The sequence below is a fragment of the Pedobacter superstes genome (assembly GCF_037622515.1).
GTDB lineage: Bacteria > Bacteroidota > Bacteroidia > Sphingobacteriales > Sphingobacteriaceae > Paradesertivirga > Paradesertivirga superstes.
Window position 1 is genome coordinate 1 of the sequence record NZ_JBBJCN010000002.1, and the last position, 230,686, is coordinate 230,686.

General features: G+C 39.3%; 192 protein-coding genes, 1 tRNA gene, 1 pseudogene and 2 riboswitches (1 of these 196 cut by a window edge). Of the genes and pseudogenes, 113 read left to right on the plus strand and 81 right to left on the minus strand.

Annotated features, from left to right (window positions below):
- Positions 1-1,630: MBG domain-containing protein (locus tag WG906_RS05425; protein WP_339991522.1), on the minus strand; the 1,630-nt coding region annotated here is incomplete at its 3' end.
- Between the two features lie 340 nt (positions 1,631-1,970).
- Here WG906_RS05425 and WG906_RS05430 point away from each other — a divergent pair.
- Positions 1,971-2,846 (plus strand): AraC family transcriptional regulator, encoded by an 876-nt coding sequence (locus WG906_RS05430; protein ID WP_339991523.1) that lies wholly within the window; start codon positions 1,971-1,973, stop codon positions 2,844-2,846.
- Position 2,847: 1 nt separating this feature from the next.
- A complete protein-coding gene (locus WG906_RS05435; protein ID WP_339991524.1) occupies positions 2,848-3,306 on the plus strand; it encodes a DUF983 domain-containing protein in 459 nt (152 codons plus the stop codon).
- A 58-nt stretch (positions 3,307-3,364) separates the two neighbouring features.
- Here the strand turns inward: WG906_RS05435 and WG906_RS05440 are convergent, their stop codons facing one another.
- Positions 3,365-5,530, minus strand: a complete 2,166-nt coding sequence (locus tag WG906_RS05440) for an amylo-alpha-1,6-glucosidase (protein ID WP_339991525.1) — start codon at positions 5,528-5,530, stop codon at positions 3,365-3,367.
- Between the two features lie 57 nt (positions 5,531-5,587).
- Positions 5,588-6,694 carry a glycosyltransferase family 4 protein gene (locus tag WG906_RS05445; protein WP_339991526.1) on the minus strand — a complete coding sequence of 369 codons (1,107 nt, stop codon included), beginning with the start codon at positions 6,692-6,694 and terminating at the stop codon, positions 5,588-5,590.
- A 283-nt stretch (positions 6,695-6,977) separates the two neighbouring features.
- On the opposite strand from WG906_RS05445, the gene WG906_RS05450 reads away from it, so the two are divergent.
- The 25 genes from WG906_RS05450 to WG906_RS05570 all read left to right on the plus strand — a co-directional run bounded on the left by WG906_RS05450 (position 6,978) and on the right by WG906_RS05570 (position 35,097).
- A complete protein-coding gene (locus WG906_RS05450) occupies positions 6,978-8,006 on the plus strand; it encodes a chemotaxis protein CheB (protein WP_339991527.1) in 1,029 nt (342 codons plus the stop codon).
- Positions 8,007-8,280: 274 nt separating this feature from the next.
- Positions 8,281-9,393 carry a pectate lyase gene (gene pelA / locus WG906_RS05455; protein WP_339991528.1) on the plus strand — a complete coding sequence of 371 codons (1,113 nt, stop codon included), beginning with the start codon at positions 8,281-8,283 and terminating at the stop codon, positions 9,391-9,393.
- 255 nt (positions 9,394-9,648) lie between these two features.
- A complete protein-coding gene (locus WG906_RS05460) occupies positions 9,649-10,413 on the plus strand; it encodes a DeoR/GlpR family DNA-binding transcription regulator (protein WP_339991529.1) in 765 nt (254 codons plus the stop codon).
- Between the two features lie 7 nt (positions 10,414-10,420).
- Positions 10,421-11,839 carry an L-fucose/L-arabinose isomerase family protein gene (locus WG906_RS05465; protein ID WP_339991530.1) on the plus strand — a complete coding sequence of 473 codons (1,419 nt, stop codon included), beginning with the start codon at positions 10,421-10,423 and terminating at the stop codon, positions 11,837-11,839.
- A gap of 10 nt (positions 11,840-11,849) precedes the next feature.
- A complete protein-coding gene (locus tag WG906_RS05470) occupies positions 11,850-12,674 on the plus strand; it encodes a transketolase (protein WP_339991531.1) in 825 nt (274 codons plus the stop codon).
- 18 nt (positions 12,675-12,692) lie between these two features.
- Positions 12,693-13,673 carry a transketolase family protein gene (locus WG906_RS05475; protein WP_339991532.1) on the plus strand — a complete coding sequence of 327 codons (981 nt, stop codon included), beginning with the start codon at positions 12,693-12,695 and terminating at the stop codon, positions 13,671-13,673.
- Positions 13,674-13,724: 51 nt separating this feature from the next.
- The gene (locus WG906_RS05480) at positions 13,725-14,663 is read left to right on the plus strand and encodes a D-ribose ABC transporter substrate-binding protein (protein ID WP_339991533.1); all 939 of its coding nucleotides are present in this window, start codon (positions 13,725-13,727) and stop codon (positions 14,661-14,663) included.
- A gap of 2 nt (positions 14,664-14,665) precedes the next feature.
- Positions 14,666-15,289 (plus strand): DUF2291 domain-containing protein, encoded by a 624-nt coding sequence (locus tag WG906_RS05485; RefSeq protein WP_339991534.1) that lies wholly within the window; start codon positions 14,666-14,668, stop codon positions 15,287-15,289.
- A gap of 6 nt (positions 15,290-15,295) precedes the next feature.
- Positions 15,296-16,801, plus strand: a complete 1,506-nt coding sequence (locus WG906_RS05490; RefSeq protein ID WP_339991535.1) for a sugar ABC transporter ATP-binding protein — start codon at positions 15,296-15,298, stop codon at positions 16,799-16,801.
- 11 nt (positions 16,802-16,812) lie between these two features.
- Positions 16,813-17,784, plus strand: a complete 972-nt coding sequence (locus tag WG906_RS05495) for an ABC transporter permease (RefSeq protein WP_339991536.1) — start codon at positions 16,813-16,815, stop codon at positions 17,782-17,784.
- A 2-nt stretch (positions 17,785-17,786) separates the two neighbouring features.
- On the plus strand, positions 17,787-19,298 hold the full coding sequence (locus tag WG906_RS05500; protein WP_339991537.1) for an FGGY family carbohydrate kinase: 1,512 nt from the start codon (positions 17,787-17,789) through the stop codon (positions 19,296-19,298).
- 696 nt (positions 19,299-19,994) lie between these two features.
- Positions 19,995-20,429, plus strand: a complete 435-nt coding sequence (locus WG906_RS05505; protein WP_339991538.1) for a CBS domain-containing protein — start codon at positions 19,995-19,997, stop codon at positions 20,427-20,429.
- 79 nt (positions 20,430-20,508) lie between these two features.
- Positions 20,509-20,943: an NADH-quinone oxidoreductase subunit A gene (locus WG906_RS05510; RefSeq protein ID WP_339991539.1), complete on the plus strand. Its 435-nt coding sequence runs from the start codon at positions 20,509-20,511 to the stop codon at positions 20,941-20,943.
- On the plus strand, positions 20,940-21,578 hold the full coding sequence (gene nuoB, locus WG906_RS05515) for an NADH-quinone oxidoreductase subunit NuoB (RefSeq protein ID WP_339991540.1): 639 nt from the start codon (positions 20,940-20,942) through the stop codon (positions 21,576-21,578). Before WG906_RS05510 ends, nuoB begins: the two co-directional genes overlap by 4 nt.
- Positions 21,579-21,628: 50 nt before the next feature.
- Positions 21,629-23,377 (plus strand): NADH-quinone oxidoreductase subunit C/D, encoded by a 1,749-nt coding sequence (gene nuoC / locus WG906_RS05520; RefSeq protein ID WP_339991541.1) that lies wholly within the window; start codon positions 21,629-21,631, stop codon positions 23,375-23,377.
- An 11-nt stretch (positions 23,378-23,388) separates the two neighbouring features.
- Entirely contained in the window at positions 23,389-23,877 is a 489-nt protein-coding gene (gene nuoE / locus WG906_RS05525) for an NADH-quinone oxidoreductase subunit NuoE (RefSeq protein ID WP_339991542.1), read from the plus strand.
- A gap of 8 nt (positions 23,878-23,885) precedes the next feature.
- Complete coding sequence (gene nuoF, locus WG906_RS05530; protein ID WP_339991543.1) at positions 23,886-25,157, plus strand: NADH-quinone oxidoreductase subunit NuoF; 1,272 nt, start codon at positions 23,886-23,888, stop codon at positions 25,155-25,157.
- A 6-nt stretch (positions 25,158-25,163) separates the two neighbouring features.
- The gene (nuoG, locus tag WG906_RS05535) at positions 25,164-27,872 is read left to right on the plus strand and encodes an NADH-quinone oxidoreductase subunit NuoG (RefSeq protein WP_339991544.1); all 2,709 of its coding nucleotides are present in this window, start codon (positions 25,164-25,166) and stop codon (positions 27,870-27,872) included.
- Positions 27,869-28,831, plus strand: a complete 963-nt coding sequence (gene nuoH, locus WG906_RS05540; RefSeq protein WP_339991545.1) for an NADH-quinone oxidoreductase subunit NuoH — start codon at positions 27,869-27,871, stop codon at positions 28,829-28,831. Before nuoG ends, nuoH begins: the two co-directional genes overlap by 4 nt.
- A 10-nt stretch (positions 28,832-28,841) precedes the next feature.
- Positions 28,842-29,357 (plus strand): NADH-quinone oxidoreductase subunit NuoI, encoded by a 516-nt coding sequence (gene nuoI / locus WG906_RS05545; protein ID WP_339991546.1) that lies wholly within the window; start codon positions 28,842-28,844, stop codon positions 29,355-29,357.
- A 4-nt stretch (positions 29,358-29,361) separates the two neighbouring features.
- Positions 29,362-29,892, plus strand: coding sequence for an NADH-quinone oxidoreductase subunit J (gene nuoJ, locus WG906_RS05550; RefSeq protein WP_339991547.1), 531 nt, complete (start codon positions 29,362-29,364; stop codon positions 29,890-29,892).
- Positions 29,889-30,200, plus strand: a complete 312-nt coding sequence (nuoK, locus tag WG906_RS05555; protein ID WP_339991548.1) for an NADH-quinone oxidoreductase subunit NuoK — start codon at positions 29,889-29,891, stop codon at positions 30,198-30,200. The genes nuoJ and nuoK overlap by 4 nt, the downstream gene beginning before the upstream one ends.
- 1 nt (position 30,201) lies before the next feature.
- Entirely contained in the window at positions 30,202-32,091 is a 1,890-nt protein-coding gene (nuoL, locus tag WG906_RS05560; protein WP_339991549.1) for an NADH-quinone oxidoreductase subunit L, read from the plus strand.
- Positions 32,088-33,665, plus strand: coding sequence for an NADH-quinone oxidoreductase subunit M (gene nuoM, locus WG906_RS05565; protein WP_339991550.1), 1,578 nt, complete (start codon positions 32,088-32,090; stop codon positions 33,663-33,665). Before nuoL ends, nuoM begins: the two co-directional genes overlap by 4 nt.
- Positions 33,655-35,097, plus strand: coding sequence for an NADH-quinone oxidoreductase subunit N (locus tag WG906_RS05570; RefSeq protein ID WP_339991551.1), 1,443 nt, complete (start codon positions 33,655-33,657; stop codon positions 35,095-35,097). Before nuoM ends, WG906_RS05570 begins: the two co-directional genes overlap by 11 nt.
- Before the next feature lie 9 nt (positions 35,098-35,106).
- Here the strand turns inward: WG906_RS05570 and WG906_RS05575 are convergent, their stop codons facing one another.
- The 4 genes from WG906_RS05575 to WG906_RS05590 all read right to left on the minus strand — a co-directional run bounded on the left by WG906_RS05575 (position 35,107) and on the right by WG906_RS05590 (position 42,164).
- Positions 35,107-37,812: a carboxypeptidase-like regulatory domain-containing protein gene (locus WG906_RS05575; protein ID WP_339991552.1), complete on the minus strand. Its 2,706-nt coding sequence runs from the start codon at positions 37,810-37,812 to the stop codon at positions 35,107-35,109.
- A gap of 132 nt (positions 37,813-37,944) precedes the next feature.
- On the minus strand, positions 37,945-39,330 hold the full coding sequence (locus tag WG906_RS05580; protein ID WP_339991553.1) for an MBL fold metallo-hydrolase: 1,386 nt from the start codon (positions 39,328-39,330) through the stop codon (positions 37,945-37,947).
- 140 nt (positions 39,331-39,470) lie between these two features.
- The gene (locus WG906_RS05585; RefSeq protein WP_339991554.1) at positions 39,471-41,294 is read right to left on the minus strand and encodes an ABC transporter ATP-binding protein; all 1,824 of its coding nucleotides are present in this window, start codon (positions 41,292-41,294) and stop codon (positions 39,471-39,473) included.
- Between the two features lie 93 nt (positions 41,295-41,387).
- Positions 41,388-42,164 (minus strand): SAM hydrolase/SAM-dependent halogenase family protein, encoded by a 777-nt coding sequence (locus WG906_RS05590; protein ID WP_339991555.1) that lies wholly within the window; start codon positions 42,162-42,164, stop codon positions 41,388-41,390.
- Between the two features lie 100 nt (positions 42,165-42,264).
- On the opposite strand from WG906_RS05590, the gene WG906_RS05595 reads away from it, so the two are divergent.
- The 4 genes from WG906_RS05595 to WG906_RS05610 all read left to right on the plus strand — a co-directional run bounded on the left by WG906_RS05595 (position 42,265) and on the right by WG906_RS05610 (position 45,659).
- Positions 42,265-43,224 carry a PhoH family protein gene (locus WG906_RS05595; protein ID WP_339991556.1) on the plus strand — a complete coding sequence of 320 codons (960 nt, stop codon included), beginning with the start codon at positions 42,265-42,267 and terminating at the stop codon, positions 43,222-43,224.
- Between the two features lie 130 nt (positions 43,225-43,354).
- Positions 43,355-44,302 (plus strand): phosphoribosylaminoimidazolesuccinocarboxamide synthase, encoded by a 948-nt coding sequence (locus WG906_RS05600; RefSeq protein WP_339991557.1) that lies wholly within the window; start codon positions 43,355-43,357, stop codon positions 44,300-44,302.
- Positions 44,303-44,353: 51 nt separating this feature from the next.
- Positions 44,354-44,731 carry an STAS domain-containing protein gene (locus WG906_RS05605; protein ID WP_339991558.1) on the plus strand — a complete coding sequence of 126 codons (378 nt, stop codon included), beginning with the start codon at positions 44,354-44,356 and terminating at the stop codon, positions 44,729-44,731.
- A 16-nt stretch (positions 44,732-44,747) separates the two neighbouring features.
- A complete protein-coding gene (locus WG906_RS05610) occupies positions 44,748-45,659 on the plus strand; it encodes a ribonuclease Z (protein WP_339991559.1) in 912 nt (303 codons plus the stop codon).
- Between the two features lie 32 nt (positions 45,660-45,691).
- Here WG906_RS05610 and WG906_RS05615 read toward each other — a convergent pair whose 3' ends face one another.
- Genes WG906_RS05615 through WG906_RS05625 form a run of 3 tightly spaced genes read right to left on the minus strand, consistent with a single transcriptional unit; the run spans position 45,692 to position 48,386 of the window.
- Positions 45,692-46,636: an MlaD family protein gene (locus tag WG906_RS05615; protein WP_339991560.1), complete on the minus strand. Its 945-nt coding sequence runs from the start codon at positions 46,634-46,636 to the stop codon at positions 45,692-45,694.
- 31 nt (positions 46,637-46,667) lie between these two features.
- A complete protein-coding gene (locus tag WG906_RS05620; protein WP_339991561.1) occupies positions 46,668-47,495 on the minus strand; it encodes an N-acetylmuramoyl-L-alanine amidase family protein in 828 nt (275 codons plus the stop codon).
- A 39-nt stretch (positions 47,496-47,534) separates the two neighbouring features.
- Entirely contained in the window at positions 47,535-48,386 is an 852-nt protein-coding gene (locus WG906_RS05625) for an N-acetylmuramoyl-L-alanine amidase family protein (RefSeq protein WP_339991562.1), read from the minus strand.
- A 32-nt stretch (positions 48,387-48,418) separates the two neighbouring features.
- Here WG906_RS05625 and WG906_RS05630 point away from each other — a divergent pair, with 32 nt between their 5' ends.
- Genes WG906_RS05630 through WG906_RS05640 form a run of 3 tightly spaced genes read left to right on the plus strand, consistent with a single transcriptional unit; the run spans position 48,419 to position 53,660 of the window.
- A complete protein-coding gene (locus WG906_RS05630; protein WP_339991563.1) occupies positions 48,419-51,034 on the plus strand; it encodes a putative LPS assembly protein LptD in 2,616 nt (871 codons plus the stop codon).
- A gap of 2 nt (positions 51,035-51,036) precedes the next feature.
- Positions 51,037-52,284, plus strand: coding sequence for a competence/damage-inducible protein A (locus WG906_RS05635; protein ID WP_339992252.1), 1,248 nt, complete (start codon positions 51,037-51,039; stop codon positions 52,282-52,284).
- Between the two features lie 41 nt (positions 52,285-52,325).
- Positions 52,326-53,660, plus strand: a complete 1,335-nt coding sequence (locus WG906_RS05640; protein WP_339991564.1) for a dihydrolipoamide acetyltransferase family protein — start codon at positions 52,326-52,328, stop codon at positions 53,658-53,660.
- A 66-nt stretch (positions 53,661-53,726) separates the two neighbouring features.
- Here the strand turns inward: WG906_RS05640 and WG906_RS05645 are convergent, their stop codons facing one another.
- A complete protein-coding gene (locus WG906_RS05645) occupies positions 53,727-54,785 on the minus strand; it encodes a homoserine O-acetyltransferase family protein (RefSeq protein ID WP_339991565.1) in 1,059 nt (352 codons plus the stop codon).
- A gap of 177 nt (positions 54,786-54,962) precedes the next feature.
- A riboswitch (SAM riboswitch) is annotated at positions 54,963-55,078 on the minus strand.
- Positions 55,079-55,167: 89 nt separating this feature from the next.
- Entirely contained in the window at positions 55,168-56,283 is a 1,116-nt protein-coding gene (locus WG906_RS05650; RefSeq protein ID WP_339991566.1) for a trans-sulfuration enzyme family protein, read from the minus strand.
- 125 nt (positions 56,284-56,408) lie between these two features.
- Between WG906_RS05650 and mqnE the strand changes: the two genes are divergently transcribed.
- From mqnE to ku, 6 genes are all read left to right on the plus strand, one after another.
- Complete coding sequence (mqnE, locus tag WG906_RS05655; RefSeq protein WP_339991567.1) at positions 56,409-57,602, plus strand: aminofutalosine synthase MqnE; 1,194 nt, start codon at positions 56,409-56,411, stop codon at positions 57,600-57,602.
- A gap of 4 nt (positions 57,603-57,606) precedes the next feature.
- Positions 57,607-58,236, plus strand: a complete 630-nt coding sequence (locus WG906_RS05660) for a histidine phosphatase family protein (RefSeq protein ID WP_339991568.1) — start codon at positions 57,607-57,609, stop codon at positions 58,234-58,236.
- On the plus strand, positions 58,223-58,981 hold the full coding sequence (locus tag WG906_RS05665) for a menaquinone biosynthetic enzyme MqnA/MqnD family protein (RefSeq protein WP_339991569.1): 759 nt from the start codon (positions 58,223-58,225) through the stop codon (positions 58,979-58,981). Before WG906_RS05660 ends, WG906_RS05665 begins: the two co-directional genes overlap by 14 nt.
- Positions 58,982-58,990: 9 nt before the next feature.
- The gene (locus WG906_RS05670) at positions 58,991-59,371 is read left to right on the plus strand and encodes a hypothetical protein (protein ID WP_339991570.1); all 381 of its coding nucleotides are present in this window, start codon (positions 58,991-58,993) and stop codon (positions 59,369-59,371) included.
- A gap of 338 nt (positions 59,372-59,709) precedes the next feature.
- Positions 59,710-60,183 (plus strand): DUF2383 domain-containing protein, encoded by a 474-nt coding sequence (locus WG906_RS05675; protein WP_339991571.1) that lies wholly within the window; start codon positions 59,710-59,712, stop codon positions 60,181-60,183.
- 6 nt (positions 60,184-60,189) lie between these two features.
- Positions 60,190-60,960, plus strand: coding sequence for a non-homologous end joining protein Ku (gene ku, locus WG906_RS05680; protein ID WP_339991572.1), 771 nt, complete (start codon positions 60,190-60,192; stop codon positions 60,958-60,960).
- 109 nt (positions 60,961-61,069) lie between these two features.
- Here ku and WG906_RS05685 read toward each other — a convergent pair whose 3' ends face one another.
- The 5 genes from WG906_RS05685 to WG906_RS05705 form a co-directional block, all read right to left on the minus strand.
- Positions 61,070-62,257 carry a tetratricopeptide repeat protein gene (locus WG906_RS05685; RefSeq protein ID WP_339991573.1) on the minus strand — a complete coding sequence of 396 codons (1,188 nt, stop codon included), beginning with the start codon at positions 62,255-62,257 and terminating at the stop codon, positions 61,070-61,072.
- A 7-nt stretch (positions 62,258-62,264) separates the two neighbouring features.
- On the minus strand, positions 62,265-63,374 hold the full coding sequence (locus WG906_RS05690) for a tetratricopeptide repeat protein (RefSeq protein WP_339991574.1): 1,110 nt from the start codon (positions 63,372-63,374) through the stop codon (positions 62,265-62,267).
- Positions 63,375-63,383: 9 nt separating this feature from the next.
- On the minus strand, positions 63,384-66,041 hold the full coding sequence (gyrA, locus tag WG906_RS05695) for a DNA gyrase subunit A (protein ID WP_339991575.1): 2,658 nt from the start codon (positions 66,039-66,041) through the stop codon (positions 63,384-63,386).
- A gap of 333 nt (positions 66,042-66,374) precedes the next feature.
- A complete protein-coding gene (gene hemF / locus WG906_RS05700) occupies positions 66,375-67,292 on the minus strand; it encodes an oxygen-dependent coproporphyrinogen oxidase (RefSeq protein ID WP_339991576.1) in 918 nt (305 codons plus the stop codon).
- A 65-nt stretch (positions 67,293-67,357) separates the two neighbouring features.
- Complete coding sequence (locus WG906_RS05705) at positions 67,358-68,593, minus strand: MFS transporter (RefSeq protein ID WP_339991577.1); 1,236 nt, start codon at positions 68,591-68,593, stop codon at positions 67,358-67,360.
- Between the two features lie 221 nt (positions 68,594-68,814).
- On the opposite strand from WG906_RS05705, the gene WG906_RS05710 reads away from it, so the two are divergent.
- From WG906_RS05710 to ppnP, 4 genes are all read left to right on the plus strand, one after another.
- Positions 68,815-69,276, plus strand: a complete 462-nt coding sequence (locus tag WG906_RS05710; RefSeq protein ID WP_339991578.1) for a DUF4442 domain-containing protein — start codon at positions 68,815-68,817, stop codon at positions 69,274-69,276.
- Positions 69,277-69,291: 15 nt separating this feature from the next.
- Entirely contained in the window at positions 69,292-69,933 is a 642-nt protein-coding gene (locus tag WG906_RS05715) for an RNA-binding domain-containing protein (protein WP_339991579.1), read from the plus strand.
- A 64-nt stretch (positions 69,934-69,997) separates the two neighbouring features.
- Complete coding sequence (locus tag WG906_RS05720) at positions 69,998-71,347, plus strand: MATE family efflux transporter (RefSeq protein ID WP_339991580.1); 1,350 nt, start codon at positions 69,998-70,000, stop codon at positions 71,345-71,347.
- A 43-nt stretch (positions 71,348-71,390) separates the two neighbouring features.
- Positions 71,391-71,672: a pyrimidine/purine nucleoside phosphorylase gene (ppnP, locus tag WG906_RS05725; RefSeq protein WP_339991581.1), complete on the plus strand. Its 282-nt coding sequence runs from the start codon at positions 71,391-71,393 to the stop codon at positions 71,670-71,672.
- 71 nt (positions 71,673-71,743) lie between these two features.
- On the opposite strand, the gene WG906_RS05730 is transcribed toward ppnP, so the two are convergent.
- The 10 genes from WG906_RS05730 to rpsO all read right to left on the minus strand — a co-directional run bounded on the left by WG906_RS05730 (position 71,744) and on the right by rpsO (position 83,145).
- A complete protein-coding gene (locus tag WG906_RS05730) occupies positions 71,744-72,646 on the minus strand; it encodes a histone deacetylase family protein (protein WP_339991582.1) in 903 nt (300 codons plus the stop codon).
- Positions 72,640-73,881 carry a DUF1015 domain-containing protein gene (locus tag WG906_RS05735; protein WP_339991583.1) on the minus strand — a complete coding sequence of 414 codons (1,242 nt, stop codon included), beginning with the start codon at positions 73,879-73,881 and terminating at the stop codon, positions 72,640-72,642. The genes WG906_RS05730 and WG906_RS05735 overlap by 7 nt, the downstream gene beginning before the upstream one ends.
- Before the next feature lie 139 nt (positions 73,882-74,020).
- Positions 74,021-74,971: a D-2-hydroxyacid dehydrogenase gene (locus WG906_RS05740; RefSeq protein ID WP_339991584.1), complete on the minus strand. Its 951-nt coding sequence runs from the start codon at positions 74,969-74,971 to the stop codon at positions 74,021-74,023.
- A gap of 52 nt (positions 74,972-75,023) precedes the next feature.
- Positions 75,024-76,091: a 3-phosphoserine/phosphohydroxythreonine transaminase gene (gene serC, locus WG906_RS05745; RefSeq protein WP_339991585.1), complete on the minus strand. Its 1,068-nt coding sequence runs from the start codon at positions 76,089-76,091 to the stop codon at positions 75,024-75,026.
- Positions 76,092-76,145: 54 nt separating this feature from the next.
- Positions 76,146-78,575 carry a TonB-dependent receptor gene (locus WG906_RS05750; RefSeq protein ID WP_339991586.1) on the minus strand — a complete coding sequence of 810 codons (2,430 nt, stop codon included), beginning with the start codon at positions 78,573-78,575 and terminating at the stop codon, positions 76,146-76,148.
- Between the two features lie 4 nt (positions 78,576-78,579).
- Positions 78,580-79,251, minus strand: coding sequence for a ribulose-phosphate 3-epimerase (gene rpe / locus WG906_RS05755; protein WP_339991587.1), 672 nt, complete (start codon positions 79,249-79,251; stop codon positions 78,580-78,582).
- Positions 79,252-79,342: 91 nt separating this feature from the next.
- A complete protein-coding gene (locus WG906_RS05760) occupies positions 79,343-79,927 on the minus strand; it encodes a DUF4202 domain-containing protein (protein WP_339991588.1) in 585 nt (194 codons plus the stop codon).
- A 160-nt stretch (positions 79,928-80,087) separates the two neighbouring features.
- The gene (locus WG906_RS05765) at positions 80,088-80,378 is read right to left on the minus strand and encodes an isoamylase early set domain-containing protein (RefSeq protein WP_339991589.1); all 291 of its coding nucleotides are present in this window, start codon (positions 80,376-80,378) and stop codon (positions 80,088-80,090) included.
- Between the two features lie 196 nt (positions 80,379-80,574).
- Positions 80,575-82,737 carry a polyribonucleotide nucleotidyltransferase gene (pnp, locus tag WG906_RS05770; protein ID WP_339991590.1) on the minus strand — a complete coding sequence of 721 codons (2,163 nt, stop codon included), beginning with the start codon at positions 82,735-82,737 and terminating at the stop codon, positions 80,575-80,577.
- 129 nt (positions 82,738-82,866) lie between these two features.
- A complete protein-coding gene (gene rpsO / locus WG906_RS05775; RefSeq protein WP_339991591.1) occupies positions 82,867-83,145 on the minus strand; it encodes a 30S ribosomal protein S15 in 279 nt (92 codons plus the stop codon).
- Between the two features lie 177 nt (positions 83,146-83,322).
- Between rpsO and WG906_RS05780 the strand changes: the two genes are divergently transcribed.
- The 7 genes from WG906_RS05780 (at position 83,323) to WG906_RS05810 (ending at position 92,698) form a co-directional block, all read left to right on the plus strand.
- Entirely contained in the window at positions 83,323-84,399 is a 1,077-nt protein-coding gene (locus tag WG906_RS05780) for a PKD domain-containing protein (protein WP_339991592.1), read from the plus strand.
- A gap of 12 nt (positions 84,400-84,411) precedes the next feature.
- Positions 84,412-86,070, plus strand: a complete 1,659-nt coding sequence (locus WG906_RS05785) for a GH35 family beta-galactosidase (RefSeq protein ID WP_339991593.1) — start codon at positions 84,412-84,414, stop codon at positions 86,068-86,070.
- 138 nt (positions 86,071-86,208) lie between these two features.
- Entirely contained in the window at positions 86,209-86,454 is a 246-nt protein-coding gene (locus WG906_RS05790) for a hypothetical protein (RefSeq protein ID WP_339991594.1), read from the plus strand.
- Between the two features lie 88 nt (positions 86,455-86,542).
- A riboswitch (cobalamin riboswitch) is annotated at positions 86,543-86,731 on the plus strand.
- A gap of 27 nt (positions 86,732-86,758) precedes the next feature.
- The gene (locus tag WG906_RS05795; RefSeq protein ID WP_339991595.1) at positions 86,759-87,979 is read left to right on the plus strand and encodes an ABC transporter substrate-binding protein; all 1,221 of its coding nucleotides are present in this window, start codon (positions 86,759-86,761) and stop codon (positions 87,977-87,979) included.
- Positions 87,976-89,061 carry a FecCD family ABC transporter permease gene (locus tag WG906_RS05800; protein WP_339991596.1) on the plus strand — a complete coding sequence of 362 codons (1,086 nt, stop codon included), beginning with the start codon at positions 87,976-87,978 and terminating at the stop codon, positions 89,059-89,061. The genes WG906_RS05795 and WG906_RS05800 overlap by 4 nt, the downstream gene beginning before the upstream one ends.
- Positions 89,061-90,074, plus strand: coding sequence for an ABC transporter ATP-binding protein (locus tag WG906_RS05805; protein ID WP_339991597.1), 1,014 nt, complete (start codon positions 89,061-89,063; stop codon positions 90,072-90,074). The genes WG906_RS05800 and WG906_RS05805 overlap by 1 nt, the downstream gene beginning before the upstream one ends.
- Before the next feature lie 188 nt (positions 90,075-90,262).
- A complete protein-coding gene (locus tag WG906_RS05810) occupies positions 90,263-92,698 on the plus strand; it encodes an outer membrane beta-barrel protein (protein ID WP_339991598.1) in 2,436 nt (811 codons plus the stop codon).
- Positions 92,699-92,743: 45 nt separating this feature from the next.
- Here WG906_RS05810 and WG906_RS05815 read toward each other — a convergent pair whose 3' ends face one another.
- Complete coding sequence (locus tag WG906_RS05815) at positions 92,744-93,142, minus strand: response regulator (protein WP_339991599.1); 399 nt, start codon at positions 93,140-93,142, stop codon at positions 92,744-92,746.
- Between the two features lie 203 nt (positions 93,143-93,345).
- Positions 93,346-93,537, minus strand: a complete 192-nt coding sequence (locus WG906_RS05820) for a cold-shock protein (protein WP_339991600.1) — start codon at positions 93,535-93,537, stop codon at positions 93,346-93,348.
- Between the two features lie 168 nt (positions 93,538-93,705).
- Between WG906_RS05820 and WG906_RS05825 the strand changes: the two genes are divergently transcribed.
- Positions 93,706-94,848: an App1 family protein phosphatidate phosphatase gene (locus WG906_RS05825; RefSeq protein ID WP_339991601.1), complete on the plus strand. Its 1,143-nt coding sequence runs from the start codon at positions 93,706-93,708 to the stop codon at positions 94,846-94,848.
- An 18-nt stretch (positions 94,849-94,866) separates the two neighbouring features.
- Here WG906_RS05825 and WG906_RS05830 read toward each other — a convergent pair whose 3' ends face one another.
- From WG906_RS05830 to WG906_RS05840, 3 genes are all read right to left on the minus strand, one after another.
- On the minus strand, positions 94,867-95,442 hold the full coding sequence (locus tag WG906_RS05830) for a pentapeptide repeat-containing protein (protein WP_339991602.1): 576 nt from the start codon (positions 95,440-95,442) through the stop codon (positions 94,867-94,869).
- A 279-nt stretch (positions 95,443-95,721) separates the two neighbouring features.
- A complete protein-coding gene (locus WG906_RS05835; protein WP_339991603.1) occupies positions 95,722-95,940 on the minus strand; it encodes a hypothetical protein in 219 nt (72 codons plus the stop codon).
- A gap of 108 nt (positions 95,941-96,048) precedes the next feature.
- Positions 96,049-96,861: a DUF1206 domain-containing protein gene (locus tag WG906_RS05840; protein ID WP_339991604.1), complete on the minus strand. Its 813-nt coding sequence runs from the start codon at positions 96,859-96,861 to the stop codon at positions 96,049-96,051.
- Between the two features lie 78 nt (positions 96,862-96,939).
- Here WG906_RS05840 and WG906_RS05845 point away from each other — a divergent pair, with 78 nt between their 5' ends.
- Positions 96,940-97,449, plus strand: coding sequence for a DUF4268 domain-containing protein (locus WG906_RS05845; RefSeq protein WP_339991605.1), 510 nt, complete (start codon positions 96,940-96,942; stop codon positions 97,447-97,449).
- A gap of 51 nt (positions 97,450-97,500) precedes the next feature.
- Here WG906_RS05845 and WG906_RS05850 read toward each other — a convergent pair whose 3' ends face one another.
- Positions 97,501-98,205, minus strand: a complete 705-nt coding sequence (locus WG906_RS05850) for an LOG family protein (protein ID WP_339991606.1) — start codon at positions 98,203-98,205, stop codon at positions 97,501-97,503.
- A gap of 18 nt (positions 98,206-98,223) precedes the next feature.
- Complete coding sequence (locus WG906_RS05855) at positions 98,224-99,702, minus strand: sodium:solute symporter (RefSeq protein WP_339991607.1); 1,479 nt, start codon at positions 99,700-99,702, stop codon at positions 98,224-98,226.
- 142 nt (positions 99,703-99,844) lie between these two features.
- Between WG906_RS05855 and recR the strand changes: the two genes are divergently transcribed.
- Both recR and WG906_RS05865 read left to right on the plus strand, forming a co-directional pair.
- Positions 99,845-100,462 carry a recombination mediator RecR gene (gene recR / locus WG906_RS05860; RefSeq protein WP_339991608.1) on the plus strand — a complete coding sequence of 206 codons (618 nt, stop codon included), beginning with the start codon at positions 99,845-99,847 and terminating at the stop codon, positions 100,460-100,462.
- Between the two features lie 77 nt (positions 100,463-100,539).
- On the plus strand, positions 100,540-101,355 hold the full coding sequence (locus WG906_RS05865) for an SDR family oxidoreductase (protein WP_339991609.1): 816 nt from the start codon (positions 100,540-100,542) through the stop codon (positions 101,353-101,355).
- Here WG906_RS05865 and WG906_RS05870 read toward each other — a convergent pair.
- Both WG906_RS05870 and WG906_RS05875 read right to left on the minus strand, forming a co-directional pair.
- Positions 101,348-101,986 carry an MEDS domain-containing protein gene (locus WG906_RS05870; RefSeq protein ID WP_339991610.1) on the minus strand — a complete coding sequence of 213 codons (639 nt, stop codon included), beginning with the start codon at positions 101,984-101,986 and terminating at the stop codon, positions 101,348-101,350. The two genes, WG906_RS05865 and WG906_RS05870, sit on opposite strands and share 8 nt — an antisense overlap.
- Positions 101,987-102,104: 118 nt before the next feature.
- Positions 102,105-102,989 (minus strand): YitT family protein, encoded by an 885-nt coding sequence (locus WG906_RS05875; RefSeq protein WP_339991611.1) that lies wholly within the window; start codon positions 102,987-102,989, stop codon positions 102,105-102,107.
- Between the two features lie 323 nt (positions 102,990-103,312).
- Between WG906_RS05875 and trpD the strand changes: the two genes are divergently transcribed.
- From trpD to trpA, 4 genes are all read left to right on the plus strand, one after another.
- On the plus strand, positions 103,313-104,305 hold the full coding sequence (gene trpD, locus WG906_RS05880; protein WP_339991612.1) for an anthranilate phosphoribosyltransferase: 993 nt from the start codon (positions 103,313-103,315) through the stop codon (positions 104,303-104,305).
- Positions 104,302-104,943 (plus strand): phosphoribosylanthranilate isomerase, encoded by a 642-nt coding sequence (locus WG906_RS05885; RefSeq protein ID WP_339991613.1) that lies wholly within the window; start codon positions 104,302-104,304, stop codon positions 104,941-104,943. The genes trpD and WG906_RS05885 overlap by 4 nt, the downstream gene beginning before the upstream one ends.
- A gap of 15 nt (positions 104,944-104,958) precedes the next feature.
- Positions 104,959-106,140: a tryptophan synthase subunit beta gene (gene trpB, locus WG906_RS05890; RefSeq protein ID WP_339991614.1), complete on the plus strand. Its 1,182-nt coding sequence runs from the start codon at positions 104,959-104,961 to the stop codon at positions 106,138-106,140.
- Between the two features lie 112 nt (positions 106,141-106,252).
- Positions 106,253-107,038, plus strand: a complete 786-nt coding sequence (trpA, locus tag WG906_RS05895) for a tryptophan synthase subunit alpha (RefSeq protein ID WP_339991615.1) — start codon at positions 106,253-106,255, stop codon at positions 107,036-107,038.
- Between the two features lie 75 nt (positions 107,039-107,113).
- On the opposite strand, the gene WG906_RS05900 is transcribed toward trpA, so the two are convergent.
- From WG906_RS05900 to WG906_RS05910, 3 genes are all read right to left on the minus strand, one after another.
- Positions 107,114-107,239, minus strand: coding sequence for a hypothetical protein (locus WG906_RS05900; protein WP_339991617.1), 126 nt, complete (start codon positions 107,237-107,239; stop codon positions 107,114-107,116).
- A 103-nt stretch (positions 107,240-107,342) separates the two neighbouring features.
- Complete coding sequence (locus tag WG906_RS05905) at positions 107,343-107,684, minus strand: hypothetical protein (protein ID WP_339991618.1); 342 nt, start codon at positions 107,682-107,684, stop codon at positions 107,343-107,345.
- A gap of 205 nt (positions 107,685-107,889) precedes the next feature.
- A complete protein-coding gene (locus WG906_RS05910; protein WP_339991619.1) occupies positions 107,890-108,504 on the minus strand; it encodes a GIN domain-containing protein in 615 nt (204 codons plus the stop codon).
- A gap of 205 nt (positions 108,505-108,709) precedes the next feature.
- Here WG906_RS05910 and WG906_RS05915 point away from each other — a divergent pair, with 205 nt between their 5' ends.
- The gene (locus tag WG906_RS05915; RefSeq protein ID WP_339991620.1) at positions 108,710-109,963 is read left to right on the plus strand and encodes a cation:proton antiporter; all 1,254 of its coding nucleotides are present in this window, start codon (positions 108,710-108,712) and stop codon (positions 109,961-109,963) included.
- Between the two features lie 15 nt (positions 109,964-109,978).
- Here the strand turns inward: WG906_RS05915 and WG906_RS05920 are convergent, their stop codons facing one another.
- Positions 109,979-111,871: a RecQ family ATP-dependent DNA helicase gene (locus WG906_RS05920; RefSeq protein ID WP_339991621.1), complete on the minus strand. Its 1,893-nt coding sequence runs from the start codon at positions 111,869-111,871 to the stop codon at positions 109,979-109,981.
- A gap of 92 nt (positions 111,872-111,963) precedes the next feature.
- Between WG906_RS05920 and WG906_RS05925 the strand changes: the two genes are divergently transcribed.
- The 12 genes from WG906_RS05925 to WG906_RS05975 all read left to right on the plus strand — a co-directional run bounded on the left by WG906_RS05925 (position 111,964) and on the right by WG906_RS05975 (position 128,013).
- Entirely contained in the window at positions 111,964-115,206 is a 3,243-nt protein-coding gene (locus tag WG906_RS05925) for an amidohydrolase family protein (RefSeq protein WP_339991622.1), read from the plus strand.
- Positions 115,207-115,344: 138 nt separating this feature from the next.
- Entirely contained in the window at positions 115,345-115,857 is a 513-nt protein-coding gene (locus WG906_RS05930) for a hypothetical protein (protein ID WP_339991623.1), read from the plus strand.
- Positions 115,858-116,036: 179 nt separating this feature from the next.
- Positions 116,037-116,109, plus strand: a tRNA-Lys gene (locus tag WG906_RS05935).
- Positions 116,110-116,505: 396 nt separating this feature from the next.
- Positions 116,506-117,060: an RNA polymerase sigma-70 factor gene (locus WG906_RS05940; protein ID WP_339991624.1), complete on the plus strand. Its 555-nt coding sequence runs from the start codon at positions 116,506-116,508 to the stop codon at positions 117,058-117,060.
- 63 nt (positions 117,061-117,123) lie between these two features.
- Positions 117,124-118,200, plus strand: a complete 1,077-nt coding sequence (locus tag WG906_RS05945) for a FecR family protein (RefSeq protein WP_339991625.1) — start codon at positions 117,124-117,126, stop codon at positions 118,198-118,200.
- Between the two features lie 226 nt (positions 118,201-118,426).
- A complete protein-coding gene (locus WG906_RS05950; RefSeq protein ID WP_339991626.1) occupies positions 118,427-121,852 on the plus strand; it encodes a SusC/RagA family TonB-linked outer membrane protein in 3,426 nt (1,141 codons plus the stop codon).
- A gap of 20 nt (positions 121,853-121,872) precedes the next feature.
- Positions 121,873-123,912 (plus strand): RagB/SusD family nutrient uptake outer membrane protein, encoded by a 2,040-nt coding sequence (locus WG906_RS05955; RefSeq protein ID WP_339991627.1) that lies wholly within the window; start codon positions 121,873-121,875, stop codon positions 123,910-123,912.
- Positions 123,913-124,034: 122 nt separating this feature from the next.
- A complete protein-coding gene (locus WG906_RS05960; protein ID WP_339991628.1) occupies positions 124,035-125,660 on the plus strand; it encodes a polysaccharide lyase in 1,626 nt (541 codons plus the stop codon).
- Between the two features lie 217 nt (positions 125,661-125,877).
- A complete protein-coding gene (locus WG906_RS05965) occupies positions 125,878-126,570 on the plus strand; it encodes a DUF3826 domain-containing protein (protein ID WP_339991629.1) in 693 nt (230 codons plus the stop codon).
- Between the two features lie 724 nt (positions 126,571-127,294).
- Entirely contained in the window at positions 127,295-127,405 is a 111-nt protein-coding gene (locus WG906_RS19535; RefSeq protein ID WP_489737894.1) for a type II toxin-antitoxin system HigB family toxin, read from the plus strand.
- A gap of 15 nt (positions 127,406-127,420) precedes the next feature.
- On the plus strand, positions 127,421-127,627 hold the full coding sequence (locus WG906_RS05970; protein ID WP_339991630.1) for a type II toxin-antitoxin system HigB family toxin: 207 nt from the start codon (positions 127,421-127,423) through the stop codon (positions 127,625-127,627).
- Positions 127,628-127,629: 2 nt separating this feature from the next.
- Entirely contained in the window at positions 127,630-128,013 is a 384-nt protein-coding gene (locus WG906_RS05975; protein ID WP_339991631.1) for a helix-turn-helix domain-containing protein, read from the plus strand.
- A 119-nt stretch (positions 128,014-128,132) separates the two neighbouring features.
- Here WG906_RS05975 and WG906_RS05980 read toward each other — a convergent pair whose 3' ends face one another.
- Both WG906_RS05980 and ligD read right to left on the minus strand, forming a co-directional pair.
- The gene (locus WG906_RS05980) at positions 128,133-128,357 is read right to left on the minus strand and encodes a hypothetical protein (RefSeq protein WP_339991632.1); all 225 of its coding nucleotides are present in this window, start codon (positions 128,355-128,357) and stop codon (positions 128,133-128,135) included.
- Between the two features lie 183 nt (positions 128,358-128,540).
- Entirely contained in the window at positions 128,541-131,462 is a 2,922-nt protein-coding gene (ligD, locus tag WG906_RS05985; protein ID WP_339991633.1) for a DNA ligase D, read from the minus strand.
- 481 nt (positions 131,463-131,943) lie between these two features.
- Here ligD and WG906_RS05990 point away from each other — a divergent pair, with 481 nt between their 5' ends.
- Positions 131,944-132,672, plus strand: coding sequence for a DNA-formamidopyrimidine glycosylase family protein (locus WG906_RS05990; RefSeq protein ID WP_339991634.1), 729 nt, complete (start codon positions 131,944-131,946; stop codon positions 132,670-132,672).
- Here WG906_RS05990 and WG906_RS05995 read toward each other — a convergent pair.
- The 4 genes from WG906_RS05995 to dinB are packed head-to-tail and all read right to left on the minus strand — an operon-like array spanning position 132,661 to position 137,864.
- Positions 132,661-133,512 (minus strand): DUF72 domain-containing protein, encoded by an 852-nt coding sequence (locus WG906_RS05995; RefSeq protein ID WP_339991635.1) that lies wholly within the window; start codon positions 133,510-133,512, stop codon positions 132,661-132,663. The two genes, WG906_RS05990 and WG906_RS05995, sit on opposite strands and share 12 nt — an antisense overlap.
- Before the next feature lie 3 nt (positions 133,513-133,515).
- Positions 133,516-133,731, minus strand: coding sequence for a hypothetical protein (locus tag WG906_RS06000; protein WP_339991636.1), 216 nt, complete (start codon positions 133,729-133,731; stop codon positions 133,516-133,518).
- Between the two features lie 30 nt (positions 133,732-133,761).
- Entirely contained in the window at positions 133,762-136,704 is a 2,943-nt protein-coding gene (locus tag WG906_RS06005) for a DNA polymerase III subunit alpha (RefSeq protein ID WP_339991637.1), read from the minus strand.
- Between the two features lie 2 nt (positions 136,705-136,706).
- Entirely contained in the window at positions 136,707-137,864 is a 1,158-nt protein-coding gene (gene dinB / locus WG906_RS06010; RefSeq protein ID WP_339991638.1) for a DNA polymerase IV, read from the minus strand.
- A gap of 556 nt (positions 137,865-138,420) precedes the next feature.
- Between dinB and WG906_RS06015 the strand changes: the two genes are divergently transcribed.
- From WG906_RS06015 to WG906_RS06045, 7 genes are all read left to right on the plus strand, one after another.
- Positions 138,421-139,452: an alpha/beta hydrolase gene (locus tag WG906_RS06015; protein WP_339991639.1), complete on the plus strand. Its 1,032-nt coding sequence runs from the start codon at positions 138,421-138,423 to the stop codon at positions 139,450-139,452.
- 105 nt (positions 139,453-139,557) lie between these two features.
- Positions 139,558-139,833 carry an oxidoreductase gene (locus WG906_RS06020; RefSeq protein WP_339991640.1) on the plus strand — a complete coding sequence of 92 codons (276 nt, stop codon included), beginning with the start codon at positions 139,558-139,560 and terminating at the stop codon, positions 139,831-139,833.
- Entirely contained in the window at positions 139,800-140,624 is an 825-nt protein-coding gene (locus tag WG906_RS06025) for an oxidoreductase (protein ID WP_339991641.1), read from the plus strand. The genes WG906_RS06020 and WG906_RS06025 overlap by 34 nt, the downstream gene beginning before the upstream one ends.
- Before the next feature lie 178 nt (positions 140,625-140,802).
- Complete coding sequence (locus tag WG906_RS06030) at positions 140,803-141,978, plus strand: aldo/keto reductase (RefSeq protein ID WP_339991642.1); 1,176 nt, start codon at positions 140,803-140,805, stop codon at positions 141,976-141,978.
- 55 nt (positions 141,979-142,033) lie between these two features.
- Entirely contained in the window at positions 142,034-142,909 is an 876-nt protein-coding gene (locus WG906_RS06035; protein ID WP_339991643.1) for a helix-turn-helix domain-containing protein, read from the plus strand.
- Positions 142,910-143,199: 290 nt separating this feature from the next.
- Entirely contained in the window at positions 143,200-143,448 is a 249-nt protein-coding gene (locus WG906_RS06040; RefSeq protein WP_339991644.1) for a hypothetical protein, read from the plus strand.
- Positions 143,449-143,452: 4 nt separating this feature from the next.
- Entirely contained in the window at positions 143,453-144,310 is an 858-nt protein-coding gene (locus tag WG906_RS06045; RefSeq protein ID WP_339991645.1) for an SOS response-associated peptidase, read from the plus strand.
- 247 nt (positions 144,311-144,557) lie between these two features.
- On the opposite strand, the gene WG906_RS06050 is transcribed toward WG906_RS06045, so the two are convergent.
- From WG906_RS06050 to WG906_RS06060, 3 genes are all read right to left on the minus strand, one after another.
- Entirely contained in the window at positions 144,558-144,803 is a 246-nt protein-coding gene (locus WG906_RS06050; RefSeq protein ID WP_339991646.1) for a hypothetical protein, read from the minus strand.
- A gap of 230 nt (positions 144,804-145,033) precedes the next feature.
- Complete coding sequence (locus WG906_RS06055) at positions 145,034-145,597, minus strand: DUF6438 domain-containing protein (protein ID WP_339991647.1); 564 nt, start codon at positions 145,595-145,597, stop codon at positions 145,034-145,036.
- Positions 145,598-145,915: 318 nt separating this feature from the next.
- Positions 145,916-146,479 (minus strand): DUF6438 domain-containing protein, encoded by a 564-nt coding sequence (locus WG906_RS06060; RefSeq protein WP_339991648.1) that lies wholly within the window; start codon positions 146,477-146,479, stop codon positions 145,916-145,918.
- 339 nt (positions 146,480-146,818) lie between these two features.
- Between WG906_RS06060 and WG906_RS06065 the strand changes: the two genes are divergently transcribed.
- A complete protein-coding gene (locus WG906_RS06065; protein WP_339991649.1) occupies positions 146,819-147,340 on the plus strand; it encodes a hypothetical protein in 522 nt (173 codons plus the stop codon).
- A 125-nt stretch (positions 147,341-147,465) separates the two neighbouring features.
- Here the strand turns inward: WG906_RS06065 and WG906_RS06070 are convergent, their stop codons facing one another.
- The 4 genes from WG906_RS06070 to WG906_RS06085 form a co-directional block, all read right to left on the minus strand.
- Entirely contained in the window at positions 147,466-148,722 is a 1,257-nt protein-coding gene (locus WG906_RS06070; protein ID WP_339991650.1) for a hypothetical protein, read from the minus strand.
- A 130-nt stretch (positions 148,723-148,852) separates the two neighbouring features.
- Entirely contained in the window at positions 148,853-149,983 is a 1,131-nt protein-coding gene (locus WG906_RS06075) for a redoxin domain-containing protein (protein WP_339991651.1), read from the minus strand.
- Positions 149,984-151,171: 1,188 nt separating this feature from the next.
- A complete protein-coding gene (locus WG906_RS06080; RefSeq protein ID WP_339991652.1) occupies positions 151,172-152,137 on the minus strand; it encodes a hypothetical protein in 966 nt (321 codons plus the stop codon).
- Positions 152,138-152,305: 168 nt separating this feature from the next.
- On the minus strand, positions 152,306-152,803 hold the full coding sequence (locus WG906_RS06085; RefSeq protein WP_339991653.1) for a hypothetical protein: 498 nt from the start codon (positions 152,801-152,803) through the stop codon (positions 152,306-152,308).
- A gap of 576 nt (positions 152,804-153,379) precedes the next feature.
- Between WG906_RS06085 and WG906_RS06090 the strand changes: the two genes are divergently transcribed.
- Both WG906_RS06090 and WG906_RS06095 read left to right on the plus strand, forming a co-directional pair.
- Entirely contained in the window at positions 153,380-154,981 is a 1,602-nt protein-coding gene (locus WG906_RS06090; RefSeq protein WP_339991654.1) for a sensor histidine kinase, read from the plus strand.
- A gap of 4 nt (positions 154,982-154,985) precedes the next feature.
- Positions 154,986-155,732: a LytR/AlgR family response regulator transcription factor gene (locus WG906_RS06095; protein WP_339991655.1), complete on the plus strand. Its 747-nt coding sequence runs from the start codon at positions 154,986-154,988 to the stop codon at positions 155,730-155,732.
- Positions 155,733-156,154: 422 nt separating this feature from the next.
- Here the strand turns inward: WG906_RS06095 and WG906_RS06100 are convergent, their stop codons facing one another.
- The gene (locus WG906_RS06100; protein ID WP_339991656.1) at positions 156,155-156,706 is read right to left on the minus strand and encodes a hypothetical protein; all 552 of its coding nucleotides are present in this window, start codon (positions 156,704-156,706) and stop codon (positions 156,155-156,157) included.
- Between the two features lie 322 nt (positions 156,707-157,028).
- Here WG906_RS06100 and WG906_RS06105 point away from each other — a divergent pair, with 322 nt between their 5' ends.
- Positions 157,029-158,312: a TlpA family protein disulfide reductase gene (locus WG906_RS06105; protein ID WP_339991657.1), complete on the plus strand. Its 1,284-nt coding sequence runs from the start codon at positions 157,029-157,031 to the stop codon at positions 158,310-158,312.
- Here WG906_RS06105 and WG906_RS06110 read toward each other — a convergent pair.
- Entirely contained in the window at positions 158,309-158,542 is a 234-nt protein-coding gene (locus tag WG906_RS06110; RefSeq protein ID WP_339991658.1) for a hypothetical protein, read from the minus strand. The genes WG906_RS06105 and WG906_RS06110 overlap by 4 nt on opposite strands.
- Before the next feature lie 742 nt (positions 158,543-159,284).
- The gene (locus tag WG906_RS06115) at positions 159,285-159,713 is read right to left on the minus strand and encodes a DUF2846 domain-containing protein (RefSeq protein WP_339991659.1); all 429 of its coding nucleotides are present in this window, start codon (positions 159,711-159,713) and stop codon (positions 159,285-159,287) included.
- Between the two features lie 413 nt (positions 159,714-160,126).
- Between WG906_RS06115 and WG906_RS06120 the strand changes: the two genes are divergently transcribed.
- Complete coding sequence (locus WG906_RS06120) at positions 160,127-161,416, plus strand: thioredoxin family protein (RefSeq protein WP_339991660.1); 1,290 nt, start codon at positions 160,127-160,129, stop codon at positions 161,414-161,416.
- Positions 161,417-161,607: 191 nt separating this feature from the next.
- Here the strand turns inward: WG906_RS06120 and WG906_RS06125 are convergent, their stop codons facing one another.
- The 16 genes from WG906_RS06125 to WG906_RS06195 form a co-directional block, all read right to left on the minus strand.
- The gene (locus WG906_RS06125) at positions 161,608-162,111 is read right to left on the minus strand and encodes a hypothetical protein (protein WP_339991661.1); all 504 of its coding nucleotides are present in this window, start codon (positions 162,109-162,111) and stop codon (positions 161,608-161,610) included.
- 160 nt (positions 162,112-162,271) lie between these two features.
- Entirely contained in the window at positions 162,272-163,585 is a 1,314-nt protein-coding gene (locus WG906_RS06130) for a hypothetical protein (protein WP_339991662.1), read from the minus strand.
- Positions 163,586-163,744: 159 nt separating this feature from the next.
- On the minus strand, positions 163,745-164,146 hold the full coding sequence (locus WG906_RS06135) for an SMI1/KNR4 family protein (protein WP_339991663.1): 402 nt from the start codon (positions 164,144-164,146) through the stop codon (positions 163,745-163,747).
- Positions 164,147-164,154: 8 nt separating this feature from the next.
- Complete coding sequence (locus WG906_RS06140; RefSeq protein ID WP_339991664.1) at positions 164,155-164,394, minus strand: hypothetical protein; 240 nt, start codon at positions 164,392-164,394, stop codon at positions 164,155-164,157.
- A gap of 431 nt (positions 164,395-164,825) precedes the next feature.
- Positions 164,826-165,299, minus strand: coding sequence for a hypothetical protein (locus tag WG906_RS06145; RefSeq protein WP_339991665.1), 474 nt, complete (start codon positions 165,297-165,299; stop codon positions 164,826-164,828).
- Positions 165,300-165,859: 560 nt separating this feature from the next.
- Complete coding sequence (locus WG906_RS06150; RefSeq protein WP_339991666.1) at positions 165,860-167,545, minus strand: DUF4957 domain-containing protein; 1,686 nt, start codon at positions 167,543-167,545, stop codon at positions 165,860-165,862.
- A 29-nt stretch (positions 167,546-167,574) separates the two neighbouring features.
- A complete protein-coding gene (locus WG906_RS06155; RefSeq protein ID WP_339991667.1) occupies positions 167,575-169,455 on the minus strand; it encodes a RagB/SusD family nutrient uptake outer membrane protein in 1,881 nt (626 codons plus the stop codon).
- A gap of 12 nt (positions 169,456-169,467) precedes the next feature.
- Entirely contained in the window at positions 169,468-172,851 is a 3,384-nt protein-coding gene (locus WG906_RS06160) for a SusC/RagA family TonB-linked outer membrane protein (protein WP_339991668.1), read from the minus strand.
- Between the two features lie 585 nt (positions 172,852-173,436).
- Complete coding sequence (locus tag WG906_RS19430; protein WP_431844461.1) at positions 173,437-173,649, minus strand: prolyl oligopeptidase family serine peptidase; 213 nt, start codon at positions 173,647-173,649, stop codon at positions 173,437-173,439.
- A 154-nt stretch (positions 173,650-173,803) separates the two neighbouring features.
- Positions 173,804-174,046: a family 43 glycosylhydrolase gene (locus WG906_RS06165; RefSeq protein ID WP_431844462.1), complete on the minus strand. Its 243-nt coding sequence runs from the start codon at positions 174,044-174,046 to the stop codon at positions 173,804-173,806.
- 9 nt (positions 174,047-174,055) lie between these two features.
- A complete protein-coding gene (locus WG906_RS06170; RefSeq protein ID WP_339991669.1) occupies positions 174,056-175,069 on the minus strand; it encodes a pectinesterase family protein in 1,014 nt (337 codons plus the stop codon).
- Complete coding sequence (locus tag WG906_RS06175; protein ID WP_339991670.1) at positions 175,069-175,776, minus strand: rhamnogalacturonan acetylesterase; 708 nt, start codon at positions 175,774-175,776, stop codon at positions 175,069-175,071. Before WG906_RS06175 ends, WG906_RS06170 begins: the two co-directional genes overlap by 1 nt.
- A 62-nt stretch (positions 175,777-175,838) precedes the next feature.
- Positions 175,839-176,528: a rhamnogalacturonan acetylesterase gene (locus WG906_RS06180; protein ID WP_339991671.1), complete on the minus strand. Its 690-nt coding sequence runs from the start codon at positions 176,526-176,528 to the stop codon at positions 175,839-175,841.
- Between the two features lie 74 nt (positions 176,529-176,602).
- Complete coding sequence (locus tag WG906_RS06185) at positions 176,603-178,249, minus strand: glycoside hydrolase family 28 protein (RefSeq protein WP_339991672.1); 1,647 nt, start codon at positions 178,247-178,249, stop codon at positions 176,603-176,605.
- Positions 178,250-178,257: 8 nt separating this feature from the next.
- Positions 178,258-180,735, minus strand: a complete 2,478-nt coding sequence (locus WG906_RS06190; protein WP_339991673.1) for a glycoside hydrolase family 95 protein — start codon at positions 180,733-180,735, stop codon at positions 178,258-178,260.
- A gap of 343 nt (positions 180,736-181,078) precedes the next feature.
- Complete coding sequence (locus tag WG906_RS06195; RefSeq protein WP_339991674.1) at positions 181,079-185,500, minus strand: hybrid sensor histidine kinase/response regulator transcription factor; 4,422 nt, start codon at positions 185,498-185,500, stop codon at positions 181,079-181,081.
- Between the two features lie 424 nt (positions 185,501-185,924).
- Between WG906_RS06195 and katG the strand changes: the two genes are divergently transcribed.
- The 5 genes from katG to WG906_RS06220 all read left to right on the plus strand — a co-directional run bounded on the left by katG (position 185,925) and on the right by WG906_RS06220 (position 191,574).
- Positions 185,925-188,210 (plus strand): catalase/peroxidase HPI, encoded by a 2,286-nt coding sequence (gene katG, locus WG906_RS06200; protein ID WP_431844464.1) that lies wholly within the window; start codon positions 185,925-185,927, stop codon positions 188,208-188,210.
- A 458-nt stretch (positions 188,211-188,668) separates the two neighbouring features.
- Positions 188,669-188,869, plus strand: a complete 201-nt coding sequence (locus WG906_RS06205; RefSeq protein ID WP_339991676.1) for a hypothetical protein — start codon at positions 188,669-188,671, stop codon at positions 188,867-188,869.
- A gap of 606 nt (positions 188,870-189,475) precedes the next feature.
- Positions 189,476-190,036: a hypothetical protein gene (locus tag WG906_RS06210; RefSeq protein WP_339991677.1), complete on the plus strand. Its 561-nt coding sequence runs from the start codon at positions 189,476-189,478 to the stop codon at positions 190,034-190,036.
- Between the two features lie 460 nt (positions 190,037-190,496).
- Entirely contained in the window at positions 190,497-191,267 is a 771-nt protein-coding gene (locus tag WG906_RS06215) for a phosphatase PAP2 family protein (RefSeq protein ID WP_339991678.1), read from the plus strand.
- Between the two features lie 79 nt (positions 191,268-191,346).
- Positions 191,347-191,574, plus strand: a complete 228-nt coding sequence (locus WG906_RS06220; RefSeq protein WP_339991679.1) for a hypothetical protein — start codon at positions 191,347-191,349, stop codon at positions 191,572-191,574.
- A 387-nt stretch (positions 191,575-191,961) separates the two neighbouring features.
- Here the strand turns inward: WG906_RS06220 and WG906_RS06225 are convergent, their stop codons facing one another.
- The 3 genes from WG906_RS06225 to WG906_RS06235 form a co-directional block, all read right to left on the minus strand.
- The gene (locus WG906_RS06225) at positions 191,962-194,025 is read right to left on the minus strand and encodes a copper-translocating P-type ATPase (protein ID WP_339991680.1); all 2,064 of its coding nucleotides are present in this window, start codon (positions 194,023-194,025) and stop codon (positions 191,962-191,964) included.
- A 324-nt stretch (positions 194,026-194,349) separates the two neighbouring features.
- Positions 194,350-195,666 (minus strand): hypothetical protein, encoded by a 1,317-nt coding sequence (locus WG906_RS06230; protein ID WP_339991681.1) that lies wholly within the window; start codon positions 195,664-195,666, stop codon positions 194,350-194,352.
- Positions 195,667-195,697: 31 nt separating this feature from the next.
- Entirely contained in the window at positions 195,698-196,300 is a 603-nt protein-coding gene (locus tag WG906_RS06235; protein ID WP_339991682.1) for a YceI family protein, read from the minus strand.
- 435 nt (positions 196,301-196,735) lie between these two features.
- On the opposite strand from WG906_RS06235, the gene WG906_RS06240 reads away from it, so the two are divergent.
- From WG906_RS06240 to WG906_RS06330, 19 genes are all read left to right on the plus strand, one after another.
- Positions 196,736-197,212: a 5-fold beta-flower protein gene (locus tag WG906_RS06240; RefSeq protein ID WP_339991683.1), complete on the plus strand. Its 477-nt coding sequence runs from the start codon at positions 196,736-196,738 to the stop codon at positions 197,210-197,212.
- A 55-nt stretch (positions 197,213-197,267) separates the two neighbouring features.
- Positions 197,268-197,768: a pyridoxamine 5'-phosphate oxidase family protein gene (locus WG906_RS06245; RefSeq protein ID WP_339991684.1), complete on the plus strand. Its 501-nt coding sequence runs from the start codon at positions 197,268-197,270 to the stop codon at positions 197,766-197,768.
- Positions 197,769-197,925: 157 nt separating this feature from the next.
- Positions 197,926-198,579 carry a hypothetical protein gene (locus WG906_RS06250; protein ID WP_339991685.1) on the plus strand — a complete coding sequence of 218 codons (654 nt, stop codon included), beginning with the start codon at positions 197,926-197,928 and terminating at the stop codon, positions 198,577-198,579.
- On the plus strand, positions 198,576-201,086 hold the full coding sequence (locus WG906_RS06255; RefSeq protein WP_339991686.1) for a cation-translocating P-type ATPase: 2,511 nt from the start codon (positions 198,576-198,578) through the stop codon (positions 201,084-201,086). The genes WG906_RS06250 and WG906_RS06255 overlap by 4 nt, the downstream gene beginning before the upstream one ends.
- A 157-nt stretch (positions 201,087-201,243) precedes the next feature.
- Positions 201,244-201,606 carry a universal stress protein gene (locus tag WG906_RS06260; RefSeq protein WP_339991687.1) on the plus strand — a complete coding sequence of 121 codons (363 nt, stop codon included), beginning with the start codon at positions 201,244-201,246 and terminating at the stop codon, positions 201,604-201,606.
- 35 nt (positions 201,607-201,641) lie between these two features.
- Positions 201,642-202,721 carry an efflux RND transporter periplasmic adaptor subunit gene (locus tag WG906_RS06265; RefSeq protein ID WP_339991688.1) on the plus strand — a complete coding sequence of 360 codons (1,080 nt, stop codon included), beginning with the start codon at positions 201,642-201,644 and terminating at the stop codon, positions 202,719-202,721.
- 4 nt (positions 202,722-202,725) lie between these two features.
- Complete coding sequence (locus WG906_RS06270) at positions 202,726-203,985, plus strand: ABC transporter permease (protein ID WP_339991690.1); 1,260 nt, start codon at positions 202,726-202,728, stop codon at positions 203,983-203,985.
- A gap of 3 nt (positions 203,986-203,988) precedes the next feature.
- Positions 203,989-204,663 carry an ABC transporter ATP-binding protein gene (locus WG906_RS06275; protein WP_339991691.1) on the plus strand — a complete coding sequence of 225 codons (675 nt, stop codon included), beginning with the start codon at positions 203,989-203,991 and terminating at the stop codon, positions 204,661-204,663.
- A 239-nt stretch (positions 204,664-204,902) separates the two neighbouring features.
- A complete protein-coding gene (ppsA, locus tag WG906_RS06280) occupies positions 204,903-207,302 on the plus strand; it encodes a phosphoenolpyruvate synthase (protein ID WP_339991692.1) in 2,400 nt (799 codons plus the stop codon).
- Between the two features lie 33 nt (positions 207,303-207,335).
- Positions 207,336-208,349 carry a 2-hydroxyacid dehydrogenase gene (locus WG906_RS06285; protein ID WP_339991693.1) on the plus strand — a complete coding sequence of 338 codons (1,014 nt, stop codon included), beginning with the start codon at positions 207,336-207,338 and terminating at the stop codon, positions 208,347-208,349.
- Between the two features lie 18 nt (positions 208,350-208,367).
- Positions 208,368-211,010 carry a cation-translocating P-type ATPase gene (locus WG906_RS06290; protein WP_339991694.1) on the plus strand — a complete coding sequence of 881 codons (2,643 nt, stop codon included), beginning with the start codon at positions 208,368-208,370 and terminating at the stop codon, positions 211,008-211,010.
- Between the two features lie 187 nt (positions 211,011-211,197).
- Positions 211,198-211,842, plus strand: a complete 645-nt coding sequence (locus tag WG906_RS06295; RefSeq protein WP_339991695.1) for a Crp/Fnr family transcriptional regulator — start codon at positions 211,198-211,200, stop codon at positions 211,840-211,842.
- A 101-nt stretch (positions 211,843-211,943) separates the two neighbouring features.
- A complete protein-coding gene (locus tag WG906_RS06300) occupies positions 211,944-212,189 on the plus strand; it encodes a hypothetical protein (RefSeq protein ID WP_339991696.1) in 246 nt (81 codons plus the stop codon).
- 341 nt (positions 212,190-212,530) lie between these two features.
- Positions 212,531-213,325: a sulfite exporter TauE/SafE family protein gene (locus WG906_RS06305; RefSeq protein WP_339991698.1), complete on the plus strand. Its 795-nt coding sequence runs from the start codon at positions 212,531-212,533 to the stop codon at positions 213,323-213,325.
- Between the two features lie 80 nt (positions 213,326-213,405).
- Positions 213,406-214,824: an MBL fold metallo-hydrolase gene (locus tag WG906_RS06310; protein WP_339991699.1), complete on the plus strand. Its 1,419-nt coding sequence runs from the start codon at positions 213,406-213,408 to the stop codon at positions 214,822-214,824.
- 47 nt (positions 214,825-214,871) lie between these two features.
- Positions 214,872-215,195 (plus strand): rhodanese-like domain-containing protein, encoded by a 324-nt coding sequence (locus WG906_RS06315; protein ID WP_339991700.1) that lies wholly within the window; start codon positions 214,872-214,874, stop codon positions 215,193-215,195.
- Positions 215,196-215,206: 11 nt separating this feature from the next.
- Complete coding sequence (locus WG906_RS06320; RefSeq protein ID WP_339991701.1) at positions 215,207-216,040, plus strand: universal stress protein; 834 nt, start codon at positions 215,207-215,209, stop codon at positions 216,038-216,040.
- Positions 216,033-216,590 (plus strand): YeeE/YedE family protein, encoded by a 558-nt coding sequence (locus tag WG906_RS06325; RefSeq protein ID WP_339991702.1) that lies wholly within the window; start codon positions 216,033-216,035, stop codon positions 216,588-216,590. Before WG906_RS06320 ends, WG906_RS06325 begins: the two co-directional genes overlap by 8 nt.
- Before the next feature lie 9 nt (positions 216,591-216,599).
- Positions 216,600-217,013, plus strand: a complete 414-nt coding sequence (locus WG906_RS06330) for a DUF6691 family protein (protein WP_339991704.1) — start codon at positions 216,600-216,602, stop codon at positions 217,011-217,013.
- Positions 217,014-217,637: 624 nt separating this feature from the next.
- Here the strand turns inward: WG906_RS06330 and WG906_RS06335 are convergent.
- From WG906_RS06335 to WG906_RS06345, 3 genes are read right to left on the minus strand one after another with little or no spacing between them, the layout of a single operon-like run.
- Positions 217,638-217,757, minus strand: coding sequence for a hypothetical protein (locus WG906_RS06335; RefSeq protein WP_339991705.1), 120 nt, complete (start codon positions 217,755-217,757; stop codon positions 217,638-217,640).
- A 40-nt stretch (positions 217,758-217,797) separates the two neighbouring features.
- Entirely contained in the window at positions 217,798-218,106 is a 309-nt protein-coding gene (locus WG906_RS06340) for an NAD(P)/FAD-dependent oxidoreductase (RefSeq protein ID WP_339992254.1), read from the minus strand.
- Positions 218,107-218,247, minus strand: a complete 141-nt coding sequence (locus WG906_RS06345; RefSeq protein WP_339991706.1) for a hypothetical protein — start codon at positions 218,245-218,247, stop codon at positions 218,107-218,109.
- A gap of 395 nt (positions 218,248-218,642) precedes the next feature.
- Between WG906_RS06345 and WG906_RS06350 the strand changes: the two genes are divergently transcribed.
- The 3 genes from WG906_RS06350 (at position 218,643) to WG906_RS06360 (ending at position 224,397) form a co-directional block, all read left to right on the plus strand.
- Positions 218,643-220,427 (plus strand): chloride channel protein, encoded by a 1,785-nt coding sequence (locus WG906_RS06350; RefSeq protein ID WP_339991707.1) that lies wholly within the window; start codon positions 218,643-218,645, stop codon positions 220,425-220,427.
- 299 nt (positions 220,428-220,726) lie between these two features.
- Positions 220,727-222,925 (plus strand): B12-binding domain-containing radical SAM protein, encoded by a 2,199-nt coding sequence (locus WG906_RS06355; RefSeq protein WP_339991708.1) that lies wholly within the window; start codon positions 220,727-220,729, stop codon positions 222,923-222,925.
- Positions 222,926-222,927: 2 nt separating this feature from the next.
- Positions 222,928-224,397, plus strand: a complete 1,470-nt coding sequence (locus tag WG906_RS06360; RefSeq protein WP_339991710.1) for an FAD-binding protein — start codon at positions 222,928-222,930, stop codon at positions 224,395-224,397.
- Positions 224,398-224,980: 583 nt separating this feature from the next.
- Here WG906_RS06360 and WG906_RS06365 read toward each other — a convergent pair.
- Entirely contained in the window at positions 224,981-227,470 is a 2,490-nt protein-coding gene (locus tag WG906_RS06365; RefSeq protein WP_339991711.1) for a DUF4982 domain-containing protein, read from the minus strand.
- A gap of 278 nt (positions 227,471-227,748) precedes the next feature.
- On the opposite strand from WG906_RS06365, the pseudogene WG906_RS19435 reads away from it, so the two are divergent.
- Positions 227,749-227,931: pseudogene (locus WG906_RS19435) on the plus strand (hypothetical protein); the annotation flags it as partial.
- A gap of 373 nt (positions 227,932-228,304) precedes the next feature.
- On the opposite strand, the gene WG906_RS06370 reads toward WG906_RS19435, so the two are convergent.
- Both WG906_RS06370 and recQ read right to left on the minus strand, forming a co-directional pair.
- Positions 228,305-228,679 carry a hypothetical protein gene (locus WG906_RS06370; RefSeq protein WP_339991712.1) on the minus strand — a complete coding sequence of 125 codons (375 nt, stop codon included), beginning with the start codon at positions 228,677-228,679 and terminating at the stop codon, positions 228,305-228,307.
- Positions 228,680-228,844: 165 nt separating this feature from the next.
- Positions 228,845-230,686: the 3' portion of a DNA helicase RecQ gene (recQ, locus tag WG906_RS06375; RefSeq protein ID WP_339991713.1), read on the minus strand. Its footprint extends 288 nt past the window's final position; 1,842 of the gene's 2,130 nt are visible here — the last part of the coding sequence; its start codon lies beyond the right edge, outside the window; its stop codon occupies positions 228,845-228,847.

A 230,686-nucleotide genomic window follows, 5' to 3' on the forward strand; every position in this document is an offset into this window, starting at 1 on the left:
TGCTAGCCGAAGCCTTGCCAATCACAAGATTGCCTGTGGCATTATCGGCTGCGTAATTAGCATTAGTCAGAGAGGCTACAACAGCGTATGATCCAGCGATAGTTGGAGCCGTAGAAGAACCATCATAAGTAATGCTAATTCCGGTTAATCCAGCTGGCGTGGTAGTCGCAGTTACTGATCTAGCAGTACCGTCATAGGTTTGGCTTAATCCGGCTAATGAAATTGAAGCCGTAGCCTTGTTTACCTGTTGAAGTACAGCACTGGAAGTACTGGTAATAAAGTTGCCAGCCGGCGTATACACGGCTGTAATTGAATGGCCTGAAGTATTAACCTCCAGAGAAGATGTATTTAATGTTGCCACACCTGAAGCATTTAATGTGACCTCGGATCCTAAAGGTGTAGAACCACTATAAAATGTAACAGTCCCTGTCGGTATATTAGCACTTGACGGATTTGTAATAACTGTTGCAGTAAAAGTTACAGACTGTGCATAGGCAGATGGATTTTGTGAACTCGCGAGAGATGTTTGAGTGGACAAGGATTTGTCGATAGTGTAAATTTCTCCGGTGAAATTTCCATTTCCTGCACCTGTACCTCCCAATGGAATGTTATCCGCATCTTTGACGGATTCATTATCAATTATATTAAGCCCAATAGTACCATTCCCCGAACCTGTATTGACATTTACAGTATACGAGGAATTACTGCCCGTTACTCCGCTTATTGAAGCTCCTGTCACGCCAGTACTGGCCAAAGAGAAATCTGTTGCATCTACACCGGTTACATTTTCGCTAAAGGCAACATTAAATGACACACTTGTTGCATTGCTTGGACTCGCAGTAGCACGCGAAATTGAAGCTATTGCTGGAACATCAATTTTATACGTCACAAGAGCAGCTGCCCAGTTAACAGCGGGCACAGTTGCAGGCGCAGAGAACCCCCCTGTTGCTGAAACGACCCTATAACCTGGAAAAACTCCGATATTAGCGGTGCCACTTCCTGAATTAGTTTGATTTGATGTGAGTGGTGAGAACCCTGGACCAAAGGTGACCGAACTGGATTTGTCTTCTAAACCAAATACACCAAACAACAGTTCATCGGGTTGAGACGTTGTCGGAGCAATACCGGAATTCCCTATCGTACTATTACCAGTAGCGGTGCTTGACTTATCTGTGAGGCTTCCGGCAACTAATCCCGATACTGAAAAAGCACTAACTGCTTTCGTAACAACAGCAGTCGCAAAAGAAACTGTAATAGAATTAGCTGAAACTAAGGCAGTGCTCACTGGTGCAGAAAAGATAAGAGTCCTGACACCGCTTGCCACACTTCCATTTGTTACATCTGCATCCTTTGTGTATGTATTTCCCCGTGTATCAGTAATACTAACAGCAGTACTGGATGGATCCATTGCTACAGTAACGAGAATGGTTTTTCCCAAACTAACTCCTGCAGCCGGGACAGAAATTGATATACTTGTTCCCGAAGTAAGACTGGAGTTGATCCCTATGATCGCAGGTGGCTGAATTTGCGCAAAAACACCCCTTGAGAGGATCATGCTGCAGAACACGAAAAACAGGATGCCGTAGCGCCTGGAGTTATCGCCTGATAAGGAAGGTATGTGTGAAACCATAACTTTTAATTTATAATCAAATCTACCTGACCCAGCCTAGAAAAAATTTTCAATATTGACACAGTTTGTGTATAAAACGCTACACAAAACTGTGTATTTAACCCTGATTTGTGGTAAAAAGCAACTTCTGGTTTTAAATGTGTCGTGATTTAAACTTGATTTGAAAGAGAGACCTGGAATGGTTCGGAGGCGAAGACCTTGTGATTTGTCGCAACCCTTATTAAAGCAAAGCAACAAGGATTAAACTATTAATAAAAAATGAGCAAATCCCTGAAAAGTACCATAACTTAAGTAACTGATACCATTTAAGAAGAAGTATTCTGTTTAAATTTGTATCAGCATGAGAAATGATATTCCAGTATATGACATAAATAATATTTCAGCTATAAAGGACGATATATTAGTTAGTCGTTTTGGAACATATTCCATGAACCATAAGCATCTTCATTATGCTCACCGTCATAATTTTTATCATATCGTATTATTTACACAGGGTTCGGGAACTCATTCCATAGACTTTCAAAATTTTGCGGTTAAACCTTATCAAATATATTTCATGGTACCAGGGCAGGTACATAGCTGGAATTTTGATAGTGCAGTTGATGGCTATCTGGTAAACTTTTCTGCTTCCTTTTTTCAATCGTTTTTACTGGTGTCCGATTATCTCGACAGGTTTACTTTTTTCTGCGGAATAGCTCAGGATTCGGTTCTTGATATACCAGAAAATAACCGGGAAGGTATTGTTGATGTATTTGAGGAAATATTAAAAGAAGGGTCGGGGAACAGGAAATCCGGGGATGATTACGTAAGGGTCTTATTGCTTAAAGTTTTTCTTATGATTTCTGGTTTTGCTATCGAAAAGCCGGAGCATTCTGTATCATCTTATAATTATACTGTTTTGAAAAACTTCAGGCAATTAATTGAAAAACATTTTACAAAGCTGAAGCTGCCCAGAGAATACGCAGAACTGTTGTATATAACGCCAAATCATCTGAATGCTTTATGCAATGATTTACTGGGAATTCCGGCAGGGGAGGTAATACGCAACAGAATACTGTTGGAGGCAAAAAGACTCTTGGTAAATCTGGATCTGCCCATTTCAAAAATCGCGTATGAACTTAATTTTAATGATAACTCATATTTCACCAAGTTCTTTAAAAAACAAACGGGAATTACACCAGAAGAGTTTAGGAAGAATGCTTTAAAAAGAGAATAGAATGAAAACCTTAGAAATTAATAAACAAGCCCTTCAAATGGATGAATCCAGCTTGCAACTTAATGAGTTTGCGGCTGCAATCCATGCAAAGTGCCCAAGATGCCGGAGGGGAAATATGTTTGCAGGATCAATGTACGGACTAAAGCTTCAAAAAATGAATGTGATGTGTCCGCATTGCGAACTGAGATTCGAAAGAGAGCCGGGTTATTTTTATGTTTCAATGTTTCTGAGTTATGGTATGAATGTAGCTCAGATGATTACTCTGGCGGTATTGACATATCTTATAACAAACAACCTGGAAGAGCCACTTCTGTATATAGCCGTGATTTTTCCTGCAGTATTTTTGCTGTCACCTTTTAATTACAGGTTTTCAAGGGTAATTCTTTTATACTGGTTAACTCCCGGACTGCATTACGATGCAGAGAAAAGCAAAAACAAACCTGTTAAAATGGACTGTTAGCCATACTTCGGCCCGCCACACATTTCCATTATCTGCTCTTCTTAATCCGGTTTTAATACTATTTTTTAATCAGTATGTCCCAGTCATCTGGTTTTTTAAGAAGGTTGAAACTGACATCATTATGGAAACGATTGATTAATAAACTGCAGGCACCAGTTCCCAATGCAAGGTTAGAAATTGAAATTTGTTCAAGATATTCGGGAAGCACAGTCCGATTGAATGAAATCGATTTAGATGGCGCATCTATTTTAATCTGGAGGCAGGCCTGTAAAATCATAAATACTACGGCAACAGACCATGCCTGAGGGGAGCATGCAACAGGATACAGCGTTGGTCCCTGACTATTTCTTCTTTCGAAACCACAATATAATTCCGGCAGACGCTGCATGTCGATATATAGCGAGGCTTGGTAAATAGATTCTGTAAGTTTTATCACATGGTCTCTAAAGCCATATTGAGCAAAACCATAAGCGATAAGTGCATTGTCATGAGGCCATATAGAGCCATTGTGGTAAGACATTGGATTATATCTTTTTTCCGTAGAGGAAAGAGTTCGAATTCCCCATCCGCTGAACATACTACTGCTTAATAAAGTATCAGCAAGTTTCCTGGCTTTTTCTTCATCGGCAATTTCGGTAAAAAGGCAATGACCGGCATTTGATGAAACGACCCGGCAAGGATTTTTGTCTCCATTAAGAGCAAGTACATAACAATTCAGGTTTTTATCCCAGAATTTTTCATTGAAATTTTGTTTTAACAATTTGGCCTCTTCCGATAAACGCTTAGCAAATTCTTCTTCATTTAAAAGTAAAGCAAGTTTGGATGCTTGCTGTTTAGCTGCAAAAACATACCCCTGTACTTCGCATAGAGCAATAGGAGTACTCGCTAATTCGCCCCATTCATCCATTACAGAATCATAAGAGTCTTTCCATCCCTGGTTTGTAAGTCCGTTTTTTGCCTTGTGCTCATATTCTACAAAACCATCTCCGTCCAGATCTCCATAGATGTTTATCCATTCTATTGCAGCTTTTATATTGGGCCAGAGTTGTTTTATAAATTCAAGATCTGCGGTCCGGTCGTAATACATGCCGGCCAGCATAACGAATAAAGGAGTAGCATCGATAGTACCATAATATTCTTTAAAAGGAACTTCTCCAGTATTCGCCATTTCCCCGGTCCGGGCCTCATGAAGGATTTTACCCGGTTCGGCATCCTTTTCAGGAATAAGTTGTGTAGCTTGTTTTGAGGCCAGGAATAACAATACATCCCTGCTAATCTCTGGTATCAGCCAGAGCGTTTCTATACCGGTGATGATCCCATCGCGGCCAAAAGGAGTATTATACCATGGAACTCCGGCATAAGGATATTTACCTGTTTCTGTTTGTGCCAATAATGAAAGCAGGTCTGCTTTCGAACGGTTTATCCAATGATTAAACTTTTCGTTGGATGTGGTAATATTGGCAAATAATATGCTGGTTTTATTCCTTTCCTGTTCAATGAGATATTTAGCATCGTTATAGTTAATTACTTCAGATAGTTTATCACCTGTTACGAAACTTAGCGAATAAGTTATTCTTGAAGTTTTTTGTAATTCAAGATTTAAGGTGAAGAAAATTTTATTGTTCTTTATGAGATACTCTACATCGGTTGTGATATGAAAAATACTTGTTCTTTTTATTCCATCACTCCCGGTGTACTCCATCATGCACTGTTCTCCCGAATCGCAATATTTCACCTGATTTTTCACGACATATCTCTCAATGCCTCTTATCTCAAAAATATCTTTGAAATCTCCATCAAATACCAGCTCCATGGTTAATGAGCATTCTTTATTACCAAAATTGCTGCAATCTATTTCTTCATAAAAAGCTCCGTCCCGAACAAACTGCTTTCTTGAGATATGAACCGTATTATCAGGCAGGCTCAATGAAGTAATTGCCGGATTAGTAAGGTCCACAGAAAGTATATCGTTATCCTCTTTTATGGTACTGCTTAAGAGTAAAGGCTTTTTATTGTTAATAGTAAGAATTAGTTTGTTGATATACCGGGTTCCTTCATGATAAATACCCTGTACCATTTTTCCATGAGGATAAATATTACCCCACCTGTCGAATATTGCAAAAGTGTTAGAATGGTTAAGAATATTTATCCGGTCATCTGCGTTTACAGCATCTGCTGAAATATGAAATTTATCTTCTTCTAACAAAGATTCATCTGATTGCATAACTATACTTTTAAGGTGTGTTTACTCTTTTTGCCTGGTTTAGGAATTGATGCGGTTTTATATTATTTTTCTTGATAAAGTTCCTTCAACCTCCGTATCGAAGGATCTAAAGTTAAGATGTCTTGGTCTGGCTGAATTCTGATCGTTTATGATTGAAGTATAAATTTGTAGATAATCCTCAGCCATTCTTGAAGCTGTAAATCGTTTTTCAAAAATTTCTCTGACTTTATTGCGTTTAAGTTGGTCTATTTTTCTAACAGCCTGCACTGCTTCATTAACATTGTGTACGATAAATCCGCTTTCATTGTCATCAATTACTTCCGGCACGGAGCCGCAACTAAAAGCAATTACAGGCGTGCCACATGCCATAGATTCAATCATCACCATACCAAAAGGTTCTTCCCAGTTAATCGGAAAAAGCATTGCCCTGGCTTTACCCAGGAAATCCTTTTTCTCATCTTCATTTATTTCGCCATAAAACTCAATTAATGGGTGTTTTAATAGATGTTTGATATGCAGTTCATAATATTCCTTGTCAGCATTGTCAATTTTTGCCGCTATTTTTAAAGGGATGTCAGATTTAATCGCGATCTCAATGGCTTTATCCACTCCTTTTTCCGGAGAAATGCGTCCTACAAAAGCCAGGTATCCGCCGTTACCCTCACCCTGTGGAAGTAAATTCCTGGGTAAGCCATGATAGACGGTTCCCATCCAATTTGCCTGGGGAAGCGGTTTTTTTTGATTATTGGAAATAGATATGACCTTCTGACTTCTAAACTTGTTATATAGTGGCTGTAAATCAGGAATATCTAATCGTCCATGCAAAGTTGTTACGCGGGGAACGTGGAGTTTTTCAGAAAAAGGAAAATGAAGGTAATCAATATGAAAGTGAAGTATATCAAAATCATCCGCCCGGTCGAATACTTCCTGTATCTCAAGCATATGGTGAGCTAAAGAGTCTGTACAGTCTTGCTTCAAACGTAAACCAGTTTCCACCGTTGAAATTAATTTGGCGCTGGTAACAGAATCACCAGAAGCAAACAGGGTTACATCATGTCCTTGAATAACAAGTTCCTCAGTTAAATAATGCACCACTCTTTCTGTTCCGCCGTACATTTTTGGAGGAACAGATTCATACAAAGGTGCTATTTGGGCAATCCTCATAAAATAATCTCCTTATCTTCAGAGTTAAGCATGCAAAGCACTTTTTTTGTCAGGGATTGTTTACTGTGATTATTCTCCCTTTCCTAACTCTGATGGGTAAAAACAAGCAAATTCTATCAGTATATAATTATTCACTAATATAAAAGGCATTTAGCCTTCGTTGTTTTAAGAATTTTAAATTTCATGATGGGGCGTACTGAAATTTTCATATAAATTCTTTATGAAAAAAATGGAAAGGCAAAACCTATAATAATATGTATATTCAGGGATTCAGTCTACAAACATGAACACATTAAAAAAAGAAAAACAGGATCAGGAATCCCGGATTATAGTCATAGGTACTTCAGCAGGTGGACTTAGTGCTTTAAAAGAATTATTAAATCAATTTGAGTCTGATTTTCCAGCCCCCATATTAGTCGTTCAGCATATTTCTGCTGATGCTACCGGGAATGTTCTTTTAGATTCTATAAATGATCTTGGAAAATTAAAATGTAAACATGCAAAAAATGGGATAAAGATATTGCCGGGCTACGTATATATCGCTCCTTCTGATCATCATTTAATGGTTACTGAAGGCTCAAAACTTTTGGTAACAAAGGGGGCACAGGAAAACAGGTGGCGCCCCGCAATTGATCCTCTGTTCAGGTCTGCGGCAGTAGCCTATAGAAATAAGGCTATCGGAATTATTTTGTCCGGATACCTTGATGATGGAACTGCAGGCCTTAAGGCTATCGAAAGGTGTGGAGGAATTTGTATCGTTCAGGACCCTAAAGATGCGGAATACCCTGATATGCCCACAAATGCTTTGAACCAGGTGAACGTCAATTATTGTATTCCTATATCTGAAATGGGAACCTTGCTTTATCAGCTTACCGGCAAGAAGATAAGTAAACCTAACACTGCGATCCCAAAGGATATTATAATTGAGTCTGACATAGCAAAACGGGTTTTAAGTGATCTACCTGCTGTTAATGCTGTTGGTGATCAGGTGCCTTTTAATTGCCCGGGATGCGGCGGGGTTTTATGGGAAGTAGCGTTGGGTTCTTTTACACGGTATCGTTGCCATACCGGTCATGCCTATACTGCAACATCCCTTTTAGCAGAACAAACCAGGAAGATTGAAGAAACTATGTGGGTTGCCCTTAGAATGTTCGAAGAAAGAAAAAATTTGCTTACAACTCTTTCAAAGCAACAAACAGGTGCCACTTTAAAATCATCTCTGGAGAGGGCAGAGTTATCTCAGATTCACATAAATCGAATCAAAGCGATCTTGCACAGAGATGAGAACGACAAAAATAATATACCTGGCTGATTCGGGCGTTCACCGATGATTCGTGCTTCGAATATTTACTTTATATTTGAAATGAAATAAATCGAAAGTGAATCTGTTGCAGAAATTAATTTAAGTTTAAACTGCATGATCAAATTTCAATACACTGAATGCTTTTAGAAACGTGAATAATAAATACACTTCTGACTTTTTAAAATGAATTGTAGCATAAATGTTATTAAGGTTACTAATTGATTTTGTGAATTTAGCGGCGAATTATCCTCTAATCAATTCCGATAAAAAAAATATGAAAACAATGAATTTTTCCACTGCTTTAATTTTTGCAGGGAGTATCTTTTTAAGCTCACTTGTTTCGGCACAAGAGACTCAAAAATCAAATTATCTTGATTTGAGCTGGAAACAAGTCGCGGCGAAAATGCCCGATTCATGGTATGGATCTAACGAAGCGAAATTAGTTGCCGAAAACGTATTGATCTATCAGAAAGACATTGGTGGCTGGACCAAAAACCTGCCACTCCATCACCCGCTAACTTCAGCTCAAAAGGCACAGATTATAAAAGACAAATCGGAGATCGGTGCAACATTTGATAACGGCGCTACCCTTACTGAAATGATCTTTCTCAGTAAAGTGTATACAGTTAATCAAGACCCGCGTTACTATAAAGCTTTTGAAAAAGGATTCAATTATATTCTTGAGGCGCAATATGATAACGGGGGATGGCCTCAATTCTATCCTTTTCGAAAAGGGAATTCCGTCGCATATGCAACACATATTACTTACAATGACGATGCTATAGTAAATGTGCTCAGATTCCTTAAAGATATCACAGAAGAAAAATCTTCTTTTGCAGCCATGCCTGTGAGTAAGGAATTGAAGCAGAAAGCCAAAGCTTCTTTTGATAAAGGAATCGACTGTATTCTAAAAACACAGATAAAGATAGACGGCAAACCAACTGTATGGTGTGCCCAGCATGATGAATTCACTTTTGCCCCCGCTAATGCACGGGCTTACGAACTAGCGTCATTCAGCGGTTCGGAATCTGTTGGTATTACAATGCTATTGATGGATATTAATAGTCCCTCTAAAGAGATTGTGAACGCTGTAAAAGGTTCAGTTAAATGGTTTGAAACTAATAAAATAGAAGGTATAAAGCTGGATTCTGAAACCGATCAGAACGGAAAGAAAAACCGGATAGTTGTTGAAGATAAAAGTGCCCCCGCTATTTGGGCGCGATTTTACGATTTAGAAACAGGTAAACCGTATTTCAGTGATCGTGATGGGGTTAAGAAAAACACCCTTGCCGAAATAGGCCATGAGCGCCGAAATGGATATAGCTGGTATACTAATTCCCCTGAAAAATTAATAAAAACCTTCCCCCAATGGGCAAAAAAATGGGGAGTTAATTAATTTCCGAAACTTCCTGCTTACATACCTCCATAAAGAATCAGTGTCTCATAGATACTGATTCTTGTCTTTCCGTCTAATCAGGGCTGGGAGACCAAATTAATGCTTCTTTCTAAACCCCTTCCGCCTTTAAGGTAAACCAATATCGCACCTCCGAATTAATTGTTTCCATTTTTGTTTATTTTCTTTTATTTGTTTTATATTTGAAAAAGAAAGTAATCGAAGGCTTGTAAAAATAACCTGATTTCTCACAATTATATGCTTCCTAACCAGCGAAAAGATAAAATTATTGGATTATTAAAAGAGGATGGTTCTGCGAAGGTCATAGATCTTGCGAAATTATTTAAAGTAACAGAAGTTACTATCCGCCAGGATCTGGAAAAACTCGAGAAAGATGGTTTACTCATTCGCGAGCATGGCGGAGCGTATTTGAAAAATATTGAAGATCAGGTGAGAAGTTTGTCTTTGTCAAATCAGGAGAATCTTGATAAGAAGGAGCAAATTGCTAATAAATGCCTGGAGTATATTGAGACGGGAGATACTATAATCCTGGACTCCGGATCGACCACTACTGAAATAGCAAAGAAGCTTAAAGGATTTAAAAATCTCACGGTGATTACCAATGCATTGAATATTGCTATGATGTTAGGAACAGAACCGGGAATTGAAGTTGTTGTAACCGGTGGTGAATTTAAACCGCCTACCTTATCACTTACAGGTCAGAAGGCAGCTGATTTTTTCCATGGCATTTTCGCCCAAAAACTCTTTCTGGCTACGGCCGGACTGTCTTTAAAAGCTGGATTAACCTATCCCAGCATTAGTGATATTGTAGTTAAAAAAGCGATGATTAATGCAGCAGAAACAATTTTTCTTGTAGCTGATTCAACAAAAATAGGGAAGAGCTCCTTTGCGAGTCTGGGAGCTTTGTCACTTATAAACTATGTAATTACTGACAGTGCTATAAGCGAGCGGGATAAGCGGGTTTTTCAGGACAATGAAATTGAAATAATACTAGCAAAATAGAAATTAAATGAAAGAAAAAGGTTGTATAGGTATTGTTATAGGTAACAGAGATTTTTTTCCTGATAAATTGGTATCAGAGGCTCGTGCAGACATTATAGAGCAATTTGAAAAGCTTAATCTCGATTATAAAATACTCGACGAATTTGAAACTAAACTGGGCGGTGTTGAGAGCTATAGTGATGCTCAGAGATGCGCAGCTCTCTTCAGAAAGCATCAGGATGAAATTACGGGTATTCTTGTAATATTGCCAAATTTTGGAGATGAACGTGGCGTGGCCGAAACTCTGAAACTTGCAGGTTTAAATGTACCGGTTTTGATTCAGGCCTATCCCGATGAATTAACTAAACTGGATGTTGCCAGAAGGAGGGACTCCTGGTGCGGGAAAATTTCTGTATGTAATAACCTTTATCAGTATGGTATAAAATATACCCTAACTGAAAAGCATGTTATTAATCCTAAAGACCCTGATTTTGCACAAGAGATATTGGATTTCATAGCTGTTTGCCGTGTTGTACGAGGTCTGCGTAAGGTTAGAATCGGTGCAGTGGGAGCAAGGCCGGGGGGATTTAACACTGTTCGGTATAGCGAAAAGATTCTTCAGCGGAACGGAATTTCTGTTACCACGGTAGATCTTTCTGAGATTCTGGGTAATGCGAATAAGCTGACAAAGGATCATGCTGAAGTTAAAGCTCATCTGGATAAAATACTGGCTTATGCACCGGTTGGTAAAACCCCTGATGAAGCACTCATTCAGATTGCAAAACTGGACGTTGTACTTAACAAGTTTATGCAGGACAATTATTTAGATGCTACAGCAATTCAGTGCTGGACCTCGCTTCAGAAAAACTACGGCTGCAACGTGTGCACCAGCATGAGTATGATGAGTGAAAACATGCTTCCCAGCGCTTGTGAAGTAGACGTTACCGGTACCTTAACCATGTACGCTATGCAGCTTGCATCCGGATCCCCAAGTGCCTTGGTTGACTGGAATAATAACTATGCCGACGATGATAACAAATGCGTGTTATTTCATTGCGGAAACTGGGCAAAATCATTTTTGCCGGATATCCAAATCAGTAATGCACCTATTTTGGGTACAACAGTTGGTGTTGAAAATACCTATGGCGCTTTAGATGGCCGGACACCTGCGTCCCCTTTAACTTATGGCCGAATAAGTACTGATGATCCTAAAGGAATAATTAAAGCCTATTTAGGAGAAGGTATGCTTACCGATGATCCTCTAAATACTTTTGGAAATCGTGCGGTTGCCGAAATTCCAAATTTACAGGGCTTAATGCAATATGTCTGCCGTAATGGATTTGAGCATCATGTTGTTATGAATGCGTCTAAAACAGCAGGTATACTACAGGAAGCCCTTGGAAACTATATGGGCTGGGAAGTCTATAATCATTTCCCGGAAAATTAAAATGAGCGTGATGACTGAAACAGAATTAACAGTTAAATCAAATGTATATCGCCAGCGGATATTAAAATATATTGTTGGAGCAAATGCCGGTCATACAGGAGGAAGTTTATCCTGTGTTGATATTCTTAATGTTTTATACAATTATACGTTAAAGGTAAGTCCTGAGAATTTTACTTCTCCTGATCGTGACCGGTATATTCAAAGTAAGGGGCATTGTGTGGAAGCGTTGTATGTAGTTCTTGCAGACAAAGGTTTCTTTCCCGAAGAGGACTTAAATACTCTTTGCAAATACAAATCGCATTATATCGGTCATCCCACCAGGAAAGTAAAAGGTGTGGAGCAAAACACCGGTGCATTAGGGCATGGTTTGTCTCTTAGTGTGGGTAATGCAATTGCAGCAAAATTGGACGAAAAGGATTTCCGGGTTTTTACACTACTAGGCGACGGAGAATTACCTGAAGGGTCTAATTGGGAGGCTGCTTTAACAGCGGCTCATTACAAGCTGGATAACTTATGTGCCATAATCGATAAAAATGACCTTCAAATTTCCGGAAGAACTGCAGATGTGTGCAATACCGATCCGGTGGACAAAAAGTTCGAAAGTTTCGGTTGGGCAGTTAAGCATGTAGACGGACACGATTTAAAAGCATTGAAGGAAGCATTTGACAGCCTGCCATTTTCTGAAGGACAACCAAGCCTCATCATTGCTCATACAGTTAAAGGTAAGGGTGTGAGTTTTATGGAAAATCAGATTAGCTGGCATCATGGCGTTCCAAACCCGCAACAGTACAATGATGCAATTAAAGAATTAACTGAAGCAATAGAATTAGTTTAAGAAAGAGAAGAGATATATATGGGAAGTCAGCTTATTGATAATCAAACAAGCAACGCAAAACCTAACCTTGAAGTGTTCTCCCTGGCTTTGGAAAATTTAGCCGGCGATGACAGAGATATAATTGTAGTAACAAGCGATTCACGCGGGTCAGGAAAACTGGTGGCGTTTGGGAAAAAGTTCCCGAAACAGATAGTTGAAATTGGTATTGCCGAGCAAAATCTGGTTGGAGTTGCTGCCGGACTCGCATCTGCCGGAAAGAAAGTTTTTGCGGTGTCGCCGGCCTGCTTCCTTACCGCAAGAGCCTTGGAACAAATAAAAAATGATGTCGCGTATACTGATAATCCTGTAAAGTTAATTGGTATCAGCGCCGGTGTAAGCTACGGGGCTTTAGGGTCTACCCACCATAGTCTTCATGATTTTGCGGTATTAAGGGCAATTAACAATATCATTATTGCCGCACCTGCAGACAGTTACGAAACGGAACAAGCCATTATCCAGGCGAGTAAATTAAATACTCCGGTGTATCTTCGTTTTGGAAAAAAACCAATGCTTCCTTTAAGGGAAGACAATTCAGATTCATTCAGTTTTGGAAAAGGACGTGTGATTAAACAGGGAAAAGATCTAACGTTTATAGCAACCGGGGAAACAGTTTATCCGGCACTCCAGGCCGCAGAAAAACTGAAATCACAGTACGGGATTGAAGCAACTGTTGTAAGTATGCATACCATCAAGCCTTTAGACCATACTCTGATTAAATCTCTTGCCGAAAGCACCAATGCCATAATCACGGTTGAAGAACATAGTGTAAATGGTGGCCTGGGTGAAGCATGTGCATCCTTCCTTCTTGAAAACAGATATAATAAACCATTTAAAATTGTTGGTATTCCCGATGAATACACCGTAACCGGATCTCAGACCGAAATTTTTAACCATTACGGGATTTCTGAAGAGGGCCTTACCAACACAGCATTAAATGTTTTAGATAAAATTAACGCATAAAATGAATTACATTAAATAAAAATATACTAACCTTTTGTAAAACCCAATTTCATGAAACGATTAACTCTGGCTGTACTTCTCCTTGCAATACTGGCAAGTTGCAGCAATTCCGATAAATCAGCGCAGCCTAAAAAAATTGCCATAGTAGTTTCTACTTTGAACAACCCTTGGTTTGTTTTCCTTGCCGAAACCGCAGCTAAAAAAGCTAAAGAACTGGGCTATGAATCGAAAATTTTTGATTCCCAAAATAATACAGCTTTAGAAAGCGATCATTTTGAAAATGCAATAGCCTCAGGCTATAATGCAATTTTATTTAATCCAACAGATGCCGCGGGTTCGGTAACCAATGTTGTGAAGGCCAAAGATGCCGGAATTCCGGTTTTTTGCATGGACCGGGAGATCAACTCTAAAGATGCTGCTACCTCACAGATCCTTTCCGACAGCTATTCAGCATGTATCAAGTTGGGGAAATTATTTGTGGAGCAATTAAATAAAAAAGGCACCTATGTTGAACTGCTTGGAATTGTTTCCGACAATAATACATGGAATCGTTCAAAAGGATTCCATAGTGTAGTCGACAATTATCCCGGCATTAAAATGGTTGCACAGCAAAGTGCTGATTTCGACCGGAACAAGGCGATGGAAGTAATGGAATCAATACTTCAGGCGCATCCTGATATAGATGGTATTTTTTGCGGGAACGACGCCATGGCCATGGGTGCTTACCAGGCTCTCGTAGCTGCAGGTAAAGCAGAAAAAGTAAAAGTCTTTGGCTTTGATGGAGCAGAAGATGCGATTAATTCTATCAAGGAAGGGAAATTAACGGCTACCGCGATGCAGTTCCCAAAAACTATAGCAGAAACTGCTGCCACTTTTGCGCATGAATACTTCAATGGCAAAAAAGACTTTCCTAAAAAATTGCCGATTACTGTAGAAGTGGTTACAGCGGATAATATCGAAAAGTATATTGCTTACGGAAAAAAAGAATAGGCATGTTAAAGAAATCAATCGGTTATGCCCTGGGTTTAATCCTTGTTGGCTTAGTTGCTTATAACTCTGTTTATATAAAAAAAGAAAGTGATTTTAACGCGGGAGAGAAAAAAGCCTTTGATGCCAAAGCTTATGCCAGAGAATATCTTTTCCAAAAGGTTCCGAAATCTGTAAATAAGGCTGTAGACATCACAAAGTTCCTGTCAGATTTCAAATCTGATCCTAAACAGGTTTATAAGTATTCTCAGGGGAAAAGCGCTGATAATGTTAGTTACTTCCTGGTAAAGGGCAGGGGTGATGTTACTAAAACTGACGAGAGTAATGTGTTTATTAACGCAGGGACTGAGAATGCGGAAGTAAAATTAGCCACAGAATATATTTTCGGGAATGCAGCCCGCGATGGTTCGGGATTAATTTCTATCAATGACTTTGATAATACCATGGACCTTAATGATCTGTCTGAAGAAATTAATAAGCTGATAAAAACCGAAATCTTACCGCCATTTAAATCGAAAGTTAAAAAGGGGGACAAAATTGAATTTTTAGGAGTAATTGAGTTAGACGAAGCTATGCCTAAGCCCGAAAATTTTGAAATCATCCCGTTAAAACTGAGTATATCAAACTAATTTATTTTGTTAGTAGCAGAAAAAATAGGAAAAAAATTCCCGGGAGTAATTGCTCTTGATGAGGTATCGATGGAATTGCCTTCCGGAAAGGTAACCGCTATTATTGGTGAGAATGGTGCCGGTAAATCTACTTTAATGAAAATTCTTTCCGGAGTTTACCCCGAGTATGATGGAAGAATTATTTTCAAGGGAAAAGAAGTCCGTTTCGCTAATCCGAAAGAAGCTCAGGATCAGGGCATAGCTATTATCCATCAGGAATTAAACCTGATCCCAGATTTGAGTATCACCGAAAATGTGTTTTTGGGCAGGGAAATTTCTACAGGTTTAGGTATGCTCGACAAAAAGGCGATGCGACTGAAAACTCAGGAGCTTCTCGCCAGGCTGGAACTTCATGTTAGTCCTGAAACACTTATCAGAGATCTTAAAGTAGGGCAACAGCAAGTCGTGGAAATTGCAAAAGCATTATTATTAGACTCAGAGGTGATTTTCATGGATGAACCCACGTCTGCAATCAGCGACCATGAAGTAGAGATCCTGTTTACAATAATTGAGAATTTAAGGAGCGAGAATAAGGCCATTGTGTATATCTCTCACAAATTGGATGAATTATTCAGGATAGCCGACAAGTATATTGTTCTGCGTGACGGGAGAGTAACAGAAACAGGTGAAATGAATTCTGTGGATCATGATGCAATCATAAAGAAAATGGTGGGTCGTGATATTAAGTCATTAGATAAGGGGCAGCGGATCCCTGGTACCAAAGAAATTTTAAGAGTCGACAACTTAACACTTTGCAGGAAAGATGATTCAGAAAAACTTCTGCTAAAGGGCATTTCATTTCATTTAAAGGCCGGAGAAATACTTGGCGTTTTCGGATTAATGGGCGCCGGACGGACCGAGCTTCTGGAAACTATATTAGGATTGCATCCCTTACTTTGTACCGGTTCAATAGCTGTAGATAATCAAATTATTAAGTTGAAGTCTCCGCAGGAAGCGATAGAAGCTGGTATCGTTTTAGTTCCGGAAGACAGGAAAAAAGATGGATTAGTATTAGGACTGGATGTAAAGACCAATATCAGTTTAAGCATATTAAAAGAAATCAGCACAGCTGGCTTGCTGAGTAAAAATAAAGAGCTTGAGGTGGCCGAAAAATATAAATCGTCTCTTAATATAAAAACCCCTTCAGTGCATCAGCAGGTAAAAAACTTAAGCGGCGGTAACCAGCAAAAAGTGGTATTAGCACGTTGCCTGGCTACTAAACCCAAAATATTAATGCTGGACGAACCAACACGCGGAATAGATGCCAATGCCAAGAACGAAATTTACAAATTAATATTTGAGCTTTCCGAAGCAGGTCTGGGGCTTATTGTGGTTTCATCAGAATTACCTGAGATCCTGGCGGTGTCAGACCGGATACTGGTCTTATCAGAAGGAAGATTAACACATGAATTTACTTCGAAAGAAGCAAATGAAGATAATATTTTAAAGGCAGCAATCCCTAAAACTATTTAATTATATTAAAAATGAGTATTTCTCAATACCGTTCAAAACTTGCAAAATTTCAATCATCAATAGCGCTCTTTATACTTTGCCTGGCCTTAAGTCTGCTCTCAGATAAGTTTCTAACAGTTGATAACGGATGGAACGTGTTAAGGCAAATCTCTGTTAATATCTGCATCTCGGTAGGTATGACATTAGTTGTTCTTACTGCAGGCATCGATCTTTCTGTGGGTTCAGTTCTCGCCTTAAGCGGAGCTATTGCAGCAGGTTTATTAAAGTCCGGAATCGGACTGCCTAATGATTCTATCCTCGGCTTTACACTTCTCGGAACAATATTAGCCGGAATTGTAACAGGCTCAGCTCTCGGTTTTTTTAATGGTTGGGTAATCACCCGTTTTAAAGTGCCTCCATTTGTAGCTACATTGGCAATGCTTACCGTAGCCAGAGGCTTCACTATGCTCTGGACAAAGGGGTATCCCATTTCAAACCTGGGCAGCAATTTTGCTTTTATAGGAACAGGCTGGTTTTTAGGAATTCCTCTTTTGGTTTGGATAGCCACTGTAATAGTAGTTGCAGCAATTATTATTTCCAATAAAACAGCTTTCGGAAGATATATTTATGCTATTGGAGGTAACGAAAATGCTTCCAGGCTTTCGGGAATTAATATTAATAAAGTTAAAATACTGGTATATACTATTGCTGGCGCTTTGGCAGCAATTGGAGGAATAATGGTGACTTCCAGATTGGATTCAGCACAGCCTAATGCAGGTATGAGTTATGAACTGGATTCAATAGCCGCAGTAGTAATTGGTGGTACGTCTCTCTCAGGAGGCAGGGGGACTATAATGGGAACTGTGCTGGGAGCAATCATCATCGGAGTTTTAAACAACGGTTTGGTTCTGCTTGATGTATCTCCATTTTGGCAACAGGTTGTTAAAGGTTTTGTAATTCTTTTAGCAGTAATTATTGATAAGGCAAATTCTAAGGCTGAATAAAAATGGCAAATTCTTACATTCTGGCTATAGACCAGGGAACGAGCAGTACAAAAACAATTGTTTTTGACAAATCAGGAAATGTATTATCGAAAGCCACCGAGCCGCTTAAAACGCATTATATGGAAGGGGGCTGGGTAGAGCAGGAGCCGGATGAAATCTACAAAAATGTGTTGCAATCAGTTAAAGCTTGTCTTGAGAATTTTACTGCTAATGGTGGTGATATAAAAGACATTAAGTCATGCGGGATTTCCAATCAAAGAGAAACGTTTCTTGTTTGGGATAAAGCCGGAAAACCATTGTATAACGCTGTGGTATGGCAATGCAAACGGTCTATTGAAGTTTGTACAAAACTTATAGCCGAGGGACTAGAAGAAACTGTTAAAAATAAGACAGGCTTAATTATTGACCCGTATTTTTCGGGCAGTAAACTTATTTGGCTGAATGAGAATATTGGATCTGTAAAAAATAATCTTCAATCCGGGGATGCGTTCTTTGGAACCATTGATACCTGGCTTCTTTATAAATTGACAGGAGGAACAAACTATTTAACAGATTATACGAATGCTTCCCGTACTCTACTTTTCAATTTGAAGGACCTGAGCTGGGATAATTCACTAATTGATGCCTTCGGATTATCAGGAATTAATCTCCCTGAACCTAAACCATCTGCATATCATTTCGGTGAATCTTTATTTGAAGGCTTATTCGAAGAGCCCTTACCCATTACAGCTATGATTGGAGATTCTCATGCGGCTGCTTTTGGTGAAGGATGTACTATCCCCGGAACTGCAAAAGCTACTTTAGGAACGGGTTGCTCTGTGCTAATGAATATAGGTAACGAACCTAAAGTATCCGCCAGCGGTATGATCACTACCATTTGCTGGAGTACCGAGGAACGTGTGGATTATGCCCTGGAAGGTGTAATTGTCTCCTGCGGATCAACTATTGAATGGCTCAAAAATGAACTGGGTCTATTCTCAGAGAGCAAACAAACTGAAGCTATGGCAACTTCAGTTCCAAATAATAATGGGGTTTATATAGTTCCTGCATTTAGCGGATTAGGAGCTCCTTATTGGGATATGGACAGAAAGGCATCCATAGAGGGCCTGACTTTTGATTGCAATAAGAACCATATCGTTCGGGCATCCCTCGAAGTGATCGCTTATCAGATTAAAGATGTACTGGAGGCGATGCAGGCTGATGCTGGCTTAGATATCCATCAGCTTATGTTAAACGGTGGGCTAACTTCAAATCTCTTTGTATTAGAGTTTTTGGCCGATTTATTAGATACGAAAGTATTCAATGGAAAAATGCCGGATGTATCAGCCTTAGGAGCTGCTTATCTTTCGGGGTTAGGTGCAGGGATCTTTAGCAATTTAGATGAGATCAGGAACGTGGATGCTCAAAAGTCTGTGATAAGCTCTGGTAAGTATAAAGAAGATATGCATAAGTATTATTCAGGGTGGAAAAAGGCAGTAAAATCGGGTATTGAAGAACATTCCGGCAACTTGTAATTGAAAAATAATTTGATAGGATTTTCCTTCCTGTGATTGACTTTTTTTTTACAAGTATAAATATTAGAGGTAGCAGTGAAAACTGTTCATTTACAGAGGCGCGGACCTGGATTATTTTTACATTATTAAAAACGAGCAGATCAAATAAACATCTGGTTTACTGCACTTACTAAGTTGTTTGCGACCTTGGTGCCATATGTAATATGTTTTTCTTTTTTTATAGATTTCAATATTCAATGTTTCAATTAAGGTATCTGTTCTATTGTTATTAATAATGCAGGACATACAGCTTTAGGAAATTTTTATCCTGGAATAATTATTCTAAGGACAACAATGCCCATGGTTTGGCGAAAACATGCAGCCAAAAGCTTTTTAAGCCAGAATACCTTTGCTTGATAGTAACTTCCTTAAAACTAAATACTGTTTTCATAGAAAGTTCAACACGAAAATCTCTGCCGCAGGTAGCTGAAGAACGTTAAGCCTCAGGAACGCTGAATTATCAGTACTAAAATCAGAATCCCCCAGGCCACCTTATCCCATTATAATTATACAATCAGTTCATCTTCTGTAGAATAACGAACATTTTGTATCGTATTTTAAAAAAATGTGCTTTTATATTAGTTTAATAAAAGCTATCTTTATTATACCAGTTCTAGCGAATTTCAACCGAATCTATAAACAGAAAGGAGTTCTATTATGGGAAAAGTAAGAAACATCTTACAGGCAAAAGGCAATTCCGGAATTTTTGTTAACCCCGATACAAATGTTTTTACAGCCCTGGAATTAATGTTTGAAAGAAACATTGGAGCCCTTTTGGTCATGGAGAATGATAAGTTTATCGGTATTTTCACTGAAAGAGACTATGCCCGAAAAGTTATCCTGAAAGGAAAATCGTCAAAAGAAATTCAAATCAGGGAAATCATGACCGAAAATCCGCCAACGGTAACACCCGATAACACGATCGAAGAATGCATGTGGATAATGACCAATAAATTTATCAGGCATTTACCCGTATTGGATGATGGAAAACTGGTAGGTATTGTTTCAATCGGAGATGTGGTGAAATATATCATCGACGAACAAAAATTCATTATTGGAAACCTTGAAAATTACATAACAGGAAACGTATAATCTTAAGATAAGATTTTGCAACAGGAGAGTGTGAGAGATACAATGAAATATTTGATTTGTTATTATAATAATATAGATCATGAATATATCAAGTACAGCAGGTGCATCATTCTGGCCATTTCTTCTTTACGGCGCGCTGATTTTATTTTTAATGATCCTGATTATCTCCCTGTCTTACTTTTTAGGTCAACGACATAATGATCGTGCTACCGGCCACCCCTACGAATCCGGTATTTTAGAAACCGGATCAGCCCGACTTCACTTTTCCGCGCAGTTCTATCTTGTCGCCATGATGTTTGTCATTTTCGATATCGAGGTGGTATTTATTGTTTTGTGGGCCCTGGCATTCGACGAATTGGGCTGGCAGGGATATTTCAGCATTCTTGTTTTTATCGGATTGCTGTTTGCTGTACTAATCTATGAGTGGAGTCTCGGAGCACTTGATTTTGGACCTGACGGCAAAAAAATTCTTAAGGCTTATCGAAAACTAATTCTAAAGAAACCTGCGATATGAAATGGTGGCTAAGTAATCCTAACGACCCGGTTAATACGCTCCGGGGAACAGGTTCTTTCGAAGAGTCTGTAAAACAAAGCGTAATGCTGACCACCGTTCAGGACCTGCTGGCGTGGGGCAGGAAGAATTCTATGTGGCCTTTCCATTTCGGGCTGTCCTGCTGTTTTGTAGAGATGGCTACCAGTCTGACCAGTAAATATGATGTTGCCCGTTTTGGAGCAGAAGTAATACGTGGAACTCCGCGTGAAGCAGATGTAATGGTAATCGCAGGAACGGTATTCATAAAAATGGCACCTATCATTAAACGCCTTCATGAGCAGATGATGGAACCTAAATGGGTAATTTCCATGGGATCCTGCGCTAATTCGGGCGGAATGTACGATATATACAGCGTTGTCCAGGGGGTAGACAAGTTTCTGCCCGTGGATGTTTATGTCCCCGGATGTCCGCCACGTCCAGACGCTTTTATGCAGGGCTTAATGCTTCTGGCGGCATCAGTTGGAAAAGAACAAAGGCCATTAAGCTGGGCGATAGGTTCTCAGGGAGTGATTAAACCGGAACAATTATCAATGAAGGAAGAAAAAAGGGAAGAGCGGAAAAAGATGATTGATTTTCGCTCACCCGATGGGATTTAAATGAAGACTTGAAGCATGATTTGATAAATTAACCAGTAAAACAAATTACCATGGACATCCCTTCAGGTTTGTCGGATGAATTGATCTCCAAATTTGGATCATTTGTTTCACCTCATCAACCTACAATTGATGGTGTGGTCACTTTTTGGATTGCAAAAGAAAATATCACAGAAGTACTTCGGTATCTTAAATACAGCATTCATTATCCTTTTGAATTACTGTATGACCTGAGCGCCATTGATGAGCGCGGGCATTCAAAAAAGAATGGGTCATCTTCACCAGATTTCACACTTGTATATCATCTGCTCTCCTTTAAACGGAACCAATTTGTTCGCCTTAAAGTAGCCTTGCATGGCGATTTCCCTTCCATTTCGTCCATAAATTTTTTATGGAATAACGCCAATTGGTACGAACGCGAAGTGTATGATATGTTTGGGATCACCTTCGATGGTCACCCGAATTTGCGCCGGATATTGATGCCTTTAACCTGGGAAGGGCATCCTTTAAGAAAAGAGCATCCGGCGAGAGCTACAGAAATGGGCCCCTTTAAACTTTGGGACGATAAACAGGATAAGGAACAGGAAGCTTTGCAATTCAGGCCCGAAGACTGGGGATTGAAAAGGCAAAGTGAAGATGCGGATTTCATGTTCCTTAATCTCGGCCCGCAGCATCCAGGCACGCATGGTGTCCTGCGGATAATTCTTCAGCTTGATGGAGAAAATATTGTAGACGCCATCCCTGATATTGGCTTCCATCATCGCGGAGCCGAAAAAATGGGCGAACGCCAGTCATGGCATACTTATATACCTTACACAGACAGGGTTGATTATCTGGGTGGAGTGATGAATAACCTGGCTTATCTTCTGGCAGTTGAAAAACTGGCAGGTATTACCGTCCCCGAAAGGGTTAAGGTTATGCGCATTATGTTATGTGAGTTCTTCAGAATTGCCAGCCATTTGGTATGGTACGGCACTTTCGCGCAAGATCTTGGACAACTTTCGCCGGTGTTTTATATGTTCACCGACCGGGAAAAGATCTTTGATATTGTGGAAGCAGTATGCGGCGCCAGAATGCATCCCAATTGGTTCAGAATAGGAGGTGTTGCTCAGGATTTACCTACAGGCTGGGATAAGCTGGTAGGTGATTTTGTTGCTTATTTCCCTAAAAAACTCAAAGAATACCATCAAATGGTGATGCGTAACAGCATTTTCAAAGCCCGAACGGTAGGCATTGGAATTTATACTTTAGAAGAGGCTATGGAGTGGGGTGTTACCGGCCCTGGCTTACGGGCATGCGGGTTTGAATGGGATTTCAGAAAGAAACAACCTTATTCGGGTTATGAAAATTTTGACTTTGATATTCCAACTGCCCAAAATGGCGATTGCTACGACAGAGCTGTAGTGCGGGTGGAAGAAATGTGGCAAAGCCTGCGCATAATTGATCAGTGCCTTAAAAATATGCCGGAAGGAAACTATAAAGCCGATCATCCTTTAACCACGCCTCCGCTTAAAAAGAATACTATGCAGGATATAGAAACACTTATCACTCATTTTTTAAATGTAAGCTGGGGGCCGGTAATTCCGGCGGGAGAGGCGATGAGCTGCATTGAAGCCACAAAAGGTGCCAACAGTTATTACCTAACCAGTGACGGCAATACCTCACCTTACAGGGTTCGCATACGAACTCCTTCGTTCCCTCATATGCAAATGTTGCCTTACATAAGTAAGGGCTACACTGTAGCCGATTTGCTTTCGATTTTGGGAAGTATGGATTATGTACTGGCAGATATCGACAGGTGAAACAAAACAAATTGAATACTGATCAAGAAATAAATATGCTGTCAACGGAAGAAAGAAAGAAAATAGACCATGAAATTGCACTTGTTCCGGTGCGGAAGGCGGCTTGTATTGAGGCTTTAAAAATCGTCCAGCAGCAGCGTGGCTGGATTTCTGATGAAAGTCTCAAAGCGATTGCTTCCTATATGGAAATGTCCGTAGATGAACTGGACAGTATAGCAACATTTTACAACCTTGTTTTCCGTAAGCCGGTAGGCAGAAACATTATATTATTATGTGATAGTATCAGTTGCTATGTGATGGGATATGAAAAAATCTATGAACACCTGCAATCACGCCTGCACATTAAATTTGGTGAAACAACTCCTGACTTTCGGTACACTCTTTTACCCAATGCCTGCCTGGGATGCTGCGATCACGCCCCGGCATTAATGATTAATAATGATCTGTATAAAAATATAACTAACAATGAACTGGATGGAATTTTAAAAGAATACAAATAAAATCTACCATGGAAACGCCTCTGACACAACACATTCGTCTAAACCGCCCTCGCTTAAGTCTTAAGGACTATGAAAGTGTGGGTGGTTATCAGTCTGTGCACAAGGCAATAAAATTAAAAACCCCGAAGGAAATAATAGAGCTGGTTCAGGATTCGGGACTAAAGGGTCGGGGAGGAGCTGGATTTAATACGGGTATGAAATGGAGTTTTGTTCCGATGTATGATGCTGCACAAACAAAATATCTCATTGTCAATGCGGATGAGATGGAACCCGGAACTTTTAAGGATCGCTTACTTCTGGAAGGAAATCCCCATCAATTAATTGAAGGGATGATCGTTTCGGCCTATGCAATTCAAGCAAATATATCTTATATCTTTTTGCGATGGGCATATAAAAAGGCTGCTCATATTATCAAAGAGGCTATCGATGAAGCCTATTTAGCTGGCTATCTTGGAAAAAATATTTTAGGAAGTGGATATAACCTTGAAATGCACCTGCATACGGGAGTAGGCCGATACATCTGCGGTGAAGAAACTGCATTACTGAATGCCCTGGAAGGAAAGCGGGCAACTCCCCGTACCAAACCACCTTTTCCGCAGGTGAGTGGGTTATTTGGCCAACCCACTATTGTTAATAATGTGGAAACACTTTGCAATATCCCTCACATCGTTAATAACGGATCGGATTGGTTTAAGGGGCTAAGCCCTGGATCGGACGCCGGCACGAAATTGTACGGCATCAGCGGAAGGGTAAATAAACCGGGATTATGGGAGTTGCCGATGGGCACCACCATGCGGGAGCTTATTGAAGAGCATGCCGGAGGAATGAAAAATTGTTTCAAATTCAGAGGTGCCCTTCCGGGAGGGGCTTCAACAGATTTCCTTGTGGAGGAGCATCTGGATGTCAAAATGGACTATATTTCTGTAGCTGCCGCCGGCAGCCGTCTGGGAACAGGAACTATGATCATTCTTGACGATCAAACCTGTCCGGTAGGCTTTGTGCATAATCTTGAACACTTCTTTGCACAGGAATCATGCGGCTGGTGCACACCATGCCGGGAAGGATTACCGTGGATAGAAAAGATTTTACTCTCAATTGAAAAAGGAGAGGGCCGAATGGAAGATCTGGAGCTGTTAGAAATGCATACCCGGCATCTTGGACCTGGTAACACATTTTGCGCCTTGGCACCTGGTGCAATGGAACCCCTGCAAAGCGGGCTGAAGTATTTCAGAGAAGATTTTGAGAAGCATATAAACGAAAAAAAATGTCCCTGGAGGTGAAACGCTATGGCTGTTATTTATATAGATCATCAGGCTTATGACGTAAAACCAGGCAAGAATTTGCTGGAAACCTGCCTGACGCTGGGTATTAATCTCCCATATTTTTGCTGGCACCCGGCTATGGGTTCCGTGGGGGCCTGTCGCCAGTGCGCCGTTAAAGTTTTCAAAGATCAGGAGGATTCTAAAGGGCGTTTAGTAATGTCATGCATGGAACCGGTGAAAGACAATATGTATCTGTCTGTTGATGATCCCGCAGCTAAAGCTTTTCGTGCTCAAATTATTGAATGGCTGATGACCAACCATCCGCACGATTGCGCCGTTTGTGATGAAGGCGGATCTTGCCATTTACAGGATATGACAGTGATGACGGGTCATACTTACCGCAGATTTAATTATCCGAAGCGCACTTATATAAATCAGTACCTGGGCCCCTTCATCAACCATGAAATGAATCGCTGCATACAATGCTACCGTTGCGTTCGCTTTTATAAAGACTATGCGGGAGGAAAGGATCTGGATGTTTTTGCAGCTCATGATCATGTCTATTTTGGAAGATCAGAGGACGGAATATTAGAAAGCGAGTTTAGCGGTAACCTTGCAGAAGTCTGTCCGACAGGTGTATTTACCGATAAAACGCTCAAGGAACATTATACCCGCAAATGGGATTTGACCACGGCGCCTTCTGTTTGTCAGCACTGCAGCCTTGGTTGTAATATTATTGCTGGTGAGCGGTATGGAGAACTCAGGCAGATTACCAGCCGCTTTAATGGTGAAGTAAACGGGTATTTTATTTGTGACCGGGGAAGGTTTGGATATGAATTTGTAAACAGCATTAATCGGATTCAGCGACCCATAATACGTAGTAAAATTCCGGATGCAGTAGAAAAGCCTGTTTTATATAGCCACCTGAAAGAGGTTTTAGCATCTCCACAATTAATCGGTATTGGATCACCCCGGGCATCATTGGAATCAAACTTTGCCTTGATGCAGTTGGTTGGAAGAGAAAATTTTTACCAGGGAATTTCGGAAACTGAAGCTCAGTTAATGCGAAGGATTGTTCAGATTTTAAACTCGGGTCATATCCATACGCCATCGTTAAAAGAAACCGAAACGGCCGACGTAGTTTTAGTGCTGGGTGAAGATTTAACTAATTCTGCGCCGATGCTTGCGCTGGCAGTCAGACAGGCGGTACGCAACAAACCTTTAGAAGAGGCGCAGAAAATCAATCTGCCTTTATGGCATGATTCCGCTTTACGTGAACTAGCTCAACAAAATAAGGGAGAGCTGTTTATGATTTATCCAACGCGAACCAAACTGGATGATATAGCCGCTGCATGCCGGTATCTTTCACCCGATAATATCGCCCGGCTAGGATATTTAATTGCTAATATCCTCAATCCTATTTCTCCATTACCTGAGGATGCCGATGAGGATATGTCAAACCTCGCACATGAAATTGCCGGCACCCTCAAGTCTGCCAAAAAGCCCTTGATAGTCTGTGGAACCAGCCTGTACAATGAGGCGATTCTTAAAGCTGCCACTAACATCGCATTTGCCCTGGGTACTGAAGATAAAAAAGCTGACCTGTGCTTTGTCGTTCATGACTGCAACTCGATGGGATTGGCAATGATGGAGGCCCCTTCATTAAATGTGGCGGCAGAAGTTTTGAAGTCTAAAAAGGCCGATACCATGATGGTTTTGGAAAATGACCTCTATCGAAACACAGATAAAAAAGACATAGACGAAATGTTCGTCCATTGTAAGGAGATTATTGTTCTTGATCACCTTCATACTCAGACAAGCAACAAGGCAACAGTAGTAATACCGGTCGGCACTTTTGCCGAAGCAGATGGAACAATGGTAAATAATGAAGGAAGGGCACAATGCTTCTTCCAGGTTTTTATGCCAAAAAACGACAATTTCAGGGAAAGTTGGAGGTGGTTAAATGAGTTCAGGCAATTCAAGAATGGACTAAACCCGGAGGAGCTGATTGAACCACATGATTTGTTAAACGAGATGTCCGGTTTGATGCCTCAGTTTAAAGGAGTAGAAACGGTTGCGCCTCCGGCTGACTTTCGTATCGCCGGGCAGAAAATCCCCCGTGAGCCCCATCGGTTTAGTGGTCGTACAGCAATGCTGGCGAACATCAACGTCAGCGAACCTAAGCCCCCCGTAGATACCGATTCTGGATTGTCGTTTACAATGGAGGGTTATAAGGGAATGCCGCCCCCTCCCTTGATTGCATTTTTCTGGGCGCCAGGCTGGAATTCGGTACAATCTATCAATAAATATCAGGAAGAAGTAGGAGGTCATTTGAGAGGCGGTGATCCAGGTAAGAGGTTGTTTCATGAAAACCCTCTGAAGGACAAGGTTTTCATGAATGATATTCCTCCTGCTTTTAAACCTTCACATGGAGAATGGTTGATAATACCCTTGCAGCACATATTTGGTTCAGAAGAATTAAGTATTTATACCAAAGGCATTTCAGACCGTGCTCCTAAGCCTTATGTCGCCATAAGCAAACATGATGCAGAGAAATTAGATATCAATGAAGGTGAAATAATTCAGGTACGGATTCAGGAACACGATTATGCGTTACCCGTGAAAATAAAAGGAGAGCTATCCGACGGTATAGCGGGTCTACCTTACCAGATTCCCGGGCTAAACGGTATTGCCTGGCCGGCCAAAGGAATTTTAACAAAAACAGAGATATGAACTCCATACTTGAAACTATCCTGATGATTGTAATTCTGTTGTTCACATTAACAACAATTGCTGCATGGCTGATATGGGTAGAAAGACGTATGCTGGCTCTATGGCAGGACAGGCTTGGGCCAAATCGAGCAGGACCGTTTGGATTATTAATTGTAGCTGCCGACACGATTAAACTCTTTTTTAAAGAAGACTGGATTCCCCCGTTTGCGGATAAAGCCATCTTTGTTATTGCCCCTGCAATTGTTGCGGCCACGGTGCTCATGAGCTTTGTAATAATTCCATTTGCACCGGGCATTCTCATCGCCGACTTAAATGTGGGTCTTCTTTTTTTTCTGGCAATGTCGTCTCTGGGAGTATATAGTATCGTACTTGGAGGCTGGGCCTCCAATAATAAGTATTCACTGCTTGGAGCTTTACGTGGAGCTTCTCAAATGATTAGTTACGAGGTTTTTATGGGTTTATCATTAATGGGTGTAGTAATGCTTTCCGGATCATTCAGGCTTTCTGATATTGTAACTGCGCAAAAAGATTGCTGGTTCATAATTACTCAGCCTGTAGCCTTTGTTATCTTTTTGTTTGCCGGTATTGCCGAAACACATCGTCTGCCCTTTGATATCCCTGAGGCCGAAAGTGAACTTGTTGCTGGTTTCCATTCAGAATATTCAGGAATGAAGTTCGGGATGTTCTTTATCGGCGAGTATCTGGGGATTACGCTTATTTCTTCTATGGTGGTGACCCTATTTTTTGGTGGGTGGTTAGGGCCGTCATTTTTGCCGCCGCTGGTTTGGTTTATACTTAAAACTTTCGTTTTTATCTTGTTTTTTATCTTACTCAGGGCGTCACTTCCAAGGCCCAGATACGATCAGCTGATGGAATATGGATGGAAAATATTACTGCCTGTGGCTTTATTAAACCTTTTGATTACAGGTGGAATTGTGTTACTAATGAGACAAATGTAAACTAGGAACGATGATAAGTCTGCTAAGAACTATAGGGCTCACCTTTCTGCATATGTTCAGAAAAAGAGAGACCATCCAGTATCCTGAAGAAAAAGTAGTACTGCATCCGCGCTGGCGGGGTCGGATCGTATTGACCCGCGACCCGGATATGGGTGAACGCTGTGTGGGCTGTTATTTATGTGCAGCTGCCTGCCCGGTTGACTGTATTTCGCTGCAAGCTACCGAAGATGAGAATGGCAGAAGATATCCGGAGTTCTTTCGCATCAATTTCTCAAGATGCATTTTCTGCGGCTATTGCGAAGAGGCTTGCCCAACTTACGCTATACAGCTGATCCCTGATTTTGAGATGGGTGAATATAACCGTCAGAACCTGGTTTATGAAAAAGAGGAATTATTAATTAATAGTCAGGGAAAATATCCTGGTTACAATTATTATAAAGTGGCCGGCCTTTCCGCTGGTGTAAAAGGAAAAGGTGAAGGCGACAATGAAGATCCGCCTGTTGACATACATAGCTTATTACCCTAAAAAAATGGATATTTTATTCTATATAACGGCTTTTGTGACTCTGCTTTCTACTTTTCTGGTTATTACCAGGCATAATCCTGTCCATGCCTTGTTGTACCTTATAATATCCTTGTTATCTCTGTCTGTAATCTTTTTTTTACTGGGCGCTCCTTTTGCAGCATTGCTCGAAATTATAATATATGCTGGTGCAATAATGGTGCTTTTCATTTTTGTAATCATGCTTTTAAATCTTGGAAATATAACAAGCATGCAAGAAAAGGAATGGCTTAAACCTAAAGTTTGGATAGGACCGGCGATTTTATCCGCTATTCTTTTCGGAGAATTATTCTACCTGATTACTGTGGCTCAGGCTCCATCATATACCCTGCAAACCGTAGACTCTAAAGCGGTTGCAATTTCCTTATTCAGGCCATACCTGATTGGAGTGGAGCTGGCAGCGATGCTATTAATGGCCGGTGTTGTGGGTGCTGCACATATTGGACAACAAAAGCAAAGAGTATTGCACCGTTTTTTAAAAGAGGAGGAACCAGAATGAATTCTTCAGTATCTATAGAAATGGTTATGCTGCTGGCTGCTTTGCTTTTTGTGCTGGGCATTGCCGGAGTTATCATCAGAAAGAACATCATTTTTATGTTGCTCTCGGTAGAAATTATGCTGAATGCTTCAGGGTTAGCTTTTGTGGCTGCAGGTTCACGCTGGGCTCAGCCAGATGGCCAGGTAATGTTCATCTTTATTCTGGCTATGGCGGCTGCCGAAGTTTCGGTAGGTCTCGCACTGATTTTGCAAATTTATCATCAGCATAAATCACTTGATATTGACAAATTGAAAGAAATGAGAGGATAATATGGATAAATTGTTATGGCTCATACCCGCTTTCCCTTTTGCCGGTTTTTTAATACTTGCATTAGCTGGCAAACATATGTCTCGTATTTCAGTGGCCATAACTGGTGCAGGAAGTGTAAGCATTTCCGCAGTCTTCATGTTTATCATCGGATTCAGCTTCCTTTCTTTACCACCTGAAAGCGGGCATTATTCTCAAACCTTATGGACATGGTTTGAGGTGGCAGGTTTCAGTCCCAAAATCACGCTTTTACTGGATGCTCTATCCCTTGTATTTGTATTCGTGATCACTTTTATAGGAGCGCTTATTCATATTTATTCAGCGGGATTCATGGCAGGGGACAAAGATTATTCCCGATTTTTTGCATGCATGAACTTGTTTGTGTTTTCTATGCTTGTACTTGTTTTGGCAGATAATTTATTGCTTCTATATCTTGGATGGGAGGGAGTAGGACTTTGCAGTTATCTCCTTATTGGATTCTGGTATGAAAATCCAGATAATGGATATGCAGCCAGAAAAGCATTTATCATCACCAGGATTGGAGATACAGCGATGGCCATTGGGCTTTTTATAATCTTCTACCAGTTTGGAACGCTTACGATCCCGGATATTTTAGAGAAAGCTCCCATTTTGTGGAAGGAGGGGGCTGCTATGGCCACGATAACCGCTTTATTACTTCTGGCCGGAGGTGTTGGAAAATCCGCCCAATTGCCTTTGCAAACCTGGCTTCCAGATGCCATGGCAGGTCCTTCACCAGTTAGCGCGCTGATCCATGCCGCTACAATGGTTACCGCGGGTGTTTATCTCATTTCACGGATTCATGTGATTTTTCAGCTTTCGCCTTTCACCCAGATGATCGTTGCAGGAATTGGTGCAGCAACCTTACTGATCGCCGGTTTCAGCGCTCTTACACAATACGATATAAAGCGGGTGCTGGCATATTCCACCATCAGTCAGATCGGATATATGTTTCTTGCCTTAGGTGTAGGTGCCTGGACCGCGGCTATCTTTCACTTCATGATCCATGCATTTTTTAAAGCTCTTTTATTCCTGGCGGCAGGCGCTGTAATCGAATCCCTTCATCACGAACACAATATGTTCAAAATGGGTGGATTGAAAAATAAGTTACCCGTTATTTTCTGGACCTTCCTGATCGGTTCGGCATCACTTGCAGCCCTGCCCCTGATCAGCGCCGGGTTCTATAGTAAAGATCAAATCCTGTGGTATGCATGGGCAAGTCCTGATGGCAACTTTTTACTTTGGATGATTGCCTGGATTGGCGCCTTCATAACAGCAGCTTATACCACAAGAATGATGATACTTACCTTCTGGGGCGATGTTAAAACGGAGATTGGCCATCACCCTGGCAGGTTCATGACTGTCCCCTTGATCGTTCTGGCTTTCTTTTCAATCTTTGCAGGAGTTATAGAACTCCCACACAATTTTGGTCATTTTACCCTTTTCTCGAATCTGCTTCATCAGGTATTACCAGAAACTGTTTTAAAAACTGGCATAAATGGAGAATTGCTCTTCCAGCTCCTGGCCTTCCTGGCCACTTTTAGCGGAATTTACCTGGCATATATTTTATGGTATAAAAAGCCGCATCTTATTGTGAGATTGAAACAGTCAACCCCTGTCATGGGCCTTTATCGGTTCTGGTTCTCGGGCTGGGGTTTTGATCAATTTTATGATGCTGTACTTGTTCGTCCGATAGTCTATATCTCAAACATTAATAAAAACGATGTAGTGGATAAAATCTACCAGGGAATAACGTTTGTCACTGTTCGTCTTTATCGCTCCTTGTCGCTTACTCAATCCGGCTCTCTCAGATGGTACATAATGGGTATGGTTGTAGGAGCAATCATCATTTTAGGTATACAAATTATGTTATGATATTAGCCTGGATCATCGGTTTATTAATGGGAGGAGGTTTGCTAGCCTTCATGCTCGGACGATGGAATAAAACCTTACCGAGATGGATTTCTCTCTTTACCTTATTGGCTGGTTTCCTGGCTTGGGTTTCCTTTTGGATCGATAATTACCAGACTGTTAAAATTTCACTTTCCAACACATGGATAATGGAATACCGGCATGACTGGGTTCCATCTTTTGGCATAAGCTTTCATTTAGCAATTGACGGACTCAGTCTTTTGCTGCTGGTGCTCACCTTTTTTCTTGGAATACTGGCTGTGGTATCTTCATGGAACGAGGTCAAAGAGCGAGTTGGGTTTTATCATTTTAATCTTCTTTGGATACTTGCCGGAATTTCAGGGGTATTCATGGCAATGGACCTGTTCTTATTTTATTTTTTTTGGGAAGTAATGCTAATCCCCATGTATTTTCTCATTGGCATTTGGGGAAGTGAAAACCGGGAATTTGCCGCCTACAAATTTTTCATCTTCACTCAGGCCAGCGGATTGATGATGCTTCTTGCAATATTGGGTTTGTATTATATCCATGGGGTCAATACCGGCAATTATACCTTCAACTATTTAGAATTATTGGGAACATCAATTCCTCCTGGTATTGCCTTTTGGCTGATGCTTGGCTTTATGATTGCTTTTGTAGTAAAATTGCCCATTGTACCCTTTCATTCCTGGTTGCCGGATGCGCACAGCGAAGCGCCGACGGCCGGAAGTTTAATTTTAGCAGGATTATTATTAAAAACCGGTGCTTATGGAATACTCAGATTCGTGCTTCCTTTATTTCCGGAGGCATCAGAAAACATTGCCCCCTTAGCTATGCTGCTTGGGGTGATTGGCATCATTTACGGTGCGGTATTGGCTTATGCTCAAACAGATCTTAAGCGCCTGGTAGCTTATACAAGTGTGAGTCATATGGGATTTGTAATCCTGGGAATTTTTGCGTTTAGCGAACTGGCTCTGCAGGGGGTAGTGATGCAGCTGGTAACCCACGCCATCAGTACCGGGGCGCTGTTCATTATGGCGGGGATGCTGAAAGAACGTTTGCATACGCGTGATATTAATAAAATGGGGGGACTTTGGACGGATATGCCAGTCATGGGAACGATGGGAATGGTTTTGGCCATGGCGTCTTTAGGCTTGCCAGGACTGGGGAATTTTATAGCCGAGTTTCTGATCTTGCTTGGCGCTTTCAAAGCAAATTTATGGTTAACGGTTATCGCAGCAGTCGGTCTTGTTTTTTCTGCCGTTTATTCTTTAAGTATAGTACAAAAAGTATTTTTAGGACCGTCTCACAAAGTTGATAAGGTTCAGGATTTTTCCTGGAGAGAAATAAGCATCATGGCGGCTTTCGTGTTATCTATAGTATGGCTGGGCTTATATCCTCAGCCGGTAATCGATACCGCAAAACCAATGATTATCAAAATTGAGAAATTATTCTCAAAGGAAACCATGATAAACTTACCCATCAAAAACAGTGATGATAGTAAAAGCAGTGTAAATACAGTAAGATCACCCTCAAATCCGCAACCGTATGTCAGGTAACGATTTTCTAGCGCTTTCTCCATTAGTGCTGCTTGCAGGCTCATCGGTGCTGATAATGCTCCTTATTGCCCTGAAGCTAAGTCACCGGAACATTCAGGTATGCAGCCTGCTGTTGTTTATCGCCTCTTTTTCTTCGATTTTTTATACCTGGAAACTATTTCCTTATAACATCGAACCCTTGTTATTAATCGATGATTTCTCCGGATTTATTATCGGTTTGATCATATTTTCGAGCCTTGTTGTCAATATTCTTTCGTACATCTATTTTGAAGAAAAGGAAGAAAGCCCGAAGGAATATTATGTATTACTTTTCTTGTGTGCACTTGGTGCCTGCGTCTTGGCAGTCAGCAAGCATTTTATTTCTTTTTTTCTGGGCCTTGAAATCCTCACCGTTGGCCTGTACGCCCTTATCGCTTATTTACGGGCAAGGCATTACAACATTGAAGCCGGAGTTAAATACCTTATACTGGCTGCATTTTCCTCAGCTTTCCTTCTTTTCGGGATGGCTCTGATTTATCTTCAAACAGGTAGTATGGAGTTTTCTGCAATTGCCCGCAGTCTGAATTCTCTTCGATCTCTGCCACCTCTTTTCCTTACCGGCTTAGGAATGATGCTGATAGGAGCAGGGTTTAAATTAGCCGTAGTCCCTTTTCATATGTGGACTGCCGACGTTTACCAGGGAGCACCTATACCGGTAACCGCATTTATTGCCACTGTTTCAAAAGGTGGAGTGCTTGCTGTCTTACTTCGCTTTTTCATAACTATTGACGTATTCAGGTTCAAAACTGTCATTCTCGTTTTAATCGGAATAGCAATAGCCTCAATGATTATAGGCAATCTGCTAGCTCTACAGCAAAGAAATGTAAAGCGCATTCTGGCGTACTCATCAATTGCCCACCTGGGATATCTACTGGTTGCATTTATTCCGGGGACTGTAATGAGCATCAGAGCTATCAGTTTTTATCTGGTGGCCTATTTTCTTACCACTTTAACCGCTTTTGGAGTAATGACCATTTTATCAAGCAAAGAGAGAGACGCAGAGGAAATTGATGATTATAAGGGCTTATTCTGGCAGCAGCCGGTTCTGGCTTGTATTTTTACAGCTTCCTTGCTTTCCCTCGCCGGAATTCCCCTCACTGCCGGGTTTGTAGGCAAATTCTTCATACTTGCCGCAGGTCTCCAGGCTGGTTTTTGGGCCATTGCTTTTGTCCTGATACTGAGCAGTGTGGTGGGGCTGTACTATTATCTTCGGATCATAACAATGATGTTTACCGCGAAAAAAACAAGCACACTGCCAATCGAAAAAAGAGCTCATCCCGCCTTTTATGTGATGAGCGTTATCGTCTTATCAGTTCTTACTGTCTTAATTATATGGTTTGGTGTTTACCCCTCCGGTTTGATGTCCTTTGCAGGATATTTTAGAATAAAATAAAGAATACGATTACTCAACTTTATACCGGTAAACAGAGCGTCCAATATGTCCCTCTGCATCAAAACCTTCAACAATTACCCTGTAAGTTCCACGTCCGTCAGCATTATAAAATTCAACCTGGGATGTACCGGTAGTTTTATCAGTTTTTAATTTAGGATCCCAATAAATGGTAGTTCTAAGGTCGGTGCCCTGGATTGCAGATCCTGCGGTATATTTTGGAGAATAAAATTCCCTGGAAACTGTATAACCTTGTGGAATGAATTTTACTTCACCACTTTTAGGTAGCAGATTCCTGATATCTTCGAGTTTCATCTTTGGTTTTTTCTCTGCTTTTATACTGTTAATCACTAAAACTCCATTACTGTTATAGGTCCGGTTCACCAGTCCGAGCTGGTCTTTTAAGAAAATCTCAACAGATTCTATTTCCATCGAATTAATCCCATTCAGGTAATTAACATCTACAGGCATTCCATTAAAAAATATCTGCATTGGTGTTTTATTCCCTGCATTATAATCACGGTTTACATAAAAGTTTTCATTTTCAAAAATCACCCCTGTAAGCATTGAACGCATACAGGTAAAAAAATTAGGACAACTTTTAAATCTGTCTTTAGTGATCATATGATCTGGCCAGGCGCTTAGGCCGCTAAGTGCCGGATAATCCAGGTGGCTCGCAACATTTACTTTTGCTGTACTTTTAATTACTACTTCTTTAAGTATCAATGACCTTTTTAAGAGCTCTTTATTGTTCTGAAGATATTTATTCAGCGAGCTGTCAATGTTCAGGTTTTTAGGCCAGCGAAAGCTTCCAATTGCTGGTTGAATGGCAGTAGGATCAATGGTAAGCATTGGATTTTTGTTGCTGTAATCCGCCGAGGTGACGATAACATGCGACGAATCTGTTACCACTATATTTGGAAATTTGAATACACCGGAACCATTTGTTACTGCATAAGCCGTGTAATATTTATCTGGTATCCTAAGTTTAACATTTGCCTTATTCAATGGCATACCGGTCGAGTTTCTCAGAATACCGGTGATATCGATTCCCTGTTCGGGCAGAAAATAAATGGGCGGATTTTTATCGGCTATTATATTGGAATATAAAAATCGTCGGTAACCCTGGGTTAGCATAAGCACATCTAAATCGGCTGCTGTTTTTTCTGTCGGACGGTTGAAATAATAATTTGGTTTCTCGATATATCCTTTTAAATCTGATGTAAGTAAGAGATTGGTTAAAATGGTGGTTTCAGCATTTTCATCAAAAGGAACTTTACTTTCATCAATTACAGAAACAGACAAATTGGCTTCAACAGGCAACTTATTATTTGTAGCGCCAATGCTAAGTTTAACTTTTTGCCGTCGGCTATAAGTCGTCTTATCGGTTTTTAACGCAAGATTGAGATCGTCAGGCTGACGAATAAAAGTAATGCGTTCGCTCAATGGCTGGCCATTCGCAGAAAAAAGTGTTAATTGAACTATTCCCGAAGGGAACTTATCTTTTGGTATCGTAGTTGTAAAGGCCTGCTGAAGTAAATTTATTTTGGCTGCATAATAAATAGTTTCTCCAACTTTCGCTAAAAGGTAAAAGGTCTTATTTTTATTCAGTGAAATGAATTCTGTATTGCATAAAAATCTGAGATTTAAATTTTCCGCATTGCTTGAATTGCTGACAGTAAGTGTAATTCCATTCTGTTTTACCGTAGGCAAAGCATAGGTGCCGCTATAACTTAGAGGAGAGGTGATTTTGGCGGTATAAGTCTTTCCGAATTCAGGCACTAAAACAAATAATCCCATTCCTAAATGTTGAGAATTAAAATCAACTACCACATGCCCCTCATTATCGCTAATTGTACCTTTTATATTAATACCAAAACCATCCTGCTTAACAGCTTTAAATGCAACCTTTATAGGGAGTTCACTTATCAAATCACCGCCTTCTGGAAAAAACTGAAGATCTATTTTGCTTTTTGCAGACTCCAGCGAAAAATTATTTGTTACAGGTTTATCATTTATATCGATTGCCGTCGATAGTAACTGTTCGTTTAAGTTTGCTGATAGATTCTCTGGAATAGGCACAATAAAAACACCATTTTGATCTGTACTTCCTTTGCCCTTAATTTCTTTATCACCATCCTCAATTCTCCAGGTGATTTTTTTATTAGCATACACAATTCCCGATGGGTTTTTATAAAGAATTCTGGCCGTCGTGCCTGAACCTGTATTTTGAAAATTGATATGTGTATTTACAAGATTTTCACCATTCCCAACACTGATAATTTTGCTGAAATGGTAATCCGCGTCAAAATTTACCATCCAACGGGTATAGGCTCTTATCTGATAATCTCCTTGCCTGTAAATCCCGGGGGTCAGAGCTAAATTCCCCCATGATACGCTATTACTCACGGGTAACTTCAGTGTCTGAATTAAAGAATCCCGGCCGCTTAGAATATCAATATATACGATTTTACTTAATTGGGAAGGAGTGTGGATTCCAGCAGTCAGATAGCTTTTGAACCAAATAGTATCTCCCAGGGCGTAATAAGGTTTATCAAAATGGAGATACACTTTCTCCTGAGGGAACTTGTTAGCAGCCTTCTCAGTTTTAGTAATTATGGTGTTTAAACTAATCGTATCCTGCGTTTGTGAAAAAGCAGGAAGGTCAAATAAAGATATAAGTACAAATGAGAGAAAGAATAAATTTAAAGACTTCATTATTTTTAAATAGCCGCATAAATGTATCCATTCTATTTTATTCCCTCTAAAGTTCTTTAATATTTAACACTTCGCTAAACGGCGTAAAATTAAAATAAGAATTTTTTTAATGAATTCTAAGTTCCTTTAATTTTATAATTCATAACAGGTCCCTTTTTCAGGAATGGTTACTTTATACCCCTCCGAATCAAGTTCTGCAGCCATAATGTTCATGCTTTCGATTTCACCGTGAACCAGAAAAACATTCTTTAAATTTTCTTTATCCTGGTGTTTAACCAAATTTACCAGATCATCATGATCGCCGTGGCCGCTAAGTAAATCAGTTTTTTTAATAGTGGCATATACCGCAAGTTCCCGGTCGCGGATATGAACAAATGGATCCCCTCTCAACAAACGGTTCCCTAATGTGCCTTTTGCGCAATATCCTATAAAAAGAATAGTACAGTAATAGTTAGATATATTATAATACAGATGATCTTGTATTCGCCCGCCCTCAAGCATTCCCGCCGAGGAAACAATAATACAAGGTTCAAGGTAATTTGAAAGTTCCCGGCTCTCTTTCATATCCTGAACATAGAACAGGTTTTCAAACTCAAAATCATCTCCCATTTGTTTATAAAAGGCCTGAGCATCCTCACTTAAATGGGTTAAATATTTTCTGTAAATCTCAGTAGCGTAATTTGCAAGTGGACTGTCCACAAATATTTTCACCCGCGGTAGCAAGCCATTGGTAAAAATCTTATTCAATGTATAAACTAGTGCCTGTGTTCTGCCAATACTAAATGCCGGAATAATTAAACGACCAGGAGTTTTTATACAGGCATTTTCTATTTCCTCAACCAAAACATCTTCTATGGTTTTGCCTTTAGAATGACAGCGTCCGCCATAAGTTGATTCACATACTAAAAAGTCAAGAGGGGGTAAGTCTTGAGGATCAATAAGTACAGGATAATTTTTCCTTCCTAAATCTCCTGTAAAACCAATTTTACGTTGCAAACCATGTTCAGTAACGGTTAATACAATAGATGCTGCCCCTAATAAATGTCCCGAAGGAATAAGTTCCACTTCAATATCACCGCTTAACCTGAAAGGTTTATTAAAACCCAGGGTAACAAAGCGCTCGGCGGCTTCCATAACGTGCTTTTGAAAGAATAAAGGCCTCGGCCCGGAAGAATGTTTCTTTCCTCTTCTAACCTTTTTTTGTTTCTTTTCAAAAATGCTCACCGAATCAAGCAAGAGCAATTCTGCTAATTCTGCGGTAGGAGAGGTGCAGATCACCTGTCCATCAAAGCCAGCCCTTATCAAAGTAGGAAGATTGCCGGTGTGGTCTATATGAGCATGAGTAAGTAGAACAACGTCAATTTCGCAGGGATTAAAAGGAAAAAATTCATTTTCTTCCAATCTGGTTTCACGCTCGTAATCCAGCCCGCAATCAACAAGTATTTTATAGTTATTAATCTCCAGAAGGTGCATACTGCCAGTAACCTGCTTTGCAGCACCCCATATAGTTAGCTTCATTAAAATAGATGTGAGAATTTAGATATGAGTTTTGAGATCATAAACTACGCTAATTTCGGAGAACGTATAACAGATTCAAGGCTCATTTACTTTTAATTTTCGACTTTTTACTTTTTACTTTTTACTTTTTACTTTTTAACCTAAGCCTCAAACTGCAGCTGGCTCAGATATCTGTAAAGCCCTTCTTCGTTTTTTAAAAGCTCTTCATGAGTTCCACTTTCTATAACTATTCCCTTTTCAAGCACAATTATTTTATCAGCTTCGCGAATTGTTGAAAGACGATGTGCTATGATAATTGAAGTTCGGTCCTTCATTAATAGTTCTAATGCTTCCTGAACCAGGCGTTCAGATTCAGAGTCGAGAGATGAAGTAGCTTCATCCAGGATCAGGATTGCCGGATCCTTTAATAAAGCTCTGGCTATCGCTATACGTTGCCGCTGACCACCAGAAAGCTTAATTCCTCGTTCGCCCACCATTGTATTATACTGCTCTGGTAAGCCTGAAATGAAATTATGTGCATTAGCCTTTTCTGCCGCGGCGATAATCTCTTCATCGCTGGCTCCAATTTTCCCGTAGGCAATATTTTCTTTAATAGTACCTCCGAATAATATTACATCCTGCGGAACGATAGCTACCTGGTTTCTGATATCGGTCAAAGCATAATTATCTGCGGGAACTCCGTCAAAAAGTAATTCACCTTGCTGTGCATTGTAAAAACGAAGGATTAAGGATGCTATAGTAGATTTTCCCGCACCGCTTGGACCCACAATGGCAACTTTTTCCCCTGCTTTCGCTTCGAACGAAAGTCCTTTTAATACCGTAATTTCTTTTCTGGAAGGATAAGCAAAGACTACATCTTTAAAAGCTAAACTGCCGCTGATGGTCTTCTTTGTCTCGTTTTCTGCAGGAACAATCGAAATTGGTTCATTAACCTCATTTAAAATTTCCATTACTCTTTCGCTTGCGCCTATTGCTTTTTGAACATTGGCATACAACTCAGGAAAAGTTCCCATTGCCGCTCCAACAAACATGGCATACAATATATAGGTGACCATGCTTCCCGGTAACAGTTCATTTTGCGACACCAGGATAGAGCCATACCAAATAACACCTACAATGGTTCCAAACAAACAAAATATAATAAAGGATGCAAATCCACCGCGATAGGTAGCACCTCTCAGAGCGATTTTAACCACCTCTCTCAGGCTTAAATTATAACGGTTAGCCTCGTATGCTTCATTTACAAAAGCTTTAACATTTCCTATACCTTGCAAGGTTTCTTCAACCACTGTATTTGATTCGGCAAGTTTATCCTGCGCCTCCCTTGAAACTTTACGTATAAGCTTACCAAGAAAAATTGCTACAACCACTAATACCGGAAGGATACTTAAATTCAGAAAGGTTAATTTTATTGATATGATAAATAGTAATGCGACTCCTCCAATCAAAACCACAATTTGTCTTAACATCTCTGCCAGGGTCGTGGTCAGAGTATCTTGAATTTGAGACAGATCTGATGAAAGGCGGCTGTTTAATTCCCCGACTCTCCGGTTGGCAAAGAAATCCATTGGGAGGGTAATTAATTTAAAGTAAGTATCCCTGCGAATATCTGCCAGCGATTTCTCGGCAACTTCTACAAATAATTTAATTCTAAAATAGGATACAAAAGATTGAAAGAATAGAATTACAAAAGAAATAATACCGATCAGATTAATACTGGCTGGAATAAAAGCATATTTCTGATTCCCCTGAGCGGCATCAATCATTGCTCCCAGTAAAATAGGGAAGGCTAGTCCGGTTAAACTAGATAAAAAAAGAAAGACAAGACCAATTATGAATTTCCACTTATACGGTTTAAGGTAATTTAATAACCCAGATATTCTCCTTAGCGATTCCTTGTTTATTTTGGCCTTGGAAAGTTCCTGCTCCGGAGCGGTACCACTATTAAATCTGTTTCTTGCCATTCAAATCTTAAAATAAAAACACCTTTAAAAAGGTGCACAAAATTAGTCTTTTTTCTTGCTTAAATAACGTTCGGAAAATCAGTTGAGCGTCAATTAACTGAATTCAACGCGTACAATATCTCCTAAATGCAATCCCAGTAAGCCACTGGCATTTCCCTTATTAATCGCTATTTCTAGATAATTACTTATTCCAAAAAGGCAAAGTTTTTCACCCTCCGGAACTTCATTATAATGCCAGCTTAATTGAGAAATAGATTCGTTTTTCCTGAAGTATAAAATAAAGTCGCGGTTTTTCTGAATATTGGAAAAAAGGTCCTTAGAAATATTTGTAATAACGTTTTGGAACGAATCAATATAGATCACGCTTCCTTTTATTACATTCTTTTCAATAACCGGCTGTAGATTTACTTTTTCTTCCAGTTCCTCAACATGTACACCAATATCTTCCAGTTTAGCTCCGCTTGCCAGACGGCAGGCGGCTTTGGCGAAGATATCGGTTAATGGAAAATGAAGAAATTTCAGATCCTGCATAATACTCAGCTCTACAATTTCTGAAGGCTTCTCATCAAAAATCAAAGAAAAAACACCATTATCAGATCCAACAAAAAAATGTCCCTTATATTTCACTGCCAGGTATTTTGTCCTTTCATCAAACACAGAATTTATTCCTATTAAATGTACCGTTCCTTTCGGAAAGTAGGGAAATGCATTTTTTAAAACGAAAGCCGCCTGCGGAACGTTAAATGCAGAAATGGCGTGAGTAACATCAATTATATTCACATTGGGCAATAAACTCAGGATACTCCCTTTTAGGGCAGCCTGGTAAAAATCTTTGTAACCGAGATCGGTTGTTAAAGTGATTATAGCCATTAAAATATGAATATTTATTATTAACCTTGCGAGAGGCTTATAACCTGCAAATATTGAATTTTAATTGCACAAAAAATCAGGAAACTAAAAAAACCGTAACTTGAACGAACTAAAAATTGATCTTGAGAATATTAACCCCGTAACCCTCTGGGGCTCAAATAATGAGTATTTTGAAGTGATTAAAAGGCAATTTCCTAAAATTAAAATTGTTGCCCGCGGCAACGAGGTGAAAATTTTAGGAGATGAAGGTGAGATAGCAGTTTTCACTTCAAGATTTTCGAAAATAATTCAGCATATTGACAAATATCAGAGTCTGACGACCAACGAACTTGAACGTTTATTGGATGCAAAGATCACTCTTCAAACCGAAAGTGAGCCTCATCTGAATAATTCTGCCGGAAGTGAAGCGATAGTATTTGGGCATAATGGAATTGTGGTTAAGGCACGTACTGCCAACCAGCGAAAAATGGTTGATAGTATCACTAAAAATGACATCCTTTTTGCTATCGGTCCCGCCGGAACCGGTAAAACATACACTGCGGTAGCTTTAGCAGTCAGAGCGCTGAAAAATAAAGAAATAAAACGTATCATTTTAACAAGACCCGCAGTGGAAGCAGGTGAAAATCTCGGTTTTCTCCCCGGAGATTTAAAGGAAAAAATCGATCCGTATCTACGCCCCCTTTATGATGCTTTAGACGATATGATACCGCCGGAGAAACTTAAGGTTTACCTGGAAAACCGTACCATTGAAGTTGCACCCTTAGCATTTATGCGTGGAAGAACCCTTGATAATTGTTTTGTAATTTTGGATGAGGCCCAAAATACCACAGACATGCAGATCAAAATGTTTCTTACAAGGATGGGACCTTCCGCTAAATTTATTGTTACCGGAGATGTGACACAGATAGATTTACCCAAAAAGCAGCAATCAGGTTTACAAACAGCTTTAAGGATTCTTACAGATATAAAAGGTATCGATTTCATTTACCTGAATGGTGACGATGTTGTTCGTCATAAACTGGTTAAAGAAATATTAAAAGCATACGGAGATATACAGTAAAAACGAAGGATTGAAGGAAAAAATTAATTAATGATTGAATTTTCTGCATTGATTTAATAATTTAATTTTGCGATCAGGTTCATTCTCATTCATTCATTCATTCTCTCATTCCTTTCATTAATTCTTTTTCATGTCAGCTATAAAAGAAACACATTTTAAATTTCCTGGTCAAACCAATTTTTACAAAGGAAAAGTACGCGATGTTTATACAATTGGTGATAAGCTTTTGGTGATGGTGGTTTCAGACCGCATTTCAGCCTTTGATGTGGTATTGCCTGAACCTATTCCTTTCAAAGGTCAGGTATTGAACCAGATTGCGGCAAAATTTTTAAATGCCACCCAGGATATCGTTCCAAACTGGGTGCTGGATGTTCCTGATCCTACAGTTACAATTGGTAAAATCTGTGAGCCCTTCAAAGTTGAAATGGTAATCAGGGGATATCTTGCCGGGCATGCATGGCGGGAATATAGTGCAGGTAAGAGAGAAGTTTGCGGCGTAAATTTACCGGAAGGATTAAAAGAGAATGATAAGCTTCCTGAACCAATAATTACTCCGACTACTAAAGCATCGGTTGGACATGATGAAGATATTTCCAGAGAGGAAATTATTTCAAAAGGCATCGTTTCTGAAGAAGATTATTTACAATTAGAAAACTATACACGTCTTTTATATCAAAGAGGAACTGAACTTGCCGCCGAACGTGGATTAATACTTGTAGATACAAAATACGAGTTCGGCAAAGCCGAAGGAAGAATACATCTGATCGATGAAATCCACACACCTGATTCATCAAGGTATTTTTATAAGGATGGATATGAGGAACTGCAGGCAAAAGGCGAGCCCCAAAGACAATTATCAAAAGAATTTGTGCGTAAGTGGCTTATAGAAAATGGCTTTCAGGGCAAAGACGGCCAAACAATACCTAAAATGAATTTTGATCTTGTACAATCAATTTCGAATCGGTATATTGAGCTTTATGAACATATTACCGGGGAGTCATTTATAAGGACAGATTCGCCTGAAATTTATAAAAGAGTTGAAAAAAATATCAATGAAAGTTTAACTCGCTTAAATTGAAATTATTTTTTTATTATTGTATACAAAGCATTTATTTACAGGAAGAGTGATATGAAGTTCTCAATCGATAAACACGAGAAATACGTTTTAATAAAGCTAAATGAATCAAAGCTTAACAGTTTGATTTCTCCACAGCTTAAATCAGAATTTATCCTTACCAACACAGAAGGTTTGCGAAATATAATTCTGGATCTTTCTGCAGTTAAATATTCCGATTCTTCCGGTTTAAGCAGTTTGCTTGTGGGTCACAGACTTTGTAAAAATTCTGATGGAACTTTTATAATTACTGGCTTAAATGACAATATCAATCGCTTAATCACTATTTCTCAATTAGAGAATGTTCTTTCTATTGTGCCGTCTGTTGAAGAAGCTATCGACTTAATCTTCATGGAAGAAATTGAAAGGGAATTAAAAAAAGAGGCCAGATAATTGCTGACGCACATGCATGAGGTTTGATGTAACTATTTTAGGCAGCAGCTCTGCAACACCCATATATAACCGTAATCCCAGTTCCCAACTTTTAAATATCAATGAGCGACACTTTCTGATAGATTGTGGCGAGGGCACGCAAGTGCAGCTAATCAGAAATAATATAAAAGCTCAGCGAATTGACCATATTTTAATCAGCCATTTACATGGCGATCATTACCTTGGATTAATTGGATTATTATCATCTCTGCATTTAAATGGCAGAGTAAAACCTTTGTATTTATATGGTCCTCCAGAACTCATGGAGATTTTGGATATTCAATTTAAATACTCACAAACACAACTCAGGTATCCCCTTGTTTTTCATCCTACCCAGGTTAATCATCCGGAGAAAATTTTTGAAAACAGTGATGTAATCATCGAAACCTTCGTTCTGGATCACCGCATCCCCTGTACAGGCTTTAAATTTATTCAAAAGAAACGTTCAAGGAAGATTATAAAAGAAGTATTTGATAAACTGAAAATACCTATTGACTTAATACCGGAGTTGAAAAAAGGGGCGGGTTTCACAGATAAGAAGGGGAGAGTTTATTCTGCAGATGAACTGACAACTGCTCCTCCTGAACCAAAAAGCTATGCTTATTGCTCGGATACAATTTGCAGCTGGACATACTTAGAAAACATAAGAGGAGTTGACACTTTATATCATGAAGCTACTTTCATGAATGATATGCTCAGCAGAGCCATTGAAACATTTCATACAACTTCTTTGCAGGCAGGTGAAATTGCTGTTAAGGCTGGTGTTAAACAATTACTTTTAGGCCATTTCTCTGCACGTTACCGTGAGCTTGAACCCTTACTTGAAGAATGCAAAACTGTATTTGCTAATTCAAAATTAGCTATCGAAGGACAAACCTTCGATATCTAACCCTCAATATTTTCTTTAAAAATTATATTTAACTAATCTTTTCGGCCCCCAAATACTGAAAAGCTCACATAACGCTTAGGATTGGCTTTCAAGTCTATCATCAATTTATCAAGATTTGAAGAAGCGTTATTCAGGTTGTTATAAAGGCCTTCATCATTGATCAGTTGCCCCAGAGAGCCTTGTCCGCTATTGACTTTATTAATAGCTGCCTGCATATCTGCTACTGCCTTATCGGCATTTTTGATAGTGTTTTCGAAATTAGAACGCGCCAACTGGTCGCTAACCTTTTCAAGATTAGACATTACCATATTGATTCTTTTATTATTGTCTTTGAAATTTGCGGAAACTGATTCAAGATTACCCATAATAATTGCAATACGGGCGCCTTCCATACCCACAAGATTATCAACTCTCCTGGTAGTTCCTTCAAGTGTTTCGAGTGTTCTGGCGATACTTGCAAAGCTTTTATTAAAGTTCTGTTGAAATTCGGGACTAATCGTATTATTAACCGAAGTTAGAACAGAATCCAGCCTTCCAATAATTTGTTCCGCTTTTTTTTGTATGGGCTCTACCTGCTCCATAATATTTTTCTCAGAGTTCGCGCGGAGTGTATCTCCATCAACAGCATAGATTTTACTGTTTCCCAATTCAAAAACAATAGCTTTCCCACCAAGCAGATCAGTACTTTCTAATCTCGCGATAGTATTTTTAGGAATTTCGTAGTCCGGATTAATTTTAAACTGTGCTAAAATTGTCCCATTCGGCTGGAGTGTCAAATCAGAAACTCTTCCAATCTGATATCCGTTAACCAGAACAGGTTTTGAAATCGTTAAACCGTCAACACTTTTATAAGTAGCGTAAAACTCACTCTCACTGGAAAAAACGTTATTCCCTTTTAGAAAGCTGTAACCTAATACTAATATTGTTATAGCGACTGCGGCAAGGATACCGACTTTTGTTTCGTTTGATATTTTCAAAGCTAACCTGATTTTTAAGAGGGTAAAGATACTATTGTATTTCTACTTGTTTCTTATATGTTTGAATTGCTTTTAACAAACAACTTACAATTTCGTTTTGACCATAGTCAGAAGTTATATATTCCTCTTCCTGCGGGCTGCTGATAAAACCAATCTCTGTTAGCACAGCGGGCATACCTGCCTTCGCCAGAACCGCTAAACTTTGCTCTTTTACACCTCTGTCGATTCTACCGGTTGCAACATACTCTTTCTGCATCAAAGTCGCCAAACGAATACTCTGATCTCTGAATTGGTTTTTCATTAAAGAAAAGATGATAATACTTTCAGGGTCATTCGGATCGAACCCTCCGTAGTTATCTTTATAATCTTTTTCAAGCAGAAGTGAGGCATTTTCATGAAGAGCAGCATCCTGCTGTCCAAGTCTGTTAAAACCAGAAACTAAAGTCTCGGTACCGCGAACGGAACTTCTGTTCCTCATACTTGACGGCATAGAATTGCAGTGAATGGAAATAAACAGGTCTGCCTTCAATTTATTCGCCAATCCAATTCTTTCATAAAGGGGAATAAATACATCCTCTGTTCTGGTATAAATCACCTTAATGTCGGGGAGGGTTTCTTCAATACTTTTTCCAAGTCTAAGAGCAACCTGCAGCGCAACATCTTTCTCACGGGCGATTAAACCACGTGTACTTCCATCGTGACCTCCATGACCCGCATCAATTACAATAGTTTTTATCCTGAAAGGAGGCAAGTCTATCTTAGTTGAATACGAATAAAAGGGTATTAGTAACACTGCCAGAAAAGCAGACACACCTGTTTTCAAACTACTCTTTCCTTCACTTAATTTTCTAAAACTCATTTTTACTGATGAAAACATATTATTAAAAAACGATTTCTGTTAACGCAATTCCGCCTGTGATTTGAAATTTTTGATGGCTGCCACAATATTTCTTACAATTTCATTCTGACCAGATTCAGAATTAATATATTTTTCCTCTTCAGGACTGCTGATAAAGCCAATTTCAGTCAATACCGCCGGCATTCCAGCTCGCTGTAAAATAAGAATATTTTGCTCTTTTACCCCCCGGTCAACCCTTCCTGAGCCTATATATTCATTTTGTATGAGCTTGGCCAGCTTTATACTCTGATCCCTGAACTGATTTTTCATTAACGAAAAAATAATCATACTTTCAGGATCTCTGGGGTCATAACCGCCGTATTTACTTTTATAATCTTTTTCTAATAAGATATCAGCATTCTCTCTGAGAGCTACATCCTGCTCATCAATTCTCCCGAATCCGGCGACAAAGGTTTCCACCCCTTTAATACCAGCGCGGTTTGTTTTTGATGATGGCATGGAATTACAATGAACGGAAATAAACAGATCAGCCTTTGCCCGGTTTGCCAGGTTTGTTCTGTTTTCATTAGGTACAAAAATATCAGATGTACGTGTATATAAAACCCTTACATCAGGGAAGTTTTTTGTAATCTCTTTTCCTAAACGCATGGCAACCTGTAAGGTTACCTTTTTCTCTGTAGAATATTTCCCTAGAGCGCCTACTGCTTTCCCTCCGTGTCCTGCGTCAATTACAATTGTTTTTATACGATATTGGTTAACGGAAGGGTTATTACTGAATGATAATAGCAGCAGAGATGTTAAAAAAGTTAAAAATCCAATTTGCAATCTTCTCAATGGGTTTATTTTCATTAATTTTGAAATCTCATTTGTCATTGCAAAAATAATATTCATTATCAAATTTGAAATTTATCAAAAAGTTTTTTGTGAGAACCCTGTTTTTGATTTTAGTACTATTATCAAGCTTTGATATCTATGCTCAGCAAAGACCTCAAACTCCTGATAAATCCAAACTCATTACTCCTAAAGCGGATTCTTTAGGTATAACGGATACTTTGGGAAAAAATTCTAAAACAACAACAGGATTAAATTCAGAAATTCATTACAGTGCCGATGACTCCATCAAATTCAGCATTGATGGCAATATAGTTTACTTATATGGCAATGCACGAATATCTTATGAAGAGATGGAATTATCTTCCAGTTTTATCCGTCTGGATCAAACCAGGAAACTTCTATTTGCCAGCGGCCGAAAAAATAAATATTCGGTGTACAAGGGCCGTCCTATAATTAAACAAGGCTCAGAACCTCCTGTTACAGCAGATTCTTTGACCTTTAATTTTTCCAGTAAGCGTGCGTTATCTTATGGTTCGCTTACCGAAGTGGAAGGGGGGTACATTCAGGCAAGTAAGTTCAAAAAGAACGAATTCGACGAAGGCTTTTTCAAAAACGGGATCTACAGCACCTGTAGCTTGCCAGAGCCTTATACCCATTTTGGTATTCATATTACCAGGGGAATTGTAACAGAAAAACAAGTAATCAGCGGACCTGCTTACCTGGTCATCGAACATGTCCCCTTGCCTGTAGCGCTACCTTTTGGCTTTTTTCCTAAAACGAATAAAAGGGCATCAGGCTTGTTGTTTCCCACTTTTGGAGAAGATTCCAACCGTGGATTTTTCATGAGAGGACTGGGCTGGTACTTCGGGATAAATGACTATTGGGATGCTGAAGTGAGAGGGTCTCTGTACAGTAAATTATCCTACGAAACGAATCTGTTAGCCAGGTATCGTAAAAATTATAAATATAACGGCGGATTAAATCTAAGTTATGCTTCTTTAAGAAATGGCAATGGAATCGAGGGAACACCGGGAGCGAAGCCAACTACAAGTTTCAATATCCAATGGACTCATTCGCAAAGCGCAGAAGCAAACCCGGGAACAAGTTTTTCGGCAAATGTAAATGTGGGAACCAGCTCCTATTTCAGAGATACCCGTGTTGCCGGCGACAGAATAGAGCAGGCCACAAATAATAGTATATCCTCAGGAATAAGCTATCAAAAAACATTTGCGAATAACCTGTTTAATTTTGGTGCTACATTACGACATAATCAGGATCTCACCCGGCGCCTCGTTACTTTGGATTTACCAACATTTAACCTTGGTATGGCTACCTTAAATCCCTTTGAAAATAAAAACAGCTTAGGTAATCCTAAATGGTATGAAAGAATTTCGGTGGGATACAGCATGCAGGGCGCAAATTCCATTAACGGTGTCCGCGAAGATTCTTTATTTAAAAAATCAACATTAAAGCAATTTAAAAACGGAATTCAGCACAGTGTGCCTGTAAGTATGTCATTTAATGTATTGAAATATTTCCAGTTTAGTTCCGGTATCAGTTATGGTGAGCGCTGGACTTTGCAAACGATCAGGAAACGTTACGATCAAAACCTTCCCGGTAATATTCGGATTGATACCATTCAAGGTTTTAAAAGGAATTATAACTATTCTATAAATGGAGGCCTCAATACCAAATTATACGGGATGATGCAATTCAAAAAAGGAAATCTGGTAGCCATTCGTCACGTTATGACGCCGAGTTTTGGGTTCTCCTACGTTCCCGACTTTAGCGGTGATAATTTTGGATTTTATAGAAAGATTTCTGGTCTTCCCTCAACTCTTCCCAATGATAGTCAGCTCAATAATCGCTATTCTATATTTGAACAATCGCCGGGCGGAGGGCCGGGTCAGGGGCGTTCTGCAAGTATGAGTTTTGCATTCGAAAATAATGTGGAGGCTAAGGTTAAATCAAAAAGCGATACAACATCCGCTTATCAAAAGATACCTATTATTCAGGGTTTGACCTTTAACGGGAATTATGACTTTACAGCTAAGGGATATAATAAATTATCAATTATATCTTTTGGTGGCCGTACAGCTTTTTTCAAACAAAAACTTGGTATCTCTTTTCAGGGAAGCCTGGATCCATATAGCTTAGATAGTGTAGGGGCCCGTCAAGGATACCTCTTTAAAGAAGGTCGCTTAGCAAGATTAGCCAGTTTTTCATTCTCCACAGGATTTAATTTAAATCCAAGTGCTTTTAAAAGAAGGCAGGAAAATTTAACCAACCAGCAAAATAATCCAAATACAACCCAACAACAACAGCAAGATATATCTGAAATTTTAAGAAACCCTTATGGCTTTGTGGATTTTAGTATACCATGGAATTTAAGTGCATCATACAGCTTTTTCTTCTCTAATAATGGCCTGGTAAAAAGCATCACAAACAACTTAAATTTTAACGGCGATTTTAGTGTAACCCCGAAATGGAAAGTAAGCTATCAGTCAGGCTGGGATTTCAGAGCAAATAAGTTCAGCACAACTTCTCTTGCTATTAATCGTGATCTTCATTGCTGGGATCTCGCATTTAGCTGGGTCCCCTTCGGATTATATAAAAGTTATAGTGTAGATTTGCGTGTAAGGGCATCAATACTTCAGGATTTGAAATTAAGCCGGAGGAGCCCTTATAGCGGTGGATTCTATTAATGATATTAGCTGAAATAATAACCATTGGCGATGAGATTCTTATTGGCCAGATTGTAGACACAAATTCTGCGTGGATTGCCCAGAAACTGAATGAGGCAGGCATTCGCGTTAAGCAGATCACTTCCGTTTCTGACGATAAAACACATATTATTGAAGCGCTGAACTCTGCTTCAAAACGGGCCCAGGTGATTATACTAACCGGTGGATTAGGTCCTACAAAAGACGATATCACTAAAACCACTTTAGCCGAATTTTTCAATGTGGGCTTTAAAAGGGATGAGGCGACGTTACAGAACGTTACCAAAATCTTCGAACGTTTTAAGCGACCTTTACTGGATGTAAATATCCGACAGGCAGATGTTCCAGAAAATTGCAGTGTATTGTTAAATAAAAACGGAACAGCACCTGGTATGTGGTTTAACTCACAGGATATTATATATATATCTATTCCCGGCGTTCCTTTTGAAATGATGTACCTGGTTGAAGAAGAAGTGCTGCCTCGCTTAAAGAAACAATTTCTGTTAGATGCTATCGTTCATCGTACGATCTTGACCGCGGGCTTAGGAGAATCCTTTTTGGCCGAACGAATTGCATCAATAGAAGATTCCTTGCCCTCACATATAAAACTTGCGTATCTTCCGAAACTAGGTCAGGTGAGACTTCGTTTAAGTGCTTATGGCGGTGATGAAGAATTACTAAAATCACAGATCCAGGTTTATGTTGATCAGATAATTGCCTTACTGGACGAGCATGTGGTAAGCACAGAAGATGTGCCTTTTGAAAAAGCTGTTTTAGACTTCATGGAAGAAAGAGGATTAACTTTATCTGTCGCCGAAAGTTGTTCGGGAGGTTATCTGTCGCACCTTTTTACTCAGCATGCGGGTTCAAGCGCAGTTTTTATGGGTGGAGGGGTCACATATTCAAATGAATTAAAAATAAAAATTCTTGATGTATCTGATGATACACTAGAGCAATTCGGGGCGGTAAGTGAAGAAACCGTTAGAGAAATGGCTTGCGGGGCTCTTAATAAATTCAATTCAGATTATTCTATCGCCATAAGCGGTATCGCTGGACCCGGAGGTGGAACAGATGAAAAACCTGTTGGTACCGTGTGGGTTGCTGTTGCCGGTCAAAAGCGTGTAATAACTAAAAAGTTCTCATTTGGTAGCCGTCGTTTACAAAATATAGAAAGATCTGCGATAAATGCTTTAATTTTACTTTTCCACATACTTAAAGAAGAACATTGTTAAGTCTTAAAAACGTTTATTTTTGCTGATTCCTTATAATAAATATGGCTCAATTTGAACTGATACTTCCTAAAATGGGCGAAAGTGTTGCAGAAGCGACCATTGTAAAATGGTTAAAGCAACCTGGCGAGCAAATTAAAGAAGATGAAACAGTAGTGGAAATAGCAACCGACAAAGTAGATTCGGAAGTTCCTTCGCCGGTTTCAGGTAAATTTATAAAGTATTTATTTAAAGAAAATGAAATCGCCAGTGTAGGCGATGTTATTGCTTTAATTGAAATTGAAGACCTGAGTATACCTAAAGCGGCGACAAATAAGCCGGCGGAAGCTCCCAAACAGACTGTGGAAGTAATTCCAGAAAATAGTAAAGACTTCATCGAAACAATCATTCCAGGAATTGAGCATCTGAATGAGCAACAATTTCAACAGCAAACGATAATTCAAAGCAATACATCGAGATTTTATTCTCCACTGGTAAGAAGTATCGCTGCTGAGGAAGGACTTACAAGTGAAGAACTTGAAAAGATTTCCGGATCGGGTGCAGATGGGCGTGTAACAAAACAGGATATTCTGGAATACGTAGCACAACGATCTTCTGGTCGAATAAAAAAGGCCGTTCCCTTAGTCGAAAATCAAAGCATTAGTCCTGTTTCAGTAAATGTGGTTTCCGGCAATGATGAAATCATTGAGATGGATAGAATGCGGAAGCTCATTTCCGAACACATGATGATGAGCTTACAAACCGCTGCTCATGTTACTTCCTTTGTGGAGTCTGACGTTACTAATTTGGTTAAGTGGAGAGAAAAGAATAAAGCTGCATTTGAAAAAAAAATAGGCGAGAAAATTACTTACACTCCCATATTTATACAGGCAGTTGCTAAAGCGATCAGAGATTTTCCAATGATTAATATTTCACTTAATGGAACCCAAATCATTAAGAAAAATGATATTAATATTGGCCTGGCAGCCGCCCTTCCTTCGGGTAATTTAATAGTTCCTGTTATTAAAAAGGCCGATCAGTTAAATCTGGTAGGTTTAACAAAAGCAGTTAACGACCTGGCTGTCAGATCAAGAAATAACAAGCTTCAACCTGATGAAGTAAAAGATGGAACGTTCACTATTACCAATATTGGTTCTTTCGGTAATATTATGGGAACTCCGATAATCAATCAGCCACAGGTTGCAATTTTGGCCATAGGAGCTATTCAAAAGAAACCGGCAGTAATCGAAACTGTACATGGAGATATGATCGGTATCCGTCATAAGATGTATTTATCACTGTCTTATGATCATAGAATAGTTGATGGTGCTTTGGGAGGAATGTTCTTAAAGAAAATCAGTGATTATCTCGAGGCCTGGGATATTAATTACGAAATATAGCCAGACGACCTTTATAAGATTCAGACCTATAAGATTCAAAAACCTTATAGGTCTTTTTATTTCCAGCTAAAAATCTTTCTGAAATTGAACAGCAGGGCTTTCAATGGAAGAATTTTTCAGAAATTTAATAATTTCATACGTCAAAATGCCGGTTTCTATCAGGAATCCATCGTGACCATAAAATGAATCAATTTCCAAATATACAGCACCAGGAATTTTTTCAGCTAAAAATTGTTGCTCGGCAGGGGGGAACAATAAATCGGAACTTATTCCAATCACTAATGTTTTTGCTTCAATTAGTTTTAAGGCATCTGCCACCGAACCTCTGTTACGTCCAACATTATGACTGTCCATGGCTTTGCTTAAGTACCAGTAGCTATAGGCATTAAAGCGCTTGACTAATTTATCGCCCTGATAATTTTGGTAAGAGGATGCTTTAAATTCATCAGTTTTTTCTGTGGTATCCTCTTTTTGAGAAATTCCATAGGTTTGATAGTTCCGGTAAGATAAAAGAGCAATGCTTCTTGCGGCTTTTAAGCCTTTACTTCCACCATCAGGAATATTTTCATAAAAACTTGGATCACTTGAAATTGCAAGGCGCTGGCTTTCATTAAACGCTATTCCCCATGGAGAATGGATTGCGTTGGTAGCCATTAATATTAATTTTTTAATTCGCGCCGGTTCTGTTATTGCCCATTCTACTGCTTGCTGCCCGCCTAACGAACCTCCAATCAGCAGACTTATATCATGGATTTCAAGGTGATCTGCTAATAGTTTTTGAACAGCAGCCATATCCCTCACATTAAACGTAGGAAAAGATAAGTAATAAGGCTGATTCGTTTGAGGATTAATACTTAAGGGGCACGTAGTACCATAATGAGAACCCAAAATATTGGCACAAACAATGAAATAATCTTTTGGATTAAATAAATCATCTTCACCAAATAATCCGTTCCACCAATCACACACATCAGAATTCGCTGTCAAAGCATGGCAAACCCAAACAACGTTATCTTTCCTGGCGTTAAGAGTTCCAAAAGTTTGATACGCAATTTCTAATCCTGAGATCTCAGCTCCGCTTTCAAATTTAAACTTGTTTGTATATATGAATTTTGTTGTGCTCATGTTTGATAAAATGTAGAAGCGGTTCACACTTCGGCATTATAAATTTTAGATTAAAATGTATTTTTAGATTAAATGGCTGATTGTGCCAAATACATTTCAGGAAAATTCACATTAGAGTTATTAAAATTGAATGGGAAGGGGAGAGACAATGTCTTTTTTTTGTTCATGGTTTTACATAATTTATATCTTTCCCGTTGTTTCCGGGAACAGGATTTGGCACCTTTTCCGACACTATGCCGGTTAGGTTGTCAGCGGGTCGTGGAGCCTGTTCTCTCACCGCTTCTTTATAAATCAAAACCTTTTGAAGGGTATTGACAGAAAGTATTTAATTAAATTGCCCAAAGATACACTCAAAAGCACTATTTGCCAAAATTATTCTGGATTATTTTAGAGCCTGGTCGAGGTCGGCTATTAAATCGTCGATGAATTCTAAGCCAACAGAAATTCGAAGAAGATTTCCAGGGGTTTTGGTATCGGGGCCTTCCATAGAAGCCCTGTGCTCAATCAAACTTTCAACACCGCCTAAACTCGTGGCTCTGGTAAATAATTTAAGTTTATTTGAAACTCTTCGCGCATCATCAGAACTGTTTTTAACGGTAAAGGATAACATTCCCCCAAAATCTTTCATCTGAGATTTCGCAATATCGTATGAAGGATGATCGGCTAAACCCGGATAAAATACCTTTTCAATATTAACATGTGATTGAAGGTAGCTTGCAATTTGTCTTGCATTTTCTGCATGCCCTCTCATCCGGTAAGGTAAAGTTTTTATTCCCCTCACGGTCATATAACAATCAAATGGGGAAGGTACAGAGCCTGATAATGCTTGAATGTTTCGAATTTTGTCCCATAAATCATTGCTGTTTTTTGTTATGAGCGCCCCGCCAAGAACATCACTGTGACCTCCTAAATATTTTGTTGTGGAATGCATGACAATATCTGCACCCAATTCTAAAGGCCGTTGAAAAACGGGAGTTGCAAAGGTGTTGTCACAACAAACTATAAGGTCATTTTCATGAGCCAGTTTAACCAACGCTTTAATATCCGAAATTTTCAACAAGGGATTGGAAGGAGTTTCAATCCAAATTAATTTTGTGCCGGGCTTTATTGCTGACTCAACAGCTGATAAATCTGAATAATCCAGATAATCGACAGATAATATACCCTCAAAAACAGTATTAATAAGGTTGCGTAATCCATGATACATATCATCAGGCGCAATAATATGGCTGCCCGGTTTAAGGGCCTGTAATAGAGCAGATCCAGCAGAATTGCCTGAGGAAAACGCGCAGGCATCAACTCCTCCCTCTAATTTGCTTAATACATTTTCTAAGGATTTCCTGTTCGGATTATCTGCTCTCGTATAGATATAACCACTTTGAAATCCACCATCTTCACCACGTTCAAAAGTAGTGGAAAGAGTTATAGGCTGTATTACTGCTCCCGAAGCCGGATCGGTATAATTTCCGGCGTGTATTGCTATAGTTTCGAGTTTCATATTATTCCGATGGTCAAACAAAGATTAGATTTTCTCTTATAAGTTTAGGAATTAAAAATAGTGTTTAAAGTATTGTTACAACAATATGATAGTACATTTTGCCGCTTTATCGTATTTTTGAACTAATGGACGCTGAACTACAACTCCACACACTATTATCTGATAAAAATCTTGATCCTGAATTAAAAGCTATTGCTGAAAAAGTATCTGGATCTGAGCGGATTAGTTTCGACGAAGGAGTAACTCTATATAAAAAAGGCGAATTAGCCTACCTTGGAATTTTGGCAAATTATATCCGTGAAAAGAAACATGGACATAAAACGTTTTTTAACCGCAACTTTCATATTGAGCCTACAAATCTTTGTGTGTACGATTGCAAATTTTGTTCTTATTCCCGATTATTAAAACAAAAAGAAGAAGGCTGGGAGTTTACCATGGATGAAATGTTCGACATGGTAAAAAAATATGATGATCAGCCTGTTACCGAAGTCCATATAGTAGGTGGGGTTTTACCTCAATACGATGTTGCGTTTTACTCTGAATTATTCAGCAAAATTCGTGCGCACCGGCCAGACCTTCATATAAAAGCATTAACTCCTGTTGAATTTCACTACATTTTCAAAAAGGCTAAAATTGATTATGCCACAGGTATGAAACTTATGAAGGATGCAGGACTAGATTCTATTCCTGGTGGTGGAGCAGAAATTTTTCATCCTGAAATCCGTGAACAAATCGCTAAAGATAAATGTAACGCAGAGCAATGGCTTCAGATCCATGAAGAATGGCATAAACTCGGACAGCGATCGAACGCAACCATTCTTTATGGGCACATAGAAGATTTCTGGCACCGTGTGGATCATATGGAACGCCTTCGTCAATTGCAGGATAAAACCCATGGTTTCCAGGCTTTTATCCCTTTAAAGTTTCGAAATCAGGATAATCAGATGTCGCACATTCCGGAAGTGTCTGTAATTGAGGATTTAAGAAACTATGCTATCTCCAGAATTTACCTTGATAATTTTGATCATATAAAAGCATATTGGGCCATGATTAGCAGAGAAACAGCACAGCTTTCATTGAATTTTGGGGTAGATGATATCGATGGGACTCTTGATGACACTACAAAAATTTACTCGATGGCTGGTGCAGAAGAGCAAAATCCTGCTATGAGTACTAAAGAACTTGTAGATCTTATAAAAAATGTAGGACGGCATCCTATAGAAAGGGATACTCTTTATAATATTATTACCGATTATAAGGACTTCCGATTTGAAGAGGAATCAAAACCTCAGTTTTATAAATTACCTGTAATAAATTAAAGATTTGGAGAAGACTATTTATTTGATTCGCCACGGTGAAACTGATTTGAATAAGAGGGGAGTGGTTCAGGGAAGAGGTATGGATACCGATTTAAATGATTTCGGCAGAAAACAAGCCGAAGCATTTTACACTATGTATAAGGACGTTCCTTTTGATAAAATTTATACATCAACTTTAAAGCGTACCCATCAAACGGTTAAAAGATTTATCAACAAAGGTATTTCTTGGACTCAGTACTCCGGATTGGATGAACTTGCATGGGGTATTTATGAAGGAGTGGAAAGCACTGAGGATATGCGGAACGCTTTTGCTAAAATAATGGAAGGATGGACAAAAGGAGAATTGCATCTCAAATTTCAGAATGGTGAAAGTCCTTTAGAAGTTAAAGAAAGACAATTAGAGGTTTTAGAGAAATTAATTGCCGAAAACGACGCTAAAAATATTCTGATCTGTATGCACGGAAGGGCTATGAGGCTTTTTTTATGTCTTCTAACCAACCGTCCTATATCAGATATGGAAGTATTCCCTCATCAAAATACTACTCTTTACAAATTGCATTTCGATGGTAATAAATTTGAAATTATAGACTTTCATAATACAGATCATTTAAAGAATTTTTGTGAGCAAGATTAGAGTTTCGGCAGTATCCTATACTAATACTAAACCTTTTGTTTATGGCCTTCAGCAATCGGGGATTCTTGATAAAATAGACTTAAGCTTAGATATTCCTTCAGATTGCGCTAAAAAACTTATTGACAATCAGGTTGATATAGGTTTAATACCAGTGGCTGCTTTATTAAATGTGCCAGGGTATGAAATTATTTCTGATTATTGTATTGGCGCAGATGGTGCCGTAAATTCAGTGTTTATTTTCAGTGATAAACCCATCAATGAAATTAAAACCATCAGACTGGATCTTCAATCCAGAACATCCAATGCTTTGGCAAAGGTATTGTTAAAAAATTATTGGAAACTCAGTCCTGAATATATCACATCAAATTCCGCAGATGCTTTTGTTGAAATCGGTGACAGGACATTTGGTAAAAAAGACAAATATTCTTTTGTATATGATTTAGCCGAAGAATGGAAGAATTTCACCGGCTTGCAATTTGCATTTGCTGTTTGGGCATCTAATAAACCTATATCTCCGGCTTTCATTACCGAGTTCAATGCTGCTTTACGATTAGGTATAGAGAACATATCATGTGTCATTTCCGAATTACCTGAGAGAAAGGATTTTAATCTCGATGATTATTTGAGAAACAAACTCGATTATTCACTAACCGATTCTAAGATGAAGGCTCTTGAGCTGTTTTTAAATTATTTAAAACCGGCAAATAAAGCAATCCCTGAATATGGTCAGCGTTTTGAATTCTAGACGGGCTATATGAAACTTGATTATATCGATAATGTTAATGAGTATGGAGATGATATTGTAAGGCTCTATGAGTTTGACAGATCTCAGGCCGAAAAATTCAGGCTTGCCGTTCAGGAAACAATTATTGAGAAGAATAAAAATCTTGATCTATCATCACTTGATTTCATTCACAACAGAAATTGCAAGTTAACTCTTCGGATTTCGATTGAAGATGCCGGGATTATAACCTCAGACAAAAAAACTTTCTTTTGCGATTTAACATTACAAGGTTATGAAATTATGATTTCTCTCTTGAATCCTTTTTGCAACAGAGAAACCATTGGCTATCAATTCTTATATGATGTAGACTCATCTACAGACTTTTTATTCTCACCGGGCGGAACCTGGTAATAATCACGGTACAGAAATGCACAAGCCTTTTGTCTCATAATTAATATTATGTTAAATAGGATTTCTTATACATCAATCCATTCCCTTCTTTCCTTAATAAAGATCACAAATAATAAGGTTTGAACGAGCCATTATTTACTGTGCGAAAGCTCTAAATATGGAGCCAATCATAGTCAAAATTTTTGAAAATAGTAAAAGTGCTTAGACCTCTAATATTTTAGTGGTGCTTTCGGTAAATTGCACTAAGCACTTGTAATTGGGATTTATCGGCTGTACTGCATTATCTGTTCAAACTATTTCATTTTCTGCACGTTTACCTATTATTCTATTAAACGATTATGGAAAGTTCATATCACGAAAATTATATTAAACAGTTGCAACGGTTATTACATACTGTGGCTAAAAGTGAAAAGAAATTAATTGATGCTTCAGATCATATTGTTTCCGAGGAATATAAAAACCTCATAGATAAATATGCTGAAGAACGTATTATCATTATATCTGAACTTCAGGAAGCTATTGCGCAATTAGGTGGCACTCACACAAATGTTGAGTCCGAAATTGGTATACATCATCCCATCACAGGTCTGGGCACTATGCCAAACAGCAAAAAAGAACAGTCTATCTTAGAACAAGTAAGAAACTCTGAACGCGACGCTCTTGAAACCTATGACGATGTATTACAAGGAAGTATTCTGGAAGAATTTAACCTGAAAACTCTGCTTATGGGACACCGCTTAGCAATAAACGAGGCTTTTACAGAACTTGATAAACGTTATTTCGCGCTTTTTAAATTAAGCGAACCGTATTAAGTTGTTATGCGCTCTATTTGGAAAGGCTCAATTGGTTTTGGACTGGTAAATATTCCGGTTAAACTCTATTCTGCTGTGCAGAGTAGTTCTTTGGGACTGGATATGCTGGATAGCAGAGATCATTCGAGAATACGATACCAGCGGATTAACGAAAAAACTCGCAAAGAAGTTCCGTATGATAAGATTGTAAAGGGCTTCCCTATCAATGAAACCTACGTTATTCTGGAAGATAAAGATTATGAAGATGCTAGTCCGGAAAAGAGCAAAATGATTGAAATTGAGAGCTTTGTAAACATTGAGGAGGTAAATCCCATGTATTACGAGACTTCATATTATTCAGAACCCGAAACTCAGGGAAGAAAAGCCTATGCCCTGCTCCTGCAGTCGTTAAAAAAATCTAAGAAAGCGGGCCTTGCACGTTTCGTATTAAGAAACACGGAAAATCTTTGCATTATTCATCCTGTTGATAAGGTGATAGTCATTACAAAAATCCGTTTTGCAGAAGAAATACGATCTGCTGAGGAGATATTAACACCTGATAATATTGATATAAATAAAAAAGAGCTGGATATGGGATTGGCCCTTGTTAATCAATATTCAAGCAAATTTGAAATTGATAAGTTTAAGGACGAATACCACCACGAACTGCTCAAAATTATTGAAGCCAAATCCAAAGGCAAACGTCCTACAATTAAAAAACTAAAACCACAAAAAGCATCAGACGATAACCTGTTCGATCAATTGATGCAAAGTCTGAATGCTAAGAAAGGAGCTTAAGCATGCACCTTAGTGAATACAGAAAAAGAGAATTTAAAACTTGCGCTAACAAGTATGAAATAAAAAAACCGGAGTTTTGCTCCGGTTTTTTTATTTCTGGTAGGTTAAATTACAGAGCGCTAAGTTTCGCATCAATTTCTGTTACTTTAGCTTTGTTGGATTTCGCATTATAATAAGCACGTAAATTTGTCCAGGCCATTTTTGATTTAGGATCTATCTCTGTAGCTTTTAATAAAAATGGTAAAGCTCTGTCGAATTCGGCCGTCGCTTTTTTCTTAACCGCATTGTATTCTGCTAATTGAGCTGCATTCAGAGCTTTATTAGCATATTTTTTATTAGCAGCATTGTAGGTATCAATTCCGCTATTCATAATCAAGCTTCCTAAATTGATATAAGCGTTCATGAATTTAGGATCAATTGCGATAGCCTTTTTATATGCTTCTTCAGATTTAGTTACATCGTTTAAAGAAGCATAAGCAATACCTAAAAAGAAAGGAAAATTGGGATTTGTAGGATTACTTTGAACCTGAGATTCTATTTTGCTTATTACCTCTTTATATCTTCCTGAATTTATACTAAGTTCTATTTCTCTGGAAATTAACTGGTTGCTTTTGGGAAACTTTGCAAATCCTTCAGTAAGAACTTTTATAGCGGCAGCAGTATCTTTATCAGCTGCATATGCTTCAGCTAAATTGGTATAAACATCTGGCAGAAAAGAAAAATTCGTGCTTAATAAATCCGTATAATTCTTAATTGCTGCTTTATAATTTTTTGTATTCTGCGCAGATACGCCGGCGTAATAGTTAATAATTGTATCTCCGGGCAAAAACTCTAAACCTTTATTAAATTCGGTATAGGCCGCAGCGTAATCTTTGGTGTCAAAATGTTTTTTACCTTTTAACAACTGATTTTGATATAGTGTGTACCTAGCTTTTTTAACATTTTCCTTATTATCAGCTTCTGGGTCTAATTCTTTAACTTTCGCTAATGCTGCCGTAGCTTCAGCGGCATAATTTACTGAGGCAGATGTATTGTCTGTATAAGCCAACTCAGAATATAATAAAGCTCTCATTCCCCACAATTCAGGATCAGCTTTGGTTTTTTCGTGAACAGTAGCTTTATCTATTGATTCTTTAGCCAATTTCTTAAAACTTTCAGCTAGTTTAGGGGTGCTTCTGGAAATTTGAATGTATTTCGCCAGGCTCTCTTTCGCCGAGGCTACCTCTGATTTCTGTGCAAATACAGAAACAGAATAAGCTGTAATTAGTAATCCAAAAATTAAAGACTTAAAATTCATTGTTGTTTTAGTTTAATATGATTTGACTCAATTTATGTTTAACACGTTGCAATTCAACCTTATTACCGGTTAGGTTATAAAGGACACTTAATAATTTTAAAACGTTTACAGCATTGGGCTTTATTTCTCCGGCCTGAACAAGAAGCCTGGCAGAGTCGTTTAATAAATCCTTTTTCTTATCAGCTGATTTTAAATATGAATTTAGGTAAAGTAATCCTAACGCATAATTTCCTTCGTAATTATTCTGCTCCAAAGAAATAATTTTTTTATAATATTCCTCTGCCTTTTTTTCGTTACCAATCATCTCAAAAGAAAAGCCACCTAAATAAAGTAAATTTAGATTATCAGGCGCATATTCCAATGTATGCTCTATAAGCTTGGATACCATTTCATACTCGCCGCTGTCCGCGTAAGTATTTACCTCTTTGAAAAGTAAATCCCTGTTTCCCGGAAAAATCTTTCGACCTTCCTGTATAACAGCAAGAGCTTTGCTACTGTTTCGTGATTGTTCGTAAAGATTGGAAAGCGAAAGATAATATTCTGGCAGGGATCGCTTTTTATCTGAGATTAAATAGGTGTAATATTGAATTGCTTTATCAGAATATCCGAGCTTTTCGGAAATAACAGCCAGGTTGTGCCTTGCTATATATTTGGTATTGCTTAAAGAATCTACCCACAGAAAGGAAGCATATGCTTCCTGGTAATTATAAGCATTAGCGGCTTTCTGAGCCTTATAAAGCCAGGAATATGACAATTGCTTACGAATAAACTGTATCTCAGCTTCATGAGAGTAGTTTAGTTTAGGATTCTTTAATTTATCTAAGGAAAATAAAGCTTCATTTATTGGGTCTTTGGTATAAGAAATTTTTCTGCTTGAATCCGCATATGCCAATGAAGAATAAATTAGCCCGCGTACAAGATTAACCCTGTAATTAATTGAATCTTTTTTGGTTTTATAGGCATCGTCAATATTCTTTTTTGCTTTCACTAATACGCTTATATCAGGCTTCTGTGTATAGCTGGCAAAATTATTCATTGCTTCTTTAGTAAGAGTTTGTGCACTCAAAAAATTGAGGCACAAACTCAAACTTAATAGTAAGAATATCGATTTATTCATTAGATGAATTTAATCTTCTAACGGTTCATCCTCCTCATTGGTATCCTCATCTTCATCCAGATCAGAAGCTTCAGATAAATCGGATGAGTTTACACTATCTATAACTTCTTCATCCGTAACAGGAGGTTCGGAAGATACATATCCTTCAGTTTCAAGAATTCCGTCAGCTTCTAAAATAGCCTCTGCGTCATCCAAAACCTCTTCTTCATGTTCAACTTTTGCAACTGAGGCAATTTCATCGTCACCTTTAAGAGTAATTAAACGCACCCCTTGCGTAGCTCTTCCCATTACTCTGAGTTCGCTTACAGCGATACGAATTACAATTCCGGATTTGTTAATGATCATCAGATCATCCTTATCGGTAATATCTTTAATTGAAATCAGATCTCCCGTTTTCTCCGTCACATTAAGTGTTTTTACACCCTTACCGCCGCGATTAGTAATACGATAATCCTCTAAGTCTGTACGCTTTCCGTATCCTTTTTCTGAAACAACTAAAATCGTCGATTCCGGATCATTGATACTGATCATTCCGATCACTTCATCTTTATCATGCGCCAAAGTAACTCCGCGAACACCTGTCGCTGTACGTCCCATTGGCCTTACTGTAGATTCATTGAAACGAATAGCACGACCTGAACGAAGAGCAACAATAATTTCACTGTTACCGTCAGTTAAATTAGCTTCCAGCAATTGATCGCCCTCATTAATATTTATGGCATTAATACCATTTGCACGCGGACGAGAATATGCTGCCAGTGAAGTTTTCTTGATTGTTCCCTTCTTGGTGCACATGATAATAAAATTATTATCAAGATATTCCTGGTCTCTTAAGTTCTTAACCTTTATGTAAGCCTTAATTTTCTCTTCCTTAGGAATATTTATTACGTTCTGAATAGCCCTTCCCTTACTGGTTCTTGATCCTTCAGGAATTTCGTATACACGTAACCAGAAACAACGGCCGGCTTCTGTAAAGAACAACATGTAATTGTGGTTAGACGCAATTATAATGTGCTCAATAAAGTCCGCATCTCGGGAGTTTGAACCCATAGATCCTTTTCCGCCCCTTCCCTGGGTACGGTACTCAGATAACGGAGTACGCTTAATATATCCTTCATGAGAAATGGTGATAACAACACCTTCATCCTCAATAAAGTCTTCCATTCGCATATCTTCTGCAGAATGAACGATGAGTGTTTTGCGATCATCACCGTATTTTTCCTTAATTTCTGCAAGTTCATCTTTGATGATCTGCATCCTCAGACCTTCATCACCTAAAATAGAGTTTAAGTACTCAATGGTTTTCATCAGCTCTGCAAACTCTTCTTTGATCTTATCACGTTCAAGTCCTGTTAAACGACGAAGCGTCATGTCCAGAATTGCCCGGGCCTGAATGTCTGATAAGCCAAAAGCTTCAATCAATCCGGTACGTGCATCTTCGGGAGTGTCTGAGCTGCGGATCAGCTTAATAACTTCATCCAGATGATCTAAAGCTATAAGTAATCCTTCTAAAATATGAGCACGCTTTTCAGCTTCCGCCAATTCAAATTTAGTTCGGCGGATAACAACTTCATGACGGTGATCAACAAAATGCCTGATGATATCCTTCAGGTTTAGCATCATTGGTCTGCCGTGTACCAGTGCAATACTGTTGATACTGAAAGAGGTTTGAAGCGCGGTGTACTTGTAAAGGTTATTCAAAACGATGGAAGCATTGGCATCACGTTTAATTTCATAAACCACACGCATACCGTCACGGTCAGATTCATCTCTGATTTCTGATATTCCTTCCAGTTTTTTCTCGTTAACTAATTCAGCGGTCCGCTCAATCATCATGGCTTTGTTAACCTGATAAGGTATCTCATTCACGATAATACGCTCACGGTCGTGACCATAACTTTCTATTTCAGCTTTCGCACGAATTACTATACGTCCTCTTCCTGTTTCGTAAGCATCTTTAGCACCTGAATGGCCATAAATGATACCTCCGGTCGGGAAATCCGGAGCCTTGATGTGCTGCATCAAACCGGAAATCTCAATCTCCTTATCGTCTATATAAGCAATGGTAGCATCAATAACCTCATTAATGTTATGCGGCGCCATATTGGTAGCCATACCTACGGCAATACCAGAGGTACCATTCATTAAAAGGTTAGGGATTTTTGAAGGAAGAACAGTTGGCTCCTCTAATGAATCATCAAAGTTTAACTGATAGTCAACGGTATCTTTGTTGATATCCGCCAGCATTTCTTCAGCAATTTTCTTCAAACGCGCCTCAGTATAACGCATCGCTGCGGGGCTGTCACCGTCAATAGAACCAAAGTTACCCTGTCCGTCAACCAAAGGATAGCGTAGGCTCCAGTCCTGGGCCATACGTACCATGGTATCATAAACAGACGAATCACCATGTGGATGGTACTTTCCGAGTACATCACCAACAATACGGGCTGATTTCTTATGGGGCTTGCTGCTGGTTACACCCAGATCAAGCATGCCATAAAGTACCCTGCGGTGCACGGGTTTTAATCCATCGCGCACATCGGGCAAAGCACGTGAAACAATTACCGACATCGAATAATCGATGTAAGCGGCTTTCATTTCTTCCTCAATATTTATTAAAATTATTTTGTCGTTAGGAGAGTTTTCGTTTTCCGTTTCTTCGGCCATTTTTTGATTTTCCTTTTGTGAAAAATGTGAGGTCTAAAATTATTAATGCGAAGATAAGAAAATAAGCCAATTTGAGGCCTTCTGTGGAAAAGTTTTAGAGTGTTAAAAACCTTAAAAAAGTAGAATAATGCAGGTAAAAAGCAGGATTTCTATGAAAAATCGACCGAACGGAAATTATACATGAAAATTGTGTTCCGACACCAAAATCTCAAAAGAAATTTTATGTTTTTTGTTTCTTTCATAAGTGTAAAATGATTTGAGATTCAGCCTGGTAACATGCAATACTTATTTCTTTTTCCATTAAGCCAGCCTGTTAGGGCTGACAAAATAAGGCTAATTTTGTAAAGAATCTTCCTCAACCCAATCTATCCCTTTTTTTAAAAGATTTAGAGTTTTCTCCTCTCCACTACCCTCTTTCGGATGAAAATCATATGCCCAATTAGCCTGTGGCGGCAAACTCATTAATATCGATTCGATTCTTCCATTAGTTTCTAAACCAAACTTCGTTCCCGAATCGTATACCAGATTAAATTCTACGTAGCGGCTTCTCCGCTGGTATTGCCATTGTTTTTGAGCGTCTGTAAATTCTTTAAAACGGTTGCGGTTAACCAATTCTGTATAGATTGGCACAAATGAGCGGCCGATAGCTTTAGAGAATTCAAATATTTTATCCCAGCTCATTTGTGCTGTATCTGGTGTTAAGCGGTCGTAAAATATGCCACCGATTCCCCGGGTTTCATTTCGGTGTTTAATAAAAAAATAATCATCGGCCCATTTTTTGAACCTTTTATAAAATTCTGAATTAAATTTGTCGCATTCGATTTTCAGATACCTGTGAAAAAAACGGGCATCCTCTTCAAAAACATAATGCGGCGTTAAGTCTATACCGCCTCCAAACCAGCGTGTGTTTTCATCTATTTCAAAATAACGAATATTCATGTGGATGATCGGAACCAGCGGATGACTGGGATGAATTACTATAGAAATTCCGGTCGCAAAAAAGTGATCATCGTTAACTTTAAAAGCTTTTTTGATAGCTTCTGGTAAAGGACCATGAACCGCAGAAAAATTAACTCCCCCTTTTTCAAAAATGGCCCCGTTTTGAATGACGCGTGTGCGTCCGCCTCCGCCCCCTTCACGTTCCCAAAGTTCCTGCTTGAAACTTCCGGCACCATCAAGTTTCTCCAATTCAGAGGTTATTTCATCCTGGATTAGCTGGTATTGACGGGCTATTTCGTCCTTGTTAATCATGCTGCAAAGATGCGAATTGTTCTAAATTAATGGTTTTTAACTTTCCAAAAAATTGAAAAGTACTATCAGGACAACCCTTCCTCGACGTAATCCAGATCCTTGCCGAAACTCTCTTTCAGCTGACTTAGTGAGAATAAACCTAATCCAGCCAGAATAAACATAACAATATAAGCTGCTGTAATGATATTGTAATGACCCACGAAAAATTCAAATAAAAGGGTGATCGGAATTAAAGCTCCGCGGACAAAATTTGGTACCGTTGTAGTAACCGTAGCCCGAATATTGGTTCCAAACTGTTCTGACGCTATGGTAACGAAGGTCGCCCAATATCCTACAGAAAATCCCATAAACAAACACAGCCAGATGAATTTTTCCGGTGTAATATCGTTACTTCCTAAATACATTAAAACACTTATAATCGACAGGATGTGAAATATCAACATAGTTAATTTCCTTGATTTAGTCACCTGAGCCAGCATCCCGGCGAATATATCTCCTATAGCTATCCCAATATAGGTATACATAATTCCTCTGCCGGCTTTTAGCGGCTCCGTTACTCCAAGGGCTTTTCCGAATTCCGGTGATTGTGTAATTAAAATTCCCACTACAAACCATAGTGGCGCCCCGATCAATATACAGTATATGTACTTCGTTAAGTTTTTTCGATTACCCAGTATAAGCATTACATTTCCTTTAGAAATATTTTTTGCGGATACTTCATTAAACATCCCCGATTCATAAGTTCCTATACGAAGAAATAGTAATAAAAGACCTAATCCTCCTCCAACAAAGTAGGATGTCTGCCATGTAAATAGTTCATGGACTACGTTTGCCAAAACGGCTCCGAAAAGGCCAACCCCTGCCACAATCATGGTTCCATAACCACGATTTTCTTTACTCATCGTTTCGCTAACAAGAGTTATTCCAGCGCCCAGTTCACCGGCAAGGCCAATGCCGGCAATAAACCTGATCGCTGCATAAGCATCAATGTTGGTAACTAAACCATTTGCAATATTAGCCAGTGAATACAATAAAATTGAACCAAATAACACTTTAATCCTGCCTAATTTATCTCCCATTATTCCCCAAAGAATTCCTCCCAAAAGCAGACCCGCCATTTGCATATTTAATACATACTCGCCTTTGACACGTAGATTTTCATCCGTAATCCCGATATCCTTAAGGCTCTCTATCCTCACGATAGAGAAAAGAACCAAATCATAGATATCTACGAAATAGCCCAGTGCAGCGACTATTACCAGGAAGATGATATTTTTTTTAGAGGACCCTATTTTATTCATATTCGGTTGCGGATTGACCGATGAAACTACAATAAAATTGAGAAAGGAAAAAATATTATAAATCTGCCAATTTATTAGCTGTTGATTTTTCGTAAAAGCAACTAAGGATTTAGTGAGGGTTGGGTACCTTAATCAGATCCGTTACTTAAGGATCCTAACTCCAGTCAAAATTAAATTGTTTATAAAATTAAACTCTTTAATTAAAAATCAGATATTCGCTAATGCTTGTTTCTGAGAGGGCCTTAAAATGGGCAATGCGGTTCTATCCGCCTTTTTTAATCCAGGGTATTTGGACTCAAAAGTTTGAGAATGAATTTAGGGGTGTAAGAGTAAAAATCTGTAAAAACATTTTTAATACAAATTATAATCGCTCTATTTTTGGGGGGACTATTTTCAGCGCAGCAGACCCTTTTTACCTGATCTTATTTTATCAAATACTTAAGAAAAAAGGGTATAATACTAAACTCTGGCTCAAACATGCGACTATAGATTATGTTAAACCTGGTAATTGCAATTTATATTTCAGCATACATTTAACAGATGAAAATATTAATGAAGCTTTACATGCGCTTGATACAAGCGGAAAATTTATAAAGGTATTTCCCGTTAAAATAACTAATAAAGCGGGTGCTATTTATGCAGTAGTGCATAATGAGATTTATATAAAAAATCATCCAATTTAAACTAAATTTCATTTGATGAGTTTTTTGAAGCCATATCATATAAAACAGCTGATTTTTGAAGGAGAGGGTGTTACTCTTGATTTTAAAAAAACTATTACATCGTGTGAAAAAATCGCTAAAACAATGGTTTCATTTGCCAATAATAAAGGCGGACGATTATTGGTAGGTGTTGCTGATAATGGAGATATAAAAGGTGTTAAATCGGAAGAAGAAGAAAAATATATGCTTACTAAAGCCGCCAATTTTTTCTGTCGTCCGGCTGTTGACGTTCAATTTGAGGAGGTATATTTTGATAATAAAATAGTGCTGATTGCCGAAATAAAAGAAAGTGATTCAAAACCACATTATGCTTTAGGTGATGATAAAAAATGGTGGGTTTATATCAGAGTGAAGGATAAAAGTTTATTAGCCAGTAAGATTGTAGTTGATGTATTGAAAGGAAGCTCCAAAGAAGAGGGTGTTTTCATTGAATACTCATCTAAAGAAAAAGCCTTACTTGAATACCTTGATGAGAATGAAAAAATTACTTCAAAAGAATATGGGAAAATATTGAACCTTTCCAGAAGACGAGCACAACGAATATTGGTGAACCTGGTTCTTTCCGGTGTTATACGCTTGCATACTACCGAAAAGGAGGAGTATTATACCGCTTCTTAAATTCATCAACGATCCAATCATCATCAGCTGTTAAAGCAGCTTTCAGTATCTATCTTAACCCTTAATGTTTACGAAGTATAGACCTCACTATAAAAGTAATTTATCACTGGCCATTCCTGTTGTAATATCCCAGCTTGGTCATACATTGGTTCACATGGCTGATAGCGTTATCGTTGGTCATTTTGCCGGAACTATTTCTTTAGCGGCGGTATCTTTAGTGAACAGTATTTTTACGGTAATGATGGTTATTGGTATTGGTATTTCTTATGGCCTTACTCCTTTAATTGCTCAGGAAAATGGCAAAAAAAATTATCGGGAATGCGGAAAACTATTATCCAATAGTCTGTTTATCAATATCCTGAGCGGTATATCTCTCTTCCTGATTATTTATTTCGGCTTGTTGCTTTCTATTGATCACCTGAAACAATCACCTGAAGTTGTTGCAGAAGCAAAGCCTTACCTTGGACTTTTAGGAATTTCCATAGTTCCTTTGATGATCTTCATGACTTTTAAGCAATTTGCTGAAGGATTGGGGTTTACCAGACAGGCAATGGTTATTTCAATCGTTGGAAATGTTATCAACGTTATCCTTGGAGTAATATTTGTAAAAGGGATGTTTGGGATAAAACCCATGGGTGTTGCTGGAGTTGGTTTAAGTACCCTGATAGATCGATGTCTAATGGCCATTACGATCTCCTTTTATATCGTTAAATCACCTCATTTTAAAATATACCTAAAGAATTTTGCTTTAAACAGAATAAATAAGATCCGTTCTGTTAACATACTTAAAATTGGTGGCCCTGTGGCAATGCAGTATGCTTTCGAGGTGAGTGCATTTAGTGTTGCGGCCATAATTATTGGGACAATCGGGGTTGCAAATCAGGCAGCTCATCAGGTCGCTATTAATCTGGCTGCGATAACCTACATGATGGCCAGTGGTATTTCTGCAGCCGCTACTATAAAAACAGGGAATAGTTTTGGAAGGAAGGATTTTGATGAATTAAGCCTCTCTGCAAATTCAAACTATCATATAGTATTAGTCTTCATGTTTGTTACTGCATTGCTGTTTGTTGGTTTGCATCAGGTTCTGCCCTTAATATATACCACAGATAAAACAGTGATAATGATCGCCTCACAATTATTAATTATTGCCGGAATTTTCCAGTTATTCGATGGAGCTCAGGTTGTAGGTTTAGGAATATTAAGAGGTATGGGTGATGTTAATATTCCAACTCTAATTACGTTCATTGCTTACTGGGTAATAGGTTTACCCCTCGCCTATTGGCTGGGAATAAAATTTTCTATGGGCACCAATGGTGTTTGGTATGGACTTACCTTTGGACTTCTGGTTTCTGCCGGTTTGCTTTTTCTAAGATTCAGGCACACAGTGAAAAAATTAAAACTCAGTTTGTAGAAGAACCGTTCCAAAAAATTACTTTTGTCGCAAATTATAAAAGATGATAAACGTAAACGAATATTTTGGCGGAACTGTAAAATCTCTCGGATATAACTCCGTTGAGGGGAAATCTACTGTGGGCGTAATCGAACCAGGCGAATATGAGTTTGGAACTTCAAGTCACGAAACTATGGTTGTTATAGAAGGCGAATTAATCGCACTGCTTCCTGGTCAATCAGAGTGGAAAAGTTTTAAAAATTCAGAATCTTTTGAGGTGCCTGCTAATTCAAGCTTTAAGGTTAAAGCTACCAGTCAGACTTCTTATTTATGTAAATATAAATAACTATTTAGCCACGAAGTCTCAGGAATAAAAGTGGTTCGCTTGTGTCTTAAGTCTTCGTGGCAAATTTTAAATTAAAAGTAAACCTCCATTGCTACCCTAAATGTATTGCAGTGGGCCTCAACAATATCATAGATCTTTTCTGAATATCCGCCTCCCATGCTAACCTGAAGGGGTATTTTATGGTTCTTGCACAGTTGTAATACCAATCGATCCCTGTCCTTACATCCTTTTCTGCTTAATGCCAGGTGCCCTAATTTATCGGTAGCAAGAACATCAACCCCCGAAAGGTATAATGCAAAATCCGGTTTAACTTTTTCAATTAATTCTGGCAAAGTATCGTGAAGGATTCTTAAATAATTATCATCACCAGTTCCTTCTTCAAGACCTATATCCAGATCTGATTTCTCTTTTCTGAATGGAAAATTCTTTTCTGCATGCATAGAAAAAGTAAAAACACCCGGTTCATCCCGAAAAATTTGAGCTGTTCCGTTACCCTGATGTACATCCAAATCAATAATAAGTATTGAGGAAGCTAAGCCATTTTTTAAAAGATAATTTGCAGCGATAGCCTGATCATTCAGCAAGCAGAAGCCTTCTCCCCAATTGCTACCTGCATGATGGGTTCCCCCGGCAACATTGAATGAAATACCAAATTCCTTTGCATACACACACCCATCAATTGTTCCCTGTGCAATGCTCCGTTCACGCTCAACCAGTTGCTTAGTCAACGGAAAGCCAATTCGCCTCCCCTCCTGCGGGCTTAGCTTAAGATCCCGTAAACTCTCCCAGTAATTTATATCATGTGTAAGCAGAATAGTATCCTCATCGACTCTACCAGGAGAAAATAAATTTTCAGATCTGATCAATCCTTCACGTAACAGTTGCTCTGGAATAAGTTCATACTTAATCATCGGAAAACGATGTCCCTGAGGTAAAGGATGTGCGTAAATCTTATCAAAAGCTATCTTTAACAAAATAAATCGATATGATGAATTAATAAACCAACCGGGAATTTGGGTTCAAACAAGGTAGACTTGGGCGGCAAAATCTCTCCTGAATCAGCAACTTTAAAAAGATCATTAATTGTTATAGGATTAATTGAAAAGAAAAGATCAAATTCTCCTGAATCTACCCTTTCTTCTATAACTGCATTCGGATAGTTACTTGAAATAAAACTCAATCGTTCGCTTGATTCAAAATCAGAAATATCAAGCAAGGGCTTTAAAATATGTTCATGTAAAATACTCACGGCTAAGGTATCCGCGAATTTTGAATTCGACAATAAACCGGCTTTTATTTCAAGGTTATACCAACATTTATTCATGTAAAGAGCAATCTGGTTATTATCCGGTTTCGCATAATTCTGAATACCAGTCACTTCGAATCCTTGTTTTAACTTTTCCAGAAACATATCAGGTGTAAAGTCTTTAAGACCCTTAACTAAGCGATCAAAAGAATTTATAATCAATTGGTCATCAGACATATATACAGATGAGAAATAATTGAATTCTTCAGATCCATCCCAGATCGTTACTTCAGACCGCTTTTTTAAACCATAGTTTAACGCTGCCGCAACCCTGTGGTGCCCATCTGCAATATAAGCTGTATCAACGCTTAAAAAAGCTTGCAATAATTCATCTAATTCGGATGGGTTATCAATCTTCCACAATTTGTGAATTTCTTTGTCCTTTTGAAATTCTAAAGCCGGAGAAAGCTCCATTGCTGAACTAATTCTTTCATTTATGGATGGTGAGGATCGATAGGTTACTAAAACCGGATTAGCGTCAATGCCGGTCTTTTCCAGATAAGTGGCAAGCTGTACTTCCCTTTCGGGTCTGGTATGTTCATGTCTTTTAAGAATTCCTTTAGCATAATCATCAATCAAAGTCATCGTCCAAATACCGGTGAAGCTCCTGGAATCTCTAACTAATTGATAAATATAAACCGAAGGACCTTCCTCCGGAACTAAAATTCCCTTTCTTAAAAAGCTTTTTAAATTTTCATTGATCTGATTAAATACCAGGTCCTTTTTTTCTTCATTTTTTACCTCAGAATGTATTTCTGGAACCAGTAAATGAATAAACGAACACGGATTGGAGTTTCTGATCTTTTTTGCCGTTTCCAAAGACATATCTTCTATTGTACTCACAACCTTTCCTGCATATGCTGCACTGGGATGAATAGCTTTAAATGCTTTAATTGTGGGCATATATAGTCTTTCTTAATTACAACACCAGTAATCATAAAAAGTCAAATTTTACGAATATATTTTGTAATTCATCAAAACTCACTCCATAAAAAAAGGTTGCCTATTCTCACAGACAACCTTTACATTATTTTAATGAAATCTATTTATTGAAGTATTCAATAATAAGACTGGCAAGTTCCACACCAATTCTTTCTTGCGCCTCGTTAGTGGCAGCACCGATATGAGGTGTAAGTGAAATCTTTGGATGGTTTAAAATTTCCTGACGAGGGGTTGGTTCGTTATCGAAAACATCTAAGCCAGCAAAAGCAACTTTACCTGAATCTAAAGCTTCAATAAGCGCAAGTTCATCAATTGCACCACCACGGGCGCAATTTACAACACCTGCTCCCTTTTTGATTTTTTCAAATTCTTCTTTACCAAGAATCGCTTTATCCACAAAAGGTATATGTAAGCTGATGAAATCAGATTCAGCTAAAAGTTCATCTAAACTTGACCTTTTAACAGGAACTTTAACGTTTACACCACCAGCTAGATTTAATTCAATTTCTGTAGGGAAATCATAAACATCATAGCCTAATACCTCCATACCAAGTCCAAGAGCCATTTTAGCAGTCTCTCTACCAATACGGCCCATTCCAATGATACCTATCTTTTTACCTTTCAACTCAATCCCTTTAGCGTAAGCTTTTTTCAGGTCATTGAATTTAGTGTTTCCTTCAACGGGCATTTTACGGTTTGAATCTTGTAAAAAGCGCACTCCAGTAAAAAGATGTGCAAAAACAAGTTCTGCAACAGACGGAGATGATGCCGCAGGAGTGTTTACTACTGCTAAATTTTTAGACCTTGCATAGTCAACATCAATATTGTCCATTCCAACGCCACCACGACCTATAAGTCGTAGGTTAGGACAAGCATCAATTAATTCTTTACGAACTTTTGTAGCGCTACGAACTGTAATAGCATCATAATTCTTTAAAGCTTCGGGTAATTGATCCTGAGGGATATTTTGAGTCTCAACAAAAAAACCAGCAGCTTCAAGCATGCTTTTTCCAGTCGGGTCTATACCATCATTGGCAAGAATTTTAATCATTATTATTACGATTTAGAATTAAACTTTAATATTTAGCTCAGAGGAAACAAAATTATCTGGCTGTTTCCGCAAACTCCTGCATTACATCAATTAAACGATGAATTGCAGTTATTGGCAATGCATTATAAATTGAAGCTCTAAAACCACCAACACTACGGTGACCTTTAATTCCAACCATTCCGCGTTCTTCTGCTAATTTTAAAAATGGTTTTTCCAGTTCAGGATTTTCCATTACAAAACAAACATTCATTCTTGAGCGATCTTCTACTTTACAAGGCCCTTTAAATAAAGGATTACGGTCAATCTCTTCATATAAAGCATCGGCTTTAGCAATGTTTTCCTGCTCAATAGCTGCTACTCCACCTTTAGACTTTAACCATTGGAGGTTAAGCATGGAAACATAAATTGAGAATACAGAAGGGGTATTATAAAGCGATTTGTTATCCGCATGAATTTTATAATCGAACATTGAAGGTAGTTTCCTTCCAGATTTTCCAATTAATTCATCTTTAACTATAACCAGAGTTACTCCGGCAGGTCCCATATTTTTCTGTGCTCCTGCGTAAATTATCCCGAAATCAGATACATTTATAACACGGCTGAAAATATCGGAAGACATATCGCACGCAATTGGAACAGAAGTTTTAGGGAATTCAAATAATTCAGTTCCAAAAATTGTGTTATTAGACGTGAAATGGAAATAATCAACATCCGTTGGGATTTCATATCCTTTAGGGATGTAAGTATAATTTGCATCTTTTGAAGAAGCAACAATTTTCACCTCCCCAAATAATTTAGCCTCTTTAGCTGCTTTACTTGCCCATGCTCCTGAGTCTAAATAAGCTGCCGAACCACCTTCCGGCATTAAATTCATAGGTACCATAGAGAATTGAGTGCTCGCTCCACCTTGTAAAAACAATATTGAATAGCCATCAGGAACATTCAATAATTCTTTAACAAGCTTAATGGATTCATCCATAACAGCCTCAAATTCAGGAGCTCTGTGTGAGATCTCCAGGATAGATAATCCAGTGTCGTTAAAATTTAAAACGGCCTGTGAAGCTTGTTTAAAAACTTCCTGGGGTAAAATACAAGGGCCGGCGCCGAAGTTACATTTCATTTTGGGTCAGTGTTTGATAGTGCCAAATTTAGGATATTTATATCTTTTTCCGTCTTATTTTTTGATTTTTGCAATAATTTTTATATTTAACTGACGGGATGTTAAATAGTTTGGGATTGCATATTGGTTATTACTTATATCTTTTATCCATAAATATGATACCGTATTGTGTATGTTTAATAAATTAAATACCTCAGCATAAGCGATAAACGAATTAAAATGACGGTTTAAAAATTTTAATCTGTTGCTGCTTCCACCTTGCAAAAAATCCTTTGAAAAACCAATGTCAGCTCGTCTATACGAAGGAATCTTAAAATTGTCGCGATATCGCTCCGTTTGAGGCGGACCTACTGGTAATCCTGTACCATATAATAATGTTAAATGTACTTTGTAGGTTGGACTATTAAAAAGTTCATCCTGAAAAAAAGCTGAAAAATTTATACGCTGATCTGTAGGGCGTTTTAAATATCGAGGATAAACGGTTGATATATTTCCCTTTTCGTCTTTAGTTTGGTACGAATCATCCTGAATGTCTTCAGCTGTTTTCATTAAGGAAAGTCTGAATGATGATTCAAGTCCAGGAACAAATTCTTTACTTATTGCGAGATCTGCACCCATTGCATAACCATGCGATTGTTGATCCGCGAAATAACGCACTCTTAGATTCTCAATTTTGTAGGGAATAAGATTGATGAGTTTTTTATAATAAACTTCAGTTGAGAATTTCAGTACACCCTTGCTGTTTTTAATAAAATTGTCGGTAGCAGCTAAAACATGAACTGAGCGTTGGGTTTTAGACTGGGCATTTAAATTTCCGTTAAAATTCCTCAATTCACGATAAAAAGGCGGCTGATTGTAAGACCCGGCAGAAAAGCGCCATAATCTGTTCCCGGTTATAGTAGAGTAGACTGCACCGACTCTCGGACTTAAAAGAAATTCGTTGGTAAAGGAGTTATATAAACCTCGCAAGCCAGCTGAAAAAGTTATCCGTGATGATACAGGCAAAGTATTTTGAACAAAGGCGGTTAGTCTGGTTGTATTTACCGAATTTTCTGCGTTTACAACATCTGCAAAAGGCAGGCTGCCATTAGTGTTTGGTAAGGTATATCCAGCGGAATCAATTAAATGGTATTCATTTAAACGATCAGTAATAATATCATTTTGATACCTTATCCCAGACTCCCAGAATGATGCTCCTTTTTGGTAGTAAGCCCTGAATTCAGAACTGTTTACTGAGACCTTAAGTTTATTTCTGGCATAATCATAATTTACACCTATGCCCCGGTTAATCCTTACATTTTCAAAGCCTTCATAATCCATAGAGGGTTCATCAAAAATATAACTTCCCTCAATATCAAAAGTTTCCTGCTCAGAATTGTTGAAACTTGTGCTGATCCACTTAAACCATAGATTTTGCTGAGGTTTATAGGTTAAGGTAAAGGCTCCTGCCAGAGACTCATATCTGTCTTTTTCTTGTCCCTGATAATTAATTTTTAACCTGAACTGCTGATTAAGAGTGCCGAAAACCGTCTCCCTGCTTTGCGGTATAAGCGTAAACCTGCTTAAGTTATAGTCGCCAAATACTGAGAGATTAATTTTTTTGTTTAAATCTATAGAATAGAGAACCTGGAAATCATAAAATTGGGGCTGATAACTTCCAATCACAGGTTGTGAACGCAAAATACTTTGATTCGATTTATTACGGAATCCAGCAAGCAGAAACCCGTTACTATACTTTTTTTTTACAGAGGCAGAGAGCCCAAGCATTCCGGCAGAGGCAATAAACTGCGTGCTGTCTGGCTTATTGTAACGGATATCAAGTACAGACGATAACTTGTCACCATATTTTGCTTCAAAACCCCCTGCGGAAAAACTGGCTTTACTTACTAATTCTGGATTAATAAAGCTTAAACCTTCCTGCTGTCCGTTTCGAACCAGTAATGGCCTGAAAATTTCTATATCATTTACATAAATAAGGTTTTCATCGAAATTTCCACCACGAACCGAATATTGTGAGCTCAATTCATTATTAGATGAAACACCAGGCAACGTTTTTAATAGAGATTCAAAGTTTCCCGATACTGAAGGAATATTTTGAATTAAGCCTCCATCGATCGTTTGAATGTTTCCCATTCTATTATCTTCAGCATTAATCGTAACAGTACTGAGTTGATTAACATCAGAAACAAGGAGAATATTCTTAACGATTTGATCCTGGTCAGTCCTGATGGTGATTATTTGAGAAATATAACCGGTTAAACTGTAGGAAACTTTTATTTCACTGGCGGGTTTAGCCAGGATAGTTAGTTTATAATAGCCATTCTTATCGCTTTTAACTATTCTATCAGAGTTTAAAAGTTTAATATTTACTCCTTCAAGTGATTCTTTTTTTTCGTTCTGTACCCTACCCGTTATTGTAATTTTATTTTGAGCAAAAGCCAAGATGGTGGAAAGAAGCAAATTAAGCAGTATAAAATTCCTCATTCACTCAGGCTTGCAATGTGTGATCCTGTGTTTGCTTTAACTGAGAAATTACTTTTTCCGGTTCAGTTGAAGTAAAAACAAAATTACCCGCAACCAAAACATTTGCCCCAGCATCAAGCAATGCGGCAGAATTATCAAGATTCACGCCACCATCGATTTCTATGTAAAGGCTTTCATTTCTGCCCGCAGCCATATTTTTTAGGGCACGAATTTTACGGAAAGTATTTGGTATGAATTTTTGAGCTCCAAAACCCGGATTAACAGACATTAAAAGAACCATGTCAATATCTTCAATAATATCTTCAAGTACACTCACAGGTGTATGCGGATTGAGTGCTACTCCAGCTATGCAACCCAGGGCTTTAATAGCTTGTATTGTACGATGAAGATGGGTGCAGGCCTCGTAATGAACAGTTATGGTAGCAGCTCCGGCTTTTTTACATTGTTCAAGATATCGGTCAGGATCAATTATCATTAAATGAACATCCAGTGGTTTTTTTGCATGTCTGGCAATTGCGTCCAAAACCGGAAATCCGAATGAAATATTAGGAACGAAAACCCCGTCCATAATATCTATATGAAACCAATCAGCTTCACTCCTATTTACCATGTCGATATCGTTTTTTAAATTGGCGAAGTCAGCGGCTAATACCGATGGAGCTATAAGATGGTTCATGAAGCAAATATAGTTGTTTGAAGTGTAAATATTAATGATTTTGACTTGATTTTGAGACTGTCAGGCTTTTTTAATCACTCAAAAATCACAATCAGGCAAGTGCCTTTTTTATTAATTCGGATCCTTTTTCAGAGTAATTCAGAGTTAAAGCAGCCGCTCTCCCGGGTTCACTCATTTTACCCCATGATTTTTGCAGTATGCGGATAAGTTTCGCATCATCATGTTTTGCCATAAAGTCCTCTAGTTCAAATTCCAGGAAAACCAGGCATAAAGCATTCTCCATTGTTTGAACATCCTGGTCACTTTTTAGCTGTTGTTTGAGTACAATATGCTGAACCTTGTTTATCGTATCAGTATCGTAACCAATTTGCGAAAGTATTTGACTTGCCTTTTCTGCATGGTATTTTGCGAGATTGCTTCGCCAGTTTAAATATCCCGCTTTTCCGTCAGGATAGGTTTCTCTGGGAACTTCCCACCTCCCGAGATGCTGACATCTGGAAGCAAGTAATAATGGTTCGCTGGCATTAGGATCTAGCTTTTTAATCCAGTTATGTACCTGGAGAGCAAAAAATAGTTCCTGAGGATACACCTCGCCATTAAAGGAATATTGTTTAGGATCCTTACTATTATAATTATCGAATAGCTCGAAAGCAATCTCTATTTTTTTTTCATCCATTGCGATAAATTTAGAAAAAAACGAGATTAATTTAATATGATTTTAAAATCAATCTTAAAAAATGTAAAAAGCATATTCAATCATTCCTGAAAAGAATAAATGAATATGCCTTAGAGTACAAGTATGTTAGAAATATTAATGTTCTGGTATAAAAAAAGTATTAAAGTACTAGTACACTGTTCGTACTTCCAAAGGAATTAGGTTGCTGAGCATCTGCATCTTCCTCTATAAGCCATTCTGTATTATTTACACGATATTTAAATTCATGTTTTGAGTCCTTGGGTAAAGCTAATTCGGCAGAAAAAGAGCCGTCTTTCTTCTTGCTTAATGGAATCGGAGTTTCCCAATCGCTGTTTAAGCCAAAAATCTCAACTGTTTTTGCGTCCTTATTAGTTAAAGTAAATTTTACTTTATATGTGCCTTTTGATTTAACGAATGTCTTTTGTAGCATTTTTCCGTAGAATTAATTGTTATTTTTATTCAAAATAAGGTAAAATAATATATAAATCATAATAATATTGCAAATCTTTTAAAAAAAGTGAAAAACATATTTTTAGTCCGATTGTTTTATTGATTTTTTTATTTTATCACACAAATATAACCCTGTGGGAAAGGTATAAAAAAAGCCCCTGAATCGGGGCTTTTTTCTAAGCTGTTGGTGTAGAACCTTCAGGTTTTTTTTCTTCCGGCTTTGGTGGCCGCGGAATAAGTGCTTTTCTTGATAATTTAAGTTTACCTTGTTTATCAACTTCAAGCAATTTTACCTTTACTTCATCGCCTACATTGAAAATTCCATCCATTGATTCGTAACGCTTCCAATCAATTTCAGAAATGTGAAGCAAGCCGTCTTTACCAGGCATGATTTCAACAAATGCTCCAAAAGGCATAATTGATTTCACTTTTCCTTCGTAGATCTCTCCAACTTCTGGTTTAGCAACTATATTTTTAATGCGCTTAACAGCTGCATCGATTGCATCTTTTCCCGGAGCGAAAATACTGATAACACCTTGATTGTCTTTTTCTTCAATGGTAATGGTAGCACCAGTTTCACGCTGCATTTCCTGGATAACTTTTCCACCTGGCCCTATTACCGCACCAATGAACTCTTTATCTATTCTCAGCATCTCTAAACGAGGAGCATGAGGTTTCAATTCTGCGCGAGGCTCAGAAATAGTTTTCTTCATTTCATTTAAAATATGAAGACGACCTTCTTTAGCCTGATGCAGGGCATCTCTTAACACCTCCCACTTTAAACCATTAATTTTAAGGTCCATCTGACAGGCAACAATACCTTTTTCAGTACCTGTAACCTTAAAGTCCATGTCTCCTAAATGATCTTCATCACCTAAAATATCAGATAATACAGCGTATTTTCCTGTTTTCTCATCAGTGATTAACCCCATTGCAATCCCAGAAACCGGAGCTTTCAATTTAACTCCTGCATCCATTAATGCTAATGTACCGGCACAAACTGTTGCCATAGACGAAGAACCGTTAGATTCTAAGATATCAGACACAATACGAACGGTGTAAGGATTCTGATCGTCACCAGGCATTACTTTTTTCAAAGAACGTTGAGCCAGGTTACCATGTCCAATTTCACGTCGGCCTGCTCCCCTGTTCGGGCGAACCTCGCCAGTTGAGAATCCCGGGAAATTGTAATGCAAAATGAATTTTTGGTATCCGTTAAAGAATGCACCATCAATCATTTGCTCATCAAGTTTAGTACCGAGGGTAACAGTGGTTAATGCCTGAGTTTCACCACGTGTGAATACTGCTGAACCGTGAGCTGCAGGTAAGTAACCGATTTCACTCCAGATTGGTCTTACGGTACGCACATCGCGTCCATCTAAACGAATTCCTTCATCTAAGATGAGGTTACGAATGGCATCGTATTGAACATCATGAAAATACTTTTTCACAAGGCCTTTAGTGATATCATCAATATCTTCACCTAAAGAAACGATAAAGGTATCCTGAATAAGTTTAAAGCTGTTAGAACGATCGTGTTTTGATGATCCTGATTTAGCTATATCGTAAACCTGCTGATAAGTTGCGGCAAAAACCTGCTCTCTTAACGCAGGGTTACTGTGTTCGTGAGAATAAACCCGTTTAACTGTTTTACCAGCTTCGGCCATTAATTCTTTTTGAACCTGAACCTGAATCTTGATAGCCTGATGTGCAAACTCAATTGCTTCAATCATTTCCTCTTCATCAATCTCGCTGCACTCACCTTCTACCATGCCGATATCATTTTCAGAACCGGCAACGATAAATTCTAAAGTAGCACGCTCTAAATCACTCAGATAAGGATTAATAACTAATTTACCGTCAATTTTAGCTACACGTACCTCAGAAATAGGACCGTTAAAAGGGATGTCAGAAACAGCTAGAGCCGCAGAAGCAGCTAAACCAGCCAATGCGTCAGGCATTATATTTTTATCGGCAGAAATTAGTGAAATCATCACTTGTGTATCTGCGTGATAATCTTCCGGAAACATGGGACGCAGTGCACGATCCACTAAACGGGAAATTAATACTTCATAATCGGATAAGCGTGCTTCGCGGCGAAGAAATCCACCGGGGATACGTCCCGCTGCTGCATATTTTTCCTGGTAATCTACTGATAAAGGAAGAAAATCTACTCCTTCTTTTGCCTCTTTAGACGACACGACAGTAGCTAATAACATGGTATCACCCATTTTTACTACTACAGAACCATCAGCTTGTTTGGCAAGCTTACCGGTTTCAATTTCGATTATACGGCCATCGCCCAAATCGAAAGACTTTTTGATTAAGTTATAACTCATTTTCTTTCATTAAATAATGCGCTTTTCCTCTTTAAGAACGCATCTGGATATTATTAAAAATATTTATTGACGAAGTTAAAAAAAAAGCCACCCTTATAGGATGGCTTTAAACTTTTTTTTTTAAAAGAATTATTTAATAATATCTCTTAACTCTAAAGCTTTGATAATAGCACGATATCTGTTGATATCTTTCTTGTACAAATAAGCTAGTAAAGCACGACGCTTACCTACTAATTTCTGAAGAGCTAATTGAGTAGAAAAATCTTTTTTGTTTTTCTTTAAATGCCCGGTTAAATGAGCGATACGTGAGGTAAATAAAGCTACCTGACCTTCGGCAGAACCTGTATCAGTTGCGCCTTTACCATGTTTGGCAAAAATTTCTGCCTTGTACTCTGTACTTAAATACATTACCTGAATAATATTAAAGCGGTTAAACTATTTTGTTATTTGGCTGCAAAGGTAAGTGATTGGGTTTGATTTAACAAGTCAACAACAGAGATAATCATCCCGTGTAACATTTATATATTCAATTTTTACCGGATAGCAAATTTATTAACTTGCATAAATATCCAATTATATATTTCTATGAACTTTAAAGTACTGTGTGCGGGCGCCTTATTGGTTTTGGTGTATCTGCCCTCTTTCGCTCAGGAAGACCGGGGGTACAAAGTTTACCAGTTTCCTTCTAATATGATTCCAAGGATTGATGGAAAGACAGACGATTGGGATAGTTTTCCTAAAGAATATATCGTAGGGACCGATCAGCTGTGGGATGATTCGGGACGTTATCCTAAAACAGATCCTTCAAATCTGGATGTAAAGGTCCGGGTTGCCTGGGTTAAAGGTTTGAATCGCTTGTATTTTCTATATGAAGCTTACGACAATTACTGGGATTTCACTCTCGCGGGTTTACATAATGATATTTTTGAAATTGTAATAGATGGAGACCTTTCGGGAGGCCCTTTAATTGATGAGCAGCATCCTAATCAAAGTTTAGATCGTTGGGAAACCTATTTTGCGTATCATGGAGTCCATGCCCAGAACTATCATATTTTCACTCCTGCTGCAGGTAAAGACTGGGCTCTTGCCTGGGGATCTCAACCATGGATCAAAAACCTTCCCTATTCGAATATTGAATATTCATACAATTTTAAACCTGGCGAACCCGGAAAACTTACTGCCGAATTTTGGATAACCCCCTTTGATTACGCTGGTGCCGAAGGTCCGTCCCGTGCTGTTGAGTCGGTTTTATATGACCTAAAGAAGATCGGCTTAACCTGGGCGGTAATTGATTACGACGACGTGAATAACGAGAAAATTAAAGGTTTCTGGAATCTGTCAAAAAATCATAAAATGTATGGTAATTCAAGTTTGGGCACCATATTTACTTTAATGCCACTGCAGAATAAGTATATAAAATCATTTGATGCGCAGTGGTCATTCATCGTTACCGACATGAAAAAGCGGCAGGTTACCTTTAGGGACGAAAGTGCAGGAAAAATCACGAAGTGGCATTGGGATTTTGGTGATAAAACCTCTTCAACAGAACAAAATCCTGTTCACTACTATAAGGAACCCGGGAAATATATAGTAGTACTAAATATCGAAGGTCCTGAAGGTAAATCCCGAATGGCTAAAATATGGGATGTTGCTGTAAAATAACATAGAGTATCCATGAAATTATTTTTTAAAAACTTTACGATTTTCAACTTTATTCTAATCGCTTTCTGTTTGAATGCAAATTCTCAGGAGGCCCCCCACCTCGAAAAGCGAGGTAAAGCCACGCAACTCATCGTAGATGGGAAACCCTATTTGGTTTTGGGGGGTGAGCTTCATAACTCCAGCTCATCGAACCTGGACTATCTAAATCCCTTATGGCAGCCATTAAAACAAATGAACCTGAATACTGCCTTAGTCGCAGTATCCTGGGAGCTGATAGAGCCTCAGGAAGGCAAATTTGATTTTTCTTTAGTTGATGGAATTTTAAGCGGGGCCCGTGAAAATAATATGCGGGTTATATTGCTTTGGTTTGGAAGCTGGAAAAATGGATTATCGCATTATTCACCGGAATGGGTAAAAAAAGATTATAAACGTTTTCCGAGAATAGTGCTTGAAAATGGAAGGTCGACAGAAACTATCAGTGCCTTAGGTGCGGCATCCGCCAAAGCAGACGCTAAGGCTTTTGCTGCATTAATGCGTCATCTAAAAACGGTTGATAGCAAAAAAAAGACGGTGATTATGGTGCAGGTCGAGAATGAGGTTGGTGTAATTGGTGGAACAAGAGATCATTCTTCTTTCGCAAATTCTGAATTTGCAAAACCTGTTCCTGAACAATTATTAGAGAGTATCCGAAAAAACAAAACCGATCTGCAGCCATCATTAAAAAAACTGTTAGAGGCGGCCGGATCCAAAACCAAAGGCACATGGACTGAAGTATTTGGCAATAATCATTCGGCAGATGAAGCCTTTATGGCCTGGAATTATGCAAAATATATAAATTCAATAGCTGAAGCTGGTAAAGCCGAATACAATATCCCCATGTTTGTGAATGCATGGATTGTACAACCGGAGGATAAGAAGCCAGGCGATTATCCCGGTGGAGGACCACAGGCGCATGTTCATGATATATGGCGCGCCGGTGCGCCGGCAATAGATTTTTTGTCGCCAGACATTTACCTTCCCGATACAAAGCGTATTACCAAAATGTATCATCATTCGTGGAACCCTTTGTTCATTCCGGAATCTTTTTCTGGCGAAAATGGGGCTGCCAACGCCTTTTATGTGATTGGATTTCATGATGCAATAGGCTACTCTCCTTTCGGGATCGATAATAAAGTGGATGAACCTTCCAAAACACCGATTGCAAAGGCTTATAACGTTTTGAGACAGTTAACTCCGGAGATAACAGCTGCACAGGCTGACGGGGCCATTAGCGGATTTTCACTTGATAAGGTGGATTCTGTTCAAACGGCGAGTCTTGGAGGGTACAAGATTACAGTAACTTTAAGGAAAAACTGGAGCGGAGTTACCCAGGTATCTAAAGGCTATGGATTGGTAATAAATACTGGCCCTGATGCTTTCACTGTTGCTGGAAGTGATATTGATGTGACGTTCGTTCCCCTATCTCCGGGGCCGAAAATGGCAGGGCTTTCATGGGTTAGAGAGGGTGTTTTTGAAGACGGTAAATGGAAACAGGGTAGATTATTAAACGGTGATAATATTATGATAAGCTATAAGCTTGCGGATGAAGCTCATGCTTACAGAACAGGTACAGGTGCCAGACTAACTACAGAGCCTGGCATATTGAAGATTAAATTATATAGGTTTGAATAAGTTATTTAGAAATGCGATAAAACTTTTTTAGTATAAAACCTTTATTCTAAAATACTCTTTTAAACCATAATTTGGGCTGGTTTGACTCGAATTTAACCCCTTAATGGTGTTAAAAGAAAATGCTTATTAAACAACTTTATGAAAACTTTCAAATACCAGCTTGTTAACGACCCCAGACTTTTTGAGGTTTGCCAGGACATTGAGGGAAAAAATGAACTATACTCTATTTTTGAGGTTCATTTAAGCGGAAGTCATTACGAGTATTTGTACAGAAATAATTCAAGCGGAGAATATACCTCAACTCCCGCATCTCGTTTAAGCTCTAAAGAAATCGCCCAATTAGGCGAAAGAGTTGAGATAGAATTACATAAAGAAACATCTTAACCCTTCGTAAAAGCATTTTATTTTTTTTGAATCCGGCTAACCGAAAAGCCTGGATAAGATAATAATCAATCGAAAATCACCAAATTTTCATTAGTTTTGCGGCGAAGGTAGCAGGCCCAAACAGGCCGCTTTAATAGGGAATACCGGTGTAAATCCGGAACAGTCTCCGCTGCTGTAACCTCAGATACCGCAACTGCATGATGCCACTTTTCGTTATGAATGGGAAGGCTGTCAGTTTAGAGGAAGTCAGAAGACCTGCCTTAAAAAACTTTGCTCATGCTTTCGGAAGAAAGGCCAGGAGGATATGATAAAAAACAGCCGGAATTCACGCTCAGCCTGCAGGAAATTGAATTTCCTGTCGCGCCCCCACTTATTTTATTTCATTGCATTTGTTGCAATTGTCTTGTTAAATTCTGCATGTCAGCAAACCCAATCTTCAAGGCAATCCCATTCGAAAATATTCGAACATTCGACCTTTACAAAAACTAAAGTTAAATATGCAAAAGGATTTGACATTCAATACTTTGCCGACTATAAAATCATTTCTATTGTAAATTACACCGGCACAAAAAAAGATACGTTAAAGTACGTTTTAATCCGGCGGGGAAATCCTGTACCCAAAGGCTTCCAGAAATCGCAGGCAATAGAAATACCTGTAAAGAAATTAATTGGAATGTCGTCCCTTCAAATCGCCATGGCCGATTTTGCGGAATCCTCTGATATTTTAGTTGGGCTCGGAAGTTTGAAATATGTTACTTCTCCTAAAGTCAGAGCCAATATAAAATCCGGAAAAGTACGGGAAATCGGAGAAGAGGGGACTATTAATACTGAAGTCATCATTTCTATGGATCCCGACCTGGTTATGGCCATGGGTAACCCAAGTGCCAGTTTTAGTCGTTATCAAACATTAATTGATGCCGGAATTCCGGTTTTATTAAATTCCGAATGGCTCGAAACCACACCTTTGGGCCGCGCAGAGTGGGTAAAATTATTGGCCGCATTAGTGAATAAAGAGGATCTGGTGAACAGGAAATTTGCCCGGATAGAAAAAGAATATAATCAGCTTGCAGAACTAGGAAAAAAAACCATTAACAAACCCTCCATAATTGTAGGGATGCCTTACAAAGGGTCCTGGTTCGTACCGGATGGAACCAGTTTTATGACAAAATTTTTTAATGACGCAGGTGCATCTTATTCTTGGGCTGATGTTAAAGGCACAGGAAGCATGGCCCTTAGCTTTGAGTCTGTGGCGCCGATAGCATTAAAAGCAGATTATTGGATTAACTCCGGGATTGCAAACAGCAAGGCTGATATCGCTTCTATTGATGTAAGGTATACCTTTTTCAAACCTTACAAAAACAACACCATTTACAATTTCAATAAAAAAGTAAATGATTTGGGATCAAATGATTACTGGGAATCAGGTGTAGTAAACCCTCATATAGTTTTATCTGATCTGATCAAAATTTTACATCCGGAAATTTTACCGAATCATACTCTGGTTTATTACAAACAAATCTTATGATGGCAGAAGAAACCAGGTTGTATGATGAATATCTTACAGGAGCAATTAGTCCGGTAAAGAGGATAATAATAGGAATACTTGTGTTGCTTCTTCTGCTCTTCTTTATGCTGGATGTGGCTCTGGGTTCTATAGCAATACCCATTAAAGAAGTTATTAAAATCTTTTTTTCTTTAGGATCCGACAATGAAGCCTGGGTCTATATTGTTGAAAAGATACGTATTCCAAAGGCCTTAACCGCAGTATTGGTAGGCTGCGGTTTATCGGTAAGTGGTTTACAGATGCAGACGCTTTTCAGAAACCCGCTAGCCGGCCCCTCTGTGCTGGGTATTACTGCCGGTGCAAGCTTAGGCGTGGCTTTGATTATGTTATCGGCCGGAAGCGTTACAAGTCTATATACCATTCAGGAACTTGGAATAAATGGAAGCTGGCTCATCATCATTGCATCATCTGCAGGTGCAGCATTAATTATGATGATTATTGTTGCAATTTCCAATTCATTGAAAGACAATATAATTATGCTGATTGTTGGTGTTATGATTGCGAATATAACTCTTTCAATCATCAGCATTTGGCAATATTTCAGTGCTCCTGATCAAATCAAGGAATACCTTTTATGGACCTTTGGATCATTGGGTGGTGTTACTGAACATCATTTACAGGTGCTGGCCCTGGTTGTAATTTTTGGATTACTTATTTCCTTTGCTTCGTCCAAACTATTGGATGCATTATTACTCGGTGAGAATTATGCCAGAAGCATGGGTTTAACGGTTACGCGTGCAAGAATATTAATTATATGCAGTACAAGCATTCTTGCAGGAAGTATTACGGCTTTTTGCGGACCGATTGGATTTATCGGAATTGCTGTTCCTCATTTAGCCCGTTCATTATTTAACACCTCCAATCACAGAATTCTAATACCCGGCTGTTGTCTTATCGGCACAGCATTAATGCTTGTTTGCGATATCATTTCACAAATGCCAGGAAGTCAAACCAGTCTGCCAATAAATGTTATTACGGCTTTAATTGGCTCCCCCGTAGTAATTTGGGTAATTGTTAGCAGAAATAATCTGAAAGGGTTTTGATGGAAAAGCAAGCTTTATTATACGTTAACAACCTTCTGGTGGGGTATAAAGCAGGTTCCGAACGCGAAAAATGTGTCGCCGGGCCCATAAGTGCTGAGATGCATGCCGGAGAACTCATTTGCCTTCTGGGTCCTAACGGTGCTGGAAAATCCACCTTTTTACGCACAGTAGCAGGACTTCAACATGCTCTTAAAGGAATGGTTGCGCTTGACGGAGAAAACGTTTTTAAGTTACGCCCCACTCAAATCGCAAAAAAATTGAGCCTGGTACTCACAGATTCTGTAAAATCAGGAAACCTGGATGTGTATTCGCTGGTATCACTGGGCAGATATCCTTATTCGGGATGGTTAGGCAGATTAACTGCCGAGGACAAAAAAATCATTCAATGGGCCATTGAATCTACACACATAGAGAAATTTTTAAACAGAAAAGTAAGTCAGCTAAGTGATGGCGAATGCCAGAAGGTGATGCTTGCCAGGGCGCTGGCACAAGATACTCCCATTATTCTCCTTGACGAACCTACAGCCCACCTTGATCTTCCCAGCCGTATCGAACTGATGCGCCTTCTTCATCAGTTAGCGCGTAATACCAATAAGGCTATTTTAATTTCCACCCACGAACTGGATCTAGCATTACAGGTTGCTGATAAAATCTGGCTCTTGAAAAAAGACGGTGCTTTAGAAGCAGGAACGCCTGAAGATCTGGTCCTTAACGGAACATTCGAATCGGCCTTCGACAAGGCAGGCGTATTGTTTGATAAATCTACGGGGACTTTTAATATCCATCAGAATAATGGGCAATCTATACATTTAAGAGGCATCGGAGCACCTGCGTTTTGGACAAAACGTGCACTTTTAAGGAACGGATATGTTATATCAGATGATGACTCTGCTGACATTGCTGTTGAAGTTCAGCAAACACAAATGGGCACTAAATGGCTGATTAGTCAAAAACAGCATACGGATGAAGTAAACTCTGTGGAGGAATTTATTAATCTGCTTTTAAATAAATAGTTATCCTGTTTTTTTTGTTTAATCCGATCTCATCCCTGAGTCCTTGCAATAATTTCGCCGAAAAAAAGCCCCTATTTACCGACACCTGCACTCGACCGGCCTAATAACAATTGATTCTGAATTGAAAGCTTCGGTATTTTGAGGAACAAATCTGGAGTAAACCAGATTCAACCTCAAAACTTATTCAAATGAAAACAATTGCAATCCTCATTCTCAGTACCTTGCTGTCTCTTAACCAGAAAGCAATATCGCAGGAGAATCCTGGTCATCAAATCTCAGGAACGATTTCAGACTCAATCAGCAAAAAACCGCTTGATTATATTACAGTCAGTTTGAAATCAGCCAATAACGCGGCCATAAAAGCAACGCTTTCAAAAGCAGACGGATCATTTAGATTTCAGGGCCTTAAGCCATCTAAATACTCAATCACGATTGTTGCCATTGGATATAAACCTAAAAATATTGCAGTGGACCTCAGTGATAGTACTATGAAAAGCAAAGATTTTGGCGCAATTTATATTAGTGCCAGGTCTAACGATCTTAAGGAAGTGATGGTAATTGGAGATAAGCCTATAATGACTCAGGAAATCGATAGAATTTCATACAATTTACAGGCCGATCCTGACAGTAAAGGCTCAAATGTTTTGGAGATGATGCGCAAAGTACCTTTGCTGTCACTGGATGCCGAAGATAACATTCAATTAAAAGGCGATAAGAACTACAAAATTTTAATTAACGGAAAACCCTCCAGTATGGTTGAGAGAAATCCAAAAGATATTCTTCGGAGCATGCCTGCATCAAGTATTGAAAAAATTGAAGTAATAACTACCCCACCGGCAAAATATGATGCTGAGGGATTAACTGGAATCATCAATATTATTACCAATAAGAAAGTTGACAATGGGTACAACGGAAGCTTAAACCTTAATGAAAGGTTTCCCGTAGGCGGGCCGGGTATTGGTGGGTCATTTACCGTAAAACAAGGAAAATTCGGTACTTCAGGTTACGGAGGAGGAAGTCTTCATAATTCTCCTTCAACAGAGAATTCTAATAGCAGATTAACCTTTGACAATACTAATGCAACAAACCTGAATCAATCGGGTTCAAAAAAATCCGAAAGCAGAAGTGCATACTTCGGTTCGGAACTGAGTTATGAAATTGATAGCCTTAATCTTATTTCAGGTCAGTTTAATATTAACGGTAACCAAAGCGAAGGAGACAGTCACCAACAATCTCTGATGACAGGAAATAATGAAACTATCGAAAGTTATCAGCTTGAAAATACCAATGAGGGAAAGGGAAACGGGATCGATGCCGCTTTGAATTATCAATTGGGGTTTAAGTCAAATAAAAATCGTCTTTTAACCTTCTCCTACAGATTTTTCACCTACAGCAACCGACAGTTCAACAGTTTAGATGTTACTGAGCCTGTAAGATATTTCAACCCTGATTATAAACAAAATAACAAAGGAAGTTCTTCTGAACAAACCTTTCAAATAGACTATGCGTATCCTGTAAAGAAATTAACAATTGAAGCCGGAGTTAAGGGAATACTTAGAAATAACAAAAGCGATTTCAGGTATGATTCATTAAATACTGATGGTTTTTTCGAGTTAGATCCCCAACGGAGCAATAAATTCAACAATCGTCAAAGCATCTTAGGAGCCTACAACTCTTATCAGTACAATTTAAAAGACTGGGGCTTTAAAGGAGGTCTCAGATTAGAACAAACGCTCATTGACGTAGAATTTATAAGCAGTGCATCTCAGCTCCAAAAAAATTACCTCAACCTTGTTCCCTCTATTTCACTTAACAGGAAACTAAAAAACATGAGCAGTTTAACATTAGGGTATTCCTATAAAATAAAAAGACCCGGAATTTATCAGTTAAACCCTTTTGTAGACCGGTCTAATCCAAATTTTGAATCCAGCGGAAATCCAAACCTTCGCCCCGCATCAGCAAGCGGTATAGAGCTGAAATATAGCAGATTTAAAAAGGGATCAATTAATGTTGGAATAAGCTATGAATTTTACAGTAAATTAATTATGCCTATTTCAACATTCAATGAAGTAACCAAAATAACACGTACAACTTTTGGAAATACAGGAAAAGCAAGGGTAATCGGCTCGAATGTTAATGTAAATTATCCTTTAACAACCAAATGGAACGTAACTATTAACGCACAGGCCGGCCATGGAAAAGTAAGTGCATTAGTAAATAATACCTTGGTAGAAAATGATGGGCTTATGTATTATGTTTCTGGCTCAACAGGGTATAAACTTGAAAAGGGATTGAGAGTAAATGTCAATATGCATATGAACGGACCTAATTTAACATTACAGGGTACATCCAACAGCTATATCGGATCATCAATTGGTGTAAATAAAGACCTGGTAAAAGATAAACTTTCATTTTCTGTTACAGCAAACAACCCTTTCACTAAATACAGATATTATATAAGCGAAACGAACGGCACCAACTTCAGGCAGGAAAGCACTAATCAAAACTTTTTCAGAACTTACTCAGGCAGTTTAAATTACCGGTTCGGAAAATTAAAAAGCAGCGTAAAGAAGAGTAAGAAAGGTATTATTAATGATGATGCAGGAGGCGGAATGGGTGGGTAATAAGCCAGAAGGTTAAAAGGGTTAAGCTTGTGTTTAATCCTTTTTCTAGTTTAATTCACTTAAGATCTTAGAAAGTGTATGCATAGTTACCGGCTTGCATATGAAATCCGTAATTTCTTCTGTTTCCCTTGCCCTATGAATTTCCTCTTCGTTTTTCGTATCACTGATCATGTAGATAGTAATTTTTTTATCAATTTTAGTTTTAAGCTTCCTGAACTCTTTAATAAATTGCCAGCCGTTGGTTTCAGGCATATTCGAATCCAGTAAAATTAGTTCGGGAAGTAAGTGAGAGTGGTGTATAAACTGGTCTAAGTAGTTTAATGCAAGCTTTCCGTTTTCGAAATAAACCGTTTTATCAGTCAGCTGAACACCATCTATAAGTTTTTTTAACGCCAGTACATACAGTTCATCATCATCAATGACGGCTAAATTAATTTTGCTCATAAGTTGATATAAGAGTACCGTGCATTTTCACTTCCAGCATTAAATTATTTTTAGATTTTTATGAAAAACTGTAAAAATCATAGTACGGGGTTGTAACCTTAAAAGTTACATTCAGATTTCCACCTAAAAGAATTCGCAATTTTTTGGCGCAAAAAAAAGCATCAGTTTTAGACTGATGCTTGTAAGATTTTAATAAAGTTTGATTATATAACTTTTACATTTACTGCGTTCAAACCTTTTTTTCCGCGTTCAACTTCATATTCTACGGTATCATTCTCACGAATGTTATCAACTAAACCTGAAGAGTGAACAAAGATATCGCTATCTCCGTTAGATGGTACGATGAAACCGAAACCTTTAGTTTCATTGAAAAATTTTACTGTTCCTTTTTGCATTATAAAAATTGTTAAAAACCAAATGTCGTGAATATATTTGAAAACAAATAATTTTTTAATTTATAATATAACCGCTTTTTTTTCAATCTGAGCACTTTTTATTGCTCAATCACATTCCCAAACAGTAATTAGAAAAGCTTGTTACATTTAAACAATTACGGCATTACCATGTGGAAAAAGCTTTTCTCCGATACTATAAATCATGTTGAAAATAAATTTGATGACCTCAAATTTGATTTAAGAAAGAAGCTTGGCTTAAATGATCCGATCCAAATAATTTCTTATCGCAGTTATGGTACCGTTAACCGTCTCTATTTAAAAGGCAGAGTTTTAGAAGACAAACAAATTGCCGCTTCCGGTGATAAGGATACTATTTTAAATAACCTGGCAAATATGTATAAACGCTTTGAGAGCGACGAAGTGCCAAACGCAGTTCTCAGGGTTCAGTTTCAGGATCAGGTACATCAGATGGTTACTGATTCGGAAGGGTATTATATGATAAATATTGAGCCCACCTACCCTATCGAACCAGAAGATATCTGGCATTTCATGGAAATCGAACTCGAACATTCCCCAATTGCTTTTCCAAAAGGATTAAAAGTTTCGGCCGAAATCCTTGTTCCACCGGCAGATGCTGAATACGGGGTAATTAGTGACATTGACGACACCATAGTGGAAACATCCGCTACTAACGTATTGAGAATGTCCCGAACGGTATTTTTACATAATGCAAGAACCCGTTTGCCTTTTGCGGGTGTTTCTGCTTTTTATAAATCATTACAGCTGGGGCGAAATGGTAAACGGAATAATCCATTTTTCTATGTCTCGAGCAGCCCATGGAACATGTATGATTTGCTGAAAGAATTTATGGATTTAAATGACATTCCGGAAGGACCGCTACTGCTGCGCGACTTTGGTTTACAGAATAATAAATTTTTCAGTAGCGGAGGCCATATGGGGCATAAGTTTAAAGAAATTGAAAATATTCTGCTTACCTATCCCCTTCTCAATTTTATTCTGATAGGCGATAGCGGTCAGGAAGACCCCAGAATTTACCAGGAAGTTGTAAAGAAATATCCGGGACGTATTTTGGCGATCTATATTCGTGATGTTCAATTAACCCAAAGGGAACAAATAGCTATCAAAATTAAAGAAGAGCTTAGCAATCATAAAGTAGAAATGCTAATAATAGATAATGCGGTGGAAGCAGCAGAGCATGCAGCGAAAAATGGTCTGATTTACACTGAAGCCATTCCGGAAATTATTCATGAAAAGAAACAGGACAAAGGCCAGATTCCGGGTAAAGAATAGGGAAATTAACCTCATAACTCACCTTTCAATCACCAGATTATATTTAGTTAAAAGGTTTGATAAACTATTATAGTTGAATTTCGATTTTGTTATCGTATTACTTTCCGGATCAATGATAAAATTGTTGGCCGTAGTAAAATCGACTTCTTTTAATATTGTGCGATTAAAAACTGTGCGGTTTAAATCACAGTTCAAAAATGCTGATTTACTCAAATCTGCCTCGGTAAAATCCGATTCAACCAATGAACATCCCGTAAATCTCGTTTCCTTTAACCTAAGCTTATGAAATATAGAATAGTCGAGTGTACAGTTTTCAAAACTAACGGCAAAAGAGAAAGACTTGCTGCTGGAAAAGTTGACCCCGGTAATTTTGCACTCACGAAATAAAACATTTTGAAAACCTGTATTTACTACTTTGGTTAAGGAAAGATTACAAGTATCCATAACACAATTAACAAAAACCTTTTGGCTCAGGTCAGCATACGAAAAATCACAGTTTACAAATTCACAATCTTCAAAAAAACGTTCTTTATTATCCAGATCACCAATAGTTAAATTCTTATAAACCATTGGTTCATACTTTTTAGACATCATAAAAATTGTGTATAGTGCCGAAAGTAATATAAATAAAGTTTATTCTATTTTTTAGGATCTATGCATAATATCCTAAAAAATCAACAGAGTGTCTAATTTTCTCCTTGAATAACAGGAAGATATTGCCCGATAAAATTCGTACGGTACGGATCTCGTGCAGCATTTTCCATAAACCAGCTTTACTAAATTATTACCTTGTACCTTCTAATCGCTACAGGCATAATTAGTTTAAGCGGGATACCTGTAATAAGTTATCGATTTTGATAATATATCAATCTTCTAATTCGGAAGCAGGTTGGCCAGATGTTTATCTATTTTTTCACCGATCTCCAGCCATGGATGATCATTATTTACTGTTGTAGGTCCCTCCCATGCCCAGCCTTTGTTTTCTTTATACATCTGGCCAATAAAAGTAGCATCACGAACAATAGAATACATGCCTTCAGTTTCTTCTGCGGTGTACACCTGGCCGTTTATTGTAAATTCGATAGTTTCCATGGATTATTTTATTATATAAATCAAGATAGGGAATTTTTGTTTCATCGGCTATTTTAAGATCTTTTCATCTCAATTAATTTTAGATCCCGAAAGCAAAAAACAATTTACTTAAAATCTAAATTTTTCAAAGGCGGCTCTTATAAAATTCATTACTCCGTAACAAATTAAGCCCAAACCCAGGGCGGCGAGTAAATAAGTACCATAACTGCTTTGTTGAATAAAACTAAAAGCAGAGCTGGTATCTCCTGCTTCTGAAGATCTGTTATGTAAAGCGGCTTTTGAAAATAAGAAAGCAATCACCAACCATACGATGCCCCTGGAAATGTAACCAATTTTTCCAGCCCTCAATAACGAACCAGAGGCCTTTCTGTCGAGTTCCTGATAATTAACATGTTTGCGATATTTTTCAGAATTTCCGTACCAGATCTGATAAATCCCAATACACAGCATGATTACTGCAGCGATTCCCAATAGCCACTGCCCGGCCGGCTGTTCCAGAATATTTTTTGCCAGATCCTGTTTAGAATCAGATCCCGAGCTATTGCCATTACTTAAAAGAAATTTTAAAGAAAAATAAAAGACTGATAAATAAGTTAATCCGCTAAAAAAGTAGGTGAAACGCTTAGCGAGCCCCCCGGCCTTACTTCCTTTATCTTCGGTATCAAGAAAAGTCTGAACAAATCTCCAGATGCTGTATGATAAAAGTCCGACTGCAATTACCGTAAGGATAATTTTTCCGGCAGGCTGTTCCATTATAAACTTAAACACACCGGTTGTATCCGATTTTTGTGAAGTTTGCCCGCCCAATCGAAAAGCCGACATAAAGGCCAGCATTCCAATAAGACAATAAACAACACCTTTTGCGGCAAGGCCAAACTTAGCGACAGGTTTAATCCAGGAGTTCTTTTTTTTAAAGTTCAAGTTATAGGAGTTTAGTTATAGGAGTTTAGTTAAATAAGCAATTTTCAGTGTAGAATGTTTGATTACAAGTGATCAATTTTGAATAGTTTTCGGAAAGCAGAAGTTGGTTTTATTACTTTTGTTTCAATGTACAGCAGAGAGCAGGCTTCACAATTAAGACAAGAATTCTGGACGAAATTGGGTCAGTATCTTTCACCGCTATTATCTTCAGAACAGGAAAAAGTTAACTGGCTGAACTATAAGACGGGCTTAAAATATGTTTATTTCAAAATGAATGCTGACAAAAACAAAGCCTGGATAGCTATAGAAATAACACATCCTGATGCTGGAGTTCAGGAACTATTCTTTGAACAGTTTGAAGCCTTTAAAGATTTATTACAGAGCACCCTGAAGGAAGATTGGGAGTGGGATAAGCATACTACTGATGAGTATGGAAAAACTGTCAGCAGAATAGTGAAGAATCTGGAAGGAGTGAATGTTTTCAATAAGGAAGATTGGCCAAAACTGATTTCCTTTTTCAAACCAAGAATTATAGCTCTTGATGAATTTTGGAATGATGTAAAGGATGGATTTGAAGGATTAAAATAACACAATACTTTCCAAAATTCTCAAATTGGAAAGTATTGCGAAATACCGATATTAGAAATTCGGTTTAAGTACGTATTTATTATAAAACCTGAAAATATGCTCGGCAGCTTCTTCAGCTGTGTCTACCAGGCGGTAAAGGTTTAAATCTTCAGGATTGATATTTCCCGCCTCAACCATTTGCTTATTAACCCAATCCAATAGACCGCTCCAATAATCGGTGCCGACTAAAACGATTGGGAAACGGGCAATTTTACCGGTTTGAATCAGAGTAATCGCCTCAAACATTTCATCCATTGTGCCGAAGCCACCCGGAAGTATAATAAAGCCTTGTGAGTACTTCATAAACATTACCTTCCTCACAAAGAAGTAATCGAATTCAAGAAGTTTATCCCGGTCGACGTATTTATTATGAAACTGCTCAAACGGCAGTTCAATATTTAAGCCTACCGATTTTCCACCCGCTTCATAGGCTCCTTTATTTGCAGCTTCCATAATACCAGGGCCGCCCCCTGAAATTACTCCATAACCTTTTTCAGTAAGCAAACGGGCAGTATCTTCAGCCAATTTATAGTACTTATTTTCATTTGTGGTTCTGGCCGAACCAAATATTGATACACATGGACCTATTTTCGCAAGTTTCTCAAAGCCATCCACAAATTCGGCCATTATCTTAAATATCTGCCATGAATCTGTAACTTTAATTTCCTGCCAATCTTTATTATCGAAAGCATTTCTTATCTGTTCATCACTTGTCATAGTTACAAAATAAAAAAATTAAAAACTTGTTTGATCCTGGGTTCTTCTGCTTGTTAATAATAGCATAAGATACGTAATAAAGGCGTTAATAATAATCAGCTCGAAACCAATCACGTACCCGGTCCACATTTTTGAATTAAAATCAAGGAAAAAACAAATAGCCGGAGAAAGTACACAAATAAAAGGCACTAGTTTATCTTTCACTGCACGATTAGTAATCATACCAAAAGCAAATAATCCCAGTAACGGGCCATAAGTATAGCCAGCCGCCTTGAATATGGCGTTCACTACAGAATCGTTATTTATTACTTTGAAGCCCAAAATTACTAAAAGCATCAAAAAGGAGAATACCATATGAACTAAATGCCTGGTGCGCACTAACTTTGGTGAATTGTGATCTTTATTTTTATCGAAATTTAAAAAATCGATACAAAAAGAAGTAGTCAGAGCAGTTAAAGCAGAATCTGTAGTAGCAAATGTTGCTGCTGTTAAACCTGCCATGAAAATTATAGCTGGAATAATATTGAGATGGTTCAATGCGATTTCCGGGAATAAATGATCAGGTGTCCGGAAAGATGTAACATCGATATTATTTTTAGCTGCAAACATATAAAGTAATGCCCCAACGCTTAAAAAAAACAAGTTAATTACCACAAAGATCCCTGTGAAAGTCAGCATGTTTTTTTGCGCCTCTCCAATATTTTTACAGCTAAGATTCTTCTGCATTAAATCCTGATCTAGACCAGTCATTGCCAACGTAACAAAAATCCCTCCCAAAAACTGTTTTAGAAAATGTGATTTTGAACCTAAAAAATCCTCCCAGAAAAAAATCCTGGAATACGAGCTTTCCTTTACTGCTTCAAATGTTTCAGCGATATTAAGATCAAGCCTCTGAGAAATAAAAACAATGGAAAGCATCACAGACAACAACAAAAACACTGTTTGCAGGGTATCTGTTATAATAATCGTTTTTAAGCCGCCTTTAAATGTGTAAAGCCATATCAGTATCAAACACAAAGAAATTGTCACCCAAAAAGGAACGTTCCATGCATCAAAAATGAATTTTTGAAGCACTATCCCCACAAGATATAAACGAAATGCCGAGCCGATTGTACGGGAGATCAGAAAAATCATCGAACCCGATTTATAACTCCAGTAACCTAACCTTTTTTCAAGATAGGTGTAGATGGAAATCAGGTTCATACGATAATACATAGGGAGCAAAACCGTGGCGATTAATACAAAACCAACGGCGTTACCGAGGATAAATTGAAAATAACCAAAGCTGCTTTTACCCACCGCTCCGGGTACAGAAATAAAAGTTACTCCCGATAATGCAGTACCTATCATACCAAATGCAACCAGGTACCACCGCGAATTTCGATTTGCTATAAAGAACGTTGAATTGTCTGAGGAATTTCTGGATGTAAAATACGAGACAGCAATAAGTAGAATAAAATAGCTAACTATAAATGATAATAATACTCCCGGCGACATAGTTTAATATTGAGTTCTAAAAGTATAAAGATATATTATAATGCGAATACTGATTAATGGGATTGCACAGATTATTGAGATACAAGCACTAAATTTCATAACCACAATTAAATAATATCCTTCTAATCCCTATTTTTACACAATGAATTTCTCTTCCCGCTTACTTGAAAATGCTGTATCCGAATTTTCTAAATTACCGGGTGTGGGGCAAAAAACCGCATTGCGTTTGGTTTTGCACCTGCTTAATCAACCTGTACAGGATGTTGAACGCTTTAGTGATGCATTAACCAGACTTAAAAAAGAAATTCGATTTTGCGAAGTATGTAAAAACATCTCAGATAGTTCCATTTGCGAAATATGTTCAAGCAAGAAACGGGATAAGACCCTGGTTTGTTTGGTTGAAGATACCCGTGATGTTATGGCTATCGAAAACACCAATCAATATAATGGCGTATACCATGTTTTAGGAGGCTTAATTTCACCTATGGATGGTATAGGGCCTTCAGATCTAAATATCGATTCAATTGTTGAACGGGTAAAGACAGGAGAAATTCAGGAGGTGATCCTCGCATTAAGCGCCACAATGGAAGGAGATACCACCATATTTTATCTGTATAAAAAATTAAAAGATTTCCCGGTAAAATTCAGCACTATAGCAAGAGGAATAGCTTTTGGCGGTGAAATTGAATATGTAGATGAAATCACTTTAGGCAGATCTATTATTACCAGGGTCCCCTACGAGAATTCATTACTTAAATAAATGCTTAATTTTACTTACCAAATAAAGCTTTTGAATTGCCCTTTCAGCTTTTACCTTTGACCATTATCAAACATTCAATGTCTTTAAAAAACAAAACCGTAATAATTACAGGAGCATCGTCGGGTATCGGCAAATCATGCGCTGAAGAATTTGCCCGTCAGGGGGCAAATCTTGTATTGGGAGCCAGGCAATATGTTACTCTTTGCGAAATTGCAGAAAACCTTGAGGCAAGCTATGGAATTAAAGCTATAGCGGTTCAGTGCGATGTTTCTAAAGAAGATGATTGTAAATTATTGATAAAACAGGCAATACTTACCTTTAATCGGATTGATGTATTAGTTAACAATGCAGGGATTAGCATGCGGGCGCTATTTAATGATCTGGATCTGGTGGTTATCCGCAACCTGATGGATATTAACTTCTGGGGCACAGTTTACTGCACTAAATTTGCGTTGCCCGAACTCTTAAAAAACAAAGGCTCTGTAGTAGGAGTTTCATCCATTGCTGGATTCAGAGGATTGCCAGGGCGAACCGGTTACTCGGCTTCAAAATTTGCGATGAATGGTTTTCTGGAAGCATTACGGGTAGAAAACTTAAAGACCGGCCTGCATGTTATGATTGCCGCCCCAGGGTTTACAGCCTCTAATATCAGAAATACAGCACTTGCTAAAGATGGAATTTCACAAGGAGAAACCAGTATGGACGAGAGTAAAATGATGAGTGCTGATGAGGTTGCAAAAAATATCGTTAACGGTGTTATACATCGAAAAAGAACTTTAATAATGACTTCTCAAGGTAAACTTGCAGTGTTAATGAATAAATTACTGCCTGCCTGGGTGGACAAAAAAGTGTTTGAAATATTTGCAAAGGAAAGAGATCCGCTGATTAAATAGATACATTATCTACTTTTTTATAAAGAATTTCTGGTGAATCCCTTTTACCATCAATCATCATGGAATGGCTTGTACAGATATGAGCCATACTTTCGTCCGGATTTTGAGTAAAGCCGCTTTTAGGGTAGGCACAGAATAGCTTAAATGATTCTGTCGCCAGAAAGGCATTCCATAAATGTTCCAGATTTACTGTAGCTCCCTGATGGCCCTGCTCCCACAAGAGAGCCACCATTTCTCCAAAAGCGCGAACAGGCCTGTCTTTTTTATACGCTTTTTTTAAAAGGTTTGATACAAAGACTCTGAATTTCGCCTCATCCGGCCAACCGTCGACCATAAACTGTTCAAGAGCTTCATTAGCATCAATTGCAAGGTACTGGTTTTCAGAAATTAAGGATTTCACGCTAACTGCATGCGCTTTGAGCCTCGATTCAAGCTCCTTTAAATGTGCTTTTCTGGCAATTACAATAATACAGTCTCCGGAGTTAATTCCATCTCCTACAAAACCGGCAAGGGTGTCAAAAAAAACCTCTTTGTCTTCATAAATTTGAACCACATGATCGCATGGCGCGATCTCTCCCCAAAATATTTTGGGACTGCTTTTACTCCAGGTAAGACTATTTGTGAGATGCATTAACTTGAAAAATCAATTTGTTTTTGTAAAAAGACAATGTTCCAGGCTGATATTTGTTACTAAGATCCGGAAACAATAAATACTCCATGGGAGATCAAAAAATCTGAAAATCGCCACATTAATGAAGCGGTCTTCTTTTAATAAGACCACCATTAGTTTCGGTAATTACATTCATAACGATAAATGCCTTACGATCTATATTTTTCACTACCTCTTTAACTTTGGGAACCTCTAAGCGGGTTACAACGGTAAAGATGATATCTATTTCTTTTTCATCATACAGATTACTGCCGTAACCTCTTTCTCCTTTATAAATCGTTACTCCCCGGCCTAATTCGGTGGTGATGGCATGTCTGATATCTTTACTCTTCGCAGAAACAATTGTTACACCGGTATACTCTTCAATACCCTGAATGATAAAATCAACTGTTTTTGAGGCCGAAAGATAAGTTAGGATGGAATACAGGGCAGCTTCAATACCAAGGATAAAGGCAGCAACAGAAAAAATCGCCACATTAATCAGCAAAATAATATCACCTATGGAGAAAATACTTTTCCGGTTTATGTACACAGCAATAATCTCAGTTCCATCCAGTACACATCCTCCTCTGATTGCCAGTCCGATTCCCGCCCCCAGAAAAAAACCTCCAAATATTGAAATCAGTAACTTATCGTTAGTAATTACCGGAAAATTGAAGAAATATATAATCAGAGCCAGGGCGAATACCGCTATTAAAGTATGGGTGGCGAATGTTTTACTGATTTGCCGTATCCCAACCAATATAAATGGAATATTGAATAGAACAAGCCATAATGATACAGGTACACCTGTAATATGATTAGCCAATAATGACAATCCGGTCACTCCCCCGTCGATAAAGCCATTAGGTAACAGAAACCCTTTTAAACCAAAAGCTGCAAGAAAAACGCCGATAAGAACCAGTAACCATTTACCAATTTTTTGTTTTAATAAAATAATATACTTTGTCCTTTTGCTATACATTGTGGCTAAAATAATCCTTTTAACTAAACATATACTTCAGTTTTTCAAAAAAAACATAAAAGTTTTGCAGAGCACAAAAGATATAGGCATATTTGCTACACTTAGATAAGTCCTGCATGAGCATATTGTTCAATTAACGCAATTTTTAAGTTTTTGCAAGGTTTAGTCCCGATAAATAAATGAAAATAACAATTGTATATATTTCCTGGTGGTGGCAATTGTTAATTCCTTAAGCAATTCCAATAGGTATATATTTTAAAAATAACATAACCTGGGTTGCTCTAATAGCAACCTTTTTTTTTGCCTTACAGAGGCGCCATCAAATGAAAGAAATATTAAACCATTTATTCGAACACAAAACATTTACAAAATTACAGGCCAAAGAAATTTTAATCAACATTGCAACCGGTAAATACAATCCGTCGCAAATGGCAGCCTTTTTAACTATTTATTGTATGCGCAGCATAACAGTAGATGAACTTGAAGGCTTCAGAGATGCTATGCTTGATCTGTGTTTGAAACCCGGCCTTGAAGGTTATGAATTAATTGATTTGTGCGGAACTGGCGGCGATGGTAAAAACACCTTTAATATCTCCACTCTTGCCTCCTTTATTGTTGCAGGAGCAGGCTATAATGTGGCTAAGCATGGAAACTATGGGGTTTCATCCGGATGCGGATCATCCAACGTAATGGAATATTTAGGCTACCAGTTTACAAATGATTCCGGAACATTAAAAAGAAGCCTGGATAATGCCGGAATCTGCTTTCTGCACGCACCCCTCTTTCATCCGGCAATGAAAACTCTTGCACCTATCAGAAAAGAATTAGGTGTAAAAACCTTTATAAATATGCTGGGGCCAATGGTAAATCCATCGCAACCGCAAAATCAGATTGTTGGTGTTTTTAGCCTGGAACTAGCCAGGAAATATGCATATATTCATCAGAAAACATCTAAGAAATACACCATTATCCATGATTTGGGAGGATATGATGAGATATCTTTAACTAATTCTTTTAAAACATTTACTCCAACAGGTGAAACGATTCATACGCTGGAAAGTCTGGGATTTGAAAGAATACGTCCTGAACTGATTGGCGGAGGTGAAACCGTTCAGGAGTCGGCCAAAATTTTTATGGATGTTTTAAAAGGAGCTGGTACTACAGAACAAAACAATGTTGTTTTGTGCAATGCTTCCATGGCTATTAAAACAATTCATCCTGAAAAGAGCTTTGCTGATTGCTATTACATTGCTGAAGAATCTTTACAGAGTAAAAAAGCTTTAAATAGCTTTAATACGTTAATTTCTATAAAATGACTTTAAAGGGTTTGAAGCTAAAAGTTTGCGGGATGCGGGATGCTGAAAACATCAGCGAACTCGCCATGCTTGAACCTGATTATATGGGCTTTATATTTTATCCACAGTCTAAGCGCTATGCAGCGGATCTGGATGTTGAAGTATTAAATGCCTTGCCATCAGAAATAAAAAAGACGGGTGTTTTTGTTAACGCTGCTTACACGGAAATCAGCCAGAAGATTGACACATATAAGCTGGATGCAATTCAATTACATGGAACAGAAAGTCCTGAGTTTTGTATCAGATGCAAGCAACTTGACGTTGAAGTAATTAAAGCGTTTGGAGTGGATAAAGATTTTGATTTCAGTGATTTATCTGCGTATAAAGAAGCGGTAGATTATTTCCTTTTCGACACCAAAACCGATCTGCATGGAGGTTCGGGAAAAACGTTTGATTGGAATATCCTGCAAAAATATTCTTTACAAAAACCCTATTTTTTGAGCGGGGGCTTAAGCGCCGATAATCTTACAGAAATTAAACAAATAAACGATCCAAGACTTTATGCACTTGACCTGAACAGTCGTTTTGAACTGGAACCAGGCTTAAAGAATATAGAAAAATTAACAGCAGTTTTTAATGAAATAAAAATCCCGGATTAGGGATTGGAGGACAATATGAGTTATCATGTAAATGAAAAAGGATATTTCGGAGCTTTTGGCGGAGCCTATATTCCCGAGATGCTTTATCCGAATGTTGAGGAGCTAAGAACTAAATACCTGGATATTATTTATGAGCCAGGCTTTCAGGAAGAATATCAGCAACTGTTAAAAGATTATGTTGGACGCCCCTCACCTCTTTATCTTGCAAAACGCCTTTCGGAAAAGTATGGTGCAAACATTTATTTAAAGCGTGAAGACCTGAATCATACAGGTGCGCACAAAATAAACAATACGGTGGGTCAGATCTTGTTGGCTCAGCGACTAGGCAAAAAACGTATCATCGCCGAAACAGGCGCCGGTCAGCATGGAGTTGCAACCGCTACAGTTTGCGCTTTAATGGGGCTGGAATGTGTGGTTTATATGGGTGCAGTTGATATTGAAAGACAAGCACCCAATGTTGCACGTATGAAAATGATGGGCGCTACCGTAATTCCTGCTATTTCAGGAAGTCAGACTTTAAAAGATGCTACAAATGAAGCTTTACGCGACTGGATAAATAATCCGGTAGATACCCATTACATTATCGGATCTGCAGTCGGGCCACATCCTTATCCTGATATGGTAGCACGCTTTCAGGCAATAATTTCTGAGGAGACCAGGTGGCAGTTAAAAGAAAAAACAGGGAAAGAAAATCCTGATTATGTTCTTGCCTGTGTTGGTGGCGGTAGTAATGCTATTGGTATGTTTTATCATTTTCTGGATGAACCGGATGTTAAGCTAATCGCTGTTGAAGCCGGAGGCAAGGGTGTTGACACCGGCGAATCTGCTGCTACGACATTTCTAGGAACAGAAGGCGTTCTGCATGGCAGTCGGTCTATTGTTATGCAAACAGAAGACGGTCAGGTTGTAGAACCATATTCTATTTCTGCCGGATTGGACTATCCGGGTATCGGTCCGCAACATGCACATTTGTACAAGTCTAAACGTGCCGAATATGTAAGCATTACCGACGACGAAGCAATGCATGCCGGATTGGAACTAACCAGACTTGAAGGGATTATTCCGGCTATTGAAAGTGCGCACGCTTTTGCATACCTTAATAAAATGAATTTTAAAGGTGGTGAGAGTGTTGTTGTTTGCCTTTCGGGCCGTGGCGACAAAGATTTAAGTAACTACATGAATTATTTTGGATTTTAGATAGATGATTACACAGATTATAAGAGGATTATATGATTTTAGATTATCTATACAGAAACCATTTAGCTCCTTTCTTCTCAAATCGCATATCTAGTATCTCATATCTCAAAAAATGAACAGAATTAATCAACTTTTCGAACAGAAAAAAGAAAACGTTTTATCAATATATTTCACTGCAGGCTATCCTGATTTGAACAGCACTCTTGATATTGCGGAAGCACTTGAAAAGGCTGGGGCAGATTTTCTGGAAATCGGAATACCTTACTCTGATCCCTTAGCAGATGGACCCGTCATTCAGAACAGTTCATTAAAATCGATTGAAAACGGGATGACACTTAAGGTTTTGTTCCAGCAGTTAAAAGATCTTAGGAAACGTGTTACCATACCGGTATTACTCATGGGATATGTTAACCCGATCCTTCAATACGGGGTTGAGAAATTCTGTACTTCATGTAAAGAAGTGGGTGTGGATGGAGTTATTGCTCCTGATCTCCCTATGTATGAATATGAGGAAATGTATAAACAATCCTTTAAAGACAATAACCTAAGCAATGTATTTCTTATCACGCCTCAAACTTCTGATGAGCGTATTCATAAAATAGATGAGCTGACCGATGGCTTTATCTACTTACTCTCATCGTCCTCAACCACAGGAAAGCATCTTGCTCTTACCGATGTGACAGAAGAGTATTTTACACGGTTAAAAGGAATGAATTTAAAAAATCCTACTATGATAGGCTTTGGTATTTCAGACTATAATAGCTTTAGCAAAGCAAGCCAATTTGCTAATGGCGCTATTGTAGGGAGCGCGTTTGTTAAATTACTGGGCGATGAATCATATATGGAGAAAATCCCTGAGTTTATCGGCAATTTGAAAACCCAGAAGCAATTGGCATAACCGCGACAAGTATCCTGCGCCAGCATGCGAGCAGGATACTTTTATTTCTTTTTAATATTTTTATAAAACGGGCAATTAAGCCTTCCAGTACAACAAAGATTCTACAGCATCTAATCCAAATACAGGTATTTTTAGTCTGGTTAATACTTCGTTCCTCTCTTCAAAAGAATTGCATATAAAAATCGAGTTTCTGAATTTCATAAAGTCACTTTTTTTCAAAGACTCTTCTAAATGAACTATTTCGTCGAAGATGAAACTGCTTATAGCAAACCGATTAAGAGTTTCGGTAATATTGAAATTATGTTTAGTTATTAAAATTATTTTTTTGTCTGAAATTTTTGCTTTGATATAGAAATTTCATCAAGGTGGTGTTAACCTTATCGTCAACAATAATGGTATCATCAAGATCAACATAAACATATTCATATTCTATATTAAGGATAAATCTGGCAAATAAAGCACGATCAATCTCTGCTTCAAATTCGTTTTGTAAAACACTTACATCACAGCCCATTCTGTCTAGTAAACTTAAGAGAATGAAGTTTACACCGGTAATCCTGAACAGAGCATGGTTCTGGCAACTCTGGGAGAGATTTCCATAAGTACCATTTCTCCGTTTGCCCGCTCTTTTACCTGGAAAAACCATACTCCGCGAAGGACAATGTATTGTTTATAATCGCAGCTATCTTTTGAAATTGCGGGTTTTTAACCTTTATAGAATTAACGCTAATGCCATTAGAAATCCGCCTGCGAACCCTTCCCTCGGAAAATAATAATTTACCATCTTTATTTGTAAAACAGTCGATGGTATACTCCTTACCGGGCAAGTATTCTAAGGCGAGTACTCTAAACTAACTTCTTATCCCCCCTTTGTGGTTTTGAATAGTGGTTTTCTCTCCGTCAAGCGTAACATATAGTTTAGCTCTGCCCGATAAATTATACGAATCATTTAATTTAAAATCCGTCGCATCCAGTTTACTGTTTCCTTCAATAGATATCAGTTGATTTTTCGAACTACCCGATAATTTTATAGCAGCCGAATTTTGAACATCCATACGCAAATCCCATACATCCAGGCTGATTTTTGCAGTGGACCTGTCGTTCAGACTGATTATCATTTCATCCGATTTCAATGTATTTAAAGAATGTACAACTGCATTACCAAAAGTTTCTATCGATGATAAATCTGTAACTGCTAAAACAACTTTTAGTTGCTCTTTTGAATGAGATGAGATATTTAGCTGGTTGTCCGCAAAAGTTATTTGGACGTCCGAAACTGTATTATAAACGCTATAGCTTTCTGATTCGGCCTGTATTAAACATACTTCAACATTTCCAGTAATGTGTACTTTATTCACACCGCTTATAGCTGTTGTAATGATTGATGCATTAGCAAATTGAGTGCTGGCGATGATAGCGATTACAGCAACTATTACTGTAAAGGTTTTTGTAAGTTTTGTTTTCATGTTTTTTCTCTGTTTACTTAATAGACTTTAATAGCAGAGAAAGTTTAATGCCTTATTTGTAATATAGGCTAACACTGATGATAAGTATACCAATCATGTTAATAAAGCGACATGAAAATTCTATTTTGTATTTTTATCAGGGTCTGTAGGTTTCTAAACATATCAAAACCACCTTTAGTGGCCCCAAATTTGATCGGATGCAGTTATGGATGAATATATCCTGTTAATCACACTTATTGGGGTTGCGGCCTTTGGCATGGCATGGATGCCAGCCATTACTAAACTTACCGGAATTTCGTATGCCATCATTTATGTACTTGCCGGAATTGCTGTATTTGCTATTGTGCCCGGATGGCTGCCCGTTCCGGATGTAAAAAAGAATGAGGAGCTCGTGGTTCGCTTATCCGAAATGGTAGTGATTATATCCTTAATGGGCACAGGCATTAAAATAGACCGTGCATTTTCTTTTAAAAACTGGTCATCTCCTATCAGACTGGTATCTATAGCAATGCTGCTTTGCATCGCTTTAGCAACCCTTTTAGGCTATACCCTGCTAGGCTTTGATATTGCGTCTGCTTTATTGCTTGGAGCAGCACTTGCTCCAACAGACCCTGTATTGGCATCGGATGTTCAGGTGGGGCCACCCAACGCGGGAAAAAAATCTGAAACCAAATTTTCACTTACGGCCGAAGCAGGATTGAATGATGGCATGGCTTTTCCATTTACCTGGCTGGCAATCACATTAAGCAGTATAGCGCATGGGCACATCGGAAACGACGGTTTGTGGTCGTGGTTTGGATATCATTTCCTTTACAAATTAATTTTTGGAGCCGCTGTAGGATACCTTGCCGGGAGACTGGTGGGCTATTTAGTTTTCAGGCTGGGAGAAAAGTATTCCGTTCTTAAAACCAGGGATGGCTTTCTGGCCGTCTCCCTTACCTTAATGGTGTATGGATTTACTGAGTTAATACATGCTTATGGTTTTATCGCTGTTTTTATTTGCGCCATAACCTTTCGGCACTTTGAGAAAAAGCATGATTATCATGATGATCTGCACTCTTTTACCGACCAGGCTGAGCGATTGCTGGTTGCCGTTGTACTTATTTTATTTGGCGGAAGTTTAGCGAGCGGAGTTTTGGAAGCGCTGACTCTAAAAATGGCTTTATTTACTGTAATGCTGGTATTTATAATTAGACCTATAGCGGCCTATGCCAGTATTTTCAGTTCTGAAATTCATATAAAAGAGAAATTCGCGATAAGCTTTTTTGGAATCCGGGGAATCGGTTCTATTTTCTATCTTGCTTTTGCTTTCAGGCAAATCCCTTTTCTTCACGAAAAAGAATTGTGGGCTATTGTTGCTTTTACGATCCTGATATCAGTACTTATCCATGGTATCACCGCTACCCCGGTAATGATCCATTTGGATAAAAAGATCCCCAGGGAGGAAGTTCCTGAGTAAGAGATTTTAGGTTAATTAAATGTAATACTTCTCTCCATCCGTCTTTATTTTTCCTGCATCCAGCATAATTCTTAAGCCTTCAATCCTCTCCTTTTCATTTCCTGAATGAACTGAAGAGATCAATTCATCTAAAGTAAAATGCTTTTCGGAGAGCCTTTCCATCATCTCAAAAGCTATACGCTCAAAAACAAAACTTTTTTCAGCGGCACGTTTTTCTTCAATACACACATCACATACCCCGCACTTCTCAACCTGTTTTTCATCGAAATATTCTAATAATAACTTACTGCGGCATTTATTTGATTCTGCATACTCAATTACAGATTCCACCTGTTTCTGCATGATGATCTTCCTTTGAGCTATGTATTTGGTATCAATAAACAAGTTCGGACTATCCAGCCGGCCCTTCAAATAGTGTATCTGAGGTTTGTCTGTTTGTTTAAGGTAGCCAAGCAGTTCAAGCTCTTCTAATTTTTCTAAGGTTTTAACAACCTGTTGGGTACTTAAATTCGTTCTTCGGGCCAGGTCGCTTTCACGTATCTGAGAATATTGTTCGAAGAGTCCACCGTAAGAACGAAGCAATATTTTCACAAACGAATCATATTGTGAATATTCGATCTGGAACCGATACAGCTCCTCCGATCCAACGTTAATTTTGACCCGCGACGGTAGGTATACACTTTCGCTTAAAGCGATGTATCCGTCGTGTTCTAAAAATTTTAAAGCGTTTAAGGTTTTAATTGCGTCCAGTTTAAAGCGCGAACAAAAATTTCCAATGTCAAATTCTAAGGTCAGGCCCTCCCCTGCACCGTAAGCCAGCTGAAAATAATTACCCAGCGAATGGTACACCTGTTTTATTTCTTCCAGAGAAGGAAAGCTCAGACTAAACTTTTTCTCCAGAGCGATTTTATCGGAAGTATTATAAAGCAATACTGCAAAAGCTTTCCTTTCATCACGGCCAGCCCGTCCTGCTTCCTGGTAATACGCTTCAAGGCTTTCGGGTAAATCCAGATGGACCACAAACCGAACATCGGCTTTATCAATTCCCATCCCAAAAGCATTGGTAGCTACAATTACCCGTATTTCACCTTTTTTCCAGGCTTCCTGTTTATCCGAACGGACGGGTGTTGTTAAACCGGCATGATAAAAATCGCTGCTTATTCCTTCGCGGTTAAGTAGTTTAGCAATTTCCTGGGTTGCCCGCCTGTTTCTTACATAAACGATACCTGTGCCTTTAACTTTTCTGGCTATCGTGATAAGCTTTCTGAATTTATTTTCTTCCGTTGCAACGATGTAGCTTAAATTCTTACGTTCAAAGCTTTTCCTGAAAACATTCCTGGTTTTAAATCCTAACTTTTCCTGTATATCTTCAATAACAGTCTCTGTGGCGGTAGCAGTTAATGCTAAAATCGGGACATCAGGATGTAAATCGCGTAAAGCTGCTAATTGCAAATATGGCGGCCTGAAATCATATCCCCATTGCGAAATACAATGCGCCTCATCAATTGCGAAAAGGTTTACGTTCATATACTTGATCCGCTCCCGGACCAGATCAGACATTAACCTTTCGGGTGATACATATAAAAACTTGATTTGCCCGTAAACACAGTTATCCAGCATAATATCCACTTCACGCTTCCCCATTCCTGAAACAATGGAAACAGCTTCAATACCTTTCGCTTTCAAATTCTCTACCTGATCTTTCATCAGCGCGATTAGAGGAGAAACAACAATACAGATACCTGGCTTCACCATGGCCGGAACCTGGAAACAAACCGACTTTCCGCCACCGGTAGGTAAAAGTGCCAGCGTATCTTTGCCCTCTAAAACAGACTGGATTATTTCTTCCTGCAGGGAGCGAAAAGAATCGAAGTTCCAATACTTTTTAAGGACCTGGTAAATTGTCATTGGGTCAAAGCTAATAATCCTATCATAATAATTACTCCAAAACCTAGTTCATAAATCAACAGAACGATATATTTGTGTCCATATCCAGAAGAATGAATAAAGTTTGCGCCATATTAATAGCCCTGTTTGTAAATACCGCATATAGTCAATCAAAATCTGAGACGCCCAAATGGAACGTTGAAAAACCCACCGGCCCCACAAAATCCATCTCCTTTACAACGGATGAAGGCACCTGGATGAACCTTGATGTTAGTCCCGACGGGAAGGAAATAGTGTTCGATCTTTTAGGCGATATCTATAAAATGCCAATAGCAGGCGGAAAGGCAGCAATTCTTGCTGGCGGTTCGGCTTTTGAAGTTCAGCCACGGTTTAGTTTTAACGGCAAAATGATTTCTTTTACCAGCGATAAGGATGGCGGCGATAATATATGGATTATGAACTCTGACGGTTCAAACAAGCGCCAGGTTACTAAAGAGAACTTTCGTTTGCTGAATAATGCTGTTTGGACACCCGACAATCAATATTTAATAGCCCGCAAACACTTCACAAGCACCCGCTCTTTAGGTGCAGGCGAAATGTGGATGTACCATTTTTCGGGTGGTGAAGGTATACAGCTCACTAAAAAGAAAAATGATCAGCAGGATGCCGGTGAACCGGAGGTTTCCCCGGATGGGAAATACCTTTATTTTAGTGAAGATGTAAGTCAGGGACCTTTCTTTCAATACAACAAGGACCCCAATGGAGAAATCTATTCTATAAAGAGATTAAACCGTGAAACCGGCGATATCGAAACCGTTGCGGGAGGGCAAGGCGGCGCGGCAAGGCCACGGATTTCGCCCGATGGCCAGTTAATGGCCTTTGTAAAACGCGTGCGGTTGAAGTCTGCGCTTTTTGTACAGGACCTGGCAACCGGGGAAGAGTGGTCCGTATATGAAGATCTCTCCCATGATCAGCAGGAAGCATGGGCAATATTCGGAGTTTATCCAACCTTCGCCTGGACACCAGATAGCAAAAACATCATTTTTTATGCAAAAGGAAAAATCAGACAACTTAATATCAATACGCAGGAAACTTCCGTAATCCCATTTGAAGTTAACGCCAATCACACCATTGCCGAAGCTGTTCAATTTAAGCACAATGTTTTCACTGAAGAGTTTGATTCTAAAATGATCCGCCAGTTAACCACTTCACCTGATGGAAAAAAAGTAGCATTTAATGCCGCCGGATATATTTATATGAAAGATCTGCCAAATGGAAAGCCAGAGCGCTTAACCGATGGAACAGACTTCGAATTCGAACCCGAATTTAGCCCGGATGGTAAATTTCTGGTGTATGTTTCATGGAGCGACGATAATAAGGCTTCAATAAATAAGATTGAAATAAAGAGCCAGAAAACAACCCGCTTAACCACAGAGAAAGGGTTTTATTATTCTCCAAAGTTTTCTAACAAGGGCGATAAGGTGGTTTATCGTAAAGGGAGTGGCAACAATACTCTTGGTTTTGCTTTCGGGAAAAATCCTGGAATCTATATCGTGTCCTCAAATGGCGGCACCCCGTTAAAAATATCCGATAGCGGAATTCGTCCGGTGTTTGGAAATAGCGATACGCGCATTTATTTTCAAGCGTCTGAAGCTGGAAAAAAAGAGTTTAAAAGCATGGATATTAATGGAGGGTCATTGCGGAGGCATTATACTTCGCAGTATGCCAATCAGTTCGTTCCAAGTCCGGATGGTAAATGGCTAGCATTTACAGAGTTATTCAATGCGTACATTACCCCTTTGGTGAACTCCAGTAACTCTCTGGATTTATCATCAACAAACAAATCCTTACCCCTAACCAAAGTCACCCGGGATGCAGGCATATCCCTGCACTGGAGCCGCGATAGTAAAAAGCTGAACTGGACACAGGGACCTGAGTACTTTTCAAGGGAAATAAAAAACTCTTTCACTTTCGTGGATGGAGCATCGTCTACCCTTCCCGCCATTGACAGTACAGGCATTCAAATAGGATTGAAGCTTAAATCCGACATCCCGAAAGGGAAAATTGCCATTACAAACGCCAGGATCATAACGATGAAAGGAGATGAAGTAATTCAAGAGGGCACCATCGTTATTGATCAAAACAAGATTGTTGAAGTAGGCCCAACAAATCAGGTGAAAGTTCCGGAAAATGCTCAGGTTATTAATGCCACCGGACAAACAATAATGCCGGGCATTATTGACGTGCACGCCCATTTACCCGTTAGTCCGGACGGAATCTCTCCGCAGCAGGATTGGTCATATTTCGCTAATCTGGCTTATGGGGTAACCACTTCGCATGATCCCTCCAGTAATACTGAAATGGTTTTCAGTCAGTCGGAGATGCTTAAAGCAGGAAGAATGGTCGGGCCCCGTCTTTTTTCTACCGGGACTATATTATACGGCGCCGATGGCGATTTCAAAGCGGTTACGAATAGTTATGAAGACGCAAAATCGCATCTGCGGAGAATGAAATCGGTTGGAGCCTTCACGGTTAAATCATACAACCAGCCTCGTCGCGATCAAAGGCAGCAGATAATTCAGGCAGGCAGGGAGTTAAAAATGGAAGTAGTACCAGAAGGCGGTTCGACCTATTTCCACAATATGTCGATGATTCTCGACGGACATACCAGCATTGAGCATAACATTCCAACGGTGCCCATTTATAAAGATGTAAAATCGTTATGGAACGCAAGTAAAACCTCATATACCCCAACATTGATCGTTAGTTACGGATCCCAATCTGGAGAAAATTTTTGGTATGACCGTACCAATGTTTGGGAAAATGAACGGCTGCTTAATTTTACACCGCGTTCTATAATTGATAGCCGCTCACGCCGCAGAACTACGGCCGAATTTGGAGACTACGGGCATATTGAAGTAGCCAAAGCAACCAGGCAGTTGGCAGATGGAGGCACCAGGATCAATCTTGGTTCTCACGGACAAATACAGGGACTTGGCGCCCATTGGGAACTTTGGATGCTTACACAGGGCGGAATGTCGCCTTTACAGGCAATAAGAAGTGCAACCTTAAATGGAGCCCAGCATTTAGGTATTGACAGAGAGCTTGGATCTCTTGAACCGGGTAAACTCGCTGATTTAATTATACTTGACGAAAATCCATTAAATGATATCCGTAATTCTGAAAAAATAAAATATGTGATGGTTAACGGACGCCTGTACGACGCTGAAACAATGAATGAATATAATACAGCTAAACAGCGCGGAAAATTTTGGTGGCAAACCTCAAGAGGAGAAAGCTTTGGATTATCTACTAATACAGAGACCCATGTCTTTGGAATTCCAGATTGTGACTAATCATCTATTCTGATTTGATAAGCAGTACGCGTTTGGCTTTTGAATGAAAACTGAATATTTTGATAATCTTGAAAAGAGTTTCAGGCGTTTCCGCTTGCAGAATGGGATTAATATCTTTAACATTATAAAAAATCAGTCATGGAAGATGAAGTTCTTTTTATTGAACAGCAACGTTTTAGACAAATCTGGATTTGGATTATTTTGTTAGGTATCAATATTTATTTTATAGATAAAACCATCAGGCAGCTTATAATGCCCGAGCAATTAGAAGGCAAACTGATGAGTAATACCGGCCTTATTGTAACAACCCTAATTACATTATCAGTCACCTTATTTATAGCCTGCACACGGCTTGATACTACAATTAAGGACGATGGAATCTATGTGCGTTTTTTTCCACTCCATTTAAAGTTCAGAAAGTATTCCTGGGATAAGATATCTCAAGCGTTCGTAAGAAAATATGAACCTATTTCAGAATACGGCGGCTGGGGTTACCGGCTTGGATTATTTGGAAAAGGCAGGGCATTTAACATCTCAGGAAACCAGGGTATTCAGCTTATTTTTACAGATGGTGCAAAACTTTTAATCGGAACTAACCGACCCGCTGAAGCAAAAGAAGCGCTTGACCATATCAGTATTTTAAAGCAATAGAAATTTAAATTCTCAACCCGAAATAATTATTCATCCGGAGGTCAGATTTCTCTAAAAACATTCCCTTGCCTGATTGGAATAAGTATTTCCCGAAAGTTTGCCTGCAAAGCTTGAACATTAAGAGAATTACTATTAATTCTTGTTTCTCTATTAAAATATTTCGTTACTTTGAGGCCGTCGACTTGGTAGCTCAGTTGGTAGAGCAACTGACTCTTAATCAGTGGGTCGAGAGTTCGAGCCTCTCCCAGGTCACTTAAAATCAGGCACTTACAAATACCTTTTGCGAGTGCCTGAATTTTTCTCACACATTTCTCACACATTTCTCACACAATTTCATCAGTTCTGACACAGTGTTTTGAGATCCTGGACTCCTTACTGGTCGCCAGTTAAAAACTTCCAATCTCCATCAATACAATAAAGGCAAGTGGAGGATAAAAAAAAGAAAAAGACCACTTTTATAAACAAGGTGTTTTCATCTGGAAAAATTGAATGGCAAAATATTACAGGTTAATGTAAATATCCTATAAGTTATATACAGCAAACCTGAATAGATTTGGTATATAATAATGCTAACCAAGCAATTGAACTACCTCGTTCATTTTCCCGTATGTGCACATTTAGTTTAGTAGCGACCAATCGATTCAAGGTATGAGTGATGAAGATTTAAGAGAAATATTGATTAAAGTTTCCTTTAATGAAGATCGCAGGGCATTTAAGCAGCTTTTCCTTTTTTACTATGTTAACATGTTGCGGCTTGCTTCATCCTTCGTCAAATCAAATGAAGAGGCTGAAGAGATCGTTAATGATGCATTTATTAAGATCTGGCAGAATAGAAGTAAGCTTTATCAGGTAAATAACCTAAAGGTCTATCTTTTCGTTTGCGTGAAAAACCTTTGCTTTAACTATCTTGAGAAAAAGAAAAAACTTCCTATTATTAGCATAGACGATATCAACTTTGATCCTGTTGATCCTCATGTTTACTCGGAACAGCGCCTGTACTGTCTCGATTTACAGAGCCAGATTTATAACGCAATTAAACAGCTTACACCTCAATGTCAGTTGGTTTTTCAATTGGTAAAAGAGGAAGGCTTGAAATACCGCGAAGCTGCCGAGGTTCTGAATGTATCTGTCAAAACTGTGGAATACCATATCGGCAATGCCTTAAAAAAGATATCTGAGAAGCTGGCAATCGCTAATAAATAAAAAAAATAAAATTCTTTAGGGTCTTTCCAAATTTTCCTGTCCCTATAAGTATAAGCCCATCAAATGGATTCTTCTAAACTCTGGATACTGGTAGGAAAAAAACTAAGCGGTGACGCTACTTCGGCTGAATTGGAACAATTAGACAGATTCCTTTCAGCTGGATTCTCTGAAATTTATCCTGTAGAAGAACTTGAAAGATACTGGAATCAAAACCCGGTAACACCTCCTCATCCAGTTCGTGCTCATCTTGAGGAGAAGTGGGACAGGCTTGAACGTAAGTTAGATGAATTGGCTGTAACAGAAGAGCAGGTGCCAGACGATTTTGCAAACCCTAAAAAAACAACACCTTACTACTGGATGGCAGCCGCGGCGGTAGCAATTCTTGTGGTCTTATTTTCCTTAGTATTAATCAAACCCGAAACACCAACCATCGCTCATTTAAATGAGGTTTCAGCGCCTGATCGAGGGATTAGTAAAATTAAACTGCCTGATGGGACCCGGGTTTGGCTCAATTCAGGAAGTAAACTTTCTTATAATAAAGAGTTTGGTGATAAACTTAGGGAGGTGAAGTTAGAGGGCGAGGCTTTCTTCGATGTAGTAAAAGATCCTGAGCATCCTTTTATTGTAAAAACCAATTCTATTAATCTGAAAGTTTTAGGTACAGCTTTCAATGTAAGAAGTTACCTAAGCGAAGATCAGACAGAAACTTCGTTAGTTCATGGAAGTATTCAGGTGAACCTGGTTAATTCAAGTGAAAAGGAAATTATTCTTAAGCCCTATGAAAAACTTATTATAAGGAATAAAGTAACTGCTCCTCAATCAGGTGAAAAATCCATTTATGCAAATGAGATACCTCTTATTACACTTAAATATATGCATAAGTCTTTAAAAGATACCCTTCCATCCGAAGCTTTGTGGCTCGAAAACAAACTTGCTTTTGACTCTGAGCCTTTTAAACAGGTAGCAAAGCGTTTAGAACGTTGGTATAACGTAGAGATGCACATAAAAGATAAAGAGTTATTAGAAAAGCAGTTCACCGGAAGGTTTGAGAATGAATCTCTGGCAGAAGCACTAAGAGCCCTGCAATTATCATATAACTTCAACTTCAAAATTACCCGAAACCAGGTAATAATATTTTAATAGCCACCAATGTATAACCTAAACAAGATGTGTATGAGAGATAGTTAACCCAGATTTTATTTAAATGAAAACGGGAAACGTTGACGCGTTCCCCGTTAGTAGTTATCACCAAACTTTTAGCTCGTTTCATTAACTAATAGTTCTAACTAACCTATTCAAAATTATGCAAAAAAAACATAACTGGGAATGCTATTTCCAGTCGAATTCCCTATTTAAATTTCTGATTATGTTTAAATGTATCCTTTTACTTGTACTCATCTCAGCTTTTGAGACATTTTCCAAAGGTTACAGCCAAACCCGGATAACTGTTCAGGCAAGTAATGTACCCGTTAAAAAGGTCTTACGTGAGATCGAGAAGATCACGGAGTACCGGTTTTTATATAACGACGATGTAATTAGTGGTGCCAGGGTAAAAGATGTAAATACCAAGGATGCAACACTCGATGAAGTTATGCAGACAATTCTCGAGAACACCAATCTGTCTTACAGAAAAACAAGCTCAAATCTCGTAGTCATCTCAATTAAAAATTTTGCAGATAAGGCTTTTACTGTAACAGGGGCAGTTAGCGATGATAAAGGCGAGCCCTTACCCGGAGTAACGGTAAAGATTAAAGGCACTACCGTGGCAACCACCACAGATGTAAATGGAGCTTTTTCGCTTCAGGTACTGGATGGCTCCGCAGTTTTAGTTTTTAGTTTTATAGGCTTTAAATCACAGGAAGTCTCTGTGGCCGGAGTAACCAGACTAAATATAAAACTTTTGGAGGATTCGCAGTCTTTAGAGCAGGTAATTATAACCGGGTATGGAGGTACTACTACTAAAGGTGCTACAACAGCGGCAATAGATGCGATTAGAGGTGAAGAAATCGAAGAACTTCCTGTTGGTAATTTGAGTACAGCCATAGCGGGAAGATTGCTTGGTGCAAGTGTGCAGGGTGGCGTTACTCGTCCTGGAACTACCGGGACTTTAACAATCAGGAATCCGATGTCGCTTACCACCACTAACATAACTTCTCCCTTATATGTTATTGATGACGTGATCCAGATAAATGGACAAGGCGCTCCTGACAATACCTTGTTTAATAGTCTTGATGCGTCCGAAATTGAGAGTATTACTATTCTTAAGGATGCCGCAGCTGCAATTTACGGTTCAAGGGCTGGAAATGGCGCTGTTATCGTTACCACCAAAAGAGGTAAGATAGGCCCTCCTCGGATAAATTATACAGGCCAGTTCGGAACAAGTGACGAAGCTTACAGGACAAAAATGCTAAGCGCTTACGAGATGGGCCAGTATGTTAATATTATGAATGGTCCTAATGGATTTGATAGAACAAGCGATCCGGAATTTTACTTTTTTTCTCCCGATGAGCTCGAACATCTTAAAAATGTAAACTACGATTGGTTAGATGAGAACTGGAAAGCTTCTCAGAATATGCGTCATACATTTAATGTAAGTGGGGGGGCTAATAATTCGACGTATTTCGCCAATTTTTCTTACTTCACTCAGGACGGAAATATAGGAAAACTGGATTATAACAAATACACATTCAGGGCAGGCGCTGATGTAAACTTATTAACAGGTTTCAAGGCAGGGGTTCAGGTTTCTGGTAATTTCCAGGATATGTCGCGAATCAATAACGAGTTAGGAGGCGAAAATGCCGAACGTGATTATATGACTCTTATACAGGCTCCGCGCTACATTCCTATGTATCTGGATGGTCTCCCTGTAAGGGTTCCGGGTAGTGGATATCATTTTAATGAAATAGAGGCCACTAATAACTATAGAGAAACCGACGGTCGCAGTACTATTATAAATTTATATACTGAGTACGAAATTCCTTTTATAAAAGGATTAAAGGCACGTGCTTCTTATGCAAAGAACTTTACTAATAGCGCTGAATCCAGAATCGGAGGTCGTTACTATGTGTATGATTTCCTTACTAAAACGGGTGCTAATAGACACCTTTTTGAAGGTGCAACAAATCCTGAACGGGTACAAATTTCTAATGATAACCGGGTACGGTTTTTTAATGACAGAGGATTCAATACCCAGTTTAACTTCTCAACAACCTATAACGCAGTCTTTGGAAAACACACTATTGGAGGGTTTTTTACACTGGAACGGCAAGAAACAGGTTCTAATCGTGAAGAAGTTCGTCGAGATAACCCGATTATAGGTACCAATGGTCAGTTAAGTACTGCTTTTGGAGAAATAGGTGGCAGTTCAACTGCTTTTGAGACAGGTGCTTTGGGCTATGTAGGACGTGCTAATTATAGCTTTTCTAATAAATATCTTGTCGACTTTATGTTCCGCAGTGATGCCTCTACAAAGTTTGCTCCTGAAAACTACTGGGGTAAATTTTATTCCCTGGGCACAGGCTGGGTAATTTCTGAGGAAAGTTTTTTCAAAGTTCCCGCCATTAACTTTTTAAAACTGAGATATTCAATTGGTAAGTTAGGAGCAGATGATACCAATATTTGGCAATGGAGACAACGTTATACTTATCAGAATGGTAAGGGGGGCGTGTTCGGTACTGCTTTAAATATTCCTGCAGGCACTGGTATGAAGATGGAGACATCACCAAATCGTGATGCAACCTGGAGCGATCAATTAAAACAAAATTTAGGTATTGATGCACGCTTCTTGAATTCTCGCCTTTCTGCTACTATAGAAGGGTTTTTAAACCGGGGATCAAATATGCTAATATCAAGAACGGCAGGATTTCCGGTTACTTTAGGAGGATCTGTCGCCGCTGAAAATTATGGAAAGGCTGACCTTTTTGGTTACGAAATTGGTTTAGGATGGAACGATAAAATAGGAAGGAATTTTAACTACGGTATTGATACGCGTTTCCAATGGTATGATAATAAAGTTCACCAGGCAAATTTCTCTCCTACTCAAATAGTCTTCCCCTGGATTGCTCAACCAGGGCAATCTAATGACAACGGGCAATGGGGATATGATTATTTAGGAATGTTCCGTAATCAGGCAGAAATAGATGCTTATGTTCAACAATATAATATCAAATCAGTCCACACTGTTAATGCGGTAGATTTAGAGCCTGGAATGTTATATTATAGAGATGTTAGAGGCCCTTTGCAAGCTGACGGAACTTTCGCCACACCCGATGGAATTGTTGATAGCAATGACCAGATCCGGTTATCCAAAAAGAAAAGTAATCACTATGGGTATGGAATAACGCTCAGAGCCGGTTTCAAAGGACTTAGCCTGGATGCTGTAATTGATGGTTCTTTTGGTGGCTGGGCCGATCATACCGGCAGAAGTAATATGGACTCCAGAATTCAGGACCTTGACCAGAACCAGCCTGTTATTTGGAATAATATCTATGATCCCGAATTAAACCCCAGCGGTAATATGCCTAATCCCGCTAATAGAGCAATAAGCGTTGATCCTGTATCAGAGTTTTGGCAGGTAGATTCATTCAGGATGAGAATGAGAAATTTAAATCTCGGCTATAGTTTACCCAAACAGTTTTCAGAGAAACTAAGGGTTAAAAATGCCCGTATTTCATTAACTGCTATAAATCCGTTTAATCTTTACAATCCATATGATTACAGAGACTCTGAAGTTAGCTGGGATAATTACCCCGTAATCAGAACTTATTCTTTAGGCTTGAACCTATCACTTTAAGAGTGATTAAATAAAATTGTATGAAAAATAATAAAGTATTATTAGTTCTTACCGCTATGATTTTAGTGTTTAGTGCGTGTAAGGACGACTTTTTGGAAGAGAAAGAAGACTTTACGGGAGTAAATGAGCATGTATTTAAGGATGCTTTCATGGCCCAGGCATATGTTGATTATATCTATGGTTTGTTTCAACCTGGGGATAACGGAAACTCATTTGTAAATATTCAAAACGGGCGGAGAGGAGAATTTAATGACGATTTAACTCAAACAACAGAAGAATTAGGAGGTCAGTCAGACTGGAACCGTCCCTGGAACGCAATTGCTGTCAATCAGGCGCACGCTTCAGAGTATTTTGGAGAACCGCTTGGAACGGGGATTCAAAATAATTCATATTCAAGGATCAGACAGATCAATCTTTTCCTTGATGAAATAGGTAAGTATGGCTTACCTGAGAATACTAGGAAGGAGCTTACGGGGCAGATGCTTTTTTGGAGAGCCTATCAGTACTTTGAATTATTAAGGCGATATGGTGGAGTACCGATAATTTTAACGGCGCAAAATCCTGCCAACAGAGATGGAAGCAATGACGTTGCAAGAAGCAAATCTTCTGAAACCTTAGAGCAGATCGTAAAAGACCTGGATGCAGCTGTTACTATGCTGCCTGGCAGATGGCCTAATCCTGCTGCAAATTGGGGCAGAATTACAAGCGGTGCAGCAGCAGCTCTTAAAGGCCGGGTTCTTTTGACCTGGGCAAGTCCTCTTTTTAATCGTAACGATGACAAAACACGCTGGGAAAGATCTTATAACGCCAACAAGGAGGCACACGATTTATTAAAAGCAAATGCATATGGTCTTTACGAAGCAGGAAACCTGGCCAACGCAGAGGCCTGGGAAAAGATGTTTCTCGACCAAACTACGAATGCTGGGCAAAATCCCGAAGCTGTTATCGTCATTAATTTTAATACAACAACAACAGATCAGCTCCAAAGAAATAATGGATGGGAAAAAAACGCCCGCTCAAAAGAAGTTCTGGGCGATGGAGCGATATCAGCTACAAAAGAAATGCTGGATGCCTTTCCAATGAAAGACGGAAAAATGAGAGGCGACCCAACTTCTGCTTATACTTATGATCCTAAAAAGTTCTACAAAAACAGGGATCCTCGTTTTTATAAGACCTTTGTTTACAATGGTGCTCTATGGCCTTATGCAGGAAATTCATCTTTCAGGCAGTGGACGTATTCCTGGTTCACAAGTACAGCCGCTGCAAACAGTAACGTTCCTAACAGAAGTACGGAGACTAGAGGGGCAAACGCCTCAGGGATTTACCTGCGAAAGGGAACCGATCCAAATGCAAGTAATGCCAATAACTTTGAGTTTAGTGCTACAGATGGAATGGAAATGCGTTTCGCCGAAGTTGTATTAAATTTAGCAGAGTCTGCTATTGGTTTTGACAAGCTTTCGGAAGGGCTGGATTTGATCAAGTCTATCAGAAGACGTGCCGGAGTGGAAAGTAACGGAAATACTTACGGCTTAGGTGGCATAGCTACTCGGGATGAGCACTTTGCAGCCGTACTTAACGAAAGAAAAATTGAGCTGGCCTATGAAGGCAAACGTTTTTGGGATTTGAAAAGGTGGATGTTATTCAATAACGATTTTGGAACAGCCGCAAGATTGGGAATTACCCCTTTAAACGGTACTCGCAGAACCGGAATGTGGATCTCTGTAAAAAAAGCTGATGGATCTAAATATATCGGAAACGATGATCCGCTTTTCAAAATTGGAGGCGTCGCAACGGTAAGAGAACGCGAGCCGGGTGCTTTACCTGCCGGCTTCGCTAATTATGATGCCTATTTAGATTATTTGTATGATAACCATTTTGAAATTATCACCAGGGATAATGTGGATCTTACTAATCCGGCAAACTGGAAGTTTACCTGGTATAATGAATATTATTTTTTGGGATTTAATCAAAATGTTTTAATTGCTTCTCCATATCTGGAACAAACAAAAGGATGGCCTAATTTCACAGGACAGCCAGGAACATTTGATCCATTATTGTAACGTTAAATTCTCAAGAAAAAGTTTCAACTCTTAAATGTGGTTCATCTGATGGTGAGCCACATCTTTAGTCAGTCCTTACCATTTAATGCTCTAAGTATATCCCAAAATAAAATCTAATATTCATGCAGAAAGAAATAAGCTTTTTCTTACTTAGAAAAGTATTTACCAATTTAATAGTTCTTGCAAGTGCTACTTCGGCATACGCACAATTTCCAATGATAACCAGAAGCTCCACCGCTACAGGTGATTCGGTACTTGGGGAAGCCAAGGCGCTGTCTGATAAAGCATGGGAAAGAGCCAGGATTATCATTGATCGTGATGCTCAACGGGGTAAACCGTTTATACAATGGGCATCCAGCCCTAAAGATTTACCACAAGCTGAAATACCTGCTTTTCCTGGTGCAGAGGGAGGTGGAGCGTATTCGTTTGGAGGGCGCGGAGGACGTGTTTTCGTCGTGACAAATTTATCTGACAGCGGCCCCGGTTCCTTGAGAGAAGCCTGTGAAGAAGGCGGAGCGAGAATAATAGTATTTAATATTGCCGGTATCATTCGTTTAAAATCTCCTATTGTTGTCCGCGCTCCCTATATAACAATTGCAGGAAATACTGCTCCGGGAGACGGTGTTTGTGTTGCAGGTGAATCAATTTGGGTCAATACTCACGATGTCGTGATCAGGCACATGAGATTTCGCCGTGGTGAAGCCAAATATGAGCGTCGGGATGATGCTATCGGAGGAAATCCCATTGGAAACATTATGCTGGATCATGTTTCAGCCAGTTGGGGACTTGATGAGAATATGTCCTGGTACCGTCACATGTATGATGCCGGAGATGGATCTCCGCTTCAAAAAATGCCAACAGTTAATATCAGTATACAAAATTCTATTTTTTCTGAGTGTTTAAATACTTATCGTCATGCCTATGGAAGCACGATTGGAGGATTGAACAGCACCTTCATGCGTAACTTATGGGCGAACAACATCGCCCGAAATCCATCAATTGGTATGCACGGTGATTTTACAATGATTAATAATGTAGTCTTTAACTGGAAGCATCGTTCTGCAGACGGCGGTGATCATCGTTCGATGTTTAATGTAATTAATAATTACTACAAACCAGGGCCAGCAACTATTAAAGATCGTCCGGCAGGATATCGAATTCTCCAACCTCAGGGAGACAGGGCCAGAAAAGACACACTTATTTTAGGACGGGTATATGCTGATGGCAATATCATGGAGGGCAATGAGAAAGTCACTAAAAATAATTGGGACGGAGGAATACAGGTAGCTGAATTGCCGGATGCAGGGAAACATTTGAATTATATCAAAGTGAATAAGCCATTCCCGATGGATCCTGTTACCATAACTTCTGCTCAGGTGGCTTACGAAACTGTTCTTAAAAATTCGGGGGCTACATTACCTAGAAGAGATGCGGTTGATATTCGTATTATAAACGAGGTTCGAACCGGAAAAACAACCTATCAGGATGGTATCATTACTGACATCAGTCAGGTTGGAGGATACCCGGAATATAAGGGTACTCCTTATAAGGATTCAGATAATGACGGTATCCCGGATACCTGGGAAAAGAAGTATGGATTAAACCCTAAAGATCCGGCTGACGCAGTTTCTGATATTAATGGCGACGGGTATACAAATATTGAAAAGTTTATTCACAACATTGATCCTTTAAAGAAACTAAACTGGAAGGATCCGAATAAAAATACAGACACCTTAACTTCTAAATAAAAATGTGAAAAGCAGGGTCGCCAAACCGTTCTTTATTATTGACAATACACATTGCTTCACCTTAACATATCCTTGCAGAAGTACTCAGTGTATTGCAGGGGATGTCCAGGAAGCTGGCAAAAGTTGAATAAAACGACTGCTGCAAGATGTCCGGTGTTTGTAAGAAAGCACCTGATACTTATCAAATTAAACTAAAACCGCTTAAAGCTTAAAAAGTATGAATACCAAAAACTTAATTATTTTAATGATCGCAGCTGTGCTATCCTTTTCTGCAAAGGCCCAGCTAAGCACTACCCAAAAAGCCACTCCCGAACAGCTGGCAAATGAAGAAGCCGCTATCTACAAGAATGCCGCCGAATGGACAGCTTCATTAAAGCTGAATAATGCTGATAAAGAAAATCGTATAAAGGCGCTTATCACTACGCACTTAAAAGCTGTGCACGACTGGCATTATTCCCATAGTTACGAAACCGTTCCCGCTGGAATAAACCCCACTACCGGCAGGGCCTTAGGTCCTTTAGACAGGCAATTGATCGCTTCATCGGCCATGCCAAAAAATGTGCATGACGACCTCATGGCCGGCCTGCGTAAGGATCTTACCGAGCAAGAGGTTGAGCTGGTATTGGATAAATACACGAAAGACAAACTGGCATCAACCCTTAGCAAATACAAAATGATCGTGCCCGACCTGACCGCCGAGGAAGAAAAAGTAATAGTATCCAACCTAAAGCAAGCGCGCGAGCAATCTATCGATTACAAGACTGTGAAGCTGGTAATCGAAATATTTGAAATATACCGTACCAAAAACGAGCAGTATTTAATTTCTAAGGGCCGCAACTGGTCTCAACTATATAAAAAATACATCGACATTGTTGAACCTCCTAAAGAGCCGGTTAAAAAGGACCAATAGTGAAGAGCCCAACTTGACCGAAGTTAATTATACGTTAGGGGTTCATATATAAATACTTTTAGTGAAAGTATGATTTTCATACTAGCAGGAGAGCCGATTGCACAATTCTATGTAGAAATTTATGACAGCTTTGAGCCGTTGCTCCACGTCTTGTTTTTGATGTATTTGTCCCTCCTTTAAATTGGTTAATAAGAAAGGCCGGTACTGTCCCCCAGACCGGTCTTTCATTAATAGAATATTAGACAATAAATTACTCGCCCAATTGAGCAAGTTTTTGTAAAGCTTCTAAAAGGTTCGAGAAGCGCACATTCAGGCGGGCAAAAGCATCACAGAAAGTGGGGCTTTTATTGTGCGCATGCTACTTTTAGTCACGTTCTGTATTCTGTATCGTTAGTTGGAATTGTGCTTTAAAGGGGAATACGGTTTTGGCCTGACCGGATTTTCCTTCTCCGGATTGCGTGCCCCTGGTCTTACGTGTTCTTTTTCACCGCCGAAGATCTGCCAAGTGGTTTGGCTAAGAGTCTGATCCCTTTTTCTTTCACAGTTTCTTGTTTTCCCGACTGCAATAGATCTGGTGTTAATTTTGACGATGGAGCTTACGTTGGGGTTAATGGAGAACAAGGAGTCAAAACACTACGATTACGTTAGTAATACCGTGATACCAACATTGAAAATTAAAAATCGAAATAATCAGTTGCCATGCATAAATAAACATCGAGTTCTAATGAAAGTTCATCTGATCAAGAAGCAAACTTTAGAAGAGTTCGCCCATCAACAGCCCAGAAGTAAAACCTCTTTAGAGGATTGGGTGGAAAAGTTAAAGTATGCCGGCTAGGAACAACCAGGCGATATGAAGGAGCCGTTTAACACTGTCGACCTTTTAGGGAAAAGCAGTAACCGGGTAATCTTTGATATTGGCGGTAATAATTTCAGGATGATCTGCAAGTATGTCTTCTGGGCGAAGCGAGCTCATTTATTTGTTTGCTGGATAGGAACACATGCCGAATACGACAAGATTTGCAAGCAAGGTGACCATTACACAATTAATATCTACTGACCATGGTAACGAAAGCGATTAAATATACTATAATAAAGAACAAGGGCCAGTATAACGAATATTGCGATCAATTGGAAAGGTTATTGAGCGAGGACCATACTGAACAAGTGCAGGATGAGATTGACCTGCTTACGCTTTTAATTGAGAAATATGATGAGGATAACAATTCCTTCCAGGAAACTGATCCTATCATCATGCTTCGCTCCTTTATGGAGGACCACCATATGAAACCTCAGGATTTAACCACTATTCTCGGCATCAGTAAAGGTTATGTCTCTGATATATTAAACTATAAAAAAGGCTTGTCTAAAGAAGTAATCAGGAAGCTTGCAGAGTACTTCAAAGTAAGGCAGGAGGCTTTTAACCGTCCTTATAAACTGGTATAAAAGGGACTATAGCAGTCCCTCATCATTTATCTCTTTTTGATATTTAAGGTGTGAGTTGCTCGGAAAACTTTCACCAGACTTTCATTACCTTTTTCATCATAAGCATATAGTTATTCATACTATCGTTTTATAAGACAAGTCCTGGCCTCAATCTCGGGATCTTCAAAGTCTGCGAATTTCTGTGATTTCGAATTGTCTTTTGCAAAAGCACCTGGCGACTTTTGTTGAATATATTCATGACCTTCTATAAGTCCATCAGTAATTTGTTTAATAGAGTCTGAAATGAAGTCTTTTAATTCCATGGTTTGCTCTCTCTTAAAATTATTTATAACTAGTGAATACATACCGATCACTAGCTTACAAAAGTATCGTTTTTTGAGACTAAGGGTTTGATATACCTTAAGGCTAAGTTGTTACCGTTTCGACCATATAATTTGTCCATTTGGTGCGAAAGGTGATAGCATTTGCTTGTGTAAAAAACGAAGTTTTAAATTGCTCTGTCTTCACAAAGTCGCATTTAACCCGAACTAGCCAAAGACACTTTGAGCTTTTTCAATGGTGGTTTTAAGGTCTATACCTTCACCCAATACACCACTGAACAAATCGCCGGTTTCTCTTAAACGGTCTATCGCGTTATGAATATTGAAGTCTCGCATTGTCAGTCCGGGTCTGACTTCGTCCCAGCTTACTGGCATAGATACAGTTGCGCCGGGCTTGGGCCTTAAAGAATAAACCCCGGCTATCGTTGCACCCGGCCGGTTTTGTAAAAAGTCCAGATACATTTTGCCTTTTCGATTAGAAATCATTCGTTCAAGAGTAGTAAAATCAGGTAACTGTTTATGTACAAGCTTCACTATAATATTGGCGAAAAGCTGACTTTGATCATAAGTGTATTTGGCGCCCAGCGGAATATAAATGTGTATGCCTGTTGAGCCCGAAGTTTTAGGATAGCTGGGAACATCTATAGCATCCAGCACTTTCCGGACTTCCTGCGCAGCCTGTATCACCTGCTCAAAACTTTGTTTGTCAGGATCGAGATCTATTACGCAGTAATCCGGGTAGTCTGCGGATTGAACACGACTGAACCAGGGGTTCATTTCGATACAACCCAATGTTGCCATCCATAATAAGGTCGCTTCATTATTTCCGAGTAAGTAGTCCTTATCCTCTCCGCTGTCATTTGTATGCGGCATCGTTTCAGCCCAGTCGGGAGCGCTATCTTTAACATTCTTCTGGTAGAAACTTTTCCCGTGTATTCCGCCGGGGAAACGGTTTAACGACATTGGCCGGTCTTTTAGATAGGGAACCATGAAAGGTGCAACCTGGTGATAGTAATTGAACATATCCCGTTTAGTGATTCCATCCTCGGGCCAGTACAATTTGTTAAGGTTAGTGAATTTGAGCAGGTGTCCATCCACCTTTTTCTCTTCAATATCATTCTTGGAGGAAATCAAAAGATCCGCCGGTATTACCGCTGATTTTGGATTGGATGCTTTAGCTTTTTTGGATGCAGGCTTCCCGCTTTTCACTGCCTCCATATCGGAAAGCAGGTTGACTTCTTCAACTACCTCATCAGTATCTTCTTCTGGTTCCATTACTATATCCTGAGGATTTTTATCGCTGCGCATACCTTTGAAAGAAGCCTGCCGGACTTTACCATCGTTGGTGATTTCAGCAAATTCTACCTCACAAACCAGGTCCGGCTTCAGCCAGGTCGCTTTTGCACCCAATCTTCTTGGTCGAAACGCCGAGGGTTCATCTACGTCCGGCTCATCATCAAAAGGGCATTCAGCTGTTATCAAGGGCTTAAACTGCTCCATCATTTCTTTTTGCCTGGCCGCGTTAAAGCCGGTTCCAACTTTTCCGATATAGCGAAGCACTCCTCTTTGATCATAAACTCCAATTGCAAGCGCGCTGAAATACTTTACCGTCCCGTCATTTTTAGTAAACCCTGCTATAACCACCTCCTGCCGGAGCTTTGCTTTGATCTTCAGCCACTGGCGAGAACGTGCATCTGAGGTGTACAAACTGTCGGCTCTCTTAGCAATAATGCCTTCAAGCTTCATCTTCTTAGCCGCTTCAAAAAACTGTATACCATCCACTTCGAATGTCTGGCTTAAACGGACGAGCTCGCTTTCTGGTAAAATAGCCTTCAATATTTCCCGTCGCTGGTAGAGCGGCAATCCGGTAAGCAGTTTTCCATCGTACCAGAGAATATCAAACACGAAATAAACAAGGGTAGCATTTTTGGTATTGCGCCAATTCTGCAAGGCGCCAAAATTGGCGTTCCCCTTTTCATTAAGCGCAACAATCTCCCCGTCCAGAACCACGTTAAGCTGCCAGCTCTCCAGCAATTTATTGATAGGAGCAAACTGATCAAACTGAAGATTATTTCGCGATACCAGCTCAGCTCTGCCCTCTTTAACCAGCGCAACCGCCCGGTAGCCGTCCCATTTTATCTCGTAAATCCATCCCGGATCATCAAATGGCGCATCTACAAGAGTTGCCTTCATTGGTTTGATGTTAGAAGGGATTTTTGACTCCGGCGCGTCCTTTATTAAGGTTTTTAAATCAGCAATGGGTAATTCCTTATTGAGCTCTGCGGTTTCAGATTTCTGAATTTTCATTTCCAGAGTTTCTGCTTTTGGTGCTGATAACTTACCTTTTGAAATATCATCGTCAGCTAATTCTATCCACACCGGCGCATGATCGCTTGAGCCCTTCCATCCCCGGACATGCTTATCTACTGCGGCCGAAGCAAGCCTTCCCGCAATTTTCCTGTTTAGCAGAATATGATCGAGCCTTAATCCGGCGTTTCTGCCATAGGCATCCCTAAGATAATCCCAAAAAGTATAAATGCGCTCATTTGGATAAAGTGTCCTGATTGCATCCATCCACCCCTGGTCTACCAGCTCCTTGTAAGCCTCCCGGCTTTCTGGCAGGAACAGGGCATTTTCAAGATATTTCTCTGGCTTGTATGTGTCCAGTTCCGTTGGCATTACATTATAGTCTCCTATTAAAATAACAGGGAAATCTAAATCGACCAGATCCTTTGCATGAGTAGTCAGGCGCTCAAACCAGCGTAATTTATAGTCAAACTTCGGCCCTGGGTATGGATTCCCATTTGGAAGATAAATGCAACCAATTACGATCCCGTTTACAAACCCTTCGATATAGCGGCTGTGCGTAAATTCTTCGTCCTCACCCGGCAGGTCCTTACGCATTTCTCTGATAGGTGTTTTAGAAAGAATAGCAACACCGTTCCAGCTCTTCTGCCCATGCCAGATGGCCTGGTAACCAGCATCCGCGATAGCTTGTTCAGGGAATTTGCCATTCTCTGATTTGAGCTCCTGCAGGCATACAATATCAGGCTCAGCCTCCTTCAGCCAGCGCAGCAAAATCTCTAATCGCCCGTTTATTCCGTTTATATTGTAAGTTGCTATTTTCATTCTCCTGAGACAACAAAGCCCCTTGCGGGGCTGTTATTTTACTGGAATATTCTTTCTATATTCTTTCCCTTATTTTTTCCCAACAGCAAGCCCTGACGAGCCCGCTCATCCAGATATTGATAGAGGAACATCACAATATTGAAAACTGTTTTTATCGTGGATCTTTGAAAGGGAAAGAGATGAGTCTTAATTTCCTTTAAAAATAACACTTCGGCGCAAAGCTGAATTTCAAGGGCCGGTCAGGGCAATTTCTATACTCTCCCAGCCACCTGTCCCGTCATTCTCGCGCAGGCAGGAAATCCAAATGCAGAGCCCATACGGTGAATTTATTTGCCTGCATACTGACCTAAAAACTACCATCCAAAAAGCTCAAAGTGTATTTGTCTGAATGACAGAGCGTACTTGTTGACACTATTTAGTAAAACGAAAATTAAGGGCTGTAAACTTTCAAACTGTTTATAAACATTATCGTTATCTATTTATGCCAGAAGCGCCTACCATTCTTGTACTTTGTGAAAATTCTAAGCAATTCATCGGTCAAAAAGTGCTCGGGGTTGAAGGATCTATCAAAGCCGACATTAAAGAGAAAATAAAAGGAAACAATATCCTAAATGTCAGAACCTATGGCAAACAACTACTAATCCTTTTTCCTGAGTTCACAATATCGGTCCATCTTATGCTTTTTGGCTCTTTCACTATTAATTCCGAAAAGCCAGGTAAGCTTACGCTAGGTTTGACCTTTAAAACCGGCAACCTAAACTTCTATGCTAGTGTCGTCAAGTTAATCGAAAAGCCGTTAGACGAGGTTCTTGACTGGCGCTCCGAGGTAATGAATGAGAATTTTGATCAAAAACTTGCCCTAAAGAAGGTCAAGGCAAATCCAAACGATGAAATTGTAGATGTCCTTATTGACCAAAACATATTTACTGGAGTTGGGAATAAGATTAGAAACGAAGTTTTATTTAGGGTTATGGTTCATCCCCTGAGTAAAATAAAAGCTATTCCTGATAAAAAGCTAAAAGATATAATTGAAGACTGCGTGAAGTTCAGCTTTGAAATGCTTGAATGGAAGAGGAACGGTGTGATGGATGATAACCTGGTAATCTATAAACGAAAAGAATGCCCCCGGGATAAAATGCCGATTATTCACGAAAAGCTTGGTTCAAGGACTGTTCATTTTTGCGAAAAATGCCAGGAATTATTTGAGTAGCTCAGAAAATACGTCTTTAGCTATTTTTACTGATTCGTGGAAAGTCGCATCGTCCGGTTGGTGCAATGCAAAATAGACGTCTTTCACTCCCTTTGATTTCCAGGCCAGTATCCTTTCGTTCCATTGCTCAAGACGGAGTCTGTCGGTGATATGATTATTATTTCCATTAAATCGAATATGAACACATCCATTCGTTAGATGCATGTGTAAAGCATCTCTTCGTAGATTTGTATCGGTGATTACAAGTCCTATGTCGAAATCCTCAAGCAAGTCTGTAACACGTTTAAATGCTTCAGGTTGAAACCAGCTTTCGTGACGAAGTTCAATATTTAGCCGAAAATCCTCAGGTATTGAGAGTAGGTATGCTTCAACATCCTGGAAGTTTTTTACACTGAAATTATCCCCGGCTTGAATGAATGCTGGACCTAATGCATCACCGAAGATTTTGCAAAAGTCTATAAATTCCTGAGTTTCTTCATCAACACCCTTAAGCCTTTTTATATGTGAGATTGTACGGCATATCTTAGGTGTAAATTTGAAGCCTGGCGAATTCCTAACAGCATTTGCCCAACGTTCAGCTACCTCTCTGGTTGGAACATTATAGAAACTTCCATTTAGCTCGAGAAAATTAAAATGCTTGCCATACTCCAACATGCGCTCCTTATCTGGAAGTCTTTCGGGATAGAGATTCCCACACCATTCCGGTTTACCGTTTTTCCCCGTACCCAAATAGAATTTGAAATCCGGATCAGGGATACCTGGCAAAATTGAATCGTCCCCTAAAGGCAGACTGTAATCAATTGTCGAAATGTCTGTTGTTTTATCCCGTCCAAATTCCATTGGTCAATCGTAATATGCATCAATTTTATTCCCGATATCATCTGCCTCATCCTGGCTAAAACCCCCTTTCACCCACTCCCATCGGTACTTTGCAATGTCAGGAAGTACCCGTATGGTGAAATAGGAGTCATCTTGATCATTTTCCCACTTTGGTAAAACAGTCACGCTATACTCAGCGAGCCCAATTTTGGCTTTCACATAAAATGAGTCATCCGCCATATTACAATAATACATTTTATGGCCGATTGTTTATTCCAGTATGGGGTTCTTTTCGATCTCCAACTTCGCAAACTTCTTTACCTCAACACTCGCAAACCCAAACTCTTCCACAACCTTCCCCAAAATCAAATAACACCCCGCCCCTCTGAACGGATACGAAGGGCTACTATTCGGAAAATGCACCGTATCAAACGGAGTTCCTTCTACATCTAAAAAACTGCCGAACCACATCATTTTTTTCGTTTTGGTAGGAACACTTTTGTCGCAGATGAATCGGCCCACCATCTTAACCGTTTCGCCGACGTGCTCATTAAGCTCTTTCGCTTTAACTGCTCCTCTGTATGAGGCCTGTAAAACATCAAACATGGAAAGTGATACCGGGAACCCTAATAGCTCCAATTCATGATAAGCATCCTCAAGCTTGGTGCTAATCAATTCAGGTAACTGATATTCTTTAGTGTCCACGCTAAATAGTTCCGGTTCGTTAAGCGGTCTAACTTTACTCCCAAATAAGGTATGAACATCCCAGAGAAGCTCCTTCTTCGTGCGTCCGCTTGATCTTAAAGCTCCAACTCTAATTAACAGTATCGCTTGTTCTAGTCCAATTCCTGTACGTTTGACAAAGTCTTCCAGGTTAAGATAAAAGCCATTTGACCGGCGCTCCTCAGGTATTAACTCAATGAATCTATTTTCTAATCCCTGGATACCAATTAGTCCCAGCCAGCACTCCTCTCCCTTTATACTGACAACAGCATCGCTTTCATTGATACAAGGCAAATGAATGATAGCACCAGCTCGTTTAAGCTCCTCAACATATAACCATCGCGGGTAAAATCCACCGTAGTTATTTAATACGCCTACCATAAATTCCCGAGGGTGATATGTCTTAAGGTACAGGCTTTGATAGCTCTCTACCGCAAAACTGGCTGAATGTGCTTTTGAAAAGCTATATCCCGCAAAGCTTGAAACCTGCCTCCATACTTCTGCAATGACTTCGTCTGTCCTTCCAAGATTCCGTGCACCTTCAAAGAAACGTTGAACTAAACGGTCGAATTCCTTCTTAGACCGATACTTTCCACTCATTCCACGGCGAAGGATATCTGCATCAGTTCCATCCATACCGGCAAAGTGGATGCAGACTTTTATCACGTCTTCCTGGTAAACCATCACACCGTAAGTTTCCTTAAGCTGATCTTCCATCACCGGATGGAGATATTTTACCTGTGATGGATCGTGATGATATTTAATATAGGCAGGCATCATTCCTGAGCTAGCTACTCCTGGTCTGATAATCGAACTGGCAGCAACCAGAACCAAATAATTATCACACTTAAGTTTGCGGATAAGCTGCCGCATGGCAGGTGATTCGATATAGAAACAGCCTATCGTATGTCCAGATTTCAGTTGTTCGTTTACTTTCGGGTCCTTTATAAAATCCTTGACCCGATGTATGTCAACCTTGCGTTGCTGATTCCGTTCGACAAGTTTAACCGCTTCTTTAATATGACCAATGCCTCGCTGGCTCAAAATATCATACTTATCATATCCGATATTTTCTGCTTCGTACATGTCCCATTGAACCGTGGCCATTCCTTTTGGGGGTAAGTCTAATGCTGTGTAATATGTAATTGGCTCCTCTGAAATCAATACCCCTCCGGCGTGGATGCTTCTTTGGTTTGGCATATCGCGCATCAATTCGTATGCTGCCATTATTTTTTTGAATGTCTCGTTTGACTTCCCGGCGCCCGATCTAGTCAGATCCGTGAAGGCATCGATTTCAGCCTTTGGCAATCCCATCACTTTCCCGATCTCCCTTATCACACTTCGATCTTTGAAAGTTGACATCGTTCCCAATAACGCTGTATGGGTGCGACCATATCGTTTGAAAATATAATCCTGCACATCCTCCCGCTCGTCCCATGAATAATCTATATCAAAATCTGGTGGCGAGGTTCTTTGAGCGTTTAAAAATCGTTCGAAATAAAGATTCAATTCAATTGGATCAACATCTGTTATCCGCAGACAATAAGCTACGATGCTATTCGCACCTGAGCCACGGCCCACATGATAATATCCCTGACCCATAGAATACCGGATGATGTCCCAGGTGATTAAAAAGTAGGCGCAAAAATCAAGTTCATAGATAACTTTTAGCTCATGCTTTACCTTTCGTTGAGCCTCTTTGTTATTCTTGCCGTAACGGTAAATCATGCCCTCATAGGCAAGTTTTTCCAAAAGTGCTTTATCGTCAATTTTGTTTCCGGTAAACGTTTTGCGGTTAAGTTTTACCTTTTTCAACGGGTAGTCCATCACACAACGGTTCATTAGATCACGTGTATTATCCAGAATGACCGCATACTGGGAAAACTTAGCTTCCAATCCCCCAGGGGGAAGAAACATATCAGTTTGGCTGCAATGGTCGTTCTCAGCGATTTTCGTTAGAATACAATTCAGATCAATTGCCCGAAGATACTGATGAAGCCTGTACTCAATTTTGTCAGCTACAAATACAGGCTGCAGGGCTACCAGGGTACCCTTGATTGAATGGAAGTCTGCCTTGTATAATAAGTGAAGCTCATCAAACCGGATACCGAAGAATTGATTTATCTCCAACTTGTGCTTCGAAATAAAAGGATATATAATGAAGGCATTGTTGAAGGACGGTGCTGTTGACGGCAATTCCTTTTGTTCTAAATTATGTTCGCTTAGAAAATCATTCAGCTCTTTAACCCCTTCTCGATTTCGAGCAATTCCGACGTACAGCAGCTTTTTGTCTTTTCTAAACTCAATTCCACCGATGGGTTTTATGTTTGCCTCCCGACATTTTCTCATAAACTCCATCATGCCGGTCGAGTTGTTGATGTCAGTAAGAGCCATTTGGGTTATACCCCTTGCACTGGCTTCCTCAATCAACTTGTCGATTGACATGGTGCCATACCTTAAGCTATATTGCGAATGAACGTTCCAATACATTTTTACAGATTTATATCTATTGTATTTGCCAGACTAATTGATTTCGGGCCGAAGCGTCTTCTAATCTTATCCAGGGCTTGACAAAGGCTGTAATGTTCTTCAGAAGTCGAGTATAGGTTCATCTGCTCGTAACCACTTACAAGATTTGAAAGCCGAACTCCAACCAACCGCAGCAGCATTCTCTTTTGATACACCTGTTTGAATAGATCTTTAGCTTTCTGAATTAGCACACTATCCAGCGATGTATAAGGGATCGACGCTTGCTTTGTAACATCCTCGAAATCTGAATAGCGGATGGTAACTGTGATACAGGCAGTAAGCTTTCTTTTTTGGCGCAGTTCAAATGCCAGGCCCATGACCATCGAAGTCAGAAGGTTGTTTATCATCTCTATATCGATCGAATCAGCTTTAAAAGTGCATTGGGTACCTAGAGACTTTTGTTCATGATATGGGATAACTGGTGAATTATCGATCCCCTTTGCTTTTTGAAGCAGAATTATTCCATTCTTGCCCAAAATTGAAAACATTTGATCGGGGTGAATCTGAGAAAGTGTATAAATCTTTTTCACCCCCATATCGCTGAGCTTAATAAAGGTCTTCGCTCCAAGTCCTGGAATCTTTCGGATCGAAAGCGGGTTTAGGAAATCCTGCACTTCCAACCGTTCTATATTTAACTCACCATTTGGCTTACATTCATTAGTAGCCATTTTCGAGACTGTTTTATTCACCGACAGGCCGAACGAGATCGGCAACTGGGTTTCTCTTATTACTATTTCTCGAAGTTCATGGGCATATTTCAACGTATTGTGGAAGCGGTCCATTCCGGACATATCGATGTAATGTTCGTCAATACTAGCCTTTTCAATGACAGGGACGCGCTCTTTTAAAATCTCAGTAATTTCGTGGGAAGCTTTCGAGTATTCATCCATATTGCCCTTGACGAAGATTGCATGTGGACAAAGTATTTTGGCCGTTCGGGAAGACATCGCCGAATGCACACCAAATTTCCGGGCTTCATAGCTGCAGGAAGCGACTACACCACGGTCTGACGTCCCACCAATAATGACCGGCTTACCAACTAAATCGGGGTTTTTCCGTACCTCGACCGATACGAAAAAAGCATCTTGATCCATGTGAATAATATGTTTGTCGTCTGCCATAAAGGATTCTTTAGAAATAGGACAACAAAGATAATGCTAAAAATATTAGTATTTAAAATCTTATTTTTGATAGTTTCGTGTTTGCTGATAAAAGAAGAAGCTATAATTACCCTCAGAGATCAGTACCCATAGATTCTTTAACGATCCGCTTCAGTTCAATCAGCCTTCATCTTTAAAATCTTCTAAGTCCTCAGATTTAATAGCTGGTCTTTGGTGGGGATTCGGGATCTGATCCTTTGTTTAGATATCGCTGTCATAGTTCGAGATTTTAGAACTACAAAGGAGGTAATAGAGAAGAATCAAGGTTCACATCTTAATGTATGAGGTGTGTGCATTTGTCTAATTAGTCTTGAGGCATTTGAATAATTTAAACTTATTAGAATCATGATGACTTCGCGGACGCGTAGAAATTGAAGATAAGTCTTGTTGTTTGAATTCTATACTCTTCTGTTTGAATATATTACTTTCTCCGGCCCTTATACCATGATCTTTGTATCATCAAACAACGAGACATCTTCTAAGCGGTTTGAAAAGAATCATAATTAAACAAGATCATATGAAATTGAGAAAAATTTTAATGACAACGGTAGCTATAGCCGGATTGAGCTTTGTTGGAGAAGGAAAAACGCTCGACAATTCAAGGATTACAAATCACATAGTTCCTGAGCCTAAATCTACATCATCTGTCACCTCGGTAACTTTCAATAATAACGGTATAACTATGGCAGGAAACTTATACTTACCTGCAAACATGGATAAGACAAAGACTTATCCATCAATAGTTGTGGTTCATCCAGGTGGCGGCGTGAAAGAACAGACAGCAGGTTTATATGCAAAGCATCTTTCTGAAGCTGGATTTATTACTCTTGCTTTTGATGCTTCATATCAAGGTGCTAGTGGTGGAGAACCACGGTTCTTAGATAATCCGTTGAATCGGGTTGGCGATATCTACAGTGCAGTAGATTATTTAACAACCCTATCGTATATTGACGCTAACCGTATTGGCGCTATGGGCATATGTGCTGGAAGCGGTGCGACCGTAAAGGCTGCTATGACTGAACGACGTATCAAGGCACTTGCAACAGTAAGCGGAGTTGATGTTGGTGCAGCAGGTCGTAGAGGATGGGATGGAAAGGCCAATATAGATCCTATAGTAACACTTGAAGCCGTAGCCAAACAACGGACTGCAGAAGCAAACGGCGCTGCTACTATGTATGTGCCTTACGTACCTGAGGTAGGAGATACTACCGCTCCGAAAGATTTACAAGAGGCAGCTGTTTATTATCGTACTCCTCGTGGTCAGCATCCAAACTCAACTAATAAATTACTCTTTACAGGCCTTGCATATGGAATCCTATTTGATGGATTCGGTCAAGCTGACAAGCTTCTTACTCAGCCACTTCTAATAATTGCTGGTAGTGAAGCAGGATCATTGTGGCAAAGTGAGGAGCTAAACCAAAAGGCAGCTTCAAAGGATAAAGAATTATTTATTGTTAAAGGTGCAACACACATGGATTTGTATGATATCCCTGAGTATGTAGCGCCAGCAGTAAGCAAATTAAAACAGTTCTATAGCAAGAATCTTTAAATATTAACTATTCGAATCTTACTACCTGGCTGGTTTAATTATTGTGTTTAAGACCCAAAAGCGAGCCTATCAGGTAGTTAACGTTAACCTTTGAATAAAGCATCAATGAATACTAAAAAAATTAATCTTCTGTTTGAGCCTTTTACTTTCAGTAACAGTATCATTCTAAAAAACAGAGTTGCTATGGCTCCTATGACAACATGGGCTAGCAACGACGACTATACTGTTTCAGACGATGAAGTCAAATATTACAGAGCGCGTGTTGCTGGTCCTGGATTAGTTATCACAGGATGCACACGAGTAAAGGCGAATGGCATCGGATTTACCCACGAATACGCCCTGCAATTATGCAAATTTACCATGCGGGTAACAAAGCAGTAGCAGATTTAATACCGGGCGGTGAAGTAGTAAGTGCTAGTGCAGTTGAAGTTGGTCCAATGCCTTTTGTAAAGAGCGAAACCATTCCTCGTGCTCTTTCGAATGACGAGATTTTGGATATCATAAAAGCCTTTGGCGATACTGTTCGTCGGGCAATTGAGGCCGGCTTTGATGGTGTTGAGCTGCATGGTGCTCATGGGTTCTTGCTGCAAAATTTCTTCTCGCCGTTGTATAATCAGCGGAGTGATAATTGGGGCGGATCTGCTGAAAACCGGATGAGGTTTCCTCTGGAAGTAGTGAAAGAAATACGGAACGTGATTAACGAAAATGCAGACAGGCCCTTTTTATTAGGCTATCGTATTTCTCCAGAAGAGCCGCAGCCTGAGAGCTATAAAATAAATGACATCTACCCTTTAATTGATGCATTAGTAGAAGCTGGTGTTGATTATGTCCATGCCTCTCTGGTAAATGTGCTGGAGTCAAAGCCAATTGGAGCAGAAGAAGGGAAAACAATAGCTGAACTGATACTAGCCCATGTGGATGGCAGAGTTCCTGTTATTGCTGCAGGTGGGGTTAAAAAGCCCGAAGACGCCGAGAAGGCAATAGAGATGGGCTTAGCGCTGGTGGCAATCGGCCAGGCACTGGTAATTAATCCAAACTGGGTAGAATTGGTAGCGAACGGAGATACAATCGAAGAAACATTAAGCGTCTCAAAAATCCCCGAACTGGCTATCCCTGAAAAATTACAAACCATTATTGACGCGGCTAAAGGTTGGTTTCAGGTTACCGCATAATAAATTAAAGACAAAGGGCAATGACAACACCCCTCCGGGTTTACAGTCGTGCCTGGATACTATTGTTATGATGTATTTAACAATAAGCATATAAAGCAGGATTTGGAATTATCCAGCATATCTGAAAAGAGCTTTGAAACTATAATATTCTTCTTTAAAATTCAAATATTTATCAATCATGAAAAACACCAGAAATGAATTGGATGCCAACAATCTCCAACATGTTGGCCGTCGTAATTTTTTAACCAACAGTGTTATAGCCGGTGCTGGTTTGGCGCTCGGGCCATTGCTTTTAAGCGCCTGTTCTGGTCAGCCCGAAAAGAAAAATAATCAGGGTGAAAACATGCTAGTTCAAAACGACAATAAAATGAAAAGAAAATTAGGAAAATTGGAAGTCTCTGCATTAGGACTCGGATGCATGAACATGGCTGGCAACTACAACCCTCCTGCCGACAAACAGCAATCCATAAAGACTATCCGTACCGCAGTTGAAAATGGTGTTACCTTCTTTGATACCGCAGAAGTATATGGACCTTATACTGATGAAGAACTTGTTGGTGAAGCACTTGCACCATTTAGAAACAAAGTAAAAATCGCAACTAAGTTTGGCTGGGAACTGGAAAGCAAAAAAGGCGGTTTAAATAGCAGTCCTGAAAGAATACGTAAAGTTGTAGAGGCATCTTTAAGACGTCTTAAAACAGATTACATCGACTTGCTTTATCAGCACCGTGTTGACCCTAATGTGCCAATTGAAGATGTGGCAGGCACCATTAAAGACCTTATCGGACAAGGAAAAGTACAGCACTTTGGATTATCGGAGGCGAGCCCTAAAACTATTCGCCGCGCCCACGCTGTTTTGCCCGTTAGTGCAGTACAGTCAGAGTATTCAATGTGGACACGTAATGTTGAGTTAAACGGTGTACTAAAAACTTGTGAAGAACTAGGCATTGGCTTCGTGCCCTGGTCGCCAGTAGGTTCAGGGTTTTTGACAGGAAAGTATGATACATCAACGAAGTTCGATGAGAAAACGGACTTCCGTGCAGGCTTTCCACGCTTTTCAAAAGAATTCTTACCATTAAATATGCCTCTCATTGAATGGCTTAAACAATATGCTGCGACAAAGAATGCTACACCATCTCAGGTAGCACTTGCATGGTTACTTGCCAAAAGTCCTATCATTGTTCCAATTCCTGGTACGCGTTTTGAAAACCACTTATTAGAAAATTTAGGAGCGCTAAACCTTAACTTGGATCAACAAGATGTTCGCGCTATTGATACGATGTTGTCAAAATTCCCGATTTACGGCGAACGTATGGGCGAAGCGCATATGAGTTCTATTGATTACAGTATATAATCGCTTTTTTAATGTCCATGGGTATCATCGTCGATAGAAACGCTAAATTTATACTATGAGTAAGATCGTAAGCACCGCAGAATTTCTTGATTCACACAATCACAGAGAAGAGCTGAACAAACAGTTCATTGTATACGAGATGGAAGAGTTTGCTTGCAAACCCAATCCTTACAATCGCAGAGACTTTTATAAGATAACGCTAATGCTGGACACGAGTCGATTGCATTATGCGGATAGAGGTATTCTCATTGATCGGCCTGCCTTATTGTTCTCTAATCCGCTTGTGCCAAGTTCATGGGAGCCCATATCAGCGCAGCAGCGCGGTTACTTTTGTTTATTTAACGAACAGTTCATAAAGGATAAAGATCGTGATCTTGTCCTTCAGGAGTCACCTCTCTACAAGATAGGCGCTGACCCAGTATATTTTCTAGACCACGAGCAGGTTAAGGATCTTCAGAGAATATTCCAGAGTATGCTAAAGGAATTCCATTCTTCATACGCACATAAGTATGATTTGTTAAGGAACTATCTGAGTTTGATCCTGCATGAAGCGATGAAGATGCAGCCTGCTGATACCTACTTCAAAAGTCATAATGCTAATGAGCGAATCTCTTCCTTGTTCCTGGAATTGCTTGATAGACAGTTTCCTGTTGACTCCCCTGAACAGGCTTTGAAATTAAAGTCCGCCAACAAGTATGCAGAATACCTATCGGTACATGTGAATCACCTTAATAGAGCGGTTAAAGAAGTTACGGGGAAGACTACTACAGAGCATATATCAGATAGAGTGGTAAAAGAAGCAAAAGCTTTATTAAAGCACACTGATTGGAGCGTTTCGCAGATTGCTTATAGTTTGGGGTACGAGTACCCCAATTATTTTAATAACTTCTTTAAGAAGCAGACAGGAGTGACACCCCGCGCTTTGAGATGATTGAATTTTCGAAAATGTGAGGGTTCATTACACATCTTTGACAAGTAAATATATCAAGTTCGCTTAACTTGTAAAGAGCTTTCACGGCACAAATTCTCCTTACTGTCCGATTTATTCCATGTTCTCCTGACAAGCTTACTCACAATGAGTTGACAGGTGTGTCTTTTTTTCGTTGCTATATCGCTTGGTTTCAATTTTAGCAAAAAAGTGAAAAATGCCAAAGCTAATTTGAAAAAATGTTGTTCCCGAGCTGCAAGCCTTTTTCAAGAAAAACTTTTAATTTTATACAAATGAGGGAAGTCGAGCCGCCATTTGAAATTGATTATAAGGGCAAAAGGTCAATAGTCACCGAAGCCGCGATTAAAAACAGACGGGTCTTTAATATCCAATTTCCTGATTCACGGAGGCCGTTAACCATAACAGTCGGCCTGACTAACGAGGATGTAAAGTTTTGGACCTCCATTCCAGAAGGCCGCCAGGAAGAGGCAGAAGAAATTGGCAAGTTAATTGCCGCATACATCAGAAGTAAAAACAAATAAGTTTATGTGTTACTACAACGGACAACGAGTTACCAAAGCTGAGTTCATAGAATTAAAAAACCTCGCTAAACCAGTTAAAAATTATGACTTTCTTAATGTAGGCGTACATAACGGATTTAATTACGCACCCTGCGCTATAGTTGTACCGTCAGAGGATGGACGCGATTTTGAAATTGTGCAGGCAGAGTGGGGCTATATTCCGGGTTTTCTTAAAACACGTGCTGAGGCCAACATATTCCGCGCAAAATACACCACGCTAAATTTTAAGGCTGAGAACTTGTTTGTTAAAGAAGATGGCAAGCGTTCGATGTGGGCCGATGCCGCTGTAACACGTCGCTGCCTCGTCCTTTCCACAGGTCTGGTGGAATCACGCCATATACCGAAGATTGGAAAAAAGGGACAACCTTTAAAAGAGATGCTTAAATACCCATATTATGTTGGAGTTAAAGGACAAGAGTATTTTTGGTTCCCGGGTCTTTATAACGAATGGTTTGACCCGGAGACAGGAAAATGGGTCAATACTGTTGCTTTCGGTGTTACTTCGGCCAATGCAATAATGAAGCAAATACATAATTCTAAACAACGCATGCCAAGCATCCTGACAGATGACCTTGCATGGGAGTGGATGATGACCAAGCCTGTTGATGGCAAACTTACCCCGGCTATGGAAGCAAGGTTATCCGAAATTGTCCTTACACAAATACCATCAAGGTTATTAGAAGTTTGCACTATCGACAAGGAATACCGTCTAAGCAAGGAAGCAACACCGATTGAGTATCCTGAGCTACAGCCACTTGACATGACTTTTGTGGACACTGAGGAACTGGCATTTGACCATTGGCCGGTACTGCAAAAAATTTAATAGAGAAACGTTGATGGCCTTGTATGAATGAAGATTCCGATAGGGAATGTTCTCCCACAAAATGAAAATGATTTTTGAATGAATATAAGATGCAGCTCATAAGGAAGAGTGGGCGGTACGGGGTGAGAATGACGTTTGAGAGGTAGCATAAACAAAGAAAGGAACGTCAAGATATCACTGAAATGGCCGCCGAATTACCAGCGAATATCAACAAACATTACACAACTAGTTCATTACTTTTGTCCAACTAATAAGGGGTCGGTACACCTACAACAACAGCTATTAGTAATAAAATTGTTGGATTGATTAAAACTAAATATTTTAGAGTTTGAGGTGATATTTTATCTAACAATTCTTTTGGTAAACTTTCAAGTGGTATAGTTACTGTTAACATAGTAGTTTTTGTCTTGTCTTTGGTTGCACATAACTGCTGCCATAAAACTTCCGGAATACAGCCATTTTCGGAGAGATAACGGTCACTGATTAGCACCATTATTCACGAATATAAAAATTTCATATCAAAAGATCTGACTTGTAAGCGTCCTAGTGACGGCTAACCAAGTCATCGTTGAAGAGCAAATTACAATCAACTGGATTTCATCGTTTTTTGAGACACATTAACGGTTAAGGCTTGTTGCTGTTGCGGCATTAATAGCAGTTCAGCCGCAAGACTAATGTAATAGAAAGCAGCGAAATAAACATAGACCTCGTCAGCCGCAATTGCTACAAGCCGGTTTTAGGCGTAGCTCTTTTATAAGTCTCAGGCAAGAACTTCGGATAGCCCGGGAATTTCATAGGCGTTTGTAAAGTGGTCACAAAGGCGATAGAGTCTTTTATCGGCCTGAGGTTAGCCCGGGCAACACTTTTATACGTTTTAAAAAACAAGTCTCTAAGACCTTTTGGAAGACTTTCATATTGACCTCGGATGTGTTTTTTATCGTGACCCTTAAAAATTATCAATTCCACCTCCTGGTCATCAACAGTATTGTCGTAAACAGCTTCGAAATTCCAATATTCAAGGTCTTTTAGGTCTGTATTTAGGCTGTCCCAAAAACCGCGGTCGATCGTTCCAGTGAAGTATCCTTTGTTTTTGGCCCACTCTCCTCCATAGTATTTGTAGGTCAGGGAACTATCAATTTCTATAGCTTGATAAGGGCACGTACCATGGCAATACCCTGTTGCAAAAGCAATCTTAGTGATTTGGCCATGTCGGTCAAACTCATTCTTGCTGCGTTGGCAACCGCAGAAAAGACATGTCAGCAGAAAGGTAGTTAACAGGGTTCTCATAGAGTTACGCCTAACCTAGTATATATGTGCCATAAAACTTCCGGAATACACCCATTTTCGGAGAGATAACGGTAACTGATTAGCACATCATTCACGAATATAAAAATTTCATATCAAAAGATCTGACTTGTAAGCGTCCTAGTGACGGCTAACCAAGTCATCGTTGAAGAGCAAATTACAATCAACTGGATTTCATCGTTTTTTGAGACACATTAACGGTTAAGGCTTGTTGCTGTTGCGGCATTAATAGCAGTTCAGCCGCAAGACTAATGTAATAGAAAGCAGCGAAATAAACATAGACCACGTCAGCCGCAATTGCTACAAGCCTGTTTTAGGCGTAGCTCTTTTATAAGTCTCAGGCAAGAACTTCGGATAGCCCGGGAATTTCATAGGCGTTTGTAAAGTGGTCACAAAGGCGATAGAGTCTTTTATCGGCCTGAGGTTAGCCCGGGCAACACTTTTATACATTTTAAAAAACAAGTCTCTAAGACCTTTTGGAAGACTTTCATATTGACCTCGGATGTGTTTTTTATCCTGACCCTTAAAAATTATCAATTCCACCTCCTGGTCATCAACAGTATTGTCGTAAACAGCTTCGAGATTCCAATATTCAAGGTCTTTTAGGTCTGTATTTAGGCTGTCCCAAAAACCGCGGTCGATCGTTCCAGTGAAGTATCCTTTGTTTTTGGCCCACTCTCCTCCATAGTATTTGTAGGTCAGGGAACTATCAATTTCTATAGCTTGATAAGGGCACGTACCATGGCAATACCCTGTTGCAAAAGCAATCTTAGTGATTTGATCATCTCGGTCAAACTCATTCTTGCTGCGTTGGCAACCGCAGAAAAGACATGTCAGCAGAAAGGTAGTTAACAGGGTTCTCATAGACTTACGCCTAACCTAGTATATATGTGCCATAAAACTTCCGTAATACACCCATTTTCGGAGAGATAACGGTAACTGATTAGCACATTATTCACGAATATAAAAATTCATATCAAAAGATCGGACTTGTAAGCTGTCCTAGTGGCGGCTAACCTAGTCATCGTTGAAACGCAAATTACAATCAACTGGATTCCATCGTTTTTTGAGACTAAAGTAGCTGAATTATCTGCTTACATTTAATTTAAAAAGTACATTTTCTAACTGATAGAAAGAGGTAGATTTTTGCTTAACTTTCTTACTTTTACTTAAAATGTCATCCTAATATTTTTGAACATTGCCATGGAAATAATACTAGAAAATAATTTTATAACTCGTTACCATGTTGATCTACATTACTTAGATCAAGGTGGTGTTATCACTCAGAGTTGCCACACTTCTTCCAATTGGCGCCGGCTCAGTGAGAGAACCTATAGTATGGTTTATAACACAAATTATCAAGTTAAGGGAGATAGTGATAATGACGTAATTGTATATCATGGCATATTGGACCTAACATGCATTTTCGACGATTTAAGGACTGACGCAGTCGAAATCATTAAAAAAAAGGGGGGCGTAGAGTCAAAAATGGAGTCATTCATAAAACAAAATGTTAGGAACGTATTTCATCGAATACAATTTCCCTCCATGCAATATGCTCTCACGCTTGAAGCCCGAACGTCTATTTCAAATGAATTGATTGAGCATGAAATGTCGTCAATTAAGAGGGCGTGGGCTTCTACGCCGGTAGATGAGCTACCGACTGATTTCCAGAGAATAATTGCAAATCCGCCTGCTGTGGCTATCTCGAGGAAAATTCTATAAGCTCATAAGTAAATCAGTTAAGAGAGGATCGTTTTTGAGACTACAGTAACGGAATTAACTGCTTACATTTAATTTAAAAAGTCACGTCTTCTAAAAAAACGTCTTAGGCTTAATTTCCATAATTACTATTTGAAGCAATATCCTAAAGATGCTCCCGCCCATGGTGTTAACTGTTTAGAAGCTCCATATGCAGGCGTGAAGGCTATCCTGAATATTGGCCCCTCTTTTAGGGCTTGATAACGATATCCCATGTTGACAAATCCGGTTGCCGTAAATTTATCATCCGAAGCATTATTAAACGTAAATTGAGGAGTAATGCCTACCCCTGTTTCAAATCCGCTTCTTCGTGCTCCAAATATATAGTTGATGTTTAATGGCACAGTAGTATTCCTATCAGCTATATTTAGATCTGTTCCAATGTAATCACCAGCACCTATACCTACCCTAAAACCCAAACCATCATTATGATTTTTCTTCAATCGCATATCAAAATTACCTGAAGCTAATCCGCCATTTCCGAGCACCTCAATAAAAATAGATTTTTTGAATCGTGAAGTTGCTCGTTCTATTGTTTTTACTTTATTTTCAAGTGTTCGTGGCTCATTTAAAGGGACCGCCCTTTTTTTAAGTGAAAAACTGTATCTCACATCTAACCCAACATACGAAGATCTCGGACTGAATTCACCTTCATAACTAGTATTGTACATTCGGACAAATAATTTACCCTCTCCGACAGGCTCAATGTTCCAGTTTTTAACTAATCGAAAAGTCAAAGCACTCTGATCTTTGAAAACTCTTCTAATTCCTATTCCTAAAGGTATATCAAGGTGCAATCTATTCTTAATGGGAGGAATGGTGATAAGATAATCAGGGGGGCCAGCATTAGGATCATCAAAATCATAAGGTGTACTTCTATTAAAAGCGTAGCCATAGACTTCCTCTTCGTTATTATGGTGATAGATTTTTTTAGAAAATCCAGTAATAACTTCAAGTTGAATCCTACTAATAGATTTCCGATACACAACCTGCGCAGAGATACTGTTATACAAATAGTTATCAAAGTTATCAGCAAAAGCAATTTGTCCTTCACCAGTCATCATGCCAAATGCGTTTCGAGGAGCACTAAAGTTATAGTTATGATCGACAATTCCTATTCCTGCCCCGAATTGTACTCCAAAATTAGACTTCGGAAACATTTTTGTATAATCCAAGCCTGCATCAAATGAAACACGTCGATCTCCGACAATTCTAGCAGGGGAAAAGTTAATCACTTTAGACTTGGAAATAATATTTGGAGTAAACCTAATTCCAAATTCCTGGCTGGATACTGAAAGGCAGGGAAAAAGTAATAAGAAAAAAGTTATCCTGAAAATGAAATTCATTATCTTAAGGTTATTGATCGTTTTTTGAAACTATCGGTGAAGGGTTTTCGCTGTGCCGAGAAATTTTTATAGATCCGACCTTTAGAAAAATAAATATAGATTCTTAGTAGGAGTTCTTTGGCTTCTTAAGTCAATTAAGCTCCCTTTTCAATAAGTCTTTCAACTCAATTAAAGAAATATTTTTAGCAACGACAATTCCCCTTTCGTTTACCAGAAAGTTGGTTGGAAACGCATTTATGCCGATTTTTGAGGCTTCTAGGCCACCGGGGTCTCGATACTGTGGCCAGGTAAGACTATGCATTTCAATTACCTTTTCCCACTGTGGCACATACTGATTCTTATCCGTTGAAATGCCAAGAATCTGAAAGCTTTTTTCTGAGAACTCTCCATATATTTCTTTTAATTCTGGAAACTGGGCTATACATGGACTGCAGTTACTATACCAAAAATCTATCAAAGTGAATCTGTTTTTCGAAAAAAACCTGGTGTCGATTTGTTTGGATTGTCTATCAAAAAAATTAGAAAGTTGAAACACCTTACCTAAGGAGGCTGATCTTGATACCCTCAGCATTTCAGCTAATTTAGTTCCTGGGTAACTTTGTTTTAGCTTAGGGGAAAAATTATTAAATATTGCATCGAAAACTTTTTCATAACCGGAGAAGCTTGCGAGGTTTATCAACTTCCATAACCCTAGGTAAGAGTCAGGGTGCCTTATGACATGTGCCAGTAAAAGACTATCACTTCGCGCATAGAGGTTGCTACGTCTCCTTTCTAATTTTAGCTTAATTTCGGAAGGTATTTGACGATTATAAACCTTATCAAGACTGTCCCATTGTCTGCGGAAAAGATCATTATCTCTCGTAAAATGAATCCGACTTGCGGTGTAGTCATTAATTTCATCCTGATAAACATAATCCTTCACTTCAGGGGGCTTTCCAGGCAGTCGTGTATCAACCTTGATTGACTGATGACCACTGGTAATTAAGAACATTGCGGATTCATACCTGTTCTCGAAACGTAATAAGACGCCTTGAGGTTCGTCTATTAACCCGTTAAACGTAAACCTACCGTTTTCTACTTTACTACTCAACATGATGGGATGCCGATAGAAGCTGGAATCCGCAAGCATTATAAGCTTTACAGTTCCAGTATCCGAATTAATTGTCCCTTGAACTGTAAATTTCTTACGTACTTGAGTCTGGCTGAAAACATTTTGTGTAAGGACGAGGAAACAAATGACGAGGATATTTAAAATTTTCATAAGCTACATTGAAAATTCAACGCGTTTAAATTAATGAATAAAGATAGACTAGAAGACGAAAGAAAAAAGCTACGGACACCCTATTTTTACAAATCAGGTGTCGAAGGGGATTAGGGGGGTATCTCTTGGTTATATTTGGAGTAAAACTATTTCCCTTCTACGTAGGACTAGCAAACACTTTTCCCAAAGTAAGAATGGTCGAACTCAAGTTTTTGTCCTAGGTTAATACCTAACATCTAAATTAAATCCAACCCCCATATTACTATGTTTCTTTATTTTTCCCTGGCTGGACGTTGCGGCAGTCACTTTACGTTTGCCACTAACGGTTAGGGCTTTGCGAAGATGGCGGATAAAAAGCACTTCATTGTCGCCCGGCACAAAACTTAGTTAAATGTAGAAAAAGTTTGAGAATAACGTCGCCCGCCATTTTTGCAAAACCCATGTTAACTGCTGATGTTTTTATTTTCAGTGTTGTCAACTTGTCAAATCGCTTAGAATTGAAGCCCTTATTTGTTTTGTCAATTTGATCGTGGGTTTTGAACCCAGGTCAGATAAAGCAAATTCTAATAGTTCCATTTACCGACAGTTACTTTTTCCTATATAATAAATGCACCTGAAAGAATATAAATATAACCAGTCAATAATGTCAATAAAACTTGAGCCGCTAATACTATCCTGTAGATTTTTTTTGAAACATTTAGTACTTGAAAATAAGACAGAATGCACGATAAAAGCAATAAAGTAAATAATATAATCAATGATGCTTGTTGTATTCTTAATTCTTGCTTATTGATTTTGTCCAATAATTTACTGTATTCATAACTGTCAGGACTTCCAATATTACTTGTAAGACTTTGCAATAGAATAAAGCACAGCAAACCATAAAAAGAGGTCAATAAAGAAACTTTAAAGTAGCGGTTCTCGGTCTTTGGAAATAAAGCTAAACTTACAATTGCAATAACGATACTGTAAATTGCTGGGATCATTCTTTTTTGCTGCTATTGGTCAGATTTAATACTTTGTTATATAGGGGTGTTCAGGTCTTTACATTTGCAGTTAACGTTAAAGGCTTGCCGCAGTGCGGGATTAAAAGCACCAAAGTTTCGCCTACTGATAAAATTAGTAAAAAGCACTGAAGTTGCTATCACCACTTCAACCCGCATTGTGGCAAGGTGGTGTTGTGTGCAGTTATTTTTTTCTTCTAAATGTCCTGACAACACTTTTTATATCCGTCTCAGCTTTTTCACTTTTCGCTAAATATGTCCCTACAAACAGGTAGTAGCCCCCATCATTGTCAAACAATATCACTTGACACATCTCTTCATTGTCTTTGTCATTATTTTTTGCGTAAAGCTCAAATCCTTTCAGGTCGTCCAATTCAATTTCGTTGATTCCTTTGACCGGAATTACAGAGTAATCGTCAGGGTATTTTTTTAGTCTCGAAATACAGAACAACTTTTTGTTTTCAATCTCGACTTTAGCAAATGACTTGTCAGTCACTAATGTTGCTTTGTCGATACTTTCAGTTGGTGTTTTAAGATCTCGATTAAATAGCATTCCATTTCCAACTACAGCCTTAAATTTTAATGAACCAGCACTTTCATCTAGCGAATAATTCAATGCGTCTCTAGGGTCGCTCTGCAATTCAGAGTCGACAATGGTCGTTAAAATACTTTTTTTGATTTCTTCTCCTAATCTTAAAGAATCGTTCAAGTAAACACCATTTATGAGCGTAGTTGATTTATCATTACCATAGATTAAAATTTGCTTTGAGAATATTTTGCCGTTCGCTGGTTGGCTTAATTCAATGAGTAGTCCATTGAAATCGGCTACCTTAATTTCCCTCTTGGCTTTTAATTCCATACCCTTGGTTTTGAGCATGTCGAAATTGAACCCTTTTGTAACTTCTGAATAAGGTCCAGGAATTTCCATCGTCATTATCATCGAAGTTGGGTCAAATGGATTTTGAAAACCTTTGAAATTATTTGAAATCTCAAATGCTGCAGGTGGAACTATGAAAATATTTGTTCCTTTAATTTGAATGTGATTCTTGGATTTCGCTTTTGGTAATTCTTGCCCTAATCCAAAGATTGAAATTGATAATAGTAGAGCTGTAAAAGTAATTTTTCTTCTCATAGGTTGTTTCTCAATCATAATTGCACACAACGGTTAGGCTTGTTGCTGTTGCGGCATTAATAGCACGTCACTTTCAAGCCAGCACTAATGTAGTAGAAAGCACCGAAATAACATACACCACCGAAACCAGCAATAGCAACAGAGCCTTTGTTATGCACAGGCAATCTTTATTCAACTTCATATTTCTTAAAAACTATTGTCAATCAGAAGTCCCCAATTATTCTTAAGAAACCTATTAGTTACTTTGTCAGAGGAGTAACTACCTGTATCTGGGTCGCAAATAGAATAAACGTAGTCTACCGTTGGACGGTGTGAGCTCTTGAAGTAAGAAAAATAGATTTTATCGAAATAGAAGTTTTTATAACATGAAGAAGCCTCATTCTCAAGGTGAATATCAGAAATATTCAAATCCTCCATTTGTGTCACAAGGCTCGGGTCGATAATTTCTATTTTTAAAGTCTTCTCCGCCTTATTTGGATTGATAAATATTAACCTCACTTTGCCTCGTGAGGCACTATTTGAAGCGTACTTCTCTAATAGATAGTTCTTAATCTCCGCAAAACCTTGTTCCTTTTCGTGAAAATGACGGGTGTAATATTGTTCATTTTTAGGAGAAACTGTCTTGTAGATAAATACAGATACAACAATTAAAATTCCTAAGGCAATTAAGATTTTAACTTTCATTCAAAAGTCGTCTTTAGTCGAGTAGTTCGGTTTCTTTTGCTTGTGCATAACTAGTATATATGTGCCATAAAACTTCCGTAATACACCCATTTTCGGAGAGATAACGGTAACTGATTAGCACATTATTCACGAATATAAAAATTTCATATCAAAAGATCTGACTTGTAAGCTGTCCTAGTGGCGGCTAACTAAGTCATCGTTGAAAAGCAAATTAAAAATGAACTGGATTCCATCGTTTTTTGAGACAATTTCTATTAATTACTAGTTTGGAGGATTTTAACGCCGCTAGCTTTATAGTTGGAAAACTCATTACACTCCAAACTAGTCATTTTTAAACTTATTATTTAGTCGATTTTAAAGATTGGATTAGAATGAAGGGTGAACCTCATTTAGAGTGCCAAGTACATTGCCGCGAGTCGGAATGACTATATTTTTCCGGCATATACACACTATTTGGGCATTATTCAAATACTGCATAAAACCATACATATACTATTTCAAACACTGCCTTTCCCGTTTTATGGTTTTAGTTTGGCTATTATTGTTTCAAGTTTGATGAAAGTTAAACTTAACATTATGAAAAAGATAATCTTCACCTTTCTCAGCTTCATTATTGCGCTATCTACAGTAAATGCCCAAAAAGGGATCAACTTTTCTAGCACGACTTACCCTGCCGGAGGAAAATTACTTATGCGAGTAGATAGTGCAGCCAAAAACGTTTATTATGACAACGTATTCCCCAATCAACCTAATACCTCTTTTAATTATTTACCAGACGCAAACTATGTAAGTATCCAGATTTATTTTAGAAAGAATATTAGGGTTCAGCACTACCGATATACCATTTTTGAGGATAATAAACCCATAGTGGTCAATAAGTCGATCAATATGGCACAACTGAAAGATGCTCACGCGGGGGACGAAGAAGTTTTCAGCTCTACAACACTAGGTATTTTCCCTATAAAGGGTAAAATTATTACAACACTTGTTTATAGCATCGAAAAACCCAATGATATTTATAAATCTATTTTTTATGGACAACCTATTCCGAGAGCGAAAATCGAAGTTTTAGCAAAGCGTTTCGCTACTAACAAAGGCGTTGACTACAGGCACATAGTCAACCCAAAAGAAAGGACAAAACTTAGTTTCACTAAAAAAGACGACGAACTAACAATTGTAAAAGTCAGATCAGAAATAGACTATGTCTACTACCTTTCAATAAAAGACAAACAATCCAATAAAACAGTCTTCGAATCAACCGCCTGGCAATATGGCGGCTTCCTTGATGAAGCACGTAAGTTTTCACCTTACATAAAAATCAACAAAAATATTTTTAAAAAATCGGGTGATTATGAAATTATTATTCAGCCATCTTTTACAGGGCATACTCCGCCAAAAGAATTAGAAAAATATACCGCTAGATATACTCTTTCTATAACCTTAGATGAAGAAAACTATTCCAAAAAAGAACTTTTAATATATTCGCTTATTGTCGCATTTTCTATAGGATTACTCGCTCTTGTTGTCCTTTACTTCACCAAAAAAAGAAATAAAAAAAAGCTGGAAGAAAATGAACAGCAAAAGAACATTGCAAAGCTCCAGCTTAACTCAATCCGTTCCCAGCTAAATCCTCATTTTCTGTTTAATGCACTTTCGGGCATTCAAAATTTGATGAACAAGAACGAAATAGATAATGCCAATAAATACCTCTCTAAATTTGCCCGGTTAACCCGTAACGTGCTTGATGATAAAGAACTGATTAGTTTATCACAAGAAAGAAATTTACTCGACGATTACCTGCAAATGGAGCAATTGCGGTTCGGTTTTAAGTACGAAATTAACCACTCCGAAAACTTAGACTTAGATAACATCGAGATACCAAGTATGCTGCTACAGCCGTTCGTAGAAAATGCGGTGAAGCACGGCATATCGCAAAAAACTAGCGACAGCAAAATTATTATCACATTTATTAAGCAAGGAAATGATTTGGTATTAACCGTTACCGATAATGGAAATGGCTTTGACACAAGAAAAAAGAGCAATGGTTTAGGTCTGCAATTAAGTGAAAGTAGAATAGCACTATTAAATAGTATCTATAAAGATAATCGCTTTACTTTAGCCATAGATTCAACCACTAGCGGGACAAAAATAAACTTAACATTTACCGATTGGCTATAATATAATGAAGGCAATTTTAATAGATGATGAAATTTCTAACTTAGAAAACCTGCGGACTTTGCTAGGAAAGCATTGTCCGCAGGTAACTATAATGGCAACGGCGCAAAATGTAAGTGATGCGGTTGATGCTATAGAAAAGTATTTGCCTGATTTAGTGTTTCTGGACATTCAAATGGGCGAGCACACAGGTTTTGATGTACTAAAAACTCTTCCAAGGCGTAATTTCGAGGTTATTTTTGTTACCGCTTACGACCAATATGGGATCCAGGCTGTAAAATTTGCCGCCTTAGATTATCTTTTAAAACCCCTTGATATTGAAGAATTGATAAATGCGGTAAATGAAGCCGAACACAAACTGGCAAAACGAATACAAACATCACAGCTCGACTTTTTACTGCAACAAATAAAAAAGCCCGAAACGAATGTTAGCAAAATTGCACTCCAGATGCAAAGCGAAATTAGGTATGTGGCTTTATCAGAAATTATCCGTTGCGAAGCCGATAATACTTATACCTACTTCTTCCTGGCTAATAAGGAAAAAATATTAGTTTCTAAATCGCTTAAAGAATATGCAGATTTACTGCGCCCTAACGGATTTTTAAGAACTCACCAAAGCCATTTAGTAAACCCAAAGTTTGTAAAAAGCTGGCTTAAAGAAGACGGTGGCATTCTGCTGTTGAGTTCTGGTGAAAAGATACCCATTTCTAAGCCCAACAAGGATACTGTAAGACAAGCCTTGCAACAGCTCTAGTAATAATAAGTCTTTATTTAGCTTCTTTTTTAACATCTATAAACATGCTTATTTCACCGAGAAGCGGACCTGAAATCATGGGTACATCTTAACATATTAGAAATAATTTACTGCTGCTTCTCATTTTAAGAGAAAATACTATCGTTTTTTGAGACAGGGACCCCTACCCCCATATATCCGTGGCGTGACAGGCGCATCCACCATTACATACGGTGAGTCTTCTACTCAATTGAATTCTTGCCTATATAGCATTCCTTCAGTTGGCGCACCAATCTCTGCTTATCATACCAGATCTCATATTTCTTAGGTACCAATGCATTTATTAGTTCGGTAACTTTATCAATTTCAGGACGATAATAATTGCTCAATTGTACGTGCCTTACCTGTTAATGCTCGCTTACTTAGTACCTGTTAATGCTCGCTTACTTAGTCATTATCTGCATTACACCATATTCTCCTATTTTTCCCAAAAGTTGTGTTCCCTGGTATGAGTTGAGAGGTCTGATTGCTTTGATGTTTTCGATTTTTAGTGACGTTAATTTGTTTAATTTTTCCAGGTCTGTAAGAAGCAATTCGTCATTAAGATAAAATACGGCCAGAGGATGCTCTTTAATCCAGTACTCCGTCTTTTCTTTAATATATTTCAAACTAGCATTGACTTCATCCTTTGTAGTTATTTCGATGACTCCATTAAACTTAGTTTCCTTATTATTATCAAGTACAGTATTTTGACTTCTTTTGACTGAATTGATAGTGTTACGGTCCAACTCCTTTAAAGAAGTAACATTAAAAAGCGTGATACCATCGTATATGATTATCGGATTTAATCCCTCGGGAATCCGAAGAATAGAATAGCTAACAGTGCCAGATCTGTTTTTGTTGGCAGGATGAGTGAGGTCAGAAGGCTGGGCAAAGCAATTTACCGCAATTAGAAAGGGCGTAACAAAAATCAGTTCTTTAATAGCAAATTTCATTTGGTAGGGTTATTTGCCTTTCGGCTAACGTTAGGCGTTTATATGGTGCCATAGATATCTGTAGACACAGTTCTAAAGTAATTAATAATTTCGGAAATTGACTTGTTCTATCATTTTTGGAACTTCCTTTTAAGCTTTATTGCTATTTCAGGATAAATAGCACACTTCCATACCAGCCTGAAATTGGAAGTATTTTTCTATATGATAATGCTTTTAATTATTGTGAGAGAATATTCTAACTTATTCTAAATATGACGTTTAAAAAAAGACTTACCTTGCTACTAGGATTATATCACACAATAAGCATTTTAAAAACTCAATTATGAAAAGATTCCTTTTTACATTCATCGGACTTATAATATTTCATAATGGATTCTGCCAGGTGAATGGCGGCAAAACTGACAACGAATTACTCATTTCGCGTTTCTACAACACTGACAGCCTCAAGGAGAAACAAAGTATCTTTGATCAAATTGAGAAAACGTTTCCAGAAACTTTAGTTAAAAACAATAAACCTAATTATGATGAACTTAGGAGAATTTTAGCATTAAATTATCTTGTCGAGGGAAACACCCTTAAATATAATTTCTATATTGATTTAATTAAAGACAAGGTTTCATTATCGAAAATTTTAAATAATGTAGCAAGCCACTGGGTAGATGAATCCGAACTAATTAAGAATGCAGAACAAATCTCTGTGTTATCATTGAATCTCAATAATTATCTTCTTAAAAATGCAGCCAAATTTAAGCCAACAGCATTACCTTTAAACGAATGGCTAATTGAATTACAACAACGACATATAAATTTTACTGATACCTATTCATTTATTTTATATAAACAAGGAAACGTCGAAAAAGCGGTAAGTCTTCTAAAACCGGTTTATCAAGAATTAAAGCAACCGACCGAACTGATATCAGAACACTATAGCTTAATGTTAACTGCTGCGGGGGAGTCCAAAAAAGCGATTGAAGTAATTGAGAGTGCCATTGAAAAAGGATTTAAGTCTCCTATAATGCTAGGCCAATTAAGAAAAAATTACATAGCAATCAATGGGTCGGCTATTGGCTATGAAAGGTATTATAGTAATCTTGAAATCGTAATAAAAAATAACACGCGTAACCAATTAATAAAAAATATGATCAGCGAACCTGCTCCTTTCTTTGCTCTCAAAGATACCGCCGGAAAAGTGGTGTCGTTGGATGATTTTAAAGGAAAGATACTCATCATCGATTTTTGGGCAAACTGGTGCGTGCCTTGTAAGGAATCCTTTCCCGGCATGGAAGTAGCAATCAATAAGTTCAAGAATAATGAAAATATAAAATTTCTATTTATTGACACTTGGGAAACCGAGAAGGACTCATTTAAAGCGGCAAAAAAATATATTTCAAGTACTAAATATCCTTTCCATTATGTTTTCGATGAACGAATTCTAAATAGTAAGCAATATAAAACTGCGAATGCCTTTTACGTCAAAGGTATCCCAGAGAAATTTATCATAGACAAGAAAGGCTTTATAAGATTTAAAGACTCAGGATACGCTGGTTCGGCAAATCAACTCGTTGATGATATATCGACTATGATAGAATTAATAGAAAACAATTAAGATATAGTAGAATAAGTCAGGAAGTCAACAAGCGAATATTTGAGTAACCATCGTTTTATAAGACAAGTCCTGGCCTCAATCTCGGGATCTTCAAAGTCTGCGAATTTCTTTGATTTCAAATTGTCTTTTGCAAAAGCACCTGGCGACTTTTGTTGAATATATTCATGACCTTCAATAAGTCCATCAGTAATTTGTTTAATAGAGTCTGAAATGAAGTCTTTTAATTCCATGGTTTGCTCTCTCTTAAAATTATTTATAACTAGTGAATACAAACCGATCACTAGCTTACAAAAGTATCGTTTTTTGAGACTAACGTCGCCAGGATATAATTTACACCGGAAGTTAACTACGTCAATTCAACATCACGCATACTTGGATGGCAGGGCTATAAGGTATTGATTGATTTTGTTTCGGATATAAATAAAGAAGAACAGATGGATAGCAACAGATGTGGTCATAAGTATAATACCGGGCGTCGTGCTCACGAAATAATATCCAGTTGCTACCCTTAGGATTTGGAAAATTATTTTTGCAGCAATGATGAGTAGTGATATGCGAATATAAATGGTGTTTTTTGATAAAAGAAGGAGTCCACAGGTGGCGTTTAAAATATCAAAAACAGTATGAAAGAAGGGTTCATTTGGCACTTCAAAAGCCTGGTGTTTTAAGTTGTAATATCGGAATATTATGCCAGCACTAAAAAGTAGCATGATTCTGCCAATCATCAGAATCCCCTTTGGGAAAGTCGCCGTTGTAGGAGTCATAGGTTATATAAATATTTGTTTTTAAATCTCAAGTGTGGCAACGACGGTCGTTTCTTGCGTCTTATAGTTACAGTTAACAAGTACCCTCTGCGCATATTTTCGGATTCAAAGCGGTTCACTCAATCGAAGCATTCAATCGTTTTTTGAGACTAAAGTAACTGAATTAACGCTTACATATAATTTAAACAGTCCTGCTGACGAATTATATTTACTCAGTGTATTTTACTGTTGGTTGTTGCAATTTTGAAACGATTGCTCGACCTTCTTTTTCTTCAAGGAGTTCTAATGATGACCTAACGGAGAGGATTCCCTGCTTATATTTTTGCTTTATATAATACGTTTTGCACGCTTTTGCATTAACCGTAAACAAGTCGACATTTTCTGCAGAAGTTTTCAACGTATATTCGCCCTCTGTTACATCCCAACAAAGGTAGCCTTTCGGTCCTGTTTTGCCTATAAACTTATCATTGGCATATACTTTCATTCTGAAAGCGGAACCCAAAATCGATGGTCTTAGTATATACATTCTGGCTGATCCTGAATGAAGCTCTTTTTCATGTTGAAATTTTACAATTTGTGAAGTTGACGCACAGCCGAACATTGTTAAGGAAAAAATAGCAAGTAAAATAATTTTCATAAGTAGATAATTTATATTTAGCGGTAAGAAAAACGAAAACAAGTCTTCAAAATTTGAGATCAACGACTCCCTGTGTTACTTTAATACCATTTGAAGATGGATCTGATGCTGTGAACTTTACTACTGTTTTCTTCTGCCATTGCACACAAAAGCGAATATACACTACTAATAGCGCATATATTTCATTTTTGTTAAGAGTAACTATCGTTTTTTGAGACTGACGGTGAAGGTTTATATTGCGCCCGATTTTTTTTTTAATATCGGAACAAATCGTTTACGCTTTTAATTTGTTAACTTTCTACTTATAAAAATTTAAACCTATTTCATCTTATTGCAAACGTAAATTAAGCTCACTGATAGAGAGGTTAATATCTCTAGAGTTTGTTTTTTGTTAATATTTATAACAATTAAATATGAAAAAAATCATAGTTGTTTTATTATTACTGAGTAGTACTATTATCCATGCGCAAGGACAGAAGGGTGTAGTTTTTCATCAAGGGCTTACCTGGGATCAATTGAAAGAGAAAGCTAGAAAAGAAAAGAAGTTTATTTTTTTAGATGCCTATACTACATGGTGCGCACCATGTAGAATGATGGACAGTACAGTCTTCCCACAGAAGAAGGTAGGAGAATTTTTTAACCGAAACTTTATTAGTGTGAAGGTGCAGTTTGATATTACAAAGAACGATAATGAAGAGATAAAAAGCTGGTATAAAGATGCTAAAATGATAAAGAGCGCATATGCTATAAAAAGCTACCCTACGTTTTTGTTTTTTAGTCCTGATGGTGAGTATATACATAGAATCGTAGGTGCGTCAGCTATTGGTGAAGAGTTTATTTCTAAGTCAGAAGATGCATTGAATCCTGATAAACAATATTATATTCTCAAGCGGAGGTATGAAGCTGGAAAAAAAGATCCGGATTTTCTTCTTTTGTTACAAAAAGCAGCCGTTCGAGCTAGTGACTCAGATTTTATACCTTTAATTACTAACGAATATCTTAAAACTCAAAAGAATCTTTTAAGCGAGGAAAACCTTAAACTTCTCCTTGTTGCAACATTGAAAAGTAATGATCCTGGTTTTTCAATCTTTCAAAATTATTCCATAAAAGCAGATTTATTTCTAGGAAACGGTAAAAGTCTTCAGATTGTTAAAGATATAGTGACAACTGAAGTCGTCATACCATATCTTAGAAAGGGCGGAACAAGAATAAAGATGGGAGAAGGCTTTTTCTCTTACAGCAGTGAAAATATTGAAGAAAATCCAGACTGGAATAAACTTACAATGCAGTTGAATGATCAATATCCTATGTTGGCAGAAGATATAGTTATCGAATCAAAGCCAATGTATTACGGATGGACGCAAAATTGGCCTAAGTTTAGTGAATCCGTTGAACATTATATATTGAAAAATGGGGACTTAGCAGATGGCTCTCGATTAAACATCTATGCCTGGACTATTTTATCCAAGTGTGATGATTCAAAATCTATTAATGCAGCTTTGAAATGGTGCAGGAAAGCTATCTACATTCAGAATGGTAAAGATATTTCTACTTTAAATACATATACTAACTTATTATATAAGTCAGGCAGAAAAGCAGAAGCGATTAAGAATCAAGAAGAAACAATTAAAATGTCGGGAGGAGTTGATTCGCGATTAACAGATGTTCTTAATAAAATTAAAAACAATGAGAAAACCTGGTAACTTATGTGCTCCCGATTAATTATTTAATTAATTAAGCGAGTAGACTTAGATATCATCGTTTTTTGAGACTAACGATTAAGGGTTTAAGGTTGTGCCCGATTAATAGTACCTCACTGTAGCCAGTACTAAAGTAGTTGAAAAGTAGAAAATGACAGAGATTCACGTCACGCGGGCATAACTCAAACCCGATGTTAGTGGCTGCCACTTATGATTTTTTGGTCTGTGGCTTCCGAGTATTCGGTTTCACTTAAATATTCGTCGTCAAAGTCAACTTGAACAAAAGTAAATTCAGGCGAAAATGCTGTCTTTAAGCCCATACATTGTAAGGTTTTGTCCTCAGGTTGTCGCATGGTAAATTTTTCAATTAACTCCTTGCCGGTTCCTTCGGTCTGACTACTAACTTCTTTAAACTTCAAATCAGGATTTAGTTCTAGAATTATGCAGCTGTGATAGAGCTTGGTCAAGTTAATTATGTTGTCTCTAAAATCTTGCCTACTGCCCTCTAAAACATTAGCATAAAGTCCGAGCGTTACATAGTTTGCATCTCTTTGCCTGACTGCCTCGACAGCACATTCATCCATAAACCCTAACAGCGAGTTTAAAGTCGAGTCTGATTGCCCGACTTGGACTTTTAATTCCCGTCTTGTCACTCGGTCAGATTGAATATATCTTTCAACTATTTGTCGAATTTGCATGGTCTTTTATGGTTGCCGCTAACGGTTAGGGCTTGCGAAGATGGCGGATAGAAAGCACGTCACTGTCATCTAGCACAAAACTTAGTTAAATGTAGAAAAGTTTCGAGAATAACGTCGCCTGCCATTTTTGCAATAGACATGTTACAGGCTGGCTTTCTTTTTAGAATGTCTTGATTTGACCATTGTCCAACCACTTAGGAATTTCAAAATTCCTTGCTTTGGGATGTTGATGAAATATGTTTCTTAAGTTTCTAAATACATCGTAAGCTTCGTTCATGATTTCTTTCTGCTTATCAATAAACTGCAAATCGTATTGATTTTCGTTAATTTTATGGGCAGGATTTTGTCGTTCTCTTCTTATCCTTTTTAATGGCTTGAAAAGTTCATTTACAGAACCTTCTCCATCCACGTTGAAGACAGAAGACAACCACTCTTCAAAAATTTGAAGTGTGCCTTTAGATTGTCTCTCTACTAGGCCATTCCCTAATTCTTTGAATTCAAAAAGCTCAACCTTTCCCTCAAAAAAGTCCTTATTGATATTTTCAGAAATCATCTTGTCAAGTAGTAAGATAAAATCATTATAATTTTTTAAGGTCGGTGAAAAGAAAAATGTAAATTCCTTAGGTCTATTTTCTTTTTCAAATGTCTTCCTAAATAATGGCTTAGAGAAGACTAATTCGGTTAGCTTGTTAATGCATTTTTGCTCTCCTATAAAGCCTGAAAAGATTGAGTATGAAGACGTCCAGTTTCCTTGAATCGTATTTTGATGATACTCTTCAAGCATCTCACAATTGCCTGTTTTTTCCTTGCTTTTCCAATAAACTTGATGTTCAGGGGTCAAATCTTTTAGGTAACGTAAATATACTACTGCCAGTCTGTCACCTTTTTCATCAAAGCCTAACCCAAAAGTCTTTAGAAAAATATCATCTTCTTCTCTTACAGTGGGTTTTTCGTCTTCACCGTAATTGCAAGAAATGCGTCCCGAGTAATCCTCGAATTTAAAATCAAATCTTGGGTCATTAAAGTATCTATCCAATACTTCTATTTCAAAGAAAATTGGCTTTAAATGTGGTTCTCCCAGTGCAAGTTGTTTCGAATAAATTGCGTTGCCAAAGTTTGATAAGTCCCGCGCCCTCTGAAGATACGTTTTGCTGGGATAAAGGCATATGGGAAATTCTGTATCTTCTGATGAAATTGTAAATTCTCCAAATGCGTGTAGAACTTCTTTTGTTTTTTTTGCTTCTTCTAAAATGCGTATTTGACTGTCAATTGGATAATGCTGGAATCCGATAATATGAGGATTAGTGCTTGACTGAATTGAAATAACACCATCGACTACTAGTTCTTTTATGAGGTCAATTGAATTTTCATAGTCTATGTCTAACTTTTGCGAAATATTCCGCAAAGGGATTCCATTGAAATCCGAGGAATTCACAAAAAAATCAAATACGATGATTTCGATTCTATCTTTCAATTTACCGGTGTCTTTAAGCTTGTGTGTAACAGTTTGCAGATTTGCGATGGGCGGGCTTTTCAGCACAAATGTTCATGCGGAGCACAAAACTTTCGGCTACCACTAAACTGTCTGCGGAGCACGAAACCCCGCTTATTGCAAATGTGCTGTTAGCGGTAGTTATTCTTCCGTCAGTTCGTCTATCTTCTTCGCTACTTGCTGAATGTCGCCCGTCTCGTGTTGCCATAAATAAATTTCTTCTCTTAGTTTTTTGTTGTCGTTGTCAAGTGGTAATAAAATCAAATTGTCGCCTGAACCATTTGAAGCAATTGCAATTCCGTTGTCCGGGAAATTGTCCCACGACCTTGCTTGTTTGGTCTCTAAAATAATGTGGTTGGAAGTCCTGCTCATTTTTTTGTTGTCCGACTTGTCAAAAAACGGAAATAGTTGCCAGTCATCATCCTCAGTAGTTAGTTCTCCTCCATTTTCTTTTGTCATTTTACACTTGAAACTGTCGGGAAATACAAGTCCAAGTTCTTGCTCTGTTTCAATGATATATTTTATGTCTACTGGAAATGGCATCAGTCCGATTATTTGAAGTTGTCGTAATCAATAAAGTCCCAAGGTATTTCTTTTTTAAAAGTCTGAATGCTTTCTTCAAGCAAGTCCAATGAGATGTCTTGTTGGTAAAGTGTAACAGTCCTTGTGCGTTTTGTGTCGTCACGAAATATTTCAATTACTAACTTGTCGTCACGGTAAATTTCAACGCCAATGCCATCTCTGTCGCTAACATCACTTGCAATTATTACTCTGTCTTTCGGTGGTGTCATTTGTCAATTTGTTAGTGCTGTGGTGTCGTTCGTTATAATTACCGCTAACTAGTATATATGTGCCATAAAACTTCCGTAATACACCCATTTTCGGAGAGATAACGGTAACTGATTAGCACATTATTCACGAATATAAAAATTTCATATCAAAAGATCTGACTTGTAAGCTGTCCTAGTGGCGGCTAACTAAGTCATCGTTGAAAAGCAAATTACAATCAACTGAATTCCATCGATTTTTCATGTTTTCTTGTAGATTCTCCATATGCTTTCACCTAGCGGTTAAGGATTTTTGCTGTTGCGGCATTAATCGCAGATCAATTTGTCAAGCCAGGACTAATGTAATAGAAAGCAGTGAAGTAACATAAACCGCGTCAGGCCGCAATTTCAACAAGCCCGTGTTATGCGCTGACATTCGTTAGTCGCACTTGCAATTACTCCTTAATCTTTTTATAATGACTTTTCCATCCATATCCATCCACTGCTAATTGCTGTGAGACATTTTCATAAGTCTGGTCGTCGGGAGAAGTGAGTGTCACCTCGCCCCGTTTTGGCTCTGGCTGGCGAATAGCGAGCGACTTTCCTTCCCAAGTTTTAAACTCCTTGCTCATTTCAACCTTGGCACCTAAAAGTTTCCCCTTATTGAAGTAGTAAAGAATTTTTTCCTTGCCTGGATTATCGACTAATACCCTCACTAGGTCATTGTTAGCCGCTAATTTAAACTCAAGGTAGATTGTTTCTTCGTAGTTTCCTAACTCGCTGCTCCAGCCCCTTATTTTTGATGTGTCACTTTTCAGTTTTGCGACTTGGCTGTCAACTGCTATGATAAACTTCTCTAGGTCAGTGGATGACTGCGGGTAGCCCTTAAAACAAGCAACGATAAGTAAGATTGTCAGCATTTTTTTCATATACAGGCTGTTTGCGCATAACTAGCGAATATACGCTACTAATAGCGCATATATTTTCTTTATGTTAAGGGTAACTATCATTTATTCTTTTGTGGAAGTTAAAAACCCCACCGTCACAAATACGTCACAACGAAATTTGCCACTTTCCAATCTTACTTAAATTGACCATCGTAGTCAGAAACGCGGTTTTTTCACCTTAAAAATAATGCAAACTTTGACTCTTAATAAATGGGTCGAGAGTTCGAGCCTCTCCAGGTTAATTGGGTTGTATCAGTTTTTTTGCCTTGCTAAGATAATTTTGTGCTAAGCTACTAACTGTCTCACTGCCTTTTTCACACTATCATGCTGACCACCACCTATGACTCCACCCCCGGAACTCAAATATAAACTAGCATCACCCGTTTGATAGGCAACCGTTGTTGCCGTATAGTAAGGGAATTAAGTACAAAGTCCAAGTCAAGTTCTGATAAAATAACTTCGACAATACCGGGGAGATATTGCCGAAGTTTAACCAATAATTATTTAAAAAGGAGGGATATGCGTATCAACCTGGTTTACAATCAGTAAGCCCACCGGGGATCACCAATTGTATTCCCACTTGAGCTCGCCTTGAGCAAAGGGCTATCGGGGGGTAAATTCCCCAAACTGAAACTATTTGTAACCGCGGTCCAGCCTAAATCGATCTCATAGTTACCACTCTGGCTGAGCCCCGTTAAAACTAATTTCGAAGTTGATGTAGATGAACTATTTAGCTTGAAATAGTTATTGTTGGTAAAAGCAAGTGTGCTATTTGTATTTGTCGACCTAAAAGCTGTGCCGTTAATGGACTGGCCTGACAGCGGAGAATTAGCAAAGATGCTGTTCTTGATATTTGCCACAACTCTGTTATTAGTTACGTCATACAAAAGGTATTTTCCTTGAGAGCCAATGTTATTAAAGGTTGACTGATCAATAGTAATAGCCGGTATAGCAGTCCCGGTTAGCGTTGTACTCATATTGATCAGTCCATCACCAAGGTTGTAAAATGTCGATTTACTGATGTTTATATTTAGCACTTGAAGTTTCTCAAGACTAAACATATAGTAAGTATCCGATCCCGATGGATTGACATCATATATTAAACAGTTGCTGATGTTTATAGCTGGTATAATGTGACTATTTGCGGCAGTGCCATAATTACCTCTGATTATAGCTCTTGTAAAATTGTGTACATGACAATTTTCCAGTCTTATGTTTCCAAAAGTTGCTGCGTTGCCATCTCCACCAGTTCCTTTTAGCTGAATAAACGTGCCTCCTTTCGATGTACCAGAGTAGTTTCCATCCACATCAAGTCCCAGCAAGGTGACGGCAGCACTGTCTCCTACAAGATTAAGCTCACGGATTTTCACTTTTGTATTAAGGGGATTATTTGATGTAGATCTGAGTGTTATTCTTTTACTTGAAAGATTAAAAATAGAGCTTAATACATATGTCCCAGGCTCCAATCCAATCACATCACCATTGGCGGCAGATGTTATCGCAGCGGCTAAGTCTGCACCATTAGTAAGCGTGCTGGTATAGGTCGGTGCTGTAGGCGTTGCTAAAGCCGCGAGCCCCTTACTTTTTGTGCCGGCCATCAACTGAATTGAATATTTCGTACCCGGCGTTAATCCGCTAATTACTTTTTCTCCGGCCTGAGCCTCGGAGGCGGAGACAGGAACGGAAATAAATTGTGGATCGTTTTCCTTCGTTAAAAGAACTTTATCAATTCCGGATGTACTGGAATTTGTATACCAATGCAAGATGACCGAAGTTGAATTGACTTCAAAATCTCGAATCAATTTGAGGTACTGCTGGCCCCCTAGCCTAAAAGAAGAAGGTGAATTTACCCAGCGGGAGGCTTCAGAACCGAAGTATGGCTCGACTCTTAGTCTTGCGTAATACTTCTTATTCACGGCAAGTGTCGGATCCAATACTTTTATTCCCAATGTATCTGTTAATTGGGCATATTCAACAGTTTGAAAAGTAGAGTCTCCGGATATTTCCACCTTGTACGTATATCTCCTTCCACTGGCCAAAGTTCCAAGATTCCAGGTAAAAACAGCGGTATCCTGAGCGGTCCGCACTCTGAAATCCCGAGGCACAAACGCTCGATTGGTTGTTGGATCTTCAACATATCCATCAAAACTCTTGGTGCACGCTGCCACGACGCTGAAAAATATCAGAAATGCTGCAGCTATAATTATGTTATGAATATTTTTTTTCATGTTATTTGCTTATAATAAATGCAGGTATATTACTGCCACCCGAAATTCTGTGTTATGCCGCCTCTATTTTCAGTTATCACCCGGTCTGGATAAGGGAGTAATTCCTTTTTGTTAGGTTCAAACTTCAGCATGTAGCCAGTGTTAGAGTCGCTGTATATCGACGGATTGGTCAACACCCCATTACTCCAGATACCAAGTTCACGTCGCCACCAAACACTCGAATAAGCTCCACCGGGGTTAACGGTATTTCTTGTATAAAAGACCGTTTCTGGTGTACCTCCATACAAATCCAAGCTTGCAACCTCTTCCGAACTCTTTCCATTTCTAAATGCCGCGGGCTTAAAGTAAATGAACTCCGAAAGATTTGCATACGAATTATTTTCAGTTGGGGCATTTAATGCTATTTTTAAAATATTAGCCCTTACTTCCTGAATCTTCGTCCCAAGTAAATTCCATCGTATAAGGTCATATTTTCTGATACCTTCGCCGCCAAACTCAAGAAGTCTTTCCTTTACAATAGCATTAAAAAACGCTGCCTTCCCCGCAGGTGGCGACGGTATGGGATTTGAACCAAACGCTCTTCTTTGCACTTGCTCTAAAGCGGCTAATGGTGTTAATGCTCCGGAGAAATCCTGCAATTCGTTCGCGGCTTCTGCAAACATTAGTAATACATCTGCATAACGTACAATAGGCCAGTTAACACCGAACTGTAAGCTTGGCGAAGTTTTATCAAACTGGGTCCACGATTTCCTGAACTTAGCACAGGTAAGATTTATCAAACTTACCGGGCGCTTCATGGCCCCATCTCTCACCTCATAAAATCCAAGTGTTACATCTCGCCTTGAGTCATTTACACCGGAGAACTCATATACATAAGTAGGAACTGCTTTTGCACCGCCTCCACCTTGTCCCCAAGGATCTGCAGTATTAGTAAACTGCAAACCATATGTTCTCGCCAGATCACTATCATTTATAGCACCCCACATTGCGATTTCAAACATTATCTCATTAGCGTCATTGTCGAAGCGAGCTGTTCCGGAATGGAGTGATTTAAATACATTCTCATATACGGGATTTAAGTTGTGCTGCTTTGATTTAATGATGTCGTTACATTCATCAAAAGCAATACGATAGTATTTTTCATAATCCGGTTTCCTCTCCATTACCTTTGTATCTGTTCTGAGAGAATAACCTCCTCTGTGTAAGGCAATCCTGGCACGCAAAGCCTTTATTGCAGCCTTTGTCAATCGATAAGTCTTATATTCGGGCACTTCCGCTCTCCAGCCTACAAGGTCAGATGCTAATTTTAAATCATCGAGAATTCGATCATATGTACTGTCTCGATTCGCATGAGTAGTAAATTGTGATTCTAAATCCGCAGAAGGAATGAAGGAAGCCGGAACATCGCCCCAATTTCTTATAAGCTCGAGATAAAATAAAGCACGAAGGGCCAGAGCTTCACCGTAATAGCGTTTCATCTTTAACTTCACGTCAGCAGCTCCTTTTTGATACAAATCGGAACTTGGAATGTACTTGCATGCAAGATTCGCACGCTCTATACCTTCGTAAAGCTGAGAGAATGTATTGAGGAGGTTTTGATTAGTTGGCGATTCACCGTAAGTGGAGATAGCGCCTTGTCCGCTTACGTCATAGTTAGCACTACCTCTTATCCAAAAATCGTCAGCGCCATTGGGGAAGCTTATTGAAAGGTTATTTCCATAAACTCTGCTCCCCGCGGCCTTGTTATATATGCCTAGTATTGCTGTGTTTGTATATTCTGCACTACTATAAACCTGCTCTACGTTCAATCGCGAAGGGGATTGGTAATCCAAATAATCCTTGCATGAACTGAGATTTATCAATATTCCTATTGAGCCAATAATTATATATTTTGAAATGATCTTCTTCATTTTGATATCAATTTAGAATGTAACATTAAGTCCGGCAAGCATATAGCGGTTGCGTGGATAAGCATTATAATCAACCCCGGGAGTGAGCGGACTAAAGCGCGTGTTTGCTTCAGGATCGAAGCCTTTATACCGTGTGAACGTACGTAGATTGTTTACCGTAGCGTACATCCTGAATTTTGAAATCACTTTGGTTCGGGAAATCAACTTTTCAGGCAAAGTGTACCCTAACGTCAGATTGGTAATTCTCAAGAAAGATGCGTCTTCAATTGCGTCTGAAAGCGGTACAGGATTTCCATACGTGATACCATACGTTTTTGTATCAACGTTTGCAGCTTGCATGTCCTCCCACTTTGTGATAACTACACCCTTCTGATCAAAGTATGTCCATCTATCTTTCGTATCTGCATGAAAGTTGTTTCCATTAACCTGGACAGCAGATCGGAATATAGACTTATTAGCATTGTACGTTTTATTTCCATAAGAGAAGTTCATAAATAAGCTCATATCAAAGCTTCTGAAATTTAATTGATGGTTCCAGCCGCCAAAGAATTTTGGTTGCGCTTTCCCTATGACGGTCCTATCATCAACGGTTATGTTCCCATCACCATTTAAATCTTTTAATTTCAACACTCCGGGAAAAATACCCTGGTTCAATGCAGCGTTGCTACCGGCGTTAGGAACTCCGGGTTTAAGACGCCATGTACGTCTCCCTGCGGCAAGTTCAGATTCGTAAAATGTTCTGTCAAAATCATCCAATGTGTATAAGCCATCCGCGACAAAGCCATAATACAAGCCGACCGGTTGCCCTACTTGAACCCAGAAGTCGTTTCCAGATATACTTGGTGTTCCGGAAGCCAGTCCGTAGCCATAAGTGGTGGAATTTCCCTGATTTAATTTTAAAACAATGTTCTTGTTGAATGATATGTTGAATGAGGTATTGTAATTTAGGTGCCTTGTTTTAAACAATTGAGAGTTTAGCTGAAGTTCCACTCCCCTGTTTCGGGTAGAGCCTATATTCTGAGTTTGCGATGTGTAACCTATTTGCTGCGGTACATTTGTATTTAACAACAGATCGTTCGCTGTATTAGAGTACAAATCTACGGAGGCAGTTAAACGATTACCGAACAGGTCCATATCTAATCCAAGGTTTCTTGAGACGATTGTTTCCCATTTTAATCCTGGATTTTCCAGAGCTGTCGGATACAAGCCCGCGGTTTGGGAGTTGTCACTATCAGCATATCCGCCAGCCGACGAGCTGGTAGCATAAATTGTTGCGTACAACCGGTCACTATTTATTCTGTTGTTACCAGCAGTACCGTAGCTTGCTCTGAACTTAACGTTACCCACCCATTTTAAACCTAAGTCTTTAAAAAATGGCTCTTCTGATAATCTCCACGCTGCCTGGGCAGAAGGAAAGGTTCCCCATCGATTTTCGGGACCAAACTTAGAAGACCCATCATGTCTTAAAGATAAGTTCAAATTATACCTCTCTTTAAAAGAGTACATAGTTCGGCCGAAGAAAGAAAACAACCGCTCACTCTGCACGTTGTTTACAGGCATGTTTTGTACAAATCCAGGTGGGGCATTCGCTGCCTGCACATTTCCAAATGCTTCTTCCCAGGTAACATTAGAGGGAAAAAAACGAATATTTTGCGAGTAACTATCGCTATTTACATGATTAATTTCCTGCCCAAGCAAGGCTTCAATCTTATGATCTTTTAGAAACGAGCCCCGGTAGTTTAGTGTATTGGTGTTTGTGATTCCAACACTTCTCGAAGAACTTAAGTCAATAAATGGCTGATCTTTGTAGGTGCCGAATCTCGAAAAATTAGAGACTTCATACTGCACAACCCCTCTAAATGCATCATTTTTACTATCACCATTACGGTAACCTATGTTTGATCTGAATGTCCACTGGGGTCCGATATTAACATTAAGGTAACCACTTGTGATCAGATCTCTGTTTCTGTTTAGACGCTGATCTCGGAGAGCCGCAGTAACAGGCGTACTTAAGTCGATTCGATCTTCAAAAAATGCATCATCACTGCGAGTTTGAGCATTACTAACTCCTTCAAAGGGTTGAAACCTTGCAGAATTTTGCAGTCCGGCGTTCGAACCGCTTGTTGATGTCCCACTACCAGTCACAAGTTGATCACTATAACGAACGTTTACTCCGACCTTGAATCTTTTCGAAATTTCATTGTCAAATCTGAAAGTGGCAAATGTCCTTCCAAGGTTAGAACCAAGCATTATTCCATCTTCATCAGTCCGATTAACACTAAAGTTAAAAGTGCTCGACCTGGTACCGCCCATTACTGTTAAGATCTGAGTATTAGAGAATGCCTTTCTGCCAAAGACTCTCTCCTGCCAATTTACACTCGGAAAACTTTTATAAATCTCAAAATCCTCTACATTGCCATATCTCCTTCTAAAACCGTTTACCGTAGCAGTATCTGTAATTAGCCCACCACCAAAATGGATCATGTTCATATCATATTGAGCTTTTACGTAATCATAAGGACTCAGCATGTCAATATAATTTGTGATATTTCTTACGCCTGCGTAAGTATCGAAACTTACTAATGTTTTTCCGGCCTTACCTGTTTTGGTAGTTATAATCACGACCCCATTTGCACCTCGAGCACCATAGATGGCTGTTGATGCAACGTCCTTGAGCACGTCAATCGCTGCGATTTCGCTTGGTGAGATTATAGAAAGAGCTCTTTCGAGAGGAACCCCATCTACAATGTAAAGCGGTGAGTTATCTTGCGTAATGGAAGTTCCGCCTCTGACTAATATCTTTATGTCTGCCCCAGGTGCTCCTTCTGTAGCAGCAACAGAAACACCTGCAAGCTTCCCCGCTAAGGCTTCCGCTGCTGAAGACACTGGAAAGTCTGCAATATCCTTAGCACGCACTGACGATACAGAACCAGCCATACGCTCGCGGGTAACTGTACCGTATCCAACGTTGACTATTACTTCATTTAGAAGTCGGGCGTCCTCAGCTAGTGCAACATCAATTACCAACCTATTATCCACTTTCGCTTCCTTTGATGCAAAGCCGATAAAGGAAAATTCAAGAACGGAATTACCATCCGGAACCCGGATGCTATACTTACCATTTGTAGCGGTAACGACTGCGATATTCGATCCCTTAACCCTTACCGTTACGCCTGGGAGCGGATCTCCATTATCGTCTTTAACGGTTCCGGTTATCGTCACAGGATCAACCTTTAAGTGCCTGGAAATTTTTAAATTGGGCAATGCCGACGTTGACATTGGAAGTGCAAAAATTGTCATAACCAGTATGACCGTTGCACAAGTTGAGGCTTTTGATAAGTTCTGTGGAAGACGCGCAATATTCATGCGATCTTTCCAATAAGTAAAATGAAACATGCTTAACGTGATTATAATTTGGTTATTATTTATTTATAGGGGCTCAGATTAGCGATGAGCATTATTTAGGAATATTCAAATCATATGCTCTCCTTTCTGGATTTTTACTTAATGGTTAGTAATTATGGTTTATAGGCTTAAAGACAGTATCGATTTCTCTGTAAGCATAAAACAAACCTAGTCGGTTAAGCAATAATTGAGGTACAAATATTGAGCAAAAAGGTAAAAAGATTAGTCAAATTTAAAACCTAAGTATCTGATTATAAATACTTTAATATCAAACATAACTTAAACAAGTTCTCCTGACAATGGTTACTAACAGTTTCAAATCCGTTAGATATTGAGCTATTTCCACTTAAAATACACGTGCAAGTAATGTATGATTGCCTTGATCGTTCTCACCAACATATATCCTTTTTAGTGGCTAATAATAAAACAGATTTATCTGCTAGGAAAGGATATATTAAGAGGAGTTAAGCATTAGGAATATTGGAGGATAAATTACGACAAACAATGAATCTGAACTCTGTTTTTAGAGACAATCAATTCAGTCTGGGGTGTAAAAAGCCCATTATTTCAAGCCCTTTATGGACGGTATAAATCCCATCTCCACCATCCAATCAGAACGGGGATTATTCTCAAGGCAATTCCGTGTCCTCCTTGAGAGAAAACATGCAGGCTTGACCGAAAATTTTTGTTCACTAGAGCTTCAAAATACCTCAGGCTATTTCTGGCATTAACTACATTATCATCATACGCATGAAACAATAAAAGCCGAAGGGGTTGCTGCAGTAACATTAAGATGGGGAGAAAATCCAGCTATTAGTGAGTTCGAAGGGCATTCTTTTAATAAATTTTTCTGACTCACTTTAATCCTTTTCCTTCGGCAACCATCACCGGGGCAGACCAGGGGCCGGCAGGATTTTTCGCTTTTACAACGTAAATTCCAAAATCAGGGTCGGGTAATAGATAAAAAACTCCCCATTGTGGAAACGTATAGATGGTGCCCAAACCCCTTCTCCAGTCTGCTTTTCATGAAGCGTTCAAAAGGTGGCTGAAATAACAAAGCATGACCAATAATTGACCAATTAACCAAATCTGTAGAATGGAGGATCGGTAGACCGGGAATATCTTCAAATGATGACGAAGTCAAATAATAATCGTTACCTACCCTGATAGCATCCGGATCTTTCATAAAGAGTATTTATTGGCTGGCAATTTCTGGAAGCCAGATTTCTGTTTTACTAAATATATTACGGAGTGTATACTTCTTAGCATCTCTACTTGAAAGTTGTTTTGACCATTTTACTCGCTTATCAGGTGCGGCCCCTTCTCCTCTGCTTTGATACTCAGCATAAAAAGCGGTTTTTTCTTTATTGGGAAACATCTTGTCACCTGGCCATGGGTGCCAGCCCTCAGGGGTTATATGCGATCCCATATCTGTTTTAATAAAGACTGTCTTTGCATAAGATCTCCATGGACGGCCGAGATAAACTTTTTTAGCCTCTGGTTCAGCTATTAATTTGCAATCAAAAAACACATACCCAAACGTTTGAGACTGTCTTTGTGCTGATGCTGTAATAAAGGAGTTGGTAAGACTGCGAATTGTACAACTCTGGAAAACACAGGTTGCTTCACCAAAGATAAAATCCGTAGTACCGGCAATCTCACAATTTTGGTAATACTGGCGGCTGTCTTCTGTAGCGGTATACAGCGTATCCTGATTTCCAAGGATGCGGCAGTTTTTAACGACAATCCTGTCACCTTCCACATGAAGTGCAACCGCTTGCCCTACCCGTCCGGCGGTGTTCTCAATCGTCAAATTTTCCAGCACTACATCATTTGCCTGTACCAAAACTGTGTAAGAAGTGTAAGTTGAATACTTTTCCAAGGCAAGAATATCTTTCCCATTGGGAACAGGTTTTCCTGAATAATCATTCCCGGTGATGATTGTAGACTCCGAACTCTCGCCGATTAAAGAGATATTCGTTTTCCAGGATGGAATAAACAGCTTCTCTTTGTATATTCCCTTCTTGATAAAGATTTTCACACGTTGCTGTCCAAGATCACGCACCGAATTTACGGCCTCCTGAATCGACTTATAATTACCGCTTCCATCCAAAGCTACGGTGATAGAAAGTGGAAAAGTTTGTTGAGCTATTGAAGTGCCTATGGAGGCGACTAAAAGAATTATATTAAATAAAAATCTGGTCATCATTATTTTGTTTTCGGTTTTACCAACCTGTTTATTAAATCTACGTTTGCCTTCTTCATTTCATCAAGCACAACTTCTGCAAGAAGCCTAGCCCCGTATTCGCTGAAATGGGTTCCATCATTAACCCCGTCGGGAAATTGAGGGTTTGATCCTGCTTCAGATATATTGAATAATGCTTTCGATCCATCTACTCCAAAAAAATCATACAACTCCCGGCTACGCTTATCGAGATCAATCATCGGAACTTTATATTCCGCGGCAACTTCTTCAACAACTTTAGAGTATTCAATATGTGTTTTCATTGCCTTCCCTTCAGTGTTAAACTTCCTCCTTGACACGGGTGTTACAAGAACCGGTTTAGATTGTTTAGCTCTGGACTCAGATATAAAACGAACAAGGTTTTTTCGATAATCTCCGGGCGAGGTATATCGTTCCCGGTATTGAGGTTCTTTGGCCTCATCATTATGGCCGAACTGTATAAAAACATAATCGCCCGGCTTTAATGCATCGGCAATGGGTTGCCAGCGATTTTCGCTGATAAAAGTTCGTGTGCTCCGGCCTCCCCTGGCATGATTTTCAACCTTTACTGTTTTATCAAAAAAAACAGCGAAGGGAGTTCCCCATCCGGTGACCGGAGCCTGTGAGACTGGTTGTGTACAAACTGTTGAATCTCCAATCAGGTAAACTGTAATTTCCTGCTCGGGTAACATAAATGAACAGAGTGTTAATATAACTAGTGGCGCAAAGACTCTTTTTGAGATAAACATGGTTCTTATTTCTTGGGCTTAGGCTTGAAAAAATGATCATTAATTTGCGCCGGGTTCTGGCTTTTCAACTCCGCATAAACTATCTCAGCCATTTTCCTTGCTCCTAACTCACTGAAATGCGTATTATCTTCTTTTCCCTCAGGATAGTTCGGATTCTGGCCGGGCCTGAGGTGATTGAACAACCATTTCGAATTATCAAGTCCATAATTTTGCAACAAATCGCGACTTTTACGGTCCAACTCGATCAGATTTACTTTCTTTTTCCTCGCCACTTTGCGTACGAGGTCTGAATATACTGGGTGAGTATCTGCGACCCTTCCATCTTTGGTGAAGCTTCTTCTAGCAGCCGGGGTAATCAATACAGGTATCGCCTCTTTAGCTTTAACATCTGTGATATACTTATTCAGGTTTCTTTGAAATTCCCTTTCTGTTGTGGACTGGACTTTTGACCGCACTTCGTCATTATGACCAAATTGAATCAGAACGATGTCCCCATTTTGAAGACTATCTAGTACTGGAGCCCATTTTCCGTCTTGCAGAAAACTCTTCGTGCTCCGACCGTTTTGTGCAACATTATAAATCACAGTGTTCGAAGTATCAACAAACTTAGAAAACACCATCCCCCAACCCGTTTCCGGATACGCCGCTAGTTGCTTTTCAGACATCGTGGAATCTCCCACCAGGAAAATCCTCATCTTGCGGGGTTTATTAATAAAGGACATCCCAATTATCCCGAGGACTATAAAAATATATTTAATGTACGATCTCATTATTTTAACGTTACTGAACTTTCTTTTGCGCCATTTTCAGCGACAATTCTGTGTTTAACCGTTTGGGTATTAGTATTACTTATTACGATACTTTTCGACCTCTCGCCGTTTACTTTACACAGCAATTCCGAGTTCTTGGAATACAATAGTTTATCTACGATTATCGACTGACTGCTTTCAACATACACCACCGGATTGGTCTGAGAAGTAATGACTCTAATGTCCTTTAAACTTATATTTTCAGCTTCAATGATCTCAATTCCTCTTTCAGTTCTCAGCTCAGCGTTCTGAATACGGATGTTTTTCACACTCATTTCAGGAAGTCCGCGTATAAAAATACCCTTTCTAGCTCCATGGCAAACCACATTCTGGATACTGAAATTTCTAAACTGGGGAGTTTCCTCACTTACTGCGGGCACTTCCACTTTCTCTCCTTTTGCTGGTGGTTTCGTAAAATAATACATGTCAAAGTATATGGCTTCATCTACGATATCCTTCATGTATATATTCCGGACATAGATATCTTCAACAATTCCACCACGGCCTCTGGCAGTCTTGAACCTCAGTCCTTTATCAGTTCCCATAAAGCTACAATCAGAAATAAAAATATTGCGCGCTCCCCCACTCATCTCGCTGCCAATTACAAAACCGCCGTGCCCTTTATACACGAAACTGTTTTTAATGAGCACATTTTCTGTTGGTATGCCCCGGTCGCGGCCGGCTTGATCCTTTCCTGATTTTATGCAAATTCCATCATCGCCGACGTCGAATGTACAACCATCAATCACAACATTTTTGCACGACTCCAGGTCAAGACCATCACCATTTTGTGCATAATCAGGGTTTTTAACGAAGACGTTCTTCATTGTTAAATCCTGACAAAGGAGCAAGTGAAGGCACCATGCAGGAGAGTTTTGAAAAGTCACCCCTTCAAGCAACACCTTTTTGCAAGCAGTAAAATTTAAGAGGGTTGGTCGTAGGTAATCCTTAACATCAGCATAATCCTCCATCCCCTTGGATGGGAGAATAGCTCCCGGATCTTTGGTTAGATGGCCTTTTTTTGTCTTTTCGGAAGGAAACCAGGTGCGCCCATCTTCACTTAGCAGGCCACCGCTGGCGATTTTCTCTTTCCATTCCCGCTCGGTTAAAGCGTCTTTGGTAATCATTCTCCAATGATCGCCGTTACCGTCTATCACTCCCGTACCAGTAATAGCGATATTCTCAAGATTGGTTCCTGAAAGAGGTGATAAATTCCGCATGGACGGTTTACCCTCGTAGTTGCCGCGAACCAAGGGGTATTGGTTAAAATCTGAGGTAAATAACAGGATGGCACTCCTGGTAATATGCAGGTTAACATTATTTTGCATCTGAACCGGACCAGTTAACCATACGCCACCGGGAATCAATACTACTCCTCCCCCTCTAACACTGCAGTCTATTATTGCCTTATTTATACCTGCGGTATTTAGGGTTTGCCCATCTGGTTTTGCACCGTAATTAGTGATATTGAATGTATCCTGTTTGAAGCTCGGCATCTCGGCTGTTGGAAGATTATCCCAACTATATTTTCTATTTGCATACTGTGCGCTGGTTGCAGCAAAGGTCAAAAGACCGATGGCCAGCAGGAAATAATGTTTATTTATCATATACTGAATTATCTTTTTGCAAATTCGTAAACCTTACCTGCCTGGGTTTCAAAGTCATAAAGATTTCCCTTTTGAATTTCGATACCCTTCAAAGAGGCCGCGTTGGCAATTAATGGCTTCTGTACATCAGCTATAGCGTAAAATGTATTTGAATTTAAACCAGTGGCAGATTTTAAAACTGTGGTCCCTTTTGCTGAAATCGCATTATGAACTTTTAGCCGGCAATTTCCGCCGAGATTTGATTTTATTTTCAAATTGATAATCTGCCCATTTTCCCAGGTTATATCCACTATAAAACCACCCCTTGCTATAAGCCCTTTTACAGTACCCTTTTTCCATTGGTCAGGAATAGCTGGTAGTAGATGTATATTTCCATCATGGGATTGAAGCAACATTTCCGCGATTCCGGAAGTACAGCCGAAATTTCCATCGATCTGGAACGGAGGATGAGCATCGAAAAGATTTGGATAGGTGCCACCATTTTGCCCGGATGTTTCCGCTGGTGCAGGGTTAAGCTGATCAGCAATTAATTTGTAGGCTCTGTTCCCATCCAGCAACCGAGCCCACAAATTTACCTTCCATCCCATGGACCAGCCCGTAGACTTGTCGCCTCGGGTTATCAAAGTGTTTCTTGCTGCTTCAAATAACTGAGGAGTGTTATCAGGAGAAATCTGGGCGCTTGGAAACAATCCATATAGATGCGAAACATGACGATGACGATCGTTTTCCTTATCCCAATCCTGTAGCCATTCCTGCAACTGCCCGAAGCGTCCTATTTGCATTGGCGGAATACGCTTGATCATTGATTTAAGAGTATCGGAAAAAGATTTATCTGTACCGAGTACGGAGGATGACCTGATAACGTTCGAAAAGACGTCAAACACAAGCTGATTATCCATAGTCGTTCCGGCACTTACGCCAACTCCACTCTCGTAGGTATTTTCCGGTGACATAGACGGAGCCACGACCAACCACTTATGCGTGGGCTCTGTCTGCAGGACATCCACATAAAACATTGCCGCGCCCTTTAAAATTGGATAGTACTGCTTTAAAAAGCCTTTATCGCCAGTAAACAAATAATGTTGCCATAAATGCTGACTCAACCAGGCCCCACCCATCGGCCACATTCCATAAAACCCACCGTCGACAGGACCTGTGATCCTCCATGCGTCGGTATTATGATGAAGATTCCATCCTCTTGCATGATACATCTGGGAAGCGCTTTCCTTACCGGTAATTGAAAGGTCTTTTAACATCTGGAAAAGTGGCTGATGCATTTCAGGTAAGGCAGTTACTTCAGCAGGCCAATAGTTCATCTCTGTATTAATATTAACAGTGTATTTACTATCCCAGGGCGGGCTTAATTTGTCATTCCATTTCCCTTGAAGATTAGCCGGATGAGAACCAGGCAAAGAGCTTGAAATTAACAGATAGCGCCCGAACTGAAAGTAGAGTGAGGTTAATGCCGGATCCTGGCCTTTTGCAAATTCTGCAATTCTGATATTTGTTGGCTTCTTAATAGCATCGCTTGTGCCCAGATCAAGGGATACTCTGTCAAAATACTTTTTGTAAGATGTGATATGAGCCGCCTTAATAGTACTATAACTTTTCTTTAATGCATTGTTTAGGTGACTTGCAGCTTTTTGAACCTCATTACCGCTGATATCCTTATAATTAATGTAGTTCGTCCCAATAGAAATAAACAGTGTTACAGCATTGGCATTTGATATTTGAATAGTGCTGTCGGTAGCAAACACTTTTCCTCCTTCAGCCTGAGGTTGTACCTGGATCTGATAGCGTACCTTTCCCTTTTTATTATCAGTAGAACTTGAAAGTCCAGACAATAGCAGTCTCCCGTTCTTTGTCTGTACCTGATACTCCTTAAAAGGGCTGTTCATTCCAAGTGTAAATGAAATTTTCCCGGGCTTATCAGCAGTAAGTCGTACCAGTAAAATTTGGTCTGGAATAGAAGTAATGTATTCCCGCCTGAAATTGACTCCATTATTGCGATAAGAAACACTGCTCACGGCCTTGCTTATGTCAAGATCACGACGATAGTTTGTTGCCTGCTCCTGACCCCGAAAACGAATAAATAAATTCCCGGCAGTTTGATACTGCATACCGTGATTCAGATCCGGAGGTGCAGATCTGGGAAATGTCAGATTTGAAAGAGCTTGAGCTTCCTTGTATTTTCCGTCAAAAAGCAGCTTTCTAATTTTCTCTATAGGCTCGTAAACATTTTTAGGAATGTTATTGCCTGGCTCGCCAGCCCATATGGTCTCTTCGTTTAGTTGCAGTCGGTCATTATTTAAATCGCCAAAAACCATGGCAGCCAGACGACCGTTCCCAATAGGAAGAGCTTCATTCCAATTTGTTGCGGGTTTGTCGTACCAGAGACTTAATCTTTCTTCTGCCTTTTGTGCAAATGATTTGATAGCGAATATCAACAGCATACAAAGCAATAGTGTGTGTTTTTTTGGTTTCATATTTATTATTTCTGATTAGTTTTTATACTTAAGCGCCAACAAAATATAATGTCCTCTAAGCAACTTCGCAGCGAATGGCACCCTCATGCATTAGATGGAATCGGTTATAATTTTTGTTTAATAAGCATGGCTTATAAGGTGAAGACCTAATTGACTTCATATCTCAATTGGCAGCTGTTTATCATCCGACCGCGTGTACAAATATGAATTAAGCGTGTGGTAGGAAAGACCAAATATTGGGCAATTTGGTCATTTTTTTAGTCAAAACACTCAACTGACCACTCCTTTCCACCTAAGTTAAGCTGCGTGATACAAACTGGTTGTTTTAAGCTGCAGTATTCAGCTATCGCTTTCTGATGGCTCTGATATAATCTGAAGGGTTCTGCTTATAGCGTTTTTTGAAACAGAACGTAAGATATTTAGGATTAGTGAATCCCACGGAATAGGCGGCAGTGGATATATTATCCTCACCTGCATCAAACAAATTTTTAACTTTTTTTAGCCGGACTTCTCGCACAAGCTCTACTGGTGTCAAATTGGTTAGACTCTTCAACTTTCGGTAGAAGGTTGACCTACTCATATTTAACTGATCTACTACATCTTCAATATTGAATTGGGAATCAGAAAGTTTTTCTTCTACAATAGCTATAACCTTTTCGAGAAATTTCTTATCAAGTTCCGTCATTACCATTTCTAGTTCGGTAACATTAACATCAGTTTCAGCCTCAGAGTCAGTCATTTCCGGCGAACTTATTGAGACCTTTTCCTCCATCATAAGAGTTCTCAGAACCTTCTGCCGCCTTGAAATAATGGTGTTAACGGCGCCCTCCAATAGCTCCATCTTGAAAGGCTTTGTAATATAGTAGTCTGCACCATACCGCAATCCTTCTAATTGCGTCTCAACAGAGTATTTAGCGGTAAGTAAAATAACTGGTATATGACTGATTGCATTATCCGATTTTACTGCATCAAGCAACTGAATCCCATCCATTTCGGGCATCATAACGTCTGACAGGATCAAATCGGGCGATAAACTTCGAGCTTTGTTTAAACCTTCAAGGCCATTTATAGCAGTTTCTACTTTATAGGTCCCTGACAATTTGGAGCTGAGAAACAAGCGCAGTTCATCATTGTCTTCTACGATAAGAACCAACCGCGACATTGCACTCGTATTTTGGGATAGCTCTTCACTTGTGGAAAAGTTTTGCGGCTGTTCATCTAACCACAGCTTTTGAGTAATTTCACAATCATTTTTGGTCTTCAATTCCATAGCATCAGAAGAATTCTGAGGCAGGATAAACCCCACCTTTAACCCTCCGATATCCTGATTTGAAGCGTATATCTTTCCATTGTGCAGCTCAATAAGCTCCTTAGAAAGAGCTAAGCCAATCCCCGAACCCTTAACCTGATGGTCTTTTTTATGGTTTCCTTCGTAGTATAATTGGAAAATTTTTTCCAGTTCGGTGGCTTCAACACCTGGCCCCTGATCAGCGACTTCCAGGGTTAAATTTTGCAGATCATCAGACTGAAGTATTTGGACAAAGATTGATGAATTGTTATCAGAGAACTTTATTGCGTTAGCTAAAAGATTATAAACTACGATTTCTATTTTATCACGGTCAATATTTACGACCATTTTGGGAGTATTTTTACGAACTTCTATCCTGATATTCCGGTTCATTAACGTATCACGGAAGTATTCAATAATTGAATTAATAAAGCCAACTATTTCAACTCCTTCCCACTTCATATTCACATTACCGCTTTGAACCTTTCTTAAATCCAGCACCTGATTTACAAGGCGAAGCATTCGATGCGAATTGTTAACAACAACATTTATATAATCATTCTCTTTTTTTGAGAGATTTGTACTTTTCTGAATCTCCTCAATCGGATTGATGATTAAAGTCAAAGGGGTTCTTAATTCATGAGATATCTGCGTAAAAAAATTGAGCTTCAATTCTGCCAGCCGCTTTTCGACCTCTACAGACTGCTTTAATTTCAAAACGGTGACCACAACCCGACGTATCAAAAATGCAGCGAAAACAAATAAGAGGGCGTAAAGCAGATATGCCCACCACGTCAACCAGAATGGGGGAGAAATAATAATATTTATTGATTTGAATGGAGCTTTTCTGTACAAATCGTCATTTAAACTCTTGACTTCGAATGTATAATCACCAGGAGGTAACTTAGTGTAGGTTGCCCTTTTTTGACCCGCGCTATTGTTCCAAACACTGTCAAAACCCAATAACCGGTGGGCGAAATTCTGATTTTCTGTTGAATGAAAATCTAGTATAGCGAAATCGATGCTGATTGAATTTTGATCATGCTTTAATACTAGCCTCCTTGTTTCGTTAATAGTAAATTTTAACGGAGAACCTTGCCCTGGAATGATATCCTGGCTGTTCACTTGCAAATTTGAGAATACAAGGTTTGCATTAGTCTGCGAAGACTTAATCTGTTTAGGATAAAAGGTGATCAACCCGGAAGATGTGCCAAATACAATTTTGCCATCTTGAGCTCTTGAGCAGGAAGCTTCGGAAAAATTGGCTGCTCCTAACCCGTCATTTCTGTTGAAGGTTTGCCACTTTCTGTCCTTTAATGAGAATTTTAATAAGCCATTTTGACTTGCTATCCAAAGATTTTTCTGCTCATCTTCAATTCCGCTAAGTAAGTAATCGCTGGGCAAGCCGTTTTTTACAGAGAAATTTATAAAGGAAAGTTTTTGCAAGGGATTAGAACGGGAGGCTAGATTCAAACCGCCAGTCGTTGTTAATACCCACATATTATTGTCAGAATCGCGTATTATATACTGAACATCATTCCCTCCTAAACTATGAATATCGCCGGCTTTTTTTCTGTAAGCACGAAACAAATACCGTTCCGGCGTCCCTGAATTGGGATTAAAAATCAGCAAACCGTCGGTTGTACCAACCCAGATAAGCCCCTTCGAGTCTTGAGCAATATGCCTTATTTTCCGAAAACCTTCCTTTGGATAATTTCGAAAACTATTTTTTAAAGTCTTAAAAGCCGTTTTACCTCGGCCACTATTAATCAAAATCAAGCCTTCTTCATAAGAACCCGCCCAAAGTCGGCCCTCACGATCCTGAAATAAGCAATAAATAGAATTGCTACTAATTGATTCCTTCATTTGGCTGACCGTATATTGATAAACTAAATAATCAGCATGAGTATTTTTTGAAGGCACTGCCTGTATAAGGCCGTTTGCTTTAGTTCCAAACCAAATATTATTCTTTGAGTCTTCACAAATTGAATAGATTCCCGCTTTATTTATTGATTTCCCGTTCAAAGGACCCTCACTTATCTGGCCTCTTTCATCGACGAATAGTTTCCCTGCTTTTGTTCCCGCCCACAGGCGATTTTTGCTATCGAAAAGCACTCCCCTTACATCATTATCTTCGTTGCTCTTCCCTGCAGGAACTAATATCTTTCTTGTGAACGCCTGCTCTTGAAATACAATTTTGCTAATACCATCATAGCCCGAACCGATCCAAAGTACCCCTGTAGTGTCATAGAACACTCTGGTTATGATTCCAGGCAGCATTTGATGGCGATTGTCTAATAATTTTTCTAAAGGGATAACACCTCGACTTTCTGATTGAAAGACATGTAATTGCTTGTTGATGTTTATCCATACCCGCGCATCTTTATCTTCGAACATTGGATAGTTAATGACGCCAGGATCATAAGGGTAAGCATTTCTCACAAAGAGATGTTGAGTCGTCCTGGTCTTGGGGTCATATCTTATTACCACAGAAGATGCAGACTCAATCCATAGGTTGCCACGACTGTCTTCAAAAACATATGACAAAGTGGAAGAGTCCTTTGTCTTCAAAAGTAAAGTTGGCCTACCCTGTGCGGATATAGAGTAAAGCTCCCCGCTTAAAGTTGTGCAGTAGAATACATTTGATCGCCTGGATTCGCTAATCTTGGTTATGGAGGATGCAAATTTGATTTCGCCAATTTTAGCTAGATTTTTGTCTACGCCAATTAAACTTCCTGAATTTCCTAATAACCATGTGTTACCATCTCCTACTTCAACCAGAGAGGTAATCTCTTGATGAACTTTTAAGGACAAATTAATTACTCTGTATCTTTCATCAGAGACCTTTCTAATATGGACAATACCTCCTTTTGTACCTACCCATGCATTACCATCTTTATCAACTTGAAAAAAATCAATAGAATTAGAAGGCAATTTGTGATTTGAATCTTTATTGCTGGCAAATACTGTAATCCTTGGCTGAGCGCCATGAGAATTAGAAATTAGGTAGACACCCATCCGTTCTGATTGCAGCCAAAGGTTCGATCCTTTGGCTGACCATATTCTGGTGAACGAAATCTTGTTTAAGGCTGGCTGATTCAATATTTTAGACAAAGATTCGATATCCCCGGTCCGTTTATCAAAACGATATATTCGCTTGTCATATGCCTTCAGCCAGAAATGCCGCGATTGATACCCCTCAACTATCTCATCTATTCTATTACTCTCCAGACTGGACCGATCGCCTGGATATGACTTATACGTTACAAATCGCAATCCATCAAAACGGGTTATGCCGGCCCATGAGCCAAACCACATAAATCCCTCCTTATCCTTGATGACATCTGTGATCCTGTTATCAGATAATCCCTCCGCGGTAGAATAATGCCTGACGTTTGTTACTATCTGCGAAAAGGCCTGGAGTTGGCTAAATAGTAAAACAACTACAATTATTCTAATTTTTATGGCTGAATACATGAGCATTGAAAGCGTTACTCGCAAAAGATTTTTCTTCGAGCTAAATGGGCACAACGAATAAACTTTAAAGGTACATTAAATGGCCCTCATTTCATTTAAAGTTAAAAAAAAGTCATAGCATTTCTTCCTATGGTTTCGAATTCGGAGGTAAAACCTGTCAGTAGTAAACGAAGCCAAACCATAGGTGACCTCCATTTTAGTCAAAATAGTTTCATATGAACGTTCAACTTATTCGTAGTACTCCAAAGACGCATTCAGCTTATTACCGACGCCCAGTCCGTATTCGCTGGACACCACCATAGAGTCACGAATGAAACCCTGTCCACCATTATCAATTTCATCTATATCACTATCAATTTTTAAAATGGAAATTGAATAGTATAATCCCGTAAATTAGATGTTCAGACGAATCAATTTATAAAACATGGAAAATACGATTGAAGGCATGAACAGCGAAAGCGCAGGAAAATGCCCATTCTCGGGCGCAGCCCTAAAAAACGCTTCTGGCGGCACCAAAAACCGCGATTGGTGGCCAGATAAATTAAACATTGGTATTCTCCGGCAGCATGCCGCAATTTCCGACCCTATGGACCCGGGATTTAATTATGCAAAAGCGTTTCAAAGCCTTGACCTGCAGGCAGTAAAAACCGACCTGCATGCATTAATGACCGATTCTCAGGATTGGTGGCCTGCTGATTTCGGGCACTATGGCCCACTTTTCATCAGGATGGCCTGGCACAGCGCCGGCACCTACCGCGTGTTTGATGGCCGTGGTGGCGGAGGCATGGGCTTGCAACGTTTTGCTCCTTTAAATAGTTGGCCTGATAACGTAAATCTTGACAAGGCACGGAGGCTTTTGTGGCCCGTTAAGCAAAAGTATGGTAAAAAGCTATCGTGGGCAGATTTAATGATACTGGCTGGTAATGTTGCATTAGAAAGCATGGGCTTTAAAACATTTGGTTTTGCGGGTGGCCGTGCTGATGTTTGGGAACCAGCCGAAGATGTATTTTGGGGCTCAGAAACAACCTGGCTGGGCAACGAAGACCGTTACGGAAAAGGTGTTGAGGGTGTTGCATCCCACGGCGTATTACCTTCTGATGAGGATGCAGATGGAAAAATCCACTCCCGCGACTTAAAAGAACCCTTAGCTGCTGCACACATGGGCCTGATTTATGTAAATCCGGAAGGACCAGATGGCAACCCCGACCCAATTGCAGCCGCAAAAGATATACGTACTACTTTCAGCCGAATGGCTATGAATGATGAGGAAACAGTTGCCCTGATTGCAGGCGGACATAGCTTTGGCAAAACGCACGGAGCCGCATCTTCAGACAATGTGGGTAAAGAGCCGGAAGCCGAAGGCCTGGAACTGAATGGATTTGGCTGGGTTAATAGTTTTGGCTCGGGGAAAGCCGGCGATACCATTACCAGCGGATTGGAAGTTACCTGGACCACCACGCCTACACAATGGAGCAATAACTTTTTTGAAAATCTTTTCGCGTTTGAATGGGAATTGACCAAAAGCCCGGGCGGCGCACATCAGTTTGTGGCGAAAGATGCCGGAGAGATTGTGCCGGATGCCCATGATCCTTCAAAAAAGCATCGACCTACCATGCTCACAACCGATTTATCGTTGCGGCTGGACCCTGAATATGAAAAAATTTCAAGACGCTTTTTAAATGACCACAATGCTTTCGCGGATGCTTTCGCTCGTGCATGGTTCAAGCTAACCCATCGCGATATGGGTCCGCGTTCCCGTTACCTCGGACCAGAGGTTCCCCGGGAGGAGTTGTTGTGGCAGGATCCGATTCCGGCAGTTAATCACACTTTAATTGATGAACAGGATGTTGCAGCACTCAAAGGGATGATTCTGGGAGCTGGCCTTAGTGTTTCTGAAATGGTTTCTACTGCCTGGGCGTCTGCTTCTACTTTCCGTGGTTCCGATAAGCGTGGTGGTGCCAATGGTGCCCGCATCAGGTTGGCGCCGCAAAAAGATTGGCATGTAAATAATCCTATTCAGCTAACCAAAGTACTGGCAATTTTTGAAGGTATTCAAAATCAGTTTAATGGAGCAGCGGAAGGAGGAAAAAAAGTGTCACTTGCCGATTTGATCGTGTTAGCAGGAAGCGCTGCTGTTGAAAAAGCAGCAGGCGATGCTGGATTCAACGTACCCGTACCTTTCGCTCCGGGCCGCATGGATGCATCTGCCGAACAGACCGATGTAGAATCTTTTAAATACCTCGAGCCAAAAGCAGATGGTTTCCGTAATTACCGGAAATTCAACACGCCGGTATCGACAGAGGCGCTGTTGATTGATAAAGCACAAAGCCTGACGCTAACAGTTCCGGAACTAACGGTGCTCCTTGCAGGCATGCGTGCATTGAACACGAATTTCGATGGCTCTAAGCATGGTATTTTCACAGACCGCCCTGGTGTGCTCACAAACGATTTTTTGGTTAAGCTACTCGATATGGGCACAGCATGGAAAGCGATGGGCGAAGACAAGGAACTATATTTAGGTACAGACCGTAAAAGCGGGCAACCTAAGTATACCGCTACTCGTGCGGATCTTGTTTTTGGATCAAATGCTGAGTTGAGAGCAGTAGCAGAAGTTTACGCAAGCACAGATGCTGAAGAAAAATTTGTTAGAGACTTTATAGCAGCCTGGGTAAAAGTGATGAACCTTGACAGGTTTGATATAAACCAATAAGCTGGTTCTATAAAATAAAGAAGCCGCCTCATATTTAATCAAGTATGAGGCGGTTTTTTGCTGAAGTTTAAGAGAGTATTATACTTTGGACTTGTAAAATTTGACTGTGTTATTTGCGTCGGGTCCACAGCTCTCAATGACTAAGGAGGCGGTTCCGGTTAATTCAAATCTGGCTTCATTCTTTCAAACCCCAAAATCGCTATTTTTTTTCGATAACCCTTTAGCCAGCGGCATTTCAGCCCGAAACCACTCCCCTCACCTCCATTTCCCTCAAATTTCCAATTTCTATTTTCATAACCCGGCTTCAACAGCCATTTCGAAACTCGCAATCCCTCTCGAATCACTCTTTACAGTTTAACAACGCCTTTTCGGGAGCCTTTCACAATTTTCTAAAAGTGCCTGAGGGTATTGACTTTGCCTCGTACCCGCCTTAACTTTAAAGAAAAAAAAAACACCTTATGAAACATATACCACGACTGTTTATTTACACCGCCGACATGGTACGGATCAGCGGGAAATGCGAGCGCAGCTGTCAGCGGCTCATGCAAAAAATGAGAGAACATTTTGGCTTACAGAAAGGCCAGGAAATAACGCTATATCAGGCAAGCAAATACCTTAATGTTCCCACAGACCAGCTGGCTCCCTACCTGATGAGCTAGGCTTAACAACACAAAACGGTTCTTTCCCATAAGCTCCAACGCCGGCACGGTGTTGGGGCTTTTTATTTTACCGGGTTTGCCGGAATATATAATTAATGAGCCCGGTAGAATAGTAAAGCTGGGTCGACCGTACCCGCCTTGATCCCCTCCTTGAAAAAAAGAAAGGGAAAATAAAGCCCCTGGAAACCATATTGAAATTTTAGTCTGATTATTTTTGGATTCAGGTGTCGGCCACCGCAGAACGATGGGCCGCCAGATTGCAATGATTACCCGCATTTAAATCAAACCGTCATTTTCGTACATAGCCCACAAATACACAATTCCCGGTAGCAATCCGACAGCATTTCCGCGGGCATTCCCTGAGCAGTTCTTGAGCGGTCCTTAAGCGGTCCTATAGCGGTTCTAAGAGCCGCGTCAAAATCAGACATTACGGCACAAAAACGCCATTTCCGTTTATAGCCGTCAACCTGGTACAAAACTGTGAAAAACCGCCTTTACGGCACCAGACATGAGGTATTAGTCCGATCTCGCCTTACCTTTGACTCAAGCATTTCGTTACCGGTAATTTCAAATGTGAAACAGATTGTTTAACATAAAAATAAAAACATGGAATTAAAAAATAATGATTTAGTAAAAGGTGCAAGCGGCCGCATCGGCGACCAGTTAGTTTACAGGCAGCGCGGGGGTAAAACAATTATCGCCAAAAGGCCGAGGCCAAAAATCAAGCCCGACACAATTTCTCAGATAACAACACGGGAGCTGTTTTACAACGCTGTGCTGTACGCTAAAACAGTGATTGCTGACGAAGCAACAAAAGCCATCTATCAAGCCAAAACTCAGGGAAACCAGACGGCTTATAATCTTGCAGTCTCTGATTTCTGTAAGGCACCGGAGATCAGGTTATGTGATTCTTCTGATTATACCGGTCTGATGGGACAGGTAATAAGGATCCGGGCAACCGACGATTTTAAAGTAGAATCGGTACGGCTAGAGATTAAAGACAGCAGCGATGCTGCAATCGAGGAAGGCGAAGCAGTGTTGGGAACTAACGGTGTCGACTGGATCTACAACACTACAGCAGCAAACCCTCTTCTGGAAGGCACAAAGCTGATTGTTAGTGCTGCCGATATACCGGGCAACGTTACCAAAAAGGAGTTTATCCTTTAGATTGAATAATTCCCTGGGGCTGGTTCAGATAGAACCGGCCTCTTTTATGTATTCCTGTGCTAAAGTCCGACTCCCCAACTAACCTATCGCTTAATAATTGAGCTTAAAAAGAGCAGTAACGACCTGGGCCTCCGGTCAAAAAGCCGACAAAAGGAAATTATACAAACATTCAGCTATTTCTAAACCAATATCAAATTTCAAGTATCCGGCAAACCAACAATCCAGTCCCTACTATCCTATGAAGACCGGAATCCTTCAGTGCCGGATAAAGTTCTCTGCTGATTTAAGCGCTTTATATATTCGTACAACTAACTACTGATTTACAGGAGCGGGTCTGGCAACTACTCCGCAAGGAGGAAAATTCAAGGATCTTTTTTAAATTAAATAAAAAGCAATAAATAATGACTTTTTGAAGATTTTTATAGTGAATCGCTTGCTTATCTTTAATGAAGCCAGCCCCATGAAATTTTTCATATTGACATTCCTGCATTTTCTTGCCTTTCAATTCACAACATTCGCACAGGATACTATTAGTCGCCCGCCGGATTCCTCCAAAACCGCGAAAAGCTTTCATGTTAGTTCGAAACTGATTGCGTACGGCGCACCTGCATTGTTATTGTCGTATGGATTTATGTCCTTAGAAAATAAACCTGTTCAAAATCTGGACATCGGTATCAGACATGAGCTTGTTGAGGGAAAGCCAGGTTTTTCAACGCATTGGGACGACAACCTGCGCTACGCCCCTATTATGGCGGTATATTCGTTAAATCTTCTTGGGATTAAAGGAAAAAACAATTTGATCGACCGCTCTGCTATTTATCTGATTTCAAATATCATTATGAGTAAATCGGTTGACTTCCTCAAAGACAAGACTCACAAACTCAGACCCTCTCAAGGAGACTTTCGCTCGTTTCCATCCGGACATACAGCCTTAGCGTTTGGAGCAGCGGAATTCATGAGACTGGAATATAAAGATAAATCGCCATGGTTTGGATATACTGCCTATTCGATAGCAGCAGCAACGGGGGCAATCAGAATGGTCAAGAATGAACATTGGTTAAGCGATGTACTAGCTGGTGCAGGCGTAGGTATTTTGTCAACCAAAGCCTCTTATACTCTTTACCCCTGGCTTAAGAAAAAAATTATTGGCAGTAAAAACCTTAATTTCCGCTCCAGCCCCTTTGTTGACCATGGAGTAATTGGCTACTCTATCATTGTACCTTTAAACTGACAAAGGCCCGGATATTGCGGTTTTTAAGTCATAGTAACCAATCGGCCATAATCTTGGTTAAAGCCAATCATAATCATAGGTGATCTTTCAGACTCATTTACACCTTCTTATTACCCACCTTCCTATATTCGGATCAATAACAGGAGCTATTGTTTTAGCCTATGGACTGGCCATTAAAACGCCACCAACATTAAGCGTAGCTTATCTTGTTTTAATTATATCGTCTGTCGGTGCCGTAATAGCACATCAAACCGGAGAAGCCGCAGAGGAGACTGTAGAGCATCTTCAATGTATTTCTAAAATCTGATACATGAGCATGAAGAGTCGGCGGAAATAGCGTTAATTGCCATGATTATTGTTGGTGTATTTGCGTTGGTCGCATTTTTCCAGTTTACAGAATTCACCTTACTCTTACTCCATTGCCTGGGTCACCCTGGTTTTATCTTTATCAGGCTTTGGTATTATCGCCAGGAAAGGTTACCTGGGGTGGTTAGATCAGACATCCTGAAGTTAGTTCGAGGATAGCTACGGAGCCCCGAGGCCAGGAAATCACTATGACGATTAGTTGTAAGGTACTGTAACTATTAACCAGCACATAGAACTTAAAATACCTTCTGGTATCTGTCAAACTCCTGAGCCTCCGCTACCTGTTAAGTAACATGAAAGCACCTTAAAAAAACGACTATTAATTGTCTTATCTGCTTATTCGCAAGAACTGGGCATTAACAGCTACTATTATAGTACTTAGGCTCATTAAAACGGCTCCCGCTGCCGGACTAAGCATAAAAGCCGGATATAAAATGCCCGCCGCTAAAGGAATTGCTATTACGTTGTATCCAACTGCCCAAATCAGATTTTGAATCATCTTTCGATAGGTAGCCCTGCCAAATTTTATCATACCAACCACATCGTGAGGGTCGCTGTTTACCAAGATAATATCTGCTGTTTCTGCCGCAACATCGGTTCCTGATCCAACGGCTATTCCAACATCTGCCAGCGCTAATGCAGGAGCATCGTTAACTCCATCGCCCGTCATTGCAACAAATTCGCCTTTTTGTTGGAACTCTCTAACCTTTTCTTGTTTTTTGTCGGGTAGAACATTAGCTAAAAAGCCATCCATTCCTAAGGTTTTCGAAACCGACTCTGCAACATGTTCGTTATCTCCTGTAAGTAAATAAGATTTGATCCCCATAGATTTCAGTTCGGCAATAGCAGCAGCCGATGAAGGGCGGATTGTATCTGCAAGAGTTATAATCCCTGCCGTTATACCATCAATAATTAAAAAGTTAACCGTTTCCGAAGCCTGGTCGATTTGTTCAGGGATATCTGGCATGGGTTTATTTTCATTTTTGAAATAGTTAGGCCCTCCGGCAACTACCTTCTTTCCTTTAGCGATCCCTGCTACACCTATTCCAGGTAAATAGCCAAATTCAGAGGAAGTCCAAAGTTCAAGCTTTTTTTCCCCTAGTGTTTTTAATACTCCTTTAGCTATATAATGTTCTGAATTCTGCTGCAGAGCTGCCGCGTATTGCAAAATATCATTTTCCGTGTATTGATTATCCAGTGAAATAACCTGTTTAACCTGATGGGATCCTTCAGTTAAAGTCCCGGTTTTATCAAAAATAACAAGCGTTAATTTTCTGGAGTTTTCAAAAGCTGTGCGGTTTCTAATAAGAAGTCCATTTATCGCGGCCTGCGATGTCGAAATTGCTACTACTAAGGGAATGGCCACACCCAGAGCATGTGGGCAGGATGTTACCATTACAGTCACCATTCGCTCTAAAGCAAAAGCCAAACTACCTTCCTTGCTAAACCAAAATATAAAAGTTGCTATCCCAATAGTGAGTGATACATATGTTAGCCATTTTGCCACCTTATTTGCAAGATTCTGGGTGAAAGATTTGGCAGCCTGTGCTCCTTCTACCATTTTAATAACCTTGTTCAGGTAGCTATCTTTGCCGGTGCCCGTAACCAGTACTTTTACAGACCCATCTCCATTAATAGAGCCGCCTATAACTTTATCATCTTTCTGTTTTTCGACAGGAAGGCTTTCACCGGTTAGCATACTTTCGTTTACAGACGAATACCCATCAATAATTTCTCCGTCGGCAGGAATCTTTTCTCCGGGCTTTATTAAAATTATATCAGCCTTTTTGAGCTCGTTTAAAGGGATATCGAAAACAGAGCCGTTTCGTTCTATATGAACAGTTGAAGGAAGCAATGCGACTAATGATTCTAATGCCCGTGAAGCCGCCATTTGCGACCGCATCTCAAAATAATGGCCAAGCAACATAATATCAATTAAAGTCGCCAGCTCCCAGAAAAAATCCATACCCGGTAAACCAAAAATAACCGCCGTACTGTACGCAAATGCGACTAATATAGCAATGGCGATCAGAGTCATCATGCCTGGACTAGAGGATTTCATCTCCCTCACCATTCCAACTAAAAATGGCTTCCCTCCATACACAAAAATCGTCATGCTTAATCCCCACAAAACAAATTTAGAACCGGGAAACACTAAACGGTATCCAAACCAATGTTGAATCATTTCAGACAACATCAAAACCGGAATTGTCAGAACGAGACACAGCCAGAACCGCTTTAAAAAATCTGCTGTATGGTGCCCCATATGTTCATCATGCTCCAAATGGATATCATGAACTTTTTCATGCCCTGATGATGGGTGCGAATCGTGGTTGGTGTGAGCACGGGCTTTTTTGGGTTGGTGCTGATGACGATTCTGATAATTTTCCATAATCGCATTTAATTTAGTAAACACACTATGTTACAGTTAATTATCCAGACAATGAAAATTCTATCTCAAATTAATGTGAATAAATAGGGCATCTACAATCCTGCCGCTATTTCAAAATTAAAGTTATTGCATTTGTGCTGCGCCATCCTTGAAGATTCTCGTTGCAAAGGCCGCAAATTAAAATGCCTGGGCTGTATAAGCCCCAAAGGCAGAAATATGGTAAGCAAAAAGCCAAACTGTTTTGTTTGGGAAGCATACTATATAAATATATACTACAAAAGCAGGCAAACAGAAATAACCCTGCATTCTATTGTGAAATACTGCCTAAAATCCTACTACGGCCTGTATTACATAACCTTTAAATTCGCCACCATTAAAGATGTTAGATGCTGGATAATCTTTGTGTTGTTGTTTCACATATTCACCTTTTAATAAGATATTATTAGTTAAGAACCAACCCGCACCGAAAGTTATGCGATCAACTTTCACATCCTGAGTATATGTAATGGGAGTTGCTCCTGTTACATTCATTGGCCTGTACTCTAAGACATTATATCTTGCGCCTACAAAAAAGTTCTCTGCAGCACCGATTCTGTAAACAGCATCAACGGCGTACTGAGTGGCTTTTCTATCATTTACTTCACTTCTGGTCCTTCCCTTAGCCATTTCGTAAGTCCCGAAAAGCTCCAGGCCATAAGCTTTAGCAAACCCACTCACCTGCACTGCGTCTACGCGTTTGCTAAAACCAGGACTAACCCGGCCTGATGTAAACTGATCTGCAGATTTACTTCCGACTTTCTCCAAAACCATAAAATAATTAGAACCAGTACGATCGCCAGCATAAAGAGTATTACCTCCGGAGCTTTTATTTCCATAATAAGACCCTGAAATACGAAGGCGAATACTCTGAGTTAATTGTTTATCGAAACCGGCTTTTAAATACACAGCAGGGGATTTGTGAATATCGCTATCCTGAGGAGTTGCTACAATGCTATCGATATTACCTTTTATCATACCGTTGGTAATACCTACCAAACCAAAGAAGCCGCTTTTCCGAACTAATACCTCACCACCAATTTCTGTTGTAAATGCATCCATTATGTAGTTTTCAGCAAAAGGGTTATAAAGCGTGTGACCACCATCCGATCTGCGGAAATGCTGATCCCCGTAATTGATTTCCATGTGCCCTACTTTAATGGTGGTAAGCTTCATGATATCATCCCAAATCTGACCTTTAAATGGAAGCCTGTCAAATTGAATATAACCTCCTTTAACCCAGGTTTCGTTGTGGTGACGAGATGACAAGTAGCTGGTTAAATTTAACCTGATACCTTCTGCAAGCTGAACGTCCATAAATAAATTAGCATTCGCTGTGTTGAACCCCGGAGTCATTTTGTACAGTCCGCCGGAAACATTCTTATGTTTCAGGCCCTGGAATGACTGTGTGAAACCAGCCCCCCATTGCACTTTTAGCCTGTCAAATATTGCATTTGTGTCTTTCGGAGCTTCGAAAACATTGATTCCTGTTTTATCGTAAGCGCGAAGGTTCGCTACGTCTGTTTGTGCCTTTAATACTATCGGACTCACAAGTGCAAGTATTAAGGCGGCTTTTTCGATGATGTTGGAAAATTGAGTTTTCATTTTTTTAGTATTTAAAATGAAAGTTTAGTGTTTAATTTTTTACTTTAAGTATAAAGTTGACTGTTACCGGATCAGCTACTTTCAATGCGCCCATCATAAAAGTTGGAGGCTTAATACTGTATTCGCTCATTTTAAGAACCTCAGACCCTTTGAAGGTGATTTCATCACCGTCAACGGTGTAAGAAGCTTGCAGGGTAACCGACTTTGTTACACCACCAATGGTTAAATTTCCCATCGCTTTAATTATTTTTTGCTTTGATTCTATGGTAGCATTAGTAAGCTTAAAGGTAATTTTATTAAACAGTTCGGCCTTCAATGCTTTATGTGCCCTTGTATTCAACAGATCGTCTTTCCCTTTTAAATTGGTAACCGGAAGGGCGAAGCTTAAAGCGGTAAGATCTTGCAGTTGGCTGCCATTCAGCACACATATTCCTTCACTGCTGAAACCGGTAGCACTCATTGTCCAATCATGAATATTTGAAGTACCGTCGACTTTTATTTGAGAGCCTGTCACGTTTTTAAAAGGAGTCTGCGCGTTTACCGTAAAAGCATTTAAGCCTATGGCTAGTAAAACGGCCAGGGTGAGTCCGAAGAATCTCGTTGTTTTGCCGGTATTGAAATTCGAAGTTTTCATAATTCTTCGTTCTATTTAATACTATGCAGGTTTCTATACAAAGGTATTATGGCAAAAAAGACTGTCGAATGATGTAGGGTCGAAAAAAAAGTGATTTTAAACACAAATTGAAAAATCTCAGTTAAAACACATTTGCGGACATTCAGAAGATATAGAAGAGACCGTCTGTCTAGTCCAAAGTCTCCTCGACTAGAAACGGGTTCTTGAGTAGTACCGCCAGGTTCTCCTGATTAATTAAAAATACTAAAAGGAAGACTCGAATAGATCGTTGTGTATTCATTACTGCCCTTTTCAGTTCTGGTACACATCCTATTGACGGAGGTGTTTTAACTTTTTTTTAAGTTCATATTACATTGATTAATATCATGTTATGATTTGATTTCTATTAATTATAATCGCATTTAGAAGTTCTACTTTTAATAAAATCAAAATGAAATGAAAACTCTATCCATATTCTTTTTAGCATTATTTACAGTAATTGCTGCAAATACTTTTAGCCAGGTAACCACGGGAACCGTTAAGGCAAAACAAATTAAACAAGATACAATAAAGACCCACAGGATTTTTATTGATGCGAAAGGTGGCATTCATGATCATGGCGGCACTAAGTTGGGATATATTGATAAGAACAACATCGCCTGGAACAATAAAGGCCAAAAAATATATTTTATTGATAAGAGCGGAAATGTTTTCGATGGGAAGGGAAAAAAACTTGGAAAAGCCAACAAGAATGGCACCTTCTATAACCTGCAAGGAGCAAGTGTTATCAAGACAAAGGATAAAGATCAGCAGATGTGTGAGATACTAGACTCAAAAGGACATATGCTAGGCACCGTGCATAAAAATTACAAATTACATTCGTGTGCATCTCACTGTTTTTTCTTAGATGAAAAGAATAAGAAGAAAAATTAAACGATTGGGAGAAAGAAATATGTCAACTGTCATGGTGTTTTATCTATTTTATTAGGTGAGTCTTTTTTTGGGACTAAAGGAGAATGAGATGCTGGTTGAATTGAACGAGAATGAAATTCAAGAGGTTTTGAAAATGAATTCTATTGGCCGTATCGGGTGTACTGATGGTGTTAATGTATATATCGTGCCCATTAATTACCTGTATGAACAGGATGCTGTTTTATGTTATTCGCTTGAAGGACTTAAAATAGATATGATGCGTAACCATCCTTCTGTATGTTTTGAAGTAGATGAGATCAACAATTCCTATCAATGGAAATGCGTGATTGCTAATGGTGTTTTTGAAGAAATAACCGGTGAAGAAGAACTTAGGCAGTTAATACCTCGCTATACGGAATATACACTTAGAGAGAGAGCAAGCTTACCTGCTTTATCCGAGACGGAAAATAAGGAGCACCAGAATAAAATTAATTCTGATCAGGTATTCTATAGAATTCGTTTCGAAAAAGTTTCCGGCCGTTTTGAGGGTGGCTTTTATAGTAATACCAAGAACTGAAGTTCGACATCAAGAAAATGTAAATCATTATATTCCATAAGACCTTCATATTAAAATCTTTAACGTATGGTAGGTAAAAAGTTTATGATATAAAATTGATTTCCATTTAATACTCTTATTAAAGGAATGAAATACCCGTAAAGATATTCGCAAACTAATGGAGGCGAACTTAAATAAAACAATCTATAAAGTTGGATTCTGGTCAGGAATTATTGCATTTACTGCAACAGTTGCATTCTTTATCGTTCAGATTCTCCAAGTTTTAGGAGTTCTTAAATATCCATGGGACGAAATATCCATATATGGATTTTCCCTTTGCATACCTATACCTTTCTTGCTTGAGGTGCTTGCACTTCACCATATAACACCATTCGAGAAAAAGTATTGGAGCCATGCGGCTCTTCTCTCTACAGTTATATATGTGGTATTTGTTACTGCAAATTATGTAGTTCAATTAGCAACGGTCATTCCTATGACGCTTAAAGGCAAAGCAGAGGAAATTGGTATTCTCATTCAAACTCCACACTCTCTCTTTTGGAATTTTGATGCAATTGGGTATATATTTATGGGTTTAGCCACTTTATTTGCAGTACCTGTATTTGAAAAAGAGGGTTTTCAAAAGTGGGTTAGATATATTTTTTTTGCTCATGGCCTGGTAACACCCTTGATTGCATTTGTGTATTTCTATCCAAACTTTTCTGATATACTACTTCTTATTGGTTTGCCCTGGGGATTTACAGCACCAGCATCCATGCTAGTACTTGCACTAATGTTTAAAAAGAATTTTGAAATAGAGAAACACAAAAAATGAGTTACCATAAAAGGACAATTCATTTAGGCAATATACAGGGATTACCTGTTCAGCAAGTTCCTGTTTTGCTCAAGCAGTTCGGTAAAAATATTTTTCATGCTGAACCTTCACGACGCTTCGTTCATATTGTTGGGGATATTGTGAAAGAACCGATGTTCATCCTTTTGCTTGTCGCCTGTTCTTTGTATTTTATTTTAGACGAGGTAAGTGAAGGTATTATGATGCTGGTGGCGATGGTTTTCGTGACAGCCATCTCACTGTATCAGGAAGTAAAAAGCAGCAACGCGTTAACCGCATTAAAGCAATTTTCTGAGCCAAAAGTCACAGTGATCAGGGATGGTAATGAATTAATTATTAATACAGAAGAACTTGTTCCCGGCGATATTATGCTATTGGAAGAGGGGATGAATATTCCTGCTGATGCCATCATTTTGCGGGAAAATGACTTTACGGTAAACGAATCCATTATCACCGGTGAATCTATACCGGCAGATAAAAATGAAACTGAAGGACATAATATACTATACCAGGGCACCACTATAAACAGTGGTAAATGTGTTGCGCAAGTAACAACAACTGGAAACAATACGGTTTTAGGTAAACTAGGTAAATCCATCGAAGCTTATCATTCACCAAAAACCCTGTTACAATTTCAAATTAACCAGTTTGTAAACCGTTTGGCATTGTTTGGACTGATTGGTTTTTTGATCATCTTTTTTGTGAATTACCTGCACCACCAGCAATTTGCTATCAGCTTACTATTCGCATTAACATTAGCCATGTCAGCAGTGCCTGAAGAAATACCCGTAGCGTTTTCTTCTTTTATGGCACTAGGGGCTTACAAGATGAGCAAGCTGGGAATTATCTCTCGTCAGCCGCAGATCGTAGAAAGCTTGGGTGCAGTAAGTGTGATCTGTCTGGATAAAACTGGCACCATCACTGAAAATAAAATGCAGGTGAAGACCATTTACAATTATGGTACTGATACTTTGATTGACTTAAGTGATACTACCCGATTCCAGATCGAAAATGTATTACGATATGGCGTACTGGCTAGCGAAACGGATCCTTTTGATGCAATGGAGAAGGCGATAGTGGATGCATATCACTTATTTGTTAAATCACCCGAGCAGTTAAATATGATATTTGAATATCCTTTGGAAGGTAGACCACCCATGATGACACATGTATATGAGCAAGATCATCTAAAAGTCGTAGCTGCTAAAGGAGCTGCGGAAAGGATTCTCCGTGTTTGCAGATTAAACGATCAGGATCAAAAGAAAATCACACGACTTATCAAATCAATGGCATCCAATGGCTACCGTGTTATAGGGGTAGCTAGTGCAGCATCTACAGAACAGGAGCTTCCGGCAGAACAGGATGATTTTAATTGGAAATTTGAAGGCTTGTTGGCCTTATATGACCCACCAAAGAAGAATATTCAGGAGGTGTTAAAGGGATTTTATGATGCAAAGATTGATGTAAAACTCCTTACCGGCGATCATCCTGAAACAGCTATCAACATTGCCGGACAAGTAGGCATCCGCAATCATCTTAAATATCTTACCGGGGAACAGGTTATGAATATGAAAGAAGATGAACTCATGCAGGCAGTAAAAAACATCAATATTTTCGCCCGCATGTTTCCTGATGCTAAATTAAAAGCAATTAATGCCTTAAAAGCTAATGGAGAAATTGCGGCCATGACCGGCGATGGTGTGAATGATGGCCCGGCTTTGAAATCAGCCAATATTGGTATCGCTATGGGAGCGAAAGGGACTGAAATTGCGCGACAGGCCGCTGATTTAATTATTACGGACGATAACCTGGAACGGATGGTAACTGCCATCCGGGAAGGTAGAAAAATATTCAGCAATCTGAAAAAAGGAGTCCGCTATATTATTTCTATTCACATACCGATCATTCTTATTGCATCCTTGCCAGTGATATTTGGGTGGATTTATCCTAACATCTTCACACCAATTCATGTGATTTTTCTGGAATTGATTATGGGCCCTACCTGTTCTATTTTTTTTGAAAAAGAACCTGCTGAAGAAAATATTCTGAAACAAAAGCCCCGCGAAAGAAACAGAGGTTTTTTTAACCGTGAAGAATTGCTCATAAGTATCATACAAGGAATTATTATTGCTGCGGGCACTTTGTTTTTGTATTACTATTTTATGAACAGCGGTGCCAGTATCGGTCAAACCAGAAATATTGTTTTTACAACACTGATACTAAGTAATGTATTTCTCACATTTGCCAATCGCTCTTTTACTCAAACCATTTATTATACAAGCCGGCATCGAAATAATCTGGCTTATTTCATCCTTATTATCTCTTCTTTCTTCCTGATATCTCTGCATTTTGTTCCTTTTGTTCGTAATCTGTTTCAATTAGCGACTATAACTCAAAGTCAATTCTGGCTTTGCATTGGCGTAGCATTCATTAGTGTGATGTGGTTCGAAGTTTATAAGACTGGCCGAAAGAGCTTGAATGGGAAGTAGTTTTATTATAGATGTTAATCACTCAGCCGATTGATGTTGGTCATTATTTTTTCCAGCCCAGTAAGATATATTTGTTCTGAATCAGAATAACGCGAACGGCAAACCTATGAAAATATTTTTGAACGACCGGGATCCTGCTCATTCTTAAGTATTATCTATGAAAAATATATTAGTACCCACCGACTTCTCCCCTTGCGCTACTAATGCCCTTGATTTTGCTGTTCAACCAGCCAAAGTTTTTCAGACTGATATTATTTATATAATGCCTCATACACTTCTTCTCAGGGGTAATATCTACCCCCGTGGGTCTATTGATTGTCATTATCCCGAAGTTAAATTACGGCTATTGAAAGGTGATCCCGAAAATGAAATAGGTAATTATCTTAAGAACGAGCAGGATATTACAGTGGTATTAGGAACTTACCAGCGGAGCATGGTGTCGAGTTGGTTTAAAAGTAGCTTGGCTGATAGTTTAATGGAGGAATGCAATGTCGCCTTATTTATTGCACATTATAAGTAGAAATCTATTAGTGGTAAAGTGTTTATAAGGTCAATATGCGGAAGAAAATAATTCTGGCGTTGATACCTTTTCTCATCCTTTGTACCAAAAAAAGGGAAAGGACAAAACTAGTAGTAAGCAGTATAACAGAATCTGTATATGCATCAGCCATTGTTGAGGCAGAAGATCAGTACAACGTGTTTTCGAAAGCAAGTGGGATATTAAAAGAAGTGCGGGTAAAGCCCGGAGAATCAGTAAAGCCCGGAGATGTGTTGTTTGTATTGGATAACAGAGTGGCTTTGCTAAATATTGAAAACTCCAGGCTAACATTAGAGAGAAGTAAAGAAAATACACTCAAAAGATCAGAAAAAATAGCAGAACAGGAAACTGCTGTCAAGCTTGGTAAAGAACGGTACTTGCTCGACTCCGCCTTGTATTACCGCCAAAATCAGTTATGGAATCAAAAGGTTGGAACGTTGCTGGAACTCGAGCACAGGCGTTTAGCATTTATAAATTCAAAGAGTAATTATCAGACCTCCCTGTTGAAGCTAAAGGATATTAAAGAGCAGCTAAATGACGATTTAAGCAAAAGCAGGGTTAACTATAATATCAACCGGTCGCTTGCCGAAGATTATATTATCAGAAGCGCTGTTGGGGGAACAGTATTTAATGTTTTTTATGAAGAGGGAGAATTAATTACACCACAGGCAGCAATTGCCGTGGTTGGACGAACAAACCGATTTGTGCTGGAGATGAATGTGGACGAAAATGATATCGCCAAAATACGAAGGGGGCAACAAGTTGAATTAACCATGAATAGTTATAAAGGACGAGTTTTCGAAGCCCGGGTAACTGATATTTTTCCAATGATGGATGAAACTACCCGCACGTTCAAAGTGAAAGGTACGTTCATAGACCCTCCTGAAAAGCTGTATCCAAATCTTACAGCCGAGGCCAACATTATAATACAGAGTAAGAAGAGAGCTTTAATTATTCCACGAAATTATTTAATTGGGAATAAGTGGGTCTTACTGGCGAAGGATCGAAAGCAAGAGGTGAAAACGGGCCTGATGGATTTTCAAAAAGTAGAAGTGATAAGTGGAATAGATAGCAGCCAATACATTTACAAACCCTGATGTTATGAATGTAAAACTTCTTTTTACAATTGCATTTTCTATCCTTCGGGCGCGTTTAAAGCAATCTATAGTAGCTGCCGCCGGCGTTACTTTTGGCATTGCTGCATTCGTTGCCCTTGTAAGTTTTATGTCGGGTTTGAACGACCTTCTTGATAACCTTATCATTAACAGAACGCCCCATGTTTATTTTTATAATGAGATAAGGCCTTCTGAAAAACAGCCAATGGATCTCTCTGGAAAATTTTCAGGATATCAGCATTTTATCCATTCAATAAAGCCTAAAGATGAAGGGCTGGAGCTTTATAACAGCCAAAAAATAATCAAGCAATTGAAGTCTGACAGTCGGGTGATGGATGTTGCGGCCAAGGTAACCGTACCTGTTTTTTTCAATGCGGGAGATATCAAAATAACCGGTATAATTAACGGGATTAATGCTACCGTAGAAGATAAGCTTTTTGCCTTATCAGATTATGTTATAGAAGGAACTGTGGAAGATTTGAATGTCGGCACTAACTATATCTTAATAGGAAGAGGCATAGCAAATAAACTTTTGGTAGACACCGGAGACATGATTCAGGTAAGCAATTCAAATGGTATCAAAACCAGATTAAAAGTAGCAGGACTGATTCAGTTTGGTTTGGCAGAATTAGATGATACCCAAAGCTATGTTTCCCTTTCAACAGCACAGAAAATAGAAAACAAATCGGCAAATTACATTACCGGAATACAGGTAAAGCTTTTTGATATGGAATTGGCCCCGGCAGTTGCAGGAGAGTACAGCTCTTTATTTGATATAGATGCCATTGATATTAAAACCGCAAATGTTCAGTTTGAAACCGGAAGTAGTATAAGAAGTATTATTTCCTATGCCGTAGGAATTACGCTTTTAACTGTAGCGGGTTTTGGTATCTACAACATATTAAACATGCTGATTTACGAAAAAATGGATTCCATTGCCATTTTAAAGGCAACCGGCTTTTCTGGAAATGACGTTAAATGGATTTTTGTTTTGCTGTCGGTTGTTATAGGTGCTGTGGGTGGCGTGTTTGGTTTGATACTTGGATACGCGATTTCTGTTATTATCAGTCATATAACTTTCGAAACACAGGCCTTACCAACGATAAAAACATTTCCGGTGAATTTTGATGCCGCATACTACTATATAGGCATATCTTTCGCCCTCATTACTACTTATGTTGCCGGCCTTTTTCCTGCCAAAAAAGCAGCTGATGTGGATCCCGTTGTTATAATACGTGGTAAATAATTTATGGAAACAGTATTGCAAACAGTGTCAGTTAATAAATATTTTTTTGATCCTGTACAGTCAAAAGTCCTTACAGATATTTCCCTTGATATAGAAAAAGCAAGTTTTGTTTCTATTATGGGTAAATCCGGTTGTGGCAAATCTACCCTGCTTTACATATTATCTACCATGGATACCGATTACGAGGGAGAGTTATACATTGAGGGGGAGCCGCTACACGACAAAAACAACCCTAGCCTTGCACGTGTAAGAAACGAAAAGGTTGGATTTGTATTCCAATTTCATTATCTGATTCAGGAATTTAATATTCTTTGGAATGTAATGTTGCCAGGTATGAAACTTGGCAAGTACAGCCAGCAGGAAATTGAATACCGTGCAATGTTTCAATTAAAAAAGCTGAGTGTTGATGACCAGGCTTATAAGTTTCCGAATCAATTAAGCGGCGGACAAAAACAGCGTGTTGCCATTGCGCGTGCCCTGATAAATGATCCCCTGATAATCATGGGAGATGAGCCAACCGGGAATCTTGACAAAAAGAATAGCGATATTGTTTTTGATATTTTTAAAAGCCTGTCCACAGAGAATAAGCAAACTATTTTAGTGGTAACACACGATCCTGATTTCGCAAAAAAAACCTCGCGTGTTATTGAAATGGATGATGGTAAAATTGTCACCTAGAAGTAATTGCTAAGCTGTCTGATATACCCCAAAGAGCAAAAGAACGAGAATCTTAAAATAGATACACGACGAGAATCAGATACCTGTTTGATTATGGTTACCCTCTTTTTTTTAGAATAATAATCAAATTACACTTGCATTAGCCTTGTAAATGAAAAGATTTATCCAGGGCAATTTACACTCGTTTTAGCGTTCTGGAAGTCCGTTAAACTCCCCTTGAGGGTCTAAATAAATAAACAATGAAACCATACATCCTTCCTTTTGAAAAAATTGATCTTACACATCTGCCGGAAGTAGGTGGTAAAAATGCATCGCTGGGCGAAATGTTTAATAACCTTAAGCCTTTGGGCGTTGAAGTGCCGGACGGTTTTGCTATAACAGTGGAAAGTTATCGCTTTTTTCTTTCTCACAACGAGCTTGCAGAAAGACTCCGGAAATTACTGAATGCTGTTGATAGTCAATCGCTTTCTAATCTTCCGGAAATAGCCCAACAATGCAGAACCCTGGTTACTAATGCGGTGTTTCCTGATGAAGTGAAAAAAGAAATTACTCAGGCCTATTATCAATTGTCGGGCGTTCAAAACACATTGTCGGTTGCAGTACGCAGCAGTGCTACGGCAGAAGACTTGCCCACTGCCAGTTTTGCCGGTCAGCATGATTCATTTCTGAATATAAAAGGCGACGAAAACTTGCTTGATGCGGTACATAAATGTTATATCTCATTATTTAACGACCGGGCTGTGAAATATCGCATTGACAATGGCTTTGACCACATGCAGGTAGGATTGTCTGTAGGCGTGCAGCATATGGTTCGTTCAGATAAAGGTTGCGCCGGTGTAATTTTCACCCTGGATCCGGAAAGTGGATTTAAGAATGCTGTTTACATAACCGGAGCCTGGGGGCTTGGAGAGAATGTAGTTCAGGGCGCCGTAAATCCTGATGAGTACTGGGTGTTTAAACCAACACTTCAACAGGGGAAGAATGCCATCATTGGACGGAAAAAGGGAGAAAAAGAACATACGATGGTCTATGATGAAACGGCTGAGACAGGAAGATCTATAAAAAATGTAGAAACTCCTTTGTATAAAAGTACGGCCTGGATTTTATCAGATACCGAAGTGTTAGAATTAGCCAAATGGAGCTATGAAATTGAAAAACATTATGCCTTGCCTATGGATATTGAGTGGGCTAAAGATGGTATCGATAATAAAATTTACATTCTTCAGGCAAGGCCGGAAACAGTTCATTCTCACAAAGAACATGTCAAAATTGAGAGCTACAAGTTAAAAGAAAATGGAAAGATACTTTGTAAAGGCAAGGCGGTAGGCAAGAAAATAATCAGTGGTCGTGCTTGTATTATCCATTCCCTGAACGAAGCACCTAAATTGCAGCCAGGTGATATACTGATTGCAGATAATACCAATCCCGACTGGAATTCACTCTTACGCAAAGCAGTTAGTATTGTAACAAACAAAGGTGGGCGCACTAGTCATGCATCTATTGTAGCACGTGAGTTAGGTATAGCAGCTATTGTGGGCACAGGTAATGCAACACAGGTAATTCATGACGGGCAAATGATCACCGTAGCTAATGCAGAAGGCGATGAAGGAAATGTGCTGGACGGAGATGTACCATTTGAAGTACTTACTACCGACTTATCAAAAGTGCCGGAAGTAGAAACAACTCCTTTATTTATACTGGCCGACCCGGACCGGGCATTTGAATTATCACATTACCCTGCAAAAGGTGTTGGCTTGTTAAGGATGGAATTTATTATCAATAACAGTATCCTAATTCACCCGATGGCATTAGTGCAGTTTAATCAACTGCCGGAAGGCCCGGTGAAAAATTCCATTGCGCAAATCACGGCAGGCTTCAGAAGCAAAACCGGGTACTTTGTTGATCATTTGTCGGAGGCCATTGCAAAAGTAGCCGCGGCGTTTCATCCCAATGAGGTGATCTTAAGAATGAGCGATTTTAAATCAAATGAGTACGCTTCACTCGTTGGCGGCCAATATTATGAGCCTAAAGAAGAAAATCCCATGATTGGTTTTCGGGGAGCATCGCGCTATTACGATCCCCGTTATTTACCTGGTTTTGGTCTGGAATGTGAAGCTGTTCTGAAAGTACGAAATGAAATGGGTTTATCGAATGTAAAAGTGATGATCCCATTTTGCCGGACTGTACAAGAAGCTGAAAAAGTTTTACAGACAATGGAATCGTTTGGGTTAAAACGTGGCGAAAATGGATTAGAAGTATACATGATGGTTGAAATACCCAGCAATGTAATATTAGCTGATAAGTTCGCTAAATTATTTGATGGATTTTCCATTGGATCGAATGACCTCACACAATTAACGCTGGGACTTGATAGGGACTCTGATATTGTAAGCCATTTATTTGACGAAAACAATGAAGCGGTAACCACCCTGATCTCACAAGCTATTAGAGCCGCAAAAAATGCAGGTATCAAAATAGGCTTGTGTGGCCAGGCTCCCAGCGATTTTCCAGAGTTCTCACAATTCCTGGTAAGCGAGGGGATTGATACAATTTCCTTTACGCCTGATGCATTGATCAAAGGAATAGAAAACATTGCGGAGGCCGAAAATAAGGTTCATGCAATTCTGGATAGTATTTAAAATCTTGAAGCCAATTCTCAAAAACTAAGCAAGATGAAAGTCCTCATTTATAGCACAAAAGATTTCGAACGCTCCTATTTGATCAGTGCAAATAAAATGAAGCATGAGTTGACCTGTGTAACCGAAGCGCTAAGTCTTGAAACTGCAGCGTTGGGACAAGGGTTTGAAGCTGTAGTAGTTTTTACGGGAGATGATATATCGACAGCAGTGGTTGAAAAGCTAAATAAAGTTGGGGTTAAGTACATCGCTGTAAGAGCAGTGGGCTATGACAATGTAGATATTAAAAGAGCCGGAGAATTGGGAATGAAAGTAGCCAATGTCCCTGAATATTCGCCATACGCCATTGCCGAACACACCATAGCGCTGATTCTAGCTCTGAACAGGAAATTAATTCTGGCGGATAAGCAGGTGCATAATTTGAATTTTAAAGTTGATAACCTTGTGGGATTTGACCTACATCAGAAAACTGTTGGAATTATAGGTACCGGAAAGATTGGAAGTGTTGTGGCTAAAATTCTGAATGGTTTTGGCTGCCGTTTATTGGGGTATGATCTTTACGAGAATAAAGAACTAATCGAGAAATATAACCTGGAATATGTTGATTTAAAAACCATATGCCGGTTATCTGATATTATATCCTTGCATACGCCCCTTAATTCCGCTACGAAATATTTAATCGATAAAAAAGTGCTGGATATCATGAAAACCGGTGTTATGATAATCAATACATCAAGGGGCGCCGTAATTAATACAGAACACATTATAGTGGCTTTAGAGAATGGTAAAATCGGATATTTAGGATTAGATGTGTACGAGCGTGAGAAAGGAATTTTCTTTTATGATCATTCCCTCCAACCGCTAAAAGATGAAGTATTGAAAAAGCTAATGAGTAATCCAAATGTTATAATTACGCCTCACCAGGCTTTTGCCACCAAAGATGCTTTAGAAAATATTGCCAATACCACTTTTTACAATATTGATAGTTGGGCGCAGAAAAAAAAGTCTGATAACGAATTAACCCCTGAGGTTTATGCGGAGCACGTTTAAGCCAACCAGATAAAATAAATGTCGAACGAGAAACATTCATCTCCACACGAAAGCAGGAACTGGTACAAATTAAGTATAAGGGAAGTTTTCGAATCGCTTGGAACCTCTCCGAAAGGTTTAACTAAAGCAGCGGCGGATGAAAAACTCACCCAATTTGGGCCCAACGAATTACTGGAAGGTAAAAAAAAAAGCATAGGAGGTATATTGCTGGCGCAGTTTAAAGATCTGATGATTTTGATCTTACTGACAGCAGCTATCATTTCAGGAATAATAGGAGATCTTACAGACACCATTGTCATCCTTGTGATTGTAATCTTGAATGCGGTAATTGGTTTTACTCAGGAATACCGTGCGGAGAAAGCCATGCAAGCATTAAAGCATATGGCTATTACCCAGGCCAGAGTACTCCGCGATGGAAGGATTACCCGGTTGCCTGCTACGGAATTGGTGCAAGGGGATGTAGTATTGTTAGAAGCCGGACAGGCCGTTCCGGCAGATGTGCGCGTCATTGAATCTATTAATTTAAAAATCGAAGAAGCATCCTTAACCGGCGAATCACAAACCATAGACAAAACTACCTTTCCGCTTGAAGAAGACGAACTACCGCTAGGTGACCAGAAGAACATGGCATTCAAAGGTACGTTTGTTGCGCACGGACGCGGTACCGGGGTAGTAATCGCCACGGGAATGGAAACAGAACTGGGTCGCATAGCTAAAATGTTGCAGGAAGATGAAATGCAAACTCCCCTGCAAGAACGCATGGCCGCATTTGGAAAAAAACTATCTGTACTGGTCCTGTTTTTATGTGTCTTGTTTTTTGTCGCAGGATGGTGGCGGGGAGAAGATCTAACAAAAATGGTGCTTACCAGTATTTCACTTGCAGTTGCGGCCATTCCCGAAGCATTACCTGCCGTTATTACTATTTCCCTGGCCCTGGCTGCTAAAAGAATGATCCGCTATAACACTTTGATCCGAAAATTACCGGCGATAGAAACCCTGGGTTCAGTTACTTATATCTGTTCCGATAAAACAGGTACGCTTACTAAAAACAAAATGTATGTGGAGCAGGTGTTTGTAAACGGGCAACTGCACGAAGTAACGGCGTTATCATCCATTAAACAACAACAGGAAGTATTGTTCTTGCTACATGCATTTGCTTTAAATAATGATGCGTTAGAAGACGATGAAAAAAACATCAAAGGCGATAGTACTGAAATTGCTTTGATGGAAGTTGCAAGGGAACTAGATGTATCAGCAGATAGTTGGCCACGGCTGGCAGAAATTGCTTTTGATGCCGACAGGAAACTTATGAGTACTTTCCATAGCTATAACCATAAAATTATTTCTTTCACTAAAGGTGCACCGGATATTTTACTGGAACAATGTGTAGATATTAACACCCTTGGTTTGCAACAACAGGTGGATGAGATGGCAGCTAAAGGTCAGCGGGTATTAGGATTTGCCTATCGCTACTGGGATGAATTACCCGAGAGTCCTTCCAGTGAGTTTCATGAAACCGATTTGCATTTTTTAGGTTTGGCGGGCATGATAGATCCGCCAAGGGAAGAAGTATCTGACGCTGTAGATCAATGTAAAACTGCGGGAATTGTTCCCGTCATGATCACCGGAGATCATCCGCTTACAGCAAAAAATATTGCGCAACGTATTGGAATTTTAGACAAGGAAGATGACATCGTAATAACCGGCCAACAACTGGCAGCTTTAGATGATGATCACCTTTTAGCGGAAGTTGAAATGATTAAGGTATATGCCCGTGTTTCGCCTGAACAAAAATTGCGGATTGTGAAGGCTTTACAGCAAAAAGGGCATTATGTAGCAATGACGGGGGATGGAATAAACGATGCCCCTTCCTTAAAAAGGGCGAACATTGGAATTGCCATGGGCGTAACCGGGACAGATGTCTCTAAAGAAGCTGCTCACATGATTTTGCTGGATGATAATTTTTCGACCATTATAAAAGCAATAAAAGAAGGGAGGAGGATTTATGACAACATTCTAAAATTTATCAAATACCTGATGACAACCAATTCCAGTGAATTGTGGACTTTATTGATAGGGCCTATAGTAGGTTTGCCGGTTGCGCTGTTGCCTATACATATTTTATGGATAAACCTGGTATCTGATAGCTTACCTGCTATTTCACTATCCTTTGAAAAAGCCGAAAAAGATATTATGGAAAGACCTCCACGACCACCTCAACAAAGTATTTTTGCCAATGGCAGAGGCTTTCATATGATATGGGTAGGTATGCTTATGGGGGCTGTTGCCTTGTTTATGCAAAGTTGGGCTGTTAAAAACGGCCTGCCATGGCAAACCATTGTTTTTAATGTTTTATGCCTGAGCCAGATGGGACATGTATTAGCAATCCGTTCAGAAACGCAGTCTTTCTTTAGCATTGGTATATTCTCCAATAAACTGATGATTTGGTCCGTATTTTTAGTGTTGGTTTTACAATCCGTTGTAACCTATACTCCTTTATTACAGCCTATTTTTCATACAAAAGCGCTTTCGGTAAAAGAGTTTTTAGCGGTTGGTGCTGCTTCATCTTTGGTCTTTTTTGCAGTTGAAATTGAAAAAACAATTTTCAGGAGGAGAAAGATCAGAACAGGTAGAGCACTTAAATTGAATGGAATTAGCTAAGTGTTGTTTAAACTATGCAGGGACTTCAGGAAGAACCGGAACTATAAATTAAATGAAATTTACTTGTATAGCCCTCTTACAATTGACACTTGCGGAGTATATAGTAGTCTGCGATTAATCAAGTAATCCCTGGTACAGCTATTGACAAACGCCTTCTGTGCTCAGGGTATTTCTCTTAACTTTGTGTATGGCCGATGCATTAACAATACCCCAGTATATCAACCAATTTTTTCCCCAGTTTGAACCATCCCTAAAAGAAAAGCTGATTGCTAATTGTTCTATTAAAAGCTTTGAGGCCGGAGAAATTTTAATGACCCCGGGACAATACTTTCGTTCTACCATGCTTATTGTGGAGGGGCGGGTGAAACTTTACCGTCAGGGCGAGGACGGAGGAGAGTTCTTTATGTATTACATCGAACCCGGAGGGGCTTGTGCTCTATCTATGATATGTGCAGCGAAACAAGAAACAAGTGAGGTAATGGCAAAAGCAGTAGAAAATACCGTGGCTTTACTTATCCCGATTCAGTTGATGGATGAGCTGATGAAGGAATACAAAACCTGGTATTACTTTGTGCTGGAAACATATCGCAGGCGTTACGAAGAACTGCTTCTAATGGTGGATAATATCGTATTTAAAAGCATGGATCAACGCCTCGAATTTTATCTGAAACAACAGTACGAGAAGTTACACACCCGCGAGCTGAACATTACCCACCAGGAGATTGCTAACGATTTAAGTACCTCTCGTGAAGTGATTTCCCGTTTATTAAAGAAAATGGAGCAGCGCGGGGATCTGCTGTTGCATCGGAACTATATAGAATGGAAAAGATAACACCAATTTTAGCTTCCTTAACACTTAATTTCCTTTGTGACAATTGTCACAATGATTACTTCCTATTCTACTGACCTTTATGCAGGGAAAACATGATAGAAATGGAAACACTTCGGAAAAAAATATTCATAGGCTGGAGTTTCATGAGGTGGCTAAGGCTGGCAATGGGGCTAACTGTTGCCTATCAGGCTTTCGAATTACAAAACGTATTGCTTGGCATCTTGGCATTTTTATTTATTTTCCAAGCCCTGGCAAACGCGGATTGCTGCGGAACGAGCGCTTGCAATAGAGCTCCGGCAAGGCAAAAATCTAACAGAACACAGGAAATTGATTTTAAAGAGTTTTAAGATAGATAAGAAAGGGAGAAAGAGATGTCTACGTCTTTTGAAATCATCTGCACCCATCGCTTGATCTGACAGTTGTTAGCTTTTAAAAATTGTCTGGCCAAAAAAGCCTTTAACTCAATATATCATCAGGGCGAATTTAGATAAAATGCGAATGGGCCTTTTGGTATCTAAGCATCATGGGGTATTAAAAGCATTTTGTCCTGCGTCACCAGCCCCTGATAGTATACTTCCTCGCGCCAGCTACCGCATTTCCACATTCCTTTAGTCAACCGGATCCCTGTGACTTTTGTCACAAACTCCCTGATTTCAAAGCATGACCTTTGATGTCTCAAAACAAAATAATGGAACTACTAGGATATATTGCGTCGGCGTTAATTGGAATTTCTCTGGGTCTTATCGGTGGCGGCGGGTCTATTCTTACAGTGCCGGTTATGGTGTATCTGTTTGGAGTACAGCCCCTGTTAGCAACCTCTTACTCACTTTTTATTGTTGGTTCGACCAGTCTCATCGGTTCTTTCGACAATTTCCGTAAGGATCTGGTGAATTTAAAAGCGCTTGCGTTTTTCGGTGCAGCTTCAGTAATCACTGTATTTGCAACCAGAAAATTTCTTGTGCCGATCATTCCCAAAGAAATAATTACTATCGGAGGCTTTACAATTACAGAGTCGTTCCTCACAATGGTTCTTTTTGGATTATTAATGCTCGTAGCATCTATTAGCATGATTCACGATAAATCTGGTGCCGGACCTGAAAAGGAATGTTCAGACTGCATTAAATTTTTCAAGTTACTTGGCTATGGCATTAGTATCGGATTGGTCACGGGTTTGCTCGGTGCAGGTGGCGGCTTTCTTTTAATTCCCGCCCTGGTGTTCTTAATCAAGCTACCGATGAAAAAGGCGATTGGAACATCGCTAGCAATTATAGCCATGAATTCTCTGTTCGGCTTTGCCGGTGATCTCGGACACTTCAACATCGACTGGACATTTCTCCTTACCATCACGGCAATTGCCGTAGCCGGGATATTCGTAGGCGGCTTTTTGAGCAAAAAGGTACCAGCCGAAAGGCTTAAAAAAGGCTTTGGCTGGTTCGTGTTGCTAATGGGTATTTACATCATTTTCAAGGAAATAAGTGGTTAAACCCTTTTGTAACAAAAGTCACCGTCAGGGCTTTCAAAGAACCCGAAATTTGTACTATCAAAATAAAAAACAATAAAAATATGATCATCGAACAGATTTACACCGGATGTTTAGCACAGGGTGCTTATTATATCCAATCAGGCAATGAAGCTGCGATTATAGATCCTTTGCGCGAAGTTGGTCCGTATATAGAAAAAGCCAAAATGAATGGGGCGATTATTAAGTATGTATTTGAGACGCATTTCCATGCTGATTTTGTCTCAGGGCACGTTGATCTTTCAAAACAAACCGGCGCTCCCATTATCTACGGACCGAAGGCCAACCCGAGCTTCGAAGCTTACATTGCAAAAGATAATGAGGAATTTAAAATTGGCAAATTAACCATCAAAGTACTCCATACTCCCGGTCATACCATGGAATCAACTTCTTATTTACTAATAGACGAGCATGGAAAAGAAACCGCCCTGTTTTCGGGAGATACGCTGTTTATCGGCGACGTGGGGCGACCAGATCTTGCTCAAAAAGCAGCCCATATGACTCAGGAGCAGCTTGCTGGAACTCTTTTCGACTCCTTAAGGAGCAAGATTATGCCTTTAAGCGACGACATTATCGTTTATCCGGCCCACGGTGCTGGTTCAGCCTGTGGCAAGAATATGAGTAAGGAGACCACGGATACGCTTGGTAATCAGAAGAAAACCAATTATGCTTTAAGGGCGAACATGACAAGAGAGGAATTCGTTAAAGAGGTAACCCACGGTCTTACTCCTCCGCCAGCATACTTTCCTTTAAATGTGAAACTGAATAAGGAAGGTTACGAAAGTTTTGAGTCCGTGTTGAGGAAAGGAACCCAGGCTTTAGACCCCGACGCTTTTGAGGCTGCAGCCAACGAAACCGGAGCATTGCTTCTTGATACCCGCGATCCTCAGACATTCTCTCAGGGATTTGTACCGAATTCAATCAATATCGGGATCGATGGAAGTTTCGCTCCCTGGGTTGGAACCTTAATACCAGACATCAAACAAGAATTACTCATCATTATGGATGAAGGCCGCGAAGAAGAGGTGGTGACCCGCTTAGCCAGAGTTGGTTATGATAACGCGATTGGATACTTGAAAGGCGGAATTGAAGCCTGGAAAGCTGCAGGCAAAGAGGTAGATCAGATTGAGTCCATCACGCCGGAAGAGCTGGCCGAAAGAGTAGCAAAAGGGGCCGAAGTCAATATACTGGATGTGCGCAAAAACACCGAGCACTATTCAGAACATCTGATCGGTTCAGAAAACGCTGCTCTTGACTACGTCAATGAGACTATGACTCAGGTTGATAAAAATAAGCCATACTATGTGCATTGTGCTGGTGGTTATCGCTCTATGATTTTCAACTCTATATTAAAGGCAAGAGGATACGATAACCTGATAGACATCAAAGGCGGATTTAAGGCGCTGAAGGAATCTGGTAAGTTCAGGGTAAGCCCTTATGTATGTGCAAGCACTATGGCATAGCCTTCAATAATAATAATTTAATCATAAATAATTTAAATACATTAGTTATGTTCGGTAGCTTTTTTTCAAAGAAGGAAAACGATTTAGACGGAAAAACTTTCAGACAGATGTTTGCAGAAACAGGTAATGCAGAACTTATTGATGTGCGAACATCCGGAGAATTTGCATCCGGTACAATTAAGGGAGCTAAAAATATGGACTTGATGTCTGCTGACTTTCAGACCCAGGTGCAGAAACTGGATAGCAAGAAAACCTACTTCCTGTTCTGCCGGAGCGGCAACAGAAGTGGAAACGCAGCATCCCTGTTCGAAAAGCATGGATTAAAATCATACAATTTAGTTGGCGGTACCGGAGCATGGCCAGCTTCATAATTCTGAAAAAAATGGAAAGTTTAACTATTCTGATTCCCGCCGACTTCTCTAACTTGAGCTTTCTCGCATTAGATATGGCAAGCATATTATCTCGAAAGCTGAATGTCGAAGTTCATTTGCTTCATGTGTTACAAGTAAACGACGCGGACTCCGACTTTCAGGAAGGCCTTTTAAACTCGAATCTTGAAAAGGGAAAGCAGGCAGCCTTGCAAAAGATGGAATTTCTGAAAGCTCAGGGATTCACCTTCGAGCCACACCTGCGTACAGGAAAATTAACAGAACAAATCAATAACACAGCTTTTGAACTAAAGGCGGATTTGGTTGTGATGGGAACAAATGGCTCTGAAGGTTTTATGGAATTTATTTCCGGATCGGAAGCGCAGCATGTGGCAAGACACCTACAAATACCGGTGCTTACCATACGTCCGGGAACACCGATGCTTGAGCTGAGAAATATTTTGCTCGTTGCCGACTTTCAGCTTTTCGGAAAAGGTGCGCAAATAGGTATGATAAAAAAGCTGGCCACTGCTTTTGACAGCACCATCCATTTATTACAGATTCTGACGATTGAAGAAGAAAAACATTCGGAACAAATTATAGCTCAGATGAAGTTTTTTGCTGAAGAGCACCAGCTGGAAAAATATGAAACACACCTGTATCGCGATCATAAAGTCGCCAACGGAATAAAAAACTTCAACCGCGAAGCAGAGATGGACCTGGTATGTATCAGAACACACGGACGCAAAGGAATTGAACATTTGTTATTTGGCAGTATTGCCGAGCGCTTAGTGAATCATTGCATCAGACCATTATTGACATTTCAATTAAAAAAACAACATGCTTGAACTACTTCGACAGCCATGGCCCTGGTATATATCCGGCGCGGCCATCGCTCTTATCATGATATTGCTCTTATTTTTCGGGAAATCATTCGGTGTATCGGCAAACCTTCGCACCATATGTACCATCGCAGGCGCCGGGAAAAGAGTAAAGTTTTTCGATTTCGACTGGAAAACGCAGAAATGGAACCTGCTCTTCCTATTTGGTTCGGTACTTGGAGGAGTAGTTGCCTCAACTATCCTGGGAAGCGATGAGCCGCTTAGGCTATCAGCAGCAACGATCGAGGATTTGAAAGGATTAGAAATAGCCTTTGATGGTGGATTAAATCCTTCTCAGCTTTTTGGAGCAGATGTTCTCACATCACCGAAAGTAATAATAGTATTACTCATTGGAGGAGTACTGGTTGGATTTGGAGCCCGGTATGCAGGAGGGTGTACCTCAGGCCACGCTATCAGCGGACTTTCCAATATGCAGCTCCCCTCCCTGATAGCAGTAATCGGATTTTTTATAGGTGGTCTGGTAATGACTCATTTACTATTACCAATCATATTTTAAGGAGATAAGATGAAAGGATTAAAATATATTTTAACAGGGCTGGCTTTTGGCCTGATAATGGCCAAGTCTGAAGCCATTTCATGGTACCGAATCCAGGAGATGTTCCGTTTTCAATCGTTCCACATGTACGGAATTATCGGAACAGCAGTGATGCTTGGGGTATTGGCAGTATTTCTTATCAAAAAATTCCGGATGAAAGACACACAAGGAAATCCAATTACATTTCAGGACAAGGATAAAAGCTGGCCGCGGTATATCATCGGTGGGTCAATCTTCGGACTTGGCTGGGCATTAACGGGAGCATGTCCCGGACCAATGTTCGTAAATATTGGTTATGGATACTGGGCAATGATTATTGTAGTCATCGGAGCGCTTGCCGGCACCTACTTATATGGGATAATTAAAGATAAACTTCCTCACTAAAGCAAAAAGGCAATGGTAATTACACTTCTTCTCGCACTATTTGTGACCTTAACATCCCGGGCTCAATTTCCTGTGAAGGCCACAAATTAACTAAAGCCCCCCGGTCTAAGAGTCAGCTGATCGCTCCGGAAGTCCTGGCTGCTATGATAGAAAACTCTAAAGCTGCTAAACCGGTCATTTTCAACATAGCTGTGGGCGAAAAGTTCAAAGGCGTGAAATATGGGTGCAGAAATCGACCGGAACAATAAGGGCGACCACACGAATGAGCGACAAAATTGAATTAGGCCTCCGCCGTAACTGGAAGCAGTTTACGAGCGCTGGCAAACACAGTTGGCCGCAGAAATCTCCTCATTTACGGATGGCTTTTTGCAATCCCTGTGCCGATCATACTCATCTACACAAAAAGCTTGGCTTTGGTAATTGCTTCTAATATTCTTCTCGGGGTAAGTCAGGGTTTAAAATGGTCATCCACAGTAGTGATGAAGATTCATTCCAATTTCTTTCAATCCATAACCCTGTGTGCTTAGGATAAGGGGCAGCAATCCCAAGACCATTCCGTCATTTGGATTGTTTACCAAACCTGCCTGAGTAATAGATGACAAATTGGGATGTCGAAGAGTTGTGTCAAGAAAAATGCTGCTTCTTTGCTATAGCAGCTATAGGAAAATCAAGCGGAGCCAGAATCTGATTACTCATCTCGATTACGCTACCCTCAAGTCCCAGGGCATGAAAATTTTCTGCCATCTCCAGTCCGATAAAACCGGCGCCTATTACCACAGCTTTTTTAGCCTTCGACGGCTAAGTATCGTTTAATATAGTCGGTATCGGCTACATTCCTGACAGTGAAAATTCCTTCGTTTTGAATTCCTGGTAAAGCGGGCTTAATGGGTGTAGCACCCGGCGACAACACAAGTTTGTCGTAAGTTTCTGTATACTCTTCTCCGTTCAGCCGGTTAACCGCTGTATCTATTTTCCCCGAACGGTCAATGGAACTTACTTCCGTACTTATCCTTACATCTATTTTGAAGCTGGTAGAAAAAGAAACTGCTGTTTGAACAAACAGCTTATTTCGGTCTTTGATAACATCACCGATTTAATACGAAAGTTCGCAATTGGCGTAGGATATATACTGTCCCTTTTCAAAAATGACAATTTCTGCATGCTCGTCAAATCTTCTTAACCTTGCTGCTGTGCTGGCTCCACCGGCCACAGCGCCTATAATAATGTATTTCACGTTCTCTTTTGTTCCTCAAATCTCCTCATATAGGAAAGGGAGGTTGGTGACAATTGTCACACAGCAGACGTGTATGTGGTCATACTTTTGTATGAGGCCTCTGTGCGTTTCATCAGGGGTGACACCTGAGGGAAAAACCTATTCAAAGTAGAGTCCAAAAACCCAGGCTTTTCCGCCCCTGATCCTTCCTTCATTGAACATCTGTCATCTTAAAATCTACCAACCATCAGAATAACTATTTTCAACAATACCACCAAACTATTGAGATAATTGCAATTTTTATCCTATTTTGTCATCACAATGTTTTTACAATCCTCACTTGTTACTTATTGAAAAATATAAAACGATTAAAAAAATATCTCAAATTAATCACCCGGATTAAAGAAAACGGGTACATGGCTTACCAGAAAGCTAAAATTCATGAAGTGTTGTTTTATTGGTTAAAGCATAAGTTATCCAGAACGCACTTTTTGTTACTATCGGGTGTTTTAGTGGGATGTTCTGCTGGATTAGCTGGAGTCCTGTTAAAAGTTCTGGTACATCAAATTCATCATACTATCACCACTAAAGTTCATTTTAATGATCAGCTTTACTATTACGCATGCCTTCCGTTTTTTGGCATCGTCTTAACTTCCTTAATTGTGATATATTTTTTCAAGGGACAGGACAGAAAGGGAGTACCTGCGATCCTCTATGAAATAGCAAAAAATGCGAGCCTGGTCTCCCCTGTTAAGATGTATTCTCAGGTCATTCAAAGCGCCGTTACTATAGGATTTGGAGGTTCCGCGGGCTTAGAAAGTCCAATAGCTGTTACCGGGGCTGCAATTGGTTCAAATTATGCTCAAAATTATCAGCTAAGCTATAAGGAACGAACATTACTTTTAGCAGCAGGGGCAACCGCGGGGATTGCCGCCGCATTTAACGCCCCAATAGCCGGGATGATGTTTGCTTTCGAGATATTATTAACCGGGGTTGTCTTCACAGACTTTATACCACTGGTCGTTTCTGCTGTGTGCGGCAGTTTGCTTTCAAGAATAATCTTAAACGAAGATATCCTCTTTCAGTTTGGCAAACGTCATACATTCGACTACCATAACATTCCCTACTATCTTGCCCTCGGCATAGTTACCGGGTTATATGCTCGCTATTTCGTTGTTATATCGCAAAAAGTAGAACACTATTTCCAGCGCATTGAACTTTCACATTTACAGAAAGCTATTATTGGTGGCTTAGCTTTATCCCTGCTGTGTTTTCTATTTCCCCCTTTGTTTGGCGAGGGTTATGAGAGCATAAAAGACATGATTAACGGTAAAATATCTGTTATTATTGAGAACAGTTTCTTCAGCTACTTTGCTCCTGCAAATTGGCTTGTTATTCTATTCCTAACATTGGTATGCACTTTCAAAGCTTTTGCAGCTTCAATTACCATTCACAGCGGGGGGAATGGTGGTAATTTTGCTCCTTCGTTGTTTGCGGGGGGAGCTATGGGATGCCTTTTTGCAACTATTTGCGTTCAGCTAGGTTTTGCTGAGGTTCCTGTAACAAACCTTATCATTGTTGGAATGGCCGGAATGATGAGTGGAGTTTTGTATGCCCCCTTAACGGCTATCTTTCTAATTGCAGAGTCCAGCACAGGTTATGACCTGCTGATACCGTTAATGATTGTTTGCGTCATCTCTTTCTTAATCGCTAAATGGTTTTCTTCTATCTCTCCCGATTTGAAACATCTTGCCGAAACAGGAAAAATATTTACCAAAGAGTACGATAAAAACTTATTATTATTAATAAATGTATCAGACCTTGTTGAAAAGGACATTTCAACTATTCCCATAAAATCATCTTTCGAAGATTTGATTGAGGTTATTAAAAGAGGAAAAAGAAACTTAATTGCAGTATTAGAGGGAGACAATCATCTTGTTGGCACTATATCAATTGATGATATCCGGCCCATTTTATTTGAACAAATAAGACCACAAGCCGGAGTAGCTGAGTTAATGAAGTCTCCACCGGCAGTAGTATCAGAAGATGAGGATATGCTTTCCGTTGCCAATAAGTTTGATCAAACGGGAACATGGGTATTGCCAGTTATTGACACTAAAGGTTGTTTCCTGGGATTTATTTCTAAATCGTCTTTCTTAAATACCTATAGAGAAATTTTAAAGGAGCATTCTGGCATTTAACTTCCAAGTGACCTCACATCCGGCAGATGACTAGAGTGGACAAAAGGGAAAAAATACGCGTTCGAAAACTGGACATTTGTCACCACAGGCCCATCTCTTCTCCCATAACATCCCAAATTTTTTAGGTTCTTAGCATTAATAACAACCGCATTGGTGTTTTGCATAACTCACACTCAGCCATGCCAAAAAAATGCATGGCATTAAACACCTGTAAATCCTGTTTTAACAAAACCCTGAACAGATTCTTTTCAAAATAAAATACGGTAACTTTGCATGGCAATTCCATAAATTTTGTAAAATTGAGTCCGACAATACTTTTTATTACCCCTCCATTTACCCAATTAAATACGCCTTATCCTGCTACAGCTTATTTAAAAGGATTTTTAAACACAAAGAACATCCCTTCTTACCAGATGGATTTGGGTATTGAAGTTATTTTAGCTCTGTTTTCATCCGCCGGATTAACCAACCTGTTTAAAGAAGTAACTAAAAAGCAGGGTTCGCTATCCGACAACAGCCAGAGAATCGTTCACCTTCAGAAAGAATATATTAAAACTATAGATGCCGTTATTAACTTTTTGCAAGACAATAACCCAACCCTGGCACATGTAATTTGTCAGGGAAATTACTTGCCAGAGGCATCCAGGTTTGCGCAGCTGGATGATTTGGAATGGGCTTTTGGCACCATGGGTACCCGGGATAAAGCGAAGCATTTGGCCACACTTTACCTGGAAGATATTTCTGATTTAATTGTAGAGGCTATCGATCCGCATTTTGGCTTTAGCCGGTATGCAGAACGGCTGGGAAGGTCGGCTTCTACGTTTGATGAACTGGATAGTGTTCTAAATCGTCCGGATAGCTTTATAGACAGCATTTTAACCGATATTTTAAAAGAGAAAATTGAACAGGTAAAACCAGATTTAGTAGCTCTTTCTGCCCCTTTTCCAGGTAACCTCTACAGTGCTTTTAAATGCGGACAATGGATTAAACGGAATCACCCATCGATAAAAATTGCATTAGGCGGAGGATACGCCAATACAGAATTAAGGTCATTACAAGATCCAAGGGTTTTTAATTACCTCGATTTCATTACGCTGGATGATGGGGAAGCACCTGTTTTTCACCTGATCGAATATTTAAAAGGCGAACGTAATAAAGCCGACTTAAAAAGAACTTTCGCTTTAGAAAACGGCATTGTTACTTATTTTAACGGTTCTAAGGAATTTGATTATGCGCAACGGGATGTAGGCACTCCGGATTATTCTGATCTGCTTTTAGATAAATATCTGTCTGTAATTGAAATGGCCAATCCGATGCATCGTTTGTGGAGCGACGGCAGATGGAATAAATTAACCCTGGCACACGGTTGCTATTGGGGTAAGTGTACTTTTTGCGATATATCATTAGATTATATTAAAAGATATGAACCTGTTACGGCCGCTTTGCTGTGTGATCGTATTGAAGAAATCATTAAACAAACAGGTCAGAACGGATTTCATTTTGTGGATGAGGCTGCTCCTCCGGCTTTACTGCGGGACCTGGCTTTGGAAATTATCCGGCGAAATTTAACCATCGTATGGTGGACAAATATTCGGTTTGAAAAAAGCTTTACACTGGATTTGGCTATACTCTTAATGGAATCGGGCTGTATTGCTATTTCCGGAGGACTGGAAGTAGCTTCCGATCGATTGCTGAAATTGATTGATAAAGGCGTAACGGTTGCCCAGGTAGCAAAAGTTACCGAGAATTTAACCCAGGCCGGCATTATGGTGCACGCGTATTTAATGTACGGCTTCCCAACTCAAACCACCCAGGAAACTATTGATTCATTAGAAATCGTTCGGCAGCTATTTATGAATGGTATCGTCCAATCCGGCTTTTGGCACCAGTTTGCCATGACGGCTCACAGTCCTGTTGGATTAAATCCTGATCAGTTTGGTGTAAAAAGGGTAAGCCAGAAAATGGGAACTTTTGCGAACAACGATTTAGCTCATATTGATAAAAACGGCGCTGATCATGAGGCATTTAGTGAAGGTTTGCGTAAGTCGTTGTTTAACTACATGCACGGTATATGTTTTGATTTTACCCTCGATAAATGGTTTGATTTTAAAGTGCCACGCACCACAATATCCCCGAACTTTGTAGAACAGGCGCTGGCTTTTCCTGAACCCAAAGTTATTAAACCCAGCACAAAAATTGTTTGGTTGGGCAGCTCTCCTGCTGTTAAATATTACCAAAAAAAAGGAAAAAAGAAGGCTATAAACATGGCAGCCTTAACTTTTTACAGTAAAAAAGACACGTTTATAGTACATACCAAGGAAGAATGGGGACGATGGTTAGCTGATACCTTGCCTTTGCTTTCGGTAAATCGGGAAGCAGTATCTTCTTTTGCGGAAGTAGAACAACGTTTTAATGATTCCGGAGCTGGCGATTTCCAACATTTTTTGAATAGCGACACCTTTACAGAATTAAAAGAAAATGGCTTACTGTTTTTGTAGCAATGAAAAGAAAACACATTTTTAACTTGCTGATTGTAGGAGTAATTGTTTTCATTTCCATTCCCGCTATTCACTTAGTAATAACTCATCTAAATCAAGTCCACGTCAAAGCTGAAATAATAAAAGGTTATACAAATGATGCAAGCGGTTTAAGCTTAACAGAGGTTGATTCTATCATAGACGTTCCGAAGTCAAAAGTTGAAATAACTAATCAACTGAAAGAGATTCTTAAATATTCAGAATCAAACGAAATTCCAATTTCTATTGCGGGTGCCAAACACAGTATGGGCGGACACACAATGTATCCGCACGGAATAGTCTTGAATATGAGACCGTACAAAGAAATGCAAATTGACACCACAAATAATATTTTGACCATTGGTTCGGGTGCTTTATGGGAAGATGCCATAAATTATTTAGACCAATTCAATAAGTCTATCGCTGTAATGCAGGCTTTCAGTTCATTTTCAATTGGTGGTTCAATAAGTGTGAACGGACACGGTTGGCAAAAGGATTCTCCCCCTATTTCTTCAAGTGTCATTTCGTTTACTTTAATGAATCATAACGGTGAAATATTAAATTGTAGTCGCACCGAAAACCAAGAGTTATTTAGTTTAGTTATTGGAGGTTATGGACTTTTTGGGATTATTCTTGATGTTAAGCTTAAAGTTGTCGACAACGAAGCTTTGAAGCTTAAATATATTCAATTACGCCCGGAGAATTATGTAAAAAATTATAAGATATTGATTTCTGGCAACCCGAAAGTACAACTGGTATTTGGGCGACTACGTATTACAGAAAAGCATTTCCTAGAAGAAGCTTCACTTACTTACTTTGAGAAAGCTGCTGAAAAACCTAGCTCCTTGACGAAACACAATCAAAAAATTGAAGATTCAAAACGACTGGTTTTTAGAAGCAGCGTAAACAGCGACTATGGAAAAAGATTGCGTTGGGATTTAGAAACAGGAATTAGTAAAGTCGCTAAAAACATTGTTTTTTCACGAAATGAGTTATTGAATGTCAACGTAAAAATAATTGAAAATGCGGATTCAAATTCTACTGACATTTTACACGAATACTTTATTCCAGAAAGGAATTTCATGAAATATATCAATGAGCTTAAAAGCATTTTGCCTGATAAAGACGTTGATCTGCTAAACATAACGATAAGAGGTGTTCACAAAGACAATGACAGTTATTTAAATTATGCAAAGGAGAATGTGTTTGGTTTTGTTTTTTTGTTCAACCAGGAGAAATCTGAAAAGGAGGAAAAAGAAATGAAAAAAATAACCGACCAATTAATTGCAATCGCCATCAAAATGGAAGGAACTTATTACCTGCCATATAGGTTACACATTGACAAAAAGGCTTTTCAAACAATTTACCCTCAAGGTGAAGAATTTTTTAAGAAAAAACTAAAGTATGACCCAGACGAATTATTTAAGAACAAGTTTTACGACCACTACAAATAATAGAACGGCATGCAGTCAGTCTCATAAATCAAAGTAATTAGAAATGATTTAAAAACTGCCGGACTTTTAAGTAAAATAGCTAAATAAACATCACATTTCATTTAAACGACTCTTTTGAGACTTTTATCGTCAAAAAATACAGTATTGATAAGTTGTGCAATTTGCCCTTTAAACCATTAGTTAGGTAATGGCTTACCTAAAATATAAAAAATGAAAAAGTATATAGTGTTATTTCTATTTTTTATAAGCTACGCTTTGCAAGGGAAATCAAGTGACACGATTAGAATATATTTTGATATAGGCAAGAAAGATATAGGAGAAAACAATCAACTGTTGAACAATCTTATCAACTTACCGCAAAAGTGTCAGCACCATGTTGCAGCAGAAATCCACAACTAAAGCGTTCCTGATTGTACTTCGGTTCAAAGAAATCGACCTTGTTTACCAAAATTATATCATCTAATTTCTTTTGTGATATTTTCTCCTGCCCAGAGCATCCCGTGAAAGCGGAGCTAAGAAGTATTATTAATAGGAAGTGTTTCATGGCTAGGTCTTACCTGGTTAATTAACTAAATGCATATTCTTACCTTGATTTTATATTAATCTCTGAAGCTCTTAAGCCCTTTCCTGTTACCGACAATTTGATGTCACCCGCACTTGCAGCCGATTGTACCAGAACCACCAGCTTACCATTAAATAACTTCATAGTCGGCAAATGGAACTGTTCCAAAGAAGTGGCATCGCCATTACAAGCTGCGCGGTAAGATCCCTTGCCGGTGACACTGAATTTTAACTGTTCGTTTACATTCGGACAAGGATTTCCTTTTTCATCAAGCACCGAAACTGTTACGAAAGAAATATCCTTCCCGTCAGCCTTGATTTCAATTCGATCGGGATCAAGAACCAGTTTATATGGTTTTCCTGCGGTAATCACAGTTTTTTCTGAGGCTGCCTTGCCGTTCTTATCATATGCTACTACCTTTAACACGCCCGGCTCATATTTTACATCCATCCACATTAAGCGATATTTGCTTTGGGCCGTTGCATTATTTTTTTTCTGCACGCCCATGCTCTTGCCATTCACAAAAAGCTCTGCACTATCGTAATTAGTATAAACAAATACGGGGGTAACCTGTCCCTCTCTACCCTCCCAGTTCCAATGAGGAAGGATATGCAGGGTTTCGGAATTCGTGTTCCATTTACTGCGGTATAAATAAAATCTGTCTTTAGGCAGTCCTGCTAAATCTACCATGCCGAAATAAGAACTCCGGGCCGGCCATTTATTATCGTAAGGGGTGGGTTCTCCCAAATAGTCGAACCCTGTCCAAACAAATTGGCCTATTACCCAGGGCTTGGTATCCTCCAGGATGAAGTCATCTTCCGGAAGGTTCGACCAGCTGCAATATTCCAAATCATAGGATGAGCATTGATGATCAGGATATTGCTTTTCGACACCCTTTACTACGGGAAACTTGTATACTCCTCTTGAACTTACTGTAGAGGCAGTTTCCGAGCCGAGAATAAAACCCTGCGGGAAAGATTTAAAAGCATCCTCGTAAAGATGAGTACGATAATTCAGGCCGGGAATATCAAGCAAGGCGCCAAATCCGGAAGCCATTGTGGCTTTCACCTGGTCCATTCCAACGGTTACCGGACGAGTGGGGTCTTCCCGGTGAAAAATTTCCTGCAGCCATTTCGCACGTTTTACTCCTTCAGCTCCAAATTGATCGGGGACTTCGTTTCCGGAACTCCACATTACAATGCTGGGGTGATTACGTGTGGCATGAATCAGGTTCACTACATCCTTTTCTGCGTCGGTATTGAAGAAGCGGTTGTAGCCATTCTTGACTTTTGGTCTCGCCCATTCATCAAACGTTTCTGCCAGGAACATAAAGCCCATCTCATCGCAAAGTTCAAGTTGCTCTATAGATGGCATATTGTGAGAGCTTCGTATCGCGTCACAACCCATATCCTTAAGAATGCGCAATTGCCTGCGCAGGGCCGCTACATTTATGGCCGCACCAAGAGGACCAAGGTCGTGATGAAGACATACCCCTTTAAATTTACGAACCTTACCGTTTAAACTGAAGCCTGATGCGGCTGTATAGCTTATGGTGCGTATCCCAAACCTGGTCTTAGTTTCATCCTTTAGAACATTTCCTGCAAAAAGTTTAGTAACCGCAGTATAGAGATAAGGTGTTTCCGGGCTCCATAGCTTTGGATTTTTTACAGCTATGTTCTGTTCAAATTCATTTCCGAAAAAAATCTGGCTTTTGTCGGATGCAACAGTGTCGCCCTGCGCATTTAAAATAGAAGTAACCACACGAACATCGGCTCCAGACACCTTGGTCTTGATATTTACTTTAGCCAATTCTGCAGAAACGACCGGGGTGGTAACATAAGTGCCCCATTGATCGATGCTTTCCTGGTTCTTAACAATGATTTGCACCTTACGATATAATCCGGCTCCGGGATACCAGCGAGATGACAAACCTTTGTTTGATAATTGAACGGCCAGGGTATTTTTCTTGCCTGGTATTATTTGCTTGCTTATGTCGAAATAAAAATAATTATAACCGTAATTCCATTCTCCAACCTTTTCGCCATTCAGGAAAACTTTCGGTTCGCTCATTGCGCCCTCGAATACTACCAATACTTTTTGGCCCGGCTTATAATGCGGAAGCGTAAAGTTGTTTCTATACCAACCTTCGCCGATGTAAGGAAGCGATCCGGTTCTACCGGTTTTTTCAGTTGCAACTTTCTCTCCGTTTTGGACAATAGCTACTTCCTGCTTATCGATTTCTTTGTCGAATGGACCATAAATAGCCCAATCGTGAGGAACGGTGACCGTTTGCCATTTTTTATCATTAAACTCTTTTTGGTACGCGAGAGCATTCCCACCTTTGCTAAACTTCCAGTTATCATCAAGCTCGGTTACTACCCTAACCTGTGCAGATGAAAATTGAGCCAGAAGGAAAAAAAGAATGTGTAATGCGGGCTTTACAGAATTGACAAATCGGTATGTACAGTTTAATAATGGGTAATTATCAGCGGTCTTGGTCGGTCTAAACATCAATTTTTTTATCAGATTGGGAATATGCTAATAAACGAAATTATTGTGAGGTTTTATTTTGATTTGAATTTGGTTTTTGAAACCTTCGGAACAATCTTTAGTGTATGTTTTAAATACTTTTATGGATGGATTTACAAAAACACCATTGTTCTAGTCTGAGGCAGGCAGCAGGATGACCGAAGGGAGAAGGCTGGGGCATTTTAAACTAAAAAATTCATTATAAAATTTAGATATATGAATAAAAAGCTCCGTGGTTTGACTGTTCGCAGCAAGCGCGCGAGCAATTTATCGAATATAAGACGGTGAAGCTGGAGATCGAAATATTTGAATTATACCGCAGCAAAAACGAGCAGTATTTAATTTCTAAGCGCCGCAACTGGGCTCAACTCTATAAGAAATACATGACATTGTTGAACCCCAAAAACAACCTGTTAAAAAAGACTGATGGGAAGTATCTCTGAGTTCTTCAGCGGCTTCCCATTTTAACGCAAGCATCCGTTTGCGCAATTATATATTTGAATTTCGGGCAATTTTTTCCTCCTGCATAATCTTTGGCACAACAAACTGTTTTTTTAAGGCAGAATGAAGAAATTTCTGACAAACATTGTCAGTCTACAAATTCTGATACATTTTCATCATCACCATGTTCTGACTGATCTTTGCTTATTACTATAAAATTTTCCATAACACTTATTTATATTTCTACAAATTAAGCTCGCTCGGTGCGATTAAAGAATGATGCAGGTCACCATCATACATGACTTTGGGCTCTTATGCCATAAAAAAGGAAGAAATAGGTACAGCACAAGCGGACGCTTGCCAGGGGGAGTGATATTAACGATAATTTGAGTCTCTTAAGACGCTCTTTAGAGACAATGAATCGTTTTCCCAGGTAATTTGCCACTCTTTTTCCATTGGAGATCCATTAGAGTAATATCCGTAAGAATCATAAGATATGTCTTTTCTGGAATTTGAGAACTGAAGTTTATAACTACCATCATTCTTTAAACTTTCGCTAAAACATAAGTCTTTTGCCACAGTGCTATTGCTATTCGCATCAATTACAACTGAGTCTACGCCATTGGACATCATTAAATGACAAGGGTCAGTGCTCTTATTTATAAGCGAGATCTTAACAGAGACCGAGCATAACTTATCCTGTTTGCAACCTGCAAGACTAAATATAAATATTATCGCTATCCATTTCATAGGTTGATTTCAAGACATGTGTCACTTGATTTTCCGGCTAAGATAGCAAGAATCCTTATGCGAAAAACAAACAACAACTTTTAGCAAGCTGCCCTTTGTCGCGATGAGCGGCGTGTAGTTCAGTTTGTGTGGATTAAACAAATTCTTTAATTCCTACCGGCAACATCAGTTCAATAACACTTTCTTCCGCTCGAGTACAGCCATAGCCAAACGAATTTTATGATACGGTATTTGTTCCTGTAAATACTCAAACAAAGGCTTTAAAGCTTTACGTTCGCCGGTAATTTCTATTGCCCGTTTAACAATTTTCACCTCTTCATCGGAGACTAAGGATGAAATGCTGCCTATTTTGTTATTGATGTACAGGTAGGCAATGTGCGAGTATATTGTAGTTTCATGAAGTCCCCTTTTTTCGGCGGCTTGTGCCGGAGTCATTCCCGATTTCAATAGTTCAAGAGTATCCTGGTAGGTATCTGCCTTCGGTTTTTTGGATTTGGTTCCATCCAGGAAATTGCTGATCGTATCCAGGAAGGCCTGACCATATTTCCACATCTTATGTTCCCCGACCCCCGAAATCTGCATCATCTCCTCCGCTGTCAGGGGCTCCTCCTTAACCATTTCCTGCAATACCGCATCACTGAAGATGATATAAGCCGGTACATCTTCCTGCGTTGCAAAACGCAGGCGAACCTGTTTTAAGCGACTAAATAAATCTTCTTCCGGCTTAACCGAAACCCTGGTATGTTTTCTCTCTGCCGGCTTTTCAACTTTTACCAGAGGTTGAAGTATGGTCAGCTCTATTGTTTTTCGACCGAAAAGAATGTCTTTGCCGGAAGGCGTAATCTTCAAAGCGAAATTTTCATCGTAGGCCATTTCAATGACCCCAAGATTCAGCATCTGCATCAGGTAGCGTTGCCAGTCAACTGCTCCAATCTCTGCGCCTGCCCCGTGTGTCCTTAAGGAATCATAGCCGGCTTGCATTATTTCTGTTTTACGCGAGCCGCGCAAAACATCTATAACCATGTTGGCCCCCTCTTTTTCTCCCATTCGGTAAATGGCCGACAATGCTTTTTGTACCAAAATAGTTCCATCAAAGTGCTTTCGCGGATTTTTACATACATCACAATTACCGCAGTTCTCGTCAAGGCTTTCAGAAAAGTAGTTTAGCAGAATTTTACGCCGGCAAAAATCAGCCTCAGCATAATGCTGAATTCGTTTTAGCTTTTCTAAGTTAATTTCCGACTGGGCACTTTGAGCTGCAAACTTATTCAGCATTGTTAAGTCTGCGTAGTTATAATACAGGATAGTTTCGGATGGAAGTCCATCACGGCCGGCCCGTCCGATCTCCTGGTAATAACCCTCCATATTTTTTGGCAAATTATAATGGATCACCCATCGAACATTCGATTTATCGATCCCCATTCCAAAGGCAATAGTTGCGCAAACCACCTGCAGTTTATCATTTATAAAATCCTCCTGAACTTTTGCCCTGGCATCTCCACTCATTCCGGCGTGATAGTAACCGGCATTGATGCCATAGTTTCTCAATGCTTCGGCCACATCCTGACAATTATTGCGACTCAGGCAGTAGATAATTCCGCTTTGGTCTTCGCGCTTATCGATAAAGGCGGCTATTTCCTGAAGCTTTTCTTTCGTTTTAACCCCAATGCGCACATCAAGACTTAGATTTTTCCTGTCGAACGAAGAGATAAATACACCGGGCGAATCTAATTTGAGCTGTTTAAGAATGTCCTTCCGGGTAACTTTATCTGCAGTTGCTGTTAAAGCGATAAAAGGAACATGGCTAAATTTTTTTCTCAGCAGGCCTAATTGTGTGTATTCTGGTCGGAAATCATGGCCCCAGGAAGAAATACAATGCGCTTCATCAATGGCAAACATCGAGGGTTTGGCCATTTGAGTGATCATCTGCAGATCTGAAATTAACTTTTCTGGCGAAACGTACAGCAATCCTATTTCCTTTTTATAACAGGATTCCAGAATAGTCTG

What these genes read in the sequence shown, in the direction of transcription:
- WG906_RS05620 (WP_339991561.1), bottom strand. Translation starts at nt 47,495, where the DNA reads ATGAGTTTTAGAAAATTAAGTGAAGGAAAGAGTAGTTTGAAAACAGGT.
- WG906_RS06335 (WP_339991705.1), bottom strand. Translation starts at nt 217,757, where the DNA reads ATGGCAGAAAATTTTCATGCCCTGGGACTTGAGGGTAGCGTAATCGAG.
- WG906_RS05810 (WP_339991598.1), top strand. Translation starts at nt 90,263, where the DNA reads ATGAAAACAATTGCAATCCTCATTCTCAGTACCTTGCTGTCTCTTAAC.
- WG906_RS05790 (WP_339991594.1), top strand. Translation starts at nt 86,209, where the DNA reads ATGAAAACTTTCAAATACCAGCTTGTTAACGACCCCAGACTTTTTGAG.
- WG906_RS05740 (WP_339991584.1), bottom strand. Translation starts at nt 74,971, where the DNA reads ATGATTAAAATTCTTGCCAATGATGGTATAGACCCGACTGGAAAAAGC.
- WG906_RS06140 (WP_339991664.1), bottom strand. Translation starts at nt 164,394, where the DNA reads ATGACACCACCGAAAGACAGAGTAATAATTGCAAGTGATGTTAGCGAC.
- WG906_RS05965 (WP_339991629.1), top strand. Translation starts at nt 125,878, where the DNA reads ATGAATACCAAAAACTTAATTATTTTAATGATCGCAGCTGTGCTATCC.
- WG906_RS05850 (WP_339991606.1), bottom strand. Translation starts at nt 98,205, where the DNA reads ATGACAAGTGATGAACAGATAAGAAATGCTTTCGATAATAAAGATTGG.
- rpsO (WP_339991591.1), bottom strand. Translation starts at nt 83,145, where the DNA reads ATGTATTTAAGTACAGAGTACAAGGCAGAAATTTTTGCCAAACATGGT.
- WG906_RS06050 (WP_339991646.1), bottom strand. Translation starts at nt 144,803, where the DNA reads ATGGTGCTAATCAGTGACCGTTATCTCTCCGAAAATGGCTGTATTCCG.
- WG906_RS06145 (WP_339991665.1), bottom strand. Translation starts at nt 165,299, where the DNA reads ATGAAAAAAATGCTGACAATCTTACTTATCGTTGCTTGTTTTAAGGGC.
- trpD (WP_339991612.1), top strand. Translation starts at nt 103,313, where the DNA reads ATGAAAGAAATATTAAACCATTTATTCGAACACAAAACATTTACAAAA.
- WG906_RS05765 (WP_339991589.1), bottom strand. Translation starts at nt 80,378, where the DNA reads ATGCTACAAAAGACATTCGTTAAATCAAAAGGCACATATAAAGTAAAA.
- WG906_RS06215 (WP_339991678.1), top strand. Translation starts at nt 190,497, where the DNA reads ATGAAATTTTTCATATTGACATTCCTGCATTTTCTTGCCTTTCAATTC.
- WG906_RS06045 (WP_339991645.1), top strand. Translation starts at nt 143,453, where the DNA reads ATGTGTTACTACAACGGACAACGAGTTACCAAAGCTGAGTTCATAGAA.
- WG906_RS05505 (WP_339991538.1), top strand. Translation starts at nt 19,995, where the DNA reads ATGGGAAAAGTAAGAAACATCTTACAGGCAAAAGGCAATTCCGGAATT.
- WG906_RS05735 (WP_339991583.1), bottom strand. Translation starts at nt 73,881, where the DNA reads ATGCCCACAATTAAAGCATTTAAAGCTATTCATCCCAGTGCAGCATAT.
- WG906_RS06275 (WP_339991691.1), top strand. Translation starts at nt 203,989, where the DNA reads ATGGAAACAGTATTGCAAACAGTGTCAGTTAATAAATATTTTTTTGAT.
- WG906_RS06190 (WP_339991673.1), bottom strand. Translation starts at nt 180,735, where the DNA reads ATGAAACCAAAAAAACACACACTATTGCTTTGTATGCTGTTGATATTC.
- WG906_RS05945 (WP_339991625.1), top strand. Translation starts at nt 117,124, where the DNA reads ATGGATTCTTCTAAACTCTGGATACTGGTAGGAAAAAAACTAAGCGGT.
- WG906_RS05575 (WP_339991552.1), bottom strand. Translation starts at nt 37,812, where the DNA reads ATGAAGTCTTTAAATTTATTCTTTCTCTCATTTGTACTTATATCTTTA.
- rpe (WP_339991587.1), bottom strand. Translation starts at nt 79,251, where the DNA reads ATGAACCATCTTATAGCTCCATCGGTATTAGCCGCTGACTTCGCCAAT.
- WG906_RS05815 (WP_339991599.1), bottom strand. Translation starts at nt 93,142, where the DNA reads ATGAGCAAAATTAATTTAGCCGTCATTGATGATGATGAACTGTATGTA.
- WG906_RS05685 (WP_339991573.1), bottom strand. Translation starts at nt 62,257, where the DNA reads ATGAATTTTAAGTCTTTAATTTTTGGATTACTAATTACAGCTTATTCT.
- WG906_RS06250 (WP_339991685.1), top strand. Translation starts at nt 197,926, where the DNA reads ATGGAGGCGAACTTAAATAAAACAATCTATAAAGTTGGATTCTGGTCA.
- WG906_RS05590 (WP_339991555.1), bottom strand. Translation starts at nt 42,164, where the DNA reads ATGGCTATAATCACTTTAACAACCGATCTCGGTTACAAAGATTTTTAC.
- WG906_RS06160 (WP_339991668.1), bottom strand. Translation starts at nt 172,851, where the DNA reads ATGTTTCATTTTACTTATTGGAAAGATCGCATGAATATTGCGCGTCTT.
- WG906_RS06030 (WP_339991642.1), top strand. Translation starts at nt 140,803, where the DNA reads ATGAAAAACACCAGAAATGAATTGGATGCCAACAATCTCCAACATGTT.
- WG906_RS06125 (WP_339991661.1), bottom strand. Translation starts at nt 162,111, where the DNA reads ATGCAAATTCGACAAATAGTTGAAAGATATATTCAATCTGACCGAGTG.
- WG906_RS06090 (WP_339991654.1), top strand. Translation starts at nt 153,380, where the DNA reads ATGAAAAAGATAATCTTCACCTTTCTCAGCTTCATTATTGCGCTATCT.
- WG906_RS06350 (WP_339991707.1), top strand. Translation starts at nt 218,643, where the DNA reads ATGGCTTACCAGAAAGCTAAAATTCATGAAGTGTTGTTTTATTGGTTA.
- WG906_RS06180 (WP_339991671.1), bottom strand. Translation starts at nt 176,528, where the DNA reads ATGAGGATTTTCCTGGTGGGAGATTCCACGATGTCTGAAAAGCAACTA.
- WG906_RS06025 (WP_339991641.1), top strand. Translation starts at nt 139,800, where the DNA reads ATGCAAATTTACCATGCGGGTAACAAAGCAGTAGCAGATTTAATACCG.
- ppsA (WP_339991692.1), top strand. Translation starts at nt 204,903, where the DNA reads ATGAAACCATACATCCTTCCTTTTGAAAAAATTGATCTTACACATCTG.
- WG906_RS05835 (WP_339991603.1), bottom strand. Translation starts at nt 95,940, where the DNA reads ATGGAAACTATCGAATTTACAATAAACGGCCAGGTGTACACCGCAGAA.
- WG906_RS05950 (WP_339991626.1), top strand. Translation starts at nt 118,427, where the DNA reads ATGTTTAAATGTATCCTTTTACTTGTACTCATCTCAGCTTTTGAGACA.
- nuoJ (WP_339991547.1), top strand. Translation starts at nt 29,362, where the DNA reads ATGGATATTTTATTCTATATAACGGCTTTTGTGACTCTGCTTTCTACT.
- WG906_RS06060 (WP_339991648.1), bottom strand. Translation starts at nt 146,479, where the DNA reads ATGAGAACCCTGTTAACTACCTTTCTGCTGACATGTCTTTTCTGCGGT.
- WG906_RS05930 (WP_339991623.1), top strand. Translation starts at nt 115,345, where the DNA reads ATGGAAGATGAAGTTCTTTTTATTGAACAGCAACGTTTTAGACAAATC.
- WG906_RS06165 (WP_431844462.1), bottom strand. Translation starts at nt 174,046, where the DNA reads ATGAAAGATCCGGATGCTATCAGGGTAGGTAACGATTATTATTTGACT.
- WG906_RS05865 (WP_339991609.1), top strand. Translation starts at nt 100,540, where the DNA reads ATGTCTTTAAAAAACAAAACCGTAATAATTACAGGAGCATCGTCGGGT.
- WG906_RS05495 (WP_339991536.1), top strand. Translation starts at nt 16,813, where the DNA reads ATGAGTATTTCTCAATACCGTTCAAAACTTGCAAAATTTCAATCATCA.
- WG906_RS05785 (WP_339991593.1), top strand. Translation starts at nt 84,412, where the DNA reads ATGAAATTATTTTTTAAAAACTTTACGATTTTCAACTTTATTCTAATC.
- WG906_RS06100 (WP_339991656.1), bottom strand. Translation starts at nt 156,706, where the DNA reads ATGAAATTTGCTATTAAAGAACTGATTTTTGTTACGCCCTTTCTAATT.
- serC (WP_339991585.1), bottom strand. Translation starts at nt 76,091, where the DNA reads ATGAAATGTAACTTCGGCGCCGGCCCTTGTATTTTACCCCAGGAAGTT.
- WG906_RS05825 (WP_339991601.1), top strand. Translation starts at nt 93,706, where the DNA reads ATGTGGAAAAAGCTTTTCTCCGATACTATAAATCATGTTGAAAATAAA.
- WG906_RS06035 (WP_339991643.1), top strand. Translation starts at nt 142,034, where the DNA reads ATGAGTAAGATCGTAAGCACCGCAGAATTTCTTGATTCACACAATCAC.
- WG906_RS05480 (WP_339991533.1), top strand. Translation starts at nt 13,725, where the DNA reads ATGAAACGATTAACTCTGGCTGTACTTCTCCTTGCAATACTGGCAAGT.
- WG906_RS06055 (WP_339991647.1), bottom strand. Translation starts at nt 145,597, where the DNA reads ATGAGAACCCTGTTAACTACCTTTCTGCTGACATGTCTTTTCTGCGGT.
- WG906_RS06315 (WP_339991700.1), top strand. Translation starts at nt 214,872, where the DNA reads ATGTTCGGTAGCTTTTTTTCAAAGAAGGAAAACGATTTAGACGGAAAA.
- WG906_RS05710 (WP_339991578.1), top strand. Translation starts at nt 68,815, where the DNA reads ATGCTTGTTTCTGAGAGGGCCTTAAAATGGGCAATGCGGTTCTATCCG.
- WG906_RS06040 (WP_339991644.1), top strand. Translation starts at nt 143,200, where the DNA reads ATGAGGGAAGTCGAGCCGCCATTTGAAATTGATTATAAGGGCAAAAGG.
- WG906_RS06150 (WP_339991666.1), bottom strand. Translation starts at nt 167,545, where the DNA reads ATGAAAAAAAATATTCATAACATAATTATAGCTGCAGCATTTCTGATA.
- pelA (WP_339991528.1), top strand. Translation starts at nt 8,281, where the DNA reads ATGAATTTTTCCACTGCTTTAATTTTTGCAGGGAGTATCTTTTTAAGC.
- WG906_RS06005 (WP_339991637.1), bottom strand. Translation starts at nt 136,704, where the DNA reads ATGTATTGGAACGTTCATTCGCAATATAGCTTAAGGTATGGCACCATG.
- ligD (WP_339991633.1), bottom strand. Translation starts at nt 131,462, where the DNA reads ATGAAAATAGCAACTTACAATATAAACGGAATAAACGGGCGATTAGAG.
- WG906_RS05645 (WP_339991565.1), bottom strand. Translation starts at nt 54,785, where the DNA reads ATGAGCACAACAAAATTCATATATACAAACAAGTTTAAATTTGAAAGC.
- WG906_RS06310 (WP_339991699.1), top strand. Translation starts at nt 213,406, where the DNA reads ATGATCATCGAACAGATTTACACCGGATGTTTAGCACAGGGTGCTTAT.
- WG906_RS05795 (WP_339991595.1), top strand. Translation starts at nt 86,759, where the DNA reads ATGATAAAAAACAGCCGGAATTCACGCTCAGCCTGCAGGAAATTGAAT.
- WG906_RS05435 (WP_339991524.1), top strand. Translation starts at nt 2,848, where the DNA reads ATGAAAACCTTAGAAATTAATAAACAAGCCCTTCAAATGGATGAATCC.
- WG906_RS05905 (WP_339991618.1), bottom strand. Translation starts at nt 107,684, where the DNA reads ATGGTTTTTCCAGGTAAAAGAGCGGGCAAACGGAGAAATGGTACTTAT.
- nuoG (WP_339991544.1), top strand. Translation starts at nt 25,164, where the DNA reads ATGGCTGTTATTTATATAGATCATCAGGCTTATGACGTAAAACCAGGC.
- WG906_RS05720 (WP_339991580.1), top strand. Translation starts at nt 69,998, where the DNA reads ATGTTTACGAAGTATAGACCTCACTATAAAAGTAATTTATCACTGGCC.
- WG906_RS05975 (WP_339991631.1), top strand. Translation starts at nt 127,630, where the DNA reads ATGGTAACGAAAGCGATTAAATATACTATAATAAAGAACAAGGGCCAG.
- hemF (WP_339991576.1), bottom strand. Translation starts at nt 67,292, where the DNA reads ATGATTAACAAGGACGAAATAGCCCGTCAATACCAGCTAATCCAGGAT.
- nuoM (WP_339991550.1), top strand. Translation starts at nt 32,088, where the DNA reads ATGATATTAGCCTGGATCATCGGTTTATTAATGGGAGGAGGTTTGCTA.
- WG906_RS05925 (WP_339991622.1), top strand. Translation starts at nt 111,964, where the DNA reads ATGAATAAAGTTTGCGCCATATTAATAGCCCTGTTTGTAAATACCGCA.
- WG906_RS05580 (WP_339991553.1), bottom strand. Translation starts at nt 39,330, where the DNA reads ATGAAGCTAACTATATGGGGTGCTGCAAAGCAGGTTACTGGCAGTATG.
- WG906_RS06115 (WP_339991659.1), bottom strand. Translation starts at nt 159,713, where the DNA reads ATGAAAATTATTTTACTTGCTATTTTTTCCTTAACAATGTTCGGCTGT.
- WG906_RS06170 (WP_339991669.1), bottom strand. Translation starts at nt 175,069, where the DNA reads ATGATGACCAGATTTTTATTTAATATAATTCTTTTAGTCGCCTCCATA.
- WG906_RS19430 (WP_431844461.1), bottom strand. Translation starts at nt 173,649, where the DNA reads ATGTTACTGCAGCAACCCCTTCGGCTTTTATTGTTTCATGCGTATGAT.
- WG906_RS05875 (WP_339991611.1), bottom strand. Translation starts at nt 102,989, where the DNA reads ATGTATAGCAAAAGGACAAAGTATATTATTTTATTAAAACAAAAAATT.
- WG906_RS05870 (WP_339991610.1), bottom strand. Translation starts at nt 101,986, where the DNA reads ATGCATCTCACAAATAGTCTTACCTGGAGTAAAAGCAGTCCCAAAATA.
- WG906_RS06080 (WP_339991652.1), bottom strand. Translation starts at nt 152,137, where the DNA reads ATGATTGAGAAACAACCTATGAGAAGAAAAATTACTTTTACAGCTCTA.
- WG906_RS05705 (WP_339991577.1), bottom strand. Translation starts at nt 68,593, where the DNA reads ATGAATAAAATAGGGTCCTCTAAAAAAAATATCATCTTCCTGGTAATA.
- WG906_RS06225 (WP_339991680.1), bottom strand. Translation starts at nt 194,025, where the DNA reads ATGGAAAATTATCAGAATCGTCATCAGCACCAACCCAAAAAAGCCCGT.
- WG906_RS05475 (WP_339991532.1), top strand. Translation starts at nt 12,693, where the DNA reads ATGGGAAGTCAGCTTATTGATAATCAAACAAGCAACGCAAAACCTAAC.
- WG906_RS06065 (WP_339991649.1), top strand. Translation starts at nt 146,819, where the DNA reads ATGGAAATAATACTAGAAAATAATTTTATAACTCGTTACCATGTTGAT.
- WG906_RS06095 (WP_339991655.1), top strand. Translation starts at nt 154,986, where the DNA reads ATGAAGGCAATTTTAATAGATGATGAAATTTCTAACTTAGAAAACCTG.
- WG906_RS05750 (WP_339991586.1), bottom strand. Translation starts at nt 78,575, where the DNA reads ATGAGGAATTTTATACTGCTTAATTTGCTTCTTTCCACCATCTTGGCT.
- WG906_RS06185 (WP_339991672.1), bottom strand. Translation starts at nt 178,249, where the DNA reads ATGATAAATAAACATTATTTCCTGCTGGCCATCGGTCTTTTGACCTTT.
- WG906_RS06195 (WP_339991674.1), bottom strand. Translation starts at nt 185,500, where the DNA reads ATGTATTCAGCCATAAAAATTAGAATAATTGTAGTTGTTTTACTATTT.
- WG906_RS05625 (WP_339991562.1), bottom strand. Translation starts at nt 48,386, where the DNA reads ATGAATATTATTTTTGCAATGACAAATGAGATTTCAAAATTAATGAAA.
- WG906_RS05995 (WP_339991635.1), bottom strand. Translation starts at nt 133,512, where the DNA reads ATGGAATTTGGACGGGATAAAACAACAGACATTTCGACAATTGATTAC.
- WG906_RS06265 (WP_339991688.1), top strand. Translation starts at nt 201,642, where the DNA reads ATGCGGAAGAAAATAATTCTGGCGTTGATACCTTTTCTCATCCTTTGT.
- WG906_RS05600 (WP_339991557.1), top strand. Translation starts at nt 43,355, where the DNA reads ATGTCAGCTATAAAAGAAACACATTTTAAATTTCCTGGTCAAACCAAT.
- WG906_RS06290 (WP_339991694.1), top strand. Translation starts at nt 208,368, where the DNA reads ATGTCGAACGAGAAACATTCATCTCCACACGAAAGCAGGAACTGGTAC.
- recR (WP_339991608.1), top strand. Translation starts at nt 99,845, where the DNA reads ATGAATTTCTCTTCCCGCTTACTTGAAAATGCTGTATCCGAATTTTCT.
- WG906_RS05440 (WP_339991525.1), bottom strand. Translation starts at nt 5,530, where the DNA reads ATGCAATCAGATGAATCTTTGTTAGAAGAAGATAAATTTCATATTTCA.
- ku (WP_339991572.1), top strand. Translation starts at nt 60,190, where the DNA reads ATGCGCTCTATTTGGAAAGGCTCAATTGGTTTTGGACTGGTAAATATT.
- WG906_RS05640 (WP_339991564.1), top strand. Translation starts at nt 52,326, where the DNA reads ATGGCTCAATTTGAACTGATACTTCCTAAAATGGGCGAAAGTGTTGCA.
- WG906_RS06205 (WP_339991676.1), top strand. Translation starts at nt 188,669, where the DNA reads ATGAAACATATACCACGACTGTTTATTTACACCGCCGACATGGTACGG.
- WG906_RS06135 (WP_339991663.1), bottom strand. Translation starts at nt 164,146, where the DNA reads ATGCCATTTCCAGTAGACATAAAATATATCATTGAAACAGAGCAAGAA.
- WG906_RS05800 (WP_339991596.1), top strand. Translation starts at nt 87,976, where the DNA reads ATGATGGCAGAAGAAACCAGGTTGTATGATGAATATCTTACAGGAGCA.
- WG906_RS05900 (WP_339991617.1), bottom strand. Translation starts at nt 107,239, where the DNA reads ATGAAATTCAGAAACTCGATTTTTATATGCAATTCTTTTGAAGAGAGG.
- nuoF (WP_339991543.1), top strand. Translation starts at nt 23,886, where the DNA reads ATGGAAACGCCTCTGACACAACACATTCGTCTAAACCGCCCTCGCTTA.
- WG906_RS05885 (WP_339991613.1), top strand. Translation starts at nt 104,302, where the DNA reads ATGACTTTAAAGGGTTTGAAGCTAAAAGTTTGCGGGATGCGGGATGCT.
- WG906_RS05715 (WP_339991579.1), top strand. Translation starts at nt 69,292, where the DNA reads ATGAGTTTTTTGAAGCCATATCATATAAAACAGCTGATTTTTGAAGGA.
- WG906_RS05830 (WP_339991602.1), bottom strand. Translation starts at nt 95,442, where the DNA reads ATGATGTCTAAAAAGTATGAACCAATGGTTTATAAGAATTTAACTATT.
- trpB (WP_339991614.1), top strand. Translation starts at nt 104,959, where the DNA reads ATGAGTTATCATGTAAATGAAAAAGGATATTTCGGAGCTTTTGGCGGA.
- WG906_RS05675 (WP_339991571.1), top strand. Translation starts at nt 59,710, where the DNA reads ATGGAAAGTTCATATCACGAAAATTATATTAAACAGTTGCAACGGTTA.
- WG906_RS05450 (WP_339991527.1), top strand. Translation starts at nt 6,978, where the DNA reads ATGAACACATTAAAAAAAGAAAAACAGGATCAGGAATCCCGGATTATA.
- WG906_RS06295 (WP_339991695.1), top strand. Translation starts at nt 211,198, where the DNA reads ATGGCCGATGCATTAACAATACCCCAGTATATCAACCAATTTTTTCCC.
- WG906_RS05430 (WP_339991523.1), top strand. Translation starts at nt 1,971, where the DNA reads ATGAGAAATGATATTCCAGTATATGACATAAATAATATTTCAGCTATA.
- WG906_RS06320 (WP_339991701.1), top strand. Translation starts at nt 215,207, where the DNA reads ATGGAAAGTTTAACTATTCTGATTCCCGCCGACTTCTCTAACTTGAGC.
- WG906_RS05760 (WP_339991588.1), bottom strand. Translation starts at nt 79,927, where the DNA reads ATGGATGAAAAAAAAATAGAGATTGCTTTCGAGCTATTCGATAATTAT.
- WG906_RS05510 (WP_339991539.1), top strand. Translation starts at nt 20,509, where the DNA reads ATGAATATATCAAGTACAGCAGGTGCATCATTCTGGCCATTTCTTCTT.
- WG906_RS06105 (WP_339991657.1), top strand. Translation starts at nt 157,029, where the DNA reads ATGAAAAGATTCCTTTTTACATTCATCGGACTTATAATATTTCATAAT.
- ppnP (WP_339991581.1), top strand. Translation starts at nt 71,391, where the DNA reads ATGATAAACGTAAACGAATATTTTGGCGGAACTGTAAAATCTCTCGGA.
- WG906_RS05610 (WP_339991559.1), top strand. Translation starts at nt 44,748, where the DNA reads ATGAGGTTTGATGTAACTATTTTAGGCAGCAGCTCTGCAACACCCATA.
- WG906_RS06325 (WP_339991702.1), top strand. Translation starts at nt 216,033, where the DNA reads ATGCTTGAACTACTTCGACAGCCATGGCCCTGGTATATATCCGGCGCG.
- WG906_RS06070 (WP_339991650.1), bottom strand. Translation starts at nt 148,722, where the DNA reads ATGAATTTCATTTTCAGGATAACTTTTTTCTTATTACTTTTTCCCTGC.
- WG906_RS05650 (WP_339991566.1), bottom strand. Translation starts at nt 56,283, where the DNA reads ATGAAACTCGAAACTATAGCAATACACGCCGGAAATTATACCGATCCG.
- WG906_RS06260 (WP_339991687.1), top strand. Translation starts at nt 201,244, where the DNA reads ATGAAAAATATATTAGTACCCACCGACTTCTCCCCTTGCGCTACTAAT.
- WG906_RS05955 (WP_339991627.1), top strand. Translation starts at nt 121,873, where the DNA reads ATGAAAAATAATAAAGTATTATTAGTTCTTACCGCTATGATTTTAGTG.
- nuoB (WP_339991540.1), top strand. Translation starts at nt 20,940, where the DNA reads ATGAAATGGTGGCTAAGTAATCCTAACGACCCGGTTAATACGCTCCGG.
- WG906_RS06330 (WP_339991704.1), top strand. Translation starts at nt 216,600, where the DNA reads ATGAAAGGATTAAAATATATTTTAACAGGGCTGGCTTTTGGCCTGATA.
- WG906_RS05605 (WP_339991558.1), top strand. Translation starts at nt 44,354, where the DNA reads ATGAAGTTCTCAATCGATAAACACGAGAAATACGTTTTAATAAAGCTA.
- WG906_RS05820 (WP_339991600.1), bottom strand. Translation starts at nt 93,537, where the DNA reads ATGCAAAAAGGAACAGTAAAATTTTTCAATGAAACTAAAGGTTTCGGT.
- WG906_RS05445 (WP_339991526.1), bottom strand. Translation starts at nt 6,694, where the DNA reads ATGAGGATTGCCCAAATAGCACCTTTGTATGAATCTGTTCCTCCAAAA.
- WG906_RS06305 (WP_339991698.1), top strand. Translation starts at nt 212,531, where the DNA reads ATGGAACTACTAGGATATATTGCGTCGGCGTTAATTGGAATTTCTCTG.
- katG (WP_431844464.1), top strand. Translation starts at nt 185,925, where the DNA reads ATGGAAAATACGATTGAAGGCATGAACAGCGAAAGCGCAGGAAAATGC.
- WG906_RS05690 (WP_339991574.1), bottom strand. Translation starts at nt 63,374, where the DNA reads ATGAATAAATCGATATTCTTACTATTAAGTTTGAGTTTGTGCCTCAAT.
- WG906_RS05990 (WP_339991634.1), top strand. Translation starts at nt 131,944, where the DNA reads ATGCCAGAAGCGCCTACCATTCTTGTACTTTGTGAAAATTCTAAGCAA.
- WG906_RS06075 (WP_339991651.1), bottom strand. Translation starts at nt 149,983, where the DNA reads ATGAAAATTTTAAATATCCTCGTCATTTGTTTCCTCGTCCTTACACAA.
- WG906_RS06365 (WP_339991711.1), bottom strand. Translation starts at nt 227,470, where the DNA reads ATGTTTAGACCGACCAAGACCGCTGATAATTACCCATTATTAAACTGT.
- WG906_RS06230 (WP_339991681.1), bottom strand. Translation starts at nt 195,666, where the DNA reads ATGAAAACTCAATTTTCCAACATCATCGAAAAAGCCGCCTTAATACTT.
- pnp (WP_339991590.1), bottom strand. Translation starts at nt 82,737, where the DNA reads ATGAGTTATAACTTAATCAAAAAGTCTTTCGATTTGGGCGATGGCCGT.
- WG906_RS06300 (WP_339991696.1), top strand. Translation starts at nt 211,944, where the DNA reads ATGGAAACACTTCGGAAAAAAATATTCATAGGCTGGAGTTTCATGAGG.
- nuoK (WP_339991548.1), top strand. Translation starts at nt 29,889, where the DNA reads ATGAATTCTTCAGTATCTATAGAAATGGTTATGCTGCTGGCTGCTTTG.
- WG906_RS05915 (WP_339991620.1), top strand. Translation starts at nt 108,710, where the DNA reads ATGGATGAATATATCCTGTTAATCACACTTATTGGGGTTGCGGCCTTT.
- WG906_RS06015 (WP_339991639.1), top strand. Translation starts at nt 138,421, where the DNA reads ATGAAATTGAGAAAAATTTTAATGACAACGGTAGCTATAGCCGGATTG.
- WG906_RS06210 (WP_339991677.1), top strand. Translation starts at nt 189,476, where the DNA reads ATGGAATTAAAAAATAATGATTTAGTAAAAGGTGCAAGCGGCCGCATC.
- gyrA (WP_339991575.1), bottom strand. Translation starts at nt 66,041, where the DNA reads ATGGCCGAAGAAACGGAAAACGAAAACTCTCCTAACGACAAAATAATT.
- WG906_RS05585 (WP_339991554.1), bottom strand. Translation starts at nt 41,294, where the DNA reads ATGGCAAGAAACAGATTTAATAGTGGTACCGCTCCGGAGCAGGAACTT.
- WG906_RS05460 (WP_339991529.1), top strand. Translation starts at nt 9,649, where the DNA reads ATGCTTCCTAACCAGCGAAAAGATAAAATTATTGGATTATTAAAAGAG.
- dinB (WP_339991638.1), bottom strand. Translation starts at nt 137,864, where the DNA reads ATGGCAGACGACAAACATATTATTCACATGGATCAAGATGCTTTTTTC.
- WG906_RS05570 (WP_339991551.1), top strand. Translation starts at nt 33,655, where the DNA reads ATGTCAGGTAACGATTTTCTAGCGCTTTCTCCATTAGTGCTGCTTGCA.
- WG906_RS06240 (WP_339991683.1), top strand. Translation starts at nt 196,736, where the DNA reads ATGAAAACTCTATCCATATTCTTTTTAGCATTATTTACAGTAATTGCT.
- nuoI (WP_339991546.1), top strand. Translation starts at nt 28,842, where the DNA reads ATGATAAGTCTGCTAAGAACTATAGGGCTCACCTTTCTGCATATGTTC.
- WG906_RS06155 (WP_339991667.1), bottom strand. Translation starts at nt 169,455, where the DNA reads ATGAAGAAGATCATTTCAAAATATATAATTATTGGCTCAATAGGAATA.
- WG906_RS05470 (WP_339991531.1), top strand. Translation starts at nt 11,850, where the DNA reads ATGACTGAAACAGAATTAACAGTTAAATCAAATGTATATCGCCAGCGG.
- mqnE (WP_339991567.1), top strand. Translation starts at nt 56,409, where the DNA reads ATGGACGCTGAACTACAACTCCACACACTATTATCTGATAAAAATCTT.
- WG906_RS05920 (WP_339991621.1), bottom strand. Translation starts at nt 111,871, where the DNA reads ATGACAATTTACCAGGTCCTTAAAAAGTATTGGAACTTCGATTCTTTT.
- WG906_RS06235 (WP_339991682.1), bottom strand. Translation starts at nt 196,300, where the DNA reads ATGAAAACTTCGAATTTCAATACCGGCAAAACAACGAGATTCTTCGGA.
- WG906_RS06120 (WP_339991660.1), top strand. Translation starts at nt 160,127, where the DNA reads ATGAAAAAAATCATAGTTGTTTTATTATTACTGAGTAGTACTATTATC.
- WG906_RS05805 (WP_339991597.1), top strand. Translation starts at nt 89,061, where the DNA reads ATGGAAAAGCAAGCTTTATTATACGTTAACAACCTTCTGGTGGGGTAT.
- WG906_RS05960 (WP_339991628.1), top strand. Translation starts at nt 124,035, where the DNA reads ATGCAGAAAGAAATAAGCTTTTTCTTACTTAGAAAAGTATTTACCAAT.
- WG906_RS05780 (WP_339991592.1), top strand. Translation starts at nt 83,323, where the DNA reads ATGAACTTTAAAGTACTGTGTGCGGGCGCCTTATTGGTTTTGGTGTAT.
- WG906_RS05910 (WP_339991619.1), bottom strand. Translation starts at nt 108,504, where the DNA reads ATGAAAACAAAACTTACAAAAACCTTTACAGTAATAGTTGCTGTAATC.
- WG906_RS06000 (WP_339991636.1), bottom strand. Translation starts at nt 133,731, where the DNA reads ATGGCGGATGACTCATTTTATGTGAAAGCCAAAATTGGGCTCGCTGAG.
- WG906_RS05855 (WP_339991607.1), bottom strand. Translation starts at nt 99,702, where the DNA reads ATGTCGCCGGGAGTATTATTATCATTTATAGTTAGCTATTTTATTCTA.
- WG906_RS06020 (WP_339991640.1), top strand. Translation starts at nt 139,558, where the DNA reads ATGAATACTAAAAAAATTAATCTTCTGTTTGAGCCTTTTACTTTCAGT.
- WG906_RS06285 (WP_339991693.1), top strand. Translation starts at nt 207,336, where the DNA reads ATGAAAGTCCTCATTTATAGCACAAAAGATTTCGAACGCTCCTATTTG.
- WG906_RS06110 (WP_339991658.1), bottom strand. Translation starts at nt 158,542, where the DNA reads ATGGAATTAAAAGACTTCATTTCAGACTCTATTAAACAAATTACTGAT.
- WG906_RS05940 (WP_339991624.1), top strand. Translation starts at nt 116,506, where the DNA reads ATGAGTGATGAAGATTTAAGAGAAATATTGATTAAAGTTTCCTTTAAT.
- WG906_RS06255 (WP_339991686.1), top strand. Translation starts at nt 198,576, where the DNA reads ATGAGTTACCATAAAAGGACAATTCATTTAGGCAATATACAGGGATTA.
- WG906_RS05500 (WP_339991537.1), top strand. Translation starts at nt 17,787, where the DNA reads ATGGCAAATTCTTACATTCTGGCTATAGACCAGGGAACGAGCAGTACA.
- WG906_RS05670 (WP_339991570.1), top strand. Translation starts at nt 58,991, where the DNA reads ATGAAACTTGATTATATCGATAATGTTAATGAGTATGGAGATGATATT.
- trpA (WP_339991615.1), top strand. Translation starts at nt 106,253, where the DNA reads ATGAACAGAATTAATCAACTTTTCGAACAGAAAAAAGAAAACGTTTTA.
- nuoL (WP_339991549.1), top strand. Translation starts at nt 30,202, where the DNA reads ATGGATAAATTGTTATGGCTCATACCCGCTTTCCCTTTTGCCGGTTTT.
- WG906_RS06085 (WP_339991653.1), bottom strand. Translation starts at nt 152,803, where the DNA reads ATGAAAGTTAAAATCTTAATTGCCTTAGGAATTTTAATTGTTGTATCT.
- WG906_RS05485 (WP_339991534.1), top strand. Translation starts at nt 14,666, where the DNA reads ATGTTAAAGAAATCAATCGGTTATGCCCTGGGTTTAATCCTTGTTGGC.
- WG906_RS06270 (WP_339991690.1), top strand. Translation starts at nt 202,726, where the DNA reads ATGAATGTAAAACTTCTTTTTACAATTGCATTTTCTATCCTTCGGGCG.
- WG906_RS06360 (WP_339991710.1), top strand. Translation starts at nt 222,928, where the DNA reads ATGAAAAGAAAACACATTTTTAACTTGCTGATTGTAGGAGTAATTGTT.
- WG906_RS05980 (WP_339991632.1), bottom strand. Translation starts at nt 128,357, where the DNA reads ATGTATTCACTAGTTATAAATAATTTTAAGAGAGAGCAAACCATGGAA.
- WG906_RS06370 (WP_339991712.1), bottom strand. Translation starts at nt 228,679, where the DNA reads ATGAAATGGATAGCGATAATATTTATATTTAGTCTTGCAGGTTGCAAA.
- WG906_RS06175 (WP_339991670.1), bottom strand. Translation starts at nt 175,776, where the DNA reads ATGTTACCCGAGCAGGAAATTACAGTTTACCTGATTGGAGATTCAACA.
- WG906_RS05970 (WP_339991630.1), top strand. Translation starts at nt 127,421, where the DNA reads ATGAAGGAGCCGTTTAACACTGTCGACCTTTTAGGGAAAAGCAGTAAC.
- WG906_RS05465 (WP_339991530.1), top strand. Translation starts at nt 10,421, where the DNA reads ATGAAAGAAAAAGGTTGTATAGGTATTGTTATAGGTAACAGAGATTTT.
- WG906_RS19535 (WP_489737894.1), top strand. Translation starts at nt 127,295, where the DNA reads ATGAAAGTTCATCTGATCAAGAAGCAAACTTTAGAAGAGTTCGCCCAT.
- nuoC (WP_339991541.1), top strand. Translation starts at nt 21,629, where the DNA reads ATGGACATCCCTTCAGGTTTGTCGGATGAATTGATCTCCAAATTTGGA.
- nuoH (WP_339991545.1), top strand. Translation starts at nt 27,869, where the DNA reads ATGAACTCCATACTTGAAACTATCCTGATGATTGTAATTCTGTTGTTC.